Source organism: Reinekea marinisedimentorum (genome assembly GCF_004341165.1).
GTDB lineage: Bacteria > Pseudomonadota > Gammaproteobacteria > Pseudomonadales > Natronospirillaceae > Reinekea > Reinekea marinisedimentorum.
Window position 1 is genome coordinate 169,007 of sequence record NZ_SLZR01000001.1, and the last position, 230,686, is coordinate 399,692.

The following is a 230,686-nucleotide window of genomic DNA, read 5'->3' on the forward strand; positions in this document are numbered from 1 at the left end:
GATCATTGGCATCTTATATTGTCTGGAAAACTCACTCTATAATATACGAACAACGTCAGTATAGACGACTCCCCCAAACACCTATCTTTTAAGGATATTTCAATGGCTAAGAAAATGACTGCCATCAAAGAGCGCTACACGAAGACTCAGATTGTTTCTGAAATTTCGGAAAATACAGAATTAACAAAAAAAGAAGTTCAGGCAGTTCTGGACGAACTCGCCGATGTCATTGAGCGCCACATTAAGAAGCGTGCCTGCGGTGAGTTTGTTCTGCCGGGTCTGATGAAGATTCAAACCATCAAGAAGCCAGCCCGTAAAGCTCGACCAGGTGTTAACCCATTCACCGGTGAAGAAATCATGATCTCTGCCAAACCGGCAAGCACCGCTGTTAGAGTTCGCCCGTTGAAAAAACTGAAAGACATGGCTCTTTAAGTGAAAGCTTTTCAGCTGGCCTAAACAGCCAGCTGTTTTATTTAAAGTCACCTAAGGTAAGGGTAACGAGTGGCCAGCGAAAACAGCAAACAGCGCCAACTGGACAGAATTGATTTCAAGATCATGAAGGCACTGCAGGAAAATGCCCGCCTGTCTTACGTTGAGCTTGCCCAAACGGTTGGGCTGTCGACCACACCCTGTCTGGAGCGCGTTAAGCGCCTGGAAAGCTCCGGCTACATTCAGGGCTATCATGCCCGTTTGAATACCGATGCACTGGGCCTGGAGCTGCTGGTATTTCTCGAAATTACCCTGGCGGTGCAATCACCTGAAACCTTTCAGGAGTTTAAAGCCGCAGCCGAAAAGCTTTCCTATGTTCAGGAATGCCATCTGATATCCGGGCAGTCTGACTACCTGCTGAAGATACGCATCAGCGATCTGAAAAACTATCGGAAGCACCTAGGTGAGCTTCTGCTAGCCTTACCGCATGTGCGTGAATCGAAAAGCCACATTGTTATGGAAGAGGCCAAGCAATCCGGCCTGATACCTCTGGATATCATCAGTCACCGGTTTAAAAACTAAGCCGTTGGCAACGTTGCCTTTAATCCAATCCGTTAAATGAATATTAAATGTCGGGCTCTCCCGGCAGAGTGCTTAAACAAGGAGCAAACTGATATGAAACGTTGGACCCATATTGCCCTTCCTTTTGCTATTTCCGGGGCTGTACTGTCTGGCTGTACCACTCTGGACGCCTATACCGGTGAAACGCAGGTCAGTAATACCTCTAAGGGAGCTATTGCCGGCGGGCTGATTGGAGCAGTCATCGGTGCCGCTACCGCCCCGAAAGATGAGCGGGCTAAGCGCGCCATTATCGGTGCCGGTATTGGTGGTGTCGCAGGTGGTGGTGTCGGCTACTACATGGACAATCAGGAAAAAGAACTGCGTGAAGAACTGGTCGGTACCGGTGTTCAGGTTAAGCGTACAGAAGAAGGCAGTATCGATCTGATCATGCCCGGCAACATTACCTTCGACGTGAACAGCTCCAACGTGCAAACCTCGTTCATTGGCACGCTGACCTCTGTCGCTAAGGTACTGAAAGAGTACGAAAATACTCTGGTAACCATCTCTGGCCATACCGACAGCACCGGCAGCGAGCAATACAACCAGCTGCTGTCCGAGCAACGCGCCACCTCAGTGGCTAATGTCATCCTACAGCAGGGCATTGCTGTTGAGCGGGTTGCCGCCATCGGTTACGGCGAAAGCTACCCGATTGCCGACAACAGCACCGCGGCAGGGCGTGCGGAAAACCGCCGCGTTGAAATTACACTGGACGCTATCGTCGCCGAATAATACTCTCTCCGTTCCGGTGGATGAGCCCTTCATCCACCCTTCTTTCTTGTAACACAGGTTGTCTTTCGTGGAACTTCTAGGCTATTCGGCTGCATTGCTGGCAGCGACACTCTGGTCGGTTACCGGCCTGTTGGCCACCGGCCCGGTCCGTTCAATCGGCGTAATACCCTTTAATGCATTGCGCATGCTGTCGGTCGGTCTGCTGTTGATGGTCTGGTTGCTGCTGACCCGGCAATGGCAATGGCCAGAACCCGGCGCAATGACCGCGCTCATTCTCAGCGGCTTTGTCGGCATTTACCTCGGCGACACCCTGCTCTTTTTCAGCGTTAAAATTCTGGGCCCGCGTATGGCCGGCTTACTGTTTGCCACCAATGCACCCATCAGTTTTCTGTTCGGCGTTTTTATTCTGCATGAATCCTATTACTGGCTGAATCTGGTCGGTGTTGTGGCTGTTTCGGCCGGCGTATTCATTGCTATTCTCAGCCGGGCCAAGGCTGGCACTCACCATCTGGAAGCCGCAAACGGCAATGTAAAGCTGGGTTTGATCACAGGATTTGGTTCGGCACTCTGTCAGGCACTGGGCACTCTCATTCTGTTCAATACCATGCGCAGCGGTCAGGACCCGGTGTTTGCCAGTATGGTGCGCATCAGCGTTGCCTCACTGTTTCTGATCAGCAGCCTGTTTTTTCCGGCCTTTTCCGGAGGCTTTAAAAGCTACCTTAAGCTCAACAGAAAGATATACAGTCAAATCCTGTTAAGTGGCGTTCTCGGTATGGGCATTGGTATGAGCCTTTTGTTGTGGGCGGTCAAGGTTGCGCCACTTGGCATTGTCTCTATCCTTTCGGCAACCACGCCAGTAATGATTTTACCGATCCTGTGGATCTGGACCGGTCAGCGGCCTGCACTGCCATCGTTTATTGCGGCCGCCATTCTGGTTACCGGAACCTCCATGATCTTCTTTGCGGCTTAGTTAGGTATAAACGATGAAAATGAAGACCCGCATTTATCGTTTTATTAAACCCATAGCGCACCTGTACCCCGTACCGGTCTTCCTGGCTATGGCACAGGCGGTTTTTACCTTTGTATTACCGCTGATTTACCCCGGCCTCGACGCCGCCTATTGGTTGCTCTCTTTCAGCGGCTGCGCCTTCTGGCTCACCAGTTTTGTACTGCTGAAACAGGCTCATCACGCAGCAGAGCCTGCGAAGGGTTTTAAAGCCCGCATCAGAAATTATTGGGAAAATTTAATGTTCATGCTGTGGTTGATTACGTCTGTACTGCTGGTGATCTGGCTGCTGAAAATCGGTGTGTTCCTGCTGCAAAATTAGCCTTTAGGTTCGTAAACGCTCAGCGGCTAATAAGACTTCACACCGCCCTTGCCTTCCCGCTTCACTTCATACATCGCGCTGTCTGCATTGTGCATCAGTGCATCCAGGTCGTTGCCCTGCAACGGAAATTGCGCAATACCGATGCTGGCAGAAACATAAAGCTGAGCATCTTCAACATCGATGCGTTTTTCAATAACCTGCAAGAGCCGCTGTAAAAAGTTTTCCAGATCTGCCTTCAGGCTGAACTCATCAACCACCAGAATGAATTCATCACCGCCGATACGGGCTGCAAAATCGCGTTGCCGCAAAGAGTCTTTAATTCGCCGACTGAGACAAATTAACACCTCGTCGCCAACACGATGGCCGTATTTATCATTCACCGGTTTGAATCTATCAAGATCGATATATACCAAATGAAAAGGCCGCTTCTGAACCTTGATGCGACGATCAACAAAAACCTCCAGCCCCTGGCGATTAGGCAGTGACGTCAGCGAGTCGTGAAAGGCCATATGAGCAATGCGCTTCTGTGCGTTTTCAATCGCCTGCTTTTCATCTGAAAGAATCTGATTTAACTGCTGAACCTTTTCGTGCGATAAAATATTGCTGACCGAGACCGAAATAAATTTGGAAATAGACAGCATCAACTGAATTTCATTTCTTCCGAACCGTTCCGGTATTGGCGACTGAATGGAAAAGACACCAATAACCGCCCCCTCAAGAAACAGCGGCATGAACAGCATGGTTCGGGGCATAACATCGGCATCGCCAATCTGATTGCCTATACCTTCTACTTCGGTATCGCGTACTAAAATATGCTGGCGCGTCTTTACCACTGAAGCGGCATAGCTTTTGTCATGCGCGATAGGAATATCGGCTTCCTTGAGCATAACGCCGCTATCGACAATAAAACGGAAGGACAATGCCTGAGCGTCTTCATTGATGGTCATCAACGAAATAAAGTGCACATCCAGGTGAGTCGCAAGAATCTTAAACAGCCGGTTGCCCAGGTCTTCAAAGTTCAGCGTTTGGCCAACCTGATGCGCGATCTCATTGACCAGGCTTAAGCGCTGGTGACTTGCCTTCAGCAACTCGTTCTGGCGCTCGGTTAAATCCTGCTCCAGTAAACTCTTGCCATGTTGGCTCCTGATCTTGCTGCGTACAACCAGATCCTGGTCCTGAGAGTATTGCTCTGAGCGTTCAATATTGACGATCTCGCGCAGAGTAATCACCTCTTTGGCCAGATCCTTTTTCAGCCGATAGCCAAAGGCAATCTGATCGAGCACCTTGAGCCGCATTAAATTATTACGCGGTGGGTCCACTAAACCAATACCACGCTTCAGTGTTTCAATCGCCTTATCGGTTTGCTTAAGCGCAAAGTAGGCTTTGGACAGCTCCAGAAAGTACTCCAGCGCATCGGCACCGACATTCTCTACGGTTGGCTGATGAGTCAACAGTTCCAGAATATCTCTGGCGGCTTCATAGTTGTGCTGAAGCCGGTGAATGCGGCCCAGCAGAAGCTGGCTGCTGAAGATGCCGGTGTGGTAATTTGCCTTGCGAGCCAGAGCTTCAGCTCGTTCTGCCACCTGCCAGGCTTCGTCGTAGCGAGCCTCATGGATGAGCGTGCGGGCCTCAAGCAGACAAACAACGGCGATATTTTCATCCGAAACGCCCTCGAAATTCAGACCCAGCACCTCAGTCAGAATTTCCGTTGCCGAATCAACATCACCCACATCAAACAACAGCGTGCCGGAATTAATTAACGGCGCTAACAGCAGGGAATCATCCCCCAGAGTCCGCGAATAGTCGGCAGCAAAACCGTAGTGCTCCAGCGCAACCTCATAGTTGCCCAGCGAGTGGTAACACATACCCAATGTATTGTTGGCCAAACGGGCGTTTTCGTTTTGCTCCAGGCGGGCAGCCGCCAGTGCGATATCACTTAAGATATCCACGGCTTCGGTAAAGCGACCGGCATAAAAGTGGCACATGCCCAGATAGCAACGGGATTGCAAATAGAGTTCAGATTCCGGTTGTGTGCTGTGTTCCGCCGCCTGTGCCAGAGCCAAAGCACGCTCTGCGTCACTGGTCATCAGATCCCAGCAATCCTGTAAAACAGTCTCAATGCTGCTTTGGGGTATGGGCGATATCGTTTTAGGGTCGTCGACGGTCACAATCTGCTGCCAGCTATTGTTTGATAAAAGTATATCGATTACAGGCCTGGAAACTGTGCAGGCGGTTACATAGTGACGCCCTTGCGCTTGAAGCGGTTCCCAATCTTCATAAGTAAGTAATCCCGAATGAGAACCATATCTAAAAAAAACCGACCAAGTGAATCAGTTTTCTAATAAAAACGTGACAGGGCCATCATTTTGAAGAAAAACCTGCATATCGGCACCGAATTGACCGGTTTTTGTGAATTTATGTCGATGATGAACATGCTCAACCACCCGATTGAACAACCGCTCACCTTCACTGGGGGTTGCCGCCGTTGAAAAGCCCGGCCGCAGCCCTTTCCTGGTTTCGGCTGAAAGCGTGAACTGTGAGACCAGAAGAATTTCACCGTTGGACTGCTGAACATTCAGGTTCATCTTTCCCTGCTCATCAGCGAACAAGCGGTACTTCAGCAGCCTTTCTGCCAGGGCGGTAACTGTTGCATCTGTATCGTGTGCATCGATACCCACCAGCACCAGCATGCCTGCGTTAATGGATGAAACAAGCTGGTTATCGACCTCGACACGGGCCTGCTTAACCCGCTGAATTAATGCTTTCATGCTTCGCTTTCCGGAGACCCTAATCGTTTAGCCATACGGCAGGTTGAACCGACCAACGCATCGATCATAGCCTCATCAAACGCTGAATGGCCACCCTCACGCACCAGGAGCAGTTCTCCATCCTGCCATTGCTCGCTCAGCGCAAAGGCCTGATCCGGTGGGCAGATCATGTCGTAGCGGCCATGGATGATATAGCCGGGTATGCCATTGAGCTTACCGGCATTTTCCAGTATCTGGTTTTCTTCAATAAAGCTGTGGTTACGGAAGTAATGGCTGGAAATCTTCGCCAGTGCAATCGCGGTGTGAGTCGCAAGGAAGTAATCGGCAGAGGTTTGGCTGGGTCGCAGTGTGCTGATTTCTACCTCCCAACGTGCCCAGGCCTTGGCAGCCGAGATCCGTGCCAGCTCATTTTTACCGTCCAGGCGCTGATAGTAGGCTTCGATAAGGTCTTCGCCGGTTTTACCCTCAACCTCTTTGATGAAGTGATGCCATTCATCCGGGAAGTAACGCCCGGCACCTTCTTTATACAGCCAGTTTAAATCCTGTTGGCGCGACAGGAATACGCCACGTAACAGCAGCCCGCACACCTGCTGCGGGTATTGTTCGGCATACAGCAGCGCCAGTGTTGCTCCGAAACTGCCACCAAACAGAACCCATCGGGTTATTCCCAGATGGTTACGGATACGTTCCATATCGGCGATGGTATGCTGAACGGTATTGAATTCAGTACTGGCATGGGGAATGGAGCGGCCGGCACCCCGCTGGTCAAACAGGATAATGTGGTAACGCTCCGGATCAAAAAACCGCCGCATCTGTTCCGATGCCCCGGCACCCGGGCCGCCATGTAACACCAGCACAGGAATGCCTGTTTCTGTACCCGAGCATTCAATGTACAGCTCGTGGCCTTCTCCGACCGAGAGTAATTCAGTGCGATAAGGACGTATCTCCGGAAATAAGGTTTTCACGCTGGTGCCCCGCTTATTCTGATTGTTCTATTAATTCTATCGGCTTTTACAGCAAAATCGACTCGAACAGGATTCAGACCAGCCGTCTTTGTACCTACTGCTGATCTGGTTCAGTTGGCTCTACGGACCTAACCCGGTCTCAACCTATTGCCCGATCAGTCGGGTCAGAGCAGTAACGATATGCGCTGGCCTGTGTGGCGGACGCATTAACGCCACAAATTTGCCATTCGGATCAATGATCGCGTAATTGTCGCTGTGTGCAACGGTGTAGCCTTCGCCATCGCCTTCCCGGTAATAGACAGCGCTCAACTGGGTTGCGAGCGTGGCGATAGACTCTGGCTTACCCGTTAAGCCGACAAAATCGGGATGAAAGAACGGAACATAGAGTGACAGCTGCTGCGTACTATCCCGTTCAGGGTCAACGGTCACCATCCAGAAATTCACCTGATCGGCCAGGCCAGCCTCAGCCAGCTGGTTATAGGCAATCTTCATATCCGCCATATTGGTGGGGCAGATATCCGGGCAGTAGGTATATCCGAAATTCACCAGATCCCACTGTCCACTGAACTGTGCGCTTGTAAATGGTGAGCCGTCGTGTCGGTTCAGTTCAACAAAAGGAACGGATCTCGGCTCAGTGAAAAGCAGAACATTGTTTTCTTCCAACACGGTCTTCAGGTTATCACCGGTTGCCACCAGTCGATAAACCAAAAACGGCACGAGCAGCAGCGTTACCACAATGACGGTAATTAATACGGGCTTCAACGTTTTACTCTGATTTTCAACTGAACCTTGCACTGGATTTCCCTCTGCTCTTCACCTGGCTGGCAAATCTAAGAATCGTACGCGAATGATTTTTAGCTGCCGTAGTAGCAAAATAGCATACCGATGGCCTGGGTTACGCTTTATATTGATGTAGCCTTTGTAAACTTCTTTATTTATGCCTGCCAGAGCTTTGCTATGACGCTTTCAGAAAACACACCCTCGCTATCCGCTTCACTGCTGAAAACCTGGCACCTTGCCTGGCCCGTTATTCTCGCCAACCTATCGTTGCCTCTGCTTGGCTTGGCCGATGCCGCCATTCTCGGGCACCTGGAAAGCAGCCTCTATCTTGCCGGAGTGACCGTTGGCACCAGTGTCATGGCCTATGTTTTTTGGGGGTTTAATTTTCTCGGCATGGGTCTTTCCGGTTTTACTTCTCAGGCCTTAGGTGCAGAAAAACACCTGCAGGTGATTCATCAGTTAATGCGCTATGCCATCGTCGCAGCGGTACTCATCTTCGTACTGCTGGTTTTCCACCGCTTCTACATTAACGCCGGGCTCCATGTGATATCGCCCGAAGCCGACGTCTTCGATCAGGCGGAACTCTACCTTAAGGTTCGTATGATCGGCGTGCCGGCAATCGTCTTCAACAGTATGCTGCTTGGTTTTTTTATTGGTTTGCAGAACACCCGCATCAGCCTTTATACGCTGTCCGTCACACAAATTCTAAATATTGGATTTAACTTTCTGTTTGTTTACGGCCTCGGTTACAAAACGGCCGGTATCGCAATAGGCACGGTGATCAGTGAATATCTCGGGCTTATTCTAATTCTGTACCACTTAAGAAGAACGCTTCGCGAGCTGAATACCGAAGTAACAGAACCGATGCCATTCGTTTTTCAACTAAAAGACTTTCTGCCAATTTTTCACGTCAGCTCTCACCTGTTTGTGCGCACCTTTGTCTTGCTTTCAGCTTTCATCTGGTTCAATAGAATAGCAGCAAACTTTGGCGAACTGACGTTAGCAACCAATGGTGTACTACTCACATTTTTTACCCTGATCGCGCATTTTCTCGATGGCACTGCCGCCGCGGCAGAAGCTCAAACCGGGCATGCCTACGGACAGAAAAACCAGCAGCAACTCACTCAGGTCTGGCGCGCCAGCGCACTGTTGAATGGTGGTTTTATGCTGTTGCTTGCACTGTTATTTGTTATTTTTGGTTTACAGATTTTTGATCTGCTGACTAATCAGCAAGATTTGATTGCCAAGGCCAGAGAAGTCATGCCCTGGGTGGCTTTGTTACCGGTAACGGGTGGCATAGCTTTTTGGCTGGATGGTGTATTTATCGGTGCGCGACGTTCTAAAGATTTAAGAAACAGTGTCCTTGCCGCCTTCTTAACTTTTTGTCTCAGCAGCCTATATTTTGCAGATAATAACGTTGATCTTTGGATTTGCTTTAACGCTTTCTTTGCCGTTCGTTCCATCTGGTTACTGAACGTTTTTTTCCGAAAGATGTTATGAACTTTAGCCGTGCAGTCTGATTAACTAAGCCAAAAAAAAGAGCCGTAAACCTTTAGGAATACGGCCCTGCTTTGATAAACAGTTAAAACCAATGAGCAGGTTTAAACACCCAGATCATTGACCAGCAATGCTTCAACCTGGCTACAACGACTGTTCAGTTGCTCTGCGCTTTCTGATGTCACGGTGAGGTGTGCAATCTTTCTTCCGGCGCGTTCGCTCTTGCCATAGTTGTGCAGATGAACTCCCGGGATAGCGAGGATTTTTTCGATGACCGGCAGCTTACCAATAATGTTGTACATGGCCACGTCACCACGCGTTTCTGTACTGCCCAAGGGTAAACCGGCAACCGCTCTGACGTGATTTTCAAACTGGCTGGTGGCACTGCCTTCAATTGTCCAGTGGCCTGAATTGTGGACCCGGGGCGCAATTTCATTAGCGATCAACTGATCGTCTTTCACAAAAAACTCAAACGCCAGTGTGCCAACATAGTTCAGTGAATCCATGACCTTTTTAACCACTGATTCAGCCTGGCTCTGTAAGCTGCTGTTCAGAATTGGTTGGCTTCGGTACAGAATACCCTGACGATGCTCGTTGTGAATAAGCGGGTAAAATACACAGTCGCCGCTGGCGGAGCGTACCCCGATACAGGACACCTCGTATTCAAACTCAACAAAGCTTTCCATAATTAACGGCACAGAGCCCAAAAATGCAAACGCCCCTGCTGCATCCTGCGTGCTTCGTAAAACCTTCTGGCCTTTACCGTCATAACCCAGTGTGCGGGTTTTCAATACCGCCGGACAGCCGAGCCTTTCAACGGCTGCATCGAGCGTTTCCTGATCATCAATTTTTTCAAACGCCGGCGTATCGATACCCAGATCGCGGAACATGGATTTCTCAACCCAGCGATCCCTTGCAGTTGCCAGTGCATTCGCAGGCGGGTAAGCCGGTAAACTCTGAGACAGCTTTTCTACCGTTAAGGGCGGGACATTTTCAAATTCAAAAGTAACCGCACTAACACCTTCAGACAGCTGTTGGATTCCTTCTGCATCATCATAGGCTGCACAGATCAACTGACCCGCAGCAGCGGCACAGGATTGCGCAGACGGATCTAAAAACTTTGTTTCAATACCCAGCGGCAAGGCCGCCTGTGCCAACATGCGGCCTAACTGACCGCCCCCTACGACTCCGAGCTTCATAGCGTTTTACCTGGAATCGGGTTAGACAGAACCTTTTCCGTCTGCTCTGCCCGGAAGGCCTTGAGTGCGGCTTTGGTTTTCTCGCATTTATTCGACAGAATGCTCGCAGCCAATAGCGCGGCATTGATCGAGCCGGCCTTACCAATCGCCAATGTTCCGGTAGGAATACCAGCCGGCATCTGAACAATACTGAGCAGTGAATCGACACCGCTGAGCATGCTGCTTTGCACCGGCACACCCAAGACTGGCAGATGCGTTTTAGCCGCGCACATACCCGGTAAGTGAGCAGCGCCGCCAGCACCAGCAATAATTACTTCGATGCCCCGCTGTTCAGCGGTTTCAGCATATTCAAAAAGTAAGTCGGGTGTACGATGAGCAGAAACGACTTTACACTCATGCTCAATTCCTAATTTCTGCAGTGTTTCGGAAGCATGGCTCATGGTGGACCAATCCGATTGTGAACCCATTATTATTCCAACGCGGATAGGTGCTTCTGTAGTCGACACGATGTATTCCTTCTTACTCAATAATTTTTACGATCTGCACCGGTGCTTCATCTTCACTCTTCTGAGGTGAAACACGGGTATCTAATTCTTTCGGTGAATTGACCTGGGTACTGATTCGGTCAGTAAAGCCACACGCCACACATTCACGGATCAGGGCTTTTTCTTCTTCGTTGTTCACAGCAACGATGGTATCGAGAGCACCGCATTTAGGGCAGGTGACTCCGGCAATAAAACGCTTTTTCATAGGCAGCTCCCGATAACAGGCCTGTAATTATAACTGCGGCTGGCAGCAACGTCATTGAACATAAACTGACCAATCGTTCAGATCTAGTCGATCGTTTCGGTCAGCTGACCGTTCAGCCATTCACTTAACTCATTCACACCTTCTCTTTTCAGCGAGCTGTACAGCTGAGCACTAAGCCAGGGGGCACGAGAGCGCAGTTCATTATTGATTTTGAGGTAGGTATTCTTAGCCGGGCCTTTCTTCAGCTTGTCTGACTTCGTCAACAGAATGCGCATTGGCATTTCAGTTTGCACGGCCCACTCCACCATTCTCTGGTCGAACTCGGTCATCGGATGACGGATGTCCATAACCAGAACGACCCCCCTCAAGCTGACCCGCTCTGCCAGGTATTCTCCGATGTTTTCTTCCCAGTCTTCTTTCATGGTCCGGTTTACTTTCGCAAAGCCGTAACCGGGTAGGTCGACCAGTCGATAATCGCCGCCACTGAGAGAGAAAAAGTTTAACAGCTGGGTTCGGCCCGGGGTTTTTGATGTTCGGGCCAGCTTAGAGTTGCGGGTCAGGGTGTTCATAGACGAACTTTTACCCGCATTGGAACGGCCAGCAAAAGCAACTTCTGCCCCGGTATCTGATGGGCATTGAGAGTACTTTTGTGCACTGGTGAGAAATTCCGCAGAATCGTATTTTATCGTTTGCATTGCTTATATATGACTTAAGTAAAGGTTGTCGGCTATTGTAGCTTTTTCATGCAAACATTTCTGGAAATTGCAGACTGGCCCTCAGTCACAACACTGCGATCAGCAACAAAGAAGACGTTTTAACCCGGCTTACACAACGCAACCACGGGTTATAGCCTATTTTCTGTAACCCTCTCGTTCTAAGGTCTTACATCATTGGCTGGGCAATTTCTTCTATAAAATGCTGCTACTCTATATACTACGAGCTTTTCGGGCGAACCAAGATTATGCCCTTCAGGACTATAAAACTAATAAACAGGTACAAGCATGAAGAAACTGATCGCAAGCATCTTGGTAATGGGTAGCTTCATCGGTCTGGCAAATGCTGCTGGCAATGCCGAGTCCGGACAACCCTTAACTGCCATTTGTTCAGCCTGTCACGGCGTCGATGGAAACAGTTTAACGGGAACTTTTCCTAAGCTGGCCGGTCAAGGAAGTAGCTATTTAGTTAAGCAGATGCAGGACATTAAAAGCGGTGATCGCGTCATCCTGGAGATGACCGGAATGCTGGACGCTTTTTCTGACCAACAGATTGAAGATATTGCAGCCTATTATTCTTCCCAGGCAGTACTGGTCGGTGAAGCCGATCCGGAATTGGTTCAGCTGGGTGAAGCTCTCTACAAAGCTGGTAACGCTAAAACCGGTGTACCTGCTTGTATTGGATGTCATGCACCGGACGGCAGTGGTTTAAGTCTGGCAACCTTCCCGGCATTGGGCGGTCAGCATGCAGACTATATCGAGAGCCAGTTAGTGAAGTTCCAGAAGGGTTACCGGGCGGATCAACCTTCTACCGAGGCCCGCATGAATGATGGCGATGCACAGATCATGCGATCAATTGCTTTCAATCTGAAAGATTTTGAGATCGAAGCACTGGCAAGCTATATCCAGGGGCTCCACTAGAATCTGATTCAGTGCCTGTTAATCTGCAGTAAATATAATGAAAAGCGGTAAGGGATGATCCCTAGCCGCTTTTTTTAGCGCCAAGGTTAAGGCAACATTTTTTGTCATTCGATTTAGAGGAAAATATCCCGATGTTTAAACGGTTTTTTGTAATTACGCTTTTAATTACAGCAGCTTCACTGATTCATGCCGAAGACTCCGCAAGGTATGTTGATGGTAAGCACTACACAACCCTGTCAACGCCTCTTAAGACCTCCTATCGTGGAGAGGAAATTGGCGAAATTATGGAATTTTTCTCATACAGCTGTATCCACTGCGCCCGTTTGGAGGCAAGCATTCCGGCTTTTCTTGAGCAAAAACCGGACAATATCCGCTTCACACAAGTACCCGTAGTATTTAACGAATACCAGAAGCCGGAAGTAAGGGCTTACTACGTCGTTGAGCTTCTGGGCTTGGGCGAAACAGCGCATATTCAGATTTTTAACGAGATTAATGTCAACCGTAACCGCATGAATACTGACGCTAAGTTTGCTGACTTTTTCACCCGCTTTGGCATCTCCAAAGAGGAATACATGAAGCAGGCTTATTCATTTGCCGTAAATGCCAAAATGAACCAGTCCATCATCCTGACCCGCGATAGCCAAATAACCGGTACGCCGTCTGTGGTTGCCAATGGTAAATACCGTATTGACTCCGGTGCTGTCGGTTCCAATGAAATGGCGCTGTATGCGGCTCAATGGGTTATTCAAAACGAGGCTGCTACGGCAGAGTAACCTTACTCTCCCCTGCATTATTCTTCACGGGTTCCCTCCATATAACGGCAGGGAACCTGCTAAACTGACAGTCGGATTCACAACTTTTCAGAAGTTACGTTATGCGATTATCAGGCTTTCAAAACAAACAGTCTGCCATTCATCTTGAGCCTTGGCACAACTTCATGCGTGAAAGTGAGTATGAAAGCAGTCACACGCTAAGGCTGCTCTCTTACAATATCCAGGTTGGAATTCATACCAGGAAGTTTCACGACTATGTGCTTAACGCCTGGCAGCATGTCTGGCCCAGCCATAAGCGCGAACACAACCTCGAACAGATCGCTGAGCTTATCCGTCACTTTGACCTTATTGCCCTGCAGGAAGTCGATGGTGGTAGCTTCAGAACCAAGTATGTAAACCAGATTCATTACCTCGCCAAGGCTGCGAATAAAGAGTACTGGCACCAGCAGTTAAACCGTAACCTGGGCCGTTTCGCTCAGCACAGCAACGCCATAATTGGCAATGTTAAGCCGATTAATGTCGATAACCACGCGCTTCCCGGGTTGAAGGGCCGTGGTGCCATAGCCTACGAAATTCAGTCTAAATCTGAGCCCGTTTTAGTCGTGGTTGCGCATCTGGCGCTGGGTAAGAAGACTCAGGATCAACAGCTGAAGTTCATCCATGACCTGATCAAACCATACGATAACGTTATTGTGATGGGTGATATGAATACCGACGTAAACCGGATTCTCAATCATACAGCTTTAAAAGACTGCAACTTAAAGGCCGCCCACAGCCATGCCACCTATCCAAGCTGGCAACCAACCAAATGCTTCGACCAGATTTTGCTGAGTAAGCATATCTCTGTGACTAAGATGGGAGTTCTGGACTTCAGGCTTTCTGACCACCTGCCCGTTGCACTGGAAATTGACCTGCCCTGACGCGGCTCAGCCTCTCTATTAATCAGAACTGCTTCGACTATACTTTCTTGAAGCTAATAATAATTCGATGAAGGAAACAATAATGTCCAATGAGCAGCAGCCATTGATTCGCGGTGCTCAGAGCTTAAGCCTGATGTTAACCGGCTATGATCGCGATATGGATGCCAAGCTTTCAGAGCTGCGCAAGACGCTTAAAGACAACGCTTTTAATCAGCAACGCTTTAATGAAGTTCTGCAAGAAGTCGAAACTGCATACGACAATATTGAAGAGTTAAAAAGCAAGGGCATAAAAACCTTCAGAGACACCCTGGATTCAATTCTCGATAAAAGCAACCGTGAGATTATTTCTCCGCTGCAGACTGAAAACCCCACCATCACCGATCTGTTAAGCGTTGCGGAGCCGTTGTTCAAAGAGCTCACCATCCTGGATGCCGCTGAACCCGACGGGGTAAGCGAGACAACCGATTTAGATGAGCTTCGGCTCAGGCTTACCAAGCAATTAAAGACCGTTTTGAAGACCTTATCGGCTATGAACATAGAAGATCAATCCTGTGAAAAGCTGATCAGTCAGCTTAAACAGATGCCTAGCTGGAAGGATCTGGATGTTATTACCGATGAAACGCTTTACTTAGTCCAGAGCCGATTAACCGAAGAAAAGAAGCAGTTTGAAGGCTATCTGGCTAAGGTAAACGCCAAGCTCAGCCATATCACCCAGATAGTAGAAACCGACTCTAATACACTGGTCGATTTAAAAGCATTAAACCAACAGTTCAATGAAAGTATCCATGATCAAATGCGGGAAGCGCGGCAGAAGATTGATGAAAAGTGCTCCGTTACTACATTGAAAGAGGAACTGCTGCAGTCTCTCGATAACATCGCGGACAGGCTTAAAGACTATCAGACCAATTACGAGTCAAAGCTCAATGATCTACAGCAAAGTAAAGAACAGATGAACATTCAGGTTCAGCAGCTGGAAAAAGAAAACCTGAACTTAATTTCTGAACTGAACAAAGAACGCAAGCTGAGCATGATAGATACCCTAACCCAGCTGCCCAACAGACAGGGCTTTAACACCAGGCTGGCAGAAGAGCTCTCAAGAGCTGACAGATACGGTTACACCACGAGCCTCGCCGTTATCGATATCGACTACTTCAAACGTATTAATGATCAGTACGGACACCTGGTGGGCGACAAGGTGCTGAAAATGATCGGTAAGGAAATGCGCCGCGTCTGCCGCGAATCCGATTATCTGGCCCGTTACGGCGGTGAAGAGTTCATACTGCTGCTTCCACAAAGCAACCTGGACGAAGCTTTTACAGCGGTGGAGAAGATTCGCGAGCACATTGAGAACTGCCCTTTTCATTTTCAGAATACACCGGTATCCATTACGGTCTCTGGTGGTGTCGCTGAGAGGCAGGCCTCAGAGCCTGTTGAAAAATGGATCAACCGGGCTGACACCAGTCTTTATGCCAGCAAAGGCAATGGCCGTAACCAAATTACGGCCTGATAGCTTTTTGGAGTCATTCGCCTGCTTATGCTCAAAGCTGATCAACAAGCCATCTTCTATCACACCCTCGCCTCTATTCCCGCTGGGCGCTATACCACCTATGGCGCGCTCGCTAAGCTCTGCCAGGTCCATGTAAGACAAATTTTGGCCTGGCTGAAGAAACTTCCGGACGATACGGATTTGCCCTGGCACCGGGTTATCAACAGCCAACACAAAATATCTAGTCACCCAAACTGCCATTTGCAGTATGAGCTGTTAAAGGACGAGGGACTGATTCCGGACCAGAGAAGTAAGTACGCCAAAGATTGGCTTTGGCCTTCGCACTAGTATACTTTTGCTTTTCTGAATCCACTCTAGAACCTACCTACCATTCATGACTATAGAAATCCGGCACCTTGAAACTCAGGATGAGAGCAGCATTGTCTCCATCCTAAACCACTACATCGAAAATACCGCCATCACCTTCGATACCGAGCTTTACAGTGTCGAAACAAGAAAGCCCTGGTTTAATCAATTTAAAAAGACCGGCAGACATCAGTGTCTGGTCGCTGTTTTTGATGGTCAGGTTGTCGGTTACGCCAACAGTGCACCCTTTCGCCCTAAGCGAGCGTACGACACCTCCATAGAGGTCAGCATCTACCTGAAGAATGATCTTGCCCGTAAAGGCGTTGGCTCTATGCTTTATACCGAGCTTTTTAACCGGCTCGAAGGTGAAGATGTTCACCGCGCTCATGCTCTGATTACTTTGCCGAACGAAAAGTCGATCAACCTACACAAAAAGTTTGGTTTTGAGGAAGTCGGTGCCTTGAGCGAGGCTGGAAGAAAATTCGAGAGATACCATACGGTGTATCTGATGGAAAAAAGGCTCTGAATGTTCCACGTGAAACAATCAGAGCCTTTCAGGGATTTTTAAGCTTAGCTGAGCGAAACAGCCGACTTAGTAGTCCAGATTTGAAACCGTTAGGGCGTTGGTTTCAATAAACTCGCGCCTTGGTTCAACATCATCACCCATCAGGGTAGTAAAGATCTTATCTGCCGCGATGGCGTCTTCAATCTTAACCTTAAGCATTCTACGAACCTCTGGATCCATGGTTGTTTCCCACAACTGATCCGGGTTCATTTCGCCCAGCCCTTTATAGCGCTGAATCTGGTAGCCTCGTTTAGCCTCGTTCATCAGCCAGCTGATGACCTCTTCAAAACTGGCCACCTCGTGCTTCTTGTCATTACGCTGAATGAAGGCACCCTCTTCTATCATGCCCTGCAGTGTGCGACCTAATTCAACGATGTCACGATACTCTTTACTCTCAAAGAAGTTTAAGTTGAACGAATAATCCGTTGTTAAACCGTGCTGTGTAGCCTGCGCCATTGGCAACCAGATATTTCGTTCCTCATCCCTTACGGCAGAGATCTGATACAGCGTTGACCCCTTACTAACCTCGGCAAAGCGATCATTGAGGGTTTCAATCCAGGCTGAAACCTCGTCTTCACTGGCAAAATCTGCCAAGGACAACTCCGGCATATAGATCAACTGCTCAAGCACCGCCTGAGGGTACACCCTGCTCATTCGCTCTATTTGCGATGTAACTGAGCGGTATTGATTAACCAGGGTTTCCAGCTGAACGTCCTGAATAGCAGGTGCAACCGGGCTGACAAACAGAGAGGTATTCTCGAGCGCCTGTGAAAGCAGGTACTGCTCTAAAGCCTTCTCATCCTTAATGTAGGTTTCCTGCTTACCCTTCTTAATCTTATACAGGGGCGGCTGTGCAATATAGACATGGCCGTTTTCTATCAACTCCGGCATTTGACGGAAGAAGAATGTTAGCAGCAGAGTACGAATGTGAGATCCGTCGACGTCTGCGTCGGTCATGATAATAATGCTGTGGTAACGCAGCTTTTCAATATTGAACTCTTCACGACCAATACCGCAGCCTAATGCAGTAATTAGGGTGCCCACTTCCTGGGACTGAAGCATTTTATCGAAACGTGCTTTTTCAACATTAAGGATCTTACCCTTCAACGGCAGAATGGCCTGCGTACGACGGTCTCTGCCCTGTTTGGCCGAACCCCCTGCAGAATCACCCTCCACTAGATAGAGTTCAGACAATCCCGGGTCTTTCTCCTGGCAGTCAGCCAACTTACCCGGAAGACCAGCGATATCCAATACGCCCTTACGACGAGTCATATCGCGGGCTTTACGGGCCGCTTCACGAGCACGGGCCGCGTCAATCATCTTGTTGACGACGATTTTGGCTTCGTTCGGGTGTTCCATCAGGTATTCAGAGAAGATTCTGGACATCTCCTGCTCAACCGCAGACTTCACTTCAGAGGAAACAAGCTTTTCTTTGGTTTGAGAGCTGAATTTAGGATCAGGCACTTTAACCGAGATGATCGCGGTTAAACCTTCACGGGCATCATCGCCACTGGTGGAAACCTTATGCTTCTTCAGCAGGTTTTCCTGTTGAATGTAGTTATTCAATGTACGGGTCAGCGCCGCCCTGAAACCCGCCAGGTGGGTACCACCGTCTTTCTGAGGAATGTTATTGGTATAGCAGTAGATATTTTCCTGATAGGTATCATTCCATTGCAGCGCTACCTCAACGCCAATGCCATCTTCTTCCCTTTCATAGGTGAAGTGGAATACGTTGTTCAGCGTCGTCTTGTTGCTGTTCAGGAAGGTAACAAACGCCCTCAGACCGCCTTCATAGTGGAAAGATTCCTCGGAGCCCGTTCTCTCATCAAACAACCGGATAGCAACGCCTGAATTCAGGAAGCTCAGTTCGCGTAACCGTTTCGCTAAAATATCAAAAGAATAAGAAATATTGGCGAAGGTTTCGGCTGAAGGCTTAAAGCGCACGCTGGTACCGGTTCGGTCGGTCTCACCCACCACTTTTAGATCTTCTACCGGTACACCGTGACGGTAATACTGTTCATGCACCCTACCAGCCCGATGGATGGTCAGCTTTAACTCTTCCGACAGCGCATTTACTACTGAGACACCCACACCATGAAGACCACCGGATACCTTATAGGAGTTATCATCAAACTTACCCCCGGCATGCAGTACCGTTAGAATAACTTCAGCGGCTGAGCGCCCTTCTTCCGGGTGCAAATCCGTTGGAATACCGCGGCCATCATCATCAACGGTGATGGATTCATCTGGATGAATAGTTACAGAAATACTGCTGCAATAGCCCGCCAGCGCTTCATCGATTGAGTTGTCGACTACTTCAAATACCATGTGATGCAGACCGGTGCCGTCATCGGTATCACCGATGTACATACCAGGTCTTTTGCGAACAGCATCCAGCCCCTTAAGTACCTTGATACTCGAGGAATCATAATTTTCTGTCATTATTCTCTCCAAGATTAAAAACCTTTGAAACAGACCCATGTTCCACGTGAAACATTCGAACCTGCTCAGGCTGTTGCCAGATTTTGACTAAGGGTGCGGATTCCACAGCCGTCATAAAAACCTGACAACCTATATTTTCTAATAACCGACATAACTTTTTGATATGACGCTCATCGAGTTCTGATGGTAAATCATCTATCAAAAAAATCGTTGGCTGGGTCACCTGAGACTGCAAGAGCGCGCTCTGAGCAATTTTTAAAGCACAGATCACCAGCTTTTGCTGCCCTCTAGACAAGACATCAACAGCGTTCAATCGATTAACTCTAATACGCAGATCGGCGCGTTGCGGGCCTGCCTGTGTATAACCTATTTTGCAATCTCTAGCCTTTTGCGATTCGAGAACGTCAGCAAGTTCTCTGGTCTTGTCCCAGCCGCGTGAGTAACTGAGTTCAACTGATTCTAAATCCGTCAGCTGGGATAAAATATCTTTAAAGACAGGGCTAAAGATTGCTAAATATTCCTTGCGAGCCTGATCTATCCGGACCGAGGTATCAATAAACCCCCTCTCCCAGACCTGCAATTCGGAACGGTCAATTTTACCAGATCGCAACAAGGAATTCCGATTTTTCAGGCATTTCTGAAAAAGCCGCCAATCCTCTAAAAACCCCTCGGACTCGTGGAATACCCCCCAATCCAGAAATTTTCTGCGGTCAGACGGTGACCCTTCCAATAAACTGAAAGTGCCTGAATAGATAAGCTGAGTGGGAACAGAATGCGCTAAGGTAGAGATTGACTGTACCGGCTTATGATTAATCAGAACCCGGTATTTTCCATTCGGCTCTCGGTGGTAAGATAAGCTGCCGAGATCTGTTAAGTCTCCGCTGACTTCGAGTGAATCGGCATCGAGACTGAGTGCGGTTCGGGTTCTTGCCTGGTTAAAAGACCGTGTCATTGCCAGCAAATGAACCGATTCAATAATTGAGGTTTTACCCGAACCATTTTCGCCAAAAAAAACATTGATCGTACCTGACGGTGACAGATCAATGCTTTCCAGGTTTCGAACGCCATTAATGGAAAGCGTTCTTATAGACACTTGTTAATCCTTCTAATTACAGACGCATCGGCATAACAACAAAGGCGGTGGCGTCGTCATCAAAGTCCGTTATCAGTGCGCTTGAATTAGCATCTGACAAGATGAATTTAACCTGTTCACCAGAGATCACGTTCAGTACGTCCAGCAGGTAGTTAACGTTAAAGCCAACTTCCAGCTCTGGCCCTTCGTAATCTACCTCTACCGTTACTTCTGCTTCTTCCTGCTCCGGGTTATTGGCTTTAACAATCAAATTACCGGAGGAAAGAATCAGCCGTACGCCACGATACTTTTCATTGGAAAGGATGGCGGCTCTGCTGAAGATAGACTTCAGCGTTTGGCGATCACCCACGACTTCTTTATCACCTCCGCGCGGAATTACACGCTCGTAATCCGGGAACTTACCGTCGACCAGTTTGGTGGTAAAACTAAAGTCACTGGTTGTGGCTCTTAAGTGAGTAGAGCCAAGGTAGATTTGAATCGTTTCTTCGCCGCCGGTCAGCAAACGGTTCAGTTCCAGAATACCTTTACGCGGAACAATAACCTGCTTCTTCTCAGCAGTATTAAGCCCCTCAACCTGGCGCGAACTCATGGCCAGTCGATGGCCATCGGTAGCAACGGTACGAACCATACCCGGACTTAATTCGAGCGACATACCATTCAGATAGTAACGGACATCCTGCTGCGCCATAGCAAAGCTGGTCGCATTGATCAGATGACCGAACTGCGCCTGAGGAATGGAATATTCTTCGTGATCCGAGCTCTTTTCGATACTCGGAAACTCAACGGCCGGCAAAGACGTTAAGGTGAACTTGCTTCTGCCACTGCTGACAATAACGCGCTCTGAATCCTGCTTAACGGTAATAATTGAATCATCCGGAAGCGAACGAACGATATCCAGAAACTTCTTTGCGGGTACCGTTATAGCTCCGGCCTCAGCCGGCTCTGAAAGCGTCACCCGACCTACTAACTCAACTTCCAAATCAGTGCCGGTTAACAGCAGTTCTGTTGCTTCTACTTCCAGAAGTACATTAGACAAAACTGGCAGAGTTTGTCGTTTCTCAACTACACCGCTAACCAATTGCAATGGTTTGATAAGTTGCTCACGAGCTAGTGAAAAGTGAATCATATAAAGTATTCCATCCGGTGTTATCAGGTGGTCAGGGTTCTTAACAAATTACTGTAGTCTTCACGAATATCCTGATTGGTTTCGCGAAGCTCTTTAACTTTTCTGCAAGCATGCAGGACAGTGGTATGGTCCCGGCCGCCAAAAGCATCACCAATTTCCGGCAGACTGTGCTGCGTCAATTCTTTTGATAATGCCATCGCGACCTGTCTTGGTCGCGCAATACTGCGGCTTCTGCGCTTGCTGTATAAATCTGAAATCTTAATTTTAAAATATTCGGCTACTGTACGCTGAATATTTTCAATACTCACTTGTTTATCTTGCAAAGCAAGCAAATCTTTAAGTGATTCCTTAACAAACGAAGTATTAATAGCAGACCCGGTAAACTGCGAGTTTGCTATTACCCGCTTCAATGCGCCTTCCAGTTCTCGCACATTGGAACGAATTCTTTGCGCAATAAAAAAGGCCGCGTCTGCTGGCAAATTAATTTTTGCCTGCTCTGCCTTCTTCATCAGAATAGCAACCCGTGTTTCCAGGTCTGGCGGCTCTACTGAAACAGTCAGTCCCCAACCGAAGCGAGACTTCAACCGGTCTTCCAGGCCGTCAATTTCCTTCGGAAAACGGTCACACGTTAAAATAACCTGCTGATTGCCTTCCAACAACGCGTTAAAGGTATGAAAGAATTCTTCCTGGGAGCGGTCTTTCTTAGCAAAGAACTGAATATCATCGATCAACAAGGCATCCAGCGAGCGGTAGAACTTTTTAAACTCGGCGATGGCGTTTAATTGCAGAGCTTTCACCATATCGGCAACAAAACGCTCAGAATGCAGATACACCACCTTTGCCGACGGATTCTGTTCAACTATTTCATTACCGATAGCCTGCATTAAGTGAGTTTTACCCAAGCCGACACCACCATAGATAAACAACGGGTTATAGGCCCCACCGCTATTCTCTGCAACCTGTTGGCTGGCCGCTAAAGCCAGCTGGTTGGATTTACCCTCTACAAAAGATTTAAAGGTGAAGGTTGGATTAAGGTAACTTTGCACCTTATTGCGGCCACGTTTAGAGCCTGTTGTTTGTACAACGGAAACATCTTTAGGCTTTGCTTGAGGGACATCGTCAATGACTGGCTGATTTGCAACCGCACCTTCATTCGCCGAAGGTGTATCGAACAGATCTCTGTGCCGCGGAGAATTAACGGCAACCGAGCGTGTTTGAGCAGTGACCACTTCTGCAGGTTTTGCAGCCGCGGTTCTTTTCGGTGCTTCAACCGTGCGTGCTGCACGTCGGGGTTTGCCGGAGATAATTTCAATTGCAATAGTGTCCTGGTAACCGAACTGCTCAGCAACGGTTTCAATTCTTTTGCGATACTTATCCTTTACCCAGTTAGCGATAAAACGATTGGGCGCAAGCAATACCAGACCATTGGCATCGGCATCCACACTTAAGGGTCTAAGCCAGGTATTGAATTGATGAGAAGGTAACTCAGAACGTAACTGTTCCAAGCATTGTTGCCACAAAGCGTCCTGCACTGGGACTCCGAAAAGCCAATAAAACGGCCAGACATTTTAACTGAGCCTCTGCTGCTATTCCACCCTGATCCACCACCACCACTGCGTAAAAACCTCCAAAAAATGCAATTAAACCCAGATCCACTACGCTTATGTAAACAACTCTGTCTGAACAATGTATGACCCCACTTCAATATCAGTTAATCCATACGATAATGACCAGCGAAACCATAGATGCCGGGGAACTGACCGAATCGGCAGAGCTGATCGTAACTTCTCTCATTTCAGGACTGGAAATAAAACGGGCAGGCATCTGGATTTACAAAGATCACCACAGGGCCACGTTAAAGGCCTGCCTGATCATCGACAGGCATCACCAAACAAGAGATAGCACGACAGAAATTACCCGAACGCAATACCCGGCCTACTTTAACGCCCTGGATGAGGAAATCCTTATCAACGCCAATAATGCCGCGACTAACCCCCTGACCTCTGAATTCCGCCATGGTTATCTGGATGTACTGAATATCCACTCTATGCTGGATGCCCCCATTAGAATTAATGGCAAAACAGTGGGCGTGGTTTGTTGTGAACATATTGGCAGTACAAAAGTCTGGAACGAAGATGACATGCTGTTTGCCAGTTTACTGGCGGATCAATTCGGTCGTTCCATGGCTGCGGAGGAGAAAATTTCTCAGTACCGGAAGCTGGTTGAAACCTCCCGGGCACTCGATGAGCAAACGGCTAACCTGAAGGCAATCCATACCAGCCTGAATAAATTCAGTTTAATCTCCAGCACTGACGTTAATGGTGTTATTACCGATATCAATGACAACTTTCTGACTGTATCGGACTACAGCCGGGAGGAAGTCCTGGGCAATACCCACCGTATTTTTAACAGCGATTATCATCCGAATAATTTCTTCGCGGAACTTTGGTATCAGATTACTCAAGGTGCTATTTGGCAGGGCAGAATTTGCAACCGAAAGAAAAACGGCGAAATTTTCTGGATTGATGCCACCATTTCACCGGTAAAAAATTTACTTGGAAAAATAGAAGGCTTTATTGGTCTTTACCATGAAATAACTCATGAAATAGATACACAAGTTCAACTGCAGGAAGCCGAAAAACTTTCTGGTTCCGGAAGTTTCAGATACAACCCGAAAACTGATCAATGGATGACGACTGAAAACTTCAAAAATCTATTTTCAATAGGTTTAAACCAAACCATCAGCTGGACTATTTTTAAAAATATTTTTAGCAAAAATGACTTTGAAAAATTTAAAAATTCAGTCTTCGGTTTATCAGAGAAAAGTCACTTTGAATTGATTGTTAAAACAACTTCATCACCCACGCTATGGCTACAGTTTACAGGTAAAAAACAGGGCTTATGGGTACTTGGAAGCTGCCAGAATATCAGTCAACGAGTAAAGCAAGATTACGAATTAAACCGAACCATTGCTTTTCAAAAAACAATATTAAACTCTGCAAATTTTTCTATTATTGCAACAACACCAGACGGTACGATCACTCACTTCAACAACATGGCAGAAAAGCTTCTCGGTTATAAACCGGATGAACTGATTGGCCAGTTAAAATCAGATATTTTTCATTTAAAAGAAGAGATAATCGACTACTCATCAGAGCTTGAAAAAAATTATAAACAGAAAATTACCGCTGGCATTGAAACGCTAATTTTTAAACCAAAATTAGGGATCGTTGATGAACGGGAATGGACCTACATAACCAAGTATGGAAAAACTTTTCCTGTATCCCTATCTGTTACCGCAATCTTCAATGATAAAGAAAAAATCATTGGCTATCTCGGCATTGGCAAAGACCTAACCAAACAGAAAGAAATAGAAAAATATTCAGCCCAGCTTAACAACATACTAGCAACCGCAGGCACCATCGCTTCATTTTCCGGTTTTTTATACGATGTTAATAAGGCAGAGTTTGTCATCACCAATGAACACTTTCGTGAACAGGTTTTACAGCCAAACCCTGATAAAACAATGATAGATTTTGCGGACATCCAGAGCCTGTTTGCAGAACCTCACAGAGAGACTATTGCCACAACACTGGAACAGGCAATCAGGTTTGGTACTGAGTTCGACATACAGGTCCAGCTGTCGACCGCTGCAAACGATCCGGGCAACTGGCTAAGAATAGCCGGTACTGCTCAATATGAAGACAACTCAATTACCTCTATTCTTGGATTTATCCAGAATATTACCGAACAGAAACAACTGGAGGAGAAGCTCTCTTCCCTGGCCCTGACGGATGAACTAACCAGCATTGCAAATCGTCGGTCATTAATGATCCAGTTAACAAATGAATGGAAACGCCATGCCCGTTACCAATCCTCAGCATCTGTATTAATTCTGGATATCGACCACTTTAAAGCTGTAAACGATCGCTTGGGCCATGACGCAGGTGACTATGCTCTCCAATGCTTTTCATTCACTGTTAAGGAACAATTAAGAGACTCAGACATCTTTGGCAGATTTGGCGGAGAAGAGTTTTTGATACTTGCGCCCAACAGCGAAGAATCCACAGCAGTCAAACTGGCCGAAAAAATCCGTAAATCAATCGCAACGTCCACTATGCGATACACCCCTCCATTCCAAAGCAATGCAATTGAAATCAGCATTACCGTAAGTATCGGCGTTTGCGGGCTGTCCGAACGTATCTCCTCACTCAGCAGATGGCTTGCCGCTGCAGACAAATCGCTCTATACCGCCAAGCAAACCGGGCGTAACCGGGTGGTGAGCTATCAAAGTTTATAAGCAACCCGGAAATTAACTGTTAATAACTATTGTATATACCTGTGATTAACCCTGTTGATTGAAACTTGGATAAATAAATGTGGATAAGTAAGGCTTTTATCCACCACTAATCAAGGGCTTAAACTCAGGATATACCCTAATTATTCGGAAGTTATAAATCACGTAAACTATTGTTTTATAAGGTTTTTTTGTTGTTACACACAGAAATAGGCCTGACTAATAAAAATAACTAAATACAAGAAAAAAAATATATAAATCTTTCTTAATTATTTTATTCAAAGAGAAAAAGATTGATTAAAAAAACGTCATTGATTTCACATCGATTATTCATTAGACTGCGCCGTCCAAATTTCATGGGGTAGGGTTTGTTAACCTTATTTCGTAATCAGCCTTGATTAGTATTAAGGCGACAACTGAACAGAGATCTGAAAATGAAACGTACATTTCAACCAAGTAATCTAAAGCGCAAGCGTAGTCACGGCTTCCGTTCACGCATGGCTACAAAAAATGGTCGTAAAGTATTAGCTCGTCGTCGCGCTCGCGGTCGTGCTTCTCTAAGTGCTTAATTCACTGAGAATTTGTAGCAGTGTCTTTGAAACCGTTTGGTTATCCTAAAGAATTACGTTTATTAAACGCCCGGGATTACCAGACGGTTTTTAATAAAGTCGATGTCAAAGCCCCCAGTGAACACACCTTACTGCTGGCAAGAGTCAATAATCTGGGTCACCCTCGCCTGGGTTTTATCTTTTCCAAGAAAAATATCCGGTTTGCTGTCCAGCGTAACCGCATTAAACGCATTACCAAAGATTATTACCGGCTCAATCGGCACACTCTTCCCAATATGGATATCATCATAATGGCGCGCAAAGGTGTTGATCAGCTGTCTAATGATGAAGTTCGTTCCATGCTGAAAAAGCAGTTTAATAAACTGGCTAAACGGGCTTCTAAGCTTACAACGATAAATAACTGATCTATATCGGAATATCGTCTTCCAGACCGGATTATCGCTGGCCAAAAGTGGCATCGACAGGTACCATTTCCGCGCTTTTTTGTATTAAAAAAAACGATCTGCCATCGGGTATTTTCGTTATCCAATTAACTGGAAATAATTTATGGACGTACGTCGAATTTCTCTAATTGCCGGCCTGGCGATTGTGTCTTACATCATGATTTTGCAATGGTCGAAAGATTACTCCTCTACGACCCCTGTGGAATCGTCTGTTGAAGCTGTTTCAGCTATAGAGGCTGGCAGCAGCTCTGTGGCCAGTGAGGTTCCGCAAGGAAATTCAGCGTCTGCAGCGCCCACCAGCGATACAGACTCCGCTACATCCCAGCTGATCTCTGTAAACACCGATACTTTCAATGTTGAAATTGATCTCAATGGTGGTGATATCACCCTGGCTTCACTGCCGAAGTATCCGAATGCGCTGGCGACCCCGGACGTACCCTTTAAGATTCTGGAGACCCAGGCCCGAACCTACATTGCACAGAGTGGCCTTGTTGGTGAAAACGGCATAGACCAGGGTGGACGCGCTCTGTATAGCGCCAGCCAGCAGCAATACAACCTGGCTGAATCTGAAGATTCCCTGGATGTTGTGCTCACCTACAGCGCTGATAATGGCCTGGTGGTCAATAAAGTATTCAGCTTTACCCGCGACAGTTATGTAATTGATGTTCGCTTCGAACTCGTCAACAACAGCAGTGAAACACTGCGTACTAACCTGTTTGCACAGCTGAAGCGCGATTCTTCAAAAGATGACAGCAGCAGTGGCGGTGTGGGTAAACGGTCTTACCTGGGCACAACCTTCTCTACATCTGAGCATTCCTATGAAAAGGTTTCGTTTAAAGATTTAGACGATGAAAACTTTGCCGAAAGCAGCGTTGGTGGTTGGGTAGCGATCATTCAGCACTACTTCCTGTCGGCATGGGTACCACCGGCCAATGATCAGAACAGCTTTTATGGTCAGAAAGGCGGTAGCGGCTATTACTATGCCGGCTATCAATCACCTACGGTAACGGTAGGCCCGGGTGAGGAAGCGACTATTGCCAGCCAGCTGTATGTTGGCCCTAAAGACCAGGAAGCACTGAGCGCGCTGGCCGAAAACCTGGAAAAGACAGTTGATTTCGGCATGTTGTGGTGGGTGGCACAGCCATTGTTCTGGCTGCTTAAGTTTATCCACGGCATCGTGGGTAACTGGGGTTGGGCGATTGTTCTGCTGACTTTGACCGTTAAGATGTGTCTGTACCCGTTAACGGCTTCTTCATACCGCTCTATGGCCAAGATGAAGAAATTCACGCCTAAGATTCAGGAACTGAAAGCCCAGTTTGGCGACGACCGCCAGCGCATGAGCCAGGAAATGATGAAGCTTTATCAGAAAGAGAAGCTGAATCCACTGGGTGGCTGCTTGCCAATGTTGCTGCAAATGCCGGTGTTTATTGCGCTGTACTGGACACTGATGGAATCGGTTGAATTGCGTCAGTCCCCTTTCATTTTCTGGATTGTTGACCTGTCTGTTAAAGACCCATTCTTTGTATTGCCGCTGTTGATGGGTGCATCCATGTTCTTCCAGATGCAAATGCAACAGCAGCCAACGATGGACCCAATGCAGGCTAAGATCATGAAGTTCATGCCGGTCATGTTTACCTTCATGTTCCTGTGGTTCCCGGCGGGTCTGACCCTGTACTGGTTGTCCAACAACCTGATTACCATTACCCAGCAGTTCATTGTGAACAAGGGTATTGAGCGGTCTGAAGCAAAAGAGAAAGAACAGGCTAAGGCCAGCAGTTAAGCGACTGCCCTTACGTGAAAGAAAAAGCAGGCTTTGTCTGCTTTTTTTATGTCTAAAATTCGCTTGTAGATAAGTATTAAATAACTCAAAGTGAGCCTTTATCTATCGAGGCTTAAGGTGGTTCATTGATTTCCAAGGATACGATCGTCGCGGTGGCAACCGCACCCGGCCGCGGAGGTGTGGGTATTATTCGTGTTTCCGGGCCTGCTGCGCAGGATGTCGCCCGCAAGATTCTGCAGTTGGACCCTAAACCCCGCTATGCCCACTATGGTGGCTTTTATGATGCGGATGCCGGTTTAATTGACGAAGGTATCGCGCTGTATTTTCCGGGGCCAAACTCCTTTACCGGTGAAGATGTCGTTGAATTTCAGGGTCATGGTGGTCCTGTTATCCTGCAGATGCTGATGGATCAAATCACCGGGCTGGGTTGCCGGGTTGCAAGGCCCGGGGAATTTTCTGAACGCGCCTTCCTTAACGATAAGATGGATTTAACTCAGGCTGAGGCGATCGCCGATCTGATCGATGCCAGCTCTAAAGAGGCGGCCCGCTCGGCGGTTCGCTCCATGAAGGGCGACTTCTCCAATAATGTGCATGACCTTGTGGATAAACTGATTCAGTTACGGATCTATGTCGAAGCTGCCATCGATTTTCCGGAGGAAGAGATCGATTTTCTCTCCGATGGTAAGGTTGAGGCCGATCTGAAAGCCGTTGCTGCTCAACTGCAGAAGGTAAAAGCCACGGCTAATCAGGGCCAGCTCATGCGTGAAGGGATGCGTGTTGTTATTGCTGGACGCCCCAATGCCGGTAAGTCCAGCCTGTTGAATGCCCTGGCGGGCCATGAGCGGGCCATCGTTACCGATATTGCCGGTACCACACGGGATGTGCTCAAAGAACATATCCACATCGACGGTATGCCATTGCACCTGATCGATACCGCCGGCCTGCGTGACGCACCGGATGCTGTGGAAAAGATTGGTGTTGAGCGTGCCTGGGAAGAAATCGAAACCGCTGATCGTATCCTGTTTCTGGTCGATGGCAGCGAAAATGCAGAAACGGACCCTGCAAAGATATGGCCCGATTTTGTCCACCGCCTGCCGGATCACGCTAAGATCACGGTGGTGCGCAACAAGATTGACCTGTCAAATGAATCTCCGGGTATTGCAGAACAGGGGACTCCGGTCATCCGAATTTCCGCTAAGAACCGCCTGGGTATTGATGAACTGAAGGCTCACCTTAAGCAGATTATGGGCTTTGAAGGCCTGCATGAATCCGGCTTTATCGCCCGTAAGCGCCATTTGGATGCCTTAACTGTGGCGGAATCGGCATTGAGCAATGGTCTTACGCAATTGACAGAAAATGCCGCCGGTGAGCTTCTGGCAGAAGATTTAAGGGCGGCTCAGAATGCCCTGAATGAGATAACCGGTGAATTCAGCTCGGATGACTTACTTGGCCGTATATTCGGCAGTTTTTGCATAGGGAAATAACCATGGCGCTACCTGCTTATGATGTCACCGCAGCGGTTATTGAGCGCGATAACAAGGTCTTTTGTGCGCGGCGGGCTGCTCATAAGGATTTAGCCGGTTTCTGGGAGTTTCCCGGTGGCAAAATTGAGCCCAGTGAGTCGTTTGTCGGCTGCCTGCAGCGTGAACTGAAAGAAGAGCTGGGTATTGAAGCAAAGGTGGAGAAGTACTTGATGACCACTACGCATCAATACCCGGATAAACTCATCAGGCTTTATGTATACCGGGTTGCCTGGCTTACCGGAGAGCTTACCTGCAGCGACCATGATGAAACCTGTTGGTTGCCGGTTGCACGCCTGAGAGAGCTGAAGTGGGCACCGGCGGATCTGCCAATCCTGGACTATTTGGCCAGTGATTCACGGACCACTAAATAGATTCGTTAATCACCAGATCACGGATATCCTGCCAGATATCCACAGCATTGATTTCATTCACCAATTCATGCCGCGCCTGTGGGTAAACCTTAAAGGTCTGCAGGTTTAAACCCTGCTTTTTAATCTGTTCCGCCAGTATCGAAACTCCACGACCAAACTCACCTACCGGATCATCTGAGCCTGATAACAGGTGTATCTTTAATTGTTTGGGCCACAGACTTAGGTTGATAGCCCGCATTCCACCGATGAAATCATTCCAGAATGACAGTGTGCATGAAAAGCCGCAAAACGGATCCAGCGTGTAGGCTTCTACCTGTTCCGGGTCACGGCTGAGCCAGTCATAGTCGGTACGGTTGGGTTTAAATTTACGGTTGAAGCTGCCAAAGCTGAGCCAATCGACCAATTTGCTGGTCGAGGTCTTTCCCTTAAAAGTTATTAACAGCTTAATCAACAGCTGGGAAACGAACAGTTTAGGTTTATCCACGCGGTTGCTGCCGCAGAGGATGACCTGATTGAGCTCGGTGTGATGGGTCTGAATATAGTTCTGTACCAGGAACGAGCCCATGCTGTGGCCGAGCAGCGTGATGGGCGCCTCGGGCAGTTCTTCACGGGTGAATTCAAGCGTCTTGTGGATATCTTTAACGACGCGCTGCCAGCCATCGGTTTCGGCAAAGAATCCGAGTTCCTGTTCCTCACAATCCATACCGTGCCCGCGCAGGTTCAGGGTCACCACGGCAATATCCTGTTCGGTCAGCCAGTCTGCCATCGGTGCATAGCGTTCGCTGTATTCTGCCATGCCATGAACGATAACCAGAATCTGGTTGACTCGCTTCGGCCGCCAGACACGAACCGGTATTTCATGACCATCGTCGGCAAGCAGGAATTCTTCAAGATATTGCATGCGGTTCTCTGTATAGATTTAAATTAATGTACAGGCTAAATACAGCTATTTCACGCCTTGTTAAAAGGATATTCACAGCTTATCCAGTCATTGTATAAACCAGCCGGATTAAAATGCTGTTTAACCAAGTTTTTACTTTATCTTCAATTAGACGCATTTATCTGCAAAATAGCGTATTTTAATCGTTTTTATCGATAATAATTTTATGCTGCTGTTGCTCTACTTTGGCCTTCAGGTAGTTGCTGTTGAACTTATTCACATATACACCGGTGTTTACACATTCCGTCACGGTGATGCCAGCTTGGTTCAGCTCTTTGGTTTTATGAGGGTTATTGGTGAGCAGCCGAATTGTGGATATTTTTAGTGCTTTGAGCATCTCAATGGCGGGGGTAAAGTCGCGCAGGTCATGATCGAAGCCAAGCAGCGCATTCGCTTCATAGGTATCGATGCCTTTATCCTGTAAAACGTAGGCATCCAGTTTGTTGTACAGACCAATACCCCGGCCTTCCTGTCGCAGATACAGGATGACGCCACCCTCTTCTGCCATTCGCCGCTGGGCTTCATGCAGCTGCTCGCCACAATCGCAGCGCAGTGACCCAAAGACATCTCCGGTCAGGCATTCCGAGTGGATACGCACCAGAGGTGACGGCTGTTTTTCAGGTTCACCGTAAATGATAGCAATGTGTTCTTTATCGTCTGACAGACCATTGAAGCTGATAAAACGCGTGTTTACAGGTTTGTCGATATTGGGCACCGGAACGGTAACACTGGCCCGTTTTTCTGCGGTCATACTGTTTCCATATTGAATAACGGTAAGTTCAGGAGTTTAAGTTTAAAGTAATTTCACCAGAGAATTATCACTTTATTTGCTTTACTAACAGCAATGAAATAGTCGATACGAAGCAGGCGGGCAATTTCGATGGCTGAATTTGCAGTAATTGGCGGCGGTCTGGCAGGTACAACTTTAGCGAATTCTTTAAAGGGTGCCGGCCATCTTGTCGCAATATTTGAAAAAAACGATGAATGCGGCGGACGCTTAGCCTCACATATTGCCGATCAATGGCAGGCTGATATCGGCACTCAGTATTTCACGGCAAAAACTGAAGAGTTTCAACAGCAGGTGGATCAATGGCAAGCGCATGGCCTGGCCCAGGTTTGGCCGGTAGAGCCCTGGATTTACGAATCGGAAGAGCTGAAACAGAGTTCTAAAAAATCGGTGGTCCGCTATGTCGGTACGCCGGCGATGACGTCCTTGATCGAGCCGCTGGACGATGACATTCAGGTGTATACCCAAACCCGGATTGACCGGTTGGACCGGCACAACGGGAAATGGCGTCTGTGGGATGCCAACGGCGAACACTTCGGCTTTTTCGATGCCGTACTTATTACCGCGCCAATGGCACAAACCATGGCCTTGTTGCCACCTTCCCATCATCTGGGCTATTCAGCGCGTCATACGGTTATGAAGCCCTGCTGGAGCTGTGCGATTACTTTTGATGCAGCGCTGGCAATCGATGTTAATGCTGTGTTCTGCAACAACGGCATTGTCAGTTGGGTTGCCAGGGACAGCAGCAAGCCACAGCGGAATTCAGCGCTTGAGACCTGGGTGGTGCATTTTTCAGCTTCCTGGACCAGCAATCACCTTCAGGCGACAGAAGATCTGGTGATCAATCAGTCGCTCAACTTTCTTGGCCAGATCGCCACGCAAGCCTTACCGCCGGTGAAAGATGCCTACAGCCATTGCTGGTTGTATGCGATGAACAGTGCAGCGTCGAAGGCGATGTCACTGTGGGATAAGCAGCAGAGAATCGGCATTGCCGGTGACTGGACTATGGGAACACGGCTGGAGGATGCCTGGCTGAGTGCCCAGCGTCTGGCAAAAGAAGTTATCCACAGCGGAGAGTTTTAAATCTATCAGGCCGTCATGAACAGCAGGAACAGGCAAAGGGTTAGCATCAGGCCCTGAGCAACACCCAGAAAGATTGTGGTTTTTGAATGTTGTTTATCGTCGGGCCGACCGGTGGGTAGACGGTTCATCGATTAATCCTGCGGTGTACTGTATTCGACTAAAGTCTAATGAAAGGCGGGTGTTGGTCAAATAATGATCGTCCCGATTATCGGGTCTAATTGACAATCACCACCGGAAGCCACAGAGCGCAACGCTCTGCCGCTGGGCTAAAAATGTTTAGATTTGTACTCTAACCAGGCATTGACGGTACAGCGGGTTGCAAGGCTGAAAAATGCACGCCCGGCAGGATGTGTTACACTTCGCGGCCAAATTAATACCAGCCTGAAACAGGATTTTTATGTCTAAATACGATACCCCGGAATTACGAGTCAGCTACGGAATTGGTCGCCAGATGGGTAACCAGCTTCTTCAACAGCCTTTCGAAGGCCTGAGTATTGAAGCGGTAACTGAAGGTGTTATGGATGCCTTCAATCAGGTTGCAGACCCGATTAACCCAATGGATATGCAACAGGCTTACGAAGTGATCCGTGAGCGTCTGGCAGCGGCTCAAGCTGAAAAAGAAAAAGAACTGGCTGGTGAAGGTCAGGCCTTCCTGGAAGAAAACGCCAAGCGTGACGGTGTTGTGACCACTGAATCCGGTCTGCAATACGAAGTGATTGCTTCCGGTGATGCTGCAGGTAAGAAGCCGGCAATCAACTCCACGGTTAAAACTCACTACCACGGTACGTTGATTAACGGTCAGGTGTTCGACAGCTCTGTTGAACGTGGTCAGCCGATTGAATTTGCAGTGAACGGTGTCATCCCTGGCTGGACAGAAGCGTTACAGCTGATGGTTCCCGGCGACAAGTGGAAGCTGTATATCCCTCATAACCTGGCGTACGGCGCTCAGGGTGCCGGTGGTGCGATTGGTCCTTACCAGGCGCTGGTATTTGAAGTGGAATTGCTGGATATCGTTTAAGTTCAGCACCCGGGGTTCATTCGGCCGTGCCGGTGAGCCCGTCTCATCCTGACGCATTAGGACGACTGATCAAGCATGGCTCAGAAAAAAGTGAATGGCCTGGCTGGCCTGGACTCCCTATTCAGCAATAGCTCCCGTGTATACAGTACCGAACAGGGCCGAATCTGCCCGCAGTGCGATCAGCCTGTTGATGACTGTATCTGCCGGCAAGCGGCAGTGCCTGAAGGCGATGGTATTGTCCGGCTGAAGCGAGAAACCAAAGGTCGAAAGGGTAAAGGCGTTACGCTGGTTGAAGGTGTATTGCTGGCTCCGGATGATCTCAAAGTTCTGGCTAAAGAACTGAAAACCAAAGCCGGTACCGGCGGTACGGTGAAAGACGGTGTTATAGAGATTCAGGGCGATTGCCGTGATTTGCTGTTTAAAATACTGTCTGAAAAAGGCTACCAGGTTAAGAAAGCCGGTGGCTGATACGTTTTATCAATCATATTTCTAGGGAAATCTATGTCTGACCCTTGGGTAAAAAGCCTCAGCTATCGCCAGGCGCTGGACGGGCTTACACAACGTTTTGCTGAACTGAAACAGCAAGACCGCATTGCTGCAACGGAGCTCTACCCTGCTCTGGAAACCATCGATGGCTATTTGTTTGCCATTAACAGCGCACCGGCGGTTATTTCACCGACAGAATGGCTGGGCGATTTGCTGCCGCTGATTCAACTGCCGGATGAGCAGCCGGGGGATTCAGTAAACATGCTGATTTCCTATCAGCTGCACAGCAAGGCACGCATGGAACAGCAGAAGTACGCCTTGCCGGACGAAACCGACCCGCTGAAGGCCATCACTGCCGGCAGTGTTCTGAACAGTTTCAGCCATGGCTATGAGCGTGGTTACAGCCGGGTAAATTCGCTCTGGTCGGCGATGACGCCGGAAGAGTTGCGCCAAGAGCTTGATACACAGGTGTTTGCGCTGACTTTCTTTACCAGTACAGACAATGCAAAAAAATACATCAGTGATAAAAACCTGAAGCTGCGCCCGGATCAACTGGCGGAGCAGATTTTGGCTAACCTGCCAAAAGCCGCCGATTTGCATGTGCGGTTGGGTATGGCCGTTGCTGCCAGCCGGCAAACATCACACTGAATGCATGGCGGTTAAACCGCCATTTCTATTGAAGAGTGTCCCTCTGAGGCCTTAAAACCGCCAACCCAGCGATGCTCTTACATCATAAGCAAAGACATCACCGTCGAAATTACCCAGGTCTTCCAGATAATCTTTAATGGTTGAAGGGTCGCGATAGGTAGCGGCCAAATCGAAGGTTAAGGTATCGGAGTTATAACCAAAGCCGGCGCCAACATAGTAGCCGGATAGTTCTCCGTTATTGGCAGAGTCGCCGGAATCGGTAATTTCAGAAACCGACCAGCCCGCCATCAGGTAAGATTTTGAACCGTAACGACCGACCCCGGGCCCGGCTTTTACGCCCAGCTCAAAACCGGATTGATACACGGTATCGTCAAAATCGACATTTTCTTCATCAATGCTGGTCACCAGAGGCATAAAGAAATAGCTGCCGGTGGCGGCAAACCAGTTGTGGTTGTATTCCGCATTGATACCGAAACCGAGAAACAGGTACAGATCGTCGTCTGTCGACCAAGCCTGAAAGCGGCTGTCTGCTCCGATGATAACGCCACCCAGTTTGGCCAGTTTTTCCGGACCGTGACAGTGATACTCACCGGTTTCGTGGTCGTCGTGGCATTCGTATTTATCCAGCGCACCGATATCGGCAAGGGTCACCGCAGAAAGGCTGCTGAGTGCGATGGTACTGAGGCAAAACTTGAGTCCGGTTTGCATGTTTGATCTCCCAAAAATCGTTATATAAGCGTAATCTTATCCCACCAGGGGGGCTCAATGCGCCCCTGTACGGCCATTTGCCGAGTGAAAAGTGCAGACGGCGGGCCGTTAATAAGCCTGGAACTGCTGATATACTTCGCTGCCCTTCGGTCTGAACAAGGAAAGATTCATGCTTAATATGACACTGCTCGCTGCTTTTATACCGACCTTCTTATTCGTCTCCTTTACCCCGGGTATGTGCATGACGCTTTCTATGACCCTGGGCATCACCATTGGCGTGCGCCGCACCCTTTGGATGATGATTGGCGAACTGCTGGCGGTGGGTCTGGTTGCTGTGTCAACGGTGGTTGGTGTAGCGGCTATTCTTATGCAGGTACCTTGGGCGTTTACGGTGTTTAAATGGCTGGGTGGTTTGTATTTGCTGTGGCTGGGTTATCAGATGTGGCGCTCACGGGGTAAGATGGCTATTCCCGATCGCGTTGAAGGCGAGCGTGGCAGAGCATCCAGAAGCGCGCTGTTCGTGCAGGGGTTTGTTACGGCCATTGCTAATCCGAAGGGCTGGGCGTTCTTTATGGTGCTGTTGCCGCCCTTTATTGATGAATCCTTACCGCTGGCGCCGCAGTTGTTGGTGCTGGTGGTTATAATCCTGTTTATTGAATGGATTGCCCTGATGACATACGCCACCGGTGGCCATTCCCTGAACCGAATATTGCAGAAATCATCGAATGTGCGGCTGCTGAATCGCATTGCCGGCAGTCTGATGGCCGCCGTTGGGGTTTGGTTGGCGCTGGGTTAAATATGTTTTAATGCTGGAAATTTAAGGAAGGTTTTCTAAATCAATGGAAGTTTTTTCATTCCCTTTGTTAGCGGCAATTGCCGGTAACCTGAGTGCGCAGTTTGCCAAAGCCCTGATTCAGGGTATCAGCAAGAAAAGCCTGAGCCCGGAGGTGATCTTTGCCTCGGGTGGTATGCCCAGCAGCCATTCGTCAACGGTATCTGCCTTGACCATTGCTATTGGCCTTCATGAGGGCTTTGGCTCCAGCCTGTTTGCGATGTCGGCCGTCTTTACCGGCGTGGTTGCATACGATGCGATGGGGGTGCGCCTGGCCGCCGGCAGACATGCGGCTGCGCTGAATGTCGTCGTTGAGGAGCTGCGCATTCTCAGTGAGCTGGCGCGCGAAAACCGCCCCGACCGTGGTCGCCTGGTGATGCAGCGCTTCCGTGAACGCATCGGTCACAGCCTGGAAGAAGTCTTCGCCGGCCTTACCTTTGGTGGCTTGATCGCTGTCGCCTTTTATCATCTGTTCTATGCTTAAGCCTCACCAATAACAACCGAGGTAAGTTTCATGGAGTATCGTCGTTTAGGCCGTTCCGGGCTTCAGGTCAGTGCACTGTCTTTGGGTTCCTGGGTTACCTTTGGTAAACAGGTGAATATGCGTGATGCTAAAACCCTGTTGAAAACAGCCTATGATGCCGGGGTGAACTTCTTTGATAACGCCGAAGGCTATGAAGCCGGAGAATCTGAGAAGATTATGGGCGAAGCCATCGCCTCACTCGGCTTACCGCGGGATTCCTTCATTGTTTCCTCCAAGGTGTTCTGGGGCGGAGACCAACCCACACAGCGTGGCCTCAGCGCCAAACATGTACGCGACGCCTGCGATGCAGCGCTCGGCCGACTGAAGGTGGATTATCTCGATCTGTTTTACTGTCACCGCCCGGATATCGATACCCCGGTCGCTGAAACCGTGCGTGCCATGCACAACCTGATTCAGCAGGGTAAGGTGCTCTATTGGGGAACATCAGAATGGTCTGCCCAGCAGATTACCGAGGCGCACCTGGCTGCGCGCGAATTTGGCCTGACCCCGCCAACCATGGAGCAACCTCAATACAACCTGCTGCACCGCGATAAGGTCGAAGCTGAGTTCCTGCCGCTCTATGAAAACTATGGCATGGGCACCACCATCTGGTCACCACTGGCCTCGGGCTTACTGACCGGTAAGTACGCGGAAGGTATACCGGAGGGCAGCCGCCTTGCACTGCCGGGTTATGAATGGCTGCGTGAACTTTGGGAAACCGAAAACGGTAAGCAAAAACTAGAAGTCATCAAAAAGCTGCTGCCGCTGAGTAAAAAGCTGGGAGTTTCAATGCCGCATCTGGCGATTGCCTGGTGCTTGAAGAACCCTAACGTCAGCACCGTCATACTCGGCGCTTCACGTCTGAGTCAACTGGAAGATAACCTCGAGTCGCTGACTGCGGTTCCGAAACTGACCGACGATGTTATGCAGGAAATTGAAGCCATTGTCGGCAATAAGCCGGCGGCACCGCAACGCTGGTAGCCCGTCGCGGGTGAGCCATGCCGGTGGGCTGCTCACCTTTCCTGATCTTTCAGAAGTCATAATATTTGTGAAAGGCTTTGAGTCTGGCCAGCGGCTTCGCTATGCTTTCTGTGTTTTTGAAAACGTTACCAAAACAATAAGAAGAGACAAACTATGATGCCGTTCAGCCAACTCATTCCGCTGCGTCACTGGGAGAACCCCTCCGTGGTGCAACAAAATCGCTTGCCGGCGCACGCGCCGCTGGCAGGCTACTCATCTGCCAGTGATGCATTACACGGGCGTTCGTCAAACCGTCGACTGTTAAATGGCGACTGGTCTTTTGCTTTCTTTGATCAGCCCGAGCAGGTGCCGGATGCCATTGTGGATAACAATTTTGAGTTTCCGGATCGCATCAAGGTGCCGGCTAACTGGCAATTACAGGGCTTTGATCGCCCTATCTATACCAATGTGATCTACCCCTTTGAGGTGAACCCGCCGTTTGTTCCGGCGGAGAACCCGACCGGTGTTTACCGCTGCCACTTTCAGCTTTCAGCGGATGACATCGCTCAACAGACGCGCATCATTTTTGATGGCGCCAGCTCTATGCTGTATCTCTACTGTAATGGTCAATACGTTGGCCTGAGCAAAGACAGTCGATTGCCGGCAGAGTTTGATCTGTCACCGTTTGTTGCCGAAGGCGAGAACCAGATTACCGTCATCGTGCTGCGCTGGAGCGATGGCAGCTACCTGGAAGATCAGGACATGTGGTGGCTGAGCGGACTGTTCAGAGATGTGTCGCTGTTGATAAAGCCGCAGCTGGCGATCGCTGATTACAGCCTGCAGACTCAGCTCGATGCCTGCTATCGTGATGCGGTTCTGGCGATAGACACCCGCTTAAGCCGCTTGCCTGAATCTGCCGTTACGGTGCTGGCAGAGCTCTATGACGGGGATGCATTGGTTGCTTCGCAGCAGGTCTCCGCCGGTTCGGAAACGGTCGATGAACACGGTGGTTATCCGGAGATTGCCCAGCATCGTATCGCCATTGAAAACCCGAAAAAATGGACCGACGAAACGCCTAACCTCTATCAGCTGGTACTGAGCCTGTTGGATGAACAGGGTAAAGTGCTCGATGCCGAGCGCACGCAGGTGGGTTTCCGGGTGGTCGAAATCAAACAGGGCCAGCTTTGCGTTAACGGTCAGCCGCTGCTGATTCGCGGCGTTAACCGCCATGAGCATGACCCGAAAACAGCCCATGCGATCGATAAGGCCGGCATGGAAGCAGATATCCGCTTACTCAAGCAGTTTAACTTCAATGCCGTGCGCACCGCTCACTACCCGAATCACCCGGCCTTCTACGAGCTCTGTGACCAGTATGGCCTCTATGTGGTCGATGAAGCGAACCTGGAAACGCACGGTATCTGGCCCTGTTCACGGCTGTCGGAAGATCCGCAGTGGATGAACGCCTATATGGAACGGATGATGCGCTTGGTGCTGCGCGACCGCAATCACCCCTCGGTGATCATCTGGTCGCTGGGCAATGAATCTGGCATCGGTAAAAACCATCACGCCATGTATCAGTGGGCTAAACAGATGGACCCGACGCGACCGGTGCAATATGAAGGCGGCGGTTCCAATACCGATGCGACGGATATCATCTGCCCGATGTATTCGCGCGTCGATCAGGATCAGCCCTTCCCGGCGACCCCTAAGTGGGCCATCAAGAAGTGGGTCGGTATGCCGGGAGAGGATCGGCCGTTGATCCTCTGTGAGTATGCTCATGCCATGGGCAACAGCCTGGGCAGTTTTGATAAGTACTGGCAGGCATTTCGCCAGTACCCGCGTTTGCAGGGCGGCTTTATCTGGGATTGGGTCGATCAGGGTCTGCTCCGGCAGGATGAAAACGGCACCGACTATTATGCCTATGGCGGCGACTATGGTGATCAGCCTAATGACCGTCAGTTCTGCATCAATGGCCTGATCTTCCCGGACAGAACGCCGCACCCGACCGCCTTTGAAGCCAAATTTTGCCAGCAGCATATTCAGTTTGAGCAGGTAACCGGTGCTCATCTGGCGGTGAAGGTCAGCAGTGAATTTCTGTTCCGCACCACAGACCATGAGCAGTTGAACTGGTCTGTATTGGAAGATGGCGAGGTGATTCTCAGTGGCGCTCAGGCACTGCACCTGAAACCGGGCGAAACCCAACAGCTGATGTTGGCGGAGCAAGTGCCTGAAGCCAAAGCCGGTAAAGAATACTTACTGACCCTGAGTGTTGTGACCGGAGCCGAGCAGCGCTGGGCTGAGGCCGGCCACCTGATGGCGCAGGCGCAATTCGCACTAGCCATGAAGGCTGCGCTACCGATAACTCAGCAAACTGCTTCTGGCAGCCTCAGTGTTGAACGCGCAGAGCATATCCGCGTGCAGGCAGAGCATTGCTCGTGGGTGTTCGATGAAGCCACCGGTGATCTGATTCAGTGGTACAAAGACGGTAACGCCCAGCTGGCAGCGCCGCCGGTGGATAATTTCTGGCGTGCACCGGTGGATAATGACATTGGCGTCAGTGAAGCAACGCAGATGGACCCGAACTCCTGGGTTCACCGCTGGCAACAGGCTGGCCTGGATAACCTGAAGCCACAGCTCATTGGTTTTGAGCTGGTCGAAATGTCCAGTCAGGTTCTGGTACAGGTGACGCGCCGCTATATCGGCAACGGCAACGCCGTTATCGAGACGCACTGGCAGTATCGCCTGTTTGCCGATGGCCATTGGCAGCTCAGGGTGGATGTTGACCCTGCGAAGGGGCTACCGCCACTGGCCAGGGTGGGCATCGAGATGGCGCTGCCGGATGGCGGTCAGCCGATCAGCTGGTACGGACGTGGCCCAATGGAGAATTATCCGGATCGCAAGACCGCTGCTCTGCTTGGTAAGTACCGTGCTGAGGTCGATGAGCTGTTCACCCCTTATATTTTCCCGACTGAAAGTGGCCTGCGCTGTGATTGCCGAACGCTGTCGCTGGGTGATCTGACGGTTGAGGCCAGTAACTTTGCTTTTTCTGTCAGTCGATATCATCAGCAGCATCTGGCCAGCGTGCGGCATACCCATGAGCTGGTTGCTGACGATTGCCTCTACTTGCGGCTGGATTATGGCCACATGGGCGTGGGTGGCGATGACTCCTGGAGCCCGAGTGTGCATCCGGAATTCCAGCTCAATCAGCCGGGCTATCACTACCTGCTTAACTTTCTGTAGCACAAAAAAAAACCGGCCATGAAATTGGCCGGTTTCTTCGATAGCTGACGTTGAATCAGAACAGGTTCGACATGATGTCATCGAAGTAGGCAACATTGCCCGCACCGGATTTATCCCCGGTATAGATTGTCACGCCGCTGGGCGAAAATGCCGTGTTCAGCACTGGAATGTCATCCGCAATAATCTTGCGGTCAACAGCAACGGTGACCATGTCGTTTGCCCAGTAGATTTCAACCAGGTGCCATTCGTTAATGCTGACACTGCCGATTGAAGGGTCGAAGCTGCCGCTTTCGTACTGCACATCGCCTGAGCCGGAAATTTTCAGTTCAAAATAACGGTCAGAGTTATTTTTACCCACACCGAGATTGATGTAGGTGGATTTCAGGTTGCCTTCAGGAATATAAACCCTGGCTTTAACCAGACCGGAAGGGTGCTGACCGCCAGCGAACGGAACCCGGACATAAGGTTTGTCTTCGGTGGAATAGTCTGCAACTTTAAGCGAGTTGCGCCCACTGTAGGCGACGTCATTGCTGATTTCGCCGATCAGGGTTTCGCCATCCAGATAAAAAGTTTCAAAACTGGTTTCTACGGTGTCAATCTGAGAACCGACTGCGAAACCCTCTAGTTCAAATGTTCTGGCTTGTAAGTTGTTGGCACTGAGAAGGATAGAACAGGTAAAAATACTGACTAAAAAGGATTTAACACTCATCTTTCACACCATTTAAGTTCTGTGAATGGGTTTAAACTAACGCCATAGGGCGTGATAAACCTATTGGGCTGATTGCATCAGGCTATGCCGGTTAATGTAAATTAAAAAGCCCCGACTATTCAACGGGGCATTGATAATAGCAAGGTTACAGACTATCAGAACAAATCTGAACTCAAGTCGTCAACATAAGCGACGTTGCCTGTACTTTTGTTATCACCTGTGTAGATGACAATGCCCGTTGGAACGTTATCCGGATCGACAATCGGCAGGCCATCTTCGATCAGCTCGCCGTTGATGGTCAGGCTGAATGAACCTTCTGCCCATTCGATGACGTATTCGTTCCAGGTATCGCGTTGAACCTGGCTAATCTCAGGGTCACTTTTACCAGCTTCAAACTTAACTTTGCCTGAACCGGTTGATTGAATTTCCAGATAACGTTCAACGCCGTCAACGGTGACATCTTTACCGATCGCAACATAGGTTGATTTACCGTTACTGCCTGCGGTGTAGACTTTTACGCTGACCTTGCCTTCTGCAGCCGCGCCGTTGGCAAAGGCTTTATGAAGATAAGGTTTGGTGGTGGCAGAGCCATCCATCAGTTTGACTGAGTTGCTGCCACTGTAGGCTTGTTCGCTGGAAACAATGGCAGAAATATCTGAGCCATCCAGGTTAATGACAGAGAATGTGGCATCGGCTTTATCAATGGATTGGCCGGCGGTCATGCCGTCGAAATCAAATGATTGAGCCTGAGCGATACCAAAGCTCATTGCGCCTGCACAAATAACTCCGCTTAGAAGTTTTAATTTTTTCATTATCTGATCCTTTGTTTTTATTTTTAGCCAGTTTGCAATTTTATATTCGGCCGGCTTAAAAAGTAGTCACCCGAATAATTGTCTTACAATATTAGCGTGTGTTAAAGGGATCAAGTTTTGAGCCCTTTTTTAGAGGTAAAAAATAAAATTATGTCAAAAAACGGGCGATTTCTGCCGTTCCGGTTTATCTTTCTCATCAAAATGATCAGCTTATCGGGCAGCGTTAGCGCAAATTTCCAGATACTGTTTGATCACTGCCGGCATGCCCTGCTCCAGGCATTCAATAACCAATGCATGGCCAATGGAAACTTCCAGAATGCCCGGAATGGAAACAAACTTGCCGAGGTTTTCAAGGTTTAGATCGTGACCGCCATTTACCTCCAGGCCAAGTTTATTCGCCTCGACCGCGGCATCGTGATAATGCTGATGCACCTCTGCGTGACGTTCGGTTGAAAATTCACGGGCGTACTCTTCGGTGTAAAGTTCAATGCGGTCAGCTTCAGATTTTGCCGCTAACTGAACCTGTTCAACATCGGGGTCGAGGAAAACAGACACTCGTGTTCCGGTTTTTTTAAGACGCGTAAGAATAGGCTTCAGAAACTCAGCCTGGCTATGGAAGTCGAAACCGTGATCGGATGTTAATTGATCGGGGGCATCTGGCACCAGTGTGGTCTGCGCCGGTTTAACTTCTTCGATCAGTTGCAGAAATTCTTCAGAGGGGTAGCCCTCAATATTCAGTTCAATACCATCCAGCGGGCGGATCAGGTCGCCTAAGTCGCGTGCATCCTGACGGGTGATGTGGCGCTCATCCTGGCGCGGGTGAATGGTGATGCCACGAACACCCAAATCGATGAACTTTTTCGCAAACTCGATGACGTTAGGCGCATCCTGACCCCGGGAATTTCGCAGCAGGGCGATTTTGTTTACGTTTACACTCAGTTCAGTCATCATTTTTCCTGTCGATTTTGGTATCAAAGATAAAAGAGCGACTAGTTTAGCGATACGGAAAAAAGGTTGTAGTTTTTCTTTCGTTTATTTTTCAGGAACGTGCGGTATTGCGCCGCTACCGGCATCAGCGCCATGGGAGGCAAACCTTAATGAAGGGCACAGTGAATAAATTTGGCATGGCAATCCTGGCAGTGGCAACGCTGATCGGTGCGCTGGTGTGTTTTCAGTTGGGCTTTACCCAGCTTTCTGAGGTGCGCCAGATCGATCGTCTGCCCATCTCACCGGTCAGCGCGCTGGCAGATGGTATCTATGCCGTTTCCGGGCGGATTGAATCCAAAGGCCAGAGTGTCACAGCGCCCTACTCTAATGATCGCGTGGTCTATTACGAATACCTGCTGCAGGAGGAGCGCCGGGATTCAGACGGCAAACCGAATCTGCATACCATCGACAGTGGTGCCAGTGCCATAAATTTCCTGCTGCGCGATGCCTCTGGCGTGGTTGAGGTGAAACCGGGCTTTCAGATTTCACAGGTTGACTGGCAGGCGGAACGCACCTTCCGCAACAAATCCGGCAATAAGATTTACACCGAATGGACCTTTCGCGAAGGCGATGCCATCGAGCTGCTGGCCTGGTTCAACCCGGCAGACCTCAGCTTTAATCTGTCTGAGTGGCAGGGCAATCTGAACGCCATGGTCACCGTCGACGGTTTGGCCAGTGAGGGTGGCAAGGGCTTGTTTGGCGCCAGTCTGTTGGTGTCGCTGGCGGCGGGTTTGCTGGCAGTGAGCCTGGCTGCGGCGCTGGCGTTTTTTGGCGTGCACCGCTATTGGGTGTTTGTTGCTGCGATGACCGCAGGGTTAATGATCGTGCTGTGGAGCGTTGGCCTGTACCACCTGCAGAAAGACTGGCGCAATGCGGCTGGCATCTATCAGCAGCGCGCCAATGCTGTTTTAGCCGACCCCAGCCCGGTTAAGAATGAAGACTTATACGCGCTGTACTTCCGCATTGCCGAGAGCGCCAGCCAGTGGCCGGACAGTGCTCTGTTTAAGCAGGTCAGCCGCAATCAGTTTCCGCTGCCGAACGTGAGTACCGGCATCAGGCAGCAGATTGAGCGCGAACAGTCGGCGGTTGCCCACAGCCATTACGATCAGCAGGGAGTTGCCTTCGGTCTGGCGATTGCCGGGGCGATGTTCACGGCTGTACTCCTATTTGTCGCGCTGAAGGCCATTCGCTTCAAACGGCTGGTGGAATTTATACCCACGTCGCAAAGCACGGGCCTTGCCTATGGCTTAAGCGAGCTGTTTGGCATGATTGAGGTGGATGATGAGTTGCCCTTCATCAACAGCCATTTGAACCAGAACAAGTGCGTCGCCTACCGTTATGCGATTGAAGAAAAACGTGGCAGCGGTAAAAAAGCCAAGTGGGTGACGATTGACTCTGGTGAGCAGACCACCACCTTCTGGCTGGAAGATGAACTCGGTCGCGTCGCCATTGACCCGGTAGAAAGTGAAATCCGCTTTCCGGAAAAGCACGTTAAGCGTGAAGGCCAAATGCGTTACACCGAATACTGGCTGCCGCCCTACCGTAATGTTTATTGTCTGGGCTTTGCCGGTATTTCACCGGAGCGGAGCGATAAATTAACCCTGCAAAACAGTGACGACTTTCGCATGCTGATCACCACCCAGGAAGAGGAAGAAGTGGTTAAAGGCAAAGGCAGCCTTGGCTTTCTGCTGACCGGCCTGGCGTTGGGCTGCAGCCTGATGGCCGGCACCGTTTTGTTGGCTGCCAGCGGCATGCTGACACCGCTGGATCTAATTAAAACCTCGCTGATTGTGCCACTGCTGCTGACCATCGTTACCATTATTCTGCATTACAACGGACTGGTGTTTCTCAGGAATCGGGTCGATAAAACCCGTGCCGATATTGATACGTTACTGCAGCGCCGCCATGATTTGTGGCCACAGCTGTTCAACACGGTCGAGGGCTTTATGCAGCACGAAACCAAATTGCTGACGGCCATTGGTAAGTTGCGCTCTGGCGAAGTGCTGACCTCGCAGAACCCGGATCAGGTCGATAAGCAGATTGCTTATGAAGGCAAGGTCATGCAGGCCTTTAACGCCCGCATTGAGAGCTACCCCGAGCTGAAAGCTAACAGCCTGGTGCAGAAGGTTTCCCGGCAGATGCAGGCGAGTGAAGATGAACTGGCGCTGATCCGTCAGGGGTACAACGATTCGGTTGAACTTTATAACACCCAAACGGAAAAGCTGCCGGATGTGATTCTTGCGCGGTTATTTGGGTTTAAGAAGGCAGAGTTTTTTCAGCAGGACGACTGAGTGGCAAAAGCCCGGCTGAGGGTAGCCGGGCGACGGCGAGTTAGTTTAATTCTTCACCCGCTTCATCCATGGCAACTATCTCAGTTTCGGCCAGCGCTTTTTCTTTCCACGCGACCATGGCCGGGTGAGCGAGCAGCTTGTGCTGATACTGCGTTGCCGCTTCAGACAGCTTGACGCCGTAGGTTTCAAAGCGGAAAGCGACCGGTGCGTAGAAGCAATCGGCAATGGAAAACTCTTCAAACAACCAGCCGGAGGCATGGTGCGCGCTCCAGATTTCATCAATGCGGGCGATGTCGCGTTCAATGTCGGCGGTCATTTCAATACGGCGTCTGGCGCGAATATTCATCGGCATGGCGTTGCGCAATGCGCTGAAGCCTGAGTGCATTTCGCAGGTAATGGCGCGAGCCTTAGCTCGGGCGATCGGGCTTTTCGGCCAGCCCTGACCTTCAAGGTGAACCTCGCTGACGTACTCACAGATGGCGAGTGAATCCCAGATGGTGACGCTGTTCTCCACCAGCACCGGCACCTTGGCGGTGGCTGAATGCTTAAGCAGCCGCTCGCGCAGATCATCGCCGTTGAGCGACTCGTACACTTCGTTGAAATGAACCTTAAATGCTTTCAACAGTAACCAGGGCCGCAACGACCAGGTGGAGTAATTCTTGTTGGCAGTTACCAGTGTGATGTTCATCCGTTGTCTCCGATTATTGCGCTATCCATTGGTGCTCAATAATGAGCTGCTGGCCAGCATATACCTTGCCGGTAAATACCTGTCCGGCTGTAATTTGACCAACGCCCTTTGGGGTGCCGGTCATCAATATGTCGTTATCCTGCAGGGGCATAAAACCGTTTAATTCCTTCACAATGTCTGCCGGTGAATTAATCATCAGCTCAGTATCGCCCTGCTGCTGCAGTGTATTATCGATGTGTAATGTGAATGACAGCTGATCGACGGGCACGGTCAAAGCAACAAATTCGCTGAACAGTGCCGAGCCATTGAAGGCCTTGGCCCGCTCCCAGGGTAAGCCCTTTTCCTTCAGCTGACTTTGTTTTTGCCTTTTGGTTAAGTCTAGACCGAAAGCCACGGCCGATAATTTTTTATTTTGATACAGAAAGCTCAGTTCCGCCTCGAAGTGAATGGGCTCATCACGATGCGCCACCAGGCGGCCGCTGATGCTACTGGCCGGCTTATTGAAGAACACCATCTCTTTGGGGATTTCATTGTTGAGCTCCGCGATATGCTCAACATAGTTACGGCCAATACAGACAATCTTTCCCGGTGAAAAGCTACTTCCATTAAATGACAGAGGGTTCATCTCGGCTCCGGTTAAATTAACAGGGTGAACAAAAAGGCGATAACGGCGGGCAGCGCCTGAACGATATAGATCTTGCGGCTGATGCTGTAGCCACCGTAAAGGCCGGCAACAATGACGCAGCCGGTGAAGAACAACATCAGCGGTTTAGAAAGATCCGAGCCGATGGCCAGCAGGCTCCAGACTAAACCGGCCACAAGAAAGCCATTGTAGAGCCCCTGATTGGCGGCCATGGCTTTGCTGCGTTGGGCAAACTCCAGGCTGTTGTTGAACATCTTCAGGCCCAGTGGCCGGGTCCATAAAAACATCTCCACCACCAGAAAAAGCAGATGTTCGGCAGCGATAAGCGCCACCAGCAGGTAGGTGATCAGGGTCATAAGGTTTCCTTTTGTCAGGCCCGGGCGGTCAGTTTAGATTAATCAGGGTTCGGGGCTATCGGCGTTTGGTGCCGGTACGATCTTCCAGTAGGTGCCACGTTCCGTTTCGACCGGCTCCAGCCCGCGAAGCTCCGGTGGCATGCCTTCGGCCAGCCAGAGGTAGAGATCCATAATGGTTTGTGCGCCCTGAAAATAATACTCGTGGCCGAGAAAATCGGCATCGGAATCGGTTGCATCAATGGTATCAATGCCCGGAACGATGACGATGTCTGGCCCCGCTTCTCCGGCGCGCGGGTAGCGGTGCAATACCCGTGAGACCGACAGAGCAATATCATCCGACGAAACATAGAGGCTGACCGGAATACCAAAATCTGTCAGCTGGGGTGCGTAGTCGCGGCTGAATACGGTGGCATCGATATCGGGCGCCATGAACACCAGGGCAGCACTTCTGGCGATGTCTTCAGGGTGGTTTTCAAACTGCTCAATAATGGCATTCACCATCGCCCGGCTGCCCATGCTGTGTGCCATAAAAATAATCTGCTCGGCACTGGTTTGCCGGAACAGCTGGTCTACATACCAGTTGATATCACTCTGAGCCCAAAGCAGGTGGCCTTCATCGGCACTGTAGCGGGTGGCGTTGTGCTCTGAAGGCCAGCTGAAGAAGCTCACCGCGCCATCTATTTCCAGGTCGTAAGCCAGTTTGGCACTGATGCGGATAATGCGTTCAAACGGCACATTAAAGCCATGAATAAAGAACAGCAGCGTTTTGTCCGTTGACTCCTGCAACTGCTGATTGATCTGGCGGAAATGCTCGGTGGATTTGTAGCGGCTGATATCGAGCACCGCAGGCTGCTCTTCCGGGTCGCGCGTAAGAATCAGATTCCAGCGCATGTAGTTTTCCTGCTTGGCCTTGGGGTAATCATCGGGTATCGCCACCGTGCCGATGCCGTACTTCGGTGCCGAGCGATACTCGCCAAAGCGCTTATTGAGGTTGTCGTCGTTGGTGTCGTTGCGGTTTGTCGCGAAAAAAACCGGCACCTCGGAATAGCGGGTGTCGGCACTGGTGTTGATGGGCCGGGCATACTGGGCGCAGCTGCAGATCAGCACAGTCAGACAAACAGGTAACCACAGCCGGTGCATGGGCAGGGCCTCCGAGCTAGTTGCTCTTCTTGGATACGAACCAGTGCCCGGCAATAATCAGGGCGGCACCGGCCATGATGTACATATCGGCGACATTAAAGATGCCGGTGCGCAGGCCGCCAAAGCCGACATTCAGGAAGTCGACCACGGCGCCTTCGTTCATGGCACGGTCGATAAAGTTACTGAAACCACCGGCAAAGACCAGGCTTAGCGCGACCAGGCTGATGGTATCGACATCTTTACCTATAAACAGATAGACCAGCAGACCCATCAGGAACAGACCCACCAGGGCGGTGAAGATCCAGAAGCGCAGCTGTGGCGGTAAATTGTTACCCAGGCCCAGAAAGGCACCGATGTTTTCGGCGTAGGCAATGCGCAGTGTATCGGCCAGAAAGCTGTAGCGTGGCCCACCCTTGAGCGCTGAAACCGCCCAAACCTTGGTCAGTTGATCGAGAAAGATACCCACTAAAACGATGGGCGCTATGTACTTTAAACGGGTTTTCAGCATCGGTTTGTTCATCTGTTTCGGTCACGATTAGGCGGCGAGTATACCTGAAACCACCGGTCAGTCACCGCTGCCTGCATAGTGCGCTTAATCATGGAAGGTAAGTTAATGGTAACGGCTTAGACTTAATAATATCGCGCAGCACAAAGCTGGAGTGAACACCGTCGACCCCTTCAATGGTGGTGATCTTGTTAAGCAGCACCTTGTGGTAGGCGTCCATATCCGGCACCGCGATGCGCAGCTGATAGTCGGCATCCTGCCCGGTTACCAGAATGCATTCTATAACCTCATCGATCTCGCCAATGGCCTTTTCAAAGCGCGCAAAGCGATCCGGGGTATGGCGGTCCATGCGAATATTGATGATTGCGATCAGGTTCAGGTTGATGGCCTTGCGATTAAGCAGGGTAATGCGCTGATCAATAAAGCCCCGCTCCTCCAGGCTTTTAATGCGCCGTGAACAGGGCGAAGCCGAAAGCCCTACCCTTTCAGCGAGTTCCTGATTGGAAAAGCCGGCATTGGTTTGCAGCAGCTCCAGAATTTTGCGGTCAAATCGGTCCAGCTTTGGGCTATCGGCCATAGAAAACCTCCTGGGAGTCATAAATTTGCTAAGTTAATGAATTATACGAGATATTATTGCGTAAATTTATAAAATTGAAAGAATAACGCACAGACATTGTTCGGTCAGGCCCCTAGAATAGTTGTCATTGAATTAAGGGGGGCAACCCGGTACGGCTTTACCCGGCCAGTACAACGCAAACCTCGTTACCCGCGAGCAATGCCGGAAGCACCTTTCGTAACCCGCGAAGCAACACTCTTTACCCGGAGTAAAAAAGAATCCAGAAGAGGCACCCCAGCGGTGTCTTTTCGACTTTACTGTCAGAAGAAATAGTTGAACCAACAAGGGAACAGAGCAATGTCGACACAGAACGAAGCAAAAACCGTTGCACAGCAAATGGCCGCTGCCGGCTCATTTGATCACACCAAATACCGTTCTTACCCTGCTCTGACCCTGAAAGACCGCACCTGGCCGGATAAGGTTCTGACCAAAGCACCGACCATGTGCAGCGTAGACCTGCGCGATGGCAACCAGGCACTGGTTAAGCCGATGAGCGTTGAACAGAAAGTGAAGATGTTCAAGCTGCTGGTGAAATTGGGCTTCAAGGAGATCGAAATCGGTTTCCCTTCTGCTGCGCAACCGGAATATGACTTTGCCCGCCGCCTGATTGACGAAAACCTGATCCCGGATGACGTGACCATTCAGGTCTTGACCCAGGCGCGTGAGCATTTGATTGAAAAAACCTTCGAGTCGATGAAAGGCGTGAAGCGCGCCATTATTCACGTCTATAACTCCACCTCGACCGTGCAGCGTGAACAAACCTTCGGTATGAGCGAACAGCAGATTGCCGATATCGCCGTACAGGGCGCCAAGTGGGTGCAGGAATACGCTGAAAAGAATCCTGAATCCGAATGGGCGTTCGAATACTCTCCGGAAAGCTTTACCGGGACCGAAGTCGATTACGCCATTGAGGTCTGTAACAAGGTGATTGATGTCTGGCAGCCGAAGAACGGCCGCCATGTCATTATTAATTTGCCGGCGACGGTCGAGATGTCGACGCCTAACGTCTTCGCCGACCAGATCGAATACATGTGTCGCGGTCTGCATCAGCGTGAACACATCGCCGTAAGCCTGCACACCCACAACGATCGTGGCTGTGGTGTTGCCGCAACCGAATTGGGCTTGATGGCTGGGGGTGACCGTGTCGAAGGCGCATTGTTCGGTAATGGTGAGCGCACCGGTAATATGGATTTGGTGACCCTGGCGATGAACTTCTATTCGCAGGGCATCGACCCGACACTGGATTTCAGCAACGTTCAGGAAATGATCGACGTCTATCAGGAATGTACCGATTTACCGGTGCATCCGCGTCACCCGTGGGTCGGGGAATTGGTTTACACCGCCTTCTCCGGTTCGCATCAGGATGCCATTCGTAAGTCATTGCAGTTCCACAATGATAACCAGTTGCCGCATTGGGAGGTAGCTTACCTGCCGATTAATCCGGCTGACTTGGGGCGCGATTACGAGGCCGTTGTGCGCATCAACAGCCAGTCTGGTAAGGGCGGTGTTGCGCACGTGCTGGAGCGCGACTATGGCATCGAATTACCGAAGTGGATGCATGGCCATGTCAGTAAGGTGGTGCAGAAGGCTGCCGAGCAGGCCGGTACAGAAATTCGCAGTGTACAGATTAAAGAGCTGTTCGATGCGCACTTCAGTGCCATTCCGGATGGCTGGCATCTGTATGGCTATGATTTAACCTCCTCCTCGCAGCAGACTGAAGCCACCTTCCGCATTGAAGCCGCTGAGCCACTGGAATTAAAAGGCACTGGTCAGGGCGCACTGGAAGCGTTGGCGGATGCGCTGGGCAAGCATTACAAGGTGGTTATCAAGGTCACCCAGTTCGACGAACATGCCCTGCAGCAGGGTACCGATGCCGATGCGATTGCCAGCCTGTGCATCACTGTTGACGGTGTGGAATCGGTTGCGGTTTCGATCAATGAAGATACCACCACCGCGAATCTGCAGGCGTTGCTCTCTGCTGTTGGCCGGGTTAGCGCGCAACTGAACATTTAGTGCGGCTCAAGCCGCCGCGCTAAACAAATGATGCCCGTTTCATCGGGCATCTCAGACTGCTGACAAAGCAATCGCAGTCTTCGAGACGATGAAAAGGTATCGCTTAAATGGACGTCGAAAACATGGATGTTTTCGTCGAGCGTATCAGGACGATACTTGCAGCGGTCCATTTAAGCGATACCTTTTTGTCGGCGGGGTTTATCGATAACCAGTGATGCCCGTTTAATCGGGCATCTTTGCCCACAGGCAAAGAAACCGGCAGCCGTTACACCCGAAACTGACCGAGCTTATCGGTCACCTCGTTAACAGTGGCTACCATTTCCTGCGCAGCCAGCAAGCCATCCGTTGATAATGAATCGCCCTGCAGGGAAAGCTGCTCCAGCCGTTCCATATTATCAGTGACGGATTTTACGATGCGCTGCTGGCTTTCCGAGGCGCTGCGAATCTCCTGCCCGCGCTGGTCTATTTCATGGAACTGCTCCGTGATCGGGTTGATGGTGCTGCCCGACTTTCCGGCAGCGGCCACCGCCTCTTCTGTGGCCTGCTCACCCTTCTTCATTAGCTGCCACGACTGCTGGGTATTCTGCTCCAGTACGCCAAAGGACTGTTGAATGCTGACAATCAACAGCAGGGTCATCACGGCTGGTAAGGCGACCAAAGAGATCAGTTTGTATTTAACGTTCATTTTACGGCACGGCTGGCGGCGGAATTTGCACCGATGTTGCGCAGTTTTTATGACGTTTTTGTTGCCGCTTACATTTTTGAACGAAGATCAAAAGATTGACGGAAAGGCCAGAGGATGCGGGCTCGTTGAAGCAAGGCGTGCGTTATCAGAAAAGGTGTCATAAAAGTGAAATCAGAATTTCATATAAAGCCAGTAACGAGGTTTCATTGAATGGAGCAGGTGAAGTTGAATGTAAGGAGACGCCGATAAATTGCTCTTTGAGAATTAGATTTTGAATGTCAGCTGGGTAAATTCATTTCGTGACAGAGCCACACTGATTGTTAGCCTGTTGCTACTCACTTTGCCGCTGGCGCTGTACAGCTATTCGATCGTTGTGGTCGTGCGTGCCGATAAATTAATGCAGGCGACAGACGCTGCCAATGAAGCCGTCTATGAAGCTGAAATTCTGCTGGATCATATAAACGGCGCGTTGATCAGTCTGGCCTCGCTCGACGACTCCAGCCTTGACTGTAATGAGCCCATGCTGCGCCAGATGCATGAACTCAGCTTTGAGCTGATTGGCGTGGAAGCCTTTTATCTGCTGGGGGCTGACGGTCAGTTGCTGTGTACAGACTGGCTGGCTGCCTTTTCTACCTTTGATGCCAGCGCACCGGCGCGTTCCGGCATTCACTTCAGCCCTGAAGTCTATATTCCCGAAATTGGGCGCACCGGGGTGTATGTGTACCGCGTAAATGGCAGAGGCCAGTATATTGGCTCGTTGGTCGCCTCGGCCTACTTTCGGCAGGTGCTGAATCAGAATATCCCCGTTCAGGATGCATTGGCGTTCTACAACCGTAATTTTGAGCAGCCGGTCGCGCTCACGGGGTTGATCTCCAGCGAGCGCCTGGTCGCCATTCGACGGGCTCTGGAAACCCCGCAGGAGACGCTGTTCGAGGCCGACAGTCAATCCCGGATTATCACGGCGCACTCTCTGCAATACCCGCGACTGGTTGCCGTTTATTTACTGAAGAAGCAATCAGTTGCTGAGATTCTGGCGGCGCATATTTCTGAGCTTGTCATGATTCTGCTGCTCAGCCTGCTGGCGATGCTGGGCTGGTTTAATTTCCGCCATCAAAAGATACACTCATACCGCTTTCAGCTGCAGTTGGCTCTCAGGCACAGCGAGTTTGAGCCCTACTTTCAACCTATTGTTGATATGCGAACGGGCGAATGGCTCGGTGTTGAGATCTTGGCGCGCTGGTTTCGTGCCGGTACGTCGGTGGCGTCTCCGGATGAGTTTATCGGTAAGGCCGAGAAGCATGGATTGCTCAAGGCGCTCACCCGCCAGGTGACCACCAAGTCGATCGCCCTGATGGAAGACATCGTTGAGCGGTACCCGGATTTCTATTTTTCCATCAACCTGTCACCCAATCAGATGGATCAGGTTACCGTTGATTTCGTGGTTGGCTTGTTGCAGCAGAATGAGAAGATTAAGCCGTGTAACATCCGCTTTGAGATTACCGAGCAGGGGCTGGCAGAGGTCAACAAAGTGAAGTTCAGGCAAACCGTCGAACAGCTCAGTGCCCACGGAATATACATTGGCCTGGATGATTTCGGTGCGGGTCAATCGGGGCTGGAGTATTTCAGCAACATCACCCCGCATTTTCTTAAGATAGACCGCCGGTTTGTGTCCGCTATTCCTCATCCGCAGAGTGTGGATTACCAGATCCTGAAAACCATTGTGCAACTGGCGAAAATGCTCAACCTGACCATCGTTGCCGAAGGCATAGAAACGGAACAGCACGCCCGCTGGCTCATTGATCAGGGCATTCAGAAAGGCCAGGGTTGGCTTTATCACAAGCCAATGGCCGAGGCCGAACTCTGGGCGAAGCTGAGCGCAGAGTAATTTAGTTTGCCTTTATATAAGTTTTTGCTAATATAAATCCCAACGAGATTGGGAGAAAGAGTTATGGCAACCGTTAAACTAACCAAAGAGAATTTTGAACAGACACTGACTGACAATGACATCGTGATTGTCGATTTCTGGGCAAGCTGGTGTGGCCCCTGCAAAACCTTCGGGCCGATCTTTGAAGCCGAGAGTGACAACCACGCGGATGTAGTGTTTGCCAAGATCAACACAGAAGAGGAGCAGGAACTTGCCGGAGCGCTGAATATCCGTTCAATTCCGACGACCATGATCTTCCGTGAAAATGTTCTGCTGTTTAATCAGGCGGGCGTGTTACCGGCAGCGGGCATCCGAGAGATTTTGACCAAAGCCCGAGAGCTGGATATGGATCAGGTGCGCGCAGATATTGAAGCGCAAAAAAAGGCCGGTTAAGCGGACTGATCGGATGAAAGAAACGGCTGCAGAACGCAGCCGTTTTTTATTTGCATCAAAAACTAGTCTGATTGCTTCAGGTTATGTCGTTCCATATAGGTGGCGACACGGTGCGCCGCATCCGCGAAATCGGTAACCTCGCGTTGCAGCTTGCTGACATCATAGTCCTTACCGCTCTTAACCATCATGACCGCCTCTGAAAGACGCTTGGCAAAGAACTCACCGGATTGCTCAAACTCCGGGGTCTGTACAAACTGAATGCCGTTGTACGGCGTTGGTACACCGGTCGGGTGGAGCATGTCGCTCTTGGCGATGGATTCCATGGTGATCGCCGCAAAGGGCGCAAATGCCTGATAGTCGGCATTGCTGTAAAGAGTTGTGCGCGTGCCCGGCGGAACCGCGCTGATGCCGTATTGCTCGGCAACCAGCTTCTGATACTCATCCGAGGTTGCCCACTGAATAAAGCGCCAGGCAGCTGATTTTTCCAGCGAGCTGCTGGACACGGCAAAGCCCCAGGACCACAGCCAGCTGCTGCCCTGCTTGCTGGTCTCATAGGGTGCATAGGCAAAACCAACTTCATTGGTGTTCAGTGCTGCGGAAACCGAGCTGCCGGCTGCCGTCGAGTCGACCCAGATATCACATTCGCCGGCGGTAAAGGCCGCCAGGTTCTGGTTATAGCCGTTCTCCCAGGCGGTTGGCAGACCAAAGTCTCTCTGCAACCTCAGGTACTGAGTCAGGGCATCGTGCCAGGCCTGGCTGCCGACATCGGTATTCCATTCTTCGTCGTACCAGCGGCCGCCAAAGCTGTTGGCAATGATGGTCATCAGGGCAATATTTTCACCCCAGCCAGCCTTACCCCTCAGGCAGATGTTGCCATAGGTGCCGCCGCTTTTGAGCTTTAGATCTGCCAGCAGCTGGGCCACTTCGGTCCAGGTCGGCTCTTTGCTAATGCTCAGACCGAATTGCTTGAATCGGTCTTTGCGGTAGTAGGTCATCGAGCTTTCGCCGTAAAACGGCATGCCGTAGAAGTCGCCGTCAAACTGAAAGCCGTTTATGACCGACTCGATAAAGTGTTGGCTGGCAAAGGTGCTCACCACACTTGACGGTGCCGGCTCCAGCTTGCCGGTTTTACTCCAGTTGAAGGCCTGCAGGTAGCCCAGGGTATAGATATCGTATTCACTTTTAGCTCGCTTGCTGTCGCGGGTCAGGCGAATACGCAGCGTGCTCTCATCGAGCGTGGTCCAGTTGATGGAGATATCGGGGTTCTGTTCCAGGAAGTGGCTGGAAAGTTCCTGGACACGCAACATATCAGGGTTATTCACCGTTGCTATGTTGATTTCACCGGCCTGGGCTGCGGCGGTGAACATTGCTAGGCCGGCAGTGGCGAGCATTTTTAGGGTCGTCTTCATGGTTTCCGTCTTTTTTATAGTGTGAACTATCAGCAAGAATGTTCGAAATGCTGAAGGCTGAGTAGCCGATTTTGACGTTGAATTGATCTGATTCAAGCACTTTCTGTTATTTTTGATCTTATATGCGTGGTGATTAACGAAATTTGCTCATTAATGTCATCAAAATGGCAGGTGTAATCAAAAGTCGACACACTTTGGGAGGGTTGGCAGGCTGCAGTCAGCTTGCTTTTCCCATGAACTCGAAGCATGTTATGAAGAAACCAGTTCAACCGACCATTCGTCAGGCGATGTAAACAGAAAGCTTATGAATTTATGGCAGGAAATGGCGGCCGTTGCTCAGGCTGCAAGCAGCAAAGGCGCGCTGCATTCGATAGAAAATACCGCTGAAATCATCACCGATGACGGCATCGACTTTGTTGTGCGGCTTGCCCCGGGCCTGGCGGCCAAGCCGCAACCGTTGAAGCAAGCGGAGCCGGTTTCGAAGTCCAAACCCGGTACAGCGAAGCAGTCGCCGTTTCTGCCGCCGGAAAAAGACCTGCTGGTGTGTCAGGTAAACGATGCCTATAGCCTGGTGCTTAATAAGTTCAATGTTCTGGAGACGCATGCACTGCTCACCACCACGGACTTTGTTGAGCAGACAGACCTGTTGACGCTGGCGGATTTTATCGCCGTCTCCTGGGCGCTCGGTGAAGCGGATGGTCTGGTGTTTTATAACGGAGGCAAGACCGCCGGAGCATCTCAGCCACACCGCCATTTTCAGCTGGTGCCGAAGAACCTGGGCTATGGCGTATTGCCCATTGAGACGGCTGTGCAGCAGTGGCATGAAGGTCGCCGAAAACAGCTGTTCCCCTTTGTCTATCGCGCCTATTGGCTGACCGATTACCGACCGGAAACCCTGCTCGAAGCCTGGCGTAAGCTGGAGTTTCAGTGTCAGCCGTTTAACCTGTTGATTACCCGCAATTGGATGCTGGTAGTGCCGCGCCGGGCAGAGTCAGCGGGAAGTATTTCGGTGAACAGCCTGGGCTATGCCGGCGCTCTGCTGGTCAAAACCGAGCCGGAGTTGAACCGGCTGAAGCAGCAGGGCCCGCTGGCGTTGCTGGCAGAGGTTAGTCAGCCTTTGTCGTAAAACACAAAGGCACCGAAGCCACGCACCCGATTAGACTTACCACCGCTGGATGCCGAAGTAGTCAACGCCCGTTGCGCCGGCGCCAGGCCGTGTTTTGCCGCACAGCTCAGTAAGGCATTGATGGCGGCATAGCCGCAGGCATTGGCATCTTCAATGGTGCTTTCACAGGTCAAAATTTTAGCCGCGGTTACGCTGTCCTGTTCGGTTGCTTCGTTCAGCGGCAGGTGACGGCTGAGGCCACTGCTGACGACGATCAGGGTCTCTGGGCCGCCCCACAGAGAGTCCAGCACTTCGGCCAGATACTGAAAATCACATTGGCTGGTAACCAGTGGCACAATGCTGAAATCTTCCAGCAGCGTTTGCAGAAACGGCAGCTGCAGCTCAATACTGTGTTCGGCGACATGATGCTCGTCGCTTTCGATCACCTGATCAAAGGCCAGCAGGTCTGAAACGCTTTGCTGATCAACCTGTACAGTGCCTAGCGGGGTTTTAAAGGTATTGGCTGCCGGCACAGCAATTTGGCCGATCTTCTGCTTATGAGCCGCTCCGACAATGATCACACGCTTAATCTGATCATATTGCGGAATCAGTGGCCTGTAGGCAGCAGCGGTCACGTTACCGGAGGCAAAGTAACCGGAATGCGGGGCAATCAGCGCCTTAACCGGTGCGCAGTCCGTATGCTGATTACGGCCCTGTTCCAGCCAGGCTTCTACCTGAGCCAGCAGGCGGTGGGTATCGGCTGAGTAAAGTGTACCGGCGGCAAAAGCTTCCCGAGTCGTCATATTGAAGACCTCTTGTCTTATTTCGGCCTTAGCTTAGGCCGATAGACGAAAAGGATATTGCCTCAGGTCAACCGCTATCGGCCTGAACAGAGTTATCCCCTGCCCAGCCAATCCCGGTCAATAAGATAGTGGCTCAGTAACGCCTGCTCCGGCGAGCCCGGCTCGGGTTCGAAGCAATAGCGCCATTGCACCACCGGAGGCATAGACATCAGGATCGACTCGGTTCTGCCGCCGGACTGCAGGCCAAACAGGGTGCCCCGGTCGAAGACCAGATTAAATTCCACATAGCGGCCACGGCGGTACTCCTGCCATTGCCGGTTGGCTTCGGTGTAGGGCGTGTCTTTGCGTTTTTCAACAATCGGCAGATAGGCCGGAATGTAGGAATTCCCAACGGACTGCATAAAGGCAAAGCAGGTTTCAAAGCTCCAGTCGTTCAGATCGTCAAAGAAAATACCGCCAATACCGCGCGGCTCGTCTCGGTGCTTTAGGTAGAAGTAGTCATCGCACCAGGCTTTCAGCCTGTCGTAGAGGTTAGGGTCAAACGGCTGGCAAGCGGCTTCGGCTGTCTGGTGCCAATGGATACAGTCTTCCTCAAAGCCGTAATAAGGGGTCAGATCGTAGCCACCGCCAAACCACCACACCGGCTCCTGGCCGGGCTTTTCGGCAATAAAAAAGCGAACATTCATATGCGATGTCGGTGCGAACGGATTCCTGGGGTGAATGACCAGCGAAACACCCATTGCCTGCCATTTTGCTCCGGCCAGTTCCGGCCGGTGAGCCGTCGCGCTTGGGGGCAGCTCGGTGCCGGTGACATGGCTGAAGGCCACGCCACCCTTTTCGAAAACCGACCCGTTTTCAAGGATTCGGATTCTGCCACCACCGCCCTGTGGCCGTTGCCAATTGTCTTCGGCAAAGCGCTGTTCGGGTTCCAGTGCCTCAAGTGAAGTGCAGATGCTGCTTTGCAGCTGCAGCAGGTACTGTTTGACGGTGTCGATCTTATCTGAAAAATGACTCATGGCTTAACTGCGGTATTGAACATTGGTGATGAGATCCTTTATTTGACTGGATTTGCCCGGTGTCAGTACGTTGCCGGAAACGATGTGATCGAGCTCGTTGCCCAGCTGTATGCGGGCCTGCAGGGCGGTTTCAATGGGTTTGCAACCAGAGCGATTGGCGCTGGTGGAGACCAGCGGCATATTCAGCTCCGAGCACAATGCCAGAGCCGTAGGGTGGCCGGGCACTCGAATCGCAACCGAGCTGCGGTTGCCGGTTACCCACCCGGGTAACTTGCCATTGTGCGGCACCACCCAGGTGGTTGCACCCGGCCAGCTTTCGTTCAGGCGTTGTTCCTGTTCTGAACTCAGCTCCGCAATATAGGGTTTAAAGCATTCCAGGCTGGCGCCAATTAAAATCAGGCCCTTGTGTACTGGGCGTTTTTTGATATCAAGAATCCGGCCAACAGCGTCTGCGTTGAACGGGTCGCAACCCAAACCAAAGACACCTTCGGTCGGGTAGGCGATCACGCCGCCGGAAAATACGGTGGCCGCCGCGCGTTTAAGAGTCAGCGAAAAGGGTTTCATTTCTTAAGCCGTGAGTTTATTTACCGGAAGCCTAATCGCCGCGGATGATTTCGGCAATATCACTTATGGTTGATGTGAACCTTCAGAGCAAACTGCTCAGCGCATAGCCACCCGGGTGCTGCTCGATCAGCCCCTCCAGTTCCAGCTCCAGAATGGGCTCCAGCAGCTGATGCATTGGTTCGCTCAGGTCATGGGCCAGGCCTTCCAGCGGTTTTGGCTCGATTTGCAGGGTGGCCAGAATTTGCTGCTGTAGCGGACTCAGGTGGGACAGATCGGCCTGCTGAGCGGCCAGGTTGAAATCGGGCTTCATGTGCAGAAACTCGAGTACATCCCGTGGCTCGGCCAGCAGAAAGGCGCCCTCCTGAATCAGTTTGTGGCTGCCGGCGTTGTTCGGGTTGGCGATGTCACCGGGCAGCACAAAGATATCCTTACCCTGCTCCAGTGCGTGCTGGGCGGTTGTCAGCGTACCGCTTTTCAGGCCCGCCTCAATGACGATTATCGCCTCAGAAAGCGCGCTGATAATACGGTTACGGCGCGGAAAGTGCCCGGGCTTGGGCTGGGTGCCCAGCGGATACTCGGAAATCACCATACCGTTCCGGCTGATCGAATCAAACAGCTGACGGTTATGCTTCGGGTAGACGATATCCACCCCGCAACCCAGAACCGCGATGGTTTTACCCTGGGCATCCAGCGCGGCCTGATGACTGGCTGAATCGACACCGGTCGCCCCGCCACTGGTTATCGTTAGGCCATTGCCTGCCAGACAGGCGCTGATGTTGGCCGTGTGTCGCAATGCATTGGCGCTGGCAGCGCGACTGCCGACAATACCGATCTGTTTGTTGTTCAGAACATCCGGATTACCCTTGCCCCAGATCAGCAGGGGCGCGTCAACCAGTGCCTGAAAGGTATGGGGGTAAGCATCGTCTTCAATGCTGACCAGGCAATGGCCCGGTTGCTCTGCCCATTCGAGCTGCTGCAGCGCACGCCGGTGAACGGGGTGTTGCTCGCCCAGGTGATTCATCTCCAGCACCGTTCTGCGTACGCTGGCGGATAAGGGCCATCTGTCGGGGTGCAGAAACAGTGACTCCGGCGAATCAATATAGTTGAGCAGGTCGTGACACTTCTTCAAACCGAAATTGGGGATTAACACCCAGCGCAGCCAGGCTAAGGGATTGGTAGGCATAATCGTTCCTTGATTCTTATGGGTTCGCCCGATTCCTTCAGGCATTTTTAGCTTATAGCAGAAACAAAAAAGGAGCCATCCGGCTCCTTAGGTTGTTGATAAACCCCGCCGACAAAAAAGTATCACTTAAATGGACCGCTGCAAGTATCGTCCTGATACGCTCGACGAAAACATCCATGTTTTCGACGTCCATTTAAGTGATACTTTTTCACCGTCTCGAAGACTGTGGCAACTTTGTCATCAGTCTGAGGAGCCATCCGGCTCCTTAGGTTTTTAAATTTGGGCTTAGAAGCCGGGGTTCACAATTGGGTCACCAACGCGCATTGGCACCTTGGCTTCAAGGATAATGGCGTAAGACGTTTTCTCGAAGGTGCGGAACACCATCGCTAAACCGCCCTCTTCGCTCGGCAACTGAATGGTTTCACCGGTAACCGGGTCAGAAACCTGATCGCCCGTGCGGTTGATACGGAATACGTTACCCGGGGCGATCGATTCACGGCTGCCAACGTTCAGCAGAATGATGTCGAACTGGCCAATAAACTCAACGCCCTTGTTCACATCCAGAATCTGGCCGGTGATGTCTTCCGGTGGTTCGCTTGGGTAGAAGAAGGTTTCCAGCAGAGACTCATCAGATTTCAGCACGCGATAACCAATAGAGACCTGTTGCGTGGTCTTCTGCAGTCGCAGCGTTGCAATGTCGGATTCGAGGTCAACCATGCTTGCCGTGCCGATATCGATCGCCTCGTAACCCAGGAACTCCTCGGTCACCGGATCGTTATATTTATCGCCCTTCTTGTAAATCTGATAAACGGTCAGGTCCGGGTCGAACTCGCCGCGGGCAAAGACTTTATCGCCGGCACCAAGGATTAATCGGCCTTCGCCACCGCTGATAATGTACGGCGCGGAATCCAGTTCTTCGGAATTCAGAATGCGGTTGCCGTGAATGAAGCCTTCAATGTGCTCACGCGAAATCGCCGGGATAGCCCCCAGAATTGGCGTTACCCGTGCGGTTGGGCGCAGTTTTACGAGGCCGTTGTCAGCCTGATCCGGAGTGATCTTCAAGGTGTTGGCGTTTTCGCCGCGGGCAATGACTGTCAGCTGTTGCTGACCATCGATCATCACCAGACCAATAATATCGCCCGGGAAAATCAGGTGCGGGTTTTCAATTTGTGGGTTGATGTGCCAGATGTCTTCCCACTTCCATGGGTCGGCAAGAAACATCTTTGAGATATCCCAAAGGGTATCTCCTTTAACCACAACATAACGTTCGGGGACGTTGTCATTAATCTTGAGTTCATCGGCCATAGTCATACCAGTGATGACACAGCATGTGAATAACGCAGCGATGATTTTCCTCATGGCCAGATTCCCTATACAATTTGGCTTGGTAGGCTCTAAGCTTACTCAATATTCAGAGTGATTCGGTTTAGTCCTGAATTACCAGGTCGACGCAGTGAGTTTATACAGTTTTTCTGGGTATATAACACCGGTCTGGATCACAAGGGTGAACATTTTTAGTTTAGCAGTCAATCGCTTAGCTAAACACTTTAAAGCCAAATCTAAGCCGTGGAAGCCGCAAAATGTTAACTGCGTAACATTCTGCAAATCGAGCGAAAGCCGCCCTTTAAAAATTAATGTTGGTTAATCAATAAGTTATGGCATTACTAGAAATCTTGGAGTTTCCGGACTCCCGGCTGCGCACCGTAGCCACTCCGGTTGAAAAAGTTGATGATGAAATACGTCAATTAGCACAAGACATGCTTGAAACGATGTATGACGCTCCGGGAATTGGCCTGGCCGCAACGCAGGTGAATGTTCACAAGCGCGTTATAGTGGTTGACGTGTCTGAAGATCAGGATGACCCGCACGCACTGATCAACCCAACATACGAAACACTGGGTAACCCGATGGACTATCAGGAGGGCTGCCTCTCTGTACCCGGTTTTTACGAGAAGGTAACCCGCTCGGATAAAATCCGGGTTAAGGCACTGAACACCGAGGGTGAAGAAATCGAATTTCTGGCCGAAGACCTGTTCGCTATCTGCATTCAGCATGAGATCGACCACCTCGATGGCAAGCTGTTTGTCGATTACATCTCTACGCTGAAGCGTAACCGCATTAAATCGAAGTTAGAAAAAGCGCACAAACAGGCGGCCCGTTAATCGATGTCTTTACGAATTATCTTTGCCGGCTCGCCGGAGTTTGCCGCTGAACACCTGAAGACCCTGATTGCCAGCGAGCATGAGGTGGTTGCTGTTTATTCTCAGCCCGACCGGCCTGCCGGTCGTGGCCGTAAGCTGACGGCATCGCCGGTGAAAGCCGTTGCGCTGGAAAACGATATTCCGGTAGAGCAGCCGCTCAACTTCAAAACCGAAGAGTCGGTGGCAACGCTGCGTGGCTACAACGCCGATATTATGGTGGTGGTTGCCTATGGCATTATTCTGCCGCAGGTGGTGCTGGATGCGCCGCGTTTGGGTTGCATTAATGTTCATGCCTCGGTACTGCCGCGCTGGCGTGGAGCTGCACCTATCCACCGCGCCCTGTTGGCCGGTGATGACAAGTCTGGCGTGACCATCATGCAGATGGATGCCGGGCTTGATACCGGTGACATGCTTATTGTCAGTGAGTGCCCGATACAGGCTGACGACACCTCTGAACAGCTGCATGACCGCCTCATTGAGATTGGGCAGCCGGCCTTGCTGGAAGCCCTGGCGCAACTGGAAGCCGGCCGCGCCAAACCGGTCAAGCAGGATGACGCACGGGCTAACTACGCCCATAAGCTGGAAAAATCCGAAGGCCTCATTGATTGGCATAAAACCGCGGCGCAGATTGATTGCCAGATTCGCGGGCTGACGCCATGGCCCGGTGCCTTTACCAGCTGGCAGGGGCAAAATGTACGCATTCACAAAGCCCGCCCTTGCAGCGACACCACTGCGGCGCAGCCCGGCGCTATCGTCGCGATGTCTGCCAACGGTTTTGAGGTGGCGACCGGCAGCGGTACGCTGCTGTTGGAAGTGCTGCAGATGCCGGGAAAAAAGGCCATGTCTGCCCGCGATATTCTTAACGCCCGAAAGGCGGCCTTTGAAGAATCACCGGTATTCGGCCTATGAAGTCGACCCGGTTGATTGCAGCAGAAATTCTGCTGAATGTGGTGGATCATGGCCGTTCGCTGAATGATGAGCTGCCTGCTGCCCTGGCCGATACCGAACTCGATGATCAGCCGTTTCTGCAGCAGCTGGTCTATGGTACGACCCGCTACTATTTTGCCCTCGATGAAATTATCCAGAAGATCCTTGATAAGCCGATCAAAGATAAAGAGCGCATCGTGCACATGCTGCTGGCGGTTGGTTTGTATCAGCTGTGGAAGCTCAATGTTGCTGAGCACGCGGCTATTAACGAAACCGTGTCTGCAGTCACCGAGTCGAAGCGTAAATGGGCAACTGGGCTGGTGAACGCCAGTTTGCGCCGCTTTCAGCGCGAAAAGGACGCAATATTGGCTGAATGCCGCCGTGGGGACTCCTTCCCCGGCTGGTTGAATAAGCGTTTGCGCCAGGCGTACCCAGAGCAGTTTGCTGAAATCTGCGGCAATTCGAACGTACCTGGGCCGATGACGCTGCGCATCAATGCCAAGCGTGTAATCCGTGAACAATGGCTGAAACTGGCCGAGACCGAAGGTATTGTGGCGCAGGCCTGCGAGCACGCAAACAGCGCTGTCACCCTGGCTGCGGCTGCGCCGGTCGCGATGCTGCCGGGCTTTGACGCCGGTGATGTTTCGGTACAGGACGAAGCCGCCCAGTTGTGTGCGCAAATTCTGGAGCTGAACGATGCGGCTCGGGTGCTCGATGCCTGTTCCGCACCCGGCGGTAAAACCGGCCACCTGCTGGAATCGGCACAGAATGTTCAGATGACGGCGCTGGATGTCTCTGCCGAACGGCTGCAGCGCGTTGGCGAGAATTTGGCTCGCATCGGTGAGACGGCCGAGTTGATCGCTGCCGATGCCGCCGATGTTGAGCTGTGGTGGAGCGGTGAACCGTTCGATGCCATTCTGCTTGATGCGCCCTGCTCCGGCACCGGCGTCATTCGCCGGCATCCGGATATCAAACTGTTGCGTAAATCGGCAGACATTACCGCACTGGCTAAAATTCAGCGCAACCTGCTGAACAAGCTGTGGCCAACCCTAAAACCGGGCGGTCGTCTGCTTTATGCCACCTGCTCAATTCTGCCGGATGAAAACAGCCATCAGGTGGCCGGCTTTGTGGCCGAAACGCCGGATGCTGAGTTGATCCCGCTGACACTTCCTGCCGATGCTGAAACAGCCGCTGGCATTCAGTGGTTGCCGCAGGTGGATGGGCATGATGGCTTCTTTTATGCGTTGCTGGAAAAGCAGCTCTAAGCTAAAAATCTGGTGATGGCTCAGTGCCAGCGTTAGGTCGCAAATCTAGTGGCGCATGCGCCACTAGAGCAGCAAGCTTTTAAAATACTCCGTCGTTTCAATAATCATGTAGATCAGCGCACCCTCGCCAATGGCCACGGCGGTAACGATCCTTCTGCGTGATAGCCCTCCGATGCGCGCCAGATAGACAATAAACTCGGTAAAGACAAACGGAAAGAATGCCCAGCCGACCACGGCGTAGAAGCCATAAGACTGCAGTGCCTGTGTGGCACGCTTCAGCGATTTGGCCGGAATCTTCTCCAGCTTGGCGGCGAAATTGAAGGTATCGACCGCCACGCAAACCAGGTAGGCGGATGTCGTGGAGGCCGCCAGGGTCACAACGAACGCCAGGGTGCCATCCAGCGTGCCGGCCATCAGAATAATAAAGGGAATGGTGGGCACAAACAGAACGCCGCGCACCGAAAGCAGCGCCGAATAAAGGATCAGCAGCAATACCTTATGGGCCTCAATCAGCTTTTGGATTTCCAGCAGGCTGAAGTGGCTGAGGGTTTGCTGCATGGCGATGATCGAGCAGATAACGATGCTCAGCCAGATGATCAGCTTGTTGTGTCGGGTTAGATTATTAATGGCTCACCTCACTGTCGCGAGTGGGGTTGCGACGCCCTTTAGGTTCGCAGTGTCCGCCTTCAATTATCCAGAAAAAATCCAGAACCCTGTGTTTGCCATAGATGATGTACTGACAGTTGTCGGCCTTACGGACCTTAAGCCCGCGCGAAAAGAAGTTGTTGATTCGCCGGCTGTCGGGGTTGTTGGATTTCAGCCAGTTAAACAGCGCCTTATCGCCCTGTTCGTCTTCCGGCACCTGCAGAAAACTGCGGAAGGCCGGTTCTTCGTAGAGGCTCATTTCTACATCTTTGTACTCTGCCGCAAGCTCGGAGACCTCTTTAAAGGCCAGATTAAAAAGTAACGGCGTGTAGAGTATGACCAGAGCAGAAAGCGTTGCAGAAAGCGCCAGCGCCAACAGAATGCCAACAAGGTGTTTGGCAACTGTCTTCAAAAGGTTGAGTTTGTTCATGCCGTAACCTTAGCATAAATCAGTGTTTAGATAGATTGGCGCTCGTGTTTAGCCAATTTGCTCGCTACTATTCCTGTTTATTGGCTATTTATAAATATAACGCTGGTCACATCCTAGGGGTAGGCATTGAAAATCATATTGTTAGGTGCAGGTCAGGTCGGCGGCACCCTTGCTGAAAACCTTGCGTCTGAAGAAAACGACATCACCGTTGTCGATACCGACGCCACCCGCTTACGCGAACTTCAGGACCGTATTGATATCCGAACCGTCAATGGCTTGGCTTCGTTGCCCGATATTCTCGAACGCGCCGGTGCCGACGATGCCGACATGCTCATCGCTGTGACCAACAGCGATGAAGTCAACATGATTGCCTGCCAGGTGGCGTTGACCCTGTTCCGCACGCCAACCAAGATCGCCCGTATTCGCGACCCGCAATACATTCGCGATGCCGATAAGCTGTTCGCGCAGGATGCCGTGCCGGTTGATGTTCTGATCAGCCCCGAGCGGCTGGTGACCAACTATATTCAGCGCCTGATCGAAACGCCGGGAGCACTGCAGGTGCTCGACTTTGCCAGTGGCAAGTTGCAGCTAGTGGCGGTTAAGGCGGTTCATGGCGGTCTGCTGGTGGGTCAGGAGTTACGCTTCTTAAGGCACCACATGCCGTCGATTGAAACCCGGGTGGCGGCCATTTACCGCAAAGGCCGGGCGATTATTCCCGAAGGTTCAACGGTGATTGAAGCCGATGATGAGGTGTTCTTTATTGCCGGCAGCCACGATATCCGCGCGGTCATGAGTGAGTTGCGCCGCAAGGAAAGCAACTACAAGCGCATCGTTATTGCCGGTGGCGGTAACATTGGTTACCGGCTGGCACGCAGCATTGAAAAGCGTTATTCGGTGAAGGTATTGGAGCGTGACGAAGCCCGCTGCGAATGGCTCTCCAACCACCTGAAGCAGGCCATTGTGCTGCGGGGTGATGCGTCCGATCAGGAACTGCTGCTCGATGAAAACATCGAAGATACCGATGTCTTCATTGCTACGACCAACGACGATGAAGCCAACATCATGGCCTCGCTGCTGGCCAAGCGCCTGGGCGCGCGTAAGGTAATGACGTTGATTAACAACACCGCCTATGTCGACTTGGTTCAGGGTGGCGATATCGATATTGCCATCTCGCCTTCCCAGTCGACCATCGGTAGCCTGCTGACGCACGTGCGTCGCGGTGACATCGTAAATGTTCACTCACTGCGCCGTGGCGCAGCCGAGGCTATTGAGGCGGTGGCCCATGGTGATGCCCGTTCGTCTAAGGTGGTTGGTCGCTGTGTCGAAGATATCGATCTGCCGGAAGGCTGCACCATTGGTGCGATTGTGCGTAACGATGAGGTGATCATCGCGCACGATCTGACCAAAATTGAATCCGGGGATCATGTCATTCTGTTCCTGGTCGATAAACGCCGCACTGCCGATGTGGAAAAACTGTTCCAGGTGGGCTTCAGTTTCTTCTGAAGCCTGTTTTCCAGGCTTTTACGGCTGCTGAATCAAACAGGAAATTGATCCCAACGCTATGCAATATCGCCTAACGCTTAAAATTCTGGGTCTGCTGCTCATGGTGTTCAGCTTGACCATGCTGCCCTCGATATTGGTCTCGCTGATCTATGACGACGGCGCTCATCACGCCTTTATTGTGGCCTTCCTGTGGGTTATTGCGGTGGGCTTTGGCATGTGGCTGCCGGTGCGCAACTGGCAGAAGGAAATGCGCACCCGCGATGGCTTTTTGGTGACGGTGCTGTTCTGGCTGGTGCTGGGCATTGCCGGCTCCATCCCGCTTTTTTTGGCACCGGAGGTACACCTTTCCTATACCGACGCCTTTTTTGAGTCATTCAGTGGCCTGACCACGACCGGTGCCACGGTGATTACCGGCATCGATGACCTGCCCAAGAGTATTCTGTTTTACCGCCAGCAGCTGCAGTGGCTGGGCGGAATGGGGATTATTGTTCTCGCCGTGGCGGTACTGCCCATGCTCGGTATTGGCGGCATGCAGCTGTACCGCACCGAAACCCCCGGGCCGGTCAAAGACAGTAAGCTGACTCCGCGTATCGCCGAAACCGCCAAGGCGCTCTGGTATATCTATTTAACCCTGACGCTGGTTTGCGGCGCTGCCTACTGGGCGGCAGGCATGAGCTTCTTTGATGCCATTTCGCACAGCTTTTCTACCGTGGCCATCGGCGGCTTCTCAACGCACGATGCCTCCATAGGCTATTTTAACAGCGTTACCATCGAGCTGATCGCCGTGGTCTTTATGCTGCTGTCCTCGGCGAATTTCGGGCTGCACTATGTGGCCTGGAACAGCCGCTCTATCAAGCACTACTTTCTTGACCCGGAATACCGGGCGTTTCAGGTTATCGCTCTGGTGCTGGCCAGCATGACATCCATCACCTTGCTGTTGATCCATACCTACACGCCGTTTGAATCGTTCCGTTATGGCATATTTGAAAGCATCAGCCTGCTGACCACCACCGGCTTTGCTACCGCAGACTTCACCATCTGGCCGTTGTTCGCGCCTTTTGTGCTGTTCATGGCGTCCTTTATTGGTGGCTGTGCCGGCTCCACCGCCGGCGGTATGAAGGTGGTGCGGGTACTGCTCATCTTCAAGCAGGGCCTGCGCGAGATTAAGCGGCTGATTCACCCCAAGGGGGTGTTCTCGGTCAAGGTGGGTAACCGGAAAGTCAGCGATAAGGTCGTGGAATCGGTCTGGGGCTTTTTCAGCGTTTATATTCTGGCGTACGGGCTCATCTTCTTTGGCTTGCTCGCCTGCGGGCTCGATTTTGTCACCACCTGGTCAGCGGTTGGCTCGGCGTTAAATAACCTGGGGCCGGGGCTCGGTGAGGTGGCGCTGCACTATGGCAATATTCCCGGCGTTGCCAAATGGCTGTTGTGCCTGGCCATGCTGCTCGGCCGGCTGGAAATTTTCACGCTGCTGGTGTTGTTTACGCCGCAGTATTGGCGGAAGTGATTAAAGGCCGCGGTTGCGGCCTTGGGCCGTTTTTAGCCTAAGATTAAAAGCGAAGCTTTAATCCAAACTGGATTGCACGAATCTCATCTGTTGCTGACAATCCGGCGTCGAAGTCATCATTGTATTCATCAAAATCGTAGGTCCCATCTGACTCTTCAACCTTTGTATAGTCAACGTCATTGTGAATATACCGCAGTACATAATAGGCTTCTAAATCTCTATCCAGACTTGCAGGGATTGCAAGAAAGCGTAATTCAGCATTAAAGCCATAGGATGTATCCGCTTTCACGAACGCGTCTTCACCGTCATACTGTCGCCAGAAGGTGGGGTACAACAGTATTGAGGCACCACCAGCAACGGACCAGCGCCGGGTTATGTCATAGTTCAGGTTTAAAAATACGGGGAAGAAATAGTAGGCATCGGAAATGTCATATCCGTCAGTATCGGTGGCATCCATCGACTTGAACTGGGCTCCGATTCGGGCATCAAAGGCAAAATCTCCGATCCTGAGAAATTCTGATCCAATCAGCAAGCCGAAACCGTCACCTGCAACGAGTTGTTCATCACTGCCATTGGTGTAGCTATATTCTGAAATGCCCACTGCAGGATCACGGGTTACGTCCCAGCCAATAAAGGGCTCAATATCAAATGCATTGGCCACGTTAGCGCTAAGGCAAATAACCGATGCGGCTACGAGGTTTTTAATACACATATCATTTCCTTGATTTTCTTTCTGCACGAAACATTTACCAGTTGAGCACAAAAATTACACTTTGTAACGCCACTCAGCTCAAGTGCCGGGCAGATTTCCAGTTTTCTTGCTGCGGCGCGTTATACAGAATCCCGCATGACCCGCCCTTGTACGCTGTGTATAATGGCGCCCTTTTCATTTTCTGCTGTTGCGCAAGGCGAGATAATCACCGTGACGACTAAAACACCTTCCGAAACATTGACGTTTCAAGATCTGATTCTGACCTTACAAAAGTACTGGGCCGACCAGGGCTGTGTAGTTCTTCAACCTCTCGATATGGAAGTCGGTGCCGGTACCTCGCACCCTGCAACCTTCCTGCGTGCGTTAGGGCCGGAAACCTGGAACGCTGCCTACGTGCAGCCTTCGCGCCGCCCAACCGATGGCCGCTACGGTGAAAACCCGAACCGTCTGCAGCATTACTATCAGTATCAGGTGGTGTTGAAGCCAAGCCCGGATAATATTCAGGAGCTGTACTTAGGCTCGCTGGTGGCGATCGGCATCGACCCGACCGTTTACGACATTCGCTTCGTTGAAGATAACTGGGAGAACCCAACGCTGGGTGCCTGGGGTCTCGGCTGGGAAGTCTGGCTGAATGGCATGGAAGTGACTCAGTTTACCTACTTCCAGCAGGTGGGCGGCCTGGAGTGCTACCCGGTGACCGGTGAAATCACCTATGGTTTGGAGCGTCTGGCCATGTACATTCAGGGCGTCGACAGCGTTTATGACCTGATCTGGACCGTCGGCCCGGATGGTACGCCGGTGACCTACGGCGATGTATTCCATCAGAACGAGGTGGAGCAATCGACCTACAACTTTGAACACGCCGATGTGAAAGAGCTGTTCCATCAGTTTGACTACCACGCGGCCGAAGCTGAAAAACTGATCGCGGCCAACCTGCCGTTGCCGGCCTATGAGCAGATTCTGAAATCCGGCCACACCTTTAACCTGCTGGATGCCCGCAAGGCGATCTCGGTTACCGAGCGTCAGCGCTACATTCTGCAGATTCGTACGCTTTCGCGTGCGGTGGCAAAAGGCTATTACGATTCCCGCCTGAGACTTGGCTTCCCGCAAGCCCCGGAAGCCTTACGAGACGAAGTCATTGCCAAAGAAGCTGCGCAGGGAGAGAAAAAATAATGTCGACTGCTGATTTTCTGATTGAACTGGGCACCGAAGAGCTGCCACCTAAAGCACTGCGTACCCTGAAAAACGCCTTTGCCGACGGCATTATCGACCGCTTGAAGGCCGCCGGCGTCAACTTTGAATCGACCGAGCGCTTCGGTGCTCCCCGCCGGTTGGCGCTGACCCTGACGGGCCTCGACCTGCAGCAGCCCGATGAGACCATTGAGCGTCGCGGCCCTTCCGTTGCCGCCGCCTTTGATGCCGACGGTAACCCGACCAAAGCCGTTCAGGGTTTTGCCCGCGGTTGTGGTGTATCGGTTGACGAGCTGGAAACGGTCGAAACCCCGAAAGGCCCATGGCTGATGTACCGTGGTACCAAGCCAGGCCAAGCCACCAAAGAATTGCTGCCATCCATTGTGCAGGAAACACTGGATAGCCTGCCGATCCCTAAGCGTATGCGCTGGGGTGCGCGCCGTGATGAATTCGTTCGTCCGGTTAAATGGCTGCTGATGCTGTTGGGTGAAGAGGTTGTACCGGCCACGGTCTATGGCGTTGAATCGGGTAATACCACGCGCGGCCACCGCTTCCATGCGCCAAAAGAGATTGTTATCAAGCGTGCAGCCGATTACGAAAGCACGCTGATGACCGAAGGCAAGGTGATGGCATCGTTCGCTAAGCGTCACGAAAAAATCGCTGCCGATGCCAAGCAGGCTGCCTCGTCCAAGGGCGTGGTTGCAGTCATTGATTCCGACCTGCTCGATGAAGTGACGGCGCTGAACGAATGGCCGGTGGCGTTAGTCGGCCAGTTTGAAGAGCGCTTCCTGGAGGTTCCGGCAGAAGCGCTGATGTCTTCCATGGAAGAGCATCAAAAGTATTTCCCGACGGTAAACACGCAGGGTGAAATCCAGCCTTACTTCGTGTTTATCGCCAACATAGAAAGCCAGGACCCGCAGATTGTCGTTGAGGGCAACGAAAAGGTGATTCGCCCTCGCTTGGCCGATGCCGCTTTCTTCTGGGAAACGGACAAGAAAACGCCGCTGGCGGATCGCGTTGAGAAGCTCAAAACCGTCATGTTCCAGCAGCAGCTGGGCAGCGTTTACAACAAGGTTGAGCGCATTCAGAAAACGGCCGGTTACATCGCCGGTAAGATTGATGCCTCGGTATCTGAAGCCGAACGTGCCGCTTACCTGTCTAAGGCGGACCTTGTCACCGATATGGTGTTTGAATTTACCGATCTGCAGGGCATTGCCGGCCGCTACTATGCGATTGCCGACGGCGAAGCCGAAGCCGTAGCCGAAGCCATTCTGGAGCAATACAAGCCCGCCGGTGCCGGTGATGCACTGCCGGAAACCCGCGAGGGTATGGCGGTCGCACTGTCGGATCGACTGGATAACCTGTCCGGTCTGTTTGGCATTGGCCAGCCGCCAACGGGTACCAAAGACCCGTTCGCCCTGCGCCGCGCCGCATTGGGTGTCTTGCGCATTATTGTTGAGCGTGAGCTGGATCTGGACCTGGTTGATCTGGTCACCTTTGCCGCCGATCAGCACGCCGACCTGCCGCAGCGCGATGAGGTGGTCAGCGATGTGGTGCAGTATGTTCTGGATCGCTTCAGCGCCTGGTATGCCGATGAGGGCTTCCGTGCGGAAATCTTCCAGTCGGTGCGTGCGTTAGCACTCACTAACCCGTACGACATCGATTTGCGGGTCCGTGCCGTGGCTGAGTTCAGTAAGCTGGAACAGGCTGAAGCACTGGCCGCCGGAAACAAGCGCGTCTCGAACATTCTGTCCAAGGCCGATGTCGACATCAGCGATGAGGTTAACCCGTCGTTGTTTGAAGAGGCGGCAGAACGTGAACTGTTTGCCGCGCTCGACAGCGCCACCAGCGTGGTCAGCACGGCCGTCGCCGAGGCCGATTACACGGCGGCACTGAATGAACTGGCGGGCCTGCGCGATGTGGTCGACAGCTTCTTCGATGGCGTTATGGTGAATGCCGATGACGAGAAGATCCGTCTGAACCGTTTGGCATTGCTGGCCAAGCTGCGCAGCCTGTTCATGCAGGTGGCGGATATTTCGGTTCTGTAAGGGCTGAAACTAGCCACTGTACTTCGGCAGAGCAGTCGGTCGCCGGTTTCGAGGCGTCGCTCACAGGGATGTGAGCGCCGAGCTATAGGGATATATTCACGCGTACTCGAAACCGGCGACCGGCTGATCTGCCAGACCCAGCCACCCAACCTGATCAGCAAGGCTTCAAGATGCCCGAATTACCCGAAGTCGAAACAACCAAACGCGGCATTGCACCGCACATTGAAGGCCGCCGTATATCACGCATCACCATTCGCGATAAGCGTTTACGCTGGCCGGTGGATGACGAACTGGCCGAATGGGCGCAGGACCAGACCATTCAGGCCGTTGAGCGGCGCTCCAAGTACCTGATTATTCGCCTGGAAAAGGGCGTCTTGCTGATTCATCTGGGGATGTCCGGTAATCTGCGTATTCTGTTTGATGACCCAACGCCGAATAAACACGATCACTTTGATATCGAACTCGATAACGGTACCCGCCTGCGCTACCACGACCCTCGCCGCTTCGGAGCCTTTATGCACAGCGTTGAGCCGGTCATTGAGCACCCGCTGATCGCCCATTTAGGACCGGAGCCACTCACCGATGCCTTTTCCAGTGATTACCTCTACCGCGCCTGCCGTAAACGTAAGACCAAGATTAAAACCCTGATCATGGATGCCAAGGTGGTGGTCGGCGTGGGTAACATCTACGCCAACGAAGCGCTGTTTTTGGCCGGTATTTACCCGCACAAGCAGGCGGGCAGAATCACCAAAGCGCAGGCCGAACGGCTGACCGATTGCATCAAGCAGGTGCTGGCAAAAGCCATTGATCAGGGCGGCACCACATTGAAAGACTTTGTCGGTGGCGATGGCAAGCCGGGTTACTTTGCCCAGTCGCTGAATGTCTACGGCCGTGCCGGGCTGCCCTGCTTAACCTGTGGCACGCTGATTAAAGAAATGCGCACCAATAACCGCAGTACCTGCTACTGTAAAACCTGTCAGCCGAATTGAGGTCGGTCATCGGATAGTCTTTCCGTTACCTGCCGGATCATTGATAGAAGAGATAAACATGAAACTCGAAGATATCCGCCGCGAATACACCCTGGCCGGTTTAAGCCGTGAGCAGCTGGTCGCCAGCCCTATTGATCAGTTCGACGCCTGGTTCAAGCAGGCCGTTGATGCCAAGCTGAGTGCCGACCCGACAGCGATGTCGCTGGCCACGGTCGACTCTGAAGGTCAGCCAAGTCAGCGTATCGTGCTGCTGAAGAATTTTGATGACAAGGGTTTCGTGTTTTATACCAACCTGGAAAGTCATAAAGCCAAGGATATTGCCGGCAATAACAAGGTGAGCCTTCACTTCGCCTGGACGCCGCTTGAGCGTCAGGTGATCATCTACGGCGAAGCCGAAAAACTGAGCGTGGCCGAAGCCACCCGTTACTTTATATCCCGTCCGCGTGAAAGCCAGATTGCCGCCTGGACCAGCCATCAGAGCCAAAAAATCGGCTCCCGTAAGCTGCTTGAGCAGGCGTTTGACCAAATGAAACGTAAGTTCAGCGAAGGCGAAATCCCATTGCCGTCCTTCTGGGGTGGCTATCGGGTTAAGCCGGTTAAGATTGAATTCTGGCAGGGCCGTGGGTCGCGCCTGCATGACCGCTTTATATACATTAAACAGGCCGATGGCAGCTGGGCGCTGGAACGGCTGCAGCCCTGATCTGCGACTAAAGATAATTTGTATATAAGTAATTTCTTAACTAGCCTCTAAGCAGCAGATTCACTGCTCATGGAGGTTAGTTATGAAAGTTAATATGGGTTCCACAGATCGTACTGCCAGGTTAGTTGTCGGCCTGCTGTTTTTACTGGCTGTCGTGATGGGCTGGGTTTCCGGAGTGTTGGCTGTTGTGCTGGGAGTCTTAGGCGTTGTTTTTATCGTCACGGCGATTATCCGGTTTTGCCCGCTGTACTTGCCGCTTGGCCTAAATACCTGCAAACGAAAGTAAGGCAGCCACCGGCCCTTACAGGAAGGGTCGAATATCGATGCCCAGCTGACGGGCATCGAGCGTATTGGTAATTTGGGTGCGGGTGCCCCGATTTGCCAGATCAAGATCCTCTGGCGGAATCAGCTCCTGCATTCGGGTGCTGTAAAAGGCGCGCACAACCGGCAGCTTGGGCTGGCGCCGGTTGGCTTCAATAATGACCGCCGCGGTACCGTTGGAAAGCTCCACCAGGGTCCCCACCGGGTAAACCGATAAGCAGCGAATGAAGTCGTACACCAGCTCCTTATCCAGGTGGAAAATACTCCACTCAATAAGCTTCTTCATTGCCTCGTTGGGCGACATACCTTCGTGATAAACCCGGTCTGCGGTGATCGCATCGTAAACATCACAGATGGCAGACATGCGGCCATAAACGGTAATTTGTTCCGCCGGTAAATTCCGTGGGTAACCACTGCCATCCAGGCGTTCGTGATGGAGGCCACAGATGGAGCGGGTAATATCGGACAGCCCTGCGGTGACATCAAGAATGCGCTCGCCATAGGTGACATGGCGTTTCATCTCTTCCCATTCCTTGGGCTCCAGCTTGCCGGGCTTGTTGAGAATTTCATCCGGAACCAGGATTTTACCGATATCGTGCAGCAGCCCGCCAGCCACCAGTTGACGGGTGGTCTGCTCGTCGAACCTGCGTGCCCGTGCGAAGATGCCCAGCAGCACGCCAACGTTGACGGAATGCTCCAGCAGGTACTTATCCTTGGAACGAATATGGGAAAGGCAGGCTAAGGCGTTTTCATTGGTGTTGAGCGAGCTAATGATGTCGTCGGCGGTTTCTTCGACGGCATCGGCATCGACACCCTTGCCGGCTTTAATGTCATCGAGAATGCCACCAATCAGTGTTTTGGCTTTTTTGTGCTGTTTCTCAGCGTTCTCACGCTCTTCGCTCAGAGCTGTCCGCAAACCCGGTTGGGCACCACTCTGTGCTACCAGCGAGTTGAACTGGTTGGCCTGCAGCTGCTTGACGGGATCTGCTATAGCAGCACTCTCGCAATCGGCCCCTTTGTCGGTATCGATGTAGAGTTCTTTCACGCCCAAAGCCCGAACCTTATCGATGGTCGATTGATACTTGATCAACCCGCGACGGGATGCATTTTGCCTCGGAACCCACTGGTTATTGAGGTCGCAAATGTACATTCCGATAGACAGATCATCGATGGAAATTTTTTTTATCACTTAAGGGGCTCGGCGTTAGTGCATGTTTATCAGCTTAGCTTAAAAACGATGCATCATCGTGTTTTTAAAGCGGTAGGCCGGATATTTTAAGGACGAGAATCATAATGAAAGGCATGGCTTTTGACGACTGTTAAAGCCAGCCACAACGTGCCGATCGGGATCAGCAGGCTTTTAAAGATCATACCGACGATCAGCGTAACCACCGAGGCGCTCAGCTCCTGACCGATGCTTTCACCGGCAAGATCGGGGCTGTTGTTGCCAAAAATCAGCTTGCCCAGATCAATCTCGGTCAGCGAATCCTTCAGGGTGCGCAGCACTTCGGTCGCGCCTTCGAGCACAGACAGCGCCTCGGCGCCGGTGGCGTTAAAGTAAAACCAGTCGAAGCACCACACCAGCGCCACTTCCAGGTTGAGCAGGTAGCGCAGCAGCACGATGATGAAGGCCGCCTTCAGCCAGCCGCGCAGGCGGGTGTGTGGCCGCCACAGGAAAATCAAAAGCAGAGCCGCAAAGGCACTAAATAATCCCTTCACCGCCAGAGAGGTGGTAAACAGCAGAATAACCTGCTGAATGCCGAGGGCCGTCAGCGATACCAGCAGCAGGCCGGAAAACCGCTCGACCAGATCATTCACTGGGTCGAAGATTTCACCAATGGTAATGCTGGCGACACCGATGCCGACATCGGACGATTGCACAACGGAGATAACCCCGTTCAGCGTGCGCACCACACCAAATACGATGGCGTTACTGCTGATGGTATCGGTCAGGTATTGCTGGGCGAGAACATCAAGGTAGGGCCACCAGTTCACGGCCACCAGCAGTAACAGCAGCAGGCTTGCAAGAATGCGGCTGCGGGTTGTCAGCTGCTCCGGCTTGTGGCGTTGGGGTTTCAGGTGTTGGGTTGTGCTGCCAGCCATTGTAAAACCTCCGCATGATCACCTTCGGCAATCTGTTGGTCGGCCTTCTTCGAATACTGATAGTTGTACATCGGATCGTAATAATCGCTGAGCAGGATTTCTATCAGGGTGTCGAATCGTGACCATTGATTGGTACTGCTCAGTAAAGCAGAGCTTTCATCCAGCAGCGTCAGTAATTGCTGGTGGCGTTCACCACCGAGGCGCTTCTGAATACGGTTCAGTGCCGAACGGATGAAGTTGTCCAGATAGGCCAGTGCAGCCTCTTCACCATTAGGCAGCTGCTGCTGGTAGGCGTTTTCGAAGTAATCTTTGCGGATTCGCGCAACGCGCTCTTCCAGCGAGGCTTTCAGGCGGATAATCGGTGCCTGTTTGGTCAGTGCCAAAAACTCAGGAACAACGGCAATGCGCCCGATCAGCCGGGATTCATCCTCAAACAGCACCGGGGCTGAAGATGCCTGGCTGCGTTTCAACCAGTCGATTGACCAGCCGTTTTCGAAGTTGATCTGCGAGGGTTGCTCACTGCCGGTATTGCCAAAGGCGCTGCCACGGTGATTGGCCAGCCCTTCCAGGTCGACCGAGTGTGGCCACTGGTGAATCACCTCGGTTTTCCCGCAGCCGGTCGCGCCGGAAAGCACATAGATGTTGCCCTGCGCGATACGCTGCTGCAGCTCATCGATCAGGTACTGCCGCAGAGCCTTGTAGCCGCCTTGCACATAGTCCATGTCAGTGCCGGCTTCACGCAGCCATTGCTGCACAATCTGTGAGCGCATTCCGCCGCGAAAGCAGTAAAGGATGCCATGGGGGTTTTGCTCGGCAAAGGCCTGCCAGCTGGCGACGCGCTGCGCTTTGGTATCGCCCTGCACCAGCTCATGGCCCAGCGCAATGGCGGCCTGCAGGCCCTGTTCTTTATAGCAGGTGCCCACCGCTTCTCGCTCGGCATCGCTCATAAGCGGCCGGTTGACGCTTGCCGGAAAGGCGCCACGCTCAAATTCGACGGGCGCGCGCACATCCATCATGGGAATGTCATTGATAAAGAGTTCTGAAAACTGATGAGCCTTGAGCAAAATTCACCCTGCTTGTTGTTGCGCGGGCTAAATGGTTTGGGCCCCGCTTTCATTTTTTATTTGTTTGTTTTGGCTGAACAGCCAGTAGCTGCCCAGCGATGATAATAGCAGCATCGCAATCAACATTAACCTGAAGCCGATAAACTCAGCGATGGTCCCCATAATAAAAGCGCCGAACGCCGGTCCGGCGAGGGCAACGGTGATGAACAGGCTCATGATGCGGCCACGAATGGCGTCTTCGGCCATCATCTGCACGGATATCTGTGAGCCGGTACCGATGATCGTCATAAACAGGCTGATCGCGCCAACCAGCGTGGTCAGCAAGAGGATATTGGGTGAAAACAGCAGCGGCAGAATCGCGGCGGCCGTTAATGCCATCGACAGCGTGATGTTGGTCACCATGCGCTGAACCTCACCCTTCTGCCGCGCAATAAACAGCCCGCCCAGAATAGAGCCGCCACCGGCACAGGCGGTGAGCATGGCTAAATCTGAAGGCTGGCCTTCGGTAAAGGTACCGGAAAGCGCCGGCAGCAATTCAATCAGTGCCCGCGCCACCTGGCTGTTGATCAGGGTGATGATCAGCATCAGCCGTACATAAGGCGATTGCCAGGCAAACACCAGCCCGCCTTTAAATTCTTGCCAGCCACTGGAGCCTTCTTTTTTCGGGGCCGGAGGCAGGCTTGGCAGGCAGGAGTTGAAATACACCGCTACCGCAAAGAACAGTGCGCACAGGCACAGCACCCAGATCGCTCCGGTGATGGTCAGCAGGCTGGCCGCCAGCGCCGGAGCTAAAATGCGTGAGGTGTTGAATACAATGGCACCCAAACCAACGGCATTCGGCAGCAGCGTCCGGCCCACCAGACGCGGTGTGATGGAAAGCCGGAATGGCGAGCTGGCCGCTGAGGCACAGCCGAAGATGAAGGTCAGCAATAGCAGAATGGAGAGCGATGGATCTGCCAGTAGAAACGTAAAGAGAGTTATGAAAGAGACCGTCACCTGAACGCTCAGGCAGCCCATGATGCCGCTGCGCAGGTTGATACGATCAGAAATCACACCGGATATCGGCGTGATCACCAGCGATGGCAGCAGCATGCCGGTACTGGCCATGCCGACCCAGAAAAAGGATTTGGTCGCTTCCCAGATCAGCCAGCCAAATAGAAAGCGCATCATCCACAGCGCCATAGTGGCGAAGCAGGAAGCAATGAAGAATTTGCGATAGTCTGGATTGTGCAGGGCGGAATTAGCGAACATCAGGCGTCACACGAAAAAACGGTCGCAAATTTTATCAGATATCCTGAAATGTCTGATCAGGCTGCCGGTTTCTTTACCGAATGGCGTCATTTACCGATGAATCCGGCATTCCGGTTTGAATTAGGCGATTTAGGCCCAATAGAGTTTTTATTCACACGAGCGTCAGCCCACTTCGTCGCTCTAAACTCATTGCATAACGCAGGAAATAGATATGATTGAAGACAAAAAGGTTGTCGCGATTAATTACAACGTGACCGATTCTGATGGTCAGCTGATTGACAGCTCTGAAGGCGCTGAACCGCTGGTTTATCTGCACGGTTCACAGAATATTATTCCGGGTCTGGAAGCTGGCCTGACGGGCAAAGCGAAAGGCGAAGAGTTCAACATTACGGTTGAGCCAAAAGACGCCTACGGTGAATACAGAGCCGAGCTGGTACAGGTTGTCCCGCGTGACGCCTTTGAAGGTGTTGAATCGGTTGAGCCGGGCATGGCCTTTACCGCACAAACCCAGGGTGGCCCGGTTCAGCTGGTGGTCACCGGCGTTGAAGGCGATGATGTCACTGTTGACCCTAACCACCCATTGGCGGGTAAAACGCTGACCTTTACCGGCACGATCGAAGACGTTCGTGAGGCTTCTGCGGAAGAAATTGAGCACGGCCACGTTCACGGTGAAGGCGGTCACCACCACTAAGTTTTAACTTTCTGCTCAGGTTGCGGCGTCTGCCGTGACCTTCCCTTCTCTTCAACCATACTTTACGCATTTCCGGTTGCAGCAGCCTGACAAAGTGCTCATATTGGCAATAACACCTCATCCATCTTGTTAAATTGGAGCGGATACGAATGAATAAATTCACCTTTCAGAACAGCACAAAGATTATCTTCGGCGAAGGCCAGATAGCGGAAATTAGCAGCAATATCCCGAAAGATGCCCGAATTCTGGTCACCTACGGCGGTGGCTCTATCAAATCGAACGGCGTTTACGACCAGGTCTGTGAGGCGCTCAGCGATCACACCTGGGATGAATTCGGCGGTATTGAGCCTAACCCACAGTTTGCCACGCTGATGGAAGCGGTGAAACTGGTGCAGACCGAAGGCTTTGATTACCTGCTTGCCGTGGGGGGTGGCTCGGTTGTCGATGGCACCAAGTTTATTGCTGCGGCGGCCGAATACAAAGGCAGTGACCCGTGGGATATTCTCGCCGCCGATGCCAAGGTTGAGTCGGCGGTACCGATGGGCTGCGTGCTCACCCTGCCGGCCACCGGTTCAGAATCGAACATGGGGGCCGTGGTGTCGAAAGGCAGCGAGAAGCTTTCCTTCGGTTCACCGCTGGTACGGCCGCAGTTTGCAGTGCTCGACCCGGCCGTCACCCTAACCTTGCCCGCCCGTCAGGTGGCCAATGGTGTGGTCGATGCCTTTGTGCACACCATGGAGCAATACCTGACTTACCCGGTAAACGCCAAGGTTCAGGATCGCTTCAGCGAGGGTTTGCTGCAGACGCTGATCGAAGAAGGTCCGAAAGCCATGATTGAGCCGGAAGATCTGGAAGTACGTGCCAACATCATGTGGGCAGCGACTATGGCGCTGAATGGTTTGATCGGTGCCGGTGTGCCGCAGGACTGGACCACCCATATGATCGGTCATGAACTGACCGCTCTGCACAAGATTGACCATGCCCGAACGCTGAGTATTGTTCTGCCGGCGGTGATGCGTCATCAGCGCGAAGCCAAGAAGGATAAGCTGTTGCAGTATGGCGTACGGGTATTTGGTGTGGAATGCGGCACGGAAGAAGAGTGTTTGGACATCATCATTGGCCGTACCGTCGCGTTCTTCCGCGCCATGGGCGTTCCAACCAGTCTGTCAGAAGCCGGGCTGAGCCGTGACGATATCGAGCCGATCGTTGAGCAGCTGCGCACTCACGGTATGCTGAAGCTGGGCGAACATGGCGCGATCGGGCCGGATGAGGCGCGTGAAATTCTGGAACTGGCGCTCTGACTGCGTCGTTTCTGGTTAAAACTGATCCCCGCACCTGCGGGGATTTTTTTGCCCGAATGTTTTTGCTTTCAGTGACCGGCCGTATGGGTCTGCAGCTCTGCCCGGGCTCGACGAATATAAACGATCATCGCCACCGAAGCGGCCAGCGCAACCACGAAGGCCCCAGAGAACACATACAGCGTGGCCTCGTAAGAGCCGGTGGTGGAATGCAGATAGGCGGTAATCTGTGGCCCGGCGATACCGGCCATGGCCCAGGCCGTGAGTACGTACCCGTGAATGGCCGCCAGCTCTTTGGTGCCGAACAGATCACCAATATAGGCCGGCAGTGTGGCGAAGCCGCCGCCATAGCAGGTGAGGATGGTATAGAGCGCAATCTGGAACAGGATGACACTGCTGATGTTGGGCAGCAGTACAAACGCGACGATCTGAATCAGAAAGAAGGTCATGTAGGTGTAGCCGCGGCCAAGGTAATCGGAAAACGACGCCCAGCCGATGCGCCCCAGGCCGTTAAACAGCGACATCAGGCCAACCACCGCCGCCGCTTCAGCCGGGGACAAACCAATGCTGTCCTGCGCCAGTGGCGAGGCGGAATAGATCACCCCAATGCCGCAGGAGATGTTGATAAACATCATCAGCCACAGGCCATAGAAGGGCGCGGTTTTCACCGCTTCGTTGGCCATCAGGTTGGTTAAATCCTGAACCACCTCTTTTTCGCCGGATTCCACCGCCGCCTTCATGCTCTCGGGCATCCAGCCTTCCGGTGGCTTTTCCAGATAGCTGGCCGAGGCCATCATGATGAGAATATAAACCGTACCGGTGATAAACCAGGTGTAGGCAATACCGCCGTTTTCGACACCAAAGGATTCAATGATGAAGTTGAACACCGGTGCGCCGATCATAGCCCCGAAACCAAAGCCCATAATGGCCAGGCCGGTTGCTAAGCCGCGCCGGTCGGGGAACCACTTCACCAGCGTGGAGACCGGCGTAATGTAGCCGATGCCCAGGCCAATGCCGCCCAGTACGCCATAGCCGAGCCAGATGATGTACAGGTTAGAGAGCGAGGCGCCGAGCCCGGCGATCAGCAGGCCACCGCCAAACAGTGATGCTGAAAGCATACCGGCGATGCGCGGGCCTTTGCGCTCCACAAAGTGCCCCATAATGGCCGCAGAAAGCCCGAGAAAAACAATGGCCAGGCTGAAGGTCAGTGCAATCTGATTGTCGGTGGCGGTTTCAATGAGCGTACTAAGAGGCTTCTTGAATACGCTGAACGCGTAAACTGAGCCGATGGATGCATGAACGCCAATGGCCGATGCGGCAATAAGCCAGCGGTTTTTCATGGTGGACCCCCTGAGAAATAAAGCATAATCAACCCTAAGCCTAGTGGTATGAACTGGCTGCCGGGGACAGCGGGTTTGACAGGCATCAAGTGAATAAAACTCTAACTCTGTTCTTTATTTTGCAAGGTCGTTGATAATGCTTGAGTGCCCGTATTATCTGGGCTGGAACAGATTTTATTGAATGATTTTTAGCTTTCTATAAGCTTTTTTGATGTAAAAAATAATGACAAGGATGAACACCTCATGCTGAAGCTTTTCCACCTGATTGCGCTGGGCGCACTTTTGCCATTATCCGTGAGTGCCAGTGCTGAGATAAGCCAAAACCTGGATACCGGATACGAGATTCGCTCTTCGGTCACACTCGATGCCGATGGTCCCGAAGGCAAAGATGCCTACAAGATTATCCGCAAGGTGCTGGGCAGCAAAGCGATCGAGGCGCCCGACCTGTACGGCAACAAAAACCACCAGGAAGAGCCGCACATTACCGAAGATATCGATGATGAAGTGGGTGCTCACTTTGTTTTTAAAATTCATCGTGATCAGGATTGGGACCGGGATAAATACCCGAAGACGAACGACCGCCAGCGCAATGAAATAAAGAGTTACAAAGAGTCATCGCATAAGGTGATTGGCCGAAAAGGCGAGACCATGAGCTTTCAGTGGAAGTTTAAGATGGCCGAGGGTATGGAAGTGTCGAAGAAATTCACCCACCTGTTTCAGCTGAAACCGGTCGATGGCTTGGATAGTCAGCCACTGTCGACCATTACCGCGCGCGAAACTGGCGGTAAAGATGTGATTGAAATCCGCTATGCCGCGGTTGATAAGTCTGAGGTGGTAGCCCGTTACGATAATCTTCAGTCGGTTCAGGGCGTATGGCTGACGGCCTATTGCCGGGCCACCTTTGGTGACAACGGCAGTCTCTACTATTCGGTCACCAAACCTGATGGCACTGAGATACTGCATGTTGATCTGCAGAACGTGCAGATGTGGCGCTCCGGCAACACCATCATGCGACCGAAATGGGGCATCTATCGCAGCTTGCTGGATAAATCGAATCTGCGCGCCGAGGAAGAGGTTGTGCGTTTTGCTAACTTCATGATCAATAAGCTGAAACCACTGCAATAACTGCAACAGAAGTAGGTGCTGCCCATAATAAAAAAGCCAGCGTTTGTTGGCTTAGGTTGTCGATAAACCCCGCCGACGAAAAGGTAGCTCCTAAATAGACCGCTGCAAGTATCGTCCTGATACGCTCGACGAAAACATCCATGTTTTCGACGTCTATTTTAGGAGCTACCTTTTCATCGCCTTGACGACTGTGGTGACCTTGTCATCAGTCTGAGCCAGCGTTTGCTGGCTTTTTCAGATTCAGAGCTTGGGCCAGTTAGATGGCGACCAACTCAATATTCAGCTTCATATCACCAAAGCTGACGGTCGATTTCGCACCAACAACTGTTTCATGCACGCCGGTGGTGGCACCGGAAAGAATGAAGGAGCCGGCTGGAAGAGTGATGCCACGCTTCGCAGCGCAATCGATAATGTACGCCAGTGCGGCCAGCTGACCATTCAGTACGTTGGTCGCCGGTTTAGCGCTGATCAGCTCGCCGTTAATGACGGTTTTGGCTTCCATTTCTTTTACCGCTTCCAGCCAGTTGTCGATCTTGGCACCGATGATCATGCCCTGCTGGTTACCGAAGTCGGTAATGATCGCAGTTGGGCCATAGCTGTTCAGGTCTACAATCGGGCTGCTGGCGATTTCAATACCGGCATACACGGCTTTGATCAGGTGCTCAACGCCGTCAGCGGTATTCACGCTGCCCGGTGCGATGTCTTCGGCAATCTCAATGACCAGTTCCGCTTCGATAGCAATGAAACCACCTTCAAAAACGGGCAGTTGCAGAACTTCGTCATCGCTGTGGGAGCGGCCAATGAAGTGAGTCACCTTTTTATAGGCCGGGCCCATAATGCGCTCAGCACCCAGCTGATCACGGAACTCCGGGGGGACCATGCCGATTTTCCAGCCGGTGATTTCATCTTCGCAGGCTTTGATGGAAAGATCCTGTACCGCGTAGGCTTCTTCCAGGGTCGCAGGTGGCTGGCCCGGATAAACATCCAAAATGGTGTTGTCGCGGCGTGCGCTGTAGATGGTGTTTGAAAGTTCGCTGATTTGCTCAGGGGTCATCGCAGTTGTCATAATTTCCTCTTATTGTTCGCTCTGTTGGCATGTGAGACGAGTTAAGTAAACGGATAGGGGTGAAATTTACAGGCAGCGCAGCCTGAATGCTAGTCTTATTGTATGAGTATATGGCGTGGGCCTGCGATAGGTCAGAAAGTGAAAGCCAGACTAAACTTTACTGTTAATTCAGGGTCGATAATGAGTCTTTCCCTGAGGCCGTTAGCAGGCCGAAAGGATTAGTCGTGAACTGAAACAATTTTGCTAACGTATACGGGCCTGTTAACAGGGAAATGATAAATATGCAGATTGACCGCGCTCACCAGACAATTTCACTTCATGGCGACGATGCTGAAGCCAAGCGTCATGAAATTAAACACTACTTCAACCAAACCTGGTTGCTGTACGAAAATCTCTTCGAAGTGATCAACAACGATGCCGCCTACTACAAGAAGGCCGAGCCGCTGCGCCACCCGCTGATTTTTTATTTTGGTCACACCGCCTGCTTTTACATTAATAAGCTGAAGCTGGCCAAGCTGATCGATGAGCGCATCAACCCCCGGCTGGAATCGATGTTTGCCATTGGCGTCGATGAGATGTCGTGGGACGATCTCGACAGTGCTAACTACAGCTGGCCCAAGGTTGATGAGGCGCGTGAATACCGCAATCAGGTGCGTGCCCGCGTCAATGAATTGATCGATACCCTACCCATTAAGTTGCCAATTACTCAGCAGGACCCGGCCTGGGTCATTCTGATGGGCATCGAGCATGAGCGTATTCATCTGGAAACCTCGTCGGTGATTATTCGTCAGCTACCGCTGGAAGATGTCAGCGACCACCCGGATTGGGCCATTTGCCCGGACGTTGGCACGGCACCGGAGAACAGCCTGATTAATATCGCCGGTGGCGAGGTCTCGCTGGGGCGCACCGCTACGGATGATGCCTACGGTTGGGATAACGAGTATGGCCACCACAGCGAAAGTGTCAGCGACTTTCAGGCCTCTGCCTTGTTGGTTTCTAACGGCGAGTTTATGGCTTTCGTTGAGGACGGCGGCTATGAAAAGCTGCACTACTGGAGCGAAGAGGGCCAGTCGTGGCTGAACTACACCCAGGCCAAATGCCCGCGCTTCTGGCTGAAAACCGCAACCGGCTGGCAGCAACGCAACATGACCAATGTCATCTCACTGCCCATGAATTGGCCGGTGGAGGTGAACCAGCTGGAAGCCAAGGCCTTCTGTAACTGGAAGGCGGAAAAGACCGGCGAGCCGGTGCGCCTGCCCACGGAAGCCGAATGGAAGATTCTCAGCCAGCGGGTGCCGAAGAACAACCCGGTCTGGGATGAGGTGCCCGGTAATATTCAGCTGGCCTACTACGCCTCTTCGTGCCCGGTGAACCGCTTTGGCCACGAGGGCCTGTTCGATGTGGTTGGCAATGTCTGGCAATGGACCGAAACCCCAATCGATGGCTACAGCGGCTTTGCCGTTCACCCGCTGTACGATGATTTCTCGACACCGACCTTCGATGGCAAGCACAACCTGATTAAGGGCGGCTCGTGGATCAGCACTGGTAACGAGGCGCTGCCGGTTTCCCGTTATGCTTTCCGTCGCCATTTTTATCAGCATGCCGGGCTGCGCTATGTGGTGTCGGAGCAACCGGTGCTGGAAAGCGGCTCGGTGAATATCTATGAAACCGATGAGCTGGTGTCGCAGTATCTGGAATTCCATTACGGTGCCGAGTACTTCGGCGTGGCCAACTTCCCGGTGGCCGTGGTTGAGCATGCGCTGCGTGAAGTGAACCTTCCGCAACAGCGGAAAGCGCTGGATATCGGCTGTTCGGTGGGTCGTGCCAGCTTCGAACTGGCCCGGCACTTTGAGCAGGTCGATGCAATCGATTTCTCTGCCCGCTTTATTCAGCAGGCGTACGCGTTGGTGGAACAGGGCGAGCGTCGCTACACCATTGCTACCGAGGGCGAGCTGGTCGATTTCAAGAGCGTGACACTGCAGCAGCTGGGTTACAGCGATGTGAAGGAAAAAATCTATTTTTCACAGGGCGATGCCACCAACCTGAAGGCACAGTTCAGCGGTTATGATCTGGTGTTTGCCTGCAACCTGATTGACCGGCTGACCGACCCGATGCTGTTTTTGAACGCCATACCTGCGCGCATGAATACCGGCGGTTACCTGGTGATTGCCTCGCCTTACACCTGGCTGGAGCAGTACACGCCGAAGGATAAATGGCTGGGCGGCATTAAGATCAACGGTGAAAATCAGACCACGCTCGATGGCCTGACCGAGGCGCTGATTGGCGATTTTGAGCTGGTTTCGGTGAAGGAAATTCCGTTCGTGATCCGCGAAACCAAGCGCAAGTTCCAGCACACCGTTTCGGAAGTAACTGTCTGGCGTAAGCGCTAACGAAGTAAGTGGGCACTCACTCTTTATGGCCGGGTGAGTGCCTGACAGCTACTTTCTGAAGGTGGTCGGCATTTCAATATCGTAGAAGGCGTCTTTCATTTGCTCGATACGCTCTTCGACCACCTGCTGTGCATCGTAAATGCCCTTGTTGTAGAAATAGGCACCGACCTCTTCGGCGAAAAAATCGATCAGGAACTCGGCATCGAACTGGCCGATGGTTTGATCGAGTTCTTCTGAGAAATACAGCTGTACCTTCTTAACGATTTGGGCTTTTTCATCGGTGGTGAATTTTATTTCGGGCATTTGTGGCTCCTTCCTTTCTGGTGGCACTGGTACGCCTTTTCATGCGGTACTTATGGCTATTAAGGTGCTGAATAGGTTAAGCCGGGAATGTGGGTATTAGTATTTTCAGGGCATCTGAGCACAAGGAAGTGCGAAGTTGAGCGATACACGGAAGTATTCAAGCGACCCTGAAAATACTAATACCCACATTCCCGGCGGCGACTGACACCGGAGACAGAGCGGCGACAGCCACGAAAGCTAACTGTTCAGCAAAGCCCGCAAATTACTAATCGTATTAATGTTGCTCTCTGTATTCGCAGGCTTTTCTGATTCGACACCAATCCAGGTGACATCTTCCTCGGGCAGTTCATCAATGAACCGGCTCGGTGTGCAGTCGATCAACTCGCCAAACTGCTTGCGTTTAGACGCATAAGTGAGCGTCAGTGATTTCTGCGCGCGGGTAATGCCCACATACATCAGCCGTCGCTCCTCTTCGATATCACCGCTCTCAATGGAGTTGCGGTGCGGCAGGATCTCTTCTTCCAGGCCGAGCATAAACACGATGGGGAACTCCAGCCCTTTCGACGCGTGTAAGGTCATCAGCTGAACCGCGTCTTCGTCGTTCTCTTCTTCCTGGCGCTCCATCAGGTCGCGCAGCACCAGTTTGGCAATAGCATCGCCAATTGCCAGATCAGAGTCATCGTCTTCGTTGCCGCGCTCGAGCATGGATTGCAGACCGTCGATCAGAATATGCACGTTGGCCAGGCGTTTTTCGGCCATCGCATCGGTGGTGCTGTCCTGTCGTAACCAGGCTTCGTAGTTTATGTCGGTGACCATCTCGCGGATCACCATCACCGGGTTCTCTTCGGTATGAAGCTTTTTGATGGTGCGCTCCAGCCAGCTGCTGAAACGGGTCAGGCGTTCGCTGGCGCGTTCACTTAAATGCTCACGCAGGCCCAGTTCGCTGCTGGCAGCAGAAAGGCTAACGTTGCGTGCCCCGGCGTATTCATTGAGCTTTTCCAGTGTCGCCGGGCCAATCTCCCGGCGTGGCGTGTTGATCACACGCAGGAAGGCGGCATCGTCATCCGGGTTGATCAGCAGCCGCAGGTAGCTCATCACGTCTTTGATTTCAGCCTTTGAGAAGAACGAAGTGCCGCCGTTGATCTTGTACGGAATGCGGTTCTGCTGCAGTTTCATTTCCATGAGCCGCGACTGGTGATTGCCGCGATAGAGAATGGCAAAGTCTTTATAGCTGCATTTGCGGACCAGATGCTGGTGCAGAATTTCATTGGCCACACGCTCGGCCTCGGCATCTTCCGATGGGTTACGGATAATGCGGATCGGCTCACCGTGCGCCATTTCACTCCACAGCGTTTTCTTGAACACGTGTGGATTGTGGTCAATCACGGTGTTGGCGGCGTTCAGAATCAACTTGGTGGAGCGGTAGTTCTGCTCCAGCTTCACCAGTCGTAAATGCGGAAAGTCATCCTGCAGCTTAACGAGGTTTTCCGGTCGCGCACCACGCCAGCTGTAGATCGACTGGTCATCGTCCCCTACTACGGTAAAGCGCGGATCGTCGCCCACCAGCAGCTTTACCAGCAGGTACTGGGATATATTGGTGTCCTGATATTCATCGACCAGCAAATAACGGATGCGGCGCTGCCACTTGCCGAGGACATCGGCATTGCTCTGAAACAACAGGGTTGGCAGGCGGATCAAATCATCGAAATCGACCGCATTGTAGGCACTGAGCATGCGGTTGTATTCGGCATAGATCTCGACCGCCAGGGTGTGGATGGCGTCTTCCATCTTGCCGCGCAGATCATCAGGCTCGAGCAGGTCATTCTTCCACAGGCTGATCAGATTCTTGAAGAAGTCGACTTCATCGGCGGCGTTCGGCGCTGTTCGCAGCACAATATCCTTGATGAGTGCCTTCGAGTCGTGATCGTCAAACAGCGTAAAGTTGCTCTTCAGGCCGGTATGGGCCGCCTCTTTGCGCAGAATGTTCAGGCCCAGGTTGTGAAAGGTGGACACAATCAGGCCATGCGATTGCCGACCCTTCACCAGCTTGCCGACCCGCTCTTTCATTTCCCGCGCGGCCTTATTGGTGAAGGTTACCGCAGCGATGTTGTGGGCTTTGTAGCCACATTCCTGAATCAGGTAGGCAATCTTCTGGGTAATGACCGAGGTTTTACCGGAGCCGGCGCCGGCCAGCACCAGCAGTGGGCCACTGATGTATTCAACTGATTCCTGCTGCCGCGGGTTGAGCCTGTTCGCCATAGCTTAAGACTTCACCTGAATAATGCGCTTGGGTTCAAGGGTGATTTTCTTCTGCTTTAGCAGGCCACCTACCGCTTTTTTGAAGTTGCCTTTGCTGGTTTGAAAGGCTGCATAGATTTCATCCGGCGAACTTTTATCGCCCAGGCCCAGCACACCGCCGTTTTCTTCCAACCTGGCGAGAATGCGCGAGCCGATATCATCGCGAGCCTCCTGGCCCTGCAATTGAATAGAGATGTCGATCTTTTTGTCCTCACGCACGGTTTTAATGTAGCCGGCTAGCTTTTGGCCCGGGCGCAGGGGCTGCAGAACATCGATATTGTGAATCACGCCCAGGTACAGATCATCGACAATGGCTTTGTAACCGATGTTGGTGCGGTTAACGATCATCAGGCTGACACGGTCGCCGGGCTGATAGTTGTTGGTTTCTTCGCGCAGAAAGTTACTCAGCTTGGCACTGCCGGTAATGCGCTGGGTATGTTCATCGACAAACAGATACACCACATGCTTTTGGCCTTCTTCCATCGGTTTGCGTTGTTCGCTGAAGGGCACCAGCAGGTCTTTCGCCAAGCCCCAGTCCAGAAAGGCACCGAAAGCGGTCACTTCTTTTACGGTCAACAACGCACACTGGCCGACTTCAGCCAGAGGCTTATCGGTGGTTGCGATTAGCCGGTCTTCAGAATCGAGATAGATAAAAACGTTCAGCCAATCGCCTATCTCAGTATCTTTCGGCACCTGTCTTTTCGGCAGCAGGACGGTATCGAGGTTTTCACCATCCAGGTAAACCCCGAATTCTGTTTTGGAAACTACTTCCAGCGTATTGAACTTACCAATCTGTGCCATTGCCATACTCTGCGTATATAAGGAGGCGCATTGTAGCGGAAATCGGATTTTAGGTAGAGGCGCGAATCGTATTTGTTTGGTTAACCAATTTTCCGCTTTCTGCCTGCTTTGGTCTACAGCCGGATGTTAATTTTATTTAATGGGATTTGTTCAAATAATTGAAATTCTTCTCACTTAATTGTCATACAATATGATCTCGGGTGAGATCGTCCAAAAAGTGAGCTTAAATCTAAATGTAACTAAATGTTAATCTTGTAACTGGTATTACAAAGGTTCATTTTACGGCGTTTCAGGGCTTTTTTTAGCCTTATTGGTCAACCAAATTGGTGTGCCAATTTGATTTGTAAGTAATTGTATTAGATTGATTTCTATCATTTTCTTTACAAATCTTCCTTGTCCTATCATCGTATTGTATGATTTATTGTGTAAGCCCCCCAGGCAACCTAAACACAACCGCATAACAACCAAGGTTTTTTACAATGGATCTCAATACTTTAATTGTTGGCATCTACTTCCTGTTTCTTATGGCAATAGGATGGATGTTCCGAAAATTCACAACGACTACCAGTGACTACTTCCGTGGCGGCGGCAACATGCTGTGGTGGATGGTTGGTGCTACTGCATTCATGACGCAGTTCAGTGCCTGGACCTTCACCGGCGCTGCAGGTAAAGCCTATAACGACGGCTTTGCTGTCGCGTTCATCTTCCTGGCCAATGCATTCGGCTACCTGATGAACTACCTGTACTTCGCTCCTAAATTCCGTCAATTACGCGTAGTGACTGTAATTGAAGCTATCCGTCAGCGTTTCGGTAAAGCCAATGAGCAGGTATTCACCTGGAGTAACATGCCTACCTCAGTTATCTCTGCCGGTATCTGGCTGAATGGCCTGGCAATTATTGCTTCCGGTATCTTTGGTTTGGATATGAACATGACCATCTGGGCAACAGGCCTGGTGGTACTGGTAATGTCAGTAACCGGTGGTTCATGGGCGGTTATCGCATCTGACTTTATGCAGATGGTTATCATCATGGCGGTTACCGTTACCTGTGCTGTCGTTGCTTTGGTGAAAGGCGGCGGCATTGGTGAAATCGTTTCTAACTTCCCGGCAGACAGCTTTGTTTCCGGTAACAACCTGAACTACATGAGCATCTTTGGTCTGTGGGCATTCTTCATCTTCGTGAAGCAGTTCTCCATTACCAACAACATGCTGAACTCATACCGCTATCTGGCGGCTAAAGACTCTAAAAACGCACGTAAAGCTGCATTGTTGGCTTGCTGCCTAATGATCTTAGGCCCTGCGATTTGGTTCCTGCCAAGCTGGGTTGTAGCCGGTTCGGGTGTTGATCTGGCTGCTGCTTACCCTGAAGCGGGTAAAAAAGCGGCAGACTTCGCTTACCTGTACTTTGTTGAGAAGTTCATGCCTGCGGGTATGGTTGGCCTGCTGATCGCAGCGATGTTCGCAGCGACCATGTCTTCTATGGACTCGGGTCTGAACCGTAACTCCGGTATCTTCGTGAAAAATTTCTACCAGCCGGTTCTGCGTTCAGGCGCTTCCGAGAAAGAGCTGGTGACTGTTTCTAAAATTACCTCTACTGTTTTCGGTATCATCATCATTCTGGTGGCGTTGTTCATCAACTCGCTGAAAGGCTTGAGCCTGTTCGACACCATGATGTACGTAGGTGCGTTGATCAGCTTCCCAATGACCATCCCTGCATTCCTGGGCTTCTTCATTCGTAAGACGCCGGACTGGGCTGGCTGGGCAACTCTGGTTGTCGGTGGTTTCGTATCTTACGTGGTTGGTTTCGCAATCAATGCCGATACCATCAACACCGTATTCAACCTGGATACGCCGTTGACCGGTCGTGAGTGGTCCGACCTGAAAGTAGCGATTGGCCTGATCGGTCACATCTCTATTACCGGTGGCTTCTTCCTGCTGACAACTCTGTTCTACAAGCCTCTGCCAGAGCACCGTGAGAAAGATGTTGATCTGTTCTTCACCAACCTGGCGACTCCACTGGTCAGTGAGTCTGCTGAACAGAAGGACCTGGATAACAAACAGCGCCGTATGCTGGGTACGCTGATCGCAATTGCCGGCGTAGGTGTAATGGCGATGTTCGCACTGCCTAACCCACTGTGGGGCCGAATGGTCTTCATACTGTGTGGTTTGATCGTGATGGGTGTTGGTTTGCTGCTGGTTAAAGCGGTAGACGATAAGGTTGAAGCACCTGCAACCGAGCAGGCGTAATTCGCTTTAATCCGAACACTCGGAATACATAAACGGGCTGAAAGGCCCGTTTTTTGTGTGCGTTAGATGTTCGTTTTAATTCATAACGAACATAAAGCGAAAATATCTTGTTAAAAACGAACATCAGCGCCATGCTGATTGAAAAATCATCAACAGGGTTTTTCAATGTCTGCGCTATCTCCGAATCAATCATGGCGGCGTGAAGAGCAGCTCGCTCAAATTGCCGGTCAATCATTCGACGTTCTTGTTATTGGCGGCGGAGCTTCCGGTGCCGGCGTGTTTCTCGACGCGCTCAGCCGTGGCCTGTCTGCGGCTATCATCGATAAGCAGGATTTCACAGCCGGAACCTCCAGCCGCTCCACCAAGCTGGTGCACGGCGGTGTCCGCTATCTGGAGCAAGCCGTTAAAGAGCTGGATCTCAGCAAATATACCCTGGTAAAAGAAGCCCTGGCTGAGCGCCGTCGCATGCTGGAAATGGCTCCGCATCTGGCCTGGAAGCTAAACCTGGTGACGCCGGTAAAAGGCTGGTTCGGCCTGCCTTACATGCGTATTGGCCTGGGTGTATACGATTTTCTTTCCGGGAGTCAGCGAATCGGTGAGTCCCGAATAGAAAGCAAAGCGACGCTGAGCTCTGTCTGTCCGGACTTGGACGTGAAACCATTGACCGGCGGCGTCAGCTATTTCGACGGTCAGTTTGATGATGCTCGCTATGGCATTTCGATGGTGCGTACCGGCCTGGAAATGGGCGGCGCGGCACTGAACTACTGTGCGGTTACCGATCTTATCCACAGCGATACGGGCGTGTCCGGCGTCAGCTGTGTCGATAGGTTCACAGGCAAAACCTTTGATGTGCACGCTAAGGCCGTCGTCAACTGTACCGGCCCGTGGACCGATGAGCTGCGCTTGAAGGCCAACCCTGCATGCAAGCCAATGATGACGGTCTCTTCGGGTGTGCATCTGGTTATCGAACGTGATCTGTTGCCGGAAGGCCGGGGTATTCTCATCCCGGAAACAGAAGATGGCCGCGTGCTGTTTATGTTGCCTTGGTTGGGCAGCACTCTGATTGGTACCACCGATGATGAAGCCAGGCTGACAGATAACCCGAAAGCCTCAGATGCAGAAATCGACTATATACTGCGCACCGTTAACAGTTGGCTGACGAAGCCGGTTCAGCGCACTGAAGTGACAGCGGCCTGGTCTGGCTTGCGCCCTCTGGTGAGTGATCCGGAAGCCCAGTCGACTGCCTCGGTCACCCGCGATCACGTCGTACTCAATGACAACGGTCTGATCAGCCTGACGGGCGGTAAGTGGACAACCTGGCGCAAGATGGCGGAAGACTGCATGGACAAGGTGATTGAGGCCCACAGCCTGAAAGCCGGCCCGTGCAATACGCTGGATCTGAGACTGGTCGGCGCACGCGGTGATCGCCAGCAAGCCATGCAGGCTATCCGTCACCTGCCTGAAAGCATCCGTGAGCATCTGTGGCAATGCTACGGCGACCGGGCTGCTCAGGTGCTGAGCTTTGGAAGCGCCGAGCCGTTGGTTGAGGGCGCGCCCTATATAGAAGCTGAACTGGGCTACCTGTTTGATCAGGAAGGTGCCTGCACGGCAGAAGATATTCTTACCAGACGCTGGCGTGTCGCCATGCTCAATGAGCAGTTAGCGGACAGGCTCGGTGAAAAAGTGAAGGTGTTTTTAGAGGGCCAAACCTGTAACGGCTCTAAAATAGCCTGTCGCGCGTGAGTAACCGTTCACAAGGCTGAACAGCCAGCTCGTCTGGCTTTTTTGAACCATGCATGGCTGTGATAATCTGGGGCGGTTTCTTAATTCCCGCAACAAGGACTCGCCATGCGTGCGTTACTTTTAATCTCTGTTCTTTTTCTTAGCAGTACCGGCTTTTCCGCTTCCATCTGGCATGTTGAAGGTAAGCAGGAGTTTTACCTGTTTGGTACCGTTCATATCCTAAAGCCGGACACCTACCCGCTGCCGGCTGTTTACCAGCGCAGTTTCAGTCAATGTGACAACCTGTGGATTGAAGCCGACCTCAACGAAATGAAAGACCCTTCGGTGATGGCGTCTGTCCAGGCGATGATGTTGCTGCCTCAGGGTAAAACCCTGCAATCGGAGTTATCAGCCGATGCGTATGCAGCGTTGGAGGCCCTGGCAGAGGTTGCCGGAGTGCCGCTGTCGTTGGTTCAGGGCGTTAAACCCTGGGCTGCATCCAACATGCTGACCATGACAATCTTCGAGAAAAAGGGTTTTGAATCTGAGCAGGGGCTGGATATCTATCTGCAGGCCAAGGCCGTTGAAATGGGTATTCCGGTGAATACCTTTGAAACCATCCTCTGGCAAATGCAGATGTTCGATACTCTGGGCTCTGACTACAGCGATGAGTTTGTGGAGTTTTCCACGAACGACATTGATCAGGCCGATACAATGATCGATGCCATTTACGACAACTGGAAAAGCGGTAACCTGGACGCTCTCTATGATATTGCCGACTTTGGTGAATACCCACAGATTGAAAGCGTTATGCTGACTGAACGGAATAATAATTGGATGGACACCCTGCTGAATGCGTCGAACGGCCAGACCCAGTGTGTGGCTGTGGGGGCATTGCATATGGCAGGTAAGCATGGATTGATACAGCAGTTCAGCGAGGCCGGTTTTAAGGTGACTCAGCTCGATTGATAGCCGTGTTTTTAGCTATGAGGCCGTGCTTGCGTTCTGTGGCGAGGCGCTATCCTTTGCTGCCCTGCCACAGATTTAAGGTTGAGCTGTGATGCCGTTTACAGAGCGTCACTGCTTAACCGAGGCCAAAAACCGGTAACGTCTTTGATGTTGATTCTAAGCCAGCTCCAGCGCCAGTTTTCCGGCCAGCCCGACCAGTACCACACCAAAGATACGATCCAGCCAAACGGCTTTAGCCTGCAGGGTTTTCAGCCAACGCGGATTGGAGAACAGCCAGGCCACCAACAAATACCAGCCACCATCGATGACCATCGCCGTGGTTGCACACAGCAGTTTCGCTGCAAAGCTGGTTTCCGTGCCCACCACCTGACTGAACAGTGCAATAAAAAACACCGCGATTTTGGGGTTCAGGAAGACAATCATAAAGCCATCGCGCGCAGCACTCTGTGTGGTCACTTCCGGCAGATTCTGGTTGGGGTTGGAGCGACTCATCAGCCCCTTAATGCCCAGCCAGGCCAGATAAGCCGCACCGGACCATTGTAAAACAGTGAACAGGGTTTCAGACGCCGTGATGATAACTGCCAGGCCGGAAATACTGATCAGTGCATAAAGCCCGACGCCCAGGCCATGGGTCAGAGCAGCGGTATAGCCCTGAGAGCGCCCGCCGGAGAGCGTATGCTTTAGCACAACGGCCAAGGATGGTCCCGGCGACATAGCACCCAGGCTGCAAATACCAACAATTGTGATCCACCCGGTCAGCGTCATGATTCATCCTCGCATCAGTTTTTAACTGATTTTTAAGGATTGACGCTGTAAGCACAAGCCGTCAGCCCGCCGCTGGCGGGTGATTTACAATTTCATTGGGCAGCGGCCGGAAAGCCTACTGCTCCCAGCGCATCACGTATTCATCGAACGGCAGTTCTTTGTTTGCCTGCTCGCGCACTATTTCAAAGCCGTGATAGTGGTAAAAACGCTGTGCCTGGTAGTTATCCACAAAGCAGCACAGTTCTAATAACTGATGCCGCTCCTTCAGGTGGTCGATGAGCGAGCTGCCAATGCCCTGCCGCTGGTAGTCGACCTTGATAAACAGGCCATTGATATGGTCATTGGTGGTAGAGACAAAGCCCAGAACCTCGCCGTTGCGCTCGCTCAGATACGATTGATTCAGCGGAAGGTATTCATCGCGCACCCGTCTGCGGTCTTTACGGATGAACTCCGGGTCGATAAAGGGATGCGCAATCAGGCTGGCATCGTGGTAAATGTCGGCAAGTTCCGGGTAGTCGGTGGTTGTTGCCTGTCGAATCATCATAACGCCTCCTTAACCATAGCGGGCAGCCTCGATTATTGTTTTTGTTTCGACGCTGCTTCAGGTCCGGCGGTTGGGGATCAACCGTCGTTATTAATTCGGGTAATCAGTTCCTGCAGTACCGCTTCTGCCTGCTCATGGCCAACCTGGCAGGTGCCGGCGGCCTGATGACCGCCACCGCCATACTGCAGACACAGCTCACCAACATTGGTTTTGGAGCTGCGGTCAATAATCGATTTGCCAATGGCAAATACCGTGTTCTGTTTGCGTAAGCCCCACATGCGGTGAATAGAAATGTTGCACTGTGGGAACAGCGCATAGATGACAAAGCGGTTGGTTGCCCATATTTCAGTTTCATGCTGTAAATCGAGGATGACCAGGTTCTTGTGTACGCTTGCGCAGCGCAGAATCTGCTCGTTGGCTTTGGGCTGATGATCCATATACAGCTCAACCCGCTCCTGTACATCCGGCATTTTCAGGATTTCTTCAATCGGGTGCTCGCGGCATTTATCGATCAGATCCATCATCAGCTGGTAGTTGGAGATGCGGAACTCGCGGAAGCGGCCAAGGCCGGTGCGGGCATCCATCAGGAAGTTCATTAAATCCCAGCCGCGCGGGTCGAGAATCTCCTGCTTGGTAAAGTTGGCCGAATCCCCTTTATCCACAGCGATCATCAGTTCGTCACTGATGTTCGGGATTTTCGCCGCGCCACCGTAGTAGTCGTATACAACGCGTGCGGCGGAAGGCGCATCCGGGTCGATAATGTGGTTATCGGCTTTTTCGTTGCGGATGGTTTCACTCAAATGGTGATCAAACGAAAGGTGGGCCGCCGGGTTATATGGCAGGTTGGTCGTAATGTCATTGCCGGTAATATCAATCTTGCCGTCCTGCATATCTTTGGGGTGAACAAACAGAATATCCTCGATTAAATCGAGTTCCTTCAAAATGGCCGCACAGACCAATCCATCAAAATCACTGCGGGTTACTAACCGGAATTTTTGGGCAGACATAACAAACCTTAAGTTGAGAAAAACACCTGTCATTCAAGTATAGGCAGGATTCTGCGGTGCGCTTGAAAATCAGCTTTTCTTATCCACTTTCGGGTTATTGGTCTTTTAACTGACTTTGCGCTGTAAATATATCCGACACCCAATTCGAACTTTGGTCATATTTCGCAGTTTTAAAAGTGCTTAAAAATCAGTTGGTTAAATTGTCATATAAATGGCAAACAGTGTCAGTCTTGTGTATGCAATAGGTGTATTTAAAGAGCATGTTGTTGGGTTGTTTTACAGCGCGAGCCCGAGTGAATTGTCAACATGCCCATGAAGACTGGGGCTTACAGTGTTATGGAATGAGCTTTGCTAAACCTTTGGTGTCATTTTGACAATCATGAGAATTCTTCTTGCGGTATAAAAATAAGAAGTCAGGAGAGAAAAATGAGAAAAACATATATGTTCGTAATTAGTTCAGCATTGCTTTTAGGTGCAACCAACGTAAGTGCTGCTTTTATTACCAGTAGTGGTGACGCTGCTCTTTCCGGTGGCTCCGTTATTGATTTTGAAGATCAAACTTTAGGTACTTACACATCTTTAACTATTGGTGATGTAACTTTTACTGCATCTGATAATCACCTCAGGATTGATAATACTTACCAAGGGTATAACCAGTCAGGAATCTACCTAGACAACGGTACATACGGAAATAATGGGTTCGGTACTTTGAATATCGATTTTTCGGGGTCAACCAGTGCCTTTGGATTCACCTGGGGTATGGCTGAATCATTTGCAAGTTGGAACTTATCAGCGTACGACTCTTCTAGTAGCTTGATAGAGTCCTATATTCTTCCTTCCACAGGGAGTAGTAGCGCGGGTGAATTTTTTGGAATTTCTGCTGCAGGCATAGCTTCTGCATCTCTATCTTGGCAGGGTAGTTACGATTGGATTGCAGTAGATGACTTTACTTGGGCTTCCGCTTCTGTGCCTGAACCATCTACCTTACTGTTGTTAGGTGCCGGCTTAGCAGGCTTGTTTGCTGCCCGCCGCCGCCAACCAGCTTAAGCCGTTAATTTCACTGGCAAAGAACATAACGCGGGCGCAATGCCCGCGTTTCTTATTACTCTGGAATCACTCCGATTCCTTCTCCACAAAATGCATCATCCGGTTCCGCCCCAGCTGCTTGGCGTTATACATGGCGCTGTCGGCATGGCGCAGCAGGGTAGTGAAATCGTCGCCATGCTTCGGGAACAGTGCGATACCAACACTGGCGCTGATGCTGATCCGCTGTTTGTCGATGCCGAACGTCTGGTTCGTGGCCCGCAGTACCTTTTCGGCAATCTTCCGGGCATCGCTCAGGCTGTGGATTTCTTCTGCGACCACCAGAAACTCATCACCGGATAACCGGCCAAAGGTGTCGTTATCACGCAATCCGGATTGGATGCGTGCTGTCGCGGCACGCAGCAGCTTATCGCCAATCTGATGGCCGTGGGTGTCATTAACCGCTTTAAAGTGATCGAGATCGATATACAGAAACGCCAGCGACTGCTGGTGGCGTCGTGCCCGCAATACCGCCTGGCGGCCGCGATCCTCCAGCAGCGTTCGGTTCACCAGGCCGGTCAGTCGATCGTAGTGGGCCATGCGCAGCAGCTTACCTTCATAGACTTTGCGGTCGGTAATATCCCGCGCGGTTAATATCTTGTCGGCCTCAAAGCCATTGATAAAGATGCCTTCGGGCAGCTTTGCGGTATTAATCTCGACACAAAGCTGGGAGCCGTCTTTGCGAATGGCTTTCCATTCCGGATAGTCCGGCTGGCTTTCCAGTGATGATTCCTGCGGGCAGAAAATCTGCGTGCAGGCCAGCTCGGTTAGCTCGGATTTGCTGTACTGTAATTGGGTAGAGGCATTCTGGTTGGCGTCGATCAACCGCTGGTCTTTGTTGTAAACCAGGATCATATCGGGTGAGGTATCGTAAACCGCCTGCAGAAATTTTTTTGAAAGCTCAAAGCGTATATCTTCGAATTTGGCTTTGGTGAAAGTGTCAGTTACATCGTGACGCATAATGTCCATATTATCGTTTGGCTGGTGGGCTTTCCGGTTGAGCTTACCCTGCTCTGATATCAGGATAAAGACGAAATGCCCCTATCGATGCTGTTTATCCAGCGGACAGCAAACATGAATCAATTAATCAGGTGAATGTCATCTATGAGCAACAATACCCGCCCGGAAAGTGACAAGCGGCAGGCGCTGATTGAAGCCGGTCGCGAACTCTTTCTGAAAAACAGCTACAGCAATATCTCGATTCGCCGAATCGCTGAAAAGGCCAATGTTAATTCAGCGCTGATTGCCTATTACTTTGGCTCGAAAAGTGGTTTGTTCCGTGAGGTGCTCAGCTCTTACTTTAGCCATAATCTGGAGCGTATGGAGCAAGCGATTGATGATCTGGGCCACGACAGCCTGCAGGAATTTTTTCTGAATTTTTATCAGTCGATGCCGCCGGAGTTTGCTCATCTGATACTGCGTACCCTGCTGTTCGAGCGTGGAGAGATGCGTGAGTGGATCATGGAAACCATGTTTACACGTGTGCTGAACCTGGCAACCAAAACCTCGCAACGTATTGCCGACCAAAGCGGTGAGGTTTATGACCCGCATTTGATCCGCACCGTTATACAAAGCCTGCTGGTGATGCCAAAGATCATGCAGCCGATCATCAATGAGATGGACCCCGGCCGGGTGAATGACGCGTTCTATGTGCAGCTGGCAAGTTTGAACAGCCAGCTGATTACGGAGTTTTTCAGGCTCGATAAATAACGGCCGGGTGGCTTATTAATTACCAACCGACAGGGTGATCAGCAGCCTCACCTCGGTATCCTCAAAGGTATAGTAGGTGCTCAGTGCCGGGCTGGCCTGCAGCCAGCTGTTGCGCAGCAGGTTCAGGCTGGGTGCAATGGTGAAACCGATTGCGGATTCGCTTCGCTGTTCTGAAATTTGCGCGCGGGCGTTGAAGGAAAGCTCGGTATTGCGCCAGTAAGCCAGGTGAGTCAGATTCATGCCCAGGCCGCCAAGGTTGAGGCGATAGTCGGCGCTCAGCTGGGTGGTAAAGCCGGGCTCGTCCGGGGTGTCAAACAGCGTCGAGTCGACCAACAGTTCGTTGTCGCTTTCAAGGTACTGCAGGTCGGCGGCCAGATCGATGGCGGCATAGCGCCCGGGCGCACGGAAGGTTAAAAAGCTGTTGCTCATGACGTCGTTATGGTTCTCCTCCAGATAGTGGGCAATGGAGAAGGATTGACTGAAGCCCAGCGGTGAGCTGATAGCCTGAATGGGGGTGTCTTTAGAGCGGGCATAGCTGAGCGAACCCAGCACCACACTTTCGCGTTCCTCACCATTGGTTTTGCTGCTGCCCAGACCGATAGAAGGCGTCCAGCTTTGGCTGGTGTTGCCAAAGCGCTGATTGAAGGTTTGGTACAGACTGATTTGATCGAGCCGCTCTTTGTCATCGCCTTCATAGTCTTTGGCACTGGCCAGCACCAGATGCGGGCCGACGTCTGTGCGGTAGTCAGCGGCAACGGCGCCGATCCAGTCGCTCTGATCAAACTGGTAGCCGGCACGGGTGGTCAGGCTGAGCTTTTCCAGAACATCCTGTGAGAGCACGATGCCTTCTATACGGTCCCCCTCAAAACCGGCACTCCAGATGTACGGTCGAATCAGATTTTTGGACAGCTTGAATTTACTGACCGGGTAGCTGCCGGCGAGTGGCTCTGTGCTCGGGTATTGGCGCACCAGGGGCTCGGCATAGAAGCCGCGTTTAGCCTCTGGCGCTGTCGGCTGCCAGTCTGTGCTGGCGACGGCTGGGTCAGTAAATTCAATGGCTGCAAGTTGCTGCCCCTTAGCGGTGTAATCGGCAAATATCAGCTGAGCATTGTGTTTGTTCCAAACCGAGAAATAAGCCCCGTAGGGCCGGGTCGCTATTTGAAAGCGCTGCCCGGTTGTGCGGGCGCTGGCATAGAGCTGATCGATGCCGCTGCGATCGGAGCTAAACAGCACCCAGTTTTCTGTCAGCAGTGGGCTGCGCAACAGTTCATCCTGCGTCGCCACTAACTGGCTCAGTGAGCCCAAAGCAGCGTCAACAAAGTAGATGCCATTGTTCTCGCTGCCACTGAGCACAAATACCCAGCCGTCATCCGTTGGCTGAATATCGTAGGCCAGGCTGCGTACCGGCAGGCTGATGGATGCCTGCGGCTCGCCCTCGCTATTGAGCAATACCAGTTTACTGCTGCGGTTTGTATTAAAGCGGTGTGCCAGCATCTGATGGTCACGCATGCCAACACCGGTGAATTTTTCGCCCTTGCTCAGTTGCTGCAGCCCGGTTTGTGCCTGCCAGCAGAACAGCTCTCCGCTTTCGTGATACAGCCGGGTAAGGTTGGGAATGATATCGACCCAGCAGAAGCGCTCACCATTGGCCGCTACCGCCCGGGTTTTAAAGCTGGAAATAAACTGCGAGCCAACGCTGGATGGAATATCGGCCAGCCGCTTGCGCTGCTGTTGGCTGACTTCAGTCAGGAAGTAGCCGTCTTGCACATCCACTTCGACGGCGTAGCTGGCATCGCCCTGTGAATAAATGGGGTACAGGCTGTTCCAGTGGTTTGCTGTGCTGGCTGCCAGCTCGCTAACCTCTGTTAGGGCCAGCTCATCCTGTTCCGTTTGCCACTGGGTTTTAAGCTCCGCCATCATATCGCGGTAATGCTGTGACAGGTTTTTACCGGTTTGCTGTTTGATCACACCGTTAAGGTTGAAGCCATCGAAGCTGAGCAATTCATCAATAGCCGTATCGAAAATGTCGGCACCATAGGTTCTTTGCAGGTAGGCGGTCATGTAATAGCCGAACAGGTAAGGGCTGCGGTAGGGCACGGAATCGAAACCGGTGCCGAGCATGGCCTGTTCATAGCTTGGCAGTGGCTCGTTCAGCGTTGCCGTTCGAAACCATAAATCAAACGAGGCCATGCGCCCGCGCCCGCCTTCGGTCTGCGTGGTTTCACTGATAACGGCATCGCCTTCATAAAACCATTGCGGCAAAAACACCACGCCGATCACGGCACTGCCTGCCTGGCCGGTTAAAAAATGCAGGACCCGCGCGCTCGGTTTATCGAAGATTTGATTGAACTGAACCATGTGCCGGCCTTCATGCACCGCCAGGGTTTCGAACCACTCCACGCCGTTGTCTTTAGGTTTGTTGTACCAGTGGGAATCGTTGGGCGCGAGGTTTACATAGCCATTGGACACATGAGAAGCGCTGTGCAGCACCACGGCGATTCTTTTGAAGCCGCCGTTCAGCGGCATATCGGCCAGGTGATTTGTCAGGTAGTGGTTTAAATGGTCGGCCACCCGCTCCGCTTCTGGCTGGATCTCCGCCGGAAAGATCACCCGAAACATTGGCTGGTCGATCACCTGCCAGCCCTGTGCGTGGCACACCGTCAGCAGGCTGGTTAAGCAGATAAGCAGTAAACGGGTAACAGTTTGCATCATGCCGCGGCTGACCTTTGCACTTGATAAGGTGAGCGATAGTAACAGGCAGCTGCAATAAATGCCGACACCGTGCTATAAAAACCGCCAGACTGGTTCACACAGTAGCGCCATTCGCGCCAATATCATCGGTTGGCTATACTGCACAGGTTTTTCACAAACCGCTCCGACTACTGAACCTCTGCATTTTTAAGGACGCTGAATGCTGATCGTACCCACGGAAAAGCAACTCGACTGGAAGCATGCCCCCGTTGTTCTGCTGATTATAGTTCTCACCAACATCGCCGTTTTTATCTTTTATCAATCTCAGGATTTCGGCAAGGTCACCGCCGCCGTTAACCCCTTCATCAATGAAGGCCTGATGGAGCAGGAATGGCCGCTTTTCGAAGATTACCTGAAGCGCGAGAAGCAGTACGATGAGCTGCGCGATTTAAAACGCCTCTATGAACAGGAATATTACTGGCCGGTGGCACAGTACATGTTTTCCGATACCGGCTATTACAAACACGCCTTGCGCGCTGCGCGTACGGAAATGACCCGCAGCGATTACGACAGCTGGAAAACCCGCCGTACCGCGCTGCAGGATACCTTCAACTCGCGTAGCGCCTACGCCTATGGTTTGCGATCTACGGAGGTCTCGCCGGTAACGCTGATCACGCACCAGTTTCTGCACGGTGGCGTCATGCATATCTTCGGTAACCTGCTGTTTCTGGTGATTTTCGGTTTCGCCGTAGAGGCCGCACTTGGCCACTTCCGCTTCCTGTGTTTTTACCTGATCGGAGGCGTGGTCGCCGGGTTGGCTCAGGTGGTGACTACGCTGGGCAGCGATGTGCCGCTGGTGGGGGCATCCGGTGCCATCTCCGGAGTTATGGCCATGTACCTGGCGGTGTTCCGGCTTAAAAAGATCGAGTTTTTCTATTGGATCTTTTTCTTCGTCGGTTACTTCCGCGCACCGGCGCTGTTGATTCTGCCGTTTTACATCGGCAAAGAAATTTACTCTTACTACACAGCGGTCGATTCCAACGTCGCCTTTATGGCGCACGCCGGTGGCTTTGTCGCCGGTGGCATTCTGGTGGGATTAACATTGCTGTACGACAAAAATGTTCTGAACAACGCATACATCGAGGAAGACCAGAAGGTCAGCCCGCGGGAAAAAGCGCTGGCAGAAATTTACCGGGCGATAGAGTCGCTGCGTTTCGATTTCGCGCTTAAGCAGCTGAACAGCCTGATCGACCAGCAGGGACTCGACTTTGAGCTGGCCCATATCCGCTTCAACCTGCAGAAGATCCGTAAACGCAATGGCTTCAAGCAAAGCTTTCACGAGTTGATGACCCTGGCCGGGCTGACGCCGGACGAAATCGAGCTGCAGAAAAAAGTCTGGCTGGAAACCAAAGAAGCCCCTGCCCTGCTCAGTAAAGATGATCAGCTGGAATTGGCCTTTCGCTTCACCGGCCTGAATGACTTGAGCGCGGCCGAGCAGATCTTTGATGGCCTCTATAGCGTTAAGTTTAAACCGGCCGAATTGAAATTGCTGGCGGCCAAACTGGCCACCCGCTTTGCCGATAAGAAAGACAACGCACGCAACCTGAAGTTTCAGGAAATCGGTCAGCAGCTTGCCAATGGAGGTCAGCATGGAGTCCTGTAAGTTTCACCCGGTGACCGCTTCGAACTTCAACTGCCCGAGCTGCCATATCAACTTCTGCAACAGCTGTGTGGATCAATCCCTTCCGGTCGAACCGAAGTGCTTCCTGTGTGGCGGTGATGTGGTTCACCATGTGACGGCAGATAATATCGAGCCCTTCTGGCGACGCCTGGAGCGAGCCTTCCGCTACCCGCTTAACAGCAATGCGCTGGGCATTATCGTCGGCCTTTCCGTCGCCTCAACGGTGTTGTCGTCACTGCCATTTGCCGGCCTGATTATTCTAATTCTGAATCTGATTGTTGCCGGTGCCACGGTGAATTATGCCTTCATGTGCCTGAAATCAACGGCTGAAGGCAATATGGAAGCACCACCCATAGCCGAGGCCTTTTCCGGCACGCTTCAGATACTGTTCCGCCTGTTGGGTATGATTCTGTTGATCGGGCTGGGTATTTACGCCATCGGCTCCACGCTGGGGCCTGGCCTGGCGATGGTTGCCAGTGTTGTTGTTATGATCGGCCTGCCTGCCATTCTGATGTGCTTTGGCTACACCGACAGCATTCTGGAGTCGCTCAACCCCTTTACCTTTGTCCGGCTGATAACCACCGTCGGTCTGCCTTATGCGGTGCTGGTGATTTTCCTGATGATTATGATCACCTCTATGGGCGTACTGCAGCAGTTGATCGGTACTAATCTGGCCGCGCTTTCTACCCTCATTCAAATAGGTATCGGCAACTACTACAGCGTGGTTATGTTTCATCTGATGGGCTACATGCTGTATCAGTATCAGGACAAACTCGGCGTCGCCTCTTCCGCCGATGAATTGTTTGAAGATGAAGCTGCCGAGCCTGCTGACGTTGCGTTGCAGCATGCCAACGTGCGCTTAAAATTGGGTGAATACGATCGCGTTGACGACATTCTGAAGAACGCACTGGACGTCACACCCGGCAACAAACGGTTATGGCAGCGCTACTTTGATTTTCTGGTGCGCACCGGCCGCCGGGCGTCATTGAAACCGTTTGCCGATAAATACCTGCGACACCTGATTGAAACCGCGCAAAACCCACTGCTGAGCGCTGACTACAAACGCATTATCAAACTGCTGCCAACCTATCAGCCCAGCGACCCTCATGTTCGCTACTTTGTCGCCAGTGCAGTGCGCAGTGCCGGCGACTCGATGGCGGCTGTGCGCCTGCTGAATGGTATGCATAAAAGCTACCCGGAATATGAAAATCTGGTAACCGCTTATTACCTGATGAAAGAAGCGCTGAATGATCTTCCTGATATGGAGGCGCAGGTCGGCAAGTGCGAAAAGCTGATTGCATTGCTGAAGCAAAACCGTCCGGGTTCTGATGAGCCAGCACCGGAGCAGCAGACCAAAGCCGTATTCAATCTGCCGGATGAAGCGGTAAAGACAGAAGCAGAAAAGGCCAACGCAGCTAAGCAGGAAGCTCCAGCAGCGCCGAAGCAAGAAGAACCGGAAGAGGTCAGATCGCCGATTGATTTTAAGCTTTAGCGCGGCCCGTTGTTGAATTACGAGTGCCAGTAAAAATGTCCACAACCTTATTTTTACTGGCCTCAAAGTCTTCAAAAAAACTACCTATTGAATCTATTGAATTTTGCACTCAGCGCACTGCTTTTTAGATAGAGGCTGAACTCGATTCCACTCTTAACCCTTTCTTGTTTTACCTTTAATCGTTGCATTGTCTGCTTTTAAGTAATTTTAATATTGCGAATACAGCGGGCAAAAAAAACCGGGAAAGTTCCCGGTAAAGTCGAAGCAGCCTCAAAAGACCCTTGATAGCTTCTTTACGTCTTACGCCGAAATGCGGACCACTCACATCTCACGTCTTACATCTTACGTCTTACATCTAGCGCCCCATCAAAAACCTCTGCCACTCCAGCCCTGATTGTTTAATCGTACGCTCAAGGGTTTCATAATTAACATGCACAATGCCAAAGCGCTGGGCATAGCCGAATGCCCATTCGAAGTTGTCCATCAGGCTCCAGGCGAAGTAGCCTTTGACATTGACGCCGGCTTCTATGGCGTTGTTCAGTGCAACCAGGTGGTCGGCATAATAGTTGGTACGCATGCTGTCATTCACCAACCCGTTTTCACAGGGTGTGTTATCGGCCGCGCCATTTTCGGTAATGAAAATAGCAGGCATGTTTGCATAGCGCTTGCTGTAGGTGACCAGTAAATCGGTAAAGGCTTTTGGATAAATCTCCCAGCCGATGTCGGTTTTTGGTGCATCCTGAGGTACGTTTTCATAGTCCTTGCTGGTGCTTTCACGGACGACCGAGCGCGAATAATAATTAACGCCAATGAAATCTATCGGTGCATTAATGATGCTTAAATCTTCCGGCATCATGGTCGGTTTCCAGTCGGGATGTTTGTCGAACACCAGCTCTGGGTAACGGCCATTGAGCAGCGGTTCCAGGAATAGATGGTTGTTCTCTTCATCGCAGAATTGCGCCGCTCTTAAATCGCCGATGGCATCGGTATTGGCATAAGCAAAAATAAAATTCAGCACAATGCCATGTTGCGCGCCGGGTGCATTTTTTCGCATAGCGGGCAGAGCCAAACCATGCGCCAGCATCAGGTGGTGCGCTGCCTGAAAAGTCAGCCGGTCATCTTTGTAGCCGGGCGCATGTTCACCAAAGCGATGGCCCATAAAGGCGGAACACCAGGGCTCATTGAACGTGGCATAAGATACAACCTTGTCGCCGAAGCGTGCAGTCACTTTATTTGCGTAGCTGGCAAAGGCGTAGGCGGTTTCGCGGTTGACCCAACCGCCTTTATCCTGCAGGTATTGCGGTAAATCCCAGTGATAAAGTGTGGCGTAAGGTTTAATGCCGCGCTCGATCAGGCCATCGATCAGGCGCTGATAAAATTCAAAACCGGCCTCGTTCCACTGGCCGGATTTTGGCTCAATGCGGGGCCAGGCAATGGAAAAACGGTAGGCATCGAAGCCGAGTTCTTTAATCAGGTCGAGGTCTTGTTCCAGCCGGTTATAGTGATCGCAGGCGACGGTACCATCATCGCCATTGAGCACTTTTCCGGGTGTTGCGCAGAAACGATCCCAAATACTTTCACAGCGGCCATCGGCGGTATTTGCGCCTTCTATCTGAAAGGCTGCGGTCGCCACACCAAAGGTAAACTCCGGTGATAACATCTTGCTGTTTTCGGGTAATTCAAACTTCACGACAACTACCTTTTTACTTTTTTGTTTAATAAGAAATTAGCCAGCTCCTTCGTCATACCCGCGCAGGCGGGTATCCATCGTTATCAGCCAACTTAGTAATGGATTCCCGCCTACGCGGGAATGACAGGGAGCCTAATTGATGACTGCAATATTTCTTTGTAAAAAGCGCGTGTAAAAAGCACCTCTTACGCCCAGCGTTTACTTAACAGCACCACTGGTCAAACCAGAAATCATCTGTTTGCTGGCGGTCATATAGATCGCAATCAGCGGCAGAATTGAAATGGTGGTTCCCAGCATCACAGCACCCCAAGGCGTATTTGGAACACCCTGTACGCCTCGCAGCATTTGCGTGATCACCATTTTTTCCGGGCTGTTTAACACCACCAGCGGGTTAAGGAAGTTATTCCACAGGAAGACAAACTGTACGATCGCCAGCGTGGCCAAACCCGGGCGAAGCAAGGGCAGTACAATTTGCCAGTAGGTGCGCCATTCGCTGGCACCGTCCAGTTTTGATGCTTCCAGAATATCTTTAGGCACAGAGGCGACAACGTACTGGCGAATTAAAAAGATGCCGAACGGGTTGATGGTGAACGGTAACCAAACCGCCAGGTGCGTATTCGCCAAGCCCAAGGTGGAGATCACCATGTAATAGGGAATCAGTGTCAGGATGGGCGGAATCATCATGGAGCCAACCATCACACCGAAAATGGCATTGCGGCCTTTGAATTTATACGTTGCTAAAGCATAGCCCGCCATGGAGCAGAAGATGAGCGAAAAGGACGTACCGATAACGGAAATCGATAAGCTGTTCAGCATGCCGGTCCAGAAATCCATCAGCTCCAGCAGATTGGAGTAGTTCTGCGCAATCTTATCGCCAAGTGCAAAGCTGATGCCGCGCGCAAACATAGTGCTTCGGTCGTGAGTTGCAAGAATCGCCGACCAGACAAACGGAAATATTGTAATAAACGCAAACAGACCCAGGAAAATATAAACAACGAGTTTTCCGGCTTTGTGATAGAGATTTACGATAAATGTGGCTTGTGATTGTGTCATTTTATTCGCCTCCCAAACCTTTACGACCGAACAGATAGAAATAGATGGCGGTGAAAATGCCAATCACGACAAACAGTATCCAGGAGATGGCGGCGGCGCTGCCCATGTCGAGCCACTGCCAGGCAACCTGATACAGATAGTTGGAAATTGTTTTGCCGTTGGTTTGCGCAAACTGGCCACCCACGGTGAGTACAAAGGGTTCATCGAACAGGTTCATGTTGCCGATGATGGTCAGCGTAACGCCGAAGAAGATGAACGGCTGCAGCAGCGGAAGAGAAACATGACGGAAGCGCTGCCAGTTATTGGCGCCATCAATCTTCGCGGCTTCGTATAAATCCTGAGAGATAGTTGCCAGCCCCGCGGTATAGATAACCGTATTGAAGCCGACGTATTTCCACCACACCACAAATGATACTGAGTAGCGGATCAGGCTGTTTTCCTGAACCCAGCCCAAGGGCAGAGACTCTTTAATGCCGGAGAGTATCCAGGCGGTTAGCGGGGCTTCGGAAAGGTAAAGCAGAACCGCATTGAAGATGCCGGAATCTTTCGAGTACATCACATAGAAGATCATTGAAACGGCAACGGTGGATGTGATGTAAGGTAAAAAATAAGCCGTGGTCAGCCAATGGCGTGCTCTGGAGCCGAGCATCACCAAAAAGTAAGCCAGCGGCAGTGCAAACAGGTGCTGAGGTACACCGGAAAGAATTGCCATGACCAGTGTGTTCCACATGGTTTGCCACAGGGTTGGATCGGTTAAGCCGAGCACATAGTTTTCTAAACCGACAAACTCCATCGAACCCAGACCTTCAACCGGGTTCCAGAGGTGAAATGAAAGGTAAATCATGAAGAACACAGGAAAAATACCGAACACTCCATAGATAATGAAGTAAGGCATAAGGAAGCCGTAGGGCGTGAATTTCTCTTTAAAGTGATTACGCTGTTCAGCCTTTTGGGCTGGAGCGCTCACTGGAGCTTGGGAGATTACAGTTTCACTGTTCATAACAGTTCTCTTTCACATCAATTTTAAGAGTTTGAAAAGTTTTTGGGTGTAGCTGTCTTATATAGCCCGCCGCTAAGCGGGCTATTAAGTATTTTTATAATATTTTCTGGAATTTACAGGCCACAGTTTGCGGCCTTTTTACTGAGTGTTGAGTAATTAACGAACGCGACGCTTCAGTTGTTTTTCAACATCGTTTAGTGCTTTCTTAATGTCTTCACCGTCGTTAAGAACTTTTTCCAGCGCCTGGTTTATCAGGTCTTCGGCGATTAGGTCGCCCTTCATCGGTGTGACCGGCGCTACGTTATCAACGATTTCTGCAAACAGCATGCGGGCTTTCTGGCCGCGCAGGAATTCGATCGGCTCTTCAAATGAAGCGTCATTGTAAGTGCCGGTGTGTGCAGGGAAGGCCGCGATGTTTTTGAAGCCGGCCAGCTGAATGTCTTCAGAGATCATGTACTCGATTAAATCCCAGGAAGCTTCAGGGTTTTTAGCCTGCTTTGGAATGGCCAGATAAGAGCCGCCCCAGGAGCCATAGGTACCGGCTGGCAGGTTGCTTACACCCCACAAGCCTGCGGTATCCGGTGCAATCCAATTTTTCAGGTGGCCAAGCAGCCAGGCACCAGACATCTGCGTGGCGAACTTGCCATCACGGAAACCGGAATACCAGTCTTCAGTCCATTCACTGATCTGACCGTCCATGCCGCCATCGCGAACTTCTTTGGCAATTTCGAAGGCGCGGACAAAGCGCTCGGAAGTGACCAGCGATTTACCGTCGGCATCGAAGTACAAGCCTTCGCCCTCTTTGGTGTTAAAGCGGTAATAAGCATTGGCCAGTGCGCCGGCATCGCCGATCAGCAGAATGCCTTTTTCTTTCAGCTTGCGGCCGTAGTCAATATAGGTATCCCAGTCCGTCATGACTTCGTCTAAATCGAAGCCCATGTCTTCCATGTAATCGCGGCGGTAGTACATAACGCCCGGGCCAAGATCGACCGGAACTGCATATTGCGCGCCGTCGTTGCCTTTGCCGGCCGCGACTGCATAGCTGGCGTAATCGCCGGCCATATCTTTATAGAATTTGGTTAAATCAACAAAGCCACCGGCGTTCACGAAAGAGCCGACAAAACCCACATCAATTAATACAACGTCGCCTGCACCGGTGCCGGTTGCCAGGTTCGTTTTCAGTTTGTTGTGGTGGTCGCCGTGGTTGTTCTTCAGCATGGTGACGTTGTGCTGTGACAGGCCGTCTTTAATAGCGTTGATTTGGGTGTCGTAGTCAGGGAAGCCATCAATGCGGATGTCTGCTGCGAAGGCAGTTGCAGTGATCAGGCTCAATGCAGTAATGCCGGCCTTTAAGTGCGCTTTCATAATATTCTCCAATTTTTTTGTTTTTATAACTGAATTTAAGGTCTTACTTCACGCTGCCCGGTTAAGGCTGAAACCGCCCTGTAACCGTTTACAGGTAGATTAGGAGCCTTGCCTCTGAGTGTCAACCGGTTTTAGGGCTAAATTGCCCGGAATGGCTGGTAATCGCCCTTTCAGTCAAAAATATTGGCCAAAAAACGCTCAATATTCACGTAATAGAATAAGATGATAAGCTGAATAGAAGGTTAATTCTGTAATCGGTTACACAGGTTGACGCACAGAGTTGTGTTTTTTAGAGCCGGGTCTATTTTTTGCGGTAAGGGGCGGTTGAACTGCGCACGACTAATTCCGGTACAAAGCGCAGGTTTTGTACGTCGGCCGGTTCGTTGGCAGAAAGCTTCAGGGCCATTTGCGCAGACAGCTTGCCGAACTCGGCAACCGGCACGGCAACGGTGGTCAGTGCCGGTTCTACATAGCGTGCCATGACCATATCATCGTATCCGACGATGCTGACTTCCTCAGGAATATTCACGCCACGGCCTTTCAGGGTGTTCATGGCACCGAACGCCATGTGGTCGTTCTGTATGAACAACGCCGAGAACTTAACCTTTCTGCGGTACAGCCGCTCAACCGGCGCGATACCGCCCTCTTCCTGAAAATCAGACTCCACAACCAGCCGCTCATCGTAGGCAATACCGGCCTCTTCCAGTGCCCGACGATAACCGGATAAACGCGCCCTGGCATCGGCTTTGTACAGCGGCCCGGTGATGGTGGCTATCTGGGTGTGGCCCAGATCTGTCAGGTGTTTCACGGCCAGGTAGCCGCCCAGCTCGTTATCCAGTGAGATGCTGGAATTGATCAGCTCGGGCACCAGGCGATTTACCAGAATCAGTGGTACGCCGCTGTTATCGGCAATGTCGATGATGTCCTGATCGGGCAGAACATCCAGGTGCAGGATCAGCGCATCAACGCGCCGTTGCAGCAGAAAGTCGATGGCATCGCGTTCGCTTTCAACGGTATCGTGGCCGCTGGTAATAATCAGGTGTTTGCCGGCATTGCGGATCTCCTGCTCGGCTTCGTTCATCAGCTTGCCGAAGAACGGACCGGACAGGTCACCAATGACCATACCGATGGTGTGCGATTTGTTGGTTGCCAGAGAGCGGGCAAAGGAGTTGGGCTTGTAGCCCAGTTCTTTCATGGCGGCGAGTACTTTATCGCGGGTGGCATCCGATACCCATTTATTGCCGTTGATCACTCGGCTGACGGTTGCGACAGAAACGTTAGCGAATTTCGATACTTCGCGAATAGTGGCCATGAAACTTCTCTTATTAATAGGCTATTAAAATGACTGTAAACGGTTACAGTTGGATAATCCAGTCAAGTTCCACTTTTAAACCAGAAAATCAGCTTGTTAGGCGCTTTGCTGGCAGGAATTAACGGCCCAGATTGTAACACAGCTGAAACATGTTACAGACAACAGAAGCGGAGGAAGGGTGTGGCACGGGCAGGAACTGGATTGCCAGGCATAAAAAACGGCTGCGGGGTTGCCCCGGCAGCCGTTGCCTTTGGCATTGCGCTTAGCCCAGCGTGACCAGTACATCGTGCTCGGTGCCGGCCTCAAACAGAGGCAAAATGTTGCCCTCTATGCGAATGCCGCCCACGGTAATCCAGGCAACCGCAGTGCTGCGTTGTTCCGGATTCTTGATGGTGATGTTGTAGGTAACACCCCGGAATACCCGCTTCACCGAATACTCTTTCCACTCGCGCGGAATGCACGGCGCAATCTGCAGGCCGTTGTAGTGCGGTTTAATGCCCAGAATGTACTGGGTGATCGCAACGTAGTTCCAGGCTGCGGTGCCGGTCAGCCAGCTGTTCTTGGCCTGGCCGGGCGTGGCGGCTTCTTTACCGGCAATCATCTGTGCGTACACATAAGGCTCGGTTTTGTGCAGCTTAACCTTATCGTCCTGATAGGCCGGCGCAATCTTGGTGTAGTACTCAAAGGCGCGGTCGCCGTTTTTAGCGACGGTTTCGCCAATCATGATCCATGGGTTGTTGTGACAGAAGATGCCGCCGTTTTCTTTGTAACCCTGTGGATAAGTTGAAATCTCGCCGTACTCGACTTTGTATTCGGTAAAGGCCGGGTAGTTCAGCACAATGCCGTAGTCGCAGGCCAGGTACTTGTTAACCGAATCCAATGACTGCTGCAGCTTGCCGTCATCCAGGCCAATGCCGGCCATGGTGCAGAAACCCTGTGATTCGATAAAGATTTTTGCCTCATCGGCTTCGTTGGTGCCCACCTTTTTGCCAAAGGCATCGTAGGCGCGCAGGAACCATTCACCATCCCAGGCGTGTTCTTTAATGGCGGCGACCATCTTTTCAACATGGCCCCGGGCGCGTTCGGCTTCAGCCGTTTTGCCCAGCTGTTCACACAGCTCGATATAGTCGTTGCCGAACAGCACAAACTGACCGGCAATCATGACGGACTCGGCGCGGCCCCCCTCTTTGTTTTCCGTAGTCTGGAAGCTTTCGTTCGGCTCCATGGAAAAGCAGTTCAGGTTCAGGCAGTCGTTCCAGTCGGCGCGGCCAATTAATGGCAGGCCGTGCTCGCCCAGATTATTGGTGATGAAGTTGAACGAGCGGGTTAGGTGCTCAAACAGGCTGGTGGCTTTGCTTGCATCGTTATCGTACGGCACCTGCTCTTCCAGAATGGAGAAGTCGCCGGTCTCTTTAATGTACACCGTCACCGACTGTACCAGCCACATCGGGTCGTCGTTGAAGTTGCCGCCCACCGCTGCGTTGCCGCGCTTGGTTAACGGCTGATACTGGTGATAGGCCGAGCCATCTTCAAACTGGGTGGAGGCGATATCAATGATGCGCTCGCGGGCACGCTCCGGCACCAGATGGACAAAGCCGATCAAATCCTGGTTGGAATCGCGGAAGCCCATGCCACGGCCAATGCCGGATTCAAAGAACGAGGCCGAACGCGACATGTTGAAGGTGACCATATTCTGGTATTGGTTCCAGATGTTCACGCCCCGGTTCAGGCGTTCATCGTCCGAGCTGACAATGTACTTGCTGAGCAGTTCATCCCAGTAGTTGTTCAGCTTTTTGAAGGCGGCCTGGACCTTTTCGGCCGAGTCGAAGCGCTCAATGGCGGCCAGTGCCTTGGTTTTGTTGATAACGGCTTTGGATTCCCACTTTTCATCCTGCGGCATTTCTACATAGCCGAGCGTAAATACCAGGTCGCGGGATTCGCCCGGTGCCAGTTCCACTTCAATGTAATGCGAACCGACCGGTGACCAGCCATGCGCAATCGAGTTGTTCGGCTGGCCGGTGGCTACGGTCTGCGGTGTATCGAAACCGTTGTAATCGCCCAGGAAGGCATCGCGGCAGGTATCAAAGCCCTGAATGTCGGTGTTAACCGAATAGTAGGCGAAGTGATCGCGGCGCTCGCGGTACTCGGTTTTGTGGTAGATGACCGAGTCTTTCACCTCAACCTGACCGGTCGAGAAATTGCGCTGAAAGTTGGTCATGTCATCTTCAGCGTTCCACAGGCACCACTCCACAAAGCTGAACAGCTTCAGCTTCTTGGTTTCAGTGCCGTTGTTGGTCAGGGTCATCTGCTGAACTTCCAGATTTTCACCCTGAGGTACGAAGAACAGCACGGAGCTGGTGACGTCATTTTTGGTACCGCTGACGCGTGTGTAGCCCATGCCGTGGCGGCACTCGTAGCTATCCAACTCGGTTTTCAGCGGCTTCCAAGCGGGCGACCAGGCCGTATCACCATCAACGATATAGAAATAACGGCCGCCGGTATCGACCGGTACATTGTTGTAGCGGTAGCGGGTCAGGCGACGGAACTTGGCGTCTTTGTAAAAGCTGTAGCCGCCGGCGGTGTTGGAAATAAGCGAAAAGAATGCAGTATCGCCCAGGTAGTTGATCCACGGATAAGGCGTTTTGGGTGTCGTGATAACGTACTCTTTCGCAGCGTCATCAAAGTAGCCGTATTGTTGATCTTCTGTTGGTTTCGACATAGGTAAAGCCTCGTTTTTAGCCTGAAATTTAATCATCGTTGCTGTTTCGTTGATGACGCTGATTTTTATTATTTACGTTTGCGACTGCCGCAAAGCCGCCGCTGAGCAGGCTGCAGGCGCGAACAATGTGATAGATGGAGCGCCACGGGCCGGCCTTACCTTCCGAGAGCACCGGCTCCAGGTTCAGGTTCAGCTGGGAATACCATTCACCGTGCTCGGCATCGACCCAGTGGTTTTCAATGTTCTGCCACAGCTTGGCAAGCTGCTCAGTATAGCCAGTCTCGCCAGTAAGCTCGGCCGCACAGTAGAGTGCGCAAAGTGCTTCGGTCTGTGGCCACCAGAACAGAACATCCGGTGCCTGGCCGTTCTCGTCCAGACCAAACAGTATGTTGCCCGAGCTGTGCACGCCACGGCTCAGGCTGACATCAATTAAGCGCAGCAGGTGCGGCTGAAACTGAGCCAGACGCGCCTCATCGTCAATAACCATGCACGCCAGGCAACACAACCATGGGGCTTCCAGGTTATGGCCGATGGAGGTCTCCGCTGGCAGTGGTTGCCACTGACGGTTAAACAGCAGTGGCAGATGGCCCTGATGGCGGACGATTTTCACGGTAAAGATGTCCAGTATGGCTTCAATGCGTTGTTTGACCGATGCTGTCGGGCTGGCACTGTACAGCTGGGTCAGCGCTTCCAGTGTATGTAACTGGTTACAGGTTGCCGTTAAATTTTCTTCGTCGCTATCCGGTGCCGGTTGAAAGTCTGCGCCCAGATGGCCGCAGTAAGTCCCGTCTTCACGCAGAAAATGTTGTTGAATCAGCCCTTCCAGTTCAAAGGCGGCTTGCAGCGCGGCTTGATTGCCACTGGCCTCAACATACTTTGCCAGTGCAAACAGGCTGTAGCTGTGCGCCAGCAGATACTTGTCGGTATCGACCGGCTGGTGGCTGGCATCGATCGTCCAGTAAACGCCGCCATTCTGTGCATCCATGAAATAATGAGTGAGTGCCTGATACAGCCTGTGAGCTGTCGCCAGGCAGCTGTCGCTTTGCAGATTGATTGCGGCGGTGGCATAGCTCCAGAGTGTCCGGGCGTACAGCAGAATACCCTGCTCCGCTGCTGTATCCGCTTCACCAGTGACAGCAACAGCACCATAGAGACCACCTTCCGGGTGAATGACCGCGCGGTCCCAGAAGGGCAGAATTTGCTTTGTTACCTGATTTTCAGCTTTTACTGCAATTTCAGCCATCAGGTGCGTATGGGTTGCTGGCATGTTGCACTCGTATTGGTTGTGTTTGGTTTTCGGTTAAGCGCTTGGTCTGCTTCGTTTGCCGGTATTTTGATCACCGGTCTATGCCTTCAAAGCCCCGAAAATAAAGGTTTTCGAACAAAACAAGGCGTTTAAAGTTAGAGTTGTTGGGCCCTGAATTATTACTGCATGGAATGGAGTTTAGCCGTAAGTTGCGGCAATTGTAAACGGTTACAGGTTTCTTTTTGTTGTTTTATTCTGCAGAGGCACCGGCAGGCTGATGAAGGTGTCCATTGGTCAGGGTATAGTGCTGAGTTCTTCAGCGCTAACAGGGTGAAAACTGAGGGTATTGCCGGCTGGCCGAAGGCACCCCGGCAGCGAAAGCGGCGCCCGGTGATGCCCGGGCGCGTAATAAGGTGGAATTAAGCTGCGATGCCGTTGTGACGCAGCAGTGGCTCAACACTCGGTTCGCGGCCACGGAAGGCTTTGAACAGATCCGCCGCCGGCTCACTGCCGCCCTTGGCGAGAATGATGTTGCGGAAGTCCGCGCCGGCCTGTTCATTGAAGATGCCCTCTTCCTCGAACCGGCTGAAGGCATCGGCGCTGAGTACTTCGGCCCACTTGTAGCTATAGTAGCCCGCTGCGTAGCCACCGGAGAAGATGTGGCCAAAGCCGTTCTGGAACTTGTTCTCTTTAATGGCCGGCACCACGGCTACCCTCGCGCGCACATCGTCGAGCACCTGCTGAATATCGTTGGCGCTGAAGCCTTCGGTTTTCATGTGCAGGGTCATATCGAACAGCGAGAACTCCAGCTGGCGCACGGTCATCATGGCGCTCTGGAAGTTTTTCGCCGCCAGCAGTTTATCGAGCAGTTCTTTCGGCAGTTTTTCACGGGTTTCAACATGGCCGGAGATAAACGCCAGTGCTTCCTCCTGCCAGCACCAGTTTTCCATGAACTGGCTGGGCAGCTCTACCGCATCCCAGGCAACGCCGTTAATGCCGGAAACCGACTTGACGTTGATGCGCGTGAGCATGTGGTGCAGGCCATGGCCGAACTCATGGAACAGCGTGGTCAGCTCATTGTGGGTCAGCAGTGATGGCTTGCCATCCACCGGCGGTGTGAAGTTGCAGGTCAGGTAGGCCACCGGCAGCTGGGTGTTCTCTTCATCGAGTGACATCCGCACCCGGCAGTCATCCATCCAGGCACCGCCGCGTTTGCCTTCACGGGCATACAAATCGAGATAAAAACGGGCAATCGGCTTGCCGTTTTCGTAGACGTTATGCAGCTGAACATCCGGGTGATAGGTTTCAAACTCCTCGGCCGGTTCAATGGTGATGTTGAACAGGCGGGTTGCGGTTTCAAACAGGCCCACCATGGCTTTGGGTGCCGGGAAGTAAGGGCGCAGCTGCTCCTGAGAAATGCTGTAGGTCTTCTGCTTGAGTTTTTCGGAGGCGTAGCTGACATCCCAGGGTTTCAGCTCGTCTAAACCCAGCTCTTCTTTGGCAAATGCCGCCAGCTCGGCGAATTCATTCTGTGCCTGTGGATAAGCCTTTTCCGCCAGTTCGTTCAGGAAGCCAACAACCTCTTCCGGGGTTTCCGCCATCTTGGTGGCCAGCGAAACCTCGGCATGGTTTTTATAGCCGATGAGCTCTGCCACCTGCTGACGTTTTTCCAGAATTTGGGTCATCACCGGGCCGTTATCGAACTTACCGGCATCCGGGCCAAGGTCGGAGGCTTTGCTGACGTTGGCGCGATAGACCTCTTCACGCAGGGCGCGGTTATCGGCATAGGTAAGCACCGGAATAACCGACGGCATTTCCAGCGTAATCAGCCAGCCATCTTTGCCTTTTTGTTTGGCGTACTGGGCCAGCGTATCGAGCGCGGATTGCGGCAGGCCGGCCAGTTCCGCTTCATCGCTGACGGCGCGAGTCCAGCTTTGGGTGGCGTCGAGCAGCTGTTCGGAGAATTTCTGGCTCAGTTGCGCCAGCTCGTTCTGCAGCTTGGCGTACTGTTCTTTTTGAGCTGCTGGCAGATCAATACCACTCAGGCGGAAGCCCAGTAATGTCTGACGGATGGTTTCTTTCTGGGCGGTGGAAAGCTCGCTGTAGCCTTCGCCCTGTTCAATTTCCTGATAGGCCTTGAACAGACCTTCGTGCTGACCCACCCAGGTGCCGTACTCGGTCACCATGGCCAGTGCTTTGCCGTAGGCTTCGCGCAGTTCGGGCGAGTCTTTTACGCTGTTTAAATGGCCGAACACCGCCCAGGCGTTATCCAGCAGGCGCGCTTGCTGGTCAATGGGTTCAATCACGGTTGCCCAGCTGGCCGGTGCCGGGTTGGCCAGGGCCTTTTCGATGGTGGCTTTGCCGTCGGCAATGAGCTGGCTGATCGCCGGTTCGATTTGTTCCGGAGCGAACTGTTCAAAAGGGGGCAGTTCCAGATCTTGTAACAGCGGGTTGGTGTCGGTCATGTCGGTTCCTTGTGCTTTTCAGGCAAATTCGTTCGAAAGTTAAAGTCATAATAGGGGCGTGATGGCCTTCTACAAGCGGGCTGTCACGAAAACTTCATCGCTGGCGGCTCATTATCATGCTCTTTACTTACTGCTCACACCCGATGATACGAAAGTTTTCAAAACACCTGACGCACCCGATTGCCATGGTACTGGAACTACTGGTGCTGGTTGTCTGGCTGTTTACCGGTCGCGGCGACGAGCCGGGCTATGTCACCCTGGGCTGGCTGGCGGATAGCTATGAAGTCAGCGAGGACTTTCTCGGCGTTGCCATCGATGCCGCCATGCTCACCGACGGACTGTGGTGGGAAAACTCCGACTCACCTCCCCGCCCGCTCGATTTAACCAATGGCGACCTAATCAAGTGGACCCGTATTCTGCAACCGGATTGGCTGCGCCTGGGCGGTACCGAGGCCGATAAGCTGTGGCTGTATGAACCGGGCGATGAGCAACAGCCGTCGCCGCGGCTCAACCGCGGGCAATTGGAGCAGTTTCTGGCCTTTACCGAGGCCGTCGGTGCCAAGCCCTTTATCACCGCCAACGCCGGGCCGCGTGTACGCCGGGAAGACCACTGGCAGCCGGAGCAGCTTAACCGCCTGCTGAGCTGGCTGCCCGAGCGCTATAACGGCATTCTGGAGTTTGGTAATGAGCCCGGCGCGCACTGGGTGATCTTTGGTCGTCAGCATCAAATCGGCTTTGAGCAGCTGGCCGGTGAATATCGTCACGCCCAGGCGCTGGCCTATGCACAGGGCATCCCGCTGGCCGGGCCAGCCAATGCCTTCTGGCCGGTCATTGGCGAGCCGCTGAAGCAGATCGTCGGTTCTTCAAAAGACTTTCTTGAAGCCGGTGCCAATCCGGATATCTTCACCTGGCATTACTACCCGACGCAGTCGAGCCGCTGTGGTGTCAAGACTGAAAACGCCAACTGGGAGGGCCTGCTGGATGTGGAAACGCAGGAGGAATTTCGCAAACACAGCCTGAAGGTGGGCCGCTGGCTCAAACAGTACAGCCCGGATTCGGTTCAATGGCTGGGTGAAACCGGCCCGGCGCAGTGCGGCGGTAAAGCCAAACTGACCGATCGCTTTGGCGCTTCGTTATGGTGGCTTTCGCATCTTGCGACGGCGGCAAGCAGCGGAAATAAAACGGTGATCCGTCAGAGCCTAATGGGCGGCGATTACGCGCTGCTGCGCTACCTGCCGGGCTACCGGCCAAACCCGGATTACTGGGCGACGGTGCTCTGGCAGCAGAATATGGGGCCACGGGGCTTTCGCCTGATCGGCGCCGATGGCGTCGTCCGCGCAGCTGCGCATTGCCATCCGACCCGCCCGGGCGTGATGTCGATGGTTATCGTCAATCTGTCGGAATATGACGCCACCGTCGGGCTGCCGCAGGCCGAAGCCGGACGCTTTATCGATGTAACCTCCGATCAGCTGGAAAGCCGCTACACCTTCGTTGAGGGGGAGCTGGCCGAAAGCCTGGATTGGCAGAACACCGAGAATCTGCCCTGGCTGCCAATCCGTCTGTGGCGCGAATTACCGGCTTACAGCTACCGCTGGGTCAACATTGATGACGTTCGGCTTTGTGGTGACGAGGGCGGCTCTATATAATCGCGGATTCCAAAAAATTCTATCAGGAGCCCTCATGCGACCAAGCGGCCGTCAAATCGACCAACTACGCGACATCACCATTGAACGATCTTTCACCAAACATGCCGAAGGCTCCGTATTGGTCAGCTTTGGTGATACCAAAGTGATCTGTACCGCCAGCGTTGAAAGTGGTGTTCCGCGCTTTATGAAGGGTGAAGGTAAGGGTTGGGTGACGGCAGAATACGGCATGTTACCGCGCGCTACCGGCAGCCGTAACAACCGCGAAGCCGCCCGTGGCAAGCAAACCGGCCGTACCGTGGAAATTGGACGTCTGATTGGCCGTTCGCTGCGTGCCGCGCTGAACATGGAGCTGCTCGGTGAAAACACCATCACACTGGATTGCGATGTCATTCAGGCCGACGGTGGCACCCGCACCGCGGCCATCACCGGCGCCTATGTGGCGCTGGCCGATGCCATTACCGGCATGCTGGAAAAAGGCACCCTGAAGAAAAACCCAATTAAACACCCGATTGCCGCAGTTTCTGTGGGTATCTGGAACGATACCCCAGTGCTGGATCTGGACTATGCCGAAGACAGCACCGCCGAAACCGACCTCAACGTGATCATGACCGGCACCGGCGGCTTTGTGGAAATTCAGGGCACCGCCGAAGGTGAACCGTTCGCGCCGGATCAACTGACGGCCATGTTGGCGCTGGCCGAGAAAGGTGTGCGCGAACTGTGCGACATTCAGCAGCAGGCCCTGGCTCAGTAAGGCAGGCGAAACTCAGCTGCAGATTGGCCGCAGGCCCAGGTGCCGCGGCTAGTCTGTTCAATGCGCTACCCGGAATGAAAACAGGATACCACTATGACTTACAGCATGACCGCCTTTGCCCGCAAAGAGCAAAGCTACGATTTCGGCACACTTTCGGTTGAAATTAAATCAGTGAACCAGCGCTATCTGGAGCCCACCTTCCGTATGCCGGAAACACTTCGGCCGATAGAAATGAAGCTGCGCGAACTGCTTAAAAAGCGCGTTAAACGCGGCAAGCTGGAAGTGAATGCCAAATTTTATTCCGCCAGTGGCGAGCAGGCGCTGGATATCGACGAAAGCCGGCTGAAGGCCGTGACCGGCGCACTCAACAAGCTGGAAGGCTCGGTTAACAACTCGGCCCCGGTTAATCTGATTCAGTTGCTGCAATACCCGGGTATCTTGATCGACAGCGAAATCGATGCCGAGCAGGTTCAGCAGGAAATGACCCAGCTTTTCAACGCCGCACTGGATGACTTCCTTGCCGGTCGAGAGCGTGAAGGCGCTGTGCTGGCCGAAGCCATTGAAGAGCGCCTGGTGGATATCACCGCCATCGTAGAGGCTATTCGCGCCGAAGTACCGGAATGGGTTCAGACCTTCCGCGATAACCTGCGCGAAAAGGCGCAGAACCTGGGTGTTGAGATGGATGCCGACCGACTGGAACAGGAAGTGGTACTGCTGGCGCAAAAAGCGGATGTCGCCGAAGAACTCGACCGCCTCGACGGCCACGTTAAAGAGTGTCGTTCCATTCTGAAGCAGAAAGGTGCCGTGGGCCGTAAGCTCGACTTCCTGATGCAGGAGTTCAATCGCGAAGCCAACACGCTGGGTTCTAAAGCAACCAAAGAGAGCATTACCCGCAATGCTGTGCAGCTAAAGGTGCTGATTGAGCAGATGCGGGAGCAGATCCAGAATATTGAATAAGGTATAGCGGGCGAGACGCCCGCGTTCCCCAGTGCCATTTTTTAATTGAGTGCTCACTCGCCAGTAGCTTGCCTCCTCTGGACCGCGGGCGTCTCGCCCGCATAAGATTGATACCTATACATCAATCGGCCCGCACGGAAAGCGGGTGCCGCTGTTGAAAGGACGCCCTTCAAATGGAAGCGAGAAGTCGCGGCTATTTACCGCACATCGACCATGCACACTACCAATTCATCACCTACCGACTGGCAGATTCACTACCGACAGCCGCGGTTAAATCCCTGCATCTGATAACAGACAGCAACAAGCGTAAACGTCAGTTAGAGGTGTATCTGGATGCCGGTTACGGATTTTGTCTACTGGCAAAAGATCAACACGCTCAAACTGTATTGGATTCTTGGCGGTATTCTGCAGGTAAAAGTTACGATTTGATTGCCTATGTCATCATGCCAAATCATGTTCATTTGCTGATTCATCCGTATCAGGGGCAGTCACTCGATGCCATTGTGCAACGCTGGAAGAGTTATACGGCACACATGCTGAACCAGCAGGATAAAACCTCTGGGCGAAGTGTGTGGATGCCAGACTATTGGGATCGTTATATTCGGGATGAGCAGCACTTTAACCGGTCTGTTGAGTACATTCATAATAATCCGGTGCAGGCAGGCTTGGTGGGGTGCGCGGAAGATTGGTGTTACTCCAGTATTCATGGCTTTAAGCTGCCTTGGGAGAAAGCAGACTGTAAGTCTGGGCATCGCTGAGCAGGTTGGGTTTTTGCAGGCGAGACGCCCGCGTTCCGGTGCCAGCATTGAATAGAGTGCGCACTTACCAATAGCTTGCCTCCTCTGGACCGCGGGCGTCTCGCCCGCAAATCCACCGACCTGAATGCCATAATTTGCGGCTGCCTCGCCCTCCCCCCACAGAACAAGTAGATGAAAAATATTTCCAAATGTGAATAATTATCAAATACGTCCAGGTCTGAGCCAATAAATGCCACTGCTCAGTTTTAGGCGTGAACTTTCACCCCGGAGGTCCTTTGTTCAACAACGCTGTCACGTCGCTTACCCTGATGTTATGTTCCTCGCTTGCGCTGGTCTCTGCTGATGACACTGTCGCCTTGAACGCCAGCGCCGAACTGGGCCAGCTGCTGTTCTTCGATGTCAATCTGTCGAAAAACCGCAGCCAATCCTGCGCCACCTGCCATAACCCGGCGCACGCCTTTATTGATAATCGCTTTAATCAGCTGGACGGTATGGTGTCGCTCGGTGACGATGGTCATTCGTTTGGCGACCGCAACGCGCCAACGGCGGCCTATTCAAGCTTTATCCCTGTGATTACCCGTAACGATGCCGGTGAATTCCGTGGTGGGCAGTTTCTGGATGGCCGTGAACGCGATCTGGCCGGTCAGGCTGGTGGCCCGCCGCTGAACGAGCTGGAAATGGCGATGCCCGATAAAGCCTCTGTCGTTTCCCGTCTGCAGGAAAATGCTCTTTATGTTGAGCGCTTTACCGCGATATACGGTGATGCTGTTTTCGATGACGTCGATGCGGCCTACAGCGCGATGACCGAAAGCATTGCAGACTTTGAAAAAACCGAGTTTTTCTCGCCCTTTGACTCCAAATACGACCGCTACCTGCAGGGTGAGGCGGAGTTAACCCAGCAGGAATCGCTGGGCGAGGCGCTGTTCTTTTCGCAGCAGTTCACCAACTGCAATGGCTGTCATCAATTGAAGCCCTTTGCTGGCAGCCAGGGTGAAACCTTCAGCAATTATGAGTATCACAATTTGGGTGTGCCGGTGAATGAAGCGGTGCGTGCCGCGAATGGCCTGGGTGCAGACTATATCGACCCCGGTCTTCTCGCTCACCCGAGGATTGATGATAAAAATCAGGCCGGGAAGTTTAAGGTGCCAACACTGCGCAATGTTGCGGTCACCGGGCCATACATGCACAACGGAATTTTCAGCGATTTACGCACGGTGGTGCTGTTCTACGATAAGTTCAACAACAGCACGCGGAAACTCAACCCGGAAACCGGCGAGCCGTGGCGGTCCCCGGAGGTCAACCGCAACCTGGCGCTGGAAGATGAGGAGTTCAATGCACCGGCGCTGACCGATAAAGAGGTCGATGCACTGGTGGCCTTCCTGAAAACCCTGACCGACCAGCGCTATGAATATCTGCTGGAAGCAGAACGTTAGGCATTCAACAGGCTGGAAGCCATGAGAACGCTGAGCACGATAAAGAAGACACCACTGATTTTATGCAGCAGCCCAATGTTAATACGGGCCATGAACTTCCGGCCGATGAACACGCCTAAAAAGGCAGTTGCACCCAGCGCCAGTGTGGCAGCCAGCCAGATAACCATCGGCGGATGAGCCGTGGCCAGTGTGACCACCGCAATTTGCGTTTTATCGCCAAGTTCGGCCAGAAAAATCATCAGGAAGGTGGTGATGATCAGGTGGTGACTGGGCTTCTGGCATTCGCCCTCTTCGGCTTCCTCTTCCTCCGTATTACGCAGCGCCAGTACACCAAACACTAAAAACAGTAAGGCGGCGCCAATCGTCAGCCAGTCGCCGGGAATGACCGCAGCCAGACTGGCGCCAATACTGACCGCCAGCACATTAAGAATGGCGAAGGCCAGAAATGCACCAACGAAGACCGGTCGGGCGCGATGGCAGGCGGCAAGTGTCATGCACACCAGCTGGCTTTTATCGCCGATTTCAGCCAGGAAGATGGTTCCCAACGGCAACAAAAACGCGGAGAAAAACTCTGATAAGTAGTCCATGGCGGCTCATTAAGGCTCGATTTTTTATAGGAGGCGCGCAATTTATCATTGACTATGTTTGATTATCAAACTAAATTGCCAGTAAATTTACTTTGATGGTCAAACTATATGTCTGGTAATGCTGCTTCTAACTGCGCTCACGCCCACACCTTCGTCAACCCGCGTAAGGACGGTGAACGTAAAACGGTCTATGTACTGCTGCTCACGGTGACGGCGATGGTGGCCGAGATTGTTGCCGGTACTGTGTTTGGGTCAATGGCGTTGTTAGCCGATGGCTGGCACATGGCGACCCATACCGTTGCCTTTGCCATCGCCCTGTTTGCCTACCGGTTCACGCAAAAGCATCTGTACAGTGGGCGCTATTCGTTTGGCCCGGGTAAGGTGAATGTGCTGGCCGGATTCGCCAGTGCCATCGCACTGGGTATGGTGGCGCTGTTTATGATCGTTGAGTCGATCCACCGGTTGATCGGGCCGCAATCCATTCAGTTCAATGAGGCAATTCTGGTCGCGGTTATTGGCCTTGCTGTGAACCTGGGCAGTATGTTTTTGCTCAAGGACCACCACCATCATCACGACCACGACCACGACCACGACCACGACCACGACCACGACCACGACCACGACCACGATCACGATCACGATCACGATCACGATCATGGCCATGAGCATCATGACCACAACCTGCGGGCAGCCTATATGCATGTACTGGCCGATACACTAACCTCGGTGCTGGCGATCGTAGCCCTGCTGTTCGGTAAGTACCTGGGCTGGTACTGGCTGGATGCGGTGATGGGGATTGTTGGCGCCGGTGTCATCCTTAAGTGGACGCTGGGCCTGCTCAAGCAAACCGGCCCGGTGCTGCTGGATGAAAGCATCAGTGATCATTATCGGGATGAGGTGAAAACCTTCCTGGCGAACGAGGGTGAAGTCACCGACCTTCACATCTGGCGTGTCAGCGCCGAGAACTATTGTGCTGCCATCAGCCTGAAGCGGGCCTCGGAAAAAACCGTGCAGGAAATCAAATCGCAACTGCTGGCGCGGTTCAGTAAGATTGACCACCTGACTCTGGAAATTGACAGCACACAATAATGAATAACCTTACCAAGCTGAATCAGCTCATCACTGAGTTTTACGACAAGATGTCTTCCTGGGAGCAGTCTGTCGTCAGGGAAACTGGCTACTCACTGGCGCAGATTCATACCATCGAGGTGCTCGGCAATTACGGCAACCTGCGCATGAAAGAACTGGCCGAGCGGCTTGGCATTACCACCGGCACGCTGACGGTACAGATTGAAAAACTGGTCAAGGCAGAGTTGATTGAGCGCCGCTCACATCCGCAGGACAAGCGCTCAATTCTGGTTGGCTTAACCGCAGAGGGGCTGAAGATACATAACCACCATAATCAGCTGCATATGGCCTTGGTAGCGGAGCTGACACGTGGCTTATCCACAGAGCAGGAAGCCGCCCTGCTGGCCGCGCTGGAGGTCATGAACCGACAGTTTTAGGGACCACGTTCGGTTTGATCGATTAAACTTTACATCAATATTCATTTATTCTGATGGTTTAGCCTGCCCGGGCTATTGCGTTGTTTGAATCTTTACTTAAAATGATAATCATTCTCATTAGAGTTAAGGAAACAGACATGCAACTTATCAATGCAATTCAATCGGAGCGCGCAGCAGGCTTTAAGTCTCAATTCCGTGTTCAGAACAAACGTTTGGTGTTGCCGGTAGCCATGTTTGCACTTTTGATTGCCGAGCCGACCCGTGAAGTGGTGGTGAACACCCTGGCGGATGCATTCTGGGCGGTCTCTGCCTATGTCGCTTTCACGCTGGCGATCTACCACTTGATCTCTAAGGTGATCAGCAGCGACAACAAGGTCGTTCAGTTATTCAACAGCTCGCGCAACTATCAGGTGTTCTTTTCTGCTTTGTTGGGTGCCTTACCCGGTTGCGGCGGTGCCATCATTGTGGCCACACAATTCGTCAGCGGCCGGGTTGGTTTCGGGGCTCTGGTGGCGGTTTTAACTTCAACCATGGGCGATGCGGCCTTCCTGTTGTTGGCGGCTAAGCCTGAGATTGGCCTGGCGTTGGTTGCCATGGGCGTTGTTGTTGGCGCGGTTTCCGGCTGGATTGTGAACGCCATGCACGCCGACAGCTTTCTGCGACCTGAACAAAAGGATGCAGTAAAGCAGCCGGCCTGCGCCGTTGAGGTCAGTCGTGAACAGAAAGGTTCTAATTTGCAGGGGCAATTCTGGGCCGTGTTGTTGATTCCGGTCGCCGTGATTGCAGGGTTGGGTTCGTTTCAAATCGATGCTAATGCCTTCTTTGGGTTGCCGGAGATATCCATTGAGTGGGCCGGAGCCGCCCTGTTGATCGTCAGCATGGTTTTATGGGCAATTACCAAAGAGGTTGGCAGCTATGAGGATGTGGTTTCTGAAGACACCAAATTTAAGTCCGCCGGGCCGATGCAGAAGACGGCTCAGGATACCAACTTTGTTACCGCCTGGGTGGTGGTGGCGTTCCTGGTCTTTGAACTGAGCACGGCGTTTTCCGGAGTGGATTTAGCGGCGGCCTTCTCTGGCTGGGGTGTCTGGATGCCATTGATTGGCTTGGCGGTGGGTATGTTGCCCGGCTGTGGCCCGCAGATTCTGGTATCCAGTTTGTACCTTGCCGGCGCGGTACCGCTATCGACGCAGATTTCTAACTCTATCTCCAACGATGGTGATGCCCTGTTCCCGGCCATTGCCCTGGCGCCAAAGGCCGCACTGGTGGCGACCTTCTACTCAGCTGTTCCGGCTTTGGTCGTTGGCTATGGCTACTTCCTGTTGTTCGAAGTGTAACCATCACCCCACAGCCGGCAATGCCGGCTGTTCCAGTAACCGCGAAAAGTCATCGACCGCCACCGGGCGGCTAAACCAGAACCCCTGAAAGTGACGGCAGCCCTGCTGAGACAGAAAGTGCTGCTGCTCGCCGGTCTCAACACCCTCCGCAATGACCTCCAAGCCCAGGCCATTGGCCATCGAGATAATGGTGGTCACAATGGATTGATCACTGTGGTCAATGAGCACATCGCGTACGAAGGAGCGATCGATCTTCAGCTGATAGAGCGGCAGTTGCTTCAGGTACTGCAGCGATGAATAGCCGGTGCCAAAGTCATCCAGCGAAAACTGAATCCCCACCCGGTTGAGTTCGTTCATTTGCGCCACGGTGCGTTCAACATCGGTCAACAGCAGCGTTTCTGTCAGTTCCAGCTTTAGTTGTGCCGGGTTCAGGTTGTAGTTGCGCAGAATGCTCAGCACCCGGGTGGCGAAATCTGGCTGGCGGAATTGTTTAATGCTGACGTTTACAGAGAGCGTCAGCGCTTCTGTATGCGATTGGCGCTGCCACTGCTGCAATTGCTCGCAGGCACTGGCCAGAACCCATTCGCCGATCGGGATAATGAGCCCGGTCTCTTCGGCCAGCGTAATGAAGCTGCCCGGGGCGGTGAGTTCACCATTGGGCTGCTGCCAGCGCAGCAACGCTTCGGCACCACAAATTTGCCCTTGCGCATTCACCTGAGGCTGGTAATACAGCTGGAATTGCTTCTGTTGCAGCGCCAGGCGCAGTTGCGCTTCCAGCTCCATTTGGCTGGAAACCCTGTTCTGCATCTCCGGGTCAAAAAAGCACAGCGCATTGCGGCCGCGGCTTTTCGCCTGATACATGGCGATATCGGCCTGCTTCATCAGCTCGGTCGAGCCATTTTCATGGCCGCTGAACAGGGTGATGCCAATGCTCACCGTGCTGTTGTACTGGATGTCGCTGAGCTGAAATGGCTTATTCAACGAGTTGAGAATGTTGTTGCCGATCAGCTCGCTCTGCAGGGCCGCCTTCATCGGGTTTTCATCGAGGTTTTCCAGCATGATCACGAATTCGTCGCCGCCAATCCTGGCCAGAGTGTCTTCTTTGCGCAGGCAGTCAGAGAGCCGCTTGCTGAGTTCGATCAGCAGTTGATCCCCAACGTCATGGCCATAGCTGTCGTTCAGGGTTTTGAAGTGGTCGATGTCCAAAAACAGCAGTGCGTTGTTCTTGCTGCTGCGTGCCGTGGCGATCAGCACCTGTTCCAGACGGTCGACCAGCAGCCGGCGATTGGGCAGCGCCGTTAGCGGGTCGAAAAAGGCCAGTTGCTCAACTTTGCGTTCGGATTCTTTGTGTTTGGTGATGTCCTGTACAAAGCCGGACATTCTTTCGGGCTGGCCATTGGCGTCATAGATAATCTGGCCGCGGCATTCGATCCAGCGGACCTCGCCGTTATCCGGGCGGGTGATCGGGTATTCCACAAAATGCTCGGTGCCGCGCTCAAAGGCGCTATCCAGCGAACATTTGAACTGAGCATGATAGTGCTCGTCCATGATGCTGCACAGTGTTGCCGGCCCTGCCGGAACCTGGTGCTTATCGAGGCCAAACAGATCGTACATCTGGTCCGACCAGGTCACCTCTTTACCGCCGGCTGAAAAATCCCAGTAGCCGATCTGGGCGTAGTCCATGGCTTCCTGCAGGCGTTTTTCGCTGGCTGCGAGCAGGTTTTTAACCATGCGTGCCTCCGTGACCTTGCGGGTCAGGTGGCGGGTGATATTCGACAGGCTGTTAAAGTTGGTAACAACCACCTTAACGATCCGGTTTTTTGCGCTGTCGACCTGGTGCTGCGCATGGCTGTGCGCCTGTCGGTGGTCGAGACCGCGCTGGCGGGCCAGAACGTATTCAACCGCGTATTTGTCTTCTTCAAGAATCTGGGTTGCGAGCCATTTCGACAGCACCGCCAGGGTTTGTTCGATCAGCGCGGATTGCGGATTCCCTTCAAGCTGGTGTTGCAACTCGGCGGTCTTTTCCAGCAGTTTGACGTGATCGAGCCGGTGGCCAAGGAGCAGCGGGTTTTCCTGCTCGTATTGCTGCCAGAGCTTTTCTTCGGTTTTGAAGTGGTGACGTGCGCCTTCGATGAACAGCTCGAAGCGCGTGTTCAGGGTTGCCACCGGTTCTTCAAAAATTATCCCGGTGGCCATCTCGTTCAGGGCCTGCAATAAAATTTTGTGCTGAGCATCGATCTCGGCGACACCCAGTTCGAAGTGTTCGCCCCAGGGGAAAATTTCCAGAAATTCTTGTTTCATAAAATCCGATTACTCAGCTGCACATAACGTCGGCAGAATACCTGACCCCCTAAGGTTAGCAGCAGAATAATTCTTTGCGTGCTCAACTGCGGCGAACCCTCTGGCGTGCTGGTGTCATTTCTGACGGGCAACTAGTTGGCTTCTATGGCCTCAGCGGCCAGCGGCTTGAGTACCTTGGATTTCGACTTCCAGCGCCCGCGATGCCAGCGTACAATCACGATCAACGCGCGGGTCCATTCGTCGGTACCAACCGCGAACCAGACCCCGACCAGGCCAAAGCCCCAGTGCAGGCCAAGCAGCCAGGCCAGAAACACACCGATGCCCCACATGCTGACAATGCCGATTTTCACCGGAAACACCACATCACCGGCACCCTTCAGTGCAGAGATGACAATCAGGTTCACCGCCCGGCCGGTTTCCAGATAAAAAGACACCAGCAGCACCGCGCCAATCAGCTGCTGAGTTTGCGGGTCATCGCTGAAGAAGGCGGCCAGCGGTGCCCGCAGGCTGTAAATCAGCGCGGTCAGACCGAATGACACGGCGATGCCCAGCAGCCAGTAGCGGTGCACGTTGCTGCGCAGCTCCTGTTTGCGGTCCTGACCAACCATATAGGAAGAAAGAATCTGTGAGCCGTTGCCCATGGCCATGGCGTAGGCGAAGATCAACCGCTGCAGGGTCTGCACTATGGTCGCCGCCGCCAGCGCCATGGTGCCGAGCTGGGCGATGAAGAACATGATGCTCACCTGCGCCAGATTGTACGACATGCCTTCGCCGGCATTGGGCAGGCCGAGCTTGAGAATGTCCTTCATGCGCGTCGCTTCTGTGTTGAATATCTGCCGGAACGAAAACGGAATGCTGTGGCGGCGGATTAGCCGGTAGGCGACAAAGGCCGAGATCAGCTGGCTGGCAACGGTGGCAAAGGCGACACCGGTGACGCCGGTCACCGGCAGGCCGAACGGCCCGAACAGCGCGGCGAAGTTGCCCAGTCCATTAATAACACCGGCCATCAGCTGAATAATCATGGGCGATTTGCTGTAGCCGTAGGCGCGCAGGATGGTCGAAAAGCCAATGCTCAGTGCCATGCCGAGTGACAGCGAGCCGACAATCAGCAGGTACCCCTTAGCGTAGGCCTCCGGAATTGGCGCCATGCCATAGAGCGAAACAATCGCGTCGCTGGCCATAAAGAAGAGCAGGCCCACCGCAGCGCTGAAAATCAGCATCAATAGAATACCGGCTTCAGAATAGCTCCGGGCTTCCTGTTTTCGGTTTGCCCCCAGGTTTTGGCCAATCAGAATCGCACTGCCCGAGGCCACGATCATGTAGCTGATGATCATGAACACCACAAAGTGCCCGGTCAGGCCAATGGCGGCCACCGCTTCCTGTGAATAGCGTGCAATCATGGTGACATCGATGGTCATGATGCTCATGCGCAGCAGGGTTTCGATGAATATCGGCCAGACAAGGGTGCGGATATTCATGCGCTTGCTGAGGTTCGAGGAATGCGGCACTGCGGCTCCCGGTTAACAATGTATGCGGTTACATGGGGGCGGCATTGTACGCCTGTTGCTACAGCTTAGGAATAAATAAGCGCTGATTTGATGCACTCATTGGCGGTCTAGCCTGCTATTATTGGCGGCCAGTTAATTGCAGTTTAATCAGGTCTTATTATGTCTTTAATTTTAGCGGCTGAAGCCATAGTGCCGGGCACTCTTTACATCGTTGCTGCGCCAAGTGGTGCCGGTAAAAGCAGCTTGGTGAATGCGCTGATCAAGCGCCTGTCGTTTGTTTACCTTTCCATCTCCCATACCACCCGGGCCATGCGTCCCGGCGAGGAAGATGGCCAGCACTACCACTTTATCAACAGCGAAGAATTTGTGCAGCGCGTCGGTGAGGGTGAGTTCCTCGAGCACGCCCAGGTGTTTGATAACTACTACGGTACCTCGCAGAAGTATGTGCAGCGCCAGCTTGATGCCGGCCACGATGTGATTCTGGAGATCGACTGGCAGGGAGCGCAGCAGGTTCGTAAGCTGATGCCGGACTGTAAGAGCATCTATATTTTGCCGCCTTCCAAAGAAGCGCTGCAGGAACGTTTGGAAAAACGCCAGCAGGACAGCGCTGAAGTGGTTGCCCGCCGTATGCGCGACGCCGTTTCAGAGATGTCGCACTACGCCGAGTTTGATTACCTGATCATCAATGACGATTTCTATAAGGCGCTGGATGAGATGTGTACCATCTTTACCGCCAACCGTACCGCGATTGCTCAGCAGCAGGTGCGTTACGAAGCCTTAATTGAACAATTACTGAATTAATTGCCGGTTGGCGCTTTGAAATGGCCGCGCAGAGGCCTTTTAAAGATTGCCAAAACGGCCAATTTCCGTACAATTGCGCACCTTGCAAAAAATGCACATAGGAGAATACCGTGGCACGCGTAACCGTAGAAGATTGTCTGGATAAAGTTGATAACCGTTTTGAGTTAATCATGGTCGCTAGCAAGCGTGCACGCCAGATCGCCAACGATGGCGCTGAAATGATGGTTGAGGAAGATAACGACAAGCCAACCGTTATTGCGCTGCGTGAAATCGCTGAAGGCAAAATCAACGCAAGCATTCTGGAAAGCAACGAAGAGTAATCTTTCGGGCTTTTTAAAAATAAACCGGGCTTTTGCCCGGTTTTTTATTGCCGTTTATAAGTGATTCAATAAACTTAAGGCTAAGATAAACAATTCTGATGGAGCTGCCTTGGCCACTGTACACGACCTTGCCGTAAGACTGGACGACTACCTTTCGCCTGAAAAGGTCGCCCGGGTTAAGCGCGCCTACTTCTATGCTGAGCAAGCTCACGAAGGTCAGATGCGTCGCAGTGGTGAGCGTTACATCACCCATCCGCTGGCCGTTGCCAATATCCTTTCAGAGATGCACATGGACCATCAGAGCCTGATGGCCGCCATGCTGCACGATGTTCTTGAAGACACCGCCGTGGCCAAAGAGGCCATCATCGAACAGTTTGGTGAAGGCGTTGCAGATCTGGTCGACGGCGTTTCCAAACTGACCCATCTGGAGTTTGAAAGCAAACTCGAAGAGCAGGCAGAAAACTTCCAGAAGATGGTGTTGGCGATGTCGAAGGACATTCGCGTTATTCTGGTCAAGCTGGCCGACCGGCTGCACAACATGCGCACCATGAGCTCCATGCCGCCGGAGAAAAAACGCCGTAAGTCGCGCGAGACGCTGGAAATCTACGCGCCCATTGCACTGCGTCTGGGTATTAACGATCTGCGGGTTGAGCTGGAAGACCTGTCGTTTGAATCCATGTACCCGCTGCGGGCTGAGCGCATCCGCTCGGCCATTCGCAAGCAGTTTGGTGCGCGCAAAGAGATGGTCGAGATTATCGGCACGGCGCTGAGCAACCGGCTGGCCGACGAAGGCATCAGCGCGGAAGTGAATGGCCGGGAAAAGCATCTGTATTCAATCTACAAAAAGATGCGCGAAAAGCGGAAGTCTCTGAAAGAAATTCTCGATGTATATGCCTTCCGGATTACCACCGATTCCATCGACTCCTGCTATCGCATTCTCGGTGTCGTGCATAACCTCTACAAGCCGGTGCCCAACCGCTTTAAAGATTACATCGCCATTCCCAAGACCAATGGTTATCAGTCACTGCATACCACGCTGATTGGCCTGAGCGGCGTGCCGATTGAGATTCAGATACGCACGCATGACATGGAAGACATGGCCAACCACGGTATCGCCGCCCATTGGCTGTATAAGATGGATGACTCGCAGACCACGCAGACACACGCCCGGGCACGGCGTTGGGTGAAAAGCCTGCTGGAAATGCAGGAAAACGCCGGCGATTCGGTTGAGTTTATCGAGAACGTGAAGATCGACCTGTTCCCGGATGAGATCTATGTCTTTACGCCCAAGGGCCGGATTATGGAGCTGCCCAAGGGCGCAACACCGGTCGATTTTGCCTACGCCGTCCATACTGATGTCGGCAACAGCTGTGTCGGTTGTTTGGTTAACCGCAAGCTTGCGCCACTGAGCCAGGCACTGAACAGCGGCGATTCCATCAAGATTATTACCGCACCGGGTGCCCGCCCGAATCCGGCCTGGCTGAACTTTGTCTTCACCGCCAAGGCGCGCGCCAACATTCGCCATTTCCTCTCCACGATGGAGCGGCAGGATGCCATTCGTCTGGGTAAGAAGCTGCTCGATAACCAGATGGAGTCGCTCGACAGTAACTTTGAGGCGGTGCCAGCGGGTGTCGTTAATGCGGTGCTTGAAGAATCCTCTCTGCGCGATGCCGACCATCTGTTTGAAGAGATCGGCACCGGCAACAAAACCGCCTATATGGTGGCCCGGCGTTTGTTGCAGCTGAGCAGCGAAGAACTCAAGGCCGAGCACAGCTCGCTGACGATTCAGGGCACCGATGGCCTGCTCATTACCTACGCCAAGTGCTGTCGCCCTATTCCCGGTGACCCGATTGTCGGGGTTATGAGTAAGGGTAAAGGCATGGTGGTGCATACCGAGCAGTGCCGCAATATTGCCGATTTACGCAATGATCCAGACCGATGCCTGCATCTGCACTGGGATAAGGCCATGGAAGGCGAGTTTCAGGTTGAAATTCGTGTCGACCTGCGCAACGCCCGTGGGGTGCTGGCCAGTGTGGCCAATGCGGTTTCCCATGCCGATGCCAATATCGAATCCATTCAGATGCAGGATGTCGATGCCAGCAACACCCGCATGTCGCTGGTGGTGGCCGTCTCCGGCCGTAAGCATCTGAGCCGGGTGATCAAACGCCTGCATGCATTGCCAACGGTGTCTAAGATCGAGCGAATTTAGTACGTTCTTTACGTTTTCTTAGCAGCCTGTACACATGATGCGAGTGAAAAACTAAACAATTCCCATTGTTTACTACCTATAATGGCAGCCTTTCGATTCTCTTAAGGCTGCGTTCATGATCCGTTTTCTATCCTCCTTTGTGCAATCACGCTGGTATTGGTCGGCTGTCATCATCGTTGGCCTGGGCATGGAAGCTGTTGCCCTGTTTTATCAGTATGTACTGGGCGAGCCACCGTGCGGGCTATGTATTCAATCGCGTGCCTGGACACTGCTGGGTGTGCTGATCGCACTGGTCGGGCTGATTGGCAATCGCCTGCTGGCCGTGCGCTATGTCGCCCATTCGGCGCTGATCGTGACTCTTGGCTTTCTGTGGAAGGTCAGCCGTGAAGCGGTGTTAGTGGAGCGTGGCATCATGGAATCCAGCTGTGGTATGGATGCCGGCTTCCCGTCCTGGATGCCGCTGCATGAGTGGCTGCCGCAGGTGTTTGAAGTGATGACCTTCTGTGGCTTCACGCCGGACTTCGTGTTTGGACTGACCATGGGCGAAGGCTTGCTATACGGTGTGATTGTGCTGTTCTTCATTGCAGTGGCGGCGTTGGCTGTTCAGCTGCTTAAGTCTTTTGGTGTAATTCGCGTTTAGCCCCGGCATCAGGCACTGCCCGGCTGAACCTAGGGAGTGTTTCAGATGAGTCTATTTTCGTCCGCGAAACGGGGCAGCAGTGCCCTGTTGATGCTTTGGTCTGCAGCTGCAATCAGTGAGCCGTTGCAGGTTGACTGGGTGTATTTTTCCGATTCTGGCAGCTGGTTATCGCGCTCACAGGCGCTGCATGCACAGCAAACGGTGGTGCCCTTACCACTGAACAATGTGACCCCTGACAATTTCTGGTGGCAGACAGAAAAACCCGGTAGCCAGCTGGTGTGGCGTTCTCAGCAGCAGGGTGTGCTGCCGAAAGCGGGCAGCACGGTGGAACTCAATGATCAGCCCGGCCTGTGGCTGGTGGAAGATGTCAGCTATGACATGCTGGTGTTACGGCAGGGCAAAATGCTTCGTTACTGGCCTCGCGAACAATGGCATCAGCTGTCCTGGCCGGCTGTTGCCCATAGCGAAGCCTTTAGCTTTGAGCTCGTTCAACCGCGCAAGCGCAACGACAACCTGCGTTATGCCTGGTGGGATACCGAGGTAACCGCACAAGTACATTACCGGTTGAACCTGGAGGATGATCAGCCGTCGCTGGTGCAGGAGCTGATCGTCGCCAACCCCGGCGCTGTTGATATCCAATCGCCCGGTTACAGCTACGCCCAGTCTGCCCAGCCGAAAGCCATGATGCGGGCCGCAGTAATGGCCGAAAGCGATGCCGTTGGCGTACCGCAACAAAGCCAGAGCCAAGGCGTTCCGCTGTTGGTTTCAGATCAGCCCTTTAACCTGCCGGCCGGTTCGCGCCAGTGGCTGCCCCTACAATCGGTGGCACTGACCGAGGTTGAGCGTAATTACAGCATTCGCTGGGATACCCGCCAGACAGGTACCGTGGCCGCGCAGGCTTCACTGCGGCTGGTTTCCGATCAGCCGATGCCCGAGCTTTCGGGGTCTGTGAAGGTGCCACTGTTTGATCAGCAGCTGGCGATGCTGACCAGCTACTATCAGCCGTCGCTGGAAACCGAAGCGAGCCTGAGTTTAGGGCAGAGCAATCTGGTGGTGCTGAAGGCTGAATCACGAGGTCAGAACCGCTGGCTGCTGACGCTGGCCAACCGTTCTGATCAACCGGCGAGCGTGGCATTGCAGTTGTCGCACTGGGATGGCAAAACCAACCGGCAGATTCCGGTTTCCGAACAACTGGCAGCCAAGCAGAGTAAAAGCTTTGAATTAACGGTGAACAGTGTTGGGCGCATGGAGCTGCGCTAACTGAGCAGGATATTGAACAGAAATGCAGGGCGCCGGGTGTCGGTGCTCTTGCAAGCTAACCGACAGCCAGCCCGCGCGCCCTTTTTGGGGTGAACCCCATCACAGGTGTTGTTGTCAGGACTTGGCCCTTCAACACCTTCAACATAGTCTGGAACCCGCGGAAATTCAGGTTTTTTTACATTTTGGTACACAAATTAAGGAAAGCGTCATTTCTGCTGTAAGAATTGACGCAGATGGTCACGCTTCGCGTCTGCTTACCTTTTAAAATATTCAACGCCGCCTTGCCAAAACTCCACTGCCCAGCCACGGTTGTTGATTGAGTTTCAACCGAATTTCCTTACACTGCCCTCCTTTATTAAAAATGATTAAAGCCTGAGCGGTGGCTCAGCAAGGTTGGAAGGAAAGGGCAACTAATGGCACTGCATACCGTTGAAAAGATAGGTGGCACATCGATGAGTAATTATCCTGCCGTGCGGGATAACATCGTTCAGACTTCACGTTCTCAGGCAGATATGTACCAGAGAATTTTTGTTGTTTCAGCCTACGGCGGTTTGACTAACTACTTGCTAGAGCACAAGAAAACCCGCGAGCCCGGCGTGTATGCACTGTTTGCCAATAATGATTCGGACTGGCAGTGGAGCGAGGCGCTGACCGATACGGCCAAGAAGATGCGACAGATTAACGCCGAGCTGTTCGAGCAGCCGCACCTGCTGAAGCAGGCCGATCAGTTCATTACCGAGCGCATGGAAGGTATACGCTCGTGCCTGCTCGATCTGCAACGTGTCTGTTCTTATGGCCATTTTCAGATCAATGAACACCTGGCGACGGTGCGTGAAATGCTTGCCGGTGTGGGCGAGGCACACAGTGCTTTTAATACCGCGCTGCTGCTGCAGTCCGAAGGCGTGAACGCACGCTTTGTCGATCTTTCCGGCTGGCGTGAGCAGGATAACCTGCCGCTGGACGATAAAATCAAGTCCGTCTTTTCGCGCTACGACTTTTCCACAGAAATGCCGATCGTGACCGGCTATACCCAGTGTCAGGAAGGCTTGATGGGCACCTTTGACCGTGGCTACTCCGAGATTACCTTCAGCAAGATTGCCGAGCTGACCGATGCCCGCGAGGCGGTTATCCACAAGGAATACCACCTGTCCACGGCCGACCCGATGGTTGTCGGTGAACAGAACGTGAAGCCGATTGGCCGCACCAACTACGATATTGCTGACCAGCTTTCGCTGATCGGTATGGAAGCCATTCACCCCAAAGCTGCGAAGGGGTTGCGCAAGCAGAACATTCCGCTGCGGGTGAAGAATACCTTCGAGCCGGATCACGACGGCACGCTGATCACCAACGATTACCGCTCCAAAACGCCGCGCGTTGAGATCATCGCCGGTATTCGCCATGTTTATGCACTGAACGTATTCGATCAGGATATGGTTGGCGAGCCGCAGCAATTTATTGAGCTGCAGCGGCTGGTGAATGAGTTCAACGTCACCATGCTGGCGAAAGAGCACAACGCCAATACCGTGACCTTCTATCTGGATACCGGCCTGAAGGTGGTCGAGCGCATTCAGGCGCGTCTGGAGCGTCACTTCCCGAATGCTGAGATGACCAGCCGCAAAGTGGCGATGGTTTCCGTGATGGGCTCGGATATGAGTATTCCGGGGATTCTGTCGAGCATGTCCAACGCCCTGGCGGAGCGCAGCATTAACGTGATGGCGGTGAACCAGAGTATTCGTCAGGTGGATGTTCGCCTGGTGGTTGAAGAAGATCAGTACGATTCCACCATCATTGGCCTGCATGAGGCACTGATCGAGAAGCCGGGTTACCCGGTCGACAATGGCTGAGGCTGAAAACTACAGTTAAATGAAGGGGGCGCAGATGGCGCCCTTTTTAATGCCTGATCAACTAAGCCAGATTACCGCATACCTGATTGCGGCCGGCATTTTTGGCTGTTAGCAGGCGTTGATCCGACAGGAAAATCAGCTGCTCAAGGCTCTTGTTTGGCTCCCATTCAACCACGCCGGCGCTGATGGTGACCGGGCGCTGCATCTCCTGCCACTTCAGTTCCGATACCTGCTGCCGCAGTCGATCGAGTGTATGAATGGCATCGTGGGCGTTGGTTTCCGGCATCAGCACCAGAAATTCTTCGCCGCCATAGCGCGCGCACAGATCGGTTTCACGGAAGTTGTTTTTGATCAGCCGGGCCAGCCGCGACAGTACTTCGTCGCCGAATGTGTGGCCAAAGGTATCGTTCAGGCGCTTAAAGTGATCGATATCGATCATCGCCAGTGCAAAGGCCGATTGATAACGCTTGGCAAACTGGTGCATCTGATCGAGCCGCTGTATGGCATAGCGTCGGTTATACAGGCCGGTGGTGTAATCCTGAGTGTCGGCGTCTTCTGCCTTTTGCTGCAGGCCGATGATCTCATTCACCAGATCACTGACGTCGGTGAGTATCAGCAACTGATCCCCGGTTTCATCCGCTGCTGACGAACGCTGCACCTGAACCCAGCGTGTCCCCGCCTGGCTGTTGATGCCGACATAGGGGTCATCCAGATTCTGGCTGATCAGCTTTTTTACCGACAGGCTGCGGTACTGGCGGTCGCACAGGAACACCTCCTGCTCTGCCAGCCAGCTGTCATTGAGCTCCAGCCGGGGTGACTTTTCATTGCCAAGCCATTTCAGTGCCTGGGGGTTGCTGGCAATCGCCTGTTGCTGTTCGTTAATGCGCAGTACTGCAGTGTTTCTGCCAACGACAATTCCGTTAGTCAGCATGTTTGATGCTGTTCGGGTATCGGAAGCGTTCATAGAGGCAAAATCCTTGTGTTGTAGAGGGAGATTCCGTTCAGGAAGCCAGAGGAAGTATAGACGGTTACGGCCTGCATCGCTCCATGATGCAGTGCCGATGCGGGCGTTTACTGAGCGGTCTTGCCGGCAAAGATGGCGTTGGCGACCACCGACCACTGACTGGCCCAGTCCTGCGTGGGTTTGCGCTTGAACTCGCTGCGTACAAACTGATTAATACGCCCTTCGGCCAGCACCAGCATCAGGTTGGAGGCCTGGTTCAGCGGGATTACCGGGCGAATGCCCTCGCGAATTTCGGCTTCACGGATGATCTGCTTGAGCTGGGTTTCCAGCCGGTCGAAGATTTGCACCACGCGTGAGCGCAGGCGCTCGACATCGCCGGCCAGTGCATCGCCGATCAGAATCCGGCACATGCCCGGGTTCCGCTCAGCGAAGGCCAGCAGCAGCGTTAGAATGGCTTCACAGCGTGGCAAAGCGTTCTCTTCTTCCTGAAGAATGCGGCTGACGCGGGTGAACAGCGTTTCTTCAATAAAGATGATCAGCCCTTCGAACATTTTGGTTTTACTGGGGAAGTGCCGGTACAGCGCCGCTTCCGATACGCCCACTTCTTTCGCCAGTTTGGCGGTGGTTATGGTCTGCCCTGGGTTTGATTCCAGCATTTGCGCGAGCGACTGCAGAATCTGATCGCGCCGGGATGCTGCTTCAGGTGCCTTGCTCATGCTTCCCCCGTTGGGTCATTGGTGATCAGCGTGCCGACACCGGTATCAGAGAATATTTCCAGCAGGGTGGAATGCGGGACGCGGCCATCAATGATGTGCGCGCTGGTGACGCCGGAATGGACAGCATCGAGTGCACACTGAATTTTCGGCAGCATGCCGCCGTAAATGGTGCCGTCTTTAATCAGCTCATTCACCTGATCGGTGGAAAGGCCGGTCAGTATATTGCCTTCTTTATCCTGCAGGCCGGCGATGTTGGTCAGCAGGATCAGCTTTTCAGCACCGAGCACCTCGGCCATTTTACCGGCCACCAGATCGGCATTGATGTTGTAGCTGTGACCGTCGGAGCCTACCCCAATCGGTGCTATTACCGGAATGTAGTCACTGTCTGTCATGCGCTCGATAAAGGCTTTATCGATCGATTCAACCTCTCCGACGTGACCGATGTCGATAATCTCTGACTTCTGCAAATCCGGGCTGTTGACCGAGACTTTCAGCTTCTTCGCTTTGATGCAGTGTGCATCCTTACCGGTCAGGCCAAAGGCGCGGCCGCCGGCCTGGTTGATCAGCGAGACGATGTCTTTATTCACCAGGCCGCCGAGTACCATTTCCACAACGTCCATGGTTTCTTCGGTGGTCACCCGCATACCGTTGATGAATTTACTCTCAATGTTGAGTTTTTCCAGCAGCGAACCAATCTGTGGGCCGCCACCGTGAACGACAACCGGGTTAATACCGACTGTTTTCAATAACACGATGTCGCGGGCAAAGCCGGCCTTGAGTTTTTCATCGACCATGGCGTTACCGCCGTATTTGATAACGATGGTCGTGCCCTGAAATTTTTGCAGGTACGGCAGGGCTTCATTCAGAACTTTGACGAAATCGTGGGCGGTAGTTTTATCTAAGGGCATAAGCGATCCGGTTAAATAAAAGTTGGCTCCGCCGCACAGCGGTCGAAGCGGAAAAATAGAGGGGCGCAAGTGAGTGCTTACTTGCGCAATCGGCGAAATTAAAAGGGAATTTGCAGCTGCCTGTCAACGGCTTGTAATTGCTGTTTAAAGAGTGACTGAATTTTGCGCAGGGCTTCTTCACTCTCGGCTTCGAAGCGGCACGACAGGTTTGAGGTCGATCTTGAGGCACGCACAACCCCCCAGCCATCTCGGAATTCAACCCGAATGCCATCCACATTAGAAACCTGGCCGACACCGAATTCACCCCGGCTTTCCAGGGCCTCGATGACCTTTTGCTTACGCTCATCGCTGGCGGCAATCCTGATCTCCGGTGTTGAGATATCCGGTGGCAGTTCGCTCAGCAGGGTATCGAGAGTTTCGCTTTGCTGGCTCAGCAGCTCAAGCAGACGGCAGGCCGTGTAGAAGCCGTCTTCAAAGCCATACCAGCGGTCACTGTAGAAGAAGTGGCCGCTCATTTCGCCGGCCAGCGCGGCATTGTTTTCTTTTATGGAGCGGCGAATCTGCGGGTGCCCGGACGGACACATGACCGGTTTGCCACCGTAGCCGGAAATCAGCGCCTTCAGGCGGAAAGTGCTCTTCACATCATAAAGAACCGTGGCGCCTGGATTCTTCTGAACCACCTGCTTGGCGAGCAGCATCATGAGCTTATCGGCAGAGATAATTTGTCCGGAGTTACTGACCACCGCCAGTCGGTCGCCGCTGTTATCGAAGGCGATACCGAGGTCGGCACGGGTTTCGATGACGGTGCGGGTCAGCTCCTGCAGGTTCTTTGGATTACTCGGATTAGGCAGGTGGTTGGGGAAATTACCATCGATATTGCAGAACAGCGGCAGGACATGACAGCCCACACCCTTGATCAGCTGTGGCGCCACAACCCCGGACACTCCATTGCCGCAATCGACCACCACTTTCAATGGCCGTGCCGCAGACACATCTTCGCTGACCCGGCTGAGGTAGGCATCGTCGGTTTTTTGGTTATTGATCTTGCCCTCACCGGTGAGGAAGTTCTGGTTCTGTATGCGGTGATACAGGCCCTTAATTTCATTGCCGGTCAGAGCTGCACCGCCGAGCACAACCTTGAAGCCGTTATAGGTACTGTCGAGGTAGTCTCCGGTCACCATAACGCTGGAGCTAATCTGCAGATGCTCACTGGCAAATGAACAGACCGGTGCAGCGGTTTCACCGATATCGACAACATCGCGCCCGCTCGCCACCAGGCCTTTGATCAGCGCATGGCTAATTTCTGAGCTCGACAGCCGGCCATCGCGCGCAACAATGACGCTCTGTTCACCGCGGTCGTAGGCTTCCGAGCCAATTGCCTGGCCAATCTGCATCGCTGAATCCAGGGTCAGTGTCTGGCCGACAACCCCGGCGATGCTGTAAGCCCCAAAGATCGACTCATCGACATCGACATGCGCGGCTACCGTGCTGCTGGCTTCGCTGATGCCGAGCAAATCGGCATCGCTTTCTATCATGGAGACATCCACATCCTGCTGGATCTCGGCCATATTTGGCCGCCCCATGGCGGAGTCGATAATGGTTGGGCCGTTGCCGGGCGTAAATTTACCCATCTGCATGCGGTTGAGGGCTTTGGCCAGCGAGGTGAAGATGGCGAAATCATAGTCGACAGAAACCGCGCCCTTGCCGGCGAGCATGTTCTGCACCTGTCGCGCGAAGGAGTTGGCATCTTTGCGTAAGGTAGCCTGCAGGCGTTGCGCGGCAACAAAGATCGGCAAACAGACCAGCACAATCAGCGCGCCGAAGTGCAGCCACAGCATATTTGCATTCAGTATGCTCGACAGAGCCAGTTCATCGGCCGGTTGGAAGGTCAATGTCCAGTTCGGGTTGGAGGACTGCAGCTGCATCACCTGATTGCGGTTTTTGGTGCCGTAGGTGACCAGCGTCTGTTTGGGCGCGCCGGGGAACTGCTGCTGAATGAGCAGGTTGCCCTTGCGGGCATCAATGCCGCCGAGCTGGTTTTTCAGGTAGTCGAGTGACTGGGTCACGGCCAGAGTACCGATTAGAGTGCCTTCGCTGTCCCGTACCGCTTTAACGCTTTGCAGGTAGGCGGTGCCATCGTACTGGTGTGCTTCGGTGGCCGGGTTCTGACCCTGTTCAGCCCTGCGGATCATATCCAGGCCGGCATGGGAGAGTGGCGGGAAGGTGTCGTTCTGCATCAGTGCACCGCGCAAGGGGGACAGATGCACCGTCAGCCCATAGGGGATCTGAGCCGCAATTCGTGATTCGGCGCGCAGCAGCAGCTCTTCATCGCCCTGCTCGATCAGTGACACAACCTCGGCAGACTGTGCGATCTGGTTCAGCAGCGTATTTTTCTCAGCCAGTACGTTGTTGACGTAGGCTTCATAGGTTTCGGCGACCGCATTGACCAACTGTTGACGGTGGTGCTGATCAACCGGTGCGGCATAAAAGCTGATAAGAAAGTAGCCAATGGCAGCAACGCACAGCGTGGCAATGACGATCGGCATATACAGAAAAGACAGAATGCTTCTGTTGCCCTGACCGGTTTGCTTCTTAGGTGCTGCTTTTTTCTTCGTGCTTTTCTTTTTTGTGGGCTCGTTTGCTTTGTTCGCTTTCTTTTTGGCCACGAATAAAGTCCTCTTAACTGCTCAATGGCATATGGATGCGTCTTTTTATTAAAGCAGGAATTGATGTTTCTGCTCTGAACAGCTGCATTTGTGGGCTTTTAGATGCAGATGCCGTAAATATGAAAGTTACTTTAACTGAACATCGTCTGAGCGTTAAGGCGAGATTTTTGGTTTTGGATAAAAAAGCCTGCTCAGTTGATCTGGCAGGCTACAAAAAGGTCAGCCCTTGCCGGTGCTGCCAAAGCCGCCGGTGCCGCGGTCGGTATGCTCAAATTCTTCAACAATGTCGAAGCTCGCCTGAATCACCGGCACCAGTACCAGCTGTGCAATGCGGTCTCCGCTTTCGATGGTGAAGGCCTCCTGGCCGCGGTTCCAGCAGGAAATCATTAGCTCGCCCTGATAGTCGGAATCAATCAGGCCAACCAGATTGCCCAGCACGACGCCCTTTTTATGGCCAAGGCCGGAGCGCGGCAGAATGGTCGCGGCAATGCCCGGGTCTTCGATGTAAATGGCCAGACCGGTGTTGATCAACCGGGTTTCGCCCGGCTGCAGCGTCAGTGGTTCGTCGAGCAGTGCGCGCAGGTCCATACCGGCAGAGCCTTCTGTGCCATAGGTTGGCAGCGGGATCTCTTCAGTGCCGATGCGTGGATCCAGAATTTTCAGTTGCAGCTTGTGAGTCATGTTAGTTTCCGAGGTTTAAAATCTGGTCGAGGATGAAGTGGGCCACATCGCGTTTAGAGGCCGGACCAAAGGGGACGCTTTGCTGGTCAGAGACCCAGAGGACTTCATTGTTGGCAGCACCGAAGCCGATGTCTGAGCGGGACACGTCGTTGGCGACAATGGCATCGGCGTTCTTGCGTTGCAGTTTGTCGGCTGCATATTGCTCGGTTTTCTGCGTTTCAGCGGCGAAGCCGATCACCGTTGCCGGCCGGTTTTCATGGTGGCCAATGCTGGCGAGAATATCGGGGTTTTCAATCAGCGTGATGGTGCGCTCTGCGCCGCTGCCGTCCTTTTTGATCTTCTGGTCTGCAGCGCTGCTTGGCCGGTAGTCAGCAACTGCCGCGGTGCCGATAAAGACATCACAGCCAGCGATGCTGTTCAGCGCCGCTTCGTACATTTGACTGGCACTGACGACATCCACCCGGTTCACACCCGCCGGCGTTGCCAGATTCACCGGCCCGGCTATCAGGGTGACAGTGGCGCCGCGTTCGCTGGCTGCCTGAGCCAGTGCAAAGCCCATCTTGCCGCTGCTGTGATTGGACAGGTAGCGCACCGGGTCAATCGCCTCCTGCGTCGGCCCTGCGGTAATCACCAGGCTTTTTCCGCTCAGGTCCTGCGGCTGAAACAGCGCCTTGGCCATCTCAAAGATTTCTACCGGCTCCAGCATGCGGCCGTAGCCCATGTCGCCACAGGCCTGCTCACCCGCTGCCGGGCCAAACTGGCAGGCATTGGGCAGTATTTCCAGCAGTGATTGCATATTGCGTTGTGTCAGCGGGTGATGCCACATGAATTCGTTCATCGCCGGGGCGATTGCCACCTTCGCCCGGGTTGCCAGGCAGAGCGTGGTCAGCAGGTCGTTGGCCATACCGGCGTTGATGCGGGCGATGGTATCTGCCGTTGCTGGTGCAATGACCACCAGGTCGGCCCATTTCGCCAGTTCGATGTGGCTCATGCCCAGCTCTGCGGTTTTATCAAACAGGCTGGTGCTCACGGGGTTGCCGGAGAGCGCCTGCAGGGTTAAGGGGGTAATGAACTCCTGCGCGGATTCGGTCATCACCACGCGCACTTCTGCACCTGCCTTTATGAACTGACGAACCAGTTCGGCAGATTTATAGGCAGCGATGCCACCAGTAATACCGATAACGACGTGTTTGTTGTCAAAAACTGAAATGCTCATAAAGAAATAATGTCCGTGATTTTAGCTGGTTCGACCGGCGCGCTTACATTGAGTTTCATTCGGGCGGTGGTATGGTGCTAACGCACTAGCAGCGCTGACTGCCCGGGACGGGCACAGTATCACAACTGAAAATTTGATAGTAAAGGGAATGACAATGTCGATAAAGGAATGGCCGGAGCAGCTGCGGCCTCGGGAAAAGCTGCTGAACCAGGGGCCGGAGTCGCTGTCTGATGCCGAGTTGCTGGCAATCTTTCTGCGGACCGGTATACCCGGCCTGGATGCGGTGGGGCTGGCTCAGGAAATTCTCAATCGTTTTGAGAATATCGCCCATCTGTTTCAGGCAAACCTGCAGGAATTCTGCGAGGGCCCGGGTTTGGGGCCGGCGAAGTACGTGCAGCTGCAGGCGGTGCTGGAAATGAGCCGTCGCTATCTGCGCTGTGAACTGCAGTCTCGCAAGGCACTGACCTCACCCGCGGACACCCGTAATTTTCTGTTGGCGCAAATGCAGGGGCTGGCGCGCGAGCAGTTCAGCTGCATCTGGCTCGACGCCCAGCACCGGGTGATTCGCTTTGAAACGCTCTTTCATGGCACCATAGACAGCGCCGCGGTTTACCCCAGAGAAGTGGTCAAGGCGGCACTCGGCTGTAATGCGGCGGCGGTTATTCTGGCTCACAACCACCCCAGCGGCATCGCTGAGCCCAGTAGTTCAGACCAGTTGATCACTGAGCGCATTGCCAAGGCGCTGGATGTGGTCGATGTACGGCTGTTGGATCATATGGTGGTCGGACAGGGCGTAGTCGTCAGTTTTGCTGAAAGAGGACTTATTTGACCAAAAAAACAGCAGTTATGCTTGAGCTTGCTGCGTCGTTCTGGTATAAATCGCGCCTCTTTGAATCAGGGCCCCAGGTCCCCAAGATTTTAGGTTGATTTGCTCGAGCTTCGATTCGTCGAATTTTCTGGCATAGAGCGCTGTTTTAGTCTTACGCAAAACCGATGTTTCGACGCCGGAATGAGTGTAGATAGTCGGTGAGACGTTGGCTTTCAAGGCAATGAAACGGCATCAGTGCGCTAAAATATGAAATCCTGCGGTCGAATTTATTATTTAAGTTAAGTGCGGTGTCACCGACAATTGGAGGCGACAGAGAATGTCTAAAGTTTGCCAAGTTACGGGTAAGCGTCCTGTAACCGGGAACAATGTTTCCCACTCACAGATCAAAACTAAGCGTCGGTTCTTGCCGAACCTACACACTCACCGTTTCTGGGTTGAGGGTGAAAAGCGCTTCGTTAAACTGCGTGTTTCCACTAAAGGAATGCGTATCATCGACAAAAAGGGTATCGAGTCTGTATTAGCAGACCTGCGTGCCCGTGGTGAAAAAGTTTAAGGAGTTCAACTATGCCACGCGATAAGATTCGTCTAGTAAGTTCTGCCGGTACTGGTTACTTCTACACTACCGATAAGAACAAGCGTAATACTCCAGACAAACTGGAATTCAAAAAGTACGATCCTAAAGCACGTAAGCACGTGCTCTTCAAGGAAGCTAAAATCAAGTAATTGATTTTGCTGTACTGAGGGTTCTGAAAGGAACCTATGACTAAGCCCGGCCTGCCGGGCTTTTTGTTGCCTGCTATTCAGGGTTTTAGGTTTTGCCTGGGCCTTAATCCTTTCCATTTGGGCATGTCTTATTTTATCTTTCTGAAGCAGATAACATTCACTGATCCGGTAAACTCGCTGTATTGGCTTAAAAAGGGCGCGATTTATTATGTTTTTGGCAACGATTCGAACCTTTGTATTTTATTGCTTAGCGGTGCCTTTTACTCTGCTTTGGTGTGTGCTCTTTGGTCTCATTGCGTATCTGATCCCGTTTCCACTGCGTTATCACCTGGTGATTGGCGGCTGGGCAAAGGTGGTTCACTTTCTTTCGCGAACCATTCTGGGTATTCAGGTTAAGGTTTATGGTCGTGAAAACATCCCTGAGCAAGCCTGTGTGATTGTGGCAAATCATCAGTCCGCCTGGGAGACCTTCTACATGCAGCACCTGTTCCGGCCGCAATCGCAGGTGGCGAAGTCCAGTCTACTGAAGATCCCGTTTTTTGGCTGGGCCTATGCGACCTGCAGGCCGATTGCCATCGACCGCAGCAAGCGCAAGCAGGCGATGCAGCAGATTATTGAGAAAGGCAGCCGCAGAATTGCCCAGGGCAGCTCTATTCTGATCTTTCCGGAAGGCACCCGCAGTGTGCCGGGTAAGCCGCTGCCATTCCGTAAGGGGGGCGCGGTACTGGCAAAGGAAGCGGATTGTGTGATCGTGCCGGTAACCCACAACTCCGGGTTGTACTGGCTGAACGACCGCTTTACCAAGCGGCCGGGAACCGTTGAGGTGCATATTCACCCGCCAATCGAGACATCGAAGCTGCCGGCTGAAGAGCTGATGGCGCAGGCTGAAAAGCTGGTGGTTGGAAAGCTGGCGCAGATTACGCCGTCCGGCGAGTGCGATAACGACCTCGACTACCCGAGCGCCGTCAGTCACTGACCCTGAACGAAAAAAAGCCTCAGAACGAGGCTTTTTTGGATTTTAACGATAAGAGATTAACTGTCTTTCGCTTCATCGATGGCTTTCTGAATTTCCGCCTGAGGATAGGCGCCTTTGAGTATGCGGCCACCGACTACAAAGGCCGGGGTGCCGGTAATACCCAACTGCTGCGCCAGATAGCTGGTTTCAGAGATGTGCTGCTCAATGCTCTCGTCGTTCAGCTTGGCTTCAATGGCAGCTCTATCCAGCTGCTGTTGCTCGATCACCTTCCAGACGTCGTTCTCTGAGCGGAGGCTGCGCGTGCTCAGCAGAGCGCGGTGCAGGGCTTCGTATTTTTCCGGGTAGACCAGATTGGCAGCCAGGGCGATACGGGCGGCTGTGCCTGATGATTCGGACAGAATCGGCCATTCCTTGTAAACCACTTTCAGATCGGGGTTATCGGCGATCAAAGCCTGCAGGGTGTCGTTGGCGCGTTTGCAGTAACCGCAGTTGTAATCGAAGAACTCAACGATGGTGAGGCTGCCTTCGCTGTTGCCACCGACCGGATCAATCGGGTTGTTGATCAGCATGTCGGTCATCTGTTGCAGCGATTCGGCTTCTTTTTGTGCCTTTTCCTGCTCGGCCCGTTGCTGCAGTTTATGAATGGCTTCAGCGATCACTTCCGGGTGTTCCAGAATGTATTGGTGCACTATTTCTTCGATTTCGCTTTTACTGAATTCTTCAGCCTGAGTAAACGAAGCAGCAGCGAACAGACTTGCTGCTAAGGCAACAGGTTGAATAAATTTAACGGCTTTCATGGAGTCTCCAATCTATGATCTTAGGCTTGGATAAATAACCCAAGCTTAAGTTCCGGTTTATTGGCCGAATCTTTTGGCTCCTTTGTTCAGGTAGGCCAGTTCAGCTTCAGTGGATGGTCGATTCAGTACTTCGTTTCTGTGTGGGTAGCGACCGAACTGGACGATAATATCGCGATGCTCCAGAGCAGACGAGTGAAAGCCTGTAATTATTGTGTCCATAGCCGTAGCGGCCTTTTTGAGCTCGGTCAGCCGTTCGATGGCGTCATCGTGCAGCGCTATATCTTCAGAGTGCACCAGTGGCATCAGGCTGAAGCCCTTTTCAACAGCGCTGAGGTTATCGAACTGGCTCAGCTTCCAGCCCTCCTGTGCCCATTTCACGGCCAGGTGATCCCAGGCGAACGCCGTGGCTGACTTGCGGTACAGGTTCCGACTGAATTGATCGATCAGGACAATCGCCGCAAGCCGCTGCTCACCGCTGGTTTCATCAAAATGAATGGAACCGGTTGTCAGTTGCGAATGTGCAATGAGGAATTTCTGCCGGATTTCAGCATCGGTTTCTTCATTGCTGTCAAACCAGCGTTGCGTCCTTTGTTTTTGCGTGAGTGACTGGTCGTTAAACCAGTAATCAAGCACTTCATTCCATATAGAAGCTTCTGTCACCTGTATGTCCACCCTATTCGTCTATTCAGGTTCGGCGTTTAGTAACCGGCCAGATACTGTAATCCAGTACACAGTTAGCAAGTTTAGCCAAGGGTTCAGGTTTTGTGAGATTTCCTGCGCAGACAGCGGGTCATCAATTCTGCGGACGGCTGCGTGGTTGAGCTGATCGGCAAAGCTTCTGGTGTTGCCACCCAGTACAGGCATTGGCTGCAGCTTCTGGCACAGGCTGCTGAAGTTTTGCTGCAGCGCTGACAGTTGCCGGTTGCGCAGTGTTTGTTTCGGCCCTGACAGTCGGCCAGCCTTCAGCCATTGCTGCATTTGCAGTAACAGCTGGATTGCCTGATAAGCGGTCCGGGCCGTCGGGAAGAGCTTGTCTGTCTCTGCCGCGGCTGGCCAGAAGGGTGCGCTCAGCTGCTGCCAGATCAGGGTTTCTGCTTTTAAGTCGCACGGCGCATCCTTGGAGATGCCCAGTGCCACCGATATTTTGTCATATTGGCAGTCGAGGATTTTTCCTGCCTGCTGATTCAGCTTGTGGGCGTTCTTGCCATGCCCTTTTCTGCCGGGCTTTGTTGGCATCAGGCTGAGCGGTTCTATGCCCAGCCGGAAAAACAACTCGCGGCGCTGAATGTAGTGCTGAAAATGTTGCCACAGGCTGGACGCTGCGATCGTGAACTTGGCGGCGTGCTGATCGCGGCCGATCGCTTTCTGATAGCCCTCTGTGGTCGACAGCACCCACAGTGCCGGAGCATTGAAGCGCAAGCTGGTTTGCGCACTGCCGGAGTCATCTGTGACGGCAACCGTTTTAATGAACTTCTGCCACACCGGCTTTGCGTTGAGCTGCCGGCAATAGTCGGAAAAGTCCGGCCAGTCGTTGTGAACGAGCGACAATGTTTTCTGCGCTTCGATCAGTGTGGCCTTTTGCTCAAAGCCGACCAGCTGACCGGCAATTGCCAGGGCACGCTCATTCTGGTGCCTGGCAATAGGCGTCACCCAGTTATCGAGCAGGCCGGCCCAGCTCTCATTGCGTTGCTTTACTGCGCTGCGCCATAGCAGGAAGAAGCCCCAGGTTCTCTGGTAGAGGTTTTTCGACACCGGCGACAGTTCAAGGGCAAGCATGCCAATCAACTGATGCAGGGTCAGCGCTTCCAGCATTGGCAAGCCAATCACCAACGTACACCGGCGCAGTAGCCATTGCTTAGGCGATTGGTTGATGGCGATGACCGGGCGGTCGACAAAGGTCACCTTCCTGATGGCCGGTGCAGCCAGATAAACCTGTAGGCCCTGAAGCAGTTGGTAGAGAAGCTCCTCCGTTTCCGGGTCAACCTCCAGCCCTTGTGGCGGCTGATTTTTGGGCAGCAGGATTATCGCCGGCACAAACAGCAGCAGGCTGAACAGCAGTTGCAGCAGCGCCGCGAGCGGTTGCTGGCTCCAGGTGCTGACAGAGATCAGCGGTAACAGTAGCAGCAGCCCGATCAGCGGCAGAATAATGTAGGTAAGAGCGGGAAGTGCTGCCAAAACCCCGAGGCTCAGAATGGTATCAAACTCGTCTTCGGTGTGCCGGAAGCGGCTGGCAAAGAACTGCTCAAGCCCGCCCTCGCGGAGTTGCTTTTTAAGATCGTCCGGGCTGCTTTTCTGGTGCGTGGCCAGTGCTTCAGCCTTCAGGTTCAGGCCCTTCTGGCTTAATAGCCGGCCCAGTTTGATCGCCTCTTCCCTGGCCAGGTTGCTCTTCAGCACACAGCGGCGGTTTGCCATCATTTCGGCGACCTGGCGGTCACTGAGGCTCAGCGCTGATTTCAGCAGGAAGCAGGCCTCAGTCTTGTTGATGCCTTCCTTAAAGCTCTGGAAAACCAGGTGATAACGCACATGCTCCATAGTAAAACCCTGATAAATAGACGTTCGCGGCCACAAGCTATAACAATCTAACTGTGAATTCAGGAACTGCTCTCGGTTTTAGCAAGCAAAGTGGTGTGGGATGTTGGGAATTGAGACCTGGGACAAGCTGTCAGCGGGTGCGCCGGTTGGCGCACCCATAACAGGGCAATGATCAGTCGATATGATAGTCGCTGCCGTCTTTGGCGCGGAAGTCTTTGGCCTTATGAATACAGTGGATTTCAGGCTTGCCTTCGGTGTTCATGGTAATGTGCGAATCACCGCGAACCATGCTGAACCAGTGGTGGTGGCCGGTTGCGTCGTTGGCCGCAATGCTGACCCGTTGCATCTCGGCACCGGTGGTTTCTACCTGAATGTCATCGATGTGGGCATGGTCGATACAGCCCCGCTTACCCCTCGGGTTGATGATCAGCTCAACATGAAAGCCCTGATCGTTCTTGAATACCAGCGATTCCGGCTTTTCTTTGGAGCCGCTGAAGGCGACAAATTGCTGCGGGTCCTGCAAGCCGCTTTGGCTGCCATCGTCAAAAAAGGCCAGCAGGTGCTGGTAGTAAACGATGTAGCTTTTAACATCCTTGTGCGAGCCACGCTTGAGTGGAATGGCCTCATCCAGAAAGCGCTTGGAGTAAGCCATCATCTGGCGGATGCGTGCCGTATTCAGGGAATGGATCAGGGTTGCTTCTTCTTCGATGAAGTTATCGAAGCCGGATTCAAATGGCTGTGCAGTTAAAGCTGTCATCGGTCTTATACTCACTCTGTCAATTCGGTTTTTGTCGCGCCTGTTGAATAGGCCTTTGTATGAAAGAAATCTTAGGGTAAGTTCGACTACAATTTCACAATAGAAATTTCACACTGTGAATTTTACAAAACGGCGGTTTTACCGTCGGGGTTTATAACAATGAAAATAAATAAAAGCCTGATTCGCCAATCGCACTTCCTGGGCACCAAAGTCCGGAACCTGCGCAAGCGCAACAACCTGACCATGGAGGATTTATCTGCCCGTTGCGTTCGGGTGGACCCGGAGTCGGCACCCTCGGTTTCGTACCTGTCGATGATTGAACGCGGTAAACGGGTGCCCAGTCTGAACATGCTGGAAGTCATCGCGGCGGTTTTTCAGAAGGAACCGGAATGGTTTCTCGATGACGAGCCCGGTAATGAAGACCTGTCACCGGTGAAGAATGCCACCCAGGGCGGTGTTTCCGGTATGCCGCTGGAGCCCAGCTTCCTGTTCTCGAACGATATTCTGCAGATTGCCATCCCCGAGCTGCTGTCTCAGGCCGGGGTTTCCGGGCGGCAGTTTGCCCAGCTGCTGATTCGAGCCTACCAGGAGCATCATCAGAACCACTTTCCGGATCTGGAGCGCGCCGCCGAGGAGATTGGCGGCAAGCGCATGCCGTTGAGTGTCGAAGAGCTGCTCGCCATCGCCGCCCAGCAGGGCCTGAAGGTACATTGGTTCCGCCGTCCGCCGCAGGGGGCCATCGATGAGTTGGGTGTGTACTCCAAAAACATCGTCACCTCCTATTTGGAGCCGCCCGGTCACCTGTACCTGAACGAAAACCTCAATGCCTTCCCAACCCGGCTGAAATACGAACTGGCGGTGCATATTGGCCATTGCGTGCTGCATAGCCGTGATGGTTTTCAGATTGTTAAGGCCGTAGGCGGTGGCCATGCCGCCACCTTCGACAAGAAGGGGCATCTGCAGGCGACCGCGCCGGATATTAACGCCCAGAAAATTCTCACCGCCTGGCGCAGCTTTGAAGCCAGCTTTTTTGCCGGTGCCCTGTTGTGCCCGAAGACCGCATACCGCCAGCTGCTCGACCGCTCCGGCTATGAGATTGACGTACATAAACAGGCCGGGGTTTCGGCCTCGGTTGCAATGCGCCGCATGACTGCGGTTTCACCCTACAGTCACTGGCACTATTTCGATGCCTATGCGCCGGGCCGCCTGAAAGCGGTGTATCGCGGCAACGGCATTCCATTGCCCTGGGGCAACATGCGCGCGGTGGACGATGCCTGCCCACAATGGGCGGTATTCCGCAAGATTGATCAGCCGGGCGACAGCTCTACGGCGCAGATATCGCTGCTGCAGGTGCAGGAGGAATGGCGGCTTTATTGCTGTGAGTCGATTCGGGTTGCCGATATGGCCGGCAACCATCATGTACTCTGCGCCGGGGTGGATTTGATCCCGGCGCTGGCGGCCCAGGGTATGGATGCAGGGGCGATCGTGGACGACCTGAAAAACGCCTGTCTGAAAGCCGGTGGGGTTACCGGCATTTCACGCGCTATTCGCTCAGATTTAAGCCGGATCGGCCGGATTCTGAACATCAACTGGATTGAACGCGGGGCTGAGCAACCCGCTCAGCTGATTTGCACCAAAGGCAGTGCCTGCCCGCGCACACCGCACTGCAATTGCCAAAAAGATAAAATAACTATGTAATTTTGTAACAGAAATACCACTAGCCGATCAGCATTTGCTGGATTCTGGCTTTGAGCATTTCGATCACCACGCGGTTTTTGCCGCCGCGAGGCACGATAATATCGGCGTACTGCTTGGACGGCTGCACAAACTCCATGAACATCGGCCGCACGGTACGCTTGTACTGTTCGATGACCGAATCAACGGTACGGCCGCGCTCTTCAATGTCGCGCTTCAGGCGGCGCAGCAGGCAGATGTCGAGGTCAGTATCCATAAATACCTTGGCGTCCATACGCTTGCGGATGTTTTTGTCATTCAGCAGCAGAATCCCCTCAACGATGATCACCTTGGCCGGTTTCATGGCGACTGTTTCCGGCGAGCGGTTGTGCATCGTATAGTCGTAAACCGGTACCGAGATCTCCTGTTTGCTGGCGAGCGCATCGAGGTGCTCAATCAGCAGATCATGATCAAAGGCGTTGGGGTGGTCGTAGTTGATTTGCGCGCGCTCTTCAAAGGGGATGTCGTTGCGCTCTTTGTAGTAGCTGTCTTCCTTGATGATGCCGACGGCGTCTTCACCCAGCTCGTATTGCAGCTCCATATGTATGGTTTTAGAAAGCAGGCTTTTACCCGAGGCAGATGCGCCGGCAATACCAATAAACAGAGGCTTAGTTTTCATAGTGTGTCCAAGTCAGATCAGGGCCAAAAACAGGTTGCAGCCATGCGCCGGCAGTCGTTAAAACACCGGTAGTTCTTGTTTCAGGCAGGAGATTTTTCATTGGGCGGCTATTCTAGTGTTTTTGGTCACTTTTGTCGCTGTAATGTTCGCTGACATTAATCAACGAATTTGTAATAAAACTACATAATGGGTGGTAATGACTTGGCGGGTGGCTACAATACTGTTCCGAATTTTAAATCCTCCCTAAAAACAATTTTGTTAAGGATATAGCATGTCTGTAATCAAGATGACTGACCTAGACCTGGCAGGTAAGCGCGTATTCATCCGTGCCGACCTAAACGTTCCTGTTAAGGATGGCAAAGTAACTTCCGATGCCCGTATTCTTGCATCTCTGCCAACGATCAAGCACTGCATTGACGCTGGCGCGAAAGTTATGGTTACTTCTCACTTAGGTCGTCCGACGGAAGGTGAGTATGCAGAAGAGTTTTCTCTGCAGCCTGTCGTTAACTACCTGAACGATGCTCTTGATTGCGAAGTTAAACTGGCTAAAGACTACCTGGACGGTCTGGAACTGAACACCGGCGAACTGGTTGTTCTGGAAAACGTCCGCTTTAACAAAGGCGAGAAAAAGAACGAAGAAGACCTGTCTAAGAAGTACGCTGCCCTGTGTGACATCTTTGTAATGGATGCATTCGGCACGGCTCACCGCGCTCAGGCCTCTACACACGGTGTGGGCATGTTTGCACCGATTGCCTGTGCTGGCCCTCTGCTGGCGAACGAGCTGGACGCACTGGGTAAAGCCATGGACAAGCCTGCACGTCCAATGGTTGCTATCGTTGGTGGTTCTAAGGTTTCTACTAAGCTGACTGTTCTTGAGTCACTGTCTAAAATTGCTGACCAGCTGGTTGTGGGCGGCGGTATTGCCAACACCTTCATCGCAGCGGCTGGCCACAATGTAGGTAAGTCTCTGTATGAAGCAGACCTGGTTGAGACTGCTAAGAAGCTGATGGACGAGTGTGCGATTCCTGTGGCAACCGATGTTGCCTGTGCAAAAGCCTTCGATGAAAACGCTGAAGCTGAAATCAAGAACGTTGCTGACGTTCAGGACGACGACATGATCTTCGACCTGGGTCCGGATTCAACTGCAGCCCTGGCTGAAATCCTGAAAGGTGCTAAGACTATCCTGTGGAATGGCCCGGTTGGCGTATTCGAATTCAAAAACTTCGAAGCCGGCACCAAAGGTATTTCTGAAGCAATTGCAGCCTCTGAAGGCTTCTCTGTTGCGGGCGGTGGTGACACCCTGGCAGCAATCGACAAGTTCGGTATCAAAGCGGATGTATCTTACATCTCTACCGGCGGTGGTGCGTTCCTTGAATTCGTAGAAGGCAAGGTTCTGCCTGCTGTAGCAATGCTGGAAGAACGCGCTAAGTAATTTGCTCAAGCCCCGGCTATAATGGTTGGGGTTTTTTGTATTTGCCGGCCTGATCAGGATTAGCCGCCTGATACTGGCCGGAGCCTCCCCCTCTCAAATTTAAAAGGGTATCCCCATGACTAAAGTTTTAGACGTAATCAAGCCAGGTGTTGTATCCGGCGACGATCTGCAAAAGCTGTTCGAAATCTGTAAGGAAGAAAAATTCGCTCTTCCAGCGGTTAACGTAGTGAACACAGACACGATTAATGGTGTTATGGAAGCAGCAGCGAAAGTAAAATCGCCTGTTTTCATTCAGTTCTCTAACGGCGGCGCAGCATTCATGGCTGGTAAAGGCCTGAAAGGTGAAGGTCAGGAAAATCAGATCCGCGGTGCGGTTGCGGGTGCTAAGTACGTTCACGCTCTGGCTGAAGCTTATGGCATTCCTGTTGTTCTGCACACCGACCACGCTGCTAAGAAACTGCTGCCATGGATCGACGGACTACTGGAAGCCGGTGAAGAGCACTTTGCTCAGACTGGTAAGCCTTTGTTCTCTTCTCACATGCTTGATCTGTCTGAAGAGCCACTGGAAGAAAACCTGGAAATCTGTGCTGAATACCTGAAGCGTATGGACAAGATGGGCATGACCATCGAGATCGAACTGGGTATCACCGGTGGTGAAGAAGACGGCGTAGACAACAGCGATGTTGATCAGGCTGATCTGTACACCAAGCCAGAAGAAGTTGCCCGCGCTTATGAAGTGCTGAACGCTGTTTCTCCTCGCTTCACGATTGCTGCTTCTTTCGGTAACGTTCACGGCGTATACAAGCCAGGTAACGTTAAGCTGAAGCCTACTATCCTGCGTGACTCTCAGGCGTACTGCTCTGAGAAATTCGGTCTGCCTGAGAACGGACTGACGTTTGTATTCCACGGTGGTTCAGGTTCTTCACCGGAAGAGATCAAAGAGTCAATCGGTTACGGTGTTGTTAAGATGAACATCGATACGGACACTCAGTGGGCAAACTGGAACGGTATTCTTGAGTACTACAACGACAAGCAAGCTTACCTGCAGGGCCAGATCGGTAACCCTGAAGGCGAAGACTCGCCAAACAAGAAGTACTACGACCCACGTGTTTGGCTGCGTAAAGCACAAGAAAGCATGGTTGCTCGTTTAGAGCAGGCGTTCACTGAGCTGAATGCGATCGACCGTAACTAATTGGCTGCACAGCTAATATAAAAAACCGGGCGCTTGCCCGGTTTTTTGTGCCTGCCTGTTTCAGGCGGCGTTATGTTGGGGTGCAATTTCAGAGTGATCGCCACCACTCAGCAGTTTGCGGTTCAGCAACCCAAAGACCCGTATGGTCTTGTACTGCAGGTAGATCAGCGGGATGTAGAGTACAAAGTAGGCAATATCGAATTTGCTGAACACATCCGCCGGCATCACCGGTAACAGACCGGCATTAATCCAGAATGCGCCCAGAACAAACCCGGCGACGCCTGGGCATATCAGTGCGAAAGACGCCGGTGACTTTGCTTCACCGTAAACAAAGGTTTCAAAGTACTTCATGCGCTTTTTCACCGCCAGGCCAAGAATCGCGAACATCGCCTGTATGCCTACGAGTGCGGTGAGCCACAGGAAGTTGGCTGAGCCGTGCGCGTAGCCCTCTAGGGCGTGGGTGCCGTGATCAATGCGCAGCAAGCCAATACCCACCAGTGTCATGATTGGAATCATGACCAACAGCGTTGGCAGCCCTTCAGCGGCAGCACCGTGTTCAAACATGGCCCGAAAGCCCAGAACCAGCTTGATCACCGCCAGAATGATTGCGGTGACAAAGAAGAAGATCGCACCGATCATGCCGAGCACGACCGTCACTGCCAGGCTACTCATTGCAGCAGAGGCCGCAAAACCAACACCAATCATGGCAAACGCGAAGGCCGGTAGAATCTGCGACAGGTTGTTGTTTTTGGTGCAGTCAAATCCACCTTCCGCCAGAACCCGAGAGAAGAAGTCCAGATAGGTGCGAAATGCCAGCCAGCCGATAGCGCCGAAGGCTAATAACGCACCCGGAAACAGAAACTCTTTGACCGACCACAATCCGGGCACAAATACCGCACCAAAAATAAACGCGACATTCACCGTCATGCCTAAAGTCAGGGGAATTGCCATCAATTGGGTCTCGCCGTTGGAGGCTTTCAGATTACGAAAGGCACCGGTCTGTTTGAATCGGGCAAGTGACTTCAGGTTCCACGCCAGTAAACGGAAGTGCGTTATCCCGAACCAGAGGATGCCAATGATGGCCAAAACGGCGCTAATCTGCAGCCACAGGGGGCCGTTGGTCAACAGCGCAGCGACATGGCTAAAGGTTGGGATCGGGCTGTTCGGATGCGGTACCCAGAACATCAGATACATGAAAAAGCTGACCGATAAACCACCTGCACCCAGTGCAGATAAAAAGAATAAAGGCGAGTAGCCTTCGGCGGTTGGAGTTCGTAACTTGGAAAACATGGCAGCAGCCTCGCTATTTATTAGTGTTTTCTAATATAGCGGAAAAAGCACTCGGTGCAAGCTGTATATTAGTTATTTCTAATTATTGATTGTGGTTGCCGCCAGAGAGTTATCCCGGTTGCCGGTATCTTCGTCGCAAGGTTATTTTTTCACAGCTTATAGCTAACCTTTACAATTGGCAGTGTGTCGATTTGATGCTCAATAACAGATCACTTATCGCGCACTTAAAGTGTGCGCCGACCCGATTTGGTGCGGCACCCTACTTCCGAATTCGAGAAAACAGGCTGCAAGTTGGCGTTTTTATGCGTTTATTAAAGTTGGCATAGCCTTCGCTATTAACAACGCATCATTGTGCATTAAGACTTAGCGGCGTGCTCATGAGGCACCTGCCAGCGCATTAACTGCCAATTCAAAAGCCTGGTTTAAACTGCTTTTAAATTGGCTTAACGAATCGAAACAGAAAAGCTGTCCAAGCCTAAACAGGAATCAGCTTCTTCCTAACGCGATTCAGGTTGAACTAACGTGGAGCCAACAACATGAAATTAGTTTCCGCCATTATTAAGCCTTTCAAGCTGGACGATGTCCGCGAAGCGCTTTCTGAGATCGGCGTGCAGGGTATCACTGTCACCGAGGTTAAGGGTTTTGGTCGTCAAAAGGGTCATACCGAACTTTACCGCGGTGCCGAGTACGTGGTTGATTTTTTGCCGAAAGTTAAGGTTGAAGTCGCAATTGCTGACGGTGTTTTGGATCAAACCATCGAAGCAATCTCTAAAGCAGCGAATACTGGCAAAATCGGTGACGGCAAAATTTTTGTCACACCTCTTGAGCAAGCTGTTCGAATTCGTACCGGTGAAGCCGGCGACGAAGCTATTTAATTCATCGGATTCTTAACCGGAGAAAATAAAATCATGAACGAAGTATTTGAATTAAGTTATGCGCTCGACACCTTCTATTTCCTGGTGTGTGGTGCACTGGTCATGTGGATGGCAGCGGGCTTTGCCATGCTGGAAGCTGGTTTGGTTCGCTCTAAGAACACCACGGAAATTCTGGCTAAGAACTTCGCGTTGTTCGCGATTGCATGTTTCATGTACCTGGTTTGCGGTTACGCGATCATGTACGGCGGTGGCTACTTCCTGAGTGGCATCATGGAAACCGGTGTAACCGGCTCTGCAGATGACTGGTACTACGCACCATCTTCTGACTTCTTCTTCCAGGTTGTCTTCGTAGCGACTGCAATGTCGATCGTTTCTGGTGCTGTTGCTGAGCGCATGAAGTTGTGGGCATTCCTGGCGTTTGCCGTTGTGATGACCGGCTTCATCTACCCAATGGAAGGCAGCTGGACCTGGGGTGGTAACCCTGTGTTCGGTATGTTCGAACTGAGCATGGTTGACTTCGCGGGTTCCGGTATCGTTCACCTGGCAGGTGCGTCTGCTGCACTGGCTGGTGTTATTCTGCTGGGTGCCCGTAAAGGCAAATATGGCAAAAACGGTGAAATCAACGCGATTCCGGGTGCAAATCTGCCAATGGCGACACTGGGTACGTTCATCCTGTGGCTGGGTTGGTTCGGCTTCAACGGCGGTTCTGTTCTGCAGACCTCTACCGTTGATACAGCGAACGCGGTTGCGATCGTATTTCTGAACACCAACGCCGCTGCGGCTGCCGGTGCCATTGCTGCGATGATCGTTGCACGCATCCTGTTCAAGAAAGCTGACCTGACGATGATCCTGAACGGCGCACTGGCTGGTCTGGTTGTCATTACTGCAGGTCCGGATACACCAACTCCTCTGCTGGCTTCAATCTGGGGCGCAATCGGTGGTGTTCTGGTTGTATTCTCTATCCTGACACTGGATAAACTGAAGATTGATGACCCGGTTGGTGCTATCTCCGTACACGGTGTGTGTGGTCTGCTGGGTCTGTTGCTGGTACCAGTGACTAACGACGGCGCTACCTTCATGGGCCAAATCGTTGGTGCCTTGACTATCTTCATCTGGGTATTCGGTGCTTCCCTGATTGTTTGGGCGATCCTGAAAGCTGTTATGGGCATCCGCGTCTCTGAAGAAGAAGAGTACGAAGGTGTCGACCTGTCTGAATGTGGTATGGAAGCATACCCAGAATTCAACAAGGGCTAATCGCATAATTAAGCGGGGCGATCAGCTCCGCGCAAAAGAGTCAAAATCTAAAGGGTGCCTCGGCACCCTTTTTTAGTGCCAGCGGAATTGACCGTTCGCTGTCCATTTGCCACTCTTAAGTCTCATTTATCAAGGGACTTCAGAATGAAAAACCTTCTGCTTCTGACCGCCATTGGCCTGCTGGCCGGCTGTTCCAATCTGTCGATGAACGATGTCTATCAAAACCCGTCTTTCAGTTACGAATCGACAAGCTTCAAAGGACTCACCTTCGATAACATCGCAGGCAGTTCAGAAATATCTATTTACAACCCGAACCCATACAGCATCCCTGTTTCCGCGCTTAATGCCGAGCTGTGGCTGGATGGTAAGGAATGGCTGGCGCTGGATGGTGGCGCGGTATCGGGCTTATCGGCGAAGAAGGCTATCAGTGTTGATCTGGACTGGAACCTGATCTTCAGCGAGCTGCTCAGTCAGGCCCGATCCTCCTATGACAGTGGTCAGGCCAACTTTACCCTGATGATGAAGCCGGAGCTGGATGTGCCACTGCTCGGCAGCAAAACCCTCGACTGGCAGAGCGAGTTTTCCGTGCCGGTTCCTAAGCTGCCCACCCTGCGCATGACAGACTGGTCGGTGACGGGCGTTTCGCTGACGGCCATCACCATGGCGCTGACCTTCGATGTGGAAAACCCCAACGTGTTCTCCGTAGTTACTGAAGACTGGAACGTTGATTTGGCAAAAAATGGATCATCACTGGCTAACCTGCGCCTGGCCGATCAGACGCTGGCCGCAGGCGGCACCAGCGAGCAGAAAGTGGAGCTGGAACTGTCTCTGCTGCAGGCCGGAATCTCCGTTTTCAACAGCCTGAAGAGCAATCAGTGGTCAGATGCACTGCAGATGGATTGGTCCGGCGACTGGTACAGCCCGGATCTCGATATTGCCCTGCCCGACCTGAATCAGGCGCTGCTTAAGGTGCTGAACTAGGCCAGTAAACCAGGCTACTAAAGGAAGCGGCGGGCCTTCAGGTAGTGCCGCTTCCAGTAGATGTTGTCGAGACTGGAGCGGATAACACCCTTCGAGGTGGACGCATGAATAAAGGTGTTGTCGCCCAGATATATACCGGCATGCAGCTGTTTGCTGCTGGTTTGAAAGAACACCACATCACCGGCACTCAGCTGGTCACGCCGTATCGGCTCACCGTGTTTTACCTGCTGCTCGGTAGTTCGCGGTATCGTTTGCTGAAAGGCTTCCCAGTAGGTCAACTTGATAAAACCGGAGCAGTCAAAGCCGTTTTCATCCATGCCACCGTATTGGTAGGGCACGCCCTGATATCTGGAATACACCTCAACCAGCGGGGCCTGTTGCCCGCCCGGCCGCTCGGTGCTAACCGTTGTGCTCTGCATCGAGGCACAGCCATTGATCAGTAATACGATGGTGCAAAGAATAAAAAACCGCATCAGCCCGCCAGGTAAAAAGTTGAATAATTAATAGCAGATGTCTTTGGTTTGCGCCTGTCTTCTGCTGTGTTTTTGTTCCCGCGCGGCCAAGACTTCCGTCTAAGAGACTAAGGTCTCATTGAGAAAAAAGCGACCTCTTCCAAAATAGATTCATCAATCCCACATAAAAATAACAGGGGTCAGCATGAGTTCAGATCTATACCCAGTACCGGCAAATATTCAGCAAAGAGCAAAGGTTAATAACGAGCAATACCTGGAAATGTACCAGCGTTCTATGGACGACAACGAAGGCTTTTGGGCCGAGCATGGCCAGCGCCTGGATTGGTTTAAGCCGTACAGCCAGGTGAAGGATGTCAGCTTCGATAAATCCAATCACCGCATTCGCTGGTTTGCCGATGGTGAGTTAAACGTTGCCTACAACTGCATTGATCGCCACCTGGAAACACGCGGCGATCAAACCGCCATTATCTTTGAGGGGGATGACCCTTCGGTTGACCAGCACATCAGCTATCGGCAGCTGCATGAGCACGTCTGCCGCATGGCCAATGTTCTGAAATCGATGGGCGCAAAGAAGGGTGACCGCATTACCATCTACATGCCGATGATCCCGGAAGCGGCTTACGCCATGCTGGCCTGTGCCCGCATCGGCGCGATTCATTCGGTGGTCTTTGGTGGCTTTTCACCCGATGCATTGGCTGGCAGGATCGAAGACTGTGGATCGTCCATCGTCATCACCGCCGATGAAGGCTTGCGCGGTGCCAAGTCGGTCGCGTTGAAAGACAACGTTGATAAAGCCCTGGAAAAAGACGGCACCCAGTGCGTGCAGCATGTGCTGGTGGTGCAGCATACCGCTCAGCCCGTGCAGTTCAACGAAGGCCGCGATGTTTGGTATCACGAGCGCAGTGCCACGGTAGAGGCGGACTGCCCGTGCGAACCGATGAACGCAGAAGACCCGCTGTTTATCCTCTATACCTCCGGTTCGACCGGCAAGCCAAAGGGCGTGCTGCACACCACCGGTGGTTATCTGGTGTATGCCTCGATGACCCATGAGTACATCTTCGACTATCAGGACGGCGATGTTTACTGGTGTACCGCCGATGTCGGCTGGGTGACCGGCCACAGCTATATCATTTACGGGCCACTGGCGAACGGTGCCATCACCCTGATGTTTGAAGGTGTACCAACCTACCCAACCGCCGCGCGCTTCGCGCAGGTGGTGGAAAAGCACAAGGTGAACATCCTTTACACCGCGCCAACCGCGATCCGTGCGCTGATGGCCAAGGGCGATGAAGCCACCGCCGGTGTCGATCTGTCCTCCCTGCAGCTGCTCGGCTCGGTAGGCGAGCCGATTAACCCGGAAGCCTGGGAGTGGTTCTACAAAGCCTTTGGCAACGAAAAATGCCCGATCATGGATACCTGGTGGCAAACCGAAACCGGCGGCATTCTGATTACGCCGTTGCCGGGTGCGACCGAGTTGAAACCCGGCTCGGCCACGCGGCCTTTCTTCGGGGTTTGTCCGGCGCTGGTGGATAACCAGGGGCGTATTCTGGAAGGTGCGGTTGAAGGCAACCTAGTCATGCTCGATAGCTGGCCCGGGCAGATGCGTTCGGTGTATGGCGATCACGAACGTTTTATTCAAACCTATTTCAGCACCTATGAAGGCACCTACTTCAGCGGCGATGGCGCGCGTCGTGATGAAGACGGCTATTACTGGATCACCGGCCGGGTCGACGATGTGCTCAATGTTTCCGGGCACCGACTGGGTACGGCAGAAATCGAAAGCGCGCTGGTGGCGCACCCGGCGGTTTCCGAGGCCGCCGTGGTGGGTTACCCGCATGATATTAAAGGCCAGGGCATCTACATTTATGTCAGCCCAATGGCCGGTATTTACCCGAGTGATGAACTCACCGCTGAGCTAAAAGCCTGGCTGAGACAGGAGATTGGCCCGATCGCCACACCAGATTTAATCCAGTGGGCCGATGGCTTGCCGAAAACCCGCTCCGGTAAGATCATGCGCCGTATTCTGCGCAAGATTGCCGCCAACGAGTACGACTCGCTGGGCGATACATCCACCCTGGCTGACCCTTCGGTTGTTGATGTGTTGATTGACGAACGGATGAACCAGTAAGAGCGTTGCAAGCGGATGCCGCAGTTTGACCTGAGGCATCCGCTTGCTCTATCAGATCCTGGGGTTCGGCGCGTGGCGGCGAACCTTTAATTTCCTCTGTTATCCCCATCAGGCACAGCCCTGTTAACATCGCTCGTTTGCCGATAGCCGGTATATCGCCTTTTCCCCTTTATTTGAATGTGCTTCAATTAGCCATCGTTTTTTAAGGGTAAAAGCATGTCGAAATCTATTGCTGACCAGCTTCTCGGCCTGGGCCTGGCCGATAAAAAACAGGTTCAGAAAGATAAGGCTATGAAGCGCAAGCAGGATAAGCAGGCGCGTAAGCATAAGAATGAATCTGAAGATGAAGCCAAAGTTGCGGCCGAAAAGGCCCGCAAAGAAAAGGCTGAAAAAGATCGCCAGTTAAATTTACAGCGTCAGAAGGCGGCCGAAGAAAAAGCCATTCTGGCGCAGGTGCGCCAGATGGTCGATCGTGCAAAGGTTGATTGTGGCAACGGCGAGGTTCGCTTTAACTTTGCAGACCGCTTCGATAACAAGGTGAAAGCGGTATATGTCACCGAACAGATTCAGGCCGATTTGGCTAAAGGCCGGTTGGCGATCGCCACGGTCGATGAGAAGTTCTTTGTCGTCACCCGTCAGGTGGCGGATAAGATTGCCGAACGCTCCGAGGCCAGCATCCTGTTTATCGCAGACACCCGCAAAGCAGACGAACCGGATGAAGACGATCCGTATAAAGACTTCGTTATCCCAGATGATTTAATGTGGTGAGTATTCATGAGCCAAGCTAAGGGTTTTACCAGCCGGATCGTTCATCACGATCGGTTGCAGGGTTTTACAGATGGTCCGGTTCACGCACCGGTATACAACAGCGTGCCTTATGGCTACCAGAGCACTCAGGATCTGGTCGACGTGTTTCAGGGCGTGGCCACCGGGCAGGTGTATGCCCGTCAGGCGACACCGACAACCGAATCGCTGCAGTCTATGATTACTCAGGCTGAGCAGGGTGTCGGGACACTGGTTTTCGCCACCGGCATGGCCGCCATCAGTGCGGTGTTTTTCTCCATGCTCAAAGCCGGTGATCACCTGATTACCAGTCAGTACCTGTTTGGTAATACCCACAGCCTGATTAAAACAATGGAAGGCTTCGGCATTGAGGTTTCGTTTGTCGATACCACCGATGTTGCAGCCGTGGCTGCTGCCAAGCAGGAAAACACCCGTATGGTGTACACCGAAACCATTGCTAACCCGGGTACGCAGGTTGCCGACCTGGCCGCCATTGGTGACTGGTGCGAATCGCAGGGTATTGTTTACTTTGTCGATAACACCATTACCTCCCCTTACCTGTTCCGGCCAAAGGCGGTGAAGGCCTCACTGGTGATGAACAGCCTGTCGAAGTACTTTTGTGGTCACGGCACGGTGCTGGGCGGTTCGGTTACCGATACCGGCCTGTTCAATTGGGAAACATACCCGCACATCTTTGCTGGCTATAAAAAGGGCGACCCGAAAAAATGGGCGCTGACGCAAATCAAGAAGAAGTCACTGCGCGATATGGGTGCCTCGCTGAGTTCTGATGCGGCCTTTCAGATTGCCGTCGGTGCGGAAACCATGGCACTGCGGATGGACCGGTCAAATTCGAATGCGCTGGCGCTGGCTGAATTGCTGGCGGCACATCCGAAGGTTGCAAGGGTGTATTACCCGGGGCTCGCGGCTCACCCGCAACACCAAACGGCGACAGAGCTGTTCAAGTCTTATGGCTCTATCCTGAGCTTTGATCTTGCAGAGGGCTTCGATTGTGCTGCCCTGCTGGATGATATCGACCTGATCATCAACGCCACCCACCTCGGCGACAACCGTACGCTGGCGCTGCCAATGGCCAGTACCATCTTTTTTGAGATGGGCGCGGAGAATCGGGCTAAGCTTGGTATTGGTGACCGTATGATTCGTTGTTCCATCGGCATTGAAGATACAGATGACCTGCTGACGGCGTTCTCTGAAGCACTCGACAGGCTCTAGTTACCAAAGGCCGTGCAGACACCACGGCTTCCTCCTTTTGCAGTGGTGACAGCCGCAGTCGAAAGGTAGACAATCGTTGGTTGTTAACCTTGCGGGCATGGATGGAATCCGGCCGGCAAGGGGCACAGCAGTATCGACAGATGAATTCACAAAACAATAACAGTAAGGAATAAGTCAGTGGATCGAGTTTTAATAGTTGATGACCACCCTCTGTTTCGCGATGCGCTCAAGCTTTCGTTAACGCAAAAGCCTGCCGAGCTGAATCTGTCGGGCCCAGGCCAGGTGAGTTTTGCTGCGTCACTGGAAGATGCGCTGAAGATCCTCTATGAGTCAGAGGGTATCGATCTGGTTCTGCTGGATTTACATCTGCCCGGTAACGATGGCTTTCTGGGTCTGCTGGAGCTGAGAAAGCTCTACCCGGCACTGGCGGTGCTGGTGATCTCGGGCAACGATGACCCAACGGTAGTTTCCAAGGCACGGGCCTGCGGCGCTGCCGGTTTCATATCAAAATCACTGGCCGCCGATACCATCGTGCACGCCGTAAAAGATGTTCTCGAAGGCGAAGAGTACTGGCCCGAGGGTGATGACGAAGTGGATACGGAGCTTTCTGATATCGCCACCCGGATCAATGAGCTAACCGATCAGCAGCTGCGGGTACTGCGTCACCTGCAGGTTGGGCGTCTGAACAAACAGATTGCTTACGATCTGGATATCTCTGAAGCGACCGTTAAGGCGCACGTAACTGCCATCTTCCGCAAGCTGAATGTGCTTAACCGCACCCAGGCCGTGATCATGGCCAATAAGCTGCACGTCGACCCGCCCATTACCGTTTAAACGATTGCTGATTTTCGGCCTGGTAAGTGACCAATTTGGTCACTTCCCGTCGTGATCGTGCTTTTTAGATCCGACTGGATCGCATTTATTATTTCACGCCCCACTCGCAAGTCTCTGAAACCTGCATGGCTTATGGCTTTCAGCGCCTGCATAGAAAACAACCTGATTCAAAAGTGATTGGCACGGTTTTGGCAAATTCTGTAGGTAAAGTAACCTACTGTCGGAGCCCGAGATGTCGAAGAAGCACGGGAATGTAATTCGCCTTTATGATGTTAAACCAGAGCTGGCATTGCAGCATTTAAACCGTTCAACCGGTTTGAATTTTGAGGATATGCCACAGAGTCTGGCCGAATTGGTTACCGATCGCGGGGTTGCGGAGTTTGATTACGAAGACAATGCGCCACCCATTCTGACAGATGTTGTGGCGATTCCCGGTTAGACCGGGAGTTAAGCTTAGGCCTGTTTTTTCGCTGACGTTGATCGGGCAGGCTGCACAAATAGCTCATCGACGGTGAAGCTGTTGTTATCTGACTGCGATTGCAGGCTCATACTGGTGAGCTTGCCGGTCATTTTCAGATGGGCAATACCGGACAACAGAACCGAGCTGGAGGAGATGCTGCTGCGGTCGACACTGATCGCATGCTCGCCATTATCGTCATGCCAGTGCAGGAAGATTTCCACGTAGCCCTGACTGAGCTTTTTAAAGCGCAACCAAATGGCGACGTTGTAATCGCAATCCCATTTCATTCCTTTTCGCACATGCTGAGGGTTCAGTAACATGTGGCCGGGAATGTCGGTCAATTTTCTTCTTAGCATGACGATTCTCTAATCTAACCAGTATGACTTTATGCAGAAATTAACACAGAAACAGCCGACTGTTTCTCAGTTTAATCTCCGATGTTGTACTTTGCGGAGCTATTTCACATTTCAGCAGGCTATCTCCTTAATTCATGATTGGACTACGGGCTGTTGTGCGATTTGATCAACGCCCGCAAGGCACTCGGCTTGACCGGTTTCGCCAGATAGCCCATTCCGGCCTTTGAAGCCGATTGTTTAATATCCGATTCGGCATGGGCCGTCACCAGAATGGCCGGCACCTCGCACTGCCAAACCTCTTTCAGTTCTGCATAGAGTGTAAAGCCGGTCAGTGTTTCACCAAGATGGTAGTCGATGATCAGGACATCGGGTTGCGGCTGGCAGACTGCCGCTTCCCGCGTCGTCGCCGAGGCAACGGCGCAGCCCCAGCCGGTTAAAAGCGTGGTCAGGGCATCAATATTCTGCTGATCGTTATCGATGACCAGGATGGTCAGGTTCAGCTGATTCTTCTTAATGCCGGTTTTTACGGCCTTCTGTGGAGCGGCAATCTTCTGAACCGCCGACACAGGCACCGAGAGCTCAAAGCAGGAGCCTTTACCAGGGGTGGATTGCACGCGGATTGGATGATGCAGATACTGGCTGATCCGGCTGACCACACTCAAGCCCAGGCCGACGCCCTGAGCTTCCTGGCGGTGCTGATCCAGCCGGTTGAAGTCGAGGAATATGCGTTCCAGATCATCGGCTTCAATACCCAGCCCTGTATCCCAGATTTGAATGACTACCTGGCCGCCGCGTTTGCGTGCCGCCAGCAATACCCCACCGCTGCGCGTGTACTTAATAGCATTGGACACCAGGTTCTGAATGATGCGCCGCAGTGGCCGGCTTTCGCTGCTGACAATGATGTCCGTTGGCCGTACCAGTAAGCGCAGGCTCTTCTCTTCGGCCACGGCAGAGAACTCATCCATGATCGACTGAAAGATCGAGGAAAGCTCTACCGGTTCGATAATTGGGTTCTGCGGGTTGCCATCGAGCTTGGCAATTTCCAGCAGGGTGGAGATCAGCTCTTCGGTGGTACGCAGTGAGCTCTCCAGCTTTGGCAGGATGTCGTCCTCTGCGTACTTTTCCAGCAACGCAGTGTTATAGAGCCGTGCCGCATTCAGCGGCTGCAGAATGTCGTGACTGGCCAGGGCCAGGAAGCGGGTTTTGCTTTCATTGGCCAGTTCAGCCTCGTTTTTGGCATCGAGAATCATCGACTCCGCGCGTTCTCGCTCGTTGATTTCCTCGCGCAGCTCCTTGTTGATCTTGCGGACTTCCTCGGTGCGCTCTTCCACCCGCTGTTCCAGGTTGGCCTTGGCTTCACGCAGTTCATCCTGAGCATGAACGTACTCGGTGATGTCATTAAAGGTGGCCACAAAGCCGCCGCCGGGTAACGGATTCCCGCGTATTTCGGTCACACGACCATTGCTGCGCATACGGATAAAGCGGTGTGCCGTGCCCATGCGCAGGTGGGTCATGCGTTTGCGCACATGATCTTCGACCTCGCCGGGCCCGCACTCGCCACGTTCGGCGTTATAGCGGATCAGCTCTTCGATCGAGCTGCCAACCCGGATCATGTCCTTTGGATACTGGTACATTTCCAGGTACTTGCGGTTCCAGGCAACCAGCTTTTGTTCGCGGTCGATCACCGAGACACCGTTGTCCAGATTCTCCAGCGTCGACGACAGCACCTGCTGGTTAAAATGGATCGCCTGGGTGGTTTCATCAAAGAAGTTAACCACATCCTCCAGGTGCAGCTTGCGGCCGGCCAGCGCCGAATGCATCATCGCCCGGGCCGAGCTGGCACCGATCACACCGGAGAGCTTGCGTTCGATGTAGCGGATGAAATCTGGCGAGGGCAGGTCACTGGCGTGAATATGGACGTGATGAACCCGCTCGAAATCACCGATCCACTGCTTGGTTTGCGCCATGCCGGCAAAGCGCTCCAGTACACTGACCAGCTCGCTGGCCCGCACATTGGGCTTTTTGTAATGAACATCTTCCTTCTGTCCGTGGTTGTCGGGTAACACATAGGCCGATGCCTGAAGCTGGTCGGTCAGGCTGGCGTTGGCCTGTCGGGAAAAGCGAACAAAGAAAAAGCAGTTCGCGGCCAGACTGAAAAACACCCCGTGTGACAGCGGGTCGCTGAATTGAAAGCCAAGCAGGTGTTCCGGCCGCAGCCAGCCTACGCCCAGTGGTCCGTTTTCCAGCAGGCTCATGGGGATCAGGCCATCGCGCGCCAGCAACGGCACCAGCAGCGTCCAGAACCAGACCAGGCTGCCGCTGATCATGCCGGCATAGGCCCCGCTGGCATGCGCCTTACGCCAATAAAGGCCACCGATGAGCGCGGGGATCAGTTGTACGACCAGAGAAAAGGCCAGCAGGCCGGTGGCCGATAAGGCTTCGCTTTCGCTGAACAGTGCGTTGTAGCTCCAGGCCAGAAAGATGACGACGCCAATAATGAAGCGGCGCATCGCCAGCAGCCACGGGCCGAGAACATTCTGGTCCGCCGATAGCCGCCGGTTAATAACAAAGGGCAACAGCGCATCGTTGCTCAGCATGGTGGAGAGGGTCAGTGTGGTGATTACGATCATCGCCATAGAGGCGGAAAAGCCACCAATAAAGACCAGAATGCTGAGCCAGGTCTGGCCGGTTACCTGCGGTAACAGCAGCACGAAGGTATCTGCATCCACACCGCTACCCTGAAACAGCCGCAGACCGGCCGCGGTGATCGGTAACACCGCCAGGCTGACGATGATCAGATAAGCCGGAAACAGCCAGCGTGCGGTCTTCAGGTGCTGGTGGTTGATGCTTTCAACCACCATAACGTGGAACTGACGGGGCAATACCAGAATGGCACCGGAAGCCAGCAGCAGCTGGGTCAGGAAGCTTAAATCGACGCCCTGCCAGATAAACCGGTTGGTTGCGATCAGCTCACTGCGGAACTCCGCCGGACCGCTGTAGAAAACGAAAATCACATAGGCTGCCAGCACCACCAGCGCTGCCAGCTTTACCAGCGATTCAAAGGCGATGGTCAGCATCATGCCGTGGTGGTGACGGCTGGCATCGACCTGGCGGGTGCCAAACAGGATGGCAAATACCACCATCAGCGCCGCCACCGTCAGGCTGGTGTTCAGCAGCGGGAAGTTGGTATTGGAGGCCGCTGACAACACCAGAATGGAGTTGGTTACGGCCTTCAGCTGCAGCGCAATGTAGGGGATGCCGGCGACGGTACAGATCATGGTCGCAATGAGCGCAATGCCCTTCTTTTTGCTGTAGCGCGAAGACAGAAAGTCGGCGATGGAGGTGGTATTTTGCCGCTTGCCAACCCGGATCATCTTATGGATGAGTGGGTACCCAAACACGAATACCAGAAAGGGCCCCAGATAGATTGGCAGAAATGACCAGCCGCCGTTTGCCGCAGAGCCTACAGCGCCGTAGAAGGTCCAGCTTGAGCAATAGACCGCCAGTGCCAGCGAATAGATGATGTGGCGCGCTGGCGCGGTCATATTCTTGCCGGAGCGGGAATCGCCATAGAGGGCGATCCCGAACAGCAGGAAGAAGTACAGGATGGCAAAGACGAATAGAACCCATGGATTCATAGTTTAAATGCACTCCGATTGCCGGTTGTTATTATTGCTTTAATGCGATGGGTGAATGGCTCGGGTAGTTTTGATAACTTTTGTTACACTAGCAGTCAAATTAGAAAAGATGAATCACTATGAATAAACCTGTAAATCACCCTGAAGTTTCAACCGGCAAGGTTGGTGTTTTGTTGGTTAACCTTGGTACGCCCGATCAGCTCACGGTGCCGAGTGTACGCCGCTACCTGCGCCAGTTTCTATCCGACTCTCGGGTAGTAACCCTACCGCGCCTTCTCTGGCTGCCTTTGCTGAACCTGGTCATCCTGAATGTGCGACCGAAGAAATCACTTGCCGCCTACAGCAAGATCTGGCGCAAGGAAGACAATCAGTCACCGCTGCGTTACTACACCGAGCAACTGACCAAAGGCATTGCTGCCGCTAAATCCGGTGCAGTGGTCGAATTCGCCATGCGCTACGGTGAGCCGGCAATCGACAAAAAAATGGCAGAGATGCAGAAGGCCGGGTGCGATCGTATTCTGGTGGTACCGTTGTACCCACAATATTCTGCGACCACCAATGCAACCGTGGTTGACGAGGTGTTTCGTTACCTTAAAAAACAGGTCTGGCAACCGAGTGTGCGTATCGCCGCCCCCTGGTATAAGCACCCTGCCTATATCGAAGCCCTGAAGGCCCAGGTTGTTCAACACATAGAGGAAAAACAGTCACAGCCGGACAAAATACTGTTGTCCTTCCACGGCCTGCCGGAGAAATCGCTGGAAGATGGCGACCCCTATTATTGCCAGTGCATGGTCACCGGCCGCTTGCTGGCCGAGGCGTTGGGTAAAACCGGAGATGAGGTGATGGTGACCTTCCAGAGCCGCTTTGGCCCGGCTACCTGGCTGCAGCCCTATACCGCCGAAGTGCTTGAATCGCTGCCTGCCAAGGGCGTGAACAACATTCTGGTGTTGACCCCCGGCTTCGTGGCCGACTGTATTGAAACGCTGGAGGAGATCGCCATTGAAGGCAAGGGAGACTTTATAGCGGCCGGCGGTAAAGCGTGCGATGTGCTGCCCTGCCTGAATGACAGTGCCGAAGGCCTTGATGTTATGAATACAGTAGTAACAGAGGAATTAGCCGGTTGGCTTGATTGAATGTGAACTTAGAGGGGGGCGATCTGGCAGATTTTTGTTTTTGTGATGCCAGAGATAAAAACAGCGCCCTTGTTCTTGTTTTTAGGTGGGCGCCGACGATTCTTATTTCCACCCTATTCTTGTTTTTGTTGATGGGTGTTATTTATTTTTAGTGATTTAGATATTGCACTCAGTGTGCCACTTTTTGTTTTCCTTTATAAATCAATAACTTATAGCTTGTTGGTTAAAAAGTGATCAGGCTGGCGTTTGCAGGGTAACAGCTGCCGTGGTGTTGGGTAACACTTTTGATGGTTGGGTAACACATTGACGTTGGGCGCTCGATTTCCTGCTTTGTTACTGAAACACACATTGATTTCCTGCAGGCATTACCAATAATGGTTTTCACAAAATACAACAGGAGCAAATCATGTTTGGGTGGTTCAAGAAGGCCTCGGCGAAACCGGAAAAGAAAGACTGGGAGGATTACCAAGGCTTCAGGGTTTGTGCGACTCCGATTGCCGAAGGTGGCCAGTACCGCGTCAGCGGTATCATTGAAAAGGGTGAGGGCGAGGACAAACAGCAGCACACCTTTGTGCGTGCCGATTTGATTGCCGGTAAGGATGAAGCTAAACAGTTTACGGTAATGAAAGCCAAACTGATGATTGATCAGCTTGGCGATCGGGTTTTTAAGAGCTAAATACTCAGTTGATAGAGTCTTCAGGCTTGGGGGAGAACAGCTCCTCAACCTGTTGCAGGCTGAAGGCGTAGCGGGCACGGCAGAATTGGCAATCAATTTCAATGTGCCCCTGCTCATGGGCAATCTCCAGGGCTTCCTGCTGGCCCAGGGTCATAATGGCGTTGGCTGAACGTTGTTCACTGCAGGTGCATTCAAACCGCAGCTCTCTGGCTGGGTACACCCTTACGGTTTCTTCATGGAACAGGCGGTGCAAGACCGTTTCACTGTCCAGATTCAGCGCTTCTTCCGGCTTCAGTGTTTCGGCCAGAAAGTTCAATCGCTCCCAGTCTTCATCTTCCTGTAAATCCAGGCTGCTTTCGCTGGCGGACTTAGGCATGGCCTGCAGCATCATACCGGCGGCAGCGTTGTGGTCGGCATACAGCCAAACCCGGGTTTTAATTTGTTCAGACTGCTGGAAGTAGCCTTCCAGAGCGCTGGCCAGATCGATGTCATCGTCGTTGATCAGAACAATGCCCTGGTAGCGCTGGCCTTTATCCGGGTCGATGGTAATCGCCAAATGCCCTTCGCCCAGCAGTGGGCCGCTGTCTTCAAAGTCGTCGTTGTACTGGGCGATGGCGCGCAGTGCCTGATTATTGCGGCACTCTGCCATCAGTGTACGAACCTGGCCGTTACCCTTCACCTGCAGTGACAGAATGCCTTCAAACTTGATGGTATCGCTGAGCATGGCGGCAGCGGCCATAAACTGGCCAAGCAGCGGCTGAATGGGTCTCGGGTAATTGTGTTTGCTGAGCACTTCCTGGAAAGGCCTGGCAATCTGGGTCAGTTCGCCGCGAATGTGGGTGTCTTCAAACAGAAAACGGGTGGTGGTATCGGTAACAGTCATGCCTGTGCTCTAGTCTTGATCCTGCTGGTTAATGTTCTTGAAGCGGATAATATCACGCCGTTGCTTTTTGTTTGGCCGGTGGTCGGTGTGCACCGAGCTTAAATTCATGGCCTTGCGGGCTTCTGCATTTTTTGCCCGTTTCTCAATCGAGGCTTCGGTCTCGCTGTACATCAGTTGCGCTTCCGGCGCGCCCCGGCGCTTGTCGCTGACAGCTTGCACGATGACGGTCTTTTCATCCCAGCCCAACTGCATGCGCAGTTCAGCGCCGGCTTCTACGGTGCGGCTGGGTTTGGCTTTGGCGCGGTTGTAATGCACCTTGCCGCCTTCCACAGCGGCCTTGGCCAGCGCTCTTGTTTTAAAGAAGCGGGCGGCCCAAAGCCACTTGTCGAGGCGGATGGATTCGGTTGTTTCGGTCATATAGAAGGTAAATACAGTTCCTGAAAGTGATCAAAAGCCGGATAGCGGGAATCGTAAACCCGGCCCTGACTGTTGGGTGTTTTCACGCCAAGGCAATGAGCAATACCGGCATTCGCTGCGGCATCCAAGATGTGGTCATTGTCATCGATAAACAAGGTTTGACCGGCGATATAGTTTGTTTTTTCCTGTAACCACTGCCAGTAACCGGGCGATTCTTTCGGTGCGTTGGCGCTGTGAGCATCCATGATCACATCCACCCATTGCGACAGATCGGTGTGCAGGTCTTTCAGGGCGATGCTGTCCGGATGGGCGTTGGTGGCGAGGATGACATGCTTGTTATGGTGTTTCAGCCACTTCAAAAATGCCAGCGCGCCCTTGCGGAAGCCGATCAGGTGAGAAAGCTCAGACTTTACCGGGCGAATATCGAAGCCGACCTGTTCGCTCCAGTAATCCAGGCAATACCAATCGAGCTTGCCCCAGGCCTGTTCCGCCAATTGGATGATGGTTTTGCTGGCCTCATCCTCGGTAATTTGATGATGCTCGGCGTAGGCTTTGGGTAACGCGATACGCCACAGGGTATCGTCGAAGCACAAGTCGAGCAGGGTGCCGTCCATATCGAGCAGCACCCAGGAAATGTCATCCCACTGTTCGGGGCTTAATATAGCCATGTTAAACTGGTCCGACCCTTTAGAAATTTGGATTCACTATAGATGAAATTAGCAACACCGGATACGTCGATTCAGCTGAGCGTGGGCCAGTTGCAGTTAACACGCCTGTTTGCCCTGGCTGAACAGGCATCGGAAGCCGTGCTGAAAATCTATGGTGATGAATCGTTGTGGCAGCAGGTATCGAAATCTGATGATACGCCGGTGACTGCGGCGGATTTGAAGTCGTCAGAGTTGCTGGTTGCCGGCCTGCCGTCGGTGCTGGATTGCCCGGTGGTCTCGGAAGAGGACCTGCCGCCCTACCAATTGCGCCGTCAGTGGCCGCTCTATTGGCTGGTCGACCCGATTGACGGCACCAAGGAGTTCATTGGCCGGACCGGCGAGTTTGTTATTAATATCGCCCTGATGCATCAGCATCAGCCGGTGTTTGGCCTGATCTATCAGATTACTGAAGGCCGCGCCTGGTGGGGTGGGCCAGAGGTTGGCGCCTACTATACCAGCCCGCTGAAGAAGCTTGGCAGCCAGCTCGGGGCCACCAGCAAAGATATTCTTGCGCTGGGCTCCCGGCGCTCCCGCTGGAAGGGTGAATGGCGGCCCAGGCTGGAAGGCTGCGGTTATCAGGTCGCCACTCAATCGGTTGGCAGCGCACTGAAGTTTGCTTATCTGGCGGAAGGCCGTGCGGATATGTACCCAAGGCTGGGGCCAACCAGCGAGTGGGATACCGCAGCCCCGCAGGCCATTCTGCAGGCCACCGGCGGAGCCATTGTCCAGTGGAACGGCGAGCCGCTGCAATACGGCAAGGCCAACACCCTGAACCCGCATTTTGTCGCCGTGCGCGACAGGTCGTTTCTTAAGGTGCTGCTCGGCAACTAAGCCGGGTGGCGCCTTACAATTAACCGCAAATGTTCATTCACCGTGGCCGGCGATACCCTGTAGAATGGGCGGCTGTTCTGCCACCGGCAGTTAAATTAAGAAAGGTTTTATACGTTGACTACTCCTACCCTGCACCTGAATAAGGGTGCTGAACGCCGAATCCGTTCCGGCCACCACTGGATCTACAACAACGAAGTGGACCAGTCCGCCTCACCGCTCAAGGGCTTTGCTCCCGGTCAGGTTGCCAATGCGGTCGACTTCCGCGGTAAGCCGGTGGGCAGCTTTATGGTAAACCCGCATGCGCTGATCTGCGCCCGGTTGATCTCCCGTCAGGCAGATCGCGGTCTGACCAGCTCGCTGGTTAAGAACCGCCTCAAACAGGCGCTGGCATTGCGTCAGATGTGTTACGACGCACCCTATTACCGCTGGGTTTACGGCGACAGCGACGGCTTGTCCGGTCTGGTGGTCGACCGCTTCGGCGATGTGCTCTCGGTGCAGGTTTCAACGGCCGGTATTGAGGCTTGTCTGGATAACATCCTTGAGCATCTGATTCGCTTGGTGCAGCCCAAGGGCATTCTGCTGAAGAATGACGGCAAGATGCGCTCGGTAGAGGGCCTGGAGTCTTACGTCCGGGTGGCTTATGGCGAGGTGCCGGATCAGGTGTTACTGATCGAAAATGGCGTCAGCTTTGAAGCGCCGTTGATGACCGGTCAGAAAACCGGCTGGTTTTACGATCACCGCCCTAACCGTCAGTTGGCCGCCAGTTTTGCCAGAGATAAGACCGTACTCGATGTGTTCAGCTATCTCGGCGGCTGGGGCCTAACCGCTGGCAGTCAGGGGGCGAAAGCCGTTACCTGCGTCGATGCCTCCGCTCTGGCGTTGAATGGCGTGCTGGAAAATGCCCGGCGCAACGGTCTGGAAGACCGGGTAACCACACACGAGGGTGATGCCTTTGATATTCTGCAAACCCTGCACAGTGACAAGCAGCGCTTCGATATTGTGATTGTTGACCCGCCGGCCTTCATCACCCGCCGTAAGGATATCGACTCCGGCGAGCGCGCCTATCAGCGCCTGAACGATGCGGCAATGAAGCTGGTCAATCATGGTGGCCTGCTGGTCAGCGCCAGCTGTTCGATGCATCTGGAGAACGATCGCCTGCGTGACATGATTCGCGCATCGGCCCGTAAGTTGGACCGGCACGCGCTGATCCTGGCGGAAGGCAGTCAGGGTGCGGATCACCCGGTGTTGCCGGCGGTTAAGGAAACCCGTTACATCAAATCGATCTTTGCGCAGGTTACGCCGGGCTTTTAGCGGGTGGTTATTCGACCATCAGCGGTACGTTGTAGTGCTGCATCAGCGCGGAGAAGTGCAGGGTTACCTCGGCCAGGGCCTGCCTTGCTGCCTGCCAATGCTCGCTCGCCTCGCTCTGCGCCGGGTAGTTTTCAGGCAGCTGGCTGATTGCCTCAATGCTGGCCGCGATTGACCGGGCCATTGCCTCGGCCGTGACTGGCTGCTCGCTGTTGGCGTCGAGCCAGCGTGTGAACTCGGTAGGCTGCTGCGGAGAACCGACCAAGGCCTGCAGTGACTCGAGCATCGCCAGCGGGTGGCTTCGGCCCTGGCCGCTGATCTGTGCCGGGTGATGCCATTCCGGCTCTGACAGGGCCGACTCTTCAAACAGCGAATGCAGCAGCTCAACCATCACCAGCCGCTGACCGCTCTGCAGCACCAGGTTCAGCTGTGCGCGCTCCGGCAGGGCATAAAATTGCCTGCCGTTCCAGCGTTGCAATGCCTGTTGCAGCAGGTTTTTCTGCACGCTGCCGGCCACCCTCAGGTAGTCAAGACGGCGCGTTACATTGATGGCTTTGTTCGGGTCTGCTGTCACCCAGACATCCGTCAGCTCACTGCGCCACAAAAAGAACTCGATGACTGGAAAGCCGAGCGAGGCGGATTCTTCATCCATCAGCCGGTGCTGGCTGCGCAGGGCGTCTTCAGTCACCGGTATATCCAGCTCGTGCACCAGACCGCTGTACGGGTATTCGGGAATGCCGTCAATGTAGCCGGGCAGGAATGGTCGGGTATCGATCAGATCGACCAGCCGGTAAAAACCGTCGGCTTCGGTCAGGGAAAAGGGCTTCTGGAAGTAGAGTTCCGCCGCCCGCCAGCTTTGCAGGCACGGCCGGTAGGCTGCCTGTGCGGTCAACTGGCTGTTGCCGGAAGGCGCCGCGACGAAGTTGTCGATTGCGCTAAACAGCTTTTCGCATTCGGCCTGGGTGTGGTTCAGCGCTGTAACTGCCTGGTTGTAAAACAGCTGCGCGCTGGCCGTGAAGTTCAGCGCCACGGCGGGTTTTTCTTCATTAATAAGGTTGTTAGTGGCCACTGATTCGGCAGATAAGGTAACGGCCGGCGGGTCATCACTGCGTTCGCAGCCAACCAGTAGGCTAAGTATCAATGTCGCTAACGCGAACCTTTTCACTCATGATCCCTTAGATTCAAAATGGTCCACCCGCGGCTGGTGGCTATGTTCATCAGCCGGTCGTCGGGGTTAACCGCAACCGGGTTATCGACCTGTTCAAGCAGTGGCAGATCATTGTGCGAATCGGAGTAAAACCAGGCGCCGTTCAGCGATTCTTCGTGCTCCGCCAGCCATTGCTGTAAGCGCAAAACCTTACCATGCTGAAAGCTCGGTATACCAGTTGGCTTGCCGGTGTAGATGCCGTTTTCTTGGCCTGGTTCACAGGCAATCAGCTCATCGATACCCAAATGGTTAACAATCGGCTCGGTGACAAAGCGGTTGGTGGCGGTGATCACCAGAAGCCGGTCACCCTGCTGGCGATGTGTCTCGATCAGTGCTTGAGCCTTTTCCAGCAGCATCGGCTGAATTTTGCTGGTCATGAACTGCTGGTGCAGCGGTGCCAGATCTGTGGGTGATTTACCGGCCAGAAATGACAGAGCAAACTCCAGGTATTCCTGAATATCGAGCTCCCCACTCTGGTACTGATGCAGAAAATGATTATTGGCTTTACTGACGATGTCTTTATCGACCAGGTTCTGGTCTACCAGAAACTCGCCCCAGGCGTGATCGGAATCTCCGGCAATGAGTGTGTTATCCAGATCAAAAATAGCCAATGTCACAATTCAATTTCCTTCCGTATTTATCAGGGGGCAATTCTAGCGTGAATCTGTGTTGCCCAATAGGTAAAGCTGCTCATCGATTTGTATCAACATTGCGCTCGGCGAAAAATACCGTACGATGGTATAAGGTAGGCAGTGGTCACAATAACAAGTACGAACTAAACGAACATCCATAACGACAGCGGTCGTTTTTTGAGGCAGACATGATCGACTCAGACGGTTACCGGCCAAATGTCGGAATCATTCTGACAAATAAATCGGGGCAGGTTTTATGGGCTCGCCGCATCGGACAGGATGCCTGGCAGTTCCCGCAGGGCGGCATTCGTCAGCACGAAACCCCTGTTGAAGCGCTGTACCGCGAACTCAAAGAAGAGGTCGGTCTGAACGAACAGGATGTGGAAATCCTGGCCTGTACCCGCGGCTGGCTGAAGTACCGTTTACCTAAGCGGATGATCCGCCACAATACGCTGCCGATCTGTGTTGGCCAGAAGCAGAAGTGGTTCCTGCTGCGTATGCTGACCAGTGACGCCAATATTTCTTTTCATGCCTCCGATGACCCCGAGTTTGACGATTGGGACTGGGTTTCCTACTGGTATCCGCTGTCGAAGGTGGTGTCATTCAAGCGCGATGTCTACCGCATGGCGCTGGCCGAATTAGCACCACGAGCCACCCGCAGGCAGGTGGTTTATGACTGATCTGATCAACCTGCTGCGTAAGGTCGTGGAATCGGTCACCACCTCCAGAGATTTGAAGCAATCAATGGCAAGCCTGGTCAGCCTGATCCGCAAGGGCATGGCCGTCGATGCCTGCAACGTCTTTTTGTGGGACGGTAATCAGGATCGTTACGTTCTGGTGGCAACCGATGGCCTTAATCTGAACGTTGTTAATCACATAACCCTGTCCAAAAACGAAGGCCTGATCGGCTTTGTCGGTAAGCGTGAAGAACCGCTGAATCTGGCCGACAGCGTTAAACACCCGAATTACCACTATGTGCCGGATGTCGATGAAGATGAGTTTCACGGCCTGCTGGCGGTACCGATTATCCACAACCGTAAGGTGATCGGTGTTCTGTCGGCGCAGCGCTTCAAGGTGGGCCGTTTCCTCGATGAAGAAGAAGCCTTTTTGGTCACACTGTCGGCGCAGGTTGCCGGCGTTATTGCCGCCTCAGAGGCCACCGGTACGCTCTCCGGTATGGATTTACTCGGTGAGCAGGCCAGCAGAGATATCCGTTTTGATGGCATTGCCTGTTCCAACGGTGTGGCCATCGGAACCGCCCATGTTATCGCGCCGGGCATATCGCTGAGCAAAGTGCGCTACGCCGAAGCTGAAGACATTGAATCTGAGTTGCGGCACTTTGAAAACGCCCTGCATCAGGTGCGCGAAGAGCTGATGCAAACGCGCAGCAGCCTCGAATCTGAGCTGCGCCCGGAAGAACTGGCGCTGTTTGATGTTTACGCCGGCATCCTCGAAGATCAGGCCGTTGGCGATATGGTGCGCGATAAAATCCGCGCCGGTGAGACTGCCGTCAGTGCCCTGGCGGGTACCATGCGTGGCTACGTCAAACACTTCGAGGAGATGGAAGATTCCTACCTGCGTGAGCGAGCTTCCGATATGCGCGATCTGGGTCAGCGTATTCTGAACGCGTTGGTCGTTGAAGAGGATGACGCCCAGATTCCCGATGGTGCCATTCTGGTCGGTGAAGAGCTGTCTGCGGCGGTCTTTGGCTCGCTGCACCCGGATCAGGTGGCCGGTATTGTCTGTGTGAAGGGTTCATCGAACTCTCACCTGGCCATTCTGGCGCGGGCTTTGAATATCCCCACGGTGCTGGGTGCGCAGGAAATTCCCTGGCAGGAGCTCGATGGCAAAGAACTGGTGGTTGATGGCTATCGCGGTCACGTTTACTACCGGTTGACCGATGAGCGCCGTGAATACTTTGAAGAGCTGGTACGCGATGAGAAGATCCGCGTGCTCGGCCTGGAGTCATTGGCCGGGTTACCGAGCGAAACCGCCGATTGCGTTGCCGTTAACCTGATGATTAATACCGGTCTGCAGACCGATATTATCCGTTCAAAGGATACCGGTGCCGATGGCGTCGGTCTGTTCCGTACCGAGGTGCCGTTCATGATGCTGGGCCGTTTCCCCAGCGAAGAAGAGCAGGCCAGGATCTATCGGGCGCAGATGGAAGCCTTTCATCCCCGCCCGGTGACCATGCGCATGCTCGATATCGGCGGTGATAAGAGCCTCGATTACTTCCCGATTGAAGAAGCCAATCCCTTTCTCGGCTGGCGCGGCCTGCGGGTCACGCTCGACCACCCGGAGATTTTCATCGTTCAGGCCCGCGCTATGCTGCGTGCCAGTCTGGGGTTGAACAACCTGCGCATCATGCTGCCTATGGTGACCAGCGTTGGCGAGGTTGAGGAGGCGCTGGCGCTGATCCACCGAGCCATCTACGAACTGAATGATGAAGGCCTGAAGGTCGAGACCCCGGATATCGGCGTCATGATTGAGGTGCCATCGGCGGTTTATCTGATGAAGGAGCTCACCAGTCTGGTTGAGTTTGTCTCGGTCGGCAGCAATGACCTGACCCAATATATCCTGGCCGTTGACCGCAACAATCCGCGGGTTGCGGACATCTACGACAGTATGCACCCGGCGGTGCTGAAAGCGCTGAAGATCATTGTCGATGAAGGCAAGGCGGCGAATGTGCCGGTGAGCGTATGTGGTGAGTTGGCCGGTGATCCGCTCGGTGCGGTTGCTTTGCTGGGCCTGGGCTACCGCAGCCTGTCCATGAGCAGCGCCAACCTGCTGCGCGTGAAGGCGGTGATCCGCCAGATCGATGCCGGCTGGGCAGAGACCGTCGCAGCCGGCCTGCTTAATATCGACGATCCGAAGGTGATCCGTTCAACACTGCTGTTGGCCTTGCAGAAGGTGGGTGTACCGCTGACGTCACTGGGCTTGCTGCCGAAAGGCTAACAAAAAAAATGCCCGCATCAGCGGGCATCTCGTATCTTCTTCTTAGCATCTAGCATCTAGCACCTAGCACCTAGCACCTAGCATCTAGCATCTAGCATCTCAACTTACTTACGTGATGCGCGCTTACGCTCGTTTTCAGTCAGCAGCTTTTTACGCAGACGGATACTTTCCGGTGTCACTTCAACCAGTTCATCGTCTTCGATAAATTCCAGCGCCTGTTCCAGCGTGTGTTTTACCGGCGGCGTCAGGGTTAACGCTTCATCGGTACCGGAGGCACGAACGTTAGTCAGCTGTTTGCCTTTCGTCGGGTTAACAACCAGATCGTTGGATCGGGAATGCAGGCCAACAATCTGACCTTCATACACTTCGGCGCCATGACCCAGGAACAAGCGGCCACGATCCTGCAGCGGGAACAGACCATAGGCCAGGGTTTTACCCTTCACCATAGAAACCAGAACACCGTTCTGGCGGCTGACGACTTCACCCTGTTTAACCGGGCCGTAGTGGTCAAAGATGCTGGTCATAATGCCGGAGCCGGAGGTCAGCGTCAGGAACAATCCACGGAAGCCGATCAGCCCGCGTGAGGGGGCCAGGAACTCAAGCTTGATACGGCCTTTGCCGTCCGGTTCCATGTTGGTCAGCTCGGCTTTACGCAGGCCCAGCTCTTCCATGATGGCGCCCTGATGCTGGTCTTCAACATCAATCACAACCTGTTCGAATGGCTCGTGTACCTGGCCATCCACCACGCGCTGGATTACTTCCGGACGGGAAACTCCCAGCTCGAAGCCTTCACGGCGCATGGTTTCAATCAATACCGACAGGTGCAGTTCGCCACGGCCGGATACGCGGAATTTATCCGGGGTATCGCCTTCCTGAACGCGCAGTGCAACGTTGTGGATAAGTTCCTGCTCCAGACGCTCTTTGATGTTGCGCGAGGTAACGAACTTGCCTTCTTTACCGGCAAACGGCGAGTCGTTGACCTGGAACGTCATGCTGACGGTTGGCTCATCGACGGAAAGCGCCGGCAGGGCTTCAACCTGTTGCGGGTTACAGAGGGTGTCTGAAATCTGCAGTTTATCGATACCGGTAATACAGACGATGTCGCCGGCTGATGCGGAGTCGACCTCGACGCGCTCCAGGCCATGGTAACCCATCACCTGAAGTACTTTTTTATTCTTGCGAACGCTGCCATCCGCGCTGATGATGCTGACCTGGTCATTCGGCTTGATGCTGCCGCGGGTAATGCGGCCGACACCGATGACGCCCACATACGAGTTGTAGTCCAGTGCTGAAATCTGCATCTGGAACGGGCCTTCGGTATCAACATCCGGTGCAGGAACCACATCGGTAATCATCTGGAACAGTGGCGTCATATCATCTGCCATGTTTTCAGGGTCGTCACCGGCAATGCCGTTCAGTGCAGACGCATAAATAACCGGGAAGTCGAGCTGTTCTTCGGTTGCACCTAAGCGGTCGAACAGATCAAATACCTGATCCATCACCCAGTCCGGGCGGGCACCGGGGCGGTCGACCTTGTTGATCACAACAATCGGCTTCAGGCCCTGAGCAAATGCTTTTGAGGTCACAAAACGGGTCTGTGGCATAGGGCCGTCAACGGCATCGACCAGCAGCAATACCGAGTCAACCATCGACAATACGCGCTCTACTTCACCACCGAAGTCGGCGTGTCCGGGGGTATCTACGATGTTAATGCGGTAATCGTTCCACTTAATGGCGGTGTTTTTCGCCAGAATGGTAATGCCGCGCTCTTTTTCCTGGTCGTTGGAGTCCATGATGCGCTCGGCACCCTGGTCTTTACGGCCCAGTGTGCCGGATTGCTGCAAGAGTTTGTCGACCAGTGTGGTTTTACCATGGTCAACGTGGGCGATAATGGCGATATTCCGCAAGTTTTCGATCACTGGTCTGATTCCGATTGGATAGTAAGGGCGCGGATTATACCTGTCGCGTATGAAAATGATACAAATTGCCCTGTCCGAACACTGAAAGAGCGGGCAATTATCGCTTTTTAGCCTACAGGCGGTGAGTTTTGTCGCTTAAACCGCGACTCAGGCCCGGCGAGTCGGCATGAATCTGCTCGAAGATCGCCAGCAGACCGGTCAGTGCCTCGTCCAGTTTGGCCCGCTGCTGGCGGTTAAGGCCCTGCAGCATGGCTTCCATATTGGCGATATGTTCCGGCAGCGCTTTGTCGATGCGGGCAAAGCCGGCCTCCGTTAACCGTACCCGCTTCTGGCGGGCGTCCTGGGCATTGCTTTCTCGGATGATCCAGCCTCTGCTTTCCAACGATTTCAGCCGGTGGGTCATGGTGCCAGAGGTTACCATCAGTGCTGAAAACAGCGCCGTCGGCGTTAACGAATAGGGTGCGCCGGCGCGGCGCAGAGTCGCCAGTACGTCAAATTCCCAGGAGGTCAGCTCAAAGCGGGAAAAGACCGCATCCAACAGAGGTTGGTAGAGCACTGAGCAGCGCTTTAAACGGCCGAGTGTGGCCATGGCATCGGTGGCCAAGCCGGGTATTTCCTGTTGCCACTGGTGAACGATTTTGTCTACGGCATCGGGCTTCATGGTGGTCTCCCAGAATGTGTTGTCGTTATTTTATCTTGAATTCAAGATAATTTATTCCCATACTCTCTTGAACTCAAGATAAATCCGGAGCTTTCGTGACCCGCTGGACCCCCATTCTGTCCGCCTTACTGGGCGGTGCGCTGTTAGCACTGATGATTGCCATGAACAGCCAGCTGTACCTCTATGTCAGCCCGCTGGTGTCGTCATGGATTGCCCACGGCATGGGCGCGATCACCGCTCTGCTGATGCTGTTGCTGTTATCGCGCCGGAAGCCAGTAGCTGAGCCTGCTGCATTGGCCATTCCTTGGTGGGCGTATCTGGGTGGTGTCAGTGGTGCTGTGCTGGTGGTGCTGGCGGTAATCACTGTCAACAGCTTTCTGGGCATCACTGGCACCCTGGTGCTCTCTATTGTGGGTCAGGTGATGTTTGGCCTGTTCAGCGATCAGTTTGGCTGGTTTGGTCTTGCTGTGCATCCGGTTACCCGGGCTCGATTGCTGGCCGTTATTCCCATCGTTTTGGGCTCGTTTTTTATCGTAGTTGCCAAGGGCCTGCTGTCATGATTTTTATCTTATTTGCTTTGTTGAATGGCGCCCTGATTGCAATTGCCCGGGCATTGAATGGTCGCCTGGCTGTGCAGAAGAATGCGCTCTACGCTTCGTGGATTAATCATCTGGTTGGTTTTGTGGCGCTGACCGGTGTGCTACTGCTTGCTGGCCTGCCAACCGGTGTAGCGGATGTGCCGCCGCTGCTCTTTTTTGGCGGAGCTATTGGTGCGCTCTATGTCAGTCTGAACAGCTATATTGTGCCGAAACTGGGGGTTACGATGGCGACACTGCTGGTCATTGCCGGGCAAATGGTCATGAGCCTGCTGTTGGATTTGTGGCTCGGCAAACTGCCCTGGGTCTTCAACCTTCCGATGTTATTGCTGCTGACCGGCTGTTTACTGCTGGTTTTCGGTTTCTATCAGCTGTTAAGGGCCCGTTAACAGGCCCTGTTAAAGCATATCCGTTAACTCAAAAACGCCTCATAAGCCGGGTTTTTCGACTCATCCCAGTAGGGGTAACCCAGTTCATCGAGCTTGGTGTAAAAGTCTTTGATGTCTTCCTTCGGCACCTGCACACCACAAAGCACGCGGCCATAGGCGGCGCCGTGGTTGCGGTAATGGAACAGGCTGATGTTCCAGTGGCCGCCCAGCGCGTTGAGGAATTTCAGCAGTGCCCCCGGCCGTTCCGGGAACTCGAAGCGCAGCAGCAACTCGTTCTGAACCCCTGCTGAATGCCCGCCGACCATGTGACGCACGTGCATCTTGGCAACCTCGTTTTTGGTGAGGTCCAGCACATGGTAGGTGTCTTCCTGCAGGCGCTTGAGGATGGTTTCACGCTCATCATCACCGGTCGTTTTCAGGCCAACGAAGATCCGTGCGTTGCTGGCATCGTTGTAGCGGTAGTTGAATTCAGTAATCTGGCGTTTGCCGATGTGCGAAATGAAGCGCTTAAAGGAACCGGGTTTCTCTGGAATGGTCACCGAGAAGATCGCCTCGTGGTGTTCACCGACCTCGGCACGTTCGGCGACATAGCGCAGGCGGTCGAAGTTGACGTTGGCACCGGAACAGACCGTGACCAGTGTTTTACCCTGCAGCTGATTGCGCTCAATGTACTTTTTCATGCCTGCGGTGGCGGTGGCTCCGGCTGGCTCGGCCACCGAACGGGTATCGTCGAAGATATCTTTAATGGCAGCGCAGATTTCGTCGGCACTGACGGTAATCACTTCATCGATGCAGTCTTTCAACACCTTGAAGGTTTCCTTGCCGATCTGGGCCACAGCAATACCGTCGGCAAACAAGCCGACTTCTTTCAGTGAGGTGCGACGGCCGGCTTTTAAGGCGGCATCCAGGCAGGCGCTTTCTTCGTATTCAACGGCGATGACTTTGATTTCCGGGCGCAGGTATTTGATGTAGGCACTCACGCCGGCCGCCAAACCGCCGCCGCCAACCGGCACAAAGACGGCATCGATCTTTTCCGGCGAGTGCTGGTGCAGCATCTCACGGGCGATTGTACCTTGGCCAGCGATGACATCCGGATCGTCATAGGGGTGTACAAAGGTCAGGTTGTTTTCCTGTTGCAGCTTCACCGCATGCGCGTAGGCCTCATCGAAGGAATCGCCATGCAGTACTACCTTGCCGCCGCGCGAGCGCACCGAGCTTACCTTGATCGGTGGCGTGGTCACCGGCATGACGATGGTTGCTTTAATGCCCATCAGCTTGGCCGATTGCGCCACTCCCTGAGCGTGGTTGCCGGCAGAGGCGCAGATAATTCCGGCCTGTTGCTGCTCTTTGCTCAGGTTGGCGATCATGTTGTAGGCACCGCGAATCTTGAAGGAGAACACGGATTGCAGATCTTCACGCTTAATTAAAATCTGATTGCCCAGTCGGTTGCTCAGTGAGGAGGCAATTTCAAGCGGCGTTTCGATCGCGGCTTCGTAGACTTTGGCGCTCAGAATTTTTTTCGTGTATTTCTCTAACATGAAGATCCTTTTGGGTGGCATTTGCCAGTCATCAAATTTTACGGAGAGCACAGTGTACGGAAATGCACCTTAACTCCAAGGGCTTTAGCAAAACACTTACCGCTACTGGCAGCTGATGGTGCCGGCTGTTTACAGCACTGAGGTGCAGAGAAAATCGAACAGGCTGTGAAAAAGCCCCGTGCTCACTATAATGTGGCTAACAGGCTGGAGGTATAGCAAATGACACAAGATGAACTGAAAAAACTGGTCGCTCAGGCGGCGCTGGATTACATCAAACCGCAAATTCAACCCAATGCCATTATTGGTGTGGGCACCGGGTCTACCGCTAATTGCTTTATTGATGCGCTGGCGACCCGCAAAGACGACTTTAAAGGGGCCGTTGCCAGTTCGGATGCCACGGCAGAGCGCTTGCAGCAGCATGGCATTGAAGTGTTTGATATGAACGATGTGGAATCGCTGGCGGTGTATGTGGATGGCGCCGACGAGGCCAACCGCAAGCTGGAGTTGGTCAAGGGCGGCGGTGGCGCGCTGACGCGGGAGAAAATCGTGGCGTCGATCTCCGAAAAGTTCATCTGTATTGCCGATGAATCGAAAGCGGTTGAAACGCTGGGTGGCTTTCCGCTGCCGGTTGAGGTGATCCCTATGGCCCGCAGTGCGGTGGCGCGACAGATCGTTAAGCTGGGGGGCAACCCGGTGTACCGTGAAGGCGTGGTGACCGATAACGGCAATGTTATTCTCGATGTACACGGCCTGAAAATTACCGATGCGAAGAAGCTGGAAGCGGCGCTGAACAACATTGTTGGCGTAGTGACCAACGGCCTGTTTGCCCATCGCCCGGCGGATGTTCTGCTGCTGGGAACGGCCGGCGGGGTAAAAACGCTGACGGTGATTAACACCTCGGCAGGTGCCGGCGAGTTTTACTAGCCCTGGCACGGGTTTCCGTTAAAACCACAAAAGGGGCATTGAGCCCCTTCTGTTTGTCGATAAACCCCGCCGTCGAAAAGGTATCACTTAAATGGACCGCTGCAAGTATCGTCCTGATACGCTCGACGAAAACATCCTTGTTTTCGACGTCCATTTAAGTGATACCTTTTCACCGTCTCGAAGACTGTGACAGCTTTGTCATTAGCTTGAGGGGGCATTGAGCCCCTTTTTTTATTTCGACTGAAGATTACTTCAGCTTAGCCAGCATATCGCGAGTAACCAGGGTGACGCCCTTCTCAGTCACGCGGAAGCCGCGCTTCTTATCGAGCTCGTGGTCAAAACCAATCTCCATACCCTGTGGAATGTTACAGCCACTGTCGACAATCACCTTCTTCAGTTTGCAGTCTTCAGCAACATCGCAACCTGGCATCAGAACCGACTCCTTAATCACACTGCGTGAGTGCGTGTGCACGCGTGAGTACAGTAACGAGTTGCTGATGCTGGAACCGGAAATAATACAGCCACCGGAAACGGTCGAGTCGACCGCCATGCCGCGTCGGTCATCATCGTTAAAGATGAATTTTGCCGGTGGCACCATTTCCTGGAAGGTCCAGATTGGCCACTCTTTGTCGTAGAGGTTCAGCGAAGGCGTAGGCGATACCAGCTCCATGTTGGCTTCCCAGAACGAATCCAGTGTACCTACATCTCGCCAGTAGGGCTGCTCGCCGGTTTCCGGGTCTTTGAAGGCGTGAGCATAAACATTGTGCTTTTCAATGATCGACGGAATGATGTCGTTGCCGAAGTCGTGGCTGGAATTGCTGTCGGCACCGTCTTTTTCCAGCTGTTCAAACAAAAATTTAGTGGTGAATACGTAGTTGCCCATAGACGCCAGGCACTTACCCGGCTTGCCGGGGATGGGGTTTGGCTCGGCAGGCTTTTCATCAAAGGCAACCACCCGGCCGGTTTCATCGGCGGTCATCACGCCGAATGCACCCGCGGCTTCTTCGATATCCGTTTCAAGACAGCAAACCGTCATATCGGCACCATTAGCCACGTGTTCAGCGATCATCAGACCGTAGTCCATGCGGTAAACGTGGTCACCGGAGAGCACCAGTACATACTTGGGGTTTTCGGAGCGCAGAATATCGAGGTTCTGGTGCACCGCATCGGCGGTACCGACATACCAGTCGTCGCCCATGCGCTGAGAGGCTGGCAGTACATCGACAAATTCCGAGGTATCGGCCTTGAAGTTACCCCAGCCACGCTGAATATGGCGGATCAGGGAGTGCGATTTGTATTGCGTGGCAACACCAATGCGGCGAATGCCCGAGTTAATACAGTTGGAAAGAGGAAAGTCGACAATACGGTACTTACCACCAAAGTAAACGGCCGGCTTTGCCCGCCAGTCGGTTAATTCATGTAGTCGGCTGCCGCGGCCACCTGCCAGCACCAGAGCATAGGTATCTTTGGTCAGGTTACTGATAAAGCGATCTGTTTTTTGGACCATGCGGTTTCTCCATTGAGGCGATTTCAGAGATTTTTAATAGTTATTTTTAAATGTTAGAACACTAGAGATATTTCGCTGTGAAGATTCCCGGCTAAAAGCCGAGACTCAACTTTTTATTCTTTTTTTTAGAATGTTAATTCGAACCCTTATGAAATTAGCACATAGAAATTGAGATTGACCATGTGCTGCAGGTCATTATTAATTTGACCAGCTCAAAGTTTCATAATGTTGACGAACATCAAATCAGACCAGCTTTCCGGGCGAGCGACTAGGTCTATTTTCAGCGAGGGAGGAAACTCGCTTTTACTTCTCTGGAATGCGCCCTGGCCTCTGGTGTCTATTCGACCCGTTGCCAGGTTTGAGTACGGCCAATGGCCGCCAGCCCAATATAGCCACGAACATCCAGCAGCGTGCCGTCTTCCGTCAGCGTCACTTTGGCCTTGTACTCTTTTCCGTTGGCCGGATCGAGGATGGTACCGCCCTTCCAGCTGTCACCTTTCTGGCTCAAGCCCCACAAGAAGGTCATGCCTTCAATCGGCTGATCTTTACGCTCACCCTTGCACTCTTCACAGGTTGGGTTGGGTTCGCTGGGGTTGAGTAGCTTTTCGATGCGGCCTTTAAGCTCGCCGTTTTCAATCCACACAGAAACCAGGCTCTTCGGTTCGCCGGTTTCGTCATCAATGGTCCGCCAGGTACCTTCGGGGCTGCTGTTGTCAGCGAAGGCCAATGGTGTCAGCAGTATCAGCAGGGTGAGCATCAGTTTTTTCATTTTTATTGTCTCAACGATTGTTTGGAAGTTAACGATTGCCTGGAAATTAACTGTAGCAGAAGCGAAACCTGAGGCCATTGCGACCTAAGTAGAAAATCAGGCGGTCAGTTCTGCCGCTTTTGCCGCAACCAGTTGAGTCAGCAGTGATGGCGCGAATTCAATTTGCAGGCCGCGCTTGCCGCCGCTGGTAAAGATGGTGTCGAACCTGAGGGCACTGTTATCGAAGGCAATGGGCAGGCGTTTGCGCTGGCCGAACGGGCTGATGCCACCAACCACATAGCCGGTGGCCTTTTCTGCGAGATCGGTTTCCGCCATCGCCGCGCTTTTGGCATTGAAGGCTTTCGCCGCCAGCTTCAGGTTCAGCGTACCGGAAGCGGGCACCACGCATATGGCGGGCTTTTTTGCATCGCCATTCAGGCAGATGACCAGGGTTTTGAACAGCTGGTCGTGACTGATGCCGACAGAGTCAGCCACGGCCTGGCCATAGTTCTGGTGCGAACCCTTAGCGGGGTCGCCGTAGGCAACATCGTAGCTGTGAACGTTGAATTCCGCCTTCTGCTGCTTCAGGAACCGGCAGGCTGGCGTCATTTGCCGCCACCGCGGACAGAATTCAGAGGCAGCTCGATAATGACATTAAGCCCGGTCGGCTTATTATTGAAGGCTTCAATTTTTCCGCCGTGCAGCTGTACTGCCTGCAGCGCAATATTCAGCCCCAGGCCGGCGCCGGAATTGGTTTGATCGAGCCGATAGAAGGGGTCAAACAAGCGCTCCAGTTTATCCTCCGGTACCCCGGGGCCCTGATCCGAAATACCGACCAAAAGGCGGTTATCGGTTTGGGTCATGGTCACGGTGATGGTGCCGTCGGCAGGTGTAAAGCGCAGCGCGTTACGGATGACATTGTCAAAGGTACTGTGTAGCAGTTGGGCATCGGCCTTGATGCGCACGCCCTTGAGGATGTGGTCGTTAATCTTGATATTGCGCGGTTGAGCTTCAAAGCGGGCGTCTTCGACAACCTTGCGGATGATGTCGTCCACCTCCAGCGTTTGCCAGTCGGCCTGATGCATATCGTTTTCGAAGCGGCTCAGCTTAAGGATCTGCGCGATCATGTGTTCCAGCCGGTCGGTTTCACGCTCAATGCGATCGAGTGCTCGGTCCAGCCCTTCCGGTGCCTTCTGCCGCACAATACCCATGGCGACCTGCAGCCGTGTTAGCGGTGAACGTAACTCATGTGAGACGTTACTGAGCAGGCGCTGCTGGGCAGACACCAGGTCTTCCAGCCGGGTTGCCATGTCATCGAAGTCACGGCCGAGTTCGCCGATTTCGTCCTGACGGCGGGATACGCTGACACCTGCGCGGGAGTCGAGCTCACCACGGGCAAGCCCGCGCACCGACTGCCGCAGCTTTTCGATAGGCCGCACCAGCGACCAGGTGAGCAGCAGACTCATCAGACCGGAAATGATCAGTGCCAGCGTCAGCTGCATCCATTTTTTATCCAGCCAGTTGGGCAGGTTGGCCGGGCTCAGCGGCGGAATGCCGCGCAGGAACAGCAGGAAACTCATGCCATTAATGGTGATGGGAATCGGCCCCAGCCAGTTTTCGGTATCCCAGGTGCCAATCTGCATGCCTTCGCCTTCCATCATCTCAGACAGCATGACCAGTATCCGCTTGGGCGGTTGAGGCGCACCCAGCATGCGGTAGTTGGTGTCGACCAGATACCACTGATAAATCGAGGTGGAGTTGAATTCAGCCAGGGTTTGCGCCAGTCGGGCATAGTCTTCGCTGTCAAAATTGACCGTCGGCAACTGCATGGTATCGAGAATTTCGATGTGCTCTTCTGTCGGGGCATCAATCCTGTACTGCTGCGATTGCTGAACAGAAACAAAATAGGCTGCACTGACAATGAGGATCAGAGAAAACCAGAAGCTGAGCCAGATCTTGCCGAAGATCGAGCCCAGCGGGTTGAGTTTGTGAAAGTGCATGACGACCCTCTTAATTGGTGCTGCTTAAAATTAAGGGGCTTACGACCCTGAGCTGTTACTGGTTAGGGTCTACGAACAGATAGCCAATACCTCGAATGGTCTGGATTTTCGATTGCTCGGAAGAGCCACCCAGCTTACGGCGAACATTGGAGACGTGCATATCGATGGAACGGTCATAAGCCATAATCTCGCGGCCCAGAACTTCCAGATAGAGGTCTTCCTTCGGTACGGCCTTGCCGGCACGCGACATTAGTACGCGCAAAACCTTGAATTCACTGGTGGTCATAGGAATATGCTCACCGTCGCAATAAACCCGGTAGGTATCGAAATTCAGTTCAACGCCGTTGCAGGCGAGAATGCCGCTGTCGTTGTTCTGCAGGCTGCGGTCCAGCTCAATACGGCGGATCAACGCTTTAATACGCGCCAGCAGCTCACGGTGGCTGTAGGGTTTGGCCAGATAGTCATCGGCGCCCAGCTCCAGGCCGAGGATGCGGTCGGTTTCTTCGCCCTTGGCGGTCAGCATCAGCACCGGCACGATGGAGTTCTGGCGAATGCGTTTCAGGGTTTCGAAGCCATCGATGCCCGGCATCATGACATCCAGAAGGACCAGGTCGTAATGGTGCAGAGCGATCTTTTCGATACCCTCTTCACCGGTGTGCGCAGCCTCTAAGCGGTAACCTTCTACTGAAAGATACTCCCCCAGTAGTTCTGCTAAATCTCTATCGTCGTCGATCAATAGAATGCTGTGTGTACTCATAGTTTTTGTCTCAATTTAAATCCATGACTGCGATATGCGCGTAGTTTTGGGAAATACCAAGCCTTTGGCCAATGCTTTTACTGCACGTTTACGCCCTTTGTAAACACAAAATAATGCACCAATTTCGCAGACGTTTCGTTACTATTTGCGCGTTGAACAGGTGATTTATGATTGAAGATGATGAATTCGATGCCTTCATGCAGGAAATGAAAGGCGTCAAACCAATAAAAGCGAAAAAGAAGGTTGATCTGGCCCGGCCCAAGGTGCAGGAGCCTTCACTGATCCATCGCCGGCAGATGGCGGTGAAGGTGGAAAAGGGCTCAAACAACCACTTAACCGAAGAGATTATCGATCTGGTTCACCCGCTGGATGTGCTCGAATACCGCAGCGATGGTGTGTCGCTGGGGGTGTTTCGTAACCTGAAGCGCGGTCAGTACGCCATTGATGCGCGCCTCGATCTGCACCATAAGAAGATGAAACAGGCGCGTGAAGAGGTGTTCCAGTTCATTAAAGATTGCCAGAAGTATGATATTCGCTCGGCCATTATTCTGCACGGCAAGGGTGAGCTGAGTGAGCCGAAGGCGTTCCTGAAATCCTGCACCAATACCTGGCTGAAGCAGATTCCCGAGGTCATCGCCTTTCACAGTGCGCAGAAGCATCACGGTGGCGTCGGTGCGCTCTACGTGCTGATTAAAAAGAGTGATCACAAAAAGCAGGAAAACCGTATTCATTACAACAAGGGCCGTGTTGACAACTGACTGACTCAAAGTTGCGCTCAGTTCTGATGGTAAGGAAATATTTTGGTTTTTTGGCGTCTTTCTATGTCAATAAACTGCCATGTTGCTATTCTTGCCGGCCTCTACTGACCACGAGCGTCAACTTTTGCTGCTCAACCGGGTACAAATGACCCGCTAAGTCAGCATTTATTGTGCACTTGGGCATATTTTTTAAAATGTTGGTGCTAGTTCACTCTTTATTAGTGGTATTTGGCTAAAATTTAGCCTGTAAATTGAGTTTGAAAGGTGCGTTGTTATGTCTAGTGCAACCGTTACTCAGATCGGAAAGCATCGTAAGAACAGTCGTAAGATTGATACTGTGCGTCTGGGTGCGTTGGCCAACCGGTTTAAGAATTTTGTGCCGGTCGTTCTCGACAGCTTCTTTATTGAGGCTGATGATTTTCTGTTCAAAATGGCGGATTCAACGTCAAACGCGTTTGAATCCGGTCAGTTCTTTGAGCAGTTACGTGCACTGCGCCTGCAAAAAAATGACATCCGCACCGCGATCATCAACAACGTCGACCGTTGGCTCAACGGTGACCATACACCGGCTGATCAGGCGCAGGCGAGTGAAGAAAAGCCCAACCTGAGCCTGCTCGATGATGTCGCTCTGGAGCGGACTCTGGCGATCGACAGCTTCGCAGCCCGCACCATTGAACGCTCCGGCAATGAATGGCTGGCGTTCCATGAACGCATGCTGGCGTTGACCGGTGAAAAGAATCTCAGCCGCAAAGACATCCCCTTTAATGCCGAGATCTTCGGTGAAATCGTGCTCACCGAGCTGGAAACACTGGAAAGCAAGCTGTCCACAGTACTGATGCTGTTCCGTAAGTTCGATGGCATTGCCCTGCCCAAGCTGCTCGAGTTCTACCAGCGCTCGAATGTTTGGCTGATAGAAGAAGGCGTGCTGCCGAACCTGAATTTGCATGCCCCGCACAAGCCCAGCTTGCCAACTCATGACCCCAAAACCTTTGCCACTCTCGGTGCCAGCCTGGCCAGTGCTCAGGGCGTGTCCATCGGCGCTGCCGTGCCGGGTATGCCGGGTGCCGGTGGCAACGGCGTCATGGTCGATGCCGGTCTGCTTTCATCGATGATGGCGTCGATTAGCCAACTGCAGGCGCAAACCGTTGCCGCACCGAGCGCGCATAACCTTGATGCCTTGAAAGACTGGACCGCCAGTCAGGCCAAGGAAGTCACCCGTCAGACTCAGGGCACACTCGAAGCAGGCACCGTTTCGCTGGTCGCTATGCTGTTTGAATACATTTTGGATGATAAAAACCTGTCGGCACACATGAAGCAGCTGCTGGCGCGTATGCAGATTCCCATCATTAAGGTGGCGATTCTCGATAAAGACTTCTTTACCGATACCGACCACAGCGCCCGGCTGTTGCTCAACCGTATGGCGCGCTCGGCAACCGGCTGGAATCCCGGCGCCGCCATTGAAAACGACATGCTGCTCGACGGGATGGAAAAGATTGTCAGTCGTCTGGCCCACGAGTTCGATGATGACGTCACGGTGTTCGATGAGCTGCTGACCGAATTTGACCAGCTGCTCGAAGGCTATGAGGCCGAGCTCAGCAAGCAGGTTGAAGAAGTGAAGGCTGTTGAACAGCAGGCCTTTGAAGCGCATCAGAAGCAGGACCGGGCACGCATCTTTATGGACACCCTGTTGGCCAACGAGGCACTGCCGGATTCGCTGTACAAATTGCTGGATGTGAACTGGTATCAGCTGATGAGGTCGATATTTAACAGCAGCGGCGAAAGCAAGGGCTGGAAAACCAGCGGTCGCATTGCCAAAGAACTGGTTTGGTCACTGCAACCAAGTGTGCAGATTACCCACAGGGCCCGTTTTGAACAGCTGGTGCCAAAACTGCTCGAGGGCTTTGCCAACGGCCTGAAAGCCTGCAGATTCTCGGAAGCTCAAATCAACAGCGCGCTGGCGGAGGTTAAGAATTATCATGCCCTCTATGCCCAACCGCTGAATGAATCCATATGGGAAGCCCAGGAAAAGCTGGACCGCTTTGAAGAGGCCTCTAAGGTTGCCGATGCCGTTATTGAAGAGCCTGCACCGCTGAAGGTCGATGAGCCGGTCGTGCAGATTAAGAATGCCGACTTGAGCTACTACATGGATCAGGTTGAATCGCTGTCGGAAGATCAGTGGTTCGATATTGAGCAGAGCGATGGCAGCTACGAGCGTGGCCGCCTGAGCTGTATTGTGGGTGCCGGCAGTAAGTATGTGTTCACGAACTACGCCGGTGAAAAAATTGCCGAGCGCTCGGCGATTGGCCTGGCCATGTCGATGCGTAATGATCAGTTCCGACTGATTGCGGAAGACCCGCTGTTTGATCGCATGATTGATACGCTGGTTGAAGATTTGGGTCAGGATTCCGTCACGCAATAGTGACGGCCTGTCGGCTGAAGTTTTTTTGACTGCCCTGTCATGCGGTTGGCGCAACCCGTGGCGGCAACTCCCCCTCCCTTACCTCTGACATTTATTCGGGGTTGTAATATTGAGCCTGGCTGATGTTTTCGCGCTGCTTTCGCCGGCGAAACTGAATCCCGGCTTAACAGGTGAATTCTGGCCTATAGTGTTAACCGCATCGTCGCTTTATTCTTGGTTTGTTAAAGCCGGAGGCGCGGAAATGAAGTTAACCTATTGTTTGATGGTGGCGGTGATCATGGTCAGTGGCTGTGCCACCGGGCCGCGCTACAACCTGAACACCAGCCTTGCACAGGCCAGCACCATGGCCACCAGCAGCAACCCGGCCGACCGGCAGATCAAGAGCAACCCGCCTTACTATAAGCCTTCGGCGCCGCGGGTCCGAAGCTCTGGTTATGTCTCTTACCGCAGCCGCAGCACGCACTACTCTCCCTATAACCCCGACGGTCAGCGCTTCTTTATTGGTTATTCGCAGGGCCTGAACCCGGATTCTCCGGATTACGATCTCAATGCCGGCATTCAGATTGGCTATGCGGCGCAATCCGGCGAGCTGGAATTCCGAATCATGGGTGAATACTCCGATGCCAGTTTTAATACCGACAGTGCGCAGGGGCTGAATTCGCCAGATATCCTGGCCATGCATTTTGATCTGGCCAGAGTGGTGCCGATGGGTGCCGTTGACTTCAGCATTGGCGGGCGGCTGTCGTTTTCAGGGCTTTATTTTGATTACGACAACCCGCTCTATATCGACGGCCGCCAGTACCGCAGCGACAGTCTGTTTGGCCTGGGCGTGGGCATTCCCAGCGGTCTTTTATGGTACGGCGACGGCATGAGTGTGCAGCTGCTGATCACACCGACCTGGACGATGTACAGCGATACCACGAGTATCGGCTTCAATAACGATGTGGTGGCCAACAACTTTAATATTCCGGTGAGCGTTGCCGTGGGTTTTGAGTTCTAAGCTCACTGGTTTAGTTTTATTTTTTATCAAATACCGCGAATGAGTAGTTATAAGGGTTGGAGTCGTCGGCAGAAAACGCTTCCCGGCCAATCTCAGTAAACTGGCTGAGGTCAAATTCCGGGAAGAAGGCATCGCCAGCCACCTCGGCATGCACAAAGGTAATGTACAGCCGGTCTGCTCTGGGCAGGCACAACTTATAGATTTCGGCACCGCCCATCACGATTACCTCATCGCTGGCGTTCACCAGGCTGCTGGCCTCGGCCAGTTCAATGGCCTGATCCAGGCTGGTCACAACGTGGACCCCCTCGGCGCGGTAGCTTTCATCACGGGTAATGACAATGTTGGTGCGGTTAGGCAGCGGCTTACCAATGCTTTCATAGGTTTTACGGCCCATGATGACCGCCTTGCCGGTGGTCAGCTGTTTAAAGTATTTCAGATCGTTAGGCAGGTGCCACGGCAGTTTGTTGTTGCGGCCGATGGTGCGGTTTTCTGCCATTGCCCAGATTAATGAAATACGCATTACTTTGCCTCTTGCTGATCGAATGTGGTTTGCGATGAAGAGTTGGATCATAGTAGCGGCTGGCATTGGGTACAAGGCTTGTTCGGCCTTGTTAATTTGATAAGCTGAGCTTCCTAACTGACTGATGAGATTGTTTGTATGGGTACTATTAAACAGGTGGCGCTGGTAGGTGGCACACACGGAAATGAACTGACGGGGATCGCATTACTGCGCCACTGGCGTGAGCACCCGGATGAAATTGCCCGCAGCAGTTTTGCCGTTGAAACGCACCTGGCCAACCCTAAGGCCAATCAGGCCAACCGCCGCTATCTGGATCAGGATCTGAATCGTCAGTTCCATATTGATGATCTTGGCGATTTCACTCTCACCGGTTACGAGCATAACCGCGCCAAGGCGTTGAACAGCCTGCTGGGCCCCAAAGAAGACCCGCGTGTCGATTTTGTCATTGATATGCACACCACCACGGCCAACATGGGCATGTCGCTGATCTTCAATACTGACGACCCCCTGGTGGTGGGTATGGCGTTCTATGTACAGCAGCAGATGCCGCATGCGACGCTGTTCTTCGATAACATGCCCAGCCGCCTGGAGGATAACTTCCTGACGTCGCTCGGGCGTTATAACGGTTTTCTGATTGAGGTCGGCCCGGTGCCGCAGGGCCTGCTGCGTGCCGATATCTACCTGGAAACACAGCAGGCGGCGAAGCACTGTCTGGATTATCTGGAGTTGTACAATAAGGGTGAAGTTCCTGAGCTGCCAAAGGTCCGCCAAGGCTATCAGTTTGTAGAGAAGGTGAAGCTGCCGAAGAACGAAGCCGGCGATTTAACGGCCATGGTGCATCCCAACCTGCAGGATAAAGACTACGAGCCGATCAGCAAGGGCGATCCGTTTTTCCTGACCACCAGTGGCGAAACCATTGCCTATGACCGGGATGAAACCCTGTACGGCGCCTTTATTAACGAAGCCGCCTATTATGATGTCAGTGTTGGCTTAAGCCTGATGCGTAAGATTGATATTGAGCTTAAAAGCGAGCCAGCAGCTGGCTGATAACGTTTGCTAAATGACCGAGGAACAGAGTGTCGGTGCTGGAGCGGAAGTGGCTGGCCGAGTGGCTGCCCAGCGCTATCAGGCCGATACCTTTGCCGTTCAGGGTGACCGCACCGAGCGCCACCGATTTAACCTCGCTCTCAGCAAACAGCAGCTGGCGCGAGGTTTCACTGAATTCGCCACACTGGTTTTTCAGTTCGGTAATGGTTGAGCGGAAGTGGGTGTTCAGGATTTCCCGGTCGCAATAGAGCCACAGATCGCCATCGGTCGTTTGCTGATGGGTCAGCACCAACTGGACCTGGTCGACATCGAAGCGCTCTGTCAAAACCTGATTTAACACCTTGCTGATGTCGTTAAGCGTGCGGCAGGCAATCAGCTCGAGTACCAGCTTTTGCAGCTTCATAAACAGGTTGTCGTTGCGTTGGGCGACGTTGATAAAGTGGTTGAGGCGATCAATCAGATCGTTGTTTTCTTTGCGCAGAATATGGTTCTGACGCTCAATCAGCGATATGGCGTCGCCACTGTCGTGCTTCAGATGCAGGCTTTTCAGCAGATTGGGGTGATCTTCAAAGAAGTGCGGCTGCAGCCGCAGGTAGCGAACAACCTCTTCTTCGCTGATGGAAAGTTCATCAGTTAATTCAGTCACGACGCCACCCCTTCAGAAATGTAACCTTCAAAAACCCGACTGGCGGGCCCGGTCATCATGACATTCCCTTCGCCCGGCCATTCGATTATTAATTCACCACCGGGCAGTTTGACAGAAACGCGCGGGTCTAACCAGCCGTTGATAATACCGGAAACAACCGCGGCACAGGCACCGGTACCGCAGGCCAGCGTTTCACCAACGCCGCGCTCAAACACCCGTAGTTTAATGTGGTTGCGATCGACAACTTCCATAAAGCCGGCGTTCACACGCTGAGGAAAATCCGCATGGTTTTCAATCAGCGGGCCCAGGGTTTCAACCGGTGCGGTATCGACGTTTTCGACCTTCAGTACGGCATGCGGGTTGCCCATGCTGACCGCGCCAATGTGCAGTACCTCGCCGTTTACATTCAGCGGGTACAGCGCAGCGCGCTCGCTGGCATTAAAGGGGATTTTTTCCGGGCGCAACCTGGGGCGGCCCATATCAACCGTAACCTGGCCATCGTCCTGAACGTGCAGTTCCAGATCGCCGCCGGCGGTTTCCACGCGGATCAGGGGGTTATCAATCAGCTTGTTATCGAGCACGAAGCGGGCGAAGCAGCGTGCACCGTTACCGCAGTTTTCAACCTCGCTGCCATCGGCATTGAAGATGCGGTAGCGGAAGTCACGATCGGGCCGGGAAGGCGGCTCAACCAACAGCAGCTGATCGAAGCCGATACCAAAGTTGCGGCTGGCCCATTTTTCGATTTGCGACTCGTTGAGTTCAACGGCTTGTGTAACGCCATCGATGACCATGAAGTCGTTACCTAAACCGTGCATTTTCGTGAACTTAAGCCGCATTATTACCTCAATCTATGGTGGACTCACCGGCCCACAAATCCTGCAGAGATTCGCGTTTACGAACCAGATGAACGCTTTGCCCGTCGACCATCACCTCGGCCGGACGCGTTCGGGTATTATAGTTAGACGCCATCACAAAGCTATAGGCCCCGGCTGACTTCACCGCCAGCAGATCACCGGCGGCAATGCTCAGCTCGCGCTGCTTACCGAAGAAACAGGTGGATTCACAGACCGGGCCGACGATATCCCATTTGGCGGTTTTACCAGTACTCTGCGCGTTGACCTGTACGATGTCCATCCAGGCCTGATACAGCGACGGGCGGATCAGATCGTTCATGCCGCCATCGACAATGGCAAAGTGGTGCTCGCCGTTGTCTTTCAGAAACTCGACCTCGGTCACCAGAATACCGGCGTTGGCAACGATGCTGCGGCCCGGTTCCAGAATCAGCGACAGGTCGCGGTCTTTCAGGTGGGTCACCAGGCTGCTGATGTAGCTGGCGACATCGGGTTCGTGATCGGTTTCGGTGTACTTAACGCCGATACCGCCGCCCATATCAACATGCTTGAGCACGATACCTTCCGCTTTCAGCTCATCGATCAGCGTCAGCAGACGGTCGAGTGCATCGGCAAACGGTTGTGCTTCCAGTAACTGGGAACCGATGTGGCAATCCATGCCGGTAATTTTCAGGTTCGGCAGTTTCGCCGCCTGGCGGTATATTTCTTTCGCCAGCCGGTAATCCACCCCAAATTTGTTTTCTTTCAGGCCGGTGGAAATGTACGGGTGGGTTTTGGCGTCGACATCCGGGTTCACCCGCAGTGAAATCGGTGCGATCTTGCCCATGTCACCGGCAACCGCGTTCAGGCGGTCGAGCTCGGCGGCGGATTCGATGTTAAAGCAGTGAATGCCTGCTTCCAGCGCGCGGCGCATTTCGCTGGCCTTTTTGGCCACGCCGGAAAACACCACCTTGCCGGCATCGCCACCGGCGGCCAGTACGCGCTCCAGTTCTCCCACCGAGACGATATCGAACCCGGCACCCAGCTTGGCCAGTACGCTCAGCACACCAATGTTAGAGTTCGCTTTCACCGCAAAGCAGATTAAACCCTTGTGATCACCAAGCCCTGCCTGATAGGCCTTGAACTGGGTTTCAATCGCGGAGCGGGAATAGACATACAGCGGCGTGCCATAGTCTTCAGCAAGCTTGGAGACTGCAACACCTTCGGCGTGCAGCTGATGGTTTTGATACGGAAACGGGTTCATCGTGGAACGCAACCTTTTGATCAGAGCTTTTGGTCAGTTTGGCTAGTGGTGGTATCTGAGTTGGGCAGCGTCAGCCGGTCCGGCTTGGTGCCGCAGGCTGACAGCAGGCTCACTGAGATAAACAGCAGGCAGATTAATTTTCGTTGAATAGACATGTGTGCTAAACCACTGCAAGTGAGCGGCGAGTATAGCAAGAGCGGCGCAACAACAAACCTCTGTTTGTTCAGTGCTGTCTTTCAGTTTCAGCAAGAACCGAGCGCACCACCGGGCGTTAACCCTGTGGCTGGCTTCTGCGGTTCCTGAAGAACGAAACGGCCTTCTTAGCGATCAGCGGGAAGACCCCCAGTAAGACGAACGAGGCCAGCAGCGGCGCAGACAGAATGCCGGACAGGCTATCCAGCTTGGCCAGCTGAGTGCCTGCGTTGGCATACACAGCGGCACCGGCGAGCATGCCAATCTGGGAGACCCAGAAGTAAGTCCAGACGCGAATCTTGGTCAGGCCCATCACCACGTTGATCACAAAGAACGGTACCACCGGCACTAAACGCAGCGTGAACAGATAGAAGGCGCCATCCTGTTCAATGCCCTTGTTGACCGGTTCAATTTTGTCGGCAAATTTCTTCTGTACCCAGTCGCCAAGTACATAACGGGCGATTAAGAACGCCAGTGTGGCTCCGATTGTGGCCGAGAGGTTGGCCAGAATGGTGCCTAGAAATACCCCGAAAACCGCGCCACCGGTGAGCGTCAGCAGAGCCGCTCCCGGTAACGACAGTGCCGTCACCACGATGTAGATCAGAGCGTAGGCCAGGGCCAGCAGGATTGGGTTTTCAGCGCGGTATTCCTGTAAGGCTGCCTGTTGGTGTTTCAGCTGCTCCAGCGTCAGGTAGGTGGCGAGGTCGAAGTAAATAAAGGCGGCAACGGCCGCGATCACAATAGCGAGAAGCGAAATCTTTTTAATCATGGAGGTAGGAGCCCTTAAAACCTGCAGATAATGGCGTCGGTCATAAAAAAGTGAGTGGTTGTCTTTCCTGAGGGTCAGACAACCAATGCTGGCAGGAGTTCTCGGCAGACGCGGTTAAAATTCAGCGGCGGGTTCCGGTTCAACCCATTTTTTCTTGTTGATCATTTCCCAAAGCACGACCATTCGATCACGATCGAGCAGAAATACGTCGCGCGCTTCCTGCTTGCGGGATTCAACCTCATCAATCTCGGCTTCAAAGTCCGCGATTTGCTGATCGATGGTGGAGAGTTCGCTGAGCAGGTTTTCGGGGATGTCCTTACCGGTTTTTTCCAGGTTTGCGGCCTGTTCCTGCAGGGTGTCGTGCTCGTTTTCTTTAATGCGGATGCGGTTCACCTTGACACGAATTTCCATATCCATCCGCGATAACCAGGTCGCCATGGCGCGGTCAACGTCGGTTGGAGAGCGGTACAGCTTTAGCAGTTCTTCATCGCGTGCCAGCTGCATTTCAGCAGCGATCTGCGCATCCTGCTGCGCTTTGCGCTCTTCTTCGCTGAGCTCCGGGGCGACCTTCTTAATGAGGTTGCCGGCGTCATCGATAATTTCGTACCCACCCTTCACGGCATCCGGCGGGATATAGCTCTGGATGAACAGGTTGCCGTCTTTGTCTGTCCAACGATAAAACTGGGCCGCAAAGACCGAGTTAGCGGTTATGAGTAAGGCAACAAGCAAGGCTGTTGAAGAAAATTTATACATGCTGTTTCTCATGAGTTGAGTGCGTTTACCGGGCAATCAGCCGTGAATATGGCAGTTCCGGCTGAACCCCGGCTTAACTGTACCTCTAATCGTGTTCAGAAAACGCCGTACTGTTCGCGGTATTCATTCATTTTAGCAAGATGTTCGGCAAATGAATCTGAGCCGTCAATATAAGCCATAATTTGTTCAAGTTTAACCGCTGCCAGAATCTGAATGCCGTAGGTTTTCTCCAGTGCCTGAATTGCGGAGAGTTCTGACCCATCGAGCTTTTCCTGACGGTCAATCAACACCACGGCAGCGGCCAGCTCGGCCTCCGGGTAGCTTTCCAGCAAGGCCAGGGTTTCTTTAATGGCGGTACCGGCGGTAATCACGTCGTCTACCAGTACAACCTTGCCTTGCAGAGGGGCGCCCACAATGCTGCCGCCTTCGCCGTGATCTTTCGCTTCTTTGCGGTTGAACGCAAAGGGGACATTACGGTCGTATAAATCGCTCAGTGCATAAACGGTCGAGGTTGCCAGTGGAATGCCCTTATAGGCGGGCCCAAATACCATATCGAATTCAATACCGGCCTCGATCAGCGTTTTTGCGTAAATTTCGCCGAGCTTCTTCTGTGACAAACCATCATCAAATTTGCCGGCATTGAAAAAATAAGGGCTATTTCTGCCGGATTTCAGTGTAAAGTGACCGAATTGAAGGACGTTTTTTGTGATGGAATAGTCGATGAAGCTTTTTTGCCAATCTTGCAGAGTTGCTGTACTTGGTCGAATATTTGTACTATCCATTTAAAAGACCCTTTATAAAAATAATAATTAGAAAAAATACCTGAAATAAATAATCATACAATTAACTCTCGGTCGCTCTATTGTATCTGAAATTCAGGTAACATACGCAGTTCGATGTATAAAAGAGCTCTGCCGGTACGCGACCGGGTAGGGCAGCAAGATTATTGGTAGGAATAGATGAAGGTCATCACACTTAACGTAAATGGAATTGTTAACGCCGCGGAGCGGGGCTTGCTGGAATGGTTGGAGCACCTCGATGCTGATGTTGTCTGTTTACAGGATACACGCGTAAAACATTATAAGTTACCGGATAACTTTTTAGAGGTTCCCGGTTACAACGCCTACTTCTTCGATGCCGAAGAAGATGACCATGCCGGAACCGCAATCTATTGCCGCTCTATACCCAAGGCTATTATCTATGGCTTTGGTAACCCTAAATACGATCTGGAAGGCGGTTTTATTCAGGCCGACTTCGATAACGTATCGGTTGCCTCGGTCTGGGTGCCTAAGGCTCAATGGATCGAAGATGTTGATTACAAACTCGAATACCTTGAGGCCTTCCAGCAGCATTTGAAGCGCACCCGCCGCAAGCGTCGCGATTTCATCTTTGCCGGCAGCTACCAGATGGCGCACCGCTCTGTCGATTTGGGCAACTGGGAAACGCATCAGCGTGAGCCGGGTTTCCTGCCGGAAGAGCGCGCCTGGATGGATCAGGCACTGGGGCCCATCGGCTTTGTTGATGCCTTCCGCCTGGTAAATCGCCAGGACCGCCAGCATACCTTCTGGCCCTATGATGAAGCTCAGGCCAATGGCACCCGCATTGATTATCAGCTGATTACACCAAACCTGTCGGATTTTGTTCTGGATTCCAAAATTATCCGTGAGCCGCGCCTCAGCCCGCACTGCCCGGTGATGGTTGAGTACGATATGGATCTTTAATCCAGCATCTTTGTAAAAAAGGCCGTAAAGGCCTTTTTTTATGCCTGCCGGTTACCCGGCGTTATGCCGGGTTCAGGTGTCGGCGGCTGTGTTGCTCAATGCGTCCAAACAGCAGCGACAGTGAAAAGCAGAGCGCCAGATAGGCAAGACCCACAAGGATCCAAATTTCGAAAATCAGGCCCGATGAATTGGCCATCTCGGTGCCGACAAAGGTCAGCTCCTGAATAGAGATCAGCGAAACGATCGATGAATCCTTCACCAATGAGATTGCCTGTCCGGCCAGCGGCGGTGTAATGGCGGTAAATACCTGCGGCGCAATAATAAAGCGGTACTTTGTCCGGGTGGATAGCCCCAGTGAGTCAGCTGCCTCCCACTGACCTTTTTCAATAGATTCCAGACCAGCCCGGACGATCTCTGCAATATAGGCCGCAGCGAGCAGGCCCACGCAGAGCACGCCAGAGAGTAAATTCTCCCAGAGCTGAGGCTCCCCAAACAGCCAGCGCTGAATGAAATTAATATCGCCTTTATGTTCCCGCAGCAGTGACTCCAGGCCAAGCAGCGGAATGAGCTGGTTGGATATGAAGAAGTAGAAAATAAAAATGAAGACCAGCGGTGGCATATTGCGGACGAGCATGATGTAGGCCGTTGCGGGTGTGCGTAACCAGCTGCGCTCGGAATGGCGGCAAATGCCCAGTGCCGAACCCAGTACCAGAGCAAAGGCCATGCCCCATAGGCTCAGCCGGATGGTCGCCAGAAAGCCCTGAAACAGGTAGGGCCAGCTGCCGTCTGCACGCGGGGTGAGGATCAGCGAAAAGGCGGCGCTCCAGTTCCAGTGGTAATTCACACCCGCCGAGGAGCGATACCAGAGCCAGGCCGCGGCGATCGACAGAAGAATCAGCAGGGCAATATCCAGCCGGTTTAAACGCCAGCGCCGCTTGTTCGGGAAGTTATTCAACGTCTTTAGCGTTATTGGCCCTGGGCGATTTCGTCCTGCCAGTCGAGCGTCGAGAACCAGTATTCATAGCGCTCTTCCAGCCAGCCATCCTCGGTACGCGCCTGAATCCAGCTGTCGAAGAAGGCTTTCTTATCGTCTTCGCCGAGGCGTACAGCAAAGGCTTCGTTGCCCTTGGATAAGCGCTCCGAGAACGGCAGGAACAGCATTTCAGCGTGTTTCACGGTTTCATGTTCCGGTTTCGGGCTGGACGCAATTACCGCGTGGGCATTGCCGTTGAGAACTTCCTGAAAGGCCTGGGCATCGTCATCGAATTGCAGAATTTTAGCTTTAGGGAAGGTTTCTTTGGCGATTTGCACCGTGAAGGCACCACGGCGGGCGGCTATTTTCACCTTGCGGGAATCGAAATCGCTGTATTCGGTAAAGCCCTCGGCCAGCTTTTTACTGGCAGCCACCTGCACCCCGGAATGGGAATAGGGCTCGGTAAACAGCACGCTCTTTGCCCGCTCTTCGGTGACCGACATACCACCGATGATGACATCGAACTTACGCGCCAGCAGTGCCGGGATAATGCCATCCCAGGCGGTCGGTATAAACTCGACCTGCCAGCCAGAATCTGCCGCCAGGCGCTTGGCGACATCAATTTCAAAACCGATAAGGTCACCCTGCTTGTTACGCATGGCCCAGGGTACGAATGTCGACATCCCCACCCGCAAGGTTCCGCGTTCGTTAATCTGATCCAGATTCGGGGTTGCAGCCGCAGCGAGGCTGGCAAAAACCGTTGCCAGGGTGCATAAGAGCGCAGTCTTAAAAAATTTCATCAAAGGGTCTCCTTGTTTGGGGTTGCAGAAATCAGGCTTTCCATTGCGCACCGAGTTTGTGTTCCAGCAACAGCGCAAGGCCGGAAAGGGCCAGGGTTAACATCAGATAAATGGCCGCAACGCTGAACCAGATCTCAAACGGCATGGCTGTTTCGGCGACGATATTGCGGCCTTCGGTGGTTAAATCAAAAATCGCCATCACACTAACGATAGATGAATTCTTTATCAATGACACAACCTCGTTGGTCAGCGGTGGTAGTGTTCGCTGCAGTACCTGCGGCAGAATAATGGTCCGGTAGGTGGCGTATTGATTGAGCCCCAGCGAGTAGGCCGCCTCGAACTGACCACGGTGAATGCTGTTTAAACCGGCCCGGAAAATTTCAGCGGTATAGGCACCCTGAAACAGCGCCAGTGCCAGCACCGCGGTATTAAAGCGGCTGAGCCCGAGAATGGGGCCGAAGACAAAGTAGAGCAGATAGATTTGAACCAACAGCGGTGTGTTACGGATCAGCTCGATGTAGCCGCGTGACAAAAACCGGCCAACGACGGAGTCCGAAAGACGCAGTAAGGCGGTGCTCAGACCAATAACTAACGTACCGATTAAACCCAAAGCCGATATGTGCAGGGTAACAACGAGGCCCTGTATCAGTTCTGCGGGCCACCACTGGCCATCCTCATAGAAAAACAGGTATTGCGGGACGCGCTGCCACTGCCAGCTGTAACCCATCGCCTCTGCGCCGCTGTCGAGCAACCAGGCCATCCCAACCAGCAGCAAAACCATCTGTATTAACGCAGAGCCTGCCGGCTTCAGTGCCCGTTGCCATTTTCTATCCGCCACCCGTTAACCTTTCCAGTTGCCTGCAGTTTAAAGCCTCTATGATAGCGCTTTTATCGATTGCGGGCTGACTGTTCAGGTCGGTAATGGTTCGGGCAACACGCAACAGCCGGTGATAGGCGCGGGCACTCAGGCCCAGCTTATCCATCGCCGTATCCAGCAGCTTGTGCTCTGCGCTGCCGAGGGCACATTGCTGGTCGAGCGCTTTGCCGGTTAATTCACTGTTGGTGCAACCCTGTCGTTGCAGTTGCACCTGCCACGCGCGGGTGACCCGAGCTTTTACCGTGGCCGAGGATTCCGGCTGGCTGTTGGCCATCAACACCTCTTTGGGCAGGCTGGGCACTTCAATGTGCAGATCGATACGATCAAGAAACGGCCCGGACAGCCGCGAGACATACTTCTGAATCTGTTCCCGGGTATAGCGGTTGGAGCGCGGATCATCAGCGGCGTAGCCACCGGGGGTCGGGTTCATGGCCGCAACCAGCTGGAAGTTTGCCGGGAAGGTACTTTGCCTTCGGGCGCGGGATATGCAAACTTCGTGACTTTCCAGCGGCTCACGCAGAACGTCCAGAACGGTGCGCGGGAATTCGGCAATCTCATCCAGAAACAGCACGCCCCGGTGCGCCAGGGTAACCTCGCCGGGTTTGGGGTTGCCACCGCCGCCAATGAGTGCGGCTGCCGAGGCGGTATGGTGCGGCGACCGGTATGGCCGGCGGTTCCATTTCAGCGGCAAGCCAGCAACAGACTGCACGGCGGCGATCTCCACCGCTTCCTGATTGGTTAACGGTGGCAGAATACCGGGCAGGCGGGAGGCCAGCAGAGTTTTGCCGGTACCGGGCGGGCCAAAAAACAGCAGGTTGTGTCTTCCGCAGGCGGCGATTTCCAAAGCGCGACGTGCGCCCTGCTGGCCTTTGACGTCGGCAAGATCGGGGTAGGCTAAATCAACCGGGTTAATGTCGACGTCCGGCATCGGCAGCTGATAACCCGGGTCGCGCAGCATGCGGGTAACCTGCAGCAGGTGCTCGGCCGCGAACACATTGCCCTGAGTGACCAGCGCGGCTTCGGCGGCATTGTCTGCATTGCACACCAGCATACGCCCGGCCTGCTGACAGGCGATCGCCGCCGGCAGTGCGCCCGGGCCTTTGCGCAGATCGCCACTCAGTGAGAGCTCGGCCAGCCATTCATAGTCCTTCAGGGCTTTCGGGTCGAGCTGATCACTGGCCGCCAGAATGCCCAATGCAATCGCCAGATCGAACTGGCCACCCTGCTTGGGTAAATCGGCCGGCGCCATGTTTACAGTTAGTCGGCCTTGTGGAAAATCGTATTGGCTGTTTAGAATGGCGGAGCGGACTCGATCCCTCGCTTCTCGGACGGCAGCCTCCGGCAATCCGACGATCGAAAAACCTGGCAGTCCGGCGGAAAGATGAACTTCAATGGTTACTAACGGCGCTTCCATACCGTTATGCGCACGGCAGTACGTTATTGCGAGTGTCATAGGCATCCTTGCTTCGACTTTAGGGTACTTACAGAGCTGGCGCGGGTGGCCATACTCTGTAAGATCAAATAATGGCCATCATTTTTAATAGACTTTGGTAGAAAGTGCAAATACTGACAATGGATAAAAAAGCCAAGCAGATCACCGCAGCAACTGTTGTGATTATTTTGCTGGTGGCTGTGTACAGCTTTCAGGTGTATCAAAGCCAACATACAAAACCACAGCGTTTGTTTGAGCGGCTTATGCGGGTGGCCAGTGAGGCTGAGCAAATCAGCCCGGTCGACTACAACCGGGAGCGCCTTGCCGAACAGGAAACGACGCGCGTTTTAAATCAGCTTCAGCAGGATTTATCCGCAGTGAAAGGATTGGAATCCCAGATCAGTGCTCAATACCTGCTGAGTGAAGCAACAGCCTTTCTGGCCACAGACGAAAGCTTTCAGCCCTGGCTGACCGGTGTGTTATCACAGCTCTGGCAGAAGGATTCAAACTGGCAAATGGAAATCATCAGCAAGACAGAACGAAAAATTATTGCCGCCGATAAATGCCTTACGCTGACGCGGGGTGGCAGTCGCTGGCAATTAAGTTCGATTTCGCTGTGTGAATAACCCTCGCCTACCGTTCATTTTTATTTCTCTATTGCGGAATTGATGCCCATGTTTAATGGATACCTGCAGTTGTTTAAACGTTATTGGGCCATGCTGTGCTTTGGCATGCTGGCCGTTTTCTGGGGTAACTTTGGCCAGTCATTTTTTATCAGCTGGTTTGGCGCATCCATTCAGCACGACCTGAATCTTTCTGCTACGGCTTACGGTTCTGCCTATTCACTGGCCACGCTGGGCAGTGGTATTACGCTGATGTTTATCGGTAACCTGCTGGATAAATGGCAGCTGCAAACGGTGGTGATATTCAGTGCACTCGGGTTGATGTGTGCTGCCCTGCTCATGTGGCAGGTGAACAGTTTTATCCTGCTTATTGTTGCCTTTTATGGCTTGCGGTTGTTTGGTCAGGGCATGTTCCCGCATATTGGTGGCACCACCATGGCGCGATTTTTTTCGCAGAACCGCGGCAAGGCATTAAGCGTTTCTTCCTGTGGTGTACCGTTGGGAGAAATGATTTTACCGTCATTAGTTTTATTTGTGATTCCAATGTTTGGTTGGCAATCCACCTGGCTGATCATTGCGCTGGTTGGCCCGCTGTTGTTTTTGCCGGTAGCATTCCGGTTGTTGAAAATTGCGCCCGAGCCGGAAGCATTAACAAAAGAAAATGAAACAGCACAAGCCAAAATACCGCAGGGTTCGCGGCGCACTGTTTTGCAGGATCGCCGCTTCTGGTGTGCACTGCCGTTGGTGTTGATGCCGCCCTTTGTGGTCACCGCCGTGTTCATTCACCACGACTATATTCTGGCCGGTAAAGGCTGGAGTGCAGAATTATTTGCTGCCAGTTTTGCGCTGTATGGTTTGGTGCACTGGGCGTCGTCGATATTTTCCGGTGCGTTAGTGGATCGCTTTAGCGCTAAAAAAACGCTGTCCTTTATGGGCCTGCCATTTATTGCAGCGTTCTTTCTGAGTATGTTGAGTAACTCGCAGGCACTGGTTTTTGTTTTGATGTTCTTCATGGGTGCCGGTATAGCCATGACCGGCCCGGTAGTGGGGTCTTTGTGGGCCGAGGTCTACGGCACCGCAAACCTCGGTGCCATTCGCTCGCTGACAACTTCGATGATGATTGTCAGCACCGCGGCCGCTTCCTTATTGTTGGGTGTGCTGATTGATGTTGGTTTCAGTGCCAACGGCCTGTTACTGGTGCTGGCTTGTTATGCGGTTGCGGCGACTGCGTTGAGCCGCTTTTCCTACACCACGAAGTGAAGCGTGGCCGAATTTTGCCCACGCGCCGCTAATTTATTTAGCGGGGTAAAATGCCAGCGCGTCACCCTCAACCATAATGCAATCCATACCGGCGCTGTGTGCCGCCTGCTTGCCGAGATGGGTGTCTTCAAACACCACGCAGTGCTCGGGCAGCAGTTGCAGTTTTTCTGCGGCAAGCAGGAAGGTATCTGGGTTAGGTTTGTGATTGCTGACATCGGTGGCCGTCACCACGGCATCAAGTTTCGGCATAATACCGCTTTCTTCCAGTAGTTTATGGGCCTGTACCTGCGGGCTGCCGGTACCCACCGCGATACGTTTTTTGCCCACGAAGTGATTAAGAATGTCGTTGGTTACCGCAATCGGCTCGCCGTGAAATTCAAAAGACAGATAGGTCGCCATCTTCAGTTTAGTCACTTCTTTCGGATCTAAACTGATGCCATAACGCTGGTTAATTTCAACGACAATTTTTGCGCTCGGCATGCCGCCCATGCTGTTCAGCCATTCGCGGTCATAAGGAAACTCAAATGCCTCTGCGGCTGTCTTCCAGGCATCGAGGTGATAAGGCATGGAGTCGATTAGGGTGCCATCCATATCGAAAATAATACCCTGATAATTCTCTACGGTTTCGATCATGTTTGCTTCCTGTCATTTTATGAGCCCGCTGTTCAGCGTTCAGTTGCTGCCAGCGAGGAAAGAAATTTGCCGATGCTTTTTTTCGGTGTCTTTGCGAGTTTTTGAATTTCATTGAATGAAATATTTGAAAGGCCATACTCTCGTTCAACCGTACTGAGTATTGAAAGCCAGAGCTTTGCGGTCATTTCTGCATCGAATAATGCACGGTGAAAGTTACCGTCGCATGAAATGTTGCAGTGGTTGATCAGTGTGCCCAGTTTGTGATTTTCTGCGCTTTGAAAAACTCTTCGTGCGACCAGTAGCGAGCAGGCAAAATTGCCGGGGTAGCGCCGCTTAATCTTTGATAACTCTGCATCTAAAAAACGCTTATCAAAGGCTGCATTGTGCGCAAGCAGATTGCTGTCGCCAATGAATTCACAAAACTCAGCCATAACCTCAGCATTGCCCGGTGCTGACTTCAGCATCGCGTTGGTAATACCGGTGTAGCTTTCGATAAACGGGGAGATGCGTCTGCCCGGGTTCATCAGACGTTGGAATCGATCGGTTAGAACGCCGTTCTCAATCTTTACCGCGCCGATCTCAATGGCCCGGTCGCCCATGTCGGGTGAGATTCCGGTGGTTTCAAAGTCGAGTACGATCAGCGAGTTGGCTAACGCCATGGATGTTACCTTCCGGCGGGGTTGAACCGGAATTTTACGTCAGATTTCCGCCGCTGGCTAATGCAGCGGCGGCTGAGTGCTTTGGCCCCGTATTGAATCAGGCGGAGTGAATTTTACCTGTCGTGTTGAGCGTTGCATCGAACATTAAAAAAGCCCCTTCCTTGTTTTCGCCATCTTCCTGCGCATGTAGGCAATTTGCTGAGCCAGCGGTAGCTCCTTCGGGCACAGGTCATCGCAGCCTAACAGTGTCATGCAACCAAATACGCCGTTTTCATCGCCAATCACCTCATAGAAATCGGCATCGGTTCGCTCATCGCGCGGGTCCAGTTGAAAGCGCGCCATCTGATTGAGGCCAACGGCGCCGGCAAAGTTGGGCCGCATTTGAGCGGTACCGCAGGCTGAAAAGCAGACACCGCATTCCACGCAGCGTTCCAGTTCGTAAAGTTTTTCTGAAAGCTCCGGCTCCATCGGCTGTTCAATTTTGTGGAAGTCCGGTTCCTGTTCGCTGGTGTGAATCCAGGTTTCCAGCCGTTCAGACATGCCGCGCATCCATTTACCGGTGTTTACCGAGAGGTCGCCGATCAATTCAAAGCCCGGCAATGGTGCCAGTGAGATGGTCGCCGGCAGGTCTTTGGTCAGCACCCGGCAGGCCAGCTTCGGTACGCCGTTAATCAGCATGCCGCTGCTGCCGCAAATGCCCGCACGACAGACGAAATCGAATTGCAGGGTTGGGTCCTGCGTTTCGCGCAATTCATTCAGGGCGATAAACAGCGTCATGGCATCGGCCTCTTCCAGCTGGTAGCTGTCCATGCGTGGCTTTACTTCCGGCCGCTTAGGGTCGTAGCGAAAAATATTGAAGGTGAGCGTTCTTAAGCTGTGCAGGTTTTTTGCGGCAATGGTATTCACAGTGCCTCCTTATGTGAGCGGTTGTTGAGTCGGCCGGATGCAGTGCCCGCCTTATCGGTGTTGGCGAGTGGTTCATCGAGTCGCTCGTTTCGGCCGCGCAGTTTTTCCGGCAGCATGTGTTTGAATGGCATCAGGCTTTGCTGCAATTGATATCGGTCGGTCTGTTGTTTGGCGGCGCTATCAACCTGCAGTTGACGTGCTTCGGTATCGGGGTGATCGATACGCTCTTTGCTGCCATAGCCCCGCCAGCCCGGCGGCATTTCCATACGCCGGACATCAAGTTTTTCATAGCGGAGTGTGGGCAGGTTTTGCTCGTCGCTCTCCCAGCTGGCCAGCGTGCGGCACAGCCAGTCGCGGTCGTTACGCAGCGGGAAATCTTCACGGTAGTGCGCACCGCGGCTCTCTTCACGCTGCAGCGCACCGTATGCTGCACAGAGTGAAAGCTTTAGCATTTTCTGCACCCGATAGGCGGCGACAAGCTCTGGGTTGGCGCCGGCCGTTCCTGAATAAACGCGAATGTTTTTCGCCCGTTCCGATAGTTCCAGCAGTTCAGCGACCGCAATTTTCAGGCGTTCTTCGTTGCGGAAAATACCGACATTTTTGGTCATGCATTCCTGCATAGCCTTCATCAGCTGGAAGGGGTTTTCAGTGCCGCTGCTGTTTGCCAGCTGGTCTAATTTTTCCTGTTCGCGTTCCATAAAGCTGCGCACCAGTGCGGTGGAAACACCAATGTGGGAGGCGTCGTCGCTCAGGAACTCTGCCATAAACTCGCCGACAATCATGCCAGCAACGGCGGTTTCCGCGACCGAGTTGCCGCCCAAGCGATTGAAGCCATGCATATCCCAGCAGGCTGCCTCGCCGGCGGAAAATAACGCCTTTAAGGTGGGCGATTCACCGCGATGATCGGTGCGCACGCCGCCCATCGAGTAATGTTGTACCGGGCGTACGGGAATGAGATCGGTCACCGGGTCGATGCCCATAAAGTACTGACAGATTTCTTTTATTTCCCGCAGCCGGGTGTTGATGTGGTGGGCACCCAACTGCCGAATATCGAGCCAGAGGTGTTCACCAAAACGTGATTGCACGCCCTTGCCTTTGGCGATGTGTGCTTCCATGTGGCGGGAAACCACATCGCGTGAGGCGAGTTCTTTTTTCTCCGGCTCGTAGTCCGGCATAAAGCGGTGCAGGTCTTTATCGAGCAGCAGGCCGCCATCGCCACGGCAGCCCTCGGTAACCAGAATGCCTGCCGGAATGATGCCGGTCGGATGAAACTGAATCGCCTCCATATTGCCGAGTTGGGCGACGCCGGTTTCCAGTGCAATGGCGGCACCGATGCCGGTGTTGATCACGGCATTGGTGGTTGCCCGGAACAGCCGGCCATAGCCACCGGTGGCTATGCAGGTCGCCTTGGCAATGTAGGCGGTAAGCGAGCCATCCACCAGGCTGCGCACTACGGCACCATAGCAGCGTTGGCCGTCATGAATCAGCGCGATTGCTTCCATGCGTTCATGCACGGGAATCTTTTCGGCAATGGCTTTGTTGCTCATGGTGTAAAGCATGGAGTGACCGGTGCCATCGGCAACATAGCAGGTGCGCCATTTTTGCGTGCCGCCAAAGTTACGCGCGGTAATTAAGCCATGCGCCTCGTCGCGTTCGCTAATGACCACCTCTTGCCCGTTGATAATGCTTTTGTTGTCACCTTTGCGAACCCGGTTCCAGGGCACACCCCAGGCGGCCAGCTCGCGTACGGCCTTCGGTGCGGTATCGACGAACATGCGTGCGACCTGCTGGTCGGCGCCCCAGTCGCTGCCACGAATGGTGTCGGCAAAATGAATATCCTCGTTATCGCCCTGGCCTTTTGCCGAGTTGCCCAGGCTGGCTTGCATGCCGCCCTGTGCGGCAGCCGAGTGAGAACGTTTGGGTGGTACAAGGCTTAAAATAATGACATCGTGCCCGGCGCGCTTAATGCCAATTGCTGTGCGCAAACCGGCAATGCCGCCGCCAATGATCAGTGCATCGGTGTGTACAGTTTTCATAGATTCGTTTCCCGATTTTTATTATTACAGGCTTTGTTCAATCGCCGGGTGATAGCGTTGGCTGACAGCATCCTGATGCGCGTGACCGATCTTCATGTAGGCACCGAGTGTCAGCAAACCCAGCACGATGAAGAACACCGTAATCAACCATTTAATTTTTCGCAGCCGGGTGCGCATGGTTTTCGGATTGCTGTCCAGAAAGATGCCCCACTTCATAACCAGGCGGTAAATACCGGCACCGGCATGCAGTTCAACTACAAACAGCATGATTAAATAGAGTGGCCACATGCGCTCGCTGTAAATGCGGTCGGAGGTTGCGTAGGGGCCAATGTCGCCCGGGTGAGAGATCAACTGATACAGATGAACCGAAGCCAGAAAGAAAAGAATGAAACCGGTGAGTACCTGTGCATACCAGAGCGTGGTGTCTTTGTGTTTCAGGCCCTGAATTAACCGGTGAAGTGAACGGTACTGGTTTGCGGATGTCGGGAACCGCCGAAGCGCCAGAAAGGCGTGCACAAATAACACGGTTAAAATAAAAAATGCCAGCATCGAAACCAGCTGAGGAAACGCGCGGCCAAAGAACAGCTCACCCTCGAACAGCCGTGTAACAAAATACATTGCATCTTTGCCCAGCAGAATGCTGGAAACCAGAAACATATGCGCCCACATGAATACGACTAAAAATAAACCCGTTACGCCCTGGACGATATCCATCCACGCAGACAGGCGCGTCGGCCTTCCAAGGTCGACTGTCCCAATGATCATCTTTACTTGCTCCAATCTCGTTTTTGTTTTGGTTTTCTTCGGTGACGAAGGCTGGGAAACCATGGGAAATTTTTAGTGTCACCATGGTGCGCGCATCGGGCGATTCACAGTTGATGAATGTCAATTTTATTGGGCGCACAGATGCAAGCCGGCGTTGCATTCATGCGTTGTTTAGAAAGATTTATAGAAAGTAAAATTCAGATAAGGTGATTTGATTTTTTATGATGGGTCGCGGGCTTCTCGCCCGCCTGAATTTTATTTGAAGTAAGTAAAAAATTTTTCTGTATTAACCGTCGCCAAAAAATGGCCACGCTGTTTAAGCAATGAAGTGTTTAATGCGTTAGCAAATCAGTCGAGACGCGCGCGGTTCCGGTAACGCCTCAATCTGAATGTTTTGCATGTGCTGCTAATAGCCTTTTACCCGATCAATAGCTCCGGGAATCATGTCGGTTTCGAAATAGCGTTTAACATTTTCAATTGCAATTTTCGCGGCCGATTCCGGCAGCGTCGGCGCAGTGATATGAGGTAATACCGAAACGCTGGGGTGCTGCCAAAGCGGGGTTTCCGGCGGCAGTGGTTCCTGATCAAAAACATCCAGAACGGCATGGCTGTTCGGGTTGTTATTCAGAAAGTTCAGCAGCGATTCCACTTCAACAATGGGCCCGCGGGCAAAGTTGATCAGGTGCGCGTTGGCTTTCATTGCGCTGAACATAGTTGTGTCGAAAAGGCCATTGGTTTCGGCGGTTAATGGCAGCAGCACGACAACAATATCGCTTTGCTCAACAACCGTTTTGAGCCCATCGCGGCCCTGAAAGCTGGGCATAAAATCGATGTGTTTTTCGCTCTGGCTCCAGCCAATGGTTTTAAAGCCTTGTGCATTCAACGCCGCGGCCGTGGCCATGCCCAGCTTACCGAGGCCGATGATGCCAACGGTGCAATCACTCATCGGCTGGTAATCTAACGCGAGCCATTGATTGTGCTTTTGCTGGCGGGCGTAGCGGTGCATATTTCTTTGCAGGAACAGCGCCCAGGTGAGCACTGCTTCGGCCATGGTTGTGGCAAGGGCCGGGTCTTTCATCCGCACAATGGGAATGTCTGTTCGGTGCCAGTGTTGTACCAGGTTTTCAACGCCGGCCCACAGGCTGTGCACCCACTTCAGATTGGGCAGTTGGTTCAGGTCTTCAGGGTCGGGGTTTGCCACAATGGCCACGCTGGCCGCGTCAATTTGTGCGTTGCTTAGCTGGCGTAATGGCCGCACCTCACAGCCTGGCCAGTGGGCATTCAGCTCGCTGATCCAGCGCGCTTCTTCGTTTTCGGTGATGCGGTGTACAAAGGGTATGATCGGTTTCATGCGCGCACCCCGGCATTGAACAGATAAAACGTAATAAACGCCAGCCAGCTGGCCGCCAGCAGTACCCAGGGCAATGCCGCTCTGCCGTTTGAGTTTTGTGTGTTTTCGCCATTATATTCGGCTGGCTGTTCTGCGGTTTCTTTTTGGCTCAGCTCTTTCTTGCGTTGCTTATCGCGTTCACGGGCCTTTTGCTTTTCGCGCTTTTTATATTCGGAGATGCCCTTTTCAATGCCCTGAGCAATGAGCTTGGTTTGCTCCTTGGTTTGCCCCGGCCGCTGGGTACCCTTGGCGATGGCCAGGGCTTCCTGTTGCGTTTGCGCTGATGGTTTGTTGTTTGCCACGGTAAATTCCTGATGTTTTTTACCCTAATATACACAAAACCGTTCGCTGTGGGCGTTTCTGCCACGCTGTGAGCCACTCATTGACGGACGAACGCTGTTTTTCCATGCCCGGCTGCTCTATTGCTGGTACACTGCGCCGCCTTTCACACCTGCGGGTGTATCTTTTTTTTAATTAGAGTTCCTATATGAGTTTTTCACAGCTCGGCCTCATTGCTCCTTTATTAAAAGCAGTGACCGACCAGGGTTACAGTGACCCAACCGATATTCAGCGCAAAGCCATTCCTGAAGTTTTAAATCAGCGGGATCTGCTTGCCAGCGCCCAAACCGGCACCGGCAAAACAGCCGGCTTTACCCTGCCCATGCTACAAAACCTGACCGCTAGCAAGGCGGTGGTACGCAGCAATCAGGTGCGGGCGCTGGTGCTGACGCCCACCCGTGAACTGGCCGCGCAGGTTCAGGAAAACGTACTCAACTACAGCAAGCACCTGCCGATGCGCTCGGCGGTGGTGTTTGGCGGTGTCAAGATTAACCCGCAGATGATGACCCTGCGCCGTGGTGTTGATGTTCTGGTGGCCACCCCCGGGCGGCTGCTCGACCTATACCAGCAGAATGCCGTTAAGTTTGATCAGCTGGAAATTCTGGTGCTGGATGAAGCCGACCGTATGCTCGACATGGGCTTTATCCACGACATCAAAAAAATTCTTCGCTTGCTGCCGCAAAAGCGACAAAACCTGATGTTTTCAGCGACCTTCTCCGATGAGGTGCGGGCACTGGCGAAGACCATTGTCAACGACCCGGTTGAGGTTTCTGTTGCGACAGAAAACACCACCGCTAAAACCGTCAGCCAGTTGATTATCCCGGTGGATAAGAGCAACAAGCCGGCACTGCTGTGTCAGCTGATTAAAGATCACAACTGGCATCAGGTACTGGTGTTTTCGCGCACCAAGCACGGTGCCAACCGCTTGGCGACTCGCCTGGAGAAGGCCGGAATCTCCGCTGCGGCGATTCATGGCAACAAGAGTCAGGGCGCGCGGACCCGTGCCCTGGCCGATTTCAAAAGTGGTGACGTTCAGGTGCTGGTGGCAACCGATATCGCCGCGCGTGGCCTGGATATTCACGAACTGCCGCATGTGATCAACTTTGATCTGCCCAATGTGCCGGCTGACTATGTGCACCGTATTGGGCGCACTGGCCGAGCCAAGGCCAGCGGTGAGGCTGTGAGCTTTGTCGATGTAGAAGAGATCGAGTTGCTGGCGGAGATTCAGAACCTGATTGGTGAGGTGCTGGCGTTTAAAACGGTTGAGGGGTTTGAACCGTCACAGGCATTTCAGCCGCCGGCGTTAAACTTAAAGCCGAAAAAGATAAAGAAACCGAAGAAGCCAAAGGCTCAGAAAGCACCGGCCCAGGCGGAGCAAGCTGCGTCGAAACCTAAGCCAAGACGCCGGCCGCGACGCCGAAATAAAAAGCCGGATTCGCTCTAGGCCTGCTGCAAAGAAACGCGTTTTAGTTCGTCGATAATCCCCGCCGACAAAAAGGCAGCTCGCAAATGGACCGCTGCAAGTATCGCCGGAATGCCGGACCACCTGATACGCTCGACGAAAACACCGAGTCGTCGGACCGCCATGTTTTCGACGTCCATTTGAGAGCTGCCTTTTCATCGTCTCGAAAGCTGTGGCGGCTTTGTCGTTCATTTGAACGACGCTTTTTCTTGATCCTTCAATATTTAACTAAACATCACCAGGCTGCACGCCATCACCGCCATTCCCGCGATAACACCGTAAATAGCAACGTGGTGGTTGCCGTATTTCTCTGCGGTCGGCAGCAGCTCATCCAGCGAGATAAACACCATAATGCCCGCCACCATGGCGAACAGAATGCCGAACACCGCATCCGTCATAAACGGCATCAACAGCAGAAAGCCCACCAGTGCCCCGACCGGCTCGGCCAGACCGGATAAAAACGACAGTCCAAAGGCCTTACCGCGGCTGCCGGTAGCAAAGTAGATGGGTACGGCCACGGCGATGCCTTCGGGGATATTGTGAATGGCGATGGCCACGGCAATGCTGATACCCATGGTAGGGTCCTGCAGGCCGCTGATAAAGGTGGCCAGCCCTTCGGGGAAGTTATGAATCGCAATCGCCAATGCCGAGAACAGCCCCATGCGTTTCAGCCTCAGGTTGTCGTCCTGCTCGTTGAAGTCTTCAATAGAGCGGGCTTCGTGCGGGTTCTCAAAGCTGGGCACCAGGTTATCGATCAGCGCAATCACCAGAATGCCGGCGAAAAAGGCAACGGTGGTAATCAGGTAGCCGGGCTTATGGCCGTAGGCCAGGATCAGTGAATCGCTGGCCTTGGCAAAGATTTCGACCAGTGACACATAGATCATCACCCCGGCAGAAAAGCCCAGCGAGCCGGCCAGAAAGGTGGTGTTGGTGCGCCGGGTGAAAAAGGCCAGTGCGCTGCCAACACCGGTGGCCATACCGGCCAGCAGAGTCAGGCTGAACGCAAACATCGTTCTCGAAAATACAAATTCCATAGGGGGACCATCAGTTAGAGAGGTTAAAACAGGGGTTTCACATGTCTATATAATGCAGTGGAATCTCTAACAGTGCTATAACCGCTATGGTGTTTTTACCGTAGTTTTTACCGCGGCTAAGGGCACGGAGCTGCCCTTAGCCGCAGGTAGCAAACGATATTGGCTCAGGACGTCAGCAGCTCCTTCGCCTTTGAATGAGCCTTGCCGGAGACCTTATTCGACCAGGCAGTGAGCTGCTCTAACGTCAGCAGCATGGCCGGCACAAACAGCAGGATCAGCACGGTGCCGAGCATCAGCCCGAATACCAGGCCGGCGGAGATGGGCTTCAGGAACTGCGCATCGAGACTGGTTTCAAACAGCATCGGGGTTAACCCGGCCATGGTGGTGACGGTGGTCAGGATGACAGGACGCAGGCGGCGGGCCACGGCCTCCTCCAGCGCCATGTACAGCTCCATGCCTTCATCACGCAGATCGCGGTAAACGCTGATCAGCACGATACTGTCGTTGATGACAATGCCGGACAGCCCGAACAGCCCCATGATCGACAAAGCAGAGAGCGGCAGACCGACAATCCAGTGCCCGAATATGGCGCCGGTGAGGCCGAACGGCACGGTGATCAGCACCGCCACCGGCCAGACCCAGCTTTCAAACACCCAGGCCAGAATGCCGTAGATGAGTAGCAGCACGAACAGCAGAATGAGCTGCGCTTCGGCGAGGAAGTCAGCCTGCTCCTGAGCATCACCGCCCATCTCGATATCCAGTGTGCCGTAGCGGGCGCGCAGTTCCGGCAGCAGCGTGGTTTCGACTAGGGTGTACATATCGTCGCTGGTCATCAGGTTCTCGTTCAGCGTGGCGCTGACCGTGACCGCCAGCTCGCCGTCTTCGGCGCGGATGCCATCCAGGCCGCGCTGGAACGAGCTGTTGATCAGGTCATCCAGTGGAATAATCTCGCCATTTAAGCTGTAAGGCAGGCTGAGAATGTCGGTGATTTCTTTGCGCTGCTCTTCCGGCAACACCACCCGAATATCGAGCGTCTGGGTGCCGATAATCTGTTCCGCCGCATCAATGCCTTCAACATGCTGGCGCAGGAAGGTGGCCAGGTTGGCTTCACTTAAACCCAGGTCGCGGGCCAGCGCGGTGAGTTCAAAGCGCAGCTGCTCATCACCATAGGGCAGTGAGTCGGTGGCGTCTGACAAGCCTTCGGTGTTGTCCATCATTGCCTGCAGCTCCAGCGAGGCCGCCTTGATGGTATCCAGATTCTCACCGTTGATGACCACCTCGATATCGCCGGATTCCCCGCCAAAGCGGCGGCCGCGGCCAAAGCTGATGCTGTCGAGTTCTGACGGCAGCGTGGTGGCCTGACGCCACTTGGTGACCAGCTCCTGGTTGGTGTACGGGCGGTTCTGATCAGAAATCAGCTCAACATCGATGCGTGCATTGGCCGGGTTATCGTTGTAGTTGCGCTGTACCACGGCGGTCTTAATAAAGTCGTAACCGGTGTCGTCTTCTACCTTTTGCAGCTGCTCGGTGAGGTGATCAACAAAGCCATACACCTTGTTCTGGTCGGTTCCCTCGTTAAAGCTGACGGTGACGGAAAGCGACGGTGATTCCACCGAGGGTTGAAACTGGAACGGCACGACTCGGGAACTGACCATGCCCATGGCAATGACAAAGGCCCCGATCACCCCGGCGACCAGTATTGGTCGGTTGCGCAGGCTCCAGCGTACCAGCTTGCGGAAGTGCTGGTCGCGCACGTAGTTGAAGGCACCATCTAATTTCTGGCGAATCGGCCGGTCCTTCCTGTGTTTGCTGTGTGAAAGGTGCCCCGGCAGAATCAGGAAGCACTCAATCAACGAGGCAATAATCACGATGGTCACCACAATCGGGATGTCTTTAAACAGCCGGCCGATGGGCCCGGACAACATCGTCAGTGGCATAAAGGCGGCAATGGTGGTCAGGCTGGAGGCCAGCACCGGCGCCCACATCTTTTTGGCGGCCAACAGCGAGGCTTTGTCGGCAGTCATACCCTGCTGCTGATAGGCTCGGGCCTGCTCGCCGACGACGATGGCATCGTCGACAATAATGCCCAGTGCAATCATAAAGCCGAACAGGCTGATGGTATTCATGGTAATCCCCAGCCAGTGCATCATCAGGAAGGTGGCGAAGAAGCTGGTGGGAATGCCCAGCGCCACCCAGAACGCCAGCCGGGTATTGAGGAACAAGAACAGCGCAACCAGCACCAGCCCCATCCCCATCAGGCCGTTATCCATCAGTAATTTCAGCTGCGAGGCCACGATCAGCCAGGTTTCGTTATAAGCTTTCAGCTCGATGGTTTCCGGTAAGGTGGGTCGAAAGCCTTCCAGCCACTGGTTCATCAGCTTGGCGTTATCCAAGGTGTCTTCGCCGACCGTGCGGCGCAGTTGCAGCCGCACAGCCGGATGGCCTTCGTAATACAGCTCTTCGGAAGAGTTATCCACAACCCGTTCAATTCGGGCGATTTCACCCAGCTGTAAGGTGCTGCCGTCGGCCCAGGTGAGCACCGGAATGGCCTGCAGGCTTTTTAGATCGACTTCCGGTGTGGCAGACCGCAGTTGCAGGGTGAGCTGACCATCGGGCGAGGTGCCCGCCGGTTGCGGCGTGTATTCGGCATCCACGGCCGCGGCAATGTCGCTGAGGCTCAGGCCGGTATCGAGCAGGCCGGCCATATCCACCGAGATGTCGATGCTCTGCCCGGGAATACCGCTTAAATCAACCTGAGCAAAGCCGGTTTTCAGCAGGTCGTTCTGGATTTCATAAGCCAGGTCGGCCAGTTCATCAATCGGCACATCGCCAAACAACAGCAGGTCGGCAACGCTTTCCCGCCGCCTTGGGGTATCGATCTCGGTGTCGTCGGCACCGTCGGGAATGTCCACCGTGTCTATTTCATCTTCGATCAGCTCGCCGGCGGCGGCCAGGCTTTCGGCGCGGTCAGAAATGGAAATGTAGAGGTTGGCGTAGCCGTCACCGGCAATGGTGGTAATGCCGTCGATCTCCGGCATGCCGGCCAGTGCCTGCTGATACGGCACGGCGATGGACTCGTACATATCTTCTGCGCTGACGCCCGTCCAGGTGGCGCGCACGGCAATGCGGTCGAACTCAAAATCCGGGAAAAACTGGTTGTTAACCTGGCTTGCGCCCCATAACCCGGTTAACACAATCAGAATCATTGCGCCGTTGGCGGCAATGCGGTGCTGTGCGAAGGTTTCGATCCAACGAATCATGGTTTCGCTCCTGTGTTCGCCCGGGCGACAGAAACCGTCATGCCGGTGAGTGGGTTTTTCAGCCGGGTGGTAACAATGCTTTCGCCTTCGGTGATGGCGTCGGCGGCAATCAGATAACCGGTTTTGGTGTTGCCGAGAATCTCGATATCGGTGGCGCGCAGGGCACCCTGTTCCGCAACGTAGATGCGCTGCTGGTCGTAAACCGCGGTAAAGGGCACCTCAACGGTCGGTTGCGCAATCGGGTAGCTGACAGTGACCGACACATGGCTGCCCGGCAGGTGCGTATTGGTTGAGCCGGCGACTGGTTCCAGTGTCAGCCGTTGTGCGCCGGTTTCGTTGATCGGGCGAATCGATCGCGCCTGCCAGGCCTGGCCGTTTCGGTCGATCGCTTTAATGTCGCTGATCGGCAGTAAATCGAGCCGGTAGCGCATGGGTACGCGCACATACACGGCCAGGGCCGACGGGTTGTAAATTTGCGCGATGGTCTCACCCGAGCGCAGCTCCTGACCGGCGACAATATCTATCTTCGCGATAATGCCATCGAACGGTGCGTGCACGTTTAAGTCATCAACCAGTTCCTGAGCCTGGCGGATTTGGCTTTGCAGTGATTCGCGCTGAGCCAGCAGCTGCTGGCGGGTATCTTCGTACTGGGCAATGGTCAGCTCACGCGCCTGCACGCTGAGCAGTTGCGACTGATAGGTACGCAGGGTGTCTTCATAGTCGCTGCTGGAGCTCAGTTGCTGCGAGTTCAGGCTGCTGAAGCGGTCGACACTCTTTTTAGAAATGGCGAGCAGCTCTTTGTCGATTTCCAGCGAGGCCAGATCGTTCTTGTGCTTCAGCTCCTGAATACGGATGCCGGCTTCCAGCTCGGCCAGTGCGGATTTGCGCTGCTGCAGGGTTTCCTGCGCGGAATCTGCGGACAGCGTCAACAGGCTCTGACCTTTGCTGACTTTGTCGCCTTCATTCACATTCAGGGAAATGACTTCGGCGGTACTGGTGGCGGTGATCGTGGCCTGCTGGCGCGCTTCGACGGTGCCGAACAGCTGTACCTGACCGCGGCGAATTGCCGGCTTGGCGGCTAACACCTCGACCGATGTGGCGCCCTGACGGGCCAGAACGCCGGTGCCCATCGGGCCTCGTCCGCGAGACGCCGGTTGTTCCTCTTTCTTCTCTTCGCCGTCTTTGTTTTCGTCACCTTCTTTTGGGATTTGACCGGCGTCGGCTTTTTCGGTTTGCGTACTTTGCGCCTGAGCATTGCCGGGCTTCGCTTTGGGGGCGTCATCGGCGTTCATCAGTTTGTAAGCGCCAAAAGCGACCAGCAGAATTAGGACAGGAACTACGACTTTTTTCAGCATATGAGCCTCGAAGAAGGTGACAACAGTTTAGGTATGAGCGTTTTCGCGATACATTTCTACGTAAGATTCGAGCAAAAGAAAATGGAACCAATGTGGTACGTTTACGTAGCAAAGTGTAAAGATTCAACCTTCTACACTGGAATAACCACCAATATTGAACGCAGATTTAAACAGCACAACGGTTTACTCGCCGGTGGTGCCCGCTATACTTCTGCGCGCCGTCCGGTAGAGCTGGTGTACTGTGAGCAGGCGCCAGACCGCGCCGCTGCATCCAAACGTGAATATCAGGTTCGCAAGCTACCGAGACCGCAAAAACAGCAATTAGTTCAACGTTATATAACGGAGGCCGAAAATGGCCAAGCAAAAACCACTGAAGCGTAACCCGTACGCCTTTGACCCGATTATGAAGAAGGGTGGCGTCCATGAAAAAACCACCAAAGCAAAGCGCCGCAAAGACAAGATGGCGTGGAGAAAGGAGGCTCGCAAATGCGAGCCTTTTTTTATGGCTGCGAAATGGCTTTCAGCGTGCTGAACGCTTCCAACGCTGCCTCGCGGCTGAGCTTTAAATCGACAATCGGTTGTGGATAAGTTTCGCCCAACACCACGCCTGCCTGCTTCAGAATTTCCGCGGGCGCCTGCCAGGGCGCAAACAGATATTTGTTCGGCAGTTTGCCGAGTTCGGGGATGAACCGGCGAATGTATTCACCCTGGGCATCGAACTTTTCGCCCTGCGTGACCGGGTTAAACACCCGAAAGTACGGCGCGGCATCGGCACCGCAGCCAGCAATCCACTGCCAGCTGGCGCTGTTATTGGCCAGGTCGGCATCGAGCAGGGTATCCCAGAACCAGCGCTCGCCCTCATGCCAGCTCAGGCGCAGATTCTTCACCAGGAACGAACCGACAATCATCCGCACCCGGTTGTGCATGTAGCCGGTTTGCCACAGTTCGCGCATGCCGGCATCGACCATCGGAATACCGGTTTGGCCGCGCTGCCAGGCGGCCAGATGGCCGGCGTTTTGCTGCCAGGGGAAGTGGTCGAATTTCTTCTGCAGGTTTTCGGTCGGTAAGTTGGGGTTGTGATACAGCAACTGATAAGAAAACTCACGCCACGCCAGTTCACTGCAGAAATGCTCGATGTTGACGCTCTCGCCCATGGAACGCACCGCATACCAGAGCTGATTGGGCGATACCTCGCCGAAGTGCAGATGCGGTGACATGCCGGAAACGCAATTCAGTGCCGGCTCATCGCGGCCCTTTTTGTAGTTGCTGAGGCCTTCATCGAGAAACTGCTGAAAGCGATCGTGTGCGCCCTGCTCGCCAATGTGCCAGTGCTCGCTGAAGGGGTCGGCCCAGTTGAGTGTTGGTAGTAAGCCGAGCGAGGCCAGATCGGTGTCGTTGCTGATTTTGGCCAGCGGCAGGCTTTCTGGCATTGGTAGCGGAGATCTCGGCAGTTCTGCATTCAGGCAGCCTTTGCGATAGAACGGCGTGAATACCTTGTAGGGCGTGCCGTCCTTTTTGTTGATCTGCCAGGGCTCCCAGAGCAGTGAGCCATTGTAGCTTTTTACGCTGATGTTTTGCTCGCTGAGCGTTGCTTTGATGCTGGCATCGCGCTGCATGCGCCAGGGTTCGTAGCAGCGGTTCCAGTACACGGCTTTCACCTTGTGCTCGGTGATTAACTGCTGCAGAACGGTGAGCGGCTCGCCCCGAAAAACCTGCAGTTTACCTGCCAGTGCGTCGTTCAGTGCCTGCAGCGAATGGTGCAGCCACCAGCGGCTGGCCGCGCCCATGGCGTGCGCACCGGCGTTGTCATCGTCGAGGATGTAAATGGGGATAACCGCGCCCTGCTGCACGGCGGCGGTGAGTGCCGGGTTATCGGCCAGGCGCAGATCCTGCCGGAACCAGTGAATGACGATGGCGGGCTTCATGAATTTGGGCTTCCTTGAGTGTTATGTTGAGATTACTACGGTTTCAGGCCCTGTTTGGATTTATCGGAGATTATTTAGCATCTAGCATCTAGCATCTAGCATCTTACGTCTTACGTCTTACGTCTTACGTCTTACGTCTCAAGCCACGCGCCCCCGCCCGGCACTTCCCGCTCCGGTGTTCGGGAACTCGGCCTGCGGCCTCAAACACCCCTCGGCACCGGCGCAGAAAGTTCCGGCCGGCAGCGCTGATACGTCTTAGGTATAACGTTTAGCATCCAGCATCCAGCATCTAGCATCTAGCATCTAGCATCTTACGTCCCACGTCCCACGTCCCACATCTTACGTCTCACATCTCACACCTCCCCCCCCCAACATACATTTGTCATTAACCACCCATACCCTTCCCTGCATGAATTTCTGCTATAGTCGCGCCGCTTAATTAAGGAATGGTATCGCAATGGTTCACCCGCAATTTGACCCGGTCTTTTTCAGCATCGGTCCGCTTTCTATCCACTGGTACGGCATTATGTATCTGGTGGGTTTTCTGTTGGCTCAGTATCTGGGTATTTGGCGCGCTAAGCGAGATGCCTGGCGTGGCTTCAGTAAAGAAGAGATTCAGGATCTGCTGTTTTATTCGGTGCTGGGCGTCATTATCGGCGGCCGCGTGGGCTACGTTATTTTTTACCATTTCGACTACTTTCTGCAGAACCCGCTTTACCTGTTCAAGATTAACGAAGGCGGCATGAGCTTCCATGGTGGTTTTCTGGGTGTGGTCGCTGCGGTGCTGCTGTTCGCCCGCGCTAAGGGTAAAAAGCTGTTTCAGGTGGGTGACTTTGTTGCGCCGCTGGTGCCGCCGGGCCTGTTGCTGGGCCGTTTCGGTAACTTCATTAATGGTGAACTGTGGGGCCGGCCAACCGATGTGCCGTGGGGTATGATCTTTCCTCAGGCCAACGATATGGTTGCGCGGCACCCTTCGCAGTTGTATCAGATGGCCGGTGAAGGCCTGTTGTTGTTTATCATTCTGTGGCTATACAGTACCAAGCAGCGCCCGCGCATGGCGGTTTCGGCGCTGTTTATTATCGGCTACGGTGTTTTGCGCACGGCGGCGGAGTTCTTCCGCGAGCCGGATGAGCACATCGGTTATCTGCTGGGTGGCTACCTGACCGAGGGCATGGTGCTAAGCTTGCCGATGATTGTTGTCGGTGCGGTGATGCTGTTTATCGCCTACAAAAAGCCGGTATTTGATCAGCCGAGCGTGGCTAAAACGTCCGCACCCAAAAAGAAAAACGCAAAGGCTAAAAACAAATGAAACAGTATTTAGATTTATGTCAGCGCATCATCGATGAAGGTCATTGGGTTGAGAACAAGCGCACCGGTAAGCGCTGCCTGACCGTGATCGATGCCGACCTTGAATACAATGTCGCGGCCAATGAGTTCCCGCTGATTACCACCCGTAAAAGCTTTTACAAGGCTGCGATTGCCGAGTTTCTGGGCTATATCCGCGGTTACGATAACGCCGCCGATTTCCGCAAGCTGGGCGCAAAAACCTGGGATGCCAACGCCAATGAAAACGCCGCCTGGCTGGCCAATGAACACCGTAAAGGCAGCGATGATATGGGCCGGGTGTATGGCGTGCAGGGGCGCAGTTGGGCGAAGCCGGATGGTGGCTCGGTGGATCAGCTGCGGAAGATTGTCGATAACCTGAAAAATGGCATCGACGATCGTGGTGAGATTCTCAGTTTCTACAACCCCGGTGAATTCCACATGGGCTGCCTGCGCCCATGCATGCATACCCATACCTTTTCGCTGCTTGGCGATACGCTTTATTTAACCAGTTATCAGCGCTCGTGCGATGTACCGCTGGGGCTCAATTTCAATCAGGTGCAGGTGTTTTTC

At 52.9% G+C, this 230,686-nt stretch carries 215 protein-coding genes (1 of these 215 only partly in view); 103 read left to right on the top strand and 112 right to left on the bottom strand.

Annotated features, from left to right (window positions below; genetic code table 11):
* Window positions 1-102 precede the first annotated feature (102 nt).
* From BCF53_RS00870 to BCF53_RS00890, 5 genes are all read left to right on the top strand, one after another.
* A complete protein-coding gene (locus BCF53_RS00870) occupies window positions 103-432 on the top strand; it encodes an HU family DNA-binding protein (RefSeq protein ID WP_132698919.1) in 330 nt (109 codons plus the stop codon).
* A 69-nt stretch (window positions 433-501) separates the two neighbouring features.
* Window positions 502-1,011: a winged helix-turn-helix transcriptional regulator gene (locus tag BCF53_RS00875; RefSeq protein WP_132698921.1), complete on the top strand. Its 510-nt coding sequence runs from the start codon at window positions 502-504 to the stop codon at window positions 1,009-1,011.
* A 93-nt stretch (window positions 1,012-1,104) separates the two neighbouring features.
* The gene (locus BCF53_RS00880) at window positions 1,105-1,779 is read left to right on the top strand and encodes a YiaD family glycine zipper/OmpA-like lipoprotein (protein ID WP_132698923.1); all 675 of its coding nucleotides are present in this window, start codon (window positions 1,105-1,107) and stop codon (window positions 1,777-1,779) included.
* A 67-nt stretch (window positions 1,780-1,846) separates the two neighbouring features.
* Window positions 1,847-2,749 (top strand): DMT family transporter, encoded by a 903-nt coding sequence (locus tag BCF53_RS00885; RefSeq protein WP_132698925.1) that lies wholly within the window; start codon window positions 1,847-1,849, stop codon window positions 2,747-2,749.
* Between the two features lie 13 nt (window positions 2,750-2,762).
* The gene (locus BCF53_RS00890) at window positions 2,763-3,107 is read left to right on the top strand and encodes a hypothetical protein (RefSeq protein WP_132698927.1); all 345 of its coding nucleotides are present in this window, start codon (window positions 2,763-2,765) and stop codon (window positions 3,105-3,107) included.
* A gap of 26 nt (window positions 3,108-3,133) precedes the next feature.
* On the opposite strand, the gene BCF53_RS00895 is transcribed toward BCF53_RS00890, so the two are convergent.
* From BCF53_RS00895 to BCF53_RS00910, 4 genes are all read right to left on the bottom strand, one after another.
* The gene (locus BCF53_RS00895; RefSeq protein WP_132698929.1) at window positions 3,134-5,275 is read right to left on the bottom strand and encodes a diguanylate cyclase domain-containing protein; all 2,142 of its coding nucleotides are present in this window, start codon (window positions 5,273-5,275) and stop codon (window positions 3,134-3,136) included.
* Between the two features lie 162 nt (window positions 5,276-5,437).
* Window positions 5,438-5,875, bottom strand: coding sequence for a D-aminoacyl-tRNA deacylase (gene dtd / locus BCF53_RS00900; protein ID WP_132698931.1), 438 nt, complete (start codon window positions 5,873-5,875; stop codon window positions 5,438-5,440).
* A complete protein-coding gene (pip, locus tag BCF53_RS00905) occupies window positions 5,872-6,840 on the bottom strand; it encodes a prolyl aminopeptidase (RefSeq protein ID WP_132698933.1) in 969 nt (322 codons plus the stop codon). The genes dtd and pip overlap by 4 nt, the downstream gene beginning before the upstream one ends.
* A gap of 144 nt (window positions 6,841-6,984) precedes the next feature.
* On the bottom strand, window positions 6,985-7,602 hold the full coding sequence (locus BCF53_RS00910) for an SCO family protein (RefSeq protein WP_207902610.1): 618 nt from the start codon (window positions 7,600-7,602) through the stop codon (window positions 6,985-6,987).
* A 123-nt stretch (window positions 7,603-7,725) separates the two neighbouring features.
* Between BCF53_RS00910 and BCF53_RS00915 the strand changes: the two genes are divergently transcribed.
* Complete coding sequence (locus tag BCF53_RS00915; RefSeq protein WP_132698937.1) at window positions 7,726-9,120, top strand: MATE family efflux transporter; 1,395 nt, start codon at window positions 7,726-7,728, stop codon at window positions 9,118-9,120.
* A 101-nt stretch (window positions 9,121-9,221) separates the two neighbouring features.
* Here the strand turns inward: BCF53_RS00915 and BCF53_RS00920 are convergent, their stop codons facing one another.
* From BCF53_RS00920 to yihA, 4 genes are all read right to left on the bottom strand, one after another.
* The gene (locus BCF53_RS00920) at window positions 9,222-10,316 is read right to left on the bottom strand and encodes a 5-(carboxyamino)imidazole ribonucleotide synthase (protein ID WP_132698939.1); all 1,095 of its coding nucleotides are present in this window, start codon (window positions 10,314-10,316) and stop codon (window positions 9,222-9,224) included.
* Complete coding sequence (gene purE / locus BCF53_RS00925; protein WP_279389119.1) at window positions 10,313-10,822, bottom strand: 5-(carboxyamino)imidazole ribonucleotide mutase; 510 nt, start codon at window positions 10,820-10,822, stop codon at window positions 10,313-10,315. The genes BCF53_RS00920 and purE overlap by 4 nt, the downstream gene beginning before the upstream one ends.
* Before the next feature lie 13 nt (window positions 10,823-10,835).
* Complete coding sequence (locus BCF53_RS00930) at window positions 10,836-11,066, bottom strand: YheV family putative zinc ribbon protein (protein WP_132698941.1); 231 nt, start codon at window positions 11,064-11,066, stop codon at window positions 10,836-10,838.
* 83 nt (window positions 11,067-11,149) lie between these two features.
* Window positions 11,150-11,761 (bottom strand): ribosome biogenesis GTP-binding protein YihA/YsxC, encoded by a 612-nt coding sequence (yihA, locus tag BCF53_RS00935; RefSeq protein WP_132698943.1) that lies wholly within the window; start codon window positions 11,759-11,761, stop codon window positions 11,150-11,152.
* A gap of 306 nt (window positions 11,762-12,067) precedes the next feature.
* Here yihA and BCF53_RS00940 point away from each other — a divergent pair, with 306 nt between their 5' ends.
* The 6 genes from BCF53_RS00940 to BCF53_RS00965 all read left to right on the top strand — a co-directional run bounded on the left by BCF53_RS00940 (window position 12,068) and on the right by BCF53_RS00965 (window position 16,771).
* Window positions 12,068-12,700 (top strand): c-type cytochrome, encoded by a 633-nt coding sequence (locus BCF53_RS00940; RefSeq protein ID WP_132698945.1) that lies wholly within the window; start codon window positions 12,068-12,070, stop codon window positions 12,698-12,700.
* Window positions 12,701-12,831: 131 nt separating this feature from the next.
* Complete coding sequence (locus BCF53_RS00945) at window positions 12,832-13,473, top strand: thiol:disulfide interchange protein DsbA/DsbL (protein ID WP_132698947.1); 642 nt, start codon at window positions 12,832-12,834, stop codon at window positions 13,471-13,473.
* A gap of 101 nt (window positions 13,474-13,574) precedes the next feature.
* On the top strand, window positions 13,575-14,393 hold the full coding sequence (locus BCF53_RS00950) for an endonuclease/exonuclease/phosphatase family protein (RefSeq protein ID WP_132698949.1): 819 nt from the start codon (window positions 13,575-13,577) through the stop codon (window positions 14,391-14,393).
* An 82-nt stretch (window positions 14,394-14,475) separates the two neighbouring features.
* Window positions 14,476-15,900 (top strand): GGDEF domain-containing protein, encoded by a 1,425-nt coding sequence (locus BCF53_RS00955; protein WP_165901770.1) that lies wholly within the window; start codon window positions 14,476-14,478, stop codon window positions 15,898-15,900.
* A 27-nt stretch (window positions 15,901-15,927) separates the two neighbouring features.
* Window positions 15,928-16,227 (top strand): MGMT family protein, encoded by a 300-nt coding sequence (locus BCF53_RS00960; protein WP_132698953.1) that lies wholly within the window; start codon window positions 15,928-15,930, stop codon window positions 16,225-16,227.
* A 46-nt stretch (window positions 16,228-16,273) separates the two neighbouring features.
* Window positions 16,274-16,771, top strand: coding sequence for a GNAT family N-acetyltransferase (locus tag BCF53_RS00965; protein WP_132698955.1), 498 nt, complete (start codon window positions 16,274-16,276; stop codon window positions 16,769-16,771).
* Between the two features lie 66 nt (window positions 16,772-16,837).
* Here BCF53_RS00965 and gyrB read toward each other — a convergent pair whose 3' ends face one another.
* From gyrB to dnaA, 4 genes are read right to left on the bottom strand one after another with little or no spacing between them, the layout of a single operon-like run.
* The gene (gene gyrB / locus BCF53_RS00970) at window positions 16,838-19,252 is read right to left on the bottom strand and encodes a DNA topoisomerase (ATP-hydrolyzing) subunit B (RefSeq protein WP_132698957.1); all 2,415 of its coding nucleotides are present in this window, start codon (window positions 19,250-19,252) and stop codon (window positions 16,838-16,840) included.
* Window positions 19,236-20,345 (bottom strand): DNA replication/repair protein RecF, encoded by a 1,110-nt coding sequence (gene recF / locus BCF53_RS00975; protein ID WP_132698959.1) that lies wholly within the window; start codon window positions 20,343-20,345, stop codon window positions 19,236-19,238. The genes gyrB and recF overlap by 17 nt, the downstream gene beginning before the upstream one ends.
* 16 nt (window positions 20,346-20,361) lie before the next feature.
* A complete protein-coding gene (gene dnaN / locus BCF53_RS00980; protein WP_132699464.1) occupies window positions 20,362-21,468 on the bottom strand; it encodes a DNA polymerase III subunit beta in 1,107 nt (368 codons plus the stop codon).
* A 26-nt stretch (window positions 21,469-21,494) separates the two neighbouring features.
* Complete coding sequence (gene dnaA / locus BCF53_RS00985; RefSeq protein WP_424511398.1) at window positions 21,495-22,976, bottom strand: chromosomal replication initiator protein DnaA; 1,482 nt, start codon at window positions 22,974-22,976, stop codon at window positions 21,495-21,497.
* Window positions 22,977-23,161: 185 nt separating this feature from the next.
* On the opposite strand from dnaA, the gene BCF53_RS00990 reads away from it, so the two are divergent.
* The 6 genes from BCF53_RS00990 (at window position 23,162) to BCF53_RS01015 (ending at window position 30,454) form a co-directional block, all read left to right on the top strand.
* Window positions 23,162-25,771, top strand: a complete 2,610-nt coding sequence (locus BCF53_RS00990; RefSeq protein ID WP_132698963.1) for a sensor domain-containing diguanylate cyclase — start codon at window positions 23,162-23,164, stop codon at window positions 25,769-25,771.
* A gap of 431 nt (window positions 25,772-26,202) precedes the next feature.
* Window positions 26,203-26,337 carry a 50S ribosomal protein L34 gene (gene rpmH / locus BCF53_RS00995; protein WP_083779514.1) on the top strand — a complete coding sequence of 45 codons (135 nt, stop codon included), beginning with the start codon at window positions 26,203-26,205 and terminating at the stop codon, window positions 26,335-26,337.
* A gap of 26 nt (window positions 26,338-26,363) precedes the next feature.
* Window positions 26,364-26,741: a ribonuclease P protein component gene (gene rnpA / locus BCF53_RS01000; RefSeq protein ID WP_132698965.1), complete on the top strand. Its 378-nt coding sequence runs from the start codon at window positions 26,364-26,366 to the stop codon at window positions 26,739-26,741.
* 142 nt (window positions 26,742-26,883) lie between these two features.
* Complete coding sequence (yidC, locus tag BCF53_RS01005; protein WP_132698967.1) at window positions 26,884-28,560, top strand: membrane protein insertase YidC; 1,677 nt, start codon at window positions 26,884-26,886, stop codon at window positions 28,558-28,560.
* Between the two features lie 125 nt (window positions 28,561-28,685).
* On the top strand, window positions 28,686-30,044 hold the full coding sequence (mnmE, locus tag BCF53_RS01010; protein ID WP_132698969.1) for a tRNA uridine-5-carboxymethylaminomethyl(34) synthesis GTPase MnmE: 1,359 nt from the start codon (window positions 28,686-28,688) through the stop codon (window positions 30,042-30,044).
* A 2-nt stretch (window positions 30,045-30,046) separates the two neighbouring features.
* Window positions 30,047-30,454, top strand: a complete 408-nt coding sequence (locus BCF53_RS01015; protein WP_132698971.1) for a (deoxy)nucleoside triphosphate pyrophosphohydrolase — start codon at window positions 30,047-30,049, stop codon at window positions 30,452-30,454.
* Here the strand turns inward: BCF53_RS01015 and BCF53_RS01020 are convergent.
* A complete protein-coding gene (locus BCF53_RS01020) occupies window positions 30,447-31,355 on the bottom strand; it encodes an alpha/beta fold hydrolase (RefSeq protein WP_132698973.1) in 909 nt (302 codons plus the stop codon). The genes BCF53_RS01015 and BCF53_RS01020 overlap by 8 nt on opposite strands.
* Window positions 31,356-31,533: 178 nt before the next feature.
* Complete coding sequence (ribA, locus tag BCF53_RS01025) at window positions 31,534-32,145, bottom strand: GTP cyclohydrolase II (protein ID WP_132698975.1); 612 nt, start codon at window positions 32,143-32,145, stop codon at window positions 31,534-31,536.
* A 129-nt stretch (window positions 32,146-32,274) separates the two neighbouring features.
* On the opposite strand from ribA, the gene BCF53_RS01030 reads away from it, so the two are divergent.
* Entirely contained in the window at window positions 32,275-33,264 is a 990-nt protein-coding gene (locus BCF53_RS01030; RefSeq protein ID WP_132698977.1) for an NAD(P)/FAD-dependent oxidoreductase, read from the top strand.
* 5 nt (window positions 33,265-33,269) lie between these two features.
* Here the strand turns inward: BCF53_RS01030 and BCF53_RS19505 are convergent, their stop codons facing one another.
* A complete protein-coding gene (locus tag BCF53_RS19505) occupies window positions 33,270-33,392 on the bottom strand; it encodes a hypothetical protein (RefSeq protein ID WP_279389120.1) in 123 nt (40 codons plus the stop codon).
* A 269-nt stretch (window positions 33,393-33,661) separates the two neighbouring features.
* Between BCF53_RS19505 and bamJ the strand changes: the two genes are divergently transcribed.
* The 3 genes from bamJ (at window position 33,662) to BCF53_RS01045 (ending at window position 35,416) form a co-directional block, all read left to right on the top strand.
* On the top strand, window positions 33,662-34,282 hold the full coding sequence (gene bamJ / locus BCF53_RS01035; protein ID WP_132698979.1) for a BamJ family beta-barrel-assembly machinery protein: 621 nt from the start codon (window positions 33,662-33,664) through the stop codon (window positions 34,280-34,282).
* A 75-nt stretch (window positions 34,283-34,357) separates the two neighbouring features.
* Window positions 34,358-34,750 carry a translation initiation factor Sui1 gene (locus tag BCF53_RS01040; RefSeq protein ID WP_132698981.1) on the top strand — a complete coding sequence of 131 codons (393 nt, stop codon included), beginning with the start codon at window positions 34,358-34,360 and terminating at the stop codon, window positions 34,748-34,750.
* 33 nt (window positions 34,751-34,783) lie between these two features.
* Window positions 34,784-35,416 (top strand): UPF0149 family protein, encoded by a 633-nt coding sequence (locus BCF53_RS01045; RefSeq protein WP_132698983.1) that lies wholly within the window; start codon window positions 34,784-34,786, stop codon window positions 35,414-35,416.
* A 51-nt stretch (window positions 35,417-35,467) separates the two neighbouring features.
* On the opposite strand, the gene BCF53_RS01050 is transcribed toward BCF53_RS01045, so the two are convergent.
* Window positions 35,468-36,124 (bottom strand): outer membrane beta-barrel protein, encoded by a 657-nt coding sequence (locus BCF53_RS01050; RefSeq protein WP_132698985.1) that lies wholly within the window; start codon window positions 36,122-36,124, stop codon window positions 35,468-35,470.
* A 169-nt stretch (window positions 36,125-36,293) separates the two neighbouring features.
* On the opposite strand from BCF53_RS01050, the gene BCF53_RS01055 reads away from it, so the two are divergent.
* The 4 genes from BCF53_RS01055 (at window position 36,294) to BCF53_RS01070 (ending at window position 41,679) form a co-directional block, all read left to right on the top strand.
* On the top strand, window positions 36,294-36,920 hold the full coding sequence (locus tag BCF53_RS01055; RefSeq protein ID WP_132698987.1) for a LysE family translocator: 627 nt from the start codon (window positions 36,294-36,296) through the stop codon (window positions 36,918-36,920).
* Window positions 36,921-36,963: 43 nt separating this feature from the next.
* Entirely contained in the window at window positions 36,964-37,440 is a 477-nt protein-coding gene (locus BCF53_RS01060; RefSeq protein WP_132698989.1) for a divergent PAP2 family protein, read from the top strand.
* Window positions 37,441-37,470: 30 nt separating this feature from the next.
* Window positions 37,471-38,460 carry a potassium channel beta subunit family protein gene (locus BCF53_RS01065; protein WP_132698991.1) on the top strand — a complete coding sequence of 330 codons (990 nt, stop codon included), beginning with the start codon at window positions 37,471-37,473 and terminating at the stop codon, window positions 38,458-38,460.
* A gap of 153 nt (window positions 38,461-38,613) precedes the next feature.
* Window positions 38,614-41,679, top strand: coding sequence for a beta-galactosidase (locus BCF53_RS01070; RefSeq protein WP_132698993.1), 3,066 nt, complete (start codon window positions 38,614-38,616; stop codon window positions 41,677-41,679).
* A 55-nt stretch (window positions 41,680-41,734) separates the two neighbouring features.
* Here BCF53_RS01070 and BCF53_RS01075 read toward each other — a convergent pair whose 3' ends face one another.
* From BCF53_RS01075 to BCF53_RS01085, 3 genes are all read right to left on the bottom strand, one after another.
* Entirely contained in the window at window positions 41,735-42,388 is a 654-nt protein-coding gene (locus BCF53_RS01075) for a hypothetical protein (protein ID WP_132698995.1), read from the bottom strand.
* 155 nt (window positions 42,389-42,543) lie between these two features.
* Window positions 42,544-43,200 carry a hypothetical protein gene (locus tag BCF53_RS01080; RefSeq protein WP_132698997.1) on the bottom strand — a complete coding sequence of 219 codons (657 nt, stop codon included), beginning with the start codon at window positions 43,198-43,200 and terminating at the stop codon, window positions 42,544-42,546.
* A 210-nt stretch (window positions 43,201-43,410) separates the two neighbouring features.
* Window positions 43,411-44,148, bottom strand: a complete 738-nt coding sequence (locus tag BCF53_RS01085; protein ID WP_132698999.1) for a pyridoxine 5'-phosphate synthase — start codon at window positions 44,146-44,148, stop codon at window positions 43,411-43,413.
* A 149-nt stretch (window positions 44,149-44,297) separates the two neighbouring features.
* Here BCF53_RS01085 and BCF53_RS01090 point away from each other — a divergent pair, with 149 nt between their 5' ends.
* Window positions 44,298-46,478: a LemA family protein gene (locus BCF53_RS01090; RefSeq protein WP_132699001.1), complete on the top strand. Its 2,181-nt coding sequence runs from the start codon at window positions 44,298-44,300 to the stop codon at window positions 46,476-46,478.
* 40 nt (window positions 46,479-46,518) lie between these two features.
* On the opposite strand, the gene BCF53_RS01095 is transcribed toward BCF53_RS01090, so the two are convergent.
* The 6 genes from BCF53_RS01095 to BCF53_RS01120 form a co-directional block, all read right to left on the bottom strand.
* Window positions 46,519-47,166, bottom strand: coding sequence for a glutathione S-transferase family protein (locus BCF53_RS01095; RefSeq protein WP_207902611.1), 648 nt, complete (start codon window positions 47,164-47,166; stop codon window positions 46,519-46,521).
* Window positions 47,167-47,179: 13 nt separating this feature from the next.
* Window positions 47,180-47,791, bottom strand: a complete 612-nt coding sequence (locus BCF53_RS01100) for a fumarylacetoacetate hydrolase family protein (RefSeq protein WP_132699003.1) — start codon at window positions 47,789-47,791, stop codon at window positions 47,180-47,182.
* Between the two features lie 11 nt (window positions 47,792-47,802).
* Window positions 47,803-48,165: a DUF1304 domain-containing protein gene (locus BCF53_RS01105; RefSeq protein WP_132699005.1), complete on the bottom strand. Its 363-nt coding sequence runs from the start codon at window positions 48,163-48,165 to the stop codon at window positions 47,803-47,805.
* Between the two features lie 42 nt (window positions 48,166-48,207).
* Entirely contained in the window at window positions 48,208-49,305 is a 1,098-nt protein-coding gene (locus tag BCF53_RS01110) for an alpha/beta hydrolase (protein WP_132699007.1), read from the bottom strand.
* A gap of 16 nt (window positions 49,306-49,321) precedes the next feature.
* Window positions 49,322-49,825 (bottom strand): signal peptidase II, encoded by a 504-nt coding sequence (gene lspA, locus BCF53_RS01115; protein WP_132699009.1) that lies wholly within the window; start codon window positions 49,823-49,825, stop codon window positions 49,322-49,324.
* Between the two features lie 76 nt (window positions 49,826-49,901).
* On the bottom strand, window positions 49,902-50,387 hold the full coding sequence (locus tag BCF53_RS01120; RefSeq protein ID WP_207902612.1) for an Lrp/AsnC family transcriptional regulator: 486 nt from the start codon (window positions 50,385-50,387) through the stop codon (window positions 49,902-49,904).
* Between the two features lie 336 nt (window positions 50,388-50,723).
* Between BCF53_RS01120 and BCF53_RS01125 the strand changes: the two genes are divergently transcribed.
* Together BCF53_RS01125 and BCF53_RS01130 are read left to right on the top strand one after the other, a co-directional pair.
* Window positions 50,724-52,439, top strand: coding sequence for a 2-isopropylmalate synthase (locus tag BCF53_RS01125; protein WP_165901771.1), 1,716 nt, complete (start codon window positions 50,724-50,726; stop codon window positions 52,437-52,439).
* A gap of 107 nt (window positions 52,440-52,546) precedes the next feature.
* On the top strand, window positions 52,547-52,654 hold the full coding sequence (locus BCF53_RS01130; protein WP_132699013.1) for a glutaminyl-tRNA synthetase: 108 nt from the start codon (window positions 52,547-52,549) through the stop codon (window positions 52,652-52,654).
* 50 nt (window positions 52,655-52,704) lie between these two features.
* Here the strand turns inward: BCF53_RS01130 and BCF53_RS01135 are convergent, their stop codons facing one another.
* Window positions 52,705-53,124: a methyl-accepting chemotaxis protein gene (locus BCF53_RS01135; protein ID WP_132699015.1), complete on the bottom strand. Its 420-nt coding sequence runs from the start codon at window positions 53,122-53,124 to the stop codon at window positions 52,705-52,707.
* A 271-nt stretch (window positions 53,125-53,395) separates the two neighbouring features.
* On the opposite strand from BCF53_RS01135, the gene BCF53_RS01140 reads away from it, so the two are divergent.
* Together BCF53_RS01140 and trxA are read left to right on the top strand one after the other, a co-directional pair.
* Entirely contained in the window at window positions 53,396-55,009 is a 1,614-nt protein-coding gene (locus BCF53_RS01140) for an EAL domain-containing protein (protein ID WP_132699017.1), read from the top strand.
* 63 nt (window positions 55,010-55,072) lie between these two features.
* A complete protein-coding gene (gene trxA / locus BCF53_RS01145; RefSeq protein WP_132699019.1) occupies window positions 55,073-55,441 on the top strand; it encodes a thioredoxin in 369 nt (122 codons plus the stop codon).
* A gap of 62 nt (window positions 55,442-55,503) precedes the next feature.
* On the opposite strand, the gene BCF53_RS01150 is transcribed toward trxA, so the two are convergent.
* The gene (locus tag BCF53_RS01150) at window positions 55,504-56,850 is read right to left on the bottom strand and encodes an ABC transporter substrate-binding protein (protein ID WP_132699021.1); all 1,347 of its coding nucleotides are present in this window, start codon (window positions 56,848-56,850) and stop codon (window positions 55,504-55,506) included.
* 304 nt (window positions 56,851-57,154) lie between these two features.
* On the opposite strand from BCF53_RS01150, the gene BCF53_RS01155 reads away from it, so the two are divergent.
* Complete coding sequence (locus tag BCF53_RS01155) at window positions 57,155-57,976, top strand: DUF4922 domain-containing protein (RefSeq protein WP_132699023.1); 822 nt, start codon at window positions 57,155-57,157, stop codon at window positions 57,974-57,976.
* Here BCF53_RS01155 and amrB read toward each other — a convergent pair.
* The 5 genes from amrB to BCF53_RS01185 all read right to left on the bottom strand — a co-directional run bounded on the left by amrB (window position 57,961) and on the right by BCF53_RS01185 (window position 62,880).
* The gene (gene amrB / locus BCF53_RS01160; protein WP_132699025.1) at window positions 57,961-58,758 is read right to left on the bottom strand and encodes an AmmeMemoRadiSam system protein B; all 798 of its coding nucleotides are present in this window, start codon (window positions 58,756-58,758) and stop codon (window positions 57,961-57,963) included. The two genes, BCF53_RS01155 and amrB, sit on opposite strands and share 16 nt — an antisense overlap.
* Before the next feature lie 92 nt (window positions 58,759-58,850).
* Window positions 58,851-59,774: an oxygen-dependent coproporphyrinogen oxidase gene (gene hemF, locus BCF53_RS01165; protein ID WP_132699027.1), complete on the bottom strand. Its 924-nt coding sequence runs from the start codon at window positions 59,772-59,774 to the stop codon at window positions 58,851-58,853.
* 3 nt (window positions 59,775-59,777) lie between these two features.
* Window positions 59,778-60,338: an L-threonylcarbamoyladenylate synthase type 1 TsaC gene (gene tsaC, locus BCF53_RS01170; protein WP_132699029.1), complete on the bottom strand. Its 561-nt coding sequence runs from the start codon at window positions 60,336-60,338 to the stop codon at window positions 59,778-59,780.
* Window positions 60,339-60,420: 82 nt separating this feature from the next.
* Window positions 60,421-61,521 carry a DNA-processing protein DprA gene (gene dprA / locus BCF53_RS01175; protein ID WP_165901772.1) on the bottom strand — a complete coding sequence of 367 codons (1,101 nt, stop codon included), beginning with the start codon at window positions 61,519-61,521 and terminating at the stop codon, window positions 60,421-60,423.
* Window positions 61,522-61,806: 285 nt separating this feature from the next.
* A complete protein-coding gene (locus tag BCF53_RS01185; RefSeq protein ID WP_132699035.1) occupies window positions 61,807-62,880 on the bottom strand; it encodes a LysM peptidoglycan-binding domain-containing protein in 1,074 nt (357 codons plus the stop codon).
* Between the two features lie 296 nt (window positions 62,881-63,176).
* Here BCF53_RS01185 and def point away from each other — a divergent pair, with 296 nt between their 5' ends.
* Genes def through rsmB form a run of 3 tightly spaced genes read left to right on the top strand, consistent with a single transcriptional unit; the run spans window position 63,177 to window position 65,914 of the window.
* A complete protein-coding gene (gene def, locus BCF53_RS01190) occupies window positions 63,177-63,683 on the top strand; it encodes a peptide deformylase (RefSeq protein WP_132699037.1) in 507 nt (168 codons plus the stop codon).
* A gap of 3 nt (window positions 63,684-63,686) precedes the next feature.
* Window positions 63,687-64,631, top strand: coding sequence for a methionyl-tRNA formyltransferase (fmt, locus tag BCF53_RS01195; RefSeq protein WP_132699039.1), 945 nt, complete (start codon window positions 63,687-63,689; stop codon window positions 64,629-64,631).
* Window positions 64,628-65,914 (top strand): 16S rRNA (cytosine(967)-C(5))-methyltransferase RsmB, encoded by a 1,287-nt coding sequence (rsmB, locus tag BCF53_RS01200; RefSeq protein WP_132699041.1) that lies wholly within the window; start codon window positions 64,628-64,630, stop codon window positions 65,912-65,914. Before fmt ends, rsmB begins: the two co-directional genes overlap by 4 nt.
* 63 nt (window positions 65,915-65,977) lie before the next feature.
* On the opposite strand, the gene BCF53_RS01205 is transcribed toward rsmB, so the two are convergent.
* Both BCF53_RS01205 and BCF53_RS01210 read right to left on the bottom strand, forming a co-directional pair.
* Entirely contained in the window at window positions 65,978-66,472 is a 495-nt protein-coding gene (locus BCF53_RS01205) for a TVP38/TMEM64 family protein (RefSeq protein WP_132699043.1), read from the bottom strand.
* Between the two features lie 64 nt (window positions 66,473-66,536).
* Window positions 66,537-66,989, bottom strand: a complete 453-nt coding sequence (locus BCF53_RS01210) for a hypothetical protein (protein WP_132699045.1) — start codon at window positions 66,987-66,989, stop codon at window positions 66,537-66,539.
* 126 nt (window positions 66,990-67,115) lie between these two features.
* On the opposite strand from BCF53_RS01210, the gene trkA reads away from it, so the two are divergent.
* Both trkA and BCF53_RS01220 read left to right on the top strand, forming a co-directional pair.
* Entirely contained in the window at window positions 67,116-68,492 is a 1,377-nt protein-coding gene (trkA, locus tag BCF53_RS01215; protein ID WP_132699047.1) for a Trk system potassium transporter TrkA, read from the top strand.
* Window positions 68,493-68,550: 58 nt separating this feature from the next.
* Window positions 68,551-69,999, top strand: coding sequence for a TrkH family potassium uptake protein (locus BCF53_RS01220; protein WP_132699049.1), 1,449 nt, complete (start codon window positions 68,551-68,553; stop codon window positions 69,997-69,999).
* 43 nt (window positions 70,000-70,042) lie between these two features.
* On the opposite strand, the gene BCF53_RS01225 is transcribed toward BCF53_RS01220, so the two are convergent.
* Entirely contained in the window at window positions 70,043-70,711 is a 669-nt protein-coding gene (locus BCF53_RS01225) for a hypothetical protein (protein ID WP_132699051.1), read from the bottom strand.
* A gap of 210 nt (window positions 70,712-70,921) precedes the next feature.
* Here BCF53_RS01225 and glyQ point away from each other — a divergent pair, with 210 nt between their 5' ends.
* The 5 genes from glyQ (at window position 70,922) to BCF53_RS01250 (ending at window position 75,925) form a co-directional block, all read left to right on the top strand.
* Window positions 70,922-71,884, top strand: coding sequence for a glycine--tRNA ligase subunit alpha (gene glyQ, locus BCF53_RS01230; protein WP_132699053.1), 963 nt, complete (start codon window positions 70,922-70,924; stop codon window positions 71,882-71,884).
* Window positions 71,884-73,950: a glycine--tRNA ligase subunit beta gene (gene glyS, locus BCF53_RS01235; RefSeq protein ID WP_132699055.1), complete on the top strand. Its 2,067-nt coding sequence runs from the start codon at window positions 71,884-71,886 to the stop codon at window positions 73,948-73,950. The genes glyQ and glyS overlap by 1 nt, the downstream gene beginning before the upstream one ends.
* Before the next feature lie 170 nt (window positions 73,951-74,120).
* Complete coding sequence (gene mutM, locus BCF53_RS01240; RefSeq protein ID WP_132699057.1) at window positions 74,121-74,939, top strand: bifunctional DNA-formamidopyrimidine glycosylase/DNA-(apurinic or apyrimidinic site) lyase; 819 nt, start codon at window positions 74,121-74,123, stop codon at window positions 74,937-74,939.
* Window positions 74,940-74,997: 58 nt separating this feature from the next.
* Window positions 74,998-75,639 carry a pyridoxamine 5'-phosphate oxidase gene (pdxH, locus tag BCF53_RS01245; RefSeq protein ID WP_132699059.1) on the top strand — a complete coding sequence of 214 codons (642 nt, stop codon included), beginning with the start codon at window positions 74,998-75,000 and terminating at the stop codon, window positions 75,637-75,639.
* An 82-nt stretch (window positions 75,640-75,721) separates the two neighbouring features.
* Complete coding sequence (locus BCF53_RS01250; RefSeq protein ID WP_132699061.1) at window positions 75,722-75,925, top strand: YgaP family membrane protein; 204 nt, start codon at window positions 75,722-75,724, stop codon at window positions 75,923-75,925.
* Window positions 75,926-75,940: 15 nt separating this feature from the next.
* Here BCF53_RS01250 and BCF53_RS01255 read toward each other — a convergent pair whose 3' ends face one another.
* From BCF53_RS01255 to BCF53_RS01270, 4 genes are all read right to left on the bottom strand, one after another.
* Window positions 75,941-77,149, bottom strand: a complete 1,209-nt coding sequence (locus tag BCF53_RS01255) for a cyclic di-GMP phosphodiesterase (protein WP_132699063.1) — start codon at window positions 77,147-77,149, stop codon at window positions 75,941-75,943.
* 86 nt (window positions 77,150-77,235) lie between these two features.
* Entirely contained in the window at window positions 77,236-78,063 is an 828-nt protein-coding gene (locus BCF53_RS01260) for a hypothetical protein (protein ID WP_132699065.1), read from the bottom strand.
* Window positions 78,036-79,127: a tRNA 2-selenouridine(34) synthase MnmH gene (gene mnmH, locus BCF53_RS01265; RefSeq protein WP_243645745.1), complete on the bottom strand. Its 1,092-nt coding sequence runs from the start codon at window positions 79,125-79,127 to the stop codon at window positions 78,036-78,038. Before mnmH ends, BCF53_RS01260 begins: the two co-directional genes overlap by 28 nt.
* A gap of 27 nt (window positions 79,128-79,154) precedes the next feature.
* Window positions 79,155-80,378, bottom strand: coding sequence for an MFS transporter (locus tag BCF53_RS01270; protein WP_132699067.1), 1,224 nt, complete (start codon window positions 80,376-80,378; stop codon window positions 79,155-79,157).
* A 211-nt stretch (window positions 80,379-80,589) separates the two neighbouring features.
* Here BCF53_RS01270 and BCF53_RS01275 point away from each other — a divergent pair, with 211 nt between their 5' ends.
* Both BCF53_RS01275 and BCF53_RS01280 read left to right on the top strand, forming a co-directional pair.
* Window positions 80,590-81,069: an FKBP-type peptidyl-prolyl cis-trans isomerase gene (locus BCF53_RS01275; protein WP_132699069.1), complete on the top strand. Its 480-nt coding sequence runs from the start codon at window positions 80,590-80,592 to the stop codon at window positions 81,067-81,069.
* 149 nt (window positions 81,070-81,218) lie between these two features.
* Window positions 81,219-82,370 (top strand): iron-containing alcohol dehydrogenase, encoded by a 1,152-nt coding sequence (locus tag BCF53_RS01280; RefSeq protein ID WP_132699071.1) that lies wholly within the window; start codon window positions 81,219-81,221, stop codon window positions 82,368-82,370.
* A 68-nt stretch (window positions 82,371-82,438) separates the two neighbouring features.
* Here the strand turns inward: BCF53_RS01280 and BCF53_RS01285 are convergent, their stop codons facing one another.
* On the bottom strand, window positions 82,439-83,707 hold the full coding sequence (locus BCF53_RS01285; protein ID WP_132699073.1) for an L-lactate MFS transporter: 1,269 nt from the start codon (window positions 83,705-83,707) through the stop codon (window positions 82,439-82,441).
* Window positions 83,708-83,950: 243 nt separating this feature from the next.
* On the opposite strand from BCF53_RS01285, the gene BCF53_RS01290 reads away from it, so the two are divergent.
* Complete coding sequence (locus BCF53_RS01290) at window positions 83,951-84,832, top strand: hypothetical protein (RefSeq protein WP_132699075.1); 882 nt, start codon at window positions 83,951-83,953, stop codon at window positions 84,830-84,832.
* 256 nt (window positions 84,833-85,088) lie between these two features.
* Here BCF53_RS01290 and BCF53_RS01300 read toward each other — a convergent pair whose 3' ends face one another.
* Complete coding sequence (locus BCF53_RS01300; RefSeq protein WP_132699077.1) at window positions 85,089-85,898, bottom strand: 2-keto-4-pentenoate hydratase; 810 nt, start codon at window positions 85,896-85,898, stop codon at window positions 85,089-85,091.
* Between the two features lie 281 nt (window positions 85,899-86,179).
* On the opposite strand from BCF53_RS01300, the gene ovoA reads away from it, so the two are divergent.
* Window positions 86,180-88,288, top strand: coding sequence for a 5-histidylcysteine sulfoxide synthase (ovoA, locus tag BCF53_RS01305; protein WP_132699079.1), 2,109 nt, complete (start codon window positions 86,180-86,182; stop codon window positions 88,286-88,288).
* A 48-nt stretch (window positions 88,289-88,336) separates the two neighbouring features.
* On the opposite strand, the gene BCF53_RS01310 is transcribed toward ovoA, so the two are convergent.
* The 3 genes from BCF53_RS01310 to BCF53_RS01320 form a co-directional block, all read right to left on the bottom strand.
* Window positions 88,337-88,591 carry a DUF2164 domain-containing protein gene (locus tag BCF53_RS01310; protein ID WP_132699081.1) on the bottom strand — a complete coding sequence of 85 codons (255 nt, stop codon included), beginning with the start codon at window positions 88,589-88,591 and terminating at the stop codon, window positions 88,337-88,339.
* Between the two features lie 237 nt (window positions 88,592-88,828).
* Complete coding sequence (gene rep / locus BCF53_RS01315) at window positions 88,829-90,850, bottom strand: DNA helicase Rep (RefSeq protein ID WP_132699083.1); 2,022 nt, start codon at window positions 90,848-90,850, stop codon at window positions 88,829-88,831.
* A gap of 3 nt (window positions 90,851-90,853) precedes the next feature.
* Complete coding sequence (locus tag BCF53_RS01320) at window positions 90,854-91,690, bottom strand: CvfB family protein (RefSeq protein WP_132699085.1); 837 nt, start codon at window positions 91,688-91,690, stop codon at window positions 90,854-90,856.
* Window positions 91,691-92,169: 479 nt separating this feature from the next.
* Here BCF53_RS01320 and BCF53_RS01325 point away from each other — a divergent pair, with 479 nt between their 5' ends.
* From BCF53_RS01325 to BCF53_RS01335, 3 genes are all read left to right on the top strand, one after another.
* Complete coding sequence (locus tag BCF53_RS01325) at window positions 92,170-93,936, top strand: sodium:solute symporter family transporter (protein ID WP_132699087.1); 1,767 nt, start codon at window positions 92,170-92,172, stop codon at window positions 93,934-93,936.
* A gap of 165 nt (window positions 93,937-94,101) precedes the next feature.
* Entirely contained in the window at window positions 94,102-95,679 is a 1,578-nt protein-coding gene (locus BCF53_RS01330; protein ID WP_132699089.1) for a glycerol-3-phosphate dehydrogenase/oxidase, read from the top strand.
* A gap of 105 nt (window positions 95,680-95,784) precedes the next feature.
* Window positions 95,785-96,627 (top strand): TraB/GumN family protein, encoded by an 843-nt coding sequence (locus BCF53_RS01335; protein ID WP_132699091.1) that lies wholly within the window; start codon window positions 95,785-95,787, stop codon window positions 96,625-96,627.
* Window positions 96,628-96,783: 156 nt separating this feature from the next.
* Here the strand turns inward: BCF53_RS01335 and BCF53_RS01340 are convergent, their stop codons facing one another.
* The 3 genes from BCF53_RS01340 to BCF53_RS01350 form a co-directional block, all read right to left on the bottom strand.
* Window positions 96,784-97,392 carry a LysE family translocator gene (locus tag BCF53_RS01340; RefSeq protein WP_132699093.1) on the bottom strand — a complete coding sequence of 203 codons (609 nt, stop codon included), beginning with the start codon at window positions 97,390-97,392 and terminating at the stop codon, window positions 96,784-96,786.
* 115 nt (window positions 97,393-97,507) lie between these two features.
* The gene (locus BCF53_RS01345) at window positions 97,508-97,936 is read right to left on the bottom strand and encodes a GNAT family N-acetyltransferase (protein ID WP_132699095.1); all 429 of its coding nucleotides are present in this window, start codon (window positions 97,934-97,936) and stop codon (window positions 97,508-97,510) included.
* Window positions 97,937-98,013: 77 nt separating this feature from the next.
* Window positions 98,014-98,943 (bottom strand): exopolyphosphatase, encoded by a 930-nt coding sequence (locus BCF53_RS01350; protein WP_132699097.1) that lies wholly within the window; start codon window positions 98,941-98,943, stop codon window positions 98,014-98,016.
* Window positions 98,944-99,369: 426 nt separating this feature from the next.
* On the opposite strand from BCF53_RS01350, the gene BCF53_RS01355 reads away from it, so the two are divergent.
* Window positions 99,370-99,990: a PEP-CTERM sorting domain-containing protein gene (locus BCF53_RS01355; RefSeq protein ID WP_132699099.1), complete on the top strand. Its 621-nt coding sequence runs from the start codon at window positions 99,370-99,372 to the stop codon at window positions 99,988-99,990.
* Window positions 99,991-100,056: 66 nt separating this feature from the next.
* On the opposite strand, the gene BCF53_RS01360 is transcribed toward BCF53_RS01355, so the two are convergent.
* Complete coding sequence (locus tag BCF53_RS01360; RefSeq protein ID WP_132699101.1) at window positions 100,057-100,995, bottom strand: sensor domain-containing diguanylate cyclase; 939 nt, start codon at window positions 100,993-100,995, stop codon at window positions 100,057-100,059.
* 135 nt (window positions 100,996-101,130) lie between these two features.
* On the opposite strand from BCF53_RS01360, the gene BCF53_RS01365 reads away from it, so the two are divergent.
* Complete coding sequence (locus BCF53_RS01365) at window positions 101,131-101,736, top strand: TetR/AcrR family transcriptional regulator (RefSeq protein WP_165901773.1); 606 nt, start codon at window positions 101,131-101,133, stop codon at window positions 101,734-101,736.
* A gap of 15 nt (window positions 101,737-101,751) precedes the next feature.
* Here the strand turns inward: BCF53_RS01365 and BCF53_RS01370 are convergent, their stop codons facing one another.
* Window positions 101,752-104,448 carry a TolB family protein gene (locus tag BCF53_RS01370; protein WP_132699105.1) on the bottom strand — a complete coding sequence of 899 codons (2,697 nt, stop codon included), beginning with the start codon at window positions 104,446-104,448 and terminating at the stop codon, window positions 101,752-101,754.
* A gap of 199 nt (window positions 104,449-104,647) precedes the next feature.
* Between BCF53_RS01370 and BCF53_RS01375 the strand changes: the two genes are divergently transcribed.
* Window positions 104,648-106,090: a rhomboid family intramembrane serine protease gene (locus BCF53_RS01375; RefSeq protein WP_132699107.1), complete on the top strand. Its 1,443-nt coding sequence runs from the start codon at window positions 104,648-104,650 to the stop codon at window positions 106,088-106,090.
* A complete protein-coding gene (locus BCF53_RS01380; RefSeq protein ID WP_132699108.1) occupies window positions 106,077-107,600 on the top strand; it encodes a hypothetical protein in 1,524 nt (507 codons plus the stop codon). Before BCF53_RS01375 ends, BCF53_RS01380 begins: the two co-directional genes overlap by 14 nt.
* 355 nt (window positions 107,601-107,955) lie before the next feature.
* Here the strand turns inward: BCF53_RS01380 and BCF53_RS01385 are convergent, their stop codons facing one another.
* The 8 genes from BCF53_RS01385 to BCF53_RS01420 form a co-directional block, all read right to left on the bottom strand.
* A complete protein-coding gene (locus BCF53_RS01385; protein ID WP_207902613.1) occupies window positions 107,956-109,290 on the bottom strand; it encodes a GH1 family beta-glucosidase in 1,335 nt (444 codons plus the stop codon).
* A 198-nt stretch (window positions 109,291-109,488) separates the two neighbouring features.
* Window positions 109,489-110,343 (bottom strand): carbohydrate ABC transporter permease, encoded by an 855-nt coding sequence (locus BCF53_RS01390; RefSeq protein WP_132699110.1) that lies wholly within the window; start codon window positions 110,341-110,343, stop codon window positions 109,489-109,491.
* Between the two features lies 1 nt (window position 110,344).
* A complete protein-coding gene (locus tag BCF53_RS01395; RefSeq protein ID WP_132699112.1) occupies window positions 110,345-111,343 on the bottom strand; it encodes a carbohydrate ABC transporter permease in 999 nt (332 codons plus the stop codon).
* A 156-nt stretch (window positions 111,344-111,499) separates the two neighbouring features.
* Entirely contained in the window at window positions 111,500-112,708 is a 1,209-nt protein-coding gene (locus tag BCF53_RS01400) for an extracellular solute-binding protein (protein WP_132699114.1), read from the bottom strand.
* 301 nt (window positions 112,709-113,009) lie between these two features.
* Window positions 113,010-114,020 (bottom strand): LacI family DNA-binding transcriptional regulator, encoded by a 1,011-nt coding sequence (locus BCF53_RS01405; protein ID WP_132699116.1) that lies wholly within the window; start codon window positions 114,018-114,020, stop codon window positions 113,010-113,012.
* 262 nt (window positions 114,021-114,282) lie between these two features.
* Window positions 114,283-116,739 carry a glycoside hydrolase family 94 protein gene (locus tag BCF53_RS01410; protein WP_132699118.1) on the bottom strand — a complete coding sequence of 819 codons (2,457 nt, stop codon included), beginning with the start codon at window positions 116,737-116,739 and terminating at the stop codon, window positions 114,283-114,285.
* Window positions 116,740-116,767: 28 nt separating this feature from the next.
* Window positions 116,768-118,006, bottom strand: coding sequence for an AGE family epimerase/isomerase (locus tag BCF53_RS01415; protein ID WP_132699120.1), 1,239 nt, complete (start codon window positions 118,004-118,006; stop codon window positions 116,768-116,770).
* A gap of 398 nt (window positions 118,007-118,404) precedes the next feature.
* On the bottom strand, window positions 118,405-120,450 hold the full coding sequence (locus BCF53_RS01420; RefSeq protein WP_132699122.1) for a M3 family metallopeptidase: 2,046 nt from the start codon (window positions 120,448-120,450) through the stop codon (window positions 118,405-118,407).
* Between the two features lie 116 nt (window positions 120,451-120,566).
* Here BCF53_RS01420 and BCF53_RS01425 point away from each other — a divergent pair, with 116 nt between their 5' ends.
* From BCF53_RS01425 to BCF53_RS01445, 5 genes are all read left to right on the top strand, one after another.
* Window positions 120,567-122,096 carry a hypothetical protein gene (locus BCF53_RS01425; RefSeq protein WP_132699124.1) on the top strand — a complete coding sequence of 510 codons (1,530 nt, stop codon included), beginning with the start codon at window positions 120,567-120,569 and terminating at the stop codon, window positions 122,094-122,096.
* A 34-nt stretch (window positions 122,097-122,130) separates the two neighbouring features.
* Window positions 122,131-122,847 carry a ribonuclease PH gene (rph, locus tag BCF53_RS01430; RefSeq protein WP_132699126.1) on the top strand — a complete coding sequence of 239 codons (717 nt, stop codon included), beginning with the start codon at window positions 122,131-122,133 and terminating at the stop codon, window positions 122,845-122,847.
* A 93-nt stretch (window positions 122,848-122,940) separates the two neighbouring features.
* Window positions 122,941-123,804 (top strand): YicC/YloC family endoribonuclease, encoded by an 864-nt coding sequence (locus tag BCF53_RS01435; protein WP_132699128.1) that lies wholly within the window; start codon window positions 122,941-122,943, stop codon window positions 123,802-123,804.
* A gap of 173 nt (window positions 123,805-123,977) precedes the next feature.
* Window positions 123,978-124,562 carry an REP-associated tyrosine transposase gene (locus tag BCF53_RS01440; protein ID WP_132699130.1) on the top strand — a complete coding sequence of 195 codons (585 nt, stop codon included), beginning with the start codon at window positions 123,978-123,980 and terminating at the stop codon, window positions 124,560-124,562.
* A gap of 275 nt (window positions 124,563-124,837) precedes the next feature.
* Window positions 124,838-125,995 (top strand): cytochrome-c peroxidase, encoded by a 1,158-nt coding sequence (locus BCF53_RS01445; RefSeq protein ID WP_243645746.1) that lies wholly within the window; start codon window positions 124,838-124,840, stop codon window positions 125,993-125,995.
* On the opposite strand, the gene BCF53_RS01450 is transcribed toward BCF53_RS01445, so the two are convergent.
* Window positions 125,992-126,582 (bottom strand): TMEM165/GDT1 family protein, encoded by a 591-nt coding sequence (locus tag BCF53_RS01450; RefSeq protein WP_132699132.1) that lies wholly within the window; start codon window positions 126,580-126,582, stop codon window positions 125,992-125,994. The two genes, BCF53_RS01445 and BCF53_RS01450, sit on opposite strands and share 4 nt — an antisense overlap.
* A 108-nt stretch (window positions 126,583-126,690) precedes the next feature.
* Between BCF53_RS01450 and dmeF the strand changes: the two genes are divergently transcribed.
* The 3 genes from dmeF to BCF53_RS01465 all read left to right on the top strand — a co-directional run bounded on the left by dmeF (window position 126,691) and on the right by BCF53_RS01465 (window position 129,424).
* Window positions 126,691-127,671: a CDF family Co(II)/Ni(II) efflux transporter DmeF gene (dmeF, locus tag BCF53_RS01455; protein ID WP_132699134.1), complete on the top strand. Its 981-nt coding sequence runs from the start codon at window positions 126,691-126,693 to the stop codon at window positions 127,669-127,671.
* Complete coding sequence (locus BCF53_RS01460; protein ID WP_132699136.1) at window positions 127,671-128,087, top strand: MarR family winged helix-turn-helix transcriptional regulator; 417 nt, start codon at window positions 127,671-127,673, stop codon at window positions 128,085-128,087. Before dmeF ends, BCF53_RS01460 begins: the two co-directional genes overlap by 1 nt.
* Window positions 128,088-128,224: 137 nt before the next feature.
* Entirely contained in the window at window positions 128,225-129,424 is a 1,200-nt protein-coding gene (locus BCF53_RS01465) for a putative manganese transporter (RefSeq protein WP_132699138.1), read from the top strand.
* A 3-nt stretch (window positions 129,425-129,427) separates the two neighbouring features.
* Here BCF53_RS01465 and BCF53_RS01470 read toward each other — a convergent pair whose 3' ends face one another.
* Window positions 129,428-131,725 (bottom strand): EAL domain-containing protein, encoded by a 2,298-nt coding sequence (locus BCF53_RS01470; RefSeq protein WP_132699140.1) that lies wholly within the window; start codon window positions 131,723-131,725, stop codon window positions 129,428-129,430.
* 131 nt (window positions 131,726-131,856) lie between these two features.
* Window positions 131,857-133,233, bottom strand: a complete 1,377-nt coding sequence (locus BCF53_RS01475) for an MATE family efflux transporter (RefSeq protein ID WP_132699142.1) — start codon at window positions 133,231-133,233, stop codon at window positions 131,857-131,859.
* Between the two features lie 159 nt (window positions 133,234-133,392).
* Between BCF53_RS01475 and gmk the strand changes: the two genes are divergently transcribed.
* The 6 genes from gmk (at window position 133,393) to BCF53_RS01505 (ending at window position 140,307) form a co-directional block, all read left to right on the top strand.
* On the top strand, window positions 133,393-134,034 hold the full coding sequence (gmk, locus tag BCF53_RS01480; RefSeq protein WP_132699144.1) for a guanylate kinase: 642 nt from the start codon (window positions 133,393-133,395) through the stop codon (window positions 134,032-134,034).
* Between the two features lie 110 nt (window positions 134,035-134,144).
* On the top strand, window positions 134,145-134,354 hold the full coding sequence (gene rpoZ, locus BCF53_RS01485) for a DNA-directed RNA polymerase subunit omega (RefSeq protein ID WP_132699146.1): 210 nt from the start codon (window positions 134,145-134,147) through the stop codon (window positions 134,352-134,354).
* Between the two features lie 109 nt (window positions 134,355-134,463).
* Window positions 134,464-136,563 (top strand): RelA/SpoT family protein, encoded by a 2,100-nt coding sequence (locus BCF53_RS01490; protein WP_132699148.1) that lies wholly within the window; start codon window positions 134,464-134,466, stop codon window positions 136,561-136,563.
* A gap of 115 nt (window positions 136,564-136,678) precedes the next feature.
* On the top strand, window positions 136,679-137,203 hold the full coding sequence (locus tag BCF53_RS01495; RefSeq protein WP_132699150.1) for a disulfide bond formation protein B: 525 nt from the start codon (window positions 136,679-136,681) through the stop codon (window positions 137,201-137,203).
* Window positions 137,204-137,248: 45 nt separating this feature from the next.
* Window positions 137,249-138,463 carry a hypothetical protein gene (locus tag BCF53_RS01500; protein WP_132699152.1) on the top strand — a complete coding sequence of 405 codons (1,215 nt, stop codon included), beginning with the start codon at window positions 137,249-137,251 and terminating at the stop codon, window positions 138,461-138,463.
* 413 nt (window positions 138,464-138,876) lie between these two features.
* Entirely contained in the window at window positions 138,877-140,307 is a 1,431-nt protein-coding gene (locus tag BCF53_RS01505) for an aspartate kinase (protein WP_132699154.1), read from the top strand.
* Window positions 140,308-140,368: 61 nt separating this feature from the next.
* Here the strand turns inward: BCF53_RS01505 and BCF53_RS01510 are convergent, their stop codons facing one another.
* The 6 genes from BCF53_RS01510 to coaBC form a co-directional block, all read right to left on the bottom strand.
* Window positions 140,369-141,271 (bottom strand): GGDEF domain-containing protein, encoded by a 903-nt coding sequence (locus BCF53_RS01510; protein WP_132699156.1) that lies wholly within the window; start codon window positions 141,269-141,271, stop codon window positions 140,369-140,371.
* Between the two features lie 107 nt (window positions 141,272-141,378).
* The gene (gene slmA / locus BCF53_RS01515; RefSeq protein WP_132699158.1) at window positions 141,379-141,987 is read right to left on the bottom strand and encodes a nucleoid occlusion factor SlmA; all 609 of its coding nucleotides are present in this window, start codon (window positions 141,985-141,987) and stop codon (window positions 141,379-141,381) included.
* Window positions 141,984-142,895, bottom strand: coding sequence for an acetylglutamate kinase (gene argB, locus BCF53_RS01520; protein WP_132699160.1), 912 nt, complete (start codon window positions 142,893-142,895; stop codon window positions 141,984-141,986). The genes slmA and argB overlap by 4 nt, the downstream gene beginning before the upstream one ends.
* Window positions 142,896-142,993: 98 nt before the next feature.
* On the bottom strand, window positions 142,994-145,561 hold the full coding sequence (locus BCF53_RS19355; protein WP_132699162.1) for a phosphomannomutase/phosphoglucomutase: 2,568 nt from the start codon (window positions 145,559-145,561) through the stop codon (window positions 142,994-142,996).
* Between the two features lie 219 nt (window positions 145,562-145,780).
* Window positions 145,781-146,242 carry a dUTP diphosphatase gene (dut, locus tag BCF53_RS01530; RefSeq protein WP_132699164.1) on the bottom strand — a complete coding sequence of 154 codons (462 nt, stop codon included), beginning with the start codon at window positions 146,240-146,242 and terminating at the stop codon, window positions 145,781-145,783.
* 1 nt (window position 146,243) lies between these two features.
* Window positions 146,244-147,458 (bottom strand): bifunctional phosphopantothenoylcysteine decarboxylase/phosphopantothenate--cysteine ligase CoaBC, encoded by a 1,215-nt coding sequence (coaBC, locus tag BCF53_RS01535; protein ID WP_132699166.1) that lies wholly within the window; start codon window positions 147,456-147,458, stop codon window positions 146,244-146,246.
* Between the two features lie 154 nt (window positions 147,459-147,612).
* Between coaBC and radC the strand changes: the two genes are divergently transcribed.
* The 4 genes from radC (at window position 147,613) to BCF53_RS01555 (ending at window position 149,986) form a co-directional block, all read left to right on the top strand.
* A complete protein-coding gene (gene radC / locus BCF53_RS01540; protein ID WP_132699168.1) occupies window positions 147,613-148,287 on the top strand; it encodes a RadC family protein in 675 nt (224 codons plus the stop codon).
* Window positions 148,288-148,603: 316 nt separating this feature from the next.
* Window positions 148,604-148,840, top strand: a complete 237-nt coding sequence (rpmB, locus tag BCF53_RS01545) for a 50S ribosomal protein L28 (protein ID WP_132699170.1) — start codon at window positions 148,604-148,606, stop codon at window positions 148,838-148,840.
* An 11-nt stretch (window positions 148,841-148,851) separates the two neighbouring features.
* Window positions 148,852-149,010: a 50S ribosomal protein L33 gene (rpmG, locus tag BCF53_RS01550; RefSeq protein WP_132699172.1), complete on the top strand. Its 159-nt coding sequence runs from the start codon at window positions 148,852-148,854 to the stop codon at window positions 149,008-149,010.
* Window positions 149,011-149,218: 208 nt separating this feature from the next.
* Window positions 149,219-149,986: a lysophospholipid acyltransferase family protein gene (locus tag BCF53_RS01555; RefSeq protein ID WP_132699174.1), complete on the top strand. Its 768-nt coding sequence runs from the start codon at window positions 149,219-149,221 to the stop codon at window positions 149,984-149,986.
* A gap of 56 nt (window positions 149,987-150,042) precedes the next feature.
* Here the strand turns inward: BCF53_RS01555 and BCF53_RS01560 are convergent, their stop codons facing one another.
* The 4 genes from BCF53_RS01560 to BCF53_RS01575 all read right to left on the bottom strand — a co-directional run bounded on the left by BCF53_RS01560 (window position 150,043) and on the right by BCF53_RS01575 (window position 154,072).
* Window positions 150,043-150,783, bottom strand: a complete 741-nt coding sequence (locus BCF53_RS01560; protein ID WP_132699176.1) for a DsbA family protein — start codon at window positions 150,781-150,783, stop codon at window positions 150,043-150,045.
* Between the two features lie 57 nt (window positions 150,784-150,840).
* Entirely contained in the window at window positions 150,841-151,443 is a 603-nt protein-coding gene (locus BCF53_RS01565; RefSeq protein ID WP_165901774.1) for a DUF924 family protein, read from the bottom strand.
* Window positions 151,444-151,464: 21 nt separating this feature from the next.
* Complete coding sequence (locus BCF53_RS01570; protein ID WP_132699180.1) at window positions 151,465-153,315, bottom strand: M48 family metalloprotease; 1,851 nt, start codon at window positions 153,313-153,315, stop codon at window positions 151,465-151,467.
* A gap of 172 nt (window positions 153,316-153,487) precedes the next feature.
* Entirely contained in the window at window positions 153,488-154,072 is a 585-nt protein-coding gene (locus tag BCF53_RS01575) for an aldolase/citrate lyase/malate synthase family protein (protein ID WP_132699182.1), read from the bottom strand.
* 159 nt (window positions 154,073-154,231) lie between these two features.
* Between BCF53_RS01575 and BCF53_RS01580 the strand changes: the two genes are divergently transcribed.
* Window positions 154,232-155,770 (top strand): DUF3612 domain-containing protein, encoded by a 1,539-nt coding sequence (locus BCF53_RS01580; RefSeq protein ID WP_132699184.1) that lies wholly within the window; start codon window positions 154,232-154,234, stop codon window positions 155,768-155,770.
* A gap of 19 nt (window positions 155,771-155,789) precedes the next feature.
* Here BCF53_RS01580 and udk read toward each other — a convergent pair whose 3' ends face one another.
* Window positions 155,790-156,425, bottom strand: coding sequence for a uridine kinase (gene udk, locus BCF53_RS01585; protein ID WP_132699186.1), 636 nt, complete (start codon window positions 156,423-156,425; stop codon window positions 155,790-155,792).
* A 271-nt stretch (window positions 156,426-156,696) separates the two neighbouring features.
* On the opposite strand from udk, the gene BCF53_RS01590 reads away from it, so the two are divergent.
* Together BCF53_RS01590 and fbaA are read left to right on the top strand one after the other, a co-directional pair.
* Window positions 156,697-157,857: a phosphoglycerate kinase gene (locus tag BCF53_RS01590; RefSeq protein ID WP_132699188.1), complete on the top strand. Its 1,161-nt coding sequence runs from the start codon at window positions 156,697-156,699 to the stop codon at window positions 157,855-157,857.
* Between the two features lie 115 nt (window positions 157,858-157,972).
* Window positions 157,973-159,049 carry a class II fructose-bisphosphate aldolase gene (fbaA, locus tag BCF53_RS01595; protein WP_132699190.1) on the top strand — a complete coding sequence of 359 codons (1,077 nt, stop codon included), beginning with the start codon at window positions 157,973-157,975 and terminating at the stop codon, window positions 159,047-159,049.
* A 60-nt stretch (window positions 159,050-159,109) separates the two neighbouring features.
* Here fbaA and BCF53_RS01600 read toward each other — a convergent pair whose 3' ends face one another.
* Window positions 159,110-160,339 (bottom strand): TsoY family (seleno)protein, encoded by a 1,230-nt coding sequence (locus tag BCF53_RS01600; protein WP_132699192.1) that lies wholly within the window; start codon window positions 160,337-160,339, stop codon window positions 159,110-159,112.
* Between the two features lie 536 nt (window positions 160,340-160,875).
* Between BCF53_RS01600 and glnK the strand changes: the two genes are divergently transcribed.
* The 3 genes from glnK to BCF53_RS01615 all read left to right on the top strand — a co-directional run bounded on the left by glnK (window position 160,876) and on the right by BCF53_RS01615 (window position 163,449).
* Window positions 160,876-161,214, top strand: coding sequence for a P-II family nitrogen regulator (glnK, locus tag BCF53_RS01605; protein ID WP_132699194.1), 339 nt, complete (start codon window positions 160,876-160,878; stop codon window positions 161,212-161,214).
* Between the two features lie 33 nt (window positions 161,215-161,247).
* Window positions 161,248-162,468, top strand: coding sequence for an ammonium transporter (locus tag BCF53_RS01610; protein ID WP_132699196.1), 1,221 nt, complete (start codon window positions 161,248-161,250; stop codon window positions 162,466-162,468).
* A gap of 144 nt (window positions 162,469-162,612) precedes the next feature.
* The gene (locus BCF53_RS01615) at window positions 162,613-163,449 is read left to right on the top strand and encodes an LEA/WHy family protein (RefSeq protein ID WP_132699198.1); all 837 of its coding nucleotides are present in this window, start codon (window positions 162,613-162,615) and stop codon (window positions 163,447-163,449) included.
* Window positions 163,450-163,466: 17 nt separating this feature from the next.
* Here BCF53_RS01615 and BCF53_RS01620 read toward each other — a convergent pair whose 3' ends face one another.
* The gene (locus BCF53_RS01620; RefSeq protein ID WP_132699200.1) at window positions 163,467-163,922 is read right to left on the bottom strand and encodes a C40 family peptidase; all 456 of its coding nucleotides are present in this window, start codon (window positions 163,920-163,922) and stop codon (window positions 163,467-163,469) included.
* A 184-nt stretch (window positions 163,923-164,106) separates the two neighbouring features.
* Here BCF53_RS01620 and acs point away from each other — a divergent pair, with 184 nt between their 5' ends.
* The 5 genes from acs (at window position 164,107) to BCF53_RS01645 (ending at window position 169,336) form a co-directional block, all read left to right on the top strand.
* Window positions 164,107-166,050, top strand: a complete 1,944-nt coding sequence (acs, locus tag BCF53_RS01625) for an acetate--CoA ligase (RefSeq protein WP_132699202.1) — start codon at window positions 164,107-164,109, stop codon at window positions 166,048-166,050.
* A 216-nt stretch (window positions 166,051-166,266) separates the two neighbouring features.
* Window positions 166,267-166,818 (top strand): DUF2058 domain-containing protein, encoded by a 552-nt coding sequence (locus BCF53_RS01630; RefSeq protein ID WP_132699204.1) that lies wholly within the window; start codon window positions 166,267-166,269, stop codon window positions 166,816-166,818.
* A 6-nt stretch (window positions 166,819-166,824) separates the two neighbouring features.
* Window positions 166,825-168,063, top strand: a complete 1,239-nt coding sequence (locus tag BCF53_RS01635; protein ID WP_132699206.1) for a cystathionine gamma-synthase family protein — start codon at window positions 166,825-166,827, stop codon at window positions 168,061-168,063.
* A 177-nt stretch (window positions 168,064-168,240) separates the two neighbouring features.
* Window positions 168,241-168,897, top strand: coding sequence for a response regulator transcription factor (locus BCF53_RS01640; RefSeq protein WP_132699208.1), 657 nt, complete (start codon window positions 168,241-168,243; stop codon window positions 168,895-168,897).
* Window positions 168,898-169,129: 232 nt separating this feature from the next.
* On the top strand, window positions 169,130-169,336 hold the full coding sequence (locus BCF53_RS01645) for a hypothetical protein (RefSeq protein ID WP_132699210.1): 207 nt from the start codon (window positions 169,130-169,132) through the stop codon (window positions 169,334-169,336).
* Window positions 169,337-169,350: 14 nt separating this feature from the next.
* On the opposite strand, the gene BCF53_RS01650 is transcribed toward BCF53_RS01645, so the two are convergent.
* Window positions 169,351-169,713 carry a hypothetical protein gene (locus BCF53_RS01650; RefSeq protein ID WP_132699212.1) on the bottom strand — a complete coding sequence of 121 codons (363 nt, stop codon included), beginning with the start codon at window positions 169,711-169,713 and terminating at the stop codon, window positions 169,351-169,353.
* A gap of 143 nt (window positions 169,714-169,856) precedes the next feature.
* Window positions 169,857-173,351 carry a PAS domain-containing hybrid sensor histidine kinase/response regulator gene (locus BCF53_RS01655; protein ID WP_132699214.1) on the bottom strand — a complete coding sequence of 1,165 codons (3,495 nt, stop codon included), beginning with the start codon at window positions 173,349-173,351 and terminating at the stop codon, window positions 169,857-169,859.
* Window positions 173,352-173,470: 119 nt separating this feature from the next.
* Here BCF53_RS01655 and hemH point away from each other — a divergent pair, with 119 nt between their 5' ends.
* Both hemH and BCF53_RS01665 read left to right on the top strand, forming a co-directional pair.
* Window positions 173,471-174,484 carry a ferrochelatase gene (gene hemH, locus BCF53_RS01660; protein WP_132699216.1) on the top strand — a complete coding sequence of 338 codons (1,014 nt, stop codon included), beginning with the start codon at window positions 173,471-173,473 and terminating at the stop codon, window positions 174,482-174,484.
* A 406-nt stretch (window positions 174,485-174,890) separates the two neighbouring features.
* Window positions 174,891-175,160 (top strand): HlyU family transcriptional regulator, encoded by a 270-nt coding sequence (locus BCF53_RS01665; RefSeq protein WP_132699218.1) that lies wholly within the window; start codon window positions 174,891-174,893, stop codon window positions 175,158-175,160.
* 4 nt (window positions 175,161-175,164) lie between these two features.
* On the opposite strand, the gene hslO is transcribed toward BCF53_RS01665, so the two are convergent.
* From hslO to yrfG, 3 genes are read right to left on the bottom strand one after another with little or no spacing between them, the layout of a single operon-like run.
* Window positions 175,165-176,043 carry an Hsp33 family molecular chaperone HslO gene (gene hslO / locus BCF53_RS01670; protein ID WP_132699220.1) on the bottom strand — a complete coding sequence of 293 codons (879 nt, stop codon included), beginning with the start codon at window positions 176,041-176,043 and terminating at the stop codon, window positions 175,165-175,167.
* 9 nt (window positions 176,044-176,052) lie between these two features.
* Window positions 176,053-176,460 (bottom strand): ribosome-associated heat shock protein Hsp15, encoded by a 408-nt coding sequence (gene hslR, locus BCF53_RS01675; RefSeq protein WP_132699222.1) that lies wholly within the window; start codon window positions 176,458-176,460, stop codon window positions 176,053-176,055.
* The gene (gene yrfG, locus BCF53_RS01680; protein WP_132699224.1) at window positions 176,457-177,128 is read right to left on the bottom strand and encodes a GMP/IMP nucleotidase; all 672 of its coding nucleotides are present in this window, start codon (window positions 177,126-177,128) and stop codon (window positions 176,457-176,459) included. The genes hslR and yrfG overlap by 4 nt, the downstream gene beginning before the upstream one ends.
* 42 nt (window positions 177,129-177,170) lie before the next feature.
* On the opposite strand from yrfG, the gene BCF53_RS01685 reads away from it, so the two are divergent.
* Together BCF53_RS01685 and BCF53_RS01690 are read left to right on the top strand one after the other, a co-directional pair.
* Entirely contained in the window at window positions 177,171-177,998 is an 828-nt protein-coding gene (locus tag BCF53_RS01685; protein ID WP_132699226.1) for a 3'(2'),5'-bisphosphate nucleotidase CysQ family protein, read from the top strand.
* 114 nt (window positions 177,999-178,112) lie between these two features.
* Window positions 178,113-179,309 (top strand): class I SAM-dependent rRNA methyltransferase, encoded by a 1,197-nt coding sequence (locus BCF53_RS01690; protein ID WP_132699227.1) that lies wholly within the window; start codon window positions 178,113-178,115, stop codon window positions 179,307-179,309.
* A 7-nt stretch (window positions 179,310-179,316) separates the two neighbouring features.
* On the opposite strand, the gene BCF53_RS01695 is transcribed toward BCF53_RS01690, so the two are convergent.
* The gene (locus tag BCF53_RS01695) at window positions 179,317-180,471 is read right to left on the bottom strand and encodes an imelysin family protein (protein WP_132699229.1); all 1,155 of its coding nucleotides are present in this window, start codon (window positions 180,469-180,471) and stop codon (window positions 179,317-179,319) included.
* Window positions 180,468-181,130, bottom strand: a complete 663-nt coding sequence (locus BCF53_RS01700; protein ID WP_132699231.1) for a histidinol-phosphatase — start codon at window positions 181,128-181,130, stop codon at window positions 180,468-180,470. Before BCF53_RS01700 ends, BCF53_RS01695 begins: the two co-directional genes overlap by 4 nt.
* Before the next feature lie 203 nt (window positions 181,131-181,333).
* On the opposite strand from BCF53_RS01700, the gene BCF53_RS01705 reads away from it, so the two are divergent.
* Together BCF53_RS01705 and ptsP are read left to right on the top strand one after the other, a co-directional pair.
* A complete protein-coding gene (locus BCF53_RS01705) occupies window positions 181,334-181,825 on the top strand; it encodes an RNA pyrophosphohydrolase (protein ID WP_132699233.1) in 492 nt (163 codons plus the stop codon).
* On the top strand, window positions 181,818-184,103 hold the full coding sequence (ptsP, locus tag BCF53_RS01710; RefSeq protein ID WP_243645747.1) for a phosphoenolpyruvate--protein phosphotransferase: 2,286 nt from the start codon (window positions 181,818-181,820) through the stop codon (window positions 184,101-184,103). The genes BCF53_RS01705 and ptsP overlap by 8 nt, the downstream gene beginning before the upstream one ends.
* A 104-nt stretch (window positions 184,104-184,207) precedes the next feature.
* On the opposite strand, the gene typA is transcribed toward ptsP, so the two are convergent.
* Together typA and BCF53_RS01720 are read right to left on the bottom strand one after the other, a co-directional pair.
* Window positions 184,208-186,022 carry a translational GTPase TypA gene (gene typA, locus BCF53_RS01715; protein WP_132699235.1) on the bottom strand — a complete coding sequence of 605 codons (1,815 nt, stop codon included), beginning with the start codon at window positions 186,020-186,022 and terminating at the stop codon, window positions 184,208-184,210.
* A gap of 112 nt (window positions 186,023-186,134) precedes the next feature.
* Window positions 186,135-186,683 (bottom strand): MarR family winged helix-turn-helix transcriptional regulator, encoded by a 549-nt coding sequence (locus BCF53_RS01720; RefSeq protein ID WP_132699237.1) that lies wholly within the window; start codon window positions 186,681-186,683, stop codon window positions 186,135-186,137.
* Between the two features lie 95 nt (window positions 186,684-186,778).
* Here BCF53_RS01720 and BCF53_RS01725 point away from each other — a divergent pair, with 95 nt between their 5' ends.
* Together BCF53_RS01725 and BCF53_RS01730 are read left to right on the top strand one after the other, a co-directional pair.
* Window positions 186,779-187,243 carry a DMT family transporter gene (locus BCF53_RS01725; protein ID WP_132699239.1) on the top strand — a complete coding sequence of 155 codons (465 nt, stop codon included), beginning with the start codon at window positions 186,779-186,781 and terminating at the stop codon, window positions 187,241-187,243.
* Complete coding sequence (locus tag BCF53_RS01730) at window positions 187,240-187,668, top strand: DMT family transporter (RefSeq protein WP_132699241.1); 429 nt, start codon at window positions 187,240-187,242, stop codon at window positions 187,666-187,668. Before BCF53_RS01725 ends, BCF53_RS01730 begins: the two co-directional genes overlap by 4 nt.
* 23 nt (window positions 187,669-187,691) lie before the next feature.
* On the opposite strand, the gene ilvA is transcribed toward BCF53_RS01730, so the two are convergent.
* Complete coding sequence (ilvA, locus tag BCF53_RS01735) at window positions 187,692-189,206, bottom strand: threonine ammonia-lyase, biosynthetic (protein ID WP_132699243.1); 1,515 nt, start codon at window positions 189,204-189,206, stop codon at window positions 187,692-187,694.
* Window positions 189,207-189,425: 219 nt separating this feature from the next.
* On the opposite strand from ilvA, the gene rpiA reads away from it, so the two are divergent.
* Window positions 189,426-190,130, top strand: a complete 705-nt coding sequence (gene rpiA / locus BCF53_RS01740; protein ID WP_132699245.1) for a ribose-5-phosphate isomerase RpiA — start codon at window positions 189,426-189,428, stop codon at window positions 190,128-190,130.
* A gap of 247 nt (window positions 190,131-190,377) precedes the next feature.
* On the opposite strand, the gene glgC is transcribed toward rpiA, so the two are convergent.
* The 5 genes from glgC to BCF53_RS01770 all read right to left on the bottom strand — a co-directional run bounded on the left by glgC (window position 190,378) and on the right by BCF53_RS01770 (window position 195,142).
* Window positions 190,378-191,637, bottom strand: a complete 1,260-nt coding sequence (glgC, locus tag BCF53_RS01750; RefSeq protein ID WP_132699247.1) for a glucose-1-phosphate adenylyltransferase — start codon at window positions 191,635-191,637, stop codon at window positions 190,378-190,380.
* A 337-nt stretch (window positions 191,638-191,974) separates the two neighbouring features.
* Window positions 191,975-192,406 carry a DUF2147 domain-containing protein gene (locus tag BCF53_RS01755; RefSeq protein ID WP_132699249.1) on the bottom strand — a complete coding sequence of 144 codons (432 nt, stop codon included), beginning with the start codon at window positions 192,404-192,406 and terminating at the stop codon, window positions 191,975-191,977.
* A gap of 96 nt (window positions 192,407-192,502) precedes the next feature.
* Window positions 192,503-192,994 (bottom strand): aminoacyl-tRNA deacylase, encoded by a 492-nt coding sequence (locus BCF53_RS01760; protein ID WP_132699251.1) that lies wholly within the window; start codon window positions 192,992-192,994, stop codon window positions 192,503-192,505.
* Complete coding sequence (locus BCF53_RS01765; RefSeq protein WP_132699253.1) at window positions 192,991-194,385, bottom strand: ATP-binding protein; 1,395 nt, start codon at window positions 194,383-194,385, stop codon at window positions 192,991-192,993. Before BCF53_RS01765 ends, BCF53_RS01760 begins: the two co-directional genes overlap by 4 nt.
* A gap of 55 nt (window positions 194,386-194,440) precedes the next feature.
* On the bottom strand, window positions 194,441-195,142 hold the full coding sequence (locus BCF53_RS01770) for a response regulator transcription factor (RefSeq protein ID WP_132699255.1): 702 nt from the start codon (window positions 195,140-195,142) through the stop codon (window positions 194,441-194,443).
* 167 nt (window positions 195,143-195,309) lie between these two features.
* Here BCF53_RS01770 and smrA point away from each other — a divergent pair, with 167 nt between their 5' ends.
* The 3 genes from smrA (at window position 195,310) to BCF53_RS01785 (ending at window position 199,319) form a co-directional block, all read left to right on the top strand.
* Window positions 195,310-195,900: a DNA endonuclease SmrA gene (smrA, locus tag BCF53_RS01775; RefSeq protein ID WP_132699257.1), complete on the top strand. Its 591-nt coding sequence runs from the start codon at window positions 195,310-195,312 to the stop codon at window positions 195,898-195,900.
* A 274-nt stretch (window positions 195,901-196,174) separates the two neighbouring features.
* Entirely contained in the window at window positions 196,175-198,319 is a 2,145-nt protein-coding gene (locus BCF53_RS01780; RefSeq protein WP_132699259.1) for a DUF1631 family protein, read from the top strand.
* Window positions 198,320-198,560: 241 nt separating this feature from the next.
* Window positions 198,561-199,319: a hypothetical protein gene (locus BCF53_RS01785; RefSeq protein ID WP_132699261.1), complete on the top strand. Its 759-nt coding sequence runs from the start codon at window positions 198,561-198,563 to the stop codon at window positions 199,317-199,319.
* A 16-nt stretch (window positions 199,320-199,335) separates the two neighbouring features.
* Here the strand turns inward: BCF53_RS01785 and BCF53_RS01790 are convergent, their stop codons facing one another.
* Window positions 199,336-199,839, bottom strand: a complete 504-nt coding sequence (locus BCF53_RS01790) for a dihydrofolate reductase (protein WP_132699263.1) — start codon at window positions 199,837-199,839, stop codon at window positions 199,336-199,338.
* 138 nt (window positions 199,840-199,977) lie between these two features.
* Between BCF53_RS01790 and BCF53_RS01795 the strand changes: the two genes are divergently transcribed.
* Window positions 199,978-200,886: an aspartoacylase gene (locus tag BCF53_RS01795; protein WP_132699265.1), complete on the top strand. Its 909-nt coding sequence runs from the start codon at window positions 199,978-199,980 to the stop codon at window positions 200,884-200,886.
* On the opposite strand, the gene BCF53_RS01800 is transcribed toward BCF53_RS01795, so the two are convergent.
* From BCF53_RS01800 to pyrE, 7 genes are all read right to left on the bottom strand, one after another.
* Window positions 200,861-201,532: a DUF484 family protein gene (locus BCF53_RS01800; RefSeq protein WP_132699267.1), complete on the bottom strand. Its 672-nt coding sequence runs from the start codon at window positions 201,530-201,532 to the stop codon at window positions 200,861-200,863. The two genes, BCF53_RS01795 and BCF53_RS01800, sit on opposite strands and share 26 nt — an antisense overlap.
* Entirely contained in the window at window positions 201,529-202,368 is an 840-nt protein-coding gene (gene dapF / locus BCF53_RS01805) for a diaminopimelate epimerase (RefSeq protein ID WP_132699269.1), read from the bottom strand. The genes BCF53_RS01800 and dapF overlap by 4 nt, the downstream gene beginning before the upstream one ends.
* A 7-nt stretch (window positions 202,369-202,375) precedes the next feature.
* Complete coding sequence (gene lysA, locus BCF53_RS01810; protein WP_132699271.1) at window positions 202,376-203,626, bottom strand: diaminopimelate decarboxylase; 1,251 nt, start codon at window positions 203,624-203,626, stop codon at window positions 202,376-202,378.
* A gap of 20 nt (window positions 203,627-203,646) precedes the next feature.
* On the bottom strand, window positions 203,647-203,781 hold the full coding sequence (locus BCF53_RS19510; protein ID WP_279389121.1) for a hypothetical protein: 135 nt from the start codon (window positions 203,779-203,781) through the stop codon (window positions 203,647-203,649).
* Between the two features lie 116 nt (window positions 203,782-203,897).
* A complete protein-coding gene (locus BCF53_RS01815) occupies window positions 203,898-204,587 on the bottom strand; it encodes a TVP38/TMEM64 family protein (protein ID WP_243645748.1) in 690 nt (229 codons plus the stop codon).
* A gap of 114 nt (window positions 204,588-204,701) precedes the next feature.
* The gene (locus BCF53_RS01820) at window positions 204,702-205,340 is read right to left on the bottom strand and encodes a DUF4124 domain-containing protein (protein ID WP_165901775.1); all 639 of its coding nucleotides are present in this window, start codon (window positions 205,338-205,340) and stop codon (window positions 204,702-204,704) included.
* A gap of 95 nt (window positions 205,341-205,435) precedes the next feature.
* Window positions 205,436-206,122 carry an orotate phosphoribosyltransferase gene (pyrE, locus tag BCF53_RS01825; protein ID WP_132699275.1) on the bottom strand — a complete coding sequence of 229 codons (687 nt, stop codon included), beginning with the start codon at window positions 206,120-206,122 and terminating at the stop codon, window positions 205,436-205,438.
* A gap of 177 nt (window positions 206,123-206,299) precedes the next feature.
* Between pyrE and BCF53_RS01830 the strand changes: the two genes are divergently transcribed.
* Window positions 206,300-207,061, top strand: coding sequence for an exodeoxyribonuclease III (locus tag BCF53_RS01830; protein ID WP_132699277.1), 762 nt, complete (start codon window positions 206,300-206,302; stop codon window positions 207,059-207,061).
* Between the two features lie 61 nt (window positions 207,062-207,122).
* Here BCF53_RS01830 and BCF53_RS01835 read toward each other — a convergent pair whose 3' ends face one another.
* Genes BCF53_RS01835 through BCF53_RS01850 form a run of 4 tightly spaced genes read right to left on the bottom strand, consistent with a single transcriptional unit; the run spans window position 207,123 to window position 211,164 of the window.
* Entirely contained in the window at window positions 207,123-208,016 is an 894-nt protein-coding gene (locus BCF53_RS01835; RefSeq protein ID WP_207902614.1) for an amino acid ABC transporter permease, read from the bottom strand.
* Between the two features lie 11 nt (window positions 208,017-208,027).
* A complete protein-coding gene (locus tag BCF53_RS01840) occupies window positions 208,028-208,834 on the bottom strand; it encodes a transporter substrate-binding domain-containing protein (protein WP_132699281.1) in 807 nt (268 codons plus the stop codon).
* Between the two features lie 31 nt (window positions 208,835-208,865).
* Window positions 208,866-209,672 (bottom strand): amino acid ABC transporter permease, encoded by an 807-nt coding sequence (locus BCF53_RS01845; protein ID WP_207902615.1) that lies wholly within the window; start codon window positions 209,670-209,672, stop codon window positions 208,866-208,868.
* Window positions 209,662-211,164, bottom strand: a complete 1,503-nt coding sequence (locus BCF53_RS01850; protein WP_132699283.1) for a YifB family Mg chelatase-like AAA ATPase — start codon at window positions 211,162-211,164, stop codon at window positions 209,662-209,664. Before BCF53_RS01850 ends, BCF53_RS01845 begins: the two co-directional genes overlap by 11 nt.
* A gap of 119 nt (window positions 211,165-211,283) precedes the next feature.
* On the opposite strand from BCF53_RS01850, the gene BCF53_RS01855 reads away from it, so the two are divergent.
* Together BCF53_RS01855 and BCF53_RS01860 are read left to right on the top strand one after the other, a co-directional pair.
* Window positions 211,284-211,769 carry a hypothetical protein gene (locus BCF53_RS01855; RefSeq protein ID WP_132699285.1) on the top strand — a complete coding sequence of 162 codons (486 nt, stop codon included), beginning with the start codon at window positions 211,284-211,286 and terminating at the stop codon, window positions 211,767-211,769.
* Window positions 211,770-211,817: 48 nt separating this feature from the next.
* Window positions 211,818-213,026, top strand: a complete 1,209-nt coding sequence (locus BCF53_RS01860) for an MFS transporter (RefSeq protein ID WP_132699287.1) — start codon at window positions 211,818-211,820, stop codon at window positions 213,024-213,026.
* 33 nt (window positions 213,027-213,059) lie between these two features.
* On the opposite strand, the gene BCF53_RS01865 is transcribed toward BCF53_RS01860, so the two are convergent.
* From BCF53_RS01865 to BCF53_RS01895, 7 genes are all read right to left on the bottom strand, one after another.
* Window positions 213,060-213,659, bottom strand: a complete 600-nt coding sequence (locus BCF53_RS01865) for a beta-phosphoglucomutase family hydrolase (protein ID WP_132699289.1) — start codon at window positions 213,657-213,659, stop codon at window positions 213,060-213,062.
* Window positions 213,660-213,691: 32 nt separating this feature from the next.
* Entirely contained in the window at window positions 213,692-214,318 is a 627-nt protein-coding gene (locus BCF53_RS01870) for a 3'-5' exonuclease (protein WP_132699291.1), read from the bottom strand.
* Window positions 214,319-214,462: 144 nt separating this feature from the next.
* Window positions 214,463-215,224 (bottom strand): fumarate reductase iron-sulfur subunit, encoded by a 762-nt coding sequence (locus tag BCF53_RS01875; RefSeq protein ID WP_207902616.1) that lies wholly within the window; start codon window positions 215,222-215,224, stop codon window positions 214,463-214,465.
* Window positions 215,221-217,260, bottom strand: a complete 2,040-nt coding sequence (locus BCF53_RS01880; protein ID WP_132699293.1) for a fumarate reductase flavoprotein subunit — start codon at window positions 217,258-217,260, stop codon at window positions 215,221-215,223. The genes BCF53_RS01875 and BCF53_RS01880 overlap by 4 nt, the downstream gene beginning before the upstream one ends.
* A gap of 24 nt (window positions 217,261-217,284) precedes the next feature.
* Window positions 217,285-218,025 (bottom strand): fumarate reductase cytochrome b subunit, encoded by a 741-nt coding sequence (locus BCF53_RS01885; RefSeq protein WP_132699295.1) that lies wholly within the window; start codon window positions 218,023-218,025, stop codon window positions 217,285-217,287.
* A gap of 406 nt (window positions 218,026-218,431) precedes the next feature.
* Window positions 218,432-219,376, bottom strand: a complete 945-nt coding sequence (locus tag BCF53_RS01890; protein WP_132699297.1) for a 2-hydroxyacid dehydrogenase — start codon at window positions 219,374-219,376, stop codon at window positions 218,432-218,434.
* Entirely contained in the window at window positions 219,373-219,717 is a 345-nt protein-coding gene (locus BCF53_RS01895; protein ID WP_132699299.1) for a DUF2956 domain-containing protein, read from the bottom strand. Before BCF53_RS01895 ends, BCF53_RS01890 begins: the two co-directional genes overlap by 4 nt.
* A gap of 185 nt (window positions 219,718-219,902) precedes the next feature.
* Between BCF53_RS01895 and BCF53_RS01900 the strand changes: the two genes are divergently transcribed.
* Window positions 219,903-221,198, top strand: a complete 1,296-nt coding sequence (locus BCF53_RS01900; protein ID WP_132699301.1) for a DEAD/DEAH box helicase — start codon at window positions 219,903-219,905, stop codon at window positions 221,196-221,198.
* Here BCF53_RS01900 and BCF53_RS19175 read toward each other — a convergent pair.
* From BCF53_RS19175 to BCF53_RS01915, 4 genes are all read right to left on the bottom strand, one after another.
* Window positions 221,195-221,356 carry a hypothetical protein gene (locus tag BCF53_RS19175; protein WP_165901776.1) on the bottom strand — a complete coding sequence of 54 codons (162 nt, stop codon included), beginning with the start codon at window positions 221,354-221,356 and terminating at the stop codon, window positions 221,195-221,197. The two genes, BCF53_RS01900 and BCF53_RS19175, sit on opposite strands and share 4 nt — an antisense overlap.
* Before the next feature lie 84 nt (window positions 221,357-221,440).
* Window positions 221,441-222,250, bottom strand: coding sequence for a zinc transporter ZupT (zupT, locus tag BCF53_RS01905; RefSeq protein WP_132699303.1), 810 nt, complete (start codon window positions 222,248-222,250; stop codon window positions 221,441-221,443).
* Between the two features lie 164 nt (window positions 222,251-222,414).
* Window positions 222,415-225,510, bottom strand: a complete 3,096-nt coding sequence (locus tag BCF53_RS01910) for an efflux RND transporter permease subunit (RefSeq protein WP_132699305.1) — start codon at window positions 225,508-225,510, stop codon at window positions 222,415-222,417.
* Window positions 225,507-226,865 carry an efflux RND transporter periplasmic adaptor subunit gene (locus tag BCF53_RS01915; RefSeq protein ID WP_132699307.1) on the bottom strand — a complete coding sequence of 453 codons (1,359 nt, stop codon included), beginning with the start codon at window positions 226,863-226,865 and terminating at the stop codon, window positions 225,507-225,509. Before BCF53_RS01915 ends, BCF53_RS01910 begins: the two co-directional genes overlap by 4 nt.
* Here BCF53_RS01915 and BCF53_RS01920 point away from each other — a divergent pair, their 5' ends adjacent.
* Both BCF53_RS01920 and BCF53_RS01925 read left to right on the top strand, forming a co-directional pair.
* Window positions 226,866-227,246, top strand: a complete 381-nt coding sequence (locus BCF53_RS01920) for a GIY-YIG nuclease family protein (RefSeq protein ID WP_243645749.1) — start codon at window positions 226,866-226,868, stop codon at window positions 227,244-227,246. It begins immediately after the preceding gene.
* Window positions 227,218-227,397 carry a hypothetical protein gene (locus BCF53_RS01925; protein WP_132699309.1) on the top strand — a complete coding sequence of 60 codons (180 nt, stop codon included), beginning with the start codon at window positions 227,218-227,220 and terminating at the stop codon, window positions 227,395-227,397. The genes BCF53_RS01920 and BCF53_RS01925 overlap by 29 nt, the downstream gene beginning before the upstream one ends.
* Here BCF53_RS01925 and BCF53_RS01930 read toward each other — a convergent pair.
* Window positions 227,366-228,790, bottom strand: coding sequence for a cryptochrome/photolyase family protein (locus BCF53_RS01930; protein WP_132699311.1), 1,425 nt, complete (start codon window positions 228,788-228,790; stop codon window positions 227,366-227,368). The two genes, BCF53_RS01925 and BCF53_RS01930, sit on opposite strands and share 32 nt — an antisense overlap.
* A 457-nt stretch (window positions 228,791-229,247) precedes the next feature.
* Here BCF53_RS01930 and lgt point away from each other — a divergent pair, with 457 nt between their 5' ends.
* Entirely contained in the window at window positions 229,248-230,099 is an 852-nt protein-coding gene (lgt, locus tag BCF53_RS01935; protein WP_132699313.1) for a prolipoprotein diacylglyceryl transferase, read from the top strand.
* Window positions 230,096-230,686, top strand: partial view of a thymidylate synthase gene (locus tag BCF53_RS01940; protein ID WP_132699315.1) — the 5' portion only. 261 nt of this gene lie beyond the right edge of the window; 591 of the gene's 852 nt are visible here — the first part of the coding sequence; the start codon lies at window positions 230,096-230,098; its stop codon lies beyond the right edge, outside the window. The genes lgt and BCF53_RS01940 overlap by 4 nt, the downstream gene beginning before the upstream one ends.

Coding starts and splice junctions, on each gene's coding strand:
- BCF53_RS00870 (WP_132698919.1), top strand. CDS start 103: ATGGCTAAGAAAATGACTGCCATCAAAGAGCGCTACACGAAGACTCAG.
- BCF53_RS00880 (WP_132698923.1), top strand. CDS start 1,105: ATGAAACGTTGGACCCATATTGCCCTTCCTTTTGCTATTTCCGGGGCT.
- BCF53_RS00890 (WP_132698927.1), top strand. CDS start 2,763: ATGAAAATGAAGACCCGCATTTATCGTTTTATTAAACCCATAGCGCAC.
- dtd (WP_132698931.1), bottom strand. CDS start 5,875: ATGAAAGCATTAATTCAGCGGGTTAAGCAGGCCCGTGTCGAGGTCGAT.
- BCF53_RS00915 (WP_132698937.1), top strand. CDS start 7,726: ATGGCCTGGGTTACGCTTTATATTGATGTAGCCTTTGTAAACTTCTTT.
- BCF53_RS00920 (WP_132698939.1), bottom strand. CDS start 10,316: ATGAAGCTCGGAGTCGTAGGGGGCGGTCAGTTAGGCCGCATGTTGGCA.
- BCF53_RS00930 (WP_132698941.1), bottom strand. CDS start 11,066: ATGAAAAAGCGTTTTATTGCCGGAGTCACCTGCCCTAAATGCGGTGCT.
- yihA (WP_132698943.1), bottom strand. CDS start 11,761: ATGCAAACGATAAAATACGATTCTGCGGAATTTCTCACCAGTGCACAA.
- BCF53_RS00940 (WP_132698945.1), top strand. CDS start 12,068: ATGAAGAAACTGATCGCAAGCATCTTGGTAATGGGTAGCTTCATCGGT.
- BCF53_RS00945 (WP_132698947.1), top strand. CDS start 12,832: ATGTTTAAACGGTTTTTTGTAATTACGCTTTTAATTACAGCAGCTTCA.
- BCF53_RS00950 (WP_132698949.1), top strand. CDS start 13,575: ATGCGATTATCAGGCTTTCAAAACAAACAGTCTGCCATTCATCTTGAG.
- BCF53_RS00955 (WP_165901770.1), top strand. CDS start 14,476: ATGTCCAATGAGCAGCAGCCATTGATTCGCGGTGCTCAGAGCTTAAGC.
- BCF53_RS00960 (WP_132698953.1), top strand. CDS start 15,928: ATGCTCAAAGCTGATCAACAAGCCATCTTCTATCACACCCTCGCCTCT.
- BCF53_RS00965 (WP_132698955.1), top strand. CDS start 16,274: ATGACTATAGAAATCCGGCACCTTGAAACTCAGGATGAGAGCAGCATT.
- gyrB (WP_132698957.1), bottom strand. CDS start 19,252: ATGACAGAAAATTATGATTCCTCGAGTATCAAGGTACTTAAGGGGCTG.
- BCF53_RS00990 (WP_132698963.1), top strand. CDS start 23,162: ATGACCCCACTTCAATATCAGTTAATCCATACGATAATGACCAGCGAA.
- rpmH (WP_083779514.1), top strand. CDS start 26,203: ATGAAACGTACATTTCAACCAAGTAATCTAAAGCGCAAGCGTAGTCAC.
- yidC (WP_132698967.1), top strand. CDS start 26,884: ATGGACGTACGTCGAATTTCTCTAATTGCCGGCCTGGCGATTGTGTCT.
- BCF53_RS01015 (WP_132698971.1), top strand. CDS start 30,047: ATGGCGCTACCTGCTTATGATGTCACCGCAGCGGTTATTGAGCGCGAT.
- BCF53_RS01020 (WP_132698973.1), bottom strand. CDS start 31,355: ATGCAATATCTTGAAGAATTCCTGCTTGCCGACGATGGTCATGAAATA.
- ribA (WP_132698975.1), bottom strand. CDS start 32,145: ATGACCGCAGAAAAACGGGCCAGTGTTACCGTTCCGGTGCCCAATATC.
- BCF53_RS01030 (WP_132698977.1), top strand. CDS start 32,275: ATGGCTGAATTTGCAGTAATTGGCGGCGGTCTGGCAGGTACAACTTTA.
- BCF53_RS19505 (WP_279389120.1), bottom strand. CDS start 33,392: ATGAACCGTCTACCCACCGGTCGGCCCGACGATAAACAACATTCAAAA.
- bamJ (WP_132698979.1), top strand. CDS start 33,662: ATGTCTAAATACGATACCCCGGAATTACGAGTCAGCTACGGAATTGGT.
- BCF53_RS01040 (WP_132698981.1), top strand. CDS start 34,358: ATGGCTCAGAAAAAAGTGAATGGCCTGGCTGGCCTGGACTCCCTATTC.
- BCF53_RS01045 (WP_132698983.1), top strand. CDS start 34,784: ATGTCTGACCCTTGGGTAAAAAGCCTCAGCTATCGCCAGGCGCTGGAC.
- BCF53_RS01050 (WP_132698985.1), bottom strand. CDS start 36,124: ATGCAAACCGGACTCAAGTTTTGCCTCAGTACCATCGCACTCAGCAGC.
- BCF53_RS01055 (WP_132698987.1), top strand. CDS start 36,294: ATGCTTAATATGACACTGCTCGCTGCTTTTATACCGACCTTCTTATTC.
- BCF53_RS01060 (WP_132698989.1), top strand. CDS start 36,964: ATGGAAGTTTTTTCATTCCCTTTGTTAGCGGCAATTGCCGGTAACCTG.
- BCF53_RS01065 (WP_132698991.1), top strand. CDS start 37,471: ATGGAGTATCGTCGTTTAGGCCGTTCCGGGCTTCAGGTCAGTGCACTG.
- BCF53_RS01070 (WP_132698993.1), top strand. CDS start 38,614: ATGATGCCGTTCAGCCAACTCATTCCGCTGCGTCACTGGGAGAACCCC.
- BCF53_RS01075 (WP_132698995.1), bottom strand. CDS start 42,388: ATGAGTGTTAAATCCTTTTTAGTCAGTATTTTTACCTGTTCTATCCTT.
- BCF53_RS01080 (WP_132698997.1), bottom strand. CDS start 43,200: ATGAAAAAATTAAAACTTCTAAGCGGAGTTATTTGTGCAGGCGCAATG.
- BCF53_RS01085 (WP_132698999.1), bottom strand. CDS start 44,148: ATGACTGAACTGAGTGTAAACGTAAACAAAATCGCCCTGCTGCGAAAT.
- BCF53_RS01090 (WP_132699001.1), top strand. CDS start 44,298: ATGAAGGGCACAGTGAATAAATTTGGCATGGCAATCCTGGCAGTGGCA.
- BCF53_RS01095 (WP_207902611.1), bottom strand. CDS start 47,166: ATGAACATCACACTGGTAACTGCCAACAAGAATTACTCCACCTGGTCG.
- BCF53_RS01100 (WP_132699003.1), bottom strand. CDS start 47,791: ATGAACCCTCTGTCATTTAATGGAAGTAGCTTTTCACCGGGAAAGATT.
- BCF53_RS01105 (WP_132699005.1), bottom strand. CDS start 48,165: ATGACCCTGATCACCTACCTGCTGGTGGCGCTTATCGCTGCCGAACAT.
- BCF53_RS01110 (WP_132699007.1), bottom strand. CDS start 49,305: ATGCACCGGCTGTGGTTACCTGTTTGTCTGACTGTGCTGATCTGCAGC.
- lspA (WP_132699009.1), bottom strand. CDS start 49,825: ATGAACAAACCGATGCTGAAAACCCGTTTAAAGTACATAGCGCCCATC.
- BCF53_RS01120 (WP_207902612.1), bottom strand. CDS start 50,387: ATGGCCGATAGCCCAAAGCTGGACCGATTTGACCGCAAAATTCTGGAG.
- BCF53_RS01125 (WP_165901771.1), top strand. CDS start 50,724: ATGTCGACACAGAACGAAGCAAAAACCGTTGCACAGCAAATGGCCGCT.
- BCF53_RS01130 (WP_132699013.1), top strand. CDS start 52,547: ATGGACGTCGAAAACATGGATGTTTTCGTCGAGCGTATCAGGACGATA.
- BCF53_RS01135 (WP_132699015.1), bottom strand. CDS start 53,124: ATGAACGTTAAATACAAACTGATCTCTTTGGTCGCCTTACCAGCCGTG.
- trxA (WP_132699019.1), top strand. CDS start 55,073: ATGGCAACCGTTAAACTAACCAAAGAGAATTTTGAACAGACACTGACT.
- BCF53_RS01150 (WP_132699021.1), bottom strand. CDS start 56,850: ATGAAGACGACCCTAAAAATGCTCGCCACTGCCGGCCTAGCAATGTTC.
- BCF53_RS01155 (WP_132699023.1), top strand. CDS start 57,155: ATGAATTTATGGCAGGAAATGGCGGCCGTTGCTCAGGCTGCAAGCAGC.
- amrB (WP_132699025.1), bottom strand. CDS start 58,758: ATGACGACTCGGGAAGCTTTTGCCGCCGGTACACTTTACTCAGCCGAT.
- hemF (WP_132699027.1), bottom strand. CDS start 59,774: ATGAGTCATTTTTCAGATAAGATCGACACCGTCAAACAGTACCTGCTG.
- tsaC (WP_132699029.1), bottom strand. CDS start 60,338: ATGAAACCCTTTTCGCTGACTCTTAAACGCGCGGCGGCCACCGTATTT.
- dprA (WP_165901772.1), bottom strand. CDS start 61,521: ATGCCTACCAATCCCTTAGCCTGGCTGCGCTGGGTGTTAATCCCCAAT.
- BCF53_RS01185 (WP_132699035.1), bottom strand. CDS start 62,880: ATGAGGAAAATCATCGCTGCGTTATTCACATGCTGTGTCATCACTGGT.
- def (WP_132699037.1), top strand. CDS start 63,177: ATGGCATTACTAGAAATCTTGGAGTTTCCGGACTCCCGGCTGCGCACC.
- fmt (WP_132699039.1), top strand. CDS start 63,687: ATGTCTTTACGAATTATCTTTGCCGGCTCGCCGGAGTTTGCCGCTGAA.
- rsmB (WP_132699041.1), top strand. CDS start 64,628: ATGAAGTCGACCCGGTTGATTGCAGCAGAAATTCTGCTGAATGTGGTG.
- BCF53_RS01205 (WP_132699043.1), bottom strand. CDS start 66,472: ATGCAGCAAACCCTCAGCCACTTCAGCCTGCTGGAAATCCAAAAGCTG.
- BCF53_RS01210 (WP_132699045.1), bottom strand. CDS start 66,989: ATGAACAAACTCAACCTTTTGAAGACAGTTGCCAAACACCTTGTTGGC.
- BCF53_RS01220 (WP_132699049.1), top strand. CDS start 68,551: ATGCAATATCGCCTAACGCTTAAAATTCTGGGTCTGCTGCTCATGGTG.
- BCF53_RS01225 (WP_132699051.1), bottom strand. CDS start 70,711: ATGTGTATTAAAAACCTCGTAGCCGCATCGGTTATTTGCCTTAGCGCT.
- glyS (WP_132699055.1), top strand. CDS start 71,884: ATGTCGACTGCTGATTTTCTGATTGAACTGGGCACCGAAGAGCTGCCA.
- mutM (WP_132699057.1), top strand. CDS start 74,121: ATGCCCGAATTACCCGAAGTCGAAACAACCAAACGCGGCATTGCACCG.
- pdxH (WP_132699059.1), top strand. CDS start 74,998: ATGAAACTCGAAGATATCCGCCGCGAATACACCCTGGCCGGTTTAAGC.
- BCF53_RS01250 (WP_132699061.1), top strand. CDS start 75,722: ATGAAAGTTAATATGGGTTCCACAGATCGTACTGCCAGGTTAGTTGTC.
- BCF53_RS01260 (WP_132699065.1), bottom strand. CDS start 78,063: ATGGCTGGCAGCACAACCCAACACCTGAAACCCCAACGCCACAAGCCG.
- BCF53_RS01270 (WP_132699067.1), bottom strand. CDS start 80,378: ATGTTCGCTAATTCCGCCCTGCACAATCCAGACTATCGCAAATTCTTC.
- BCF53_RS01275 (WP_132699069.1), top strand. CDS start 80,590: ATGATTGAAGACAAAAAGGTTGTCGCGATTAATTACAACGTGACCGAT.
- BCF53_RS01280 (WP_132699071.1), top strand. CDS start 81,219: ATGAATAAATTCACCTTTCAGAACAGCACAAAGATTATCTTCGGCGAA.
- BCF53_RS01285 (WP_132699073.1), bottom strand. CDS start 83,707: ATGAAAAACCGCTGGCTTATTGCCGCATCGGCCATTGGCGTTCATGCA.
- BCF53_RS01290 (WP_132699075.1), top strand. CDS start 83,951: ATGCTGAAGCTTTTCCACCTGATTGCGCTGGGCGCACTTTTGCCATTA.
- BCF53_RS01300 (WP_132699077.1), bottom strand. CDS start 85,898: ATGACAACTGCGATGACCCCTGAGCAAATCAGCGAACTTTCAAACACC.
- ovoA (WP_132699079.1), top strand. CDS start 86,180: ATGCAGATTGACCGCGCTCACCAGACAATTTCACTTCATGGCGACGAT.
- BCF53_RS01310 (WP_132699081.1), bottom strand. CDS start 88,591: ATGCCCGAAATAAAATTCACCACCGATGAAAAAGCCCAAATCGTTAAG.
- rep (WP_132699083.1), bottom strand. CDS start 90,850: ATGGCGAACAGGCTCAACCCGCGGCAGCAGGAATCAGTTGAATACATC.
- BCF53_RS01320 (WP_132699085.1), bottom strand. CDS start 91,690: ATGGCACAGATTGGTAAGTTCAATACGCTGGAAGTAGTTTCCAAAACA.
- BCF53_RS01325 (WP_132699087.1), top strand. CDS start 92,170: ATGGATCTCAATACTTTAATTGTTGGCATCTACTTCCTGTTTCTTATG.
- BCF53_RS01330 (WP_132699089.1), top strand. CDS start 94,102: ATGTCTGCGCTATCTCCGAATCAATCATGGCGGCGTGAAGAGCAGCTC.
- BCF53_RS01335 (WP_132699091.1), top strand. CDS start 95,785: ATGCGTGCGTTACTTTTAATCTCTGTTCTTTTTCTTAGCAGTACCGGC.
- BCF53_RS01340 (WP_132699093.1), bottom strand. CDS start 97,392: ATGACGCTGACCGGGTGGATCACAATTGTTGGTATTTGCAGCCTGGGT.
- BCF53_RS01345 (WP_132699095.1), bottom strand. CDS start 97,936: ATGATGATTCGACAGGCAACAACCACCGACTACCCGGAACTTGCCGAC.
- BCF53_RS01350 (WP_132699097.1), bottom strand. CDS start 98,943: ATGTCTGCCCAAAAATTCCGGTTAGTAACCCGCAGTGATTTTGATGGA.
- BCF53_RS01355 (WP_132699099.1), top strand. CDS start 99,370: ATGAGAAAAACATATATGTTCGTAATTAGTTCAGCATTGCTTTTAGGT.
- BCF53_RS01360 (WP_132699101.1), bottom strand. CDS start 100,995: ATGGACATTATGCGTCACGATGTAACTGACACTTTCACCAAAGCCAAA.
- BCF53_RS01365 (WP_165901773.1), top strand. CDS start 101,131: ATGAGCAACAATACCCGCCCGGAAAGTGACAAGCGGCAGGCGCTGATT.
- BCF53_RS01370 (WP_132699105.1), bottom strand. CDS start 104,448: ATGATGCAAACTGTTACCCGTTTACTGCTTATCTGCTTAACCAGCCTG.
- BCF53_RS01375 (WP_132699107.1), top strand. CDS start 104,648: ATGCTGATCGTACCCACGGAAAAGCAACTCGACTGGAAGCATGCCCCC.
- BCF53_RS01380 (WP_132699108.1), top strand. CDS start 106,077: ATGGAGTCCTGTAAGTTTCACCCGGTGACCGCTTCGAACTTCAACTGC.
- BCF53_RS01390 (WP_132699110.1), bottom strand. CDS start 110,343: ATGACACAATCACAAGCCACATTTATCGTAAATCTCTATCACAAAGCC.
- BCF53_RS01395 (WP_132699112.1), bottom strand. CDS start 111,343: ATGAACAGTGAAACTGTAATCTCCCAAGCTCCAGTGAGCGCTCCAGCC.
- BCF53_RS01400 (WP_132699114.1), bottom strand. CDS start 112,708: ATGAAAGCGCACTTAAAGGCCGGCATTACTGCATTGAGCCTGATCACT.
- BCF53_RS01405 (WP_132699116.1), bottom strand. CDS start 114,020: ATGGCCACTATTCGCGAAGTATCGAAATTCGCTAACGTTTCTGTCGCA.
- BCF53_RS01410 (WP_132699118.1), bottom strand. CDS start 116,739: ATGTCGAAACCAACAGAAGATCAACAATACGGCTACTTTGATGACGCT.
- BCF53_RS01415 (WP_132699120.1), bottom strand. CDS start 118,006: ATGCCAGCAACCCATACGCACCTGATGGCTGAAATTGCAGTAAAAGCT.
- BCF53_RS01420 (WP_132699122.1), bottom strand. CDS start 120,450: ATGACCGACACCAACCCGCTGTTACAAGATCTGGAACTGCCCCCTTTT.
- BCF53_RS01425 (WP_132699124.1), top strand. CDS start 120,567: ATGCTCTTTACTTACTGCTCACACCCGATGATACGAAAGTTTTCAAAA.
- rph (WP_132699126.1), top strand. CDS start 122,131: ATGCGACCAAGCGGCCGTCAAATCGACCAACTACGCGACATCACCATT.
- BCF53_RS01435 (WP_132699128.1), top strand. CDS start 122,941: ATGACTTACAGCATGACCGCCTTTGCCCGCAAAGAGCAAAGCTACGAT.
- BCF53_RS01440 (WP_132699130.1), top strand. CDS start 123,978: ATGGAAGCGAGAAGTCGCGGCTATTTACCGCACATCGACCATGCACAC.
- BCF53_RS01450 (WP_132699132.1), bottom strand. CDS start 126,582: ATGGACTACTTATCAGAGTTTTTCTCCGCGTTTTTGTTGCCGTTGGGA.
- dmeF (WP_132699134.1), top strand. CDS start 126,691: ATGTCTGGTAATGCTGCTTCTAACTGCGCTCACGCCCACACCTTCGTC.
- BCF53_RS01460 (WP_132699136.1), top strand. CDS start 127,671: ATGAATAACCTTACCAAGCTGAATCAGCTCATCACTGAGTTTTACGAC.
- BCF53_RS01465 (WP_132699138.1), top strand. CDS start 128,225: ATGCAACTTATCAATGCAATTCAATCGGAGCGCGCAGCAGGCTTTAAG.
- BCF53_RS01470 (WP_132699140.1), bottom strand. CDS start 131,725: ATGAAACAAGAATTTCTGGAAATTTTCCCCTGGGGCGAACACTTCGAA.
- gmk (WP_132699144.1), top strand. CDS start 133,393: ATGTCTTTAATTTTAGCGGCTGAAGCCATAGTGCCGGGCACTCTTTAC.
- BCF53_RS01495 (WP_132699150.1), top strand. CDS start 136,679: ATGATCCGTTTTCTATCCTCCTTTGTGCAATCACGCTGGTATTGGTCG.
- BCF53_RS01500 (WP_132699152.1), top strand. CDS start 137,249: ATGAGTCTATTTTCGTCCGCGAAACGGGGCAGCAGTGCCCTGTTGATG.
- BCF53_RS01505 (WP_132699154.1), top strand. CDS start 138,877: ATGGCACTGCATACCGTTGAAAAGATAGGTGGCACATCGATGAGTAAT.
- BCF53_RS01510 (WP_132699156.1), bottom strand. CDS start 141,271: ATGAACGCTTCCGATACCCGAACAGCATCAAACATGCTGACTAACGGA.
- slmA (WP_132699158.1), bottom strand. CDS start 141,987: ATGAGCAAGGCACCTGAAGCAGCATCCCGGCGCGATCAGATTCTGCAG.
- argB (WP_132699160.1), bottom strand. CDS start 142,895: ATGCCCTTAGATAAAACTACCGCCCACGATTTCGTCAAAGTTCTGAAT.
- dut (WP_132699164.1), bottom strand. CDS start 146,242: ATGACTCACAAGCTGCAACTGAAAATTCTGGATCCACGCATCGGCACT.
- coaBC (WP_132699166.1), bottom strand. CDS start 147,458: ATGAGCATTTCAGTTTTTGACAACAAACACGTCGTTATCGGTATTACT.
- radC (WP_132699168.1), top strand. CDS start 147,613: ATGTCGATAAAGGAATGGCCGGAGCAGCTGCGGCCTCGGGAAAAGCTG.
- rpmB (WP_132699170.1), top strand. CDS start 148,604: ATGTCTAAAGTTTGCCAAGTTACGGGTAAGCGTCCTGTAACCGGGAAC.
- rpmG (WP_132699172.1), top strand. CDS start 148,852: ATGCCACGCGATAAGATTCGTCTAGTAAGTTCTGCCGGTACTGGTTAC.
- BCF53_RS01555 (WP_132699174.1), top strand. CDS start 149,219: ATGTTTTTGGCAACGATTCGAACCTTTGTATTTTATTGCTTAGCGGTG.
- BCF53_RS01560 (WP_132699176.1), bottom strand. CDS start 150,783: ATGAAAGCCGTTAAATTTATTCAACCTGTTGCCTTAGCAGCAAGTCTG.
- BCF53_RS01570 (WP_132699180.1), bottom strand. CDS start 153,315: ATGGAGCATGTGCGTTATCACCTGGTTTTCCAGAGCTTTAAGGAAGGC.
- BCF53_RS01575 (WP_132699182.1), bottom strand. CDS start 154,072: ATGACAGCTTTAACTGCACAGCCATTTGAATCCGGCTTCGATAACTTC.
- BCF53_RS01580 (WP_132699184.1), top strand. CDS start 154,232: ATGAAAATAAATAAAAGCCTGATTCGCCAATCGCACTTCCTGGGCACC.
- udk (WP_132699186.1), bottom strand. CDS start 156,425: ATGAAAACTAAGCCTCTGTTTATTGGTATTGCCGGCGCATCTGCCTCG.
- BCF53_RS01590 (WP_132699188.1), top strand. CDS start 156,697: ATGTCTGTAATCAAGATGACTGACCTAGACCTGGCAGGTAAGCGCGTA.
- fbaA (WP_132699190.1), top strand. CDS start 157,973: ATGACTAAAGTTTTAGACGTAATCAAGCCAGGTGTTGTATCCGGCGAC.
- BCF53_RS01600 (WP_132699192.1), bottom strand. CDS start 160,339: ATGTTTTCCAAGTTACGAACTCCAACCGCCGAAGGCTACTCGCCTTTA.
- glnK (WP_132699194.1), top strand. CDS start 160,876: ATGAAATTAGTTTCCGCCATTATTAAGCCTTTCAAGCTGGACGATGTC.
- BCF53_RS01610 (WP_132699196.1), top strand. CDS start 161,248: ATGAACGAAGTATTTGAATTAAGTTATGCGCTCGACACCTTCTATTTC.
- BCF53_RS01615 (WP_132699198.1), top strand. CDS start 162,613: ATGAAAAACCTTCTGCTTCTGACCGCCATTGGCCTGCTGGCCGGCTGT.
- BCF53_RS01620 (WP_132699200.1), bottom strand. CDS start 163,922: ATGCGGTTTTTTATTCTTTGCACCATCGTATTACTGATCAATGGCTGT.
- acs (WP_132699202.1), top strand. CDS start 164,107: ATGAGTTCAGATCTATACCCAGTACCGGCAAATATTCAGCAAAGAGCA.
- BCF53_RS01630 (WP_132699204.1), top strand. CDS start 166,267: ATGTCGAAATCTATTGCTGACCAGCTTCTCGGCCTGGGCCTGGCCGAT.
- BCF53_RS01635 (WP_132699206.1), top strand. CDS start 166,825: ATGAGCCAAGCTAAGGGTTTTACCAGCCGGATCGTTCATCACGATCGG.
- BCF53_RS01645 (WP_132699210.1), top strand. CDS start 169,130: ATGTCGAAGAAGCACGGGAATGTAATTCGCCTTTATGATGTTAAACCA.
- BCF53_RS01650 (WP_132699212.1), bottom strand. CDS start 169,713: ATGCTAAGAAGAAAATTGACCGACATTCCCGGCCACATGTTACTGAAC.
- BCF53_RS01655 (WP_132699214.1), bottom strand. CDS start 173,351: ATGAATCCATGGGTTCTATTCGTCTTTGCCATCCTGTACTTCTTCCTG.
- hemH (WP_132699216.1), top strand. CDS start 173,471: ATGAATAAACCTGTAAATCACCCTGAAGTTTCAACCGGCAAGGTTGGT.
- BCF53_RS01665 (WP_132699218.1), top strand. CDS start 174,891: ATGTTTGGGTGGTTCAAGAAGGCCTCGGCGAAACCGGAAAAGAAAGAC.
- hslO (WP_132699220.1), bottom strand. CDS start 176,043: ATGACTGTTACCGATACCACCACCCGTTTTCTGTTTGAAGACACCCAC.
- hslR (WP_132699222.1), bottom strand. CDS start 176,460: ATGACCGAAACAACCGAATCCATCCGCCTCGACAAGTGGCTTTGGGCC.
- yrfG (WP_132699224.1), bottom strand. CDS start 177,128: ATGGCTATATTAAGCCCCGAACAGTGGGATGACATTTCCTGGGTGCTG.
- BCF53_RS01685 (WP_132699226.1), top strand. CDS start 177,171: ATGAAATTAGCAACACCGGATACGTCGATTCAGCTGAGCGTGGGCCAG.
- BCF53_RS01705 (WP_132699233.1), top strand. CDS start 181,334: ATGATCGACTCAGACGGTTACCGGCCAAATGTCGGAATCATTCTGACA.
- ptsP (WP_243645747.1), top strand. CDS start 181,818: ATGACTGATCTGATCAACCTGCTGCGTAAGGTCGTGGAATCGGTCACC.
- BCF53_RS01720 (WP_132699237.1), bottom strand. CDS start 186,683: ATGAAGCCCGATGCCGTAGACAAAATCGTTCACCAGTGGCAACAGGAA.
- BCF53_RS01730 (WP_132699241.1), top strand. CDS start 187,240: ATGATTTTTATCTTATTTGCTTTGTTGAATGGCGCCCTGATTGCAATT.
- ilvA (WP_132699243.1), bottom strand. CDS start 189,206: ATGTTAGAGAAATACACGAAAAAAATTCTGAGCGCCAAAGTCTACGAA.
- rpiA (WP_132699245.1), top strand. CDS start 189,426: ATGACACAAGATGAACTGAAAAAACTGGTCGCTCAGGCGGCGCTGGAT.
- glgC (WP_132699247.1), bottom strand. CDS start 191,637: ATGGTCCAAAAAACAGATCGCTTTATCAGTAACCTGACCAAAGATACC.
- BCF53_RS01755 (WP_132699249.1), bottom strand. CDS start 192,406: ATGAAAAAACTGATGCTCACCCTGCTGATACTGCTGACACCATTGGCC.
- BCF53_RS01760 (WP_132699251.1), bottom strand. CDS start 192,994: ATGACGCCAGCCTGCCGGTTCCTGAAGCAGCAGAAGGCGGAATTCAAC.
- BCF53_RS01765 (WP_132699253.1), bottom strand. CDS start 194,385: ATGCACTTTCACAAACTCAACCCGCTGGGCTCGATCTTCGGCAAGATC.
- BCF53_RS01770 (WP_132699255.1), bottom strand. CDS start 195,142: ATGAGTACACACAGCATTCTATTGATCGACGACGATAGAGATTTAGCA.
- smrA (WP_132699257.1), top strand. CDS start 195,310: ATGATTGAAGATGATGAATTCGATGCCTTCATGCAGGAAATGAAAGGC.
- BCF53_RS01780 (WP_132699259.1), top strand. CDS start 196,175: ATGTCTAGTGCAACCGTTACTCAGATCGGAAAGCATCGTAAGAACAGT.
- BCF53_RS01785 (WP_132699261.1), top strand. CDS start 198,561: ATGAAGTTAACCTATTGTTTGATGGTGGCGGTGATCATGGTCAGTGGC.
- BCF53_RS01790 (WP_132699263.1), bottom strand. CDS start 199,839: ATGCGTATTTCATTAATCTGGGCAATGGCAGAAAACCGCACCATCGGC.
- BCF53_RS01795 (WP_132699265.1), top strand. CDS start 199,978: ATGGGTACTATTAAACAGGTGGCGCTGGTAGGTGGCACACACGGAAAT.
- dapF (WP_132699269.1), bottom strand. CDS start 202,368: ATGCGGCTTAAGTTCACGAAAATGCACGGTTTAGGTAACGACTTCATG.
- lysA (WP_132699271.1), bottom strand. CDS start 203,626: ATGAACCCGTTTCCGTATCAAAACCATCAGCTGCACGCCGAAGGTGTT.
- BCF53_RS19510 (WP_279389121.1), bottom strand. CDS start 203,781: ATGTCTATTCAACGAAAATTAATCTGCCTGCTGTTTATCTCAGTGAGC.
- BCF53_RS01815 (WP_243645748.1), bottom strand. CDS start 204,587: ATGATTAAAAAGATTTCGCTTCTCGCTATTGTGATCGCGGCCGTTGCC.
- BCF53_RS01820 (WP_165901775.1), bottom strand. CDS start 205,340: ATGTATAAATTTTCTTCAACAGCCTTGCTTGTTGCCTTACTCATAACC.
- pyrE (WP_132699275.1), bottom strand. CDS start 206,122: ATGGATAGTACAAATATTCGACCAAGTACAGCAACTCTGCAAGATTGG.
- BCF53_RS01830 (WP_132699277.1), top strand. CDS start 206,300: ATGAAGGTCATCACACTTAACGTAAATGGAATTGTTAACGCCGCGGAG.
- BCF53_RS01840 (WP_132699281.1), bottom strand. CDS start 208,834: ATGAAATTTTTTAAGACTGCGCTCTTATGCACCCTGGCAACGGTTTTT.
- BCF53_RS01850 (WP_132699283.1), bottom strand. CDS start 211,164: ATGACACTCGCAATAACGTACTGCCGTGCGCATAACGGTATGGAAGCG.
- BCF53_RS01855 (WP_132699285.1), top strand. CDS start 211,284: ATGGATAAAAAAGCCAAGCAGATCACCGCAGCAACTGTTGTGATTATT.
- BCF53_RS01860 (WP_132699287.1), top strand. CDS start 211,818: ATGTTTAATGGATACCTGCAGTTGTTTAAACGTTATTGGGCCATGCTG.
- BCF53_RS01865 (WP_132699289.1), bottom strand. CDS start 213,659: ATGATCGAAACCGTAGAGAATTATCAGGGTATTATTTTCGATATGGAT.
- BCF53_RS01870 (WP_132699291.1), bottom strand. CDS start 214,318: ATGGCGTTAGCCAACTCGCTGATCGTACTCGACTTTGAAACCACCGGA.
- BCF53_RS01880 (WP_132699293.1), bottom strand. CDS start 217,260: ATGAAAACTGTACACACCGATGCACTGATCATTGGCGGCGGCATTGCC.
- BCF53_RS01885 (WP_132699295.1), bottom strand. CDS start 218,025: ATGATCATTGGGACAGTCGACCTTGGAAGGCCGACGCGCCTGTCTGCG.
- BCF53_RS01890 (WP_132699297.1), bottom strand. CDS start 219,376: ATGAAACCGATCATACCCTTTGTACACCGCATCACCGAAAACGAAGAA.
- BCF53_RS01900 (WP_132699301.1), top strand. CDS start 219,903: ATGAGTTTTTCACAGCTCGGCCTCATTGCTCCTTTATTAAAAGCAGTG.
- BCF53_RS19175 (WP_165901776.1), bottom strand. CDS start 221,356: ATGGACGTCGAAAACATGGCGGTCCGACGACTCGGTGTTTTCGTCGAG.
- zupT (WP_132699303.1), bottom strand. CDS start 222,250: ATGGAATTTGTATTTTCGAGAACGATGTTTGCGTTCAGCCTGACTCTG.
- BCF53_RS01910 (WP_132699305.1), bottom strand. CDS start 225,510: ATGATTCGTTGGATCGAAACCTTCGCACAGCACCGCATTGCCGCCAAC.
- BCF53_RS01915 (WP_132699307.1), bottom strand. CDS start 226,865: ATGCTGAAAAAAGTCGTAGTTCCTGTCCTAATTCTGCTGGTCGCTTTT.
- BCF53_RS01920 (WP_243645749.1), top strand. CDS start 226,866: ATGAGCCTCGAAGAAGGTGACAACAGTTTAGGTATGAGCGTTTTCGCG.
- BCF53_RS01925 (WP_132699309.1), top strand. CDS start 227,218: ATGGCCAAGCAAAAACCACTGAAGCGTAACCCGTACGCCTTTGACCCG.
- BCF53_RS01930 (WP_132699311.1), bottom strand. CDS start 228,790: ATGAAGCCCGCCATCGTCATTCACTGGTTCCGGCAGGATCTGCGCCTG.
- lgt (WP_132699313.1), top strand. CDS start 229,248: ATGGTTCACCCGCAATTTGACCCGGTCTTTTTCAGCATCGGTCCGCTT.